The 179680-nt window shown below is 61.5% G+C and carries 189 protein-coding genes, 2 tRNA genes and 3 pseudogenes; 101 read left to right on the plus strand and 93 right to left on the minus strand.

The features are described 5' to 3' along the window. On the minus strand, nt 1-1106 hold a 1106-nt coding region (locus CLV89_RS22645), incomplete at its 3' end, for an HYR domain-containing protein (protein ID WP_207796930.1). Between the two features lie 960 nt (nt 1107-2066). On the opposite strand from CLV89_RS22645, the gene CLV89_RS13125 reads away from it, so the two are divergent. Continuing rightward, nucleotides 2067-3125, plus strand: a complete 1059-nt coding sequence (locus CLV89_RS13125) for an IS110 family RNA-guided transposase (RefSeq protein WP_106164133.1) — start codon at nt 2067-2069, stop codon at nt 3123-3125. A gap of 341 nt (nt 3126-3466) precedes the next feature. Here CLV89_RS13125 and CLV89_RS23230 read toward each other — a convergent pair whose 3' ends face one another. Further along, complete coding sequence (locus CLV89_RS23230; RefSeq protein ID WP_106164134.1) at nt 3467-3835, minus strand: winged helix-turn-helix transcriptional regulator; 369 nt, start codon at nt 3833-3835, stop codon at nt 3467-3469. A gap of 48 nt (nt 3836-3883) precedes the next feature. Here CLV89_RS23230 and CLV89_RS13140 point away from each other — a divergent pair, with 48 nt between their 5' ends. Then, a complete protein-coding gene (locus CLV89_RS13140) occupies nt 3884-4360 on the plus strand; it encodes a VOC family protein (RefSeq protein ID WP_106164135.1) in 477 nt (158 codons plus the stop codon). A gap of 55 nt (nt 4361-4415) precedes the next feature. Here the strand turns inward: CLV89_RS13140 and CLV89_RS22775 are convergent, their stop codons facing one another. Continuing rightward, entirely contained in the window at nt 4416-4652 is a 237-nt protein-coding gene (locus CLV89_RS22775) for a hypothetical protein (RefSeq protein ID WP_207796931.1), read from the minus strand. A gap of 686 nt (nt 4653-5338) precedes the next feature. On the opposite strand from CLV89_RS22775, the gene CLV89_RS13150 reads away from it, so the two are divergent. Continuing rightward, on the plus strand, nt 5339-8263 hold the full coding sequence (locus CLV89_RS13150; RefSeq protein WP_106164290.1) for an HYR domain-containing protein: 2925 nt from the start codon (nt 5339-5341) through the stop codon (nt 8261-8263). Nucleotides 8264-8493: 230 nt separating this feature from the next. Here CLV89_RS13150 and CLV89_RS13155 read toward each other — a convergent pair. Beyond that, nucleotides 8494-9384: pseudogene (locus CLV89_RS13155) on the minus strand (IS5 family transposase). Between the two features lie 405 nt (nt 9385-9789). Between CLV89_RS13155 and CLV89_RS22925 the strand changes: the two are divergent. The 11 genes and pseudogenes from CLV89_RS22925 (at nt 9790) to CLV89_RS13210 (ending at nt 22479) form a co-directional block, all read left to right on the plus strand. After that, nucleotides 9790-10476: a tyrosine-type recombinase/integrase gene (locus tag CLV89_RS22925; RefSeq protein WP_279327913.1), complete on the plus strand. Its 687-nt coding sequence runs from the start codon at nt 9790-9792 to the stop codon at nt 10474-10476. Nucleotides 10477-11110: 634 nt separating this feature from the next. After that, entirely contained in the window at nt 11111-11356 is a 246-nt protein-coding gene (locus tag CLV89_RS13165; protein ID WP_106164137.1) for a helix-turn-helix domain-containing protein, read from the plus strand. Continuing rightward, the gene (locus tag CLV89_RS13170) at nt 11356-12648 is read left to right on the plus strand and encodes a type II toxin-antitoxin system HipA family toxin (RefSeq protein ID WP_106164138.1); all 1293 of its coding nucleotides are present in this window, start codon (nt 11356-11358) and stop codon (nt 12646-12648) included. The genes CLV89_RS13165 and CLV89_RS13170 overlap by 1 nt, the downstream gene beginning before the upstream one ends. Before the next feature lie 301 nt (nt 12649-12949). Then, on the plus strand, nt 12950-14509 hold the full coding sequence (locus CLV89_RS13175; protein WP_243395004.1) for a class I SAM-dependent DNA methyltransferase: 1560 nt from the start codon (nt 12950-12952) through the stop codon (nt 14507-14509). Next, the gene (locus CLV89_RS13180) at nt 14502-15746 is read left to right on the plus strand and encodes a restriction endonuclease subunit S (protein WP_106164139.1); all 1245 of its coding nucleotides are present in this window, start codon (nt 14502-14504) and stop codon (nt 15744-15746) included. Before CLV89_RS13175 ends, CLV89_RS13180 begins: the two co-directional genes overlap by 8 nt. Beyond that, nucleotides 15743-16822, plus strand: coding sequence for a pentapeptide repeat-containing protein (locus CLV89_RS13185; RefSeq protein WP_106164140.1), 1080 nt, complete (start codon nt 15743-15745; stop codon nt 16820-16822). Before CLV89_RS13180 ends, CLV89_RS13185 begins: the two co-directional genes overlap by 4 nt. After that, nucleotides 16819-19965: a type I restriction endonuclease subunit R gene (locus CLV89_RS13190; RefSeq protein WP_106164141.1), complete on the plus strand. Its 3147-nt coding sequence runs from the start codon at nt 16819-16821 to the stop codon at nt 19963-19965. Before CLV89_RS13185 ends, CLV89_RS13190 begins: the two co-directional genes overlap by 4 nt. A gap of 171 nt (nt 19966-20136) precedes the next feature. Continuing rightward, nucleotides 20137-20348: pseudogene (locus CLV89_RS13195) on the plus strand (IS3 family transposase); the annotation flags it as partial. A 159-nt stretch (nt 20349-20507) separates the two neighbouring features. Further along, nucleotides 20508-20672: pseudogene (locus CLV89_RS13200) on the plus strand (IS5/IS1182 family transposase); the annotation flags it as partial. Between the two features lie 99 nt (nt 20673-20771). Further along, the gene (locus CLV89_RS13205) at nt 20772-21200 is read left to right on the plus strand and encodes a pseudoazurin (RefSeq protein ID WP_106164291.1); all 429 of its coding nucleotides are present in this window, start codon (nt 20772-20774) and stop codon (nt 21198-21200) included. Between the two features lie 79 nt (nt 21201-21279). Beyond that, entirely contained in the window at nt 21280-22479 is a 1200-nt protein-coding gene (locus tag CLV89_RS13210) for an NnrS family protein (RefSeq protein ID WP_106164142.1), read from the plus strand. A gap of 106 nt (nt 22480-22585) precedes the next feature. Here CLV89_RS13210 and CLV89_RS13215 read toward each other — a convergent pair whose 3' ends face one another. From CLV89_RS13215 to CLV89_RS13245, 7 genes are all read right to left on the minus strand, one after another. Next, nucleotides 22586-23269: an NnrU family protein gene (locus tag CLV89_RS13215; protein ID WP_106164143.1), complete on the minus strand. Its 684-nt coding sequence runs from the start codon at nt 23267-23269 to the stop codon at nt 22586-22588. Then, nucleotides 23266-23490: an NnrT protein gene (locus CLV89_RS13220; protein WP_165798135.1), complete on the minus strand. Its 225-nt coding sequence runs from the start codon at nt 23488-23490 to the stop codon at nt 23266-23268. The genes CLV89_RS13215 and CLV89_RS13220 overlap by 4 nt, the downstream gene beginning before the upstream one ends. Continuing rightward, nucleotides 23487-23666 carry a hypothetical protein gene (locus CLV89_RS13225; protein WP_106164144.1) on the minus strand — a complete coding sequence of 60 codons (180 nt, stop codon included), beginning with the start codon at nt 23664-23666 and terminating at the stop codon, nt 23487-23489. The genes CLV89_RS13220 and CLV89_RS13225 overlap by 4 nt, the downstream gene beginning before the upstream one ends. Before the next feature lies 1 nt (nt 23667). Beyond that, nucleotides 23668-25545 carry a nitric oxide reductase activation protein NorD gene (locus CLV89_RS13230; protein WP_207796932.1) on the minus strand — a complete coding sequence of 626 codons (1878 nt, stop codon included), beginning with the start codon at nt 25543-25545 and terminating at the stop codon, nt 23668-23670. Nucleotides 25546-25549: 4 nt separating this feature from the next. Further along, a complete protein-coding gene (locus tag CLV89_RS13235; RefSeq protein ID WP_106164146.1) occupies nt 25550-26344 on the minus strand; it encodes a CbbQ/NirQ/NorQ/GpvN family protein in 795 nt (264 codons plus the stop codon). Nucleotides 26345-26346: 2 nt separating this feature from the next. Next, nucleotides 26347-27690: a cbb3-type cytochrome c oxidase subunit I gene (locus tag CLV89_RS13240; protein ID WP_106164147.1), complete on the minus strand. Its 1344-nt coding sequence runs from the start codon at nt 27688-27690 to the stop codon at nt 26347-26349. 66 nt (nt 27691-27756) lie between these two features. After that, nucleotides 27757-28209 (minus strand): c-type cytochrome, encoded by a 453-nt coding sequence (locus CLV89_RS13245; protein ID WP_106164148.1) that lies wholly within the window; start codon nt 28207-28209, stop codon nt 27757-27759. A gap of 125 nt (nt 28210-28334) precedes the next feature. Between CLV89_RS13245 and CLV89_RS13250 the strand changes: the two genes are divergently transcribed. Beyond that, nucleotides 28335-28589: a DUF1858 domain-containing protein gene (locus CLV89_RS13250; protein ID WP_106164149.1), complete on the plus strand. Its 255-nt coding sequence runs from the start codon at nt 28335-28337 to the stop codon at nt 28587-28589. A gap of 19 nt (nt 28590-28608) precedes the next feature. Here the strand turns inward: CLV89_RS13250 and CLV89_RS13255 are convergent, their stop codons facing one another. Then, on the minus strand, nt 28609-29304 hold the full coding sequence (locus tag CLV89_RS13255) for a Crp/Fnr family transcriptional regulator (protein WP_106164150.1): 696 nt from the start codon (nt 29302-29304) through the stop codon (nt 28609-28611). A 115-nt stretch (nt 29305-29419) separates the two neighbouring features. After that, nucleotides 29420-30115 carry a 5-formyltetrahydrofolate cyclo-ligase gene (locus CLV89_RS13260; RefSeq protein WP_106164151.1) on the minus strand — a complete coding sequence of 232 codons (696 nt, stop codon included), beginning with the start codon at nt 30113-30115 and terminating at the stop codon, nt 29420-29422. 208 nt (nt 30116-30323) lie between these two features. On the opposite strand from CLV89_RS13260, the gene hemN reads away from it, so the two are divergent. Next, nucleotides 30324-31679: an oxygen-independent coproporphyrinogen III oxidase gene (gene hemN / locus CLV89_RS13265; RefSeq protein ID WP_106164293.1), complete on the plus strand. Its 1356-nt coding sequence runs from the start codon at nt 30324-30326 to the stop codon at nt 31677-31679. Here the strand turns inward: hemN and CLV89_RS13270 are convergent. The 18 genes from CLV89_RS13270 to murA all read right to left on the minus strand — a co-directional run bounded on the left by CLV89_RS13270 (nt 31667) and on the right by murA (nt 46632). Then, a complete protein-coding gene (locus CLV89_RS13270) occupies nt 31667-32533 on the minus strand; it encodes a formylglycine-generating enzyme family protein (protein WP_106164152.1) in 867 nt (288 codons plus the stop codon). The two genes, hemN and CLV89_RS13270, sit on opposite strands and share 13 nt — an antisense overlap. A gap of 72 nt (nt 32534-32605) precedes the next feature. Next, the gene (nirK, locus tag CLV89_RS13275) at nt 32606-33754 is read right to left on the minus strand and encodes a copper-containing nitrite reductase (protein WP_106164153.1); all 1149 of its coding nucleotides are present in this window, start codon (nt 33752-33754) and stop codon (nt 32606-32608) included. 438 nt (nt 33755-34192) lie between these two features. Next, nucleotides 34193-35740, minus strand: a complete 1548-nt coding sequence (locus CLV89_RS13280; RefSeq protein WP_243395006.1) for a tyrosine-type recombinase/integrase — start codon at nt 35738-35740, stop codon at nt 34193-34195. 445 nt (nt 35741-36185) lie between these two features. Beyond that, complete coding sequence (locus CLV89_RS13290) at nt 36186-36404, minus strand: helix-turn-helix transcriptional regulator (RefSeq protein ID WP_341477122.1); 219 nt, start codon at nt 36402-36404, stop codon at nt 36186-36188. 195 nt (nt 36405-36599) lie between these two features. After that, nucleotides 36600-37811: a tyrosine-type recombinase/integrase gene (locus CLV89_RS13295; protein ID WP_106164155.1), complete on the minus strand. Its 1212-nt coding sequence runs from the start codon at nt 37809-37811 to the stop codon at nt 36600-36602. Nucleotides 37812-37975: 164 nt separating this feature from the next. Further along, nucleotides 37976-38050, minus strand: a tRNA-Phe gene (locus tag CLV89_RS13300). Between the two features lie 81 nt (nt 38051-38131). Continuing rightward, nucleotides 38132-38314, minus strand: a complete 183-nt coding sequence (locus CLV89_RS13305) for a DNA gyrase inhibitor YacG (RefSeq protein ID WP_106164156.1) — start codon at nt 38312-38314, stop codon at nt 38132-38134. Continuing rightward, nucleotides 38311-39333, minus strand: a complete 1023-nt coding sequence (locus CLV89_RS13310) for a ribonuclease E/G (protein ID WP_106164157.1) — start codon at nt 39331-39333, stop codon at nt 38311-38313. The genes CLV89_RS13305 and CLV89_RS13310 overlap by 4 nt, the downstream gene beginning before the upstream one ends. Next, complete coding sequence (locus CLV89_RS13315; protein ID WP_106164158.1) at nt 39330-39911, minus strand: Maf family protein; 582 nt, start codon at nt 39909-39911, stop codon at nt 39330-39332. Before CLV89_RS13315 ends, CLV89_RS13310 begins: the two co-directional genes overlap by 4 nt. Before the next feature lie 134 nt (nt 39912-40045). Continuing rightward, nucleotides 40046-40264: a translation initiation factor IF-1 gene (gene infA, locus CLV89_RS13320; protein WP_005978431.1), complete on the minus strand. Its 219-nt coding sequence runs from the start codon at nt 40262-40264 to the stop codon at nt 40046-40048. An 84-nt stretch (nt 40265-40348) separates the two neighbouring features. Then, entirely contained in the window at nt 40349-41227 is an 879-nt protein-coding gene (locus CLV89_RS13325) for a carbon-nitrogen hydrolase family protein (protein ID WP_106164159.1), read from the minus strand. A gap of 80 nt (nt 41228-41307) precedes the next feature. Then, nucleotides 41308-41904 (minus strand): GNAT family N-acetyltransferase, encoded by a 597-nt coding sequence (locus CLV89_RS13330; protein WP_106164160.1) that lies wholly within the window; start codon nt 41902-41904, stop codon nt 41308-41310. Then, entirely contained in the window at nt 41904-42299 is a 396-nt protein-coding gene (locus tag CLV89_RS13335; protein WP_106164161.1) for a ketosteroid isomerase-related protein, read from the minus strand. The genes CLV89_RS13330 and CLV89_RS13335 overlap by 1 nt, the downstream gene beginning before the upstream one ends. Beyond that, nucleotides 42300-42755, minus strand: a complete 456-nt coding sequence (locus tag CLV89_RS13340) for an arsenate-mycothiol transferase ArsC (RefSeq protein ID WP_106164162.1) — start codon at nt 42753-42755, stop codon at nt 42300-42302. It abuts the gene before it with no gap. 3 nt (nt 42756-42758) lie between these two features. Further along, a complete protein-coding gene (locus tag CLV89_RS13345; protein WP_106164163.1) occupies nt 42759-43229 on the minus strand; it encodes a UPF0262 family protein in 471 nt (156 codons plus the stop codon). Nucleotides 43230-43516: 287 nt separating this feature from the next. Further along, the gene (gene hisD, locus CLV89_RS13350) at nt 43517-44821 is read right to left on the minus strand and encodes a histidinol dehydrogenase (protein WP_106164164.1); all 1305 of its coding nucleotides are present in this window, start codon (nt 44819-44821) and stop codon (nt 43517-43519) included. Nucleotides 44822-44884: 63 nt separating this feature from the next. Continuing rightward, nucleotides 44885-45361: a DUF2948 family protein gene (locus CLV89_RS13355; RefSeq protein ID WP_106164165.1), complete on the minus strand. Its 477-nt coding sequence runs from the start codon at nt 45359-45361 to the stop codon at nt 44885-44887. Then, the gene (gene murA / locus CLV89_RS13360) at nt 45361-46632 is read right to left on the minus strand and encodes a UDP-N-acetylglucosamine 1-carboxyvinyltransferase (RefSeq protein ID WP_106164166.1); all 1272 of its coding nucleotides are present in this window, start codon (nt 46630-46632) and stop codon (nt 45361-45363) included. Before murA ends, CLV89_RS13355 begins: the two co-directional genes overlap by 1 nt. 244 nt (nt 46633-46876) lie before the next feature. Between murA and CLV89_RS13365 the strand changes: the two genes are divergently transcribed. Both CLV89_RS13365 and CLV89_RS13370 read left to right on the plus strand, forming a co-directional pair. Then, nucleotides 46877-46951, plus strand: a tRNA-Thr gene (locus CLV89_RS13365). A 263-nt stretch (nt 46952-47214) separates the two neighbouring features. Continuing rightward, nucleotides 47215-47547 (plus strand): DUF1244 domain-containing protein, encoded by a 333-nt coding sequence (locus tag CLV89_RS13370; protein ID WP_243395007.1) that lies wholly within the window; start codon nt 47215-47217, stop codon nt 47545-47547. 244 nt (nt 47548-47791) lie between these two features. Here the strand turns inward: CLV89_RS13370 and CLV89_RS13375 are convergent, their stop codons facing one another. From CLV89_RS13375 to dgcN, 3 genes are all read right to left on the minus strand, one after another. Next, nucleotides 47792-48652 carry a D-amino-acid transaminase gene (locus tag CLV89_RS13375; RefSeq protein WP_106164167.1) on the minus strand — a complete coding sequence of 287 codons (861 nt, stop codon included), beginning with the start codon at nt 48650-48652 and terminating at the stop codon, nt 47792-47794. Between the two features lie 10 nt (nt 48653-48662). Beyond that, nucleotides 48663-49628 carry an N-acetyl-D-Glu racemase DgcA gene (gene dgcA, locus CLV89_RS13380; protein WP_106164168.1) on the minus strand — a complete coding sequence of 322 codons (966 nt, stop codon included), beginning with the start codon at nt 49626-49628 and terminating at the stop codon, nt 48663-48665. Between the two features lie 105 nt (nt 49629-49733). Further along, a complete protein-coding gene (gene dgcN, locus CLV89_RS13385) occupies nt 49734-50735 on the minus strand; it encodes an N-acetyltransferase DgcN (RefSeq protein WP_106164169.1) in 1002 nt (333 codons plus the stop codon). Nucleotides 50736-51043: 308 nt separating this feature from the next. Between dgcN and CLV89_RS13390 the strand changes: the two genes are divergently transcribed. Further along, entirely contained in the window at nt 51044-52006 is a 963-nt protein-coding gene (locus tag CLV89_RS13390; RefSeq protein ID WP_106164170.1) for an L-malyl-CoA/beta-methylmalyl-CoA lyase, read from the plus strand. Between the two features lie 112 nt (nt 52007-52118). Here the strand turns inward: CLV89_RS13390 and CLV89_RS13395 are convergent, their stop codons facing one another. Further along, complete coding sequence (locus tag CLV89_RS13395; protein ID WP_106164171.1) at nt 52119-52487, minus strand: VOC family protein; 369 nt, start codon at nt 52485-52487, stop codon at nt 52119-52121. A gap of 584 nt (nt 52488-53071) precedes the next feature. Further along, on the minus strand, nt 53072-53524 hold the full coding sequence (locus CLV89_RS13400; RefSeq protein ID WP_106164172.1) for an Lrp/AsnC family transcriptional regulator: 453 nt from the start codon (nt 53522-53524) through the stop codon (nt 53072-53074). A gap of 76 nt (nt 53525-53600) precedes the next feature. Here CLV89_RS13400 and CLV89_RS13405 point away from each other — a divergent pair, with 76 nt between their 5' ends. After that, nucleotides 53601-54203: a LysE family translocator gene (locus CLV89_RS13405; RefSeq protein ID WP_106164297.1), complete on the plus strand. Its 603-nt coding sequence runs from the start codon at nt 53601-53603 to the stop codon at nt 54201-54203. 103 nt (nt 54204-54306) lie between these two features. Here the strand turns inward: CLV89_RS13405 and CLV89_RS13410 are convergent, their stop codons facing one another. Beyond that, nucleotides 54307-55140, minus strand: a complete 834-nt coding sequence (locus tag CLV89_RS13410) for an AraC family transcriptional regulator (protein ID WP_106164173.1) — start codon at nt 55138-55140, stop codon at nt 54307-54309. Between the two features lie 222 nt (nt 55141-55362). Between CLV89_RS13410 and CLV89_RS13415 the strand changes: the two genes are divergently transcribed. The 5 genes from CLV89_RS13415 to rplT all read left to right on the plus strand — a co-directional run bounded on the left by CLV89_RS13415 (nt 55363) and on the right by rplT (nt 59070). Beyond that, nucleotides 55363-56325, plus strand: a complete 963-nt coding sequence (locus CLV89_RS13415) for an acetyl-CoA carboxylase carboxyltransferase subunit alpha (RefSeq protein WP_106164174.1) — start codon at nt 55363-55365, stop codon at nt 56323-56325. Between the two features lie 342 nt (nt 56326-56667). Further along, nucleotides 56668-58113, plus strand: coding sequence for a pyruvate kinase (gene pyk, locus CLV89_RS13420; protein ID WP_106164175.1), 1446 nt, complete (start codon nt 56668-56670; stop codon nt 58111-58113). Between the two features lie 37 nt (nt 58114-58150). Then, the gene (locus CLV89_RS13425) at nt 58151-58372 is read left to right on the plus strand and encodes a hypothetical protein (protein ID WP_106164176.1); all 222 of its coding nucleotides are present in this window, start codon (nt 58151-58153) and stop codon (nt 58370-58372) included. A gap of 116 nt (nt 58373-58488) precedes the next feature. Then, entirely contained in the window at nt 58489-58689 is a 201-nt protein-coding gene (gene rpmI / locus CLV89_RS13430) for a 50S ribosomal protein L35 (RefSeq protein WP_106164177.1), read from the plus strand. Between the two features lie 15 nt (nt 58690-58704). Next, nucleotides 58705-59070, plus strand: coding sequence for a 50S ribosomal protein L20 (gene rplT / locus CLV89_RS13435; protein WP_024088794.1), 366 nt, complete (start codon nt 58705-58707; stop codon nt 59068-59070). Between the two features lie 119 nt (nt 59071-59189). Here the strand turns inward: rplT and CLV89_RS13440 are convergent, their stop codons facing one another. Continuing rightward, nucleotides 59190-60164 (minus strand): adenylate/guanylate cyclase domain-containing protein, encoded by a 975-nt coding sequence (locus CLV89_RS13440; protein ID WP_106164178.1) that lies wholly within the window; start codon nt 60162-60164, stop codon nt 59190-59192. Nucleotides 60165-60410: 246 nt separating this feature from the next. On the opposite strand from CLV89_RS13440, the gene pheS reads away from it, so the two are divergent. From pheS to pheT, 4 genes are all read left to right on the plus strand, one after another. Continuing rightward, the gene (gene pheS, locus CLV89_RS13445; protein ID WP_106164179.1) at nt 60411-61484 is read left to right on the plus strand and encodes a phenylalanine--tRNA ligase subunit alpha; all 1074 of its coding nucleotides are present in this window, start codon (nt 60411-60413) and stop codon (nt 61482-61484) included. 190 nt (nt 61485-61674) lie between these two features. Beyond that, nucleotides 61675-61953, plus strand: coding sequence for a YrhK family protein (locus CLV89_RS13450; RefSeq protein WP_106164180.1), 279 nt, complete (start codon nt 61675-61677; stop codon nt 61951-61953). Nucleotides 61954-62008: 55 nt separating this feature from the next. Further along, a complete protein-coding gene (locus CLV89_RS13455) occupies nt 62009-62815 on the plus strand; it encodes a CE1 family esterase (protein WP_243395008.1) in 807 nt (268 codons plus the stop codon). Between the two features lie 179 nt (nt 62816-62994). Then, entirely contained in the window at nt 62995-65391 is a 2397-nt protein-coding gene (gene pheT / locus CLV89_RS13460) for a phenylalanine--tRNA ligase subunit beta (RefSeq protein WP_106164181.1), read from the plus strand. A 140-nt stretch (nt 65392-65531) separates the two neighbouring features. On the opposite strand, the gene CLV89_RS13465 is transcribed toward pheT, so the two are convergent. Then, complete coding sequence (locus CLV89_RS13465; protein WP_106164182.1) at nt 65532-66422, minus strand: LysR family transcriptional regulator; 891 nt, start codon at nt 66420-66422, stop codon at nt 65532-65534. A gap of 88 nt (nt 66423-66510) precedes the next feature. Between CLV89_RS13465 and CLV89_RS13470 the strand changes: the two genes are divergently transcribed. The 4 genes from CLV89_RS13470 (at nt 66511) to CLV89_RS13485 (ending at nt 68944) form a co-directional block, all read left to right on the plus strand. After that, nucleotides 66511-67146, plus strand: coding sequence for a class I SAM-dependent methyltransferase (locus tag CLV89_RS13470; RefSeq protein WP_106164183.1), 636 nt, complete (start codon nt 66511-66513; stop codon nt 67144-67146). Nucleotides 67147-67229: 83 nt separating this feature from the next. Continuing rightward, nucleotides 67230-67679: a YtoQ family protein gene (locus CLV89_RS13475; RefSeq protein ID WP_106164184.1), complete on the plus strand. Its 450-nt coding sequence runs from the start codon at nt 67230-67232 to the stop codon at nt 67677-67679. Continuing rightward, nucleotides 67676-68206 (plus strand): GNAT family N-acetyltransferase, encoded by a 531-nt coding sequence (locus CLV89_RS13480; RefSeq protein WP_106164185.1) that lies wholly within the window; start codon nt 67676-67678, stop codon nt 68204-68206. The genes CLV89_RS13475 and CLV89_RS13480 overlap by 4 nt, the downstream gene beginning before the upstream one ends. A gap of 165 nt (nt 68207-68371) precedes the next feature. Then, a complete protein-coding gene (locus CLV89_RS13485; RefSeq protein WP_243395009.1) occupies nt 68372-68944 on the plus strand; it encodes a hypothetical protein in 573 nt (190 codons plus the stop codon). A gap of 12 nt (nt 68945-68956) precedes the next feature. On the opposite strand, the gene CLV89_RS13490 is transcribed toward CLV89_RS13485, so the two are convergent. Then, nucleotides 68957-69763, minus strand: a complete 807-nt coding sequence (locus tag CLV89_RS13490; protein WP_106164186.1) for a mechanosensitive ion channel family protein — start codon at nt 69761-69763, stop codon at nt 68957-68959. Nucleotides 69764-70011: 248 nt separating this feature from the next. After that, nucleotides 70012-71136, minus strand: a complete 1125-nt coding sequence (gene ald, locus CLV89_RS13495; RefSeq protein ID WP_106164187.1) for an alanine dehydrogenase — start codon at nt 71134-71136, stop codon at nt 70012-70014. Nucleotides 71137-71274: 138 nt separating this feature from the next. Between ald and CLV89_RS13500 the strand changes: the two genes are divergently transcribed. Both CLV89_RS13500 and ppk2 read left to right on the plus strand, forming a co-directional pair. Beyond that, a complete protein-coding gene (locus CLV89_RS13500) occupies nt 71275-71736 on the plus strand; it encodes an Lrp/AsnC family transcriptional regulator (protein WP_106164188.1) in 462 nt (153 codons plus the stop codon). A 228-nt stretch (nt 71737-71964) separates the two neighbouring features. Continuing rightward, a complete protein-coding gene (gene ppk2 / locus CLV89_RS13505; protein ID WP_106164189.1) occupies nt 71965-72882 on the plus strand; it encodes a polyphosphate kinase 2 in 918 nt (305 codons plus the stop codon). 203 nt (nt 72883-73085) lie between these two features. Here the strand turns inward: ppk2 and rpsU are convergent, their stop codons facing one another. Next, nucleotides 73086-73292, minus strand: coding sequence for a 30S ribosomal protein S21 (gene rpsU / locus CLV89_RS13510; protein ID WP_005614280.1), 207 nt, complete (start codon nt 73290-73292; stop codon nt 73086-73088). Between the two features lie 116 nt (nt 73293-73408). Between rpsU and CLV89_RS13515 the strand changes: the two genes are divergently transcribed. After that, the gene (locus CLV89_RS13515) at nt 73409-74125 is read left to right on the plus strand and encodes a COQ9 family protein (RefSeq protein ID WP_106164299.1); all 717 of its coding nucleotides are present in this window, start codon (nt 73409-73411) and stop codon (nt 74123-74125) included. A 109-nt stretch (nt 74126-74234) separates the two neighbouring features. After that, a complete protein-coding gene (locus CLV89_RS13520) occupies nt 74235-75239 on the plus strand; it encodes an NAD(P)H-quinone oxidoreductase (protein ID WP_106164190.1) in 1005 nt (334 codons plus the stop codon). Between the two features lie 58 nt (nt 75240-75297). Here CLV89_RS13520 and CLV89_RS13525 read toward each other — a convergent pair whose 3' ends face one another. Both CLV89_RS13525 and CLV89_RS13530 read right to left on the minus strand, forming a co-directional pair. Beyond that, nucleotides 75298-76164 (minus strand): DUF2189 domain-containing protein, encoded by an 867-nt coding sequence (locus tag CLV89_RS13525; protein WP_106164191.1) that lies wholly within the window; start codon nt 76162-76164, stop codon nt 75298-75300. Nucleotides 76165-76384: 220 nt separating this feature from the next. Then, nucleotides 76385-77029, minus strand: coding sequence for a ribonuclease T2 family protein (locus CLV89_RS13530; protein WP_106164192.1), 645 nt, complete (start codon nt 77027-77029; stop codon nt 76385-76387). 162 nt (nt 77030-77191) lie between these two features. On the opposite strand from CLV89_RS13530, the gene CLV89_RS13535 reads away from it, so the two are divergent. The 4 genes from CLV89_RS13535 to CLV89_RS13550 all read left to right on the plus strand — a co-directional run bounded on the left by CLV89_RS13535 (nt 77192) and on the right by CLV89_RS13550 (nt 80879). Further along, a complete protein-coding gene (locus CLV89_RS13535) occupies nt 77192-77956 on the plus strand; it encodes a DUF1013 domain-containing protein (RefSeq protein WP_106164193.1) in 765 nt (254 codons plus the stop codon). A gap of 246 nt (nt 77957-78202) precedes the next feature. Then, the gene (locus CLV89_RS13540; RefSeq protein ID WP_106164194.1) at nt 78203-78703 is read left to right on the plus strand and encodes a hypothetical protein; all 501 of its coding nucleotides are present in this window, start codon (nt 78203-78205) and stop codon (nt 78701-78703) included. 136 nt (nt 78704-78839) lie between these two features. Next, nucleotides 78840-79691: a 3-mercaptopyruvate sulfurtransferase gene (gene sseA / locus CLV89_RS13545; protein WP_106164195.1), complete on the plus strand. Its 852-nt coding sequence runs from the start codon at nt 78840-78842 to the stop codon at nt 79689-79691. A 3-nt stretch (nt 79692-79694) separates the two neighbouring features. After that, nucleotides 79695-80879 (plus strand): amino acid aminotransferase, encoded by a 1185-nt coding sequence (locus CLV89_RS13550; RefSeq protein WP_106164196.1) that lies wholly within the window; start codon nt 79695-79697, stop codon nt 80877-80879. Between the two features lie 447 nt (nt 80880-81326). Here CLV89_RS13550 and CLV89_RS13555 read toward each other — a convergent pair whose 3' ends face one another. Together CLV89_RS13555 and CLV89_RS13560 are read right to left on the minus strand one after the other, a co-directional pair. Further along, complete coding sequence (locus CLV89_RS13555) at nt 81327-82652, minus strand: ammonium transporter (RefSeq protein ID WP_106164197.1); 1326 nt, start codon at nt 82650-82652, stop codon at nt 81327-81329. 30 nt (nt 82653-82682) lie between these two features. Continuing rightward, on the minus strand, nt 82683-83021 hold the full coding sequence (locus tag CLV89_RS13560; protein ID WP_106164198.1) for a P-II family nitrogen regulator: 339 nt from the start codon (nt 83019-83021) through the stop codon (nt 82683-82685). 289 nt (nt 83022-83310) lie between these two features. Between CLV89_RS13560 and CLV89_RS13565 the strand changes: the two genes are divergently transcribed. Further along, nucleotides 83311-85536 (plus strand): transglycosylase domain-containing protein, encoded by a 2226-nt coding sequence (locus CLV89_RS13565; RefSeq protein ID WP_106164199.1) that lies wholly within the window; start codon nt 83311-83313, stop codon nt 85534-85536. 702 nt (nt 85537-86238) lie between these two features. On the opposite strand, the gene CLV89_RS13575 is transcribed toward CLV89_RS13565, so the two are convergent. Next, nucleotides 86239-87480, minus strand: coding sequence for a GAK system CofD-like protein (locus CLV89_RS13575; RefSeq protein ID WP_243395010.1), 1242 nt, complete (start codon nt 87478-87480; stop codon nt 86239-86241). Nucleotides 87481-87489: 9 nt separating this feature from the next. On the opposite strand from CLV89_RS13575, the gene CLV89_RS13580 reads away from it, so the two are divergent. The 7 genes from CLV89_RS13580 to CLV89_RS13610 are packed head-to-tail and all read left to right on the plus strand — an operon-like array spanning nt 87490 to nt 93920. Continuing rightward, complete coding sequence (locus tag CLV89_RS13580; RefSeq protein ID WP_106164201.1) at nt 87490-87960, plus strand: NUDIX domain-containing protein; 471 nt, start codon at nt 87490-87492, stop codon at nt 87958-87960. Continuing rightward, nucleotides 87947-89581, plus strand: coding sequence for a phosphotransferase (locus CLV89_RS13585; protein ID WP_106164202.1), 1635 nt, complete (start codon nt 87947-87949; stop codon nt 89579-89581). Before CLV89_RS13580 ends, CLV89_RS13585 begins: the two co-directional genes overlap by 14 nt. Then, a complete protein-coding gene (locus CLV89_RS13590) occupies nt 89574-90461 on the plus strand; it encodes a GAK system ATP-grasp enzyme (RefSeq protein WP_106164203.1) in 888 nt (295 codons plus the stop codon). Before CLV89_RS13585 ends, CLV89_RS13590 begins: the two co-directional genes overlap by 8 nt. Beyond that, entirely contained in the window at nt 90458-91546 is a 1089-nt protein-coding gene (locus tag CLV89_RS13595) for an HprK-related kinase B (RefSeq protein ID WP_243395011.1), read from the plus strand. The genes CLV89_RS13590 and CLV89_RS13595 overlap by 4 nt, the downstream gene beginning before the upstream one ends. Next, complete coding sequence (locus CLV89_RS13600; RefSeq protein WP_106164204.1) at nt 91539-92237, plus strand: histidine phosphatase family protein; 699 nt, start codon at nt 91539-91541, stop codon at nt 92235-92237. Before CLV89_RS13595 ends, CLV89_RS13600 begins: the two co-directional genes overlap by 8 nt. A gap of 11 nt (nt 92238-92248) precedes the next feature. Continuing rightward, a complete protein-coding gene (locus tag CLV89_RS13605; RefSeq protein WP_106164205.1) occupies nt 92249-93589 on the plus strand; it encodes a metallophosphoesterase in 1341 nt (446 codons plus the stop codon). A 37-nt stretch (nt 93590-93626) separates the two neighbouring features. Next, nucleotides 93627-93920 (plus strand): amphi-Trp domain-containing protein, encoded by a 294-nt coding sequence (locus CLV89_RS13610; RefSeq protein WP_106164206.1) that lies wholly within the window; start codon nt 93627-93629, stop codon nt 93918-93920. Between the two features lie 208 nt (nt 93921-94128). Here CLV89_RS13610 and maiA read toward each other — a convergent pair whose 3' ends face one another. The 6 genes from maiA to hmgA form a co-directional block, all read right to left on the minus strand. Then, entirely contained in the window at nt 94129-94764 is a 636-nt protein-coding gene (maiA, locus tag CLV89_RS13615; protein WP_106164207.1) for a maleylacetoacetate isomerase, read from the minus strand. After that, nucleotides 94757-94963 carry a DUF2783 domain-containing protein gene (locus CLV89_RS13620; protein WP_106164208.1) on the minus strand — a complete coding sequence of 69 codons (207 nt, stop codon included), beginning with the start codon at nt 94961-94963 and terminating at the stop codon, nt 94757-94759. The genes maiA and CLV89_RS13620 overlap by 8 nt, the downstream gene beginning before the upstream one ends. 4 nt (nt 94964-94967) lie before the next feature. Further along, complete coding sequence (locus CLV89_RS13625; RefSeq protein WP_106164209.1) at nt 94968-96581, minus strand: FAD-dependent oxidoreductase; 1614 nt, start codon at nt 96579-96581, stop codon at nt 94968-94970. A gap of 120 nt (nt 96582-96701) precedes the next feature. After that, complete coding sequence (locus CLV89_RS13630; protein ID WP_106164210.1) at nt 96702-97652, minus strand: MBL fold metallo-hydrolase; 951 nt, start codon at nt 97650-97652, stop codon at nt 96702-96704. An 82-nt stretch (nt 97653-97734) separates the two neighbouring features. After that, a complete protein-coding gene (gene fahA / locus CLV89_RS13635) occupies nt 97735-98991 on the minus strand; it encodes a fumarylacetoacetase (RefSeq protein WP_106164302.1) in 1257 nt (418 codons plus the stop codon). A gap of 107 nt (nt 98992-99098) precedes the next feature. Further along, on the minus strand, nt 99099-100454 hold the full coding sequence (gene hmgA, locus CLV89_RS13640) for a homogentisate 1,2-dioxygenase (RefSeq protein WP_106164211.1): 1356 nt from the start codon (nt 100452-100454) through the stop codon (nt 99099-99101). A 76-nt stretch (nt 100455-100530) separates the two neighbouring features. On the opposite strand from hmgA, the gene CLV89_RS13645 reads away from it, so the two are divergent. Both CLV89_RS13645 and CLV89_RS13650 read left to right on the plus strand, forming a co-directional pair. Continuing rightward, the gene (locus tag CLV89_RS13645) at nt 100531-100986 is read left to right on the plus strand and encodes a MarR family winged helix-turn-helix transcriptional regulator (RefSeq protein ID WP_106164212.1); all 456 of its coding nucleotides are present in this window, start codon (nt 100531-100533) and stop codon (nt 100984-100986) included. A 159-nt stretch (nt 100987-101145) separates the two neighbouring features. Beyond that, nucleotides 101146-102288: an adenylate/guanylate cyclase domain-containing protein gene (locus CLV89_RS13650; protein WP_243395018.1), complete on the plus strand. Its 1143-nt coding sequence runs from the start codon at nt 101146-101148 to the stop codon at nt 102286-102288. A gap of 96 nt (nt 102289-102384) precedes the next feature. Here the strand turns inward: CLV89_RS13650 and CLV89_RS13655 are convergent, their stop codons facing one another. The 4 genes from CLV89_RS13655 to CLV89_RS13670 all read right to left on the minus strand — a co-directional run bounded on the left by CLV89_RS13655 (nt 102385) and on the right by CLV89_RS13670 (nt 105522). Further along, on the minus strand, nt 102385-103194 hold the full coding sequence (locus tag CLV89_RS13655; protein ID WP_106164214.1) for a division plane positioning ATPase MipZ: 810 nt from the start codon (nt 103192-103194) through the stop codon (nt 102385-102387). Nucleotides 103195-103432: 238 nt separating this feature from the next. Then, nucleotides 103433-103654 (minus strand): 50S ribosomal protein L31, encoded by a 222-nt coding sequence (gene rpmE, locus CLV89_RS13660; RefSeq protein ID WP_106164215.1) that lies wholly within the window; start codon nt 103652-103654, stop codon nt 103433-103435. A gap of 11 nt (nt 103655-103665) precedes the next feature. Beyond that, complete coding sequence (rplS, locus tag CLV89_RS13665; RefSeq protein ID WP_106164216.1) at nt 103666-104037, minus strand: 50S ribosomal protein L19; 372 nt, start codon at nt 104035-104037, stop codon at nt 103666-103668. Between the two features lie 273 nt (nt 104038-104310). After that, nucleotides 104311-105522: an MFS transporter gene (locus CLV89_RS13670; protein WP_106164217.1), complete on the minus strand. Its 1212-nt coding sequence runs from the start codon at nt 105520-105522 to the stop codon at nt 104311-104313. 67 nt (nt 105523-105589) lie between these two features. Here CLV89_RS13670 and CLV89_RS13675 point away from each other — a divergent pair, with 67 nt between their 5' ends. Beyond that, a complete protein-coding gene (locus CLV89_RS13675; RefSeq protein ID WP_106164218.1) occupies nt 105590-106009 on the plus strand; it encodes a helix-turn-helix domain-containing protein in 420 nt (139 codons plus the stop codon). A 55-nt stretch (nt 106010-106064) separates the two neighbouring features. Here the strand turns inward: CLV89_RS13675 and CLV89_RS13680 are convergent, their stop codons facing one another. After that, a complete protein-coding gene (locus tag CLV89_RS13680) occupies nt 106065-106397 on the minus strand; it encodes a YegP family protein (RefSeq protein WP_106164219.1) in 333 nt (110 codons plus the stop codon). A 311-nt stretch (nt 106398-106708) separates the two neighbouring features. Here CLV89_RS13680 and CLV89_RS13685 point away from each other — a divergent pair, with 311 nt between their 5' ends. After that, on the plus strand, nt 106709-107017 hold the full coding sequence (locus CLV89_RS13685; RefSeq protein WP_243395012.1) for a hypothetical protein: 309 nt from the start codon (nt 106709-106711) through the stop codon (nt 107015-107017). A gap of 8 nt (nt 107018-107025) precedes the next feature. On the opposite strand, the gene trmD is transcribed toward CLV89_RS13685, so the two are convergent. Further along, complete coding sequence (gene trmD, locus CLV89_RS13690) at nt 107026-107841, minus strand: tRNA (guanosine(37)-N1)-methyltransferase TrmD (RefSeq protein WP_106164303.1); 816 nt, start codon at nt 107839-107841, stop codon at nt 107026-107028. An 85-nt stretch (nt 107842-107926) separates the two neighbouring features. On the opposite strand from trmD, the gene CLV89_RS13695 reads away from it, so the two are divergent. Beyond that, the gene (locus CLV89_RS13695) at nt 107927-108916 is read left to right on the plus strand and encodes a phosphotransferase (RefSeq protein WP_106164221.1); all 990 of its coding nucleotides are present in this window, start codon (nt 107927-107929) and stop codon (nt 108914-108916) included. Nucleotides 108917-108918: 2 nt separating this feature from the next. Here CLV89_RS13695 and rimM read toward each other — a convergent pair whose 3' ends face one another. From rimM to ffh, 8 genes are read right to left on the minus strand one after another with little or no spacing between them, the layout of a single operon-like run. Continuing rightward, nucleotides 108919-109434, minus strand: a complete 516-nt coding sequence (gene rimM / locus CLV89_RS13700; protein WP_106164222.1) for a ribosome maturation factor RimM — start codon at nt 109432-109434, stop codon at nt 108919-108921. Nucleotide 109435: 1 nt separating this feature from the next. Beyond that, nucleotides 109436-109570, minus strand: a complete 135-nt coding sequence (locus tag CLV89_RS23155) for a hypothetical protein (RefSeq protein ID WP_279327912.1) — start codon at nt 109568-109570, stop codon at nt 109436-109438. A 21-nt stretch (nt 109571-109591) separates the two neighbouring features. Further along, on the minus strand, nt 109592-110245 hold the full coding sequence (gene bluB / locus CLV89_RS13705) for a 5,6-dimethylbenzimidazole synthase (protein WP_106164223.1): 654 nt from the start codon (nt 110243-110245) through the stop codon (nt 109592-109594). Nucleotides 110246-110249: 4 nt separating this feature from the next. Further along, the gene (gene rpsP, locus CLV89_RS13710; RefSeq protein ID WP_106164224.1) at nt 110250-110618 is read right to left on the minus strand and encodes a 30S ribosomal protein S16; all 369 of its coding nucleotides are present in this window, start codon (nt 110616-110618) and stop codon (nt 110250-110252) included. Nucleotides 110619-110677: 59 nt separating this feature from the next. Continuing rightward, the gene (locus CLV89_RS13715; RefSeq protein ID WP_106164225.1) at nt 110678-110986 is read right to left on the minus strand and encodes a chorismate mutase; all 309 of its coding nucleotides are present in this window, start codon (nt 110984-110986) and stop codon (nt 110678-110680) included. Then, entirely contained in the window at nt 110979-111584 is a 606-nt protein-coding gene (locus tag CLV89_RS13720) for a GNAT family N-acetyltransferase (protein ID WP_106164226.1), read from the minus strand. The genes CLV89_RS13715 and CLV89_RS13720 overlap by 8 nt, the downstream gene beginning before the upstream one ends. Further along, nucleotides 111581-112111: a GNAT family N-acetyltransferase gene (locus CLV89_RS13725; protein ID WP_106164227.1), complete on the minus strand. Its 531-nt coding sequence runs from the start codon at nt 112109-112111 to the stop codon at nt 111581-111583. Before CLV89_RS13725 ends, CLV89_RS13720 begins: the two co-directional genes overlap by 4 nt. A gap of 9 nt (nt 112112-112120) precedes the next feature. Next, on the minus strand, nt 112121-113659 hold the full coding sequence (ffh, locus tag CLV89_RS13730) for a signal recognition particle protein (protein ID WP_106164304.1): 1539 nt from the start codon (nt 113657-113659) through the stop codon (nt 112121-112123). A gap of 476 nt (nt 113660-114135) precedes the next feature. Between ffh and CLV89_RS13735 the strand changes: the two genes are divergently transcribed. Then, nucleotides 114136-114663 (plus strand): prolyl-tRNA synthetase associated domain-containing protein, encoded by a 528-nt coding sequence (locus CLV89_RS13735; RefSeq protein WP_106164305.1) that lies wholly within the window; start codon nt 114136-114138, stop codon nt 114661-114663. Nucleotides 114664-114916: 253 nt separating this feature from the next. Here CLV89_RS13735 and CLV89_RS13740 read toward each other — a convergent pair whose 3' ends face one another. Next, nucleotides 114917-115498, minus strand: coding sequence for an FMN-dependent NADH-azoreductase (locus CLV89_RS13740; protein ID WP_106164228.1), 582 nt, complete (start codon nt 115496-115498; stop codon nt 114917-114919). Between the two features lie 147 nt (nt 115499-115645). Here CLV89_RS13740 and CLV89_RS13745 point away from each other — a divergent pair, with 147 nt between their 5' ends. Together CLV89_RS13745 and CLV89_RS13750 are read left to right on the plus strand one after the other, a co-directional pair. Continuing rightward, a complete protein-coding gene (locus tag CLV89_RS13745; RefSeq protein WP_106164229.1) occupies nt 115646-116524 on the plus strand; it encodes a LysR family transcriptional regulator in 879 nt (292 codons plus the stop codon). Further along, the gene (locus CLV89_RS13750) at nt 116524-117450 is read left to right on the plus strand and encodes a DMT family transporter (protein WP_243395013.1); all 927 of its coding nucleotides are present in this window, start codon (nt 116524-116526) and stop codon (nt 117448-117450) included. The genes CLV89_RS13745 and CLV89_RS13750 overlap by 1 nt, the downstream gene beginning before the upstream one ends. Before the next feature lie 42 nt (nt 117451-117492). On the opposite strand, the gene CLV89_RS13755 is transcribed toward CLV89_RS13750, so the two are convergent. Beyond that, nucleotides 117493-117834 (minus strand): ArsR/SmtB family transcription factor, encoded by a 342-nt coding sequence (locus CLV89_RS13755; RefSeq protein WP_106164230.1) that lies wholly within the window; start codon nt 117832-117834, stop codon nt 117493-117495. 87 nt (nt 117835-117921) lie between these two features. Between CLV89_RS13755 and CLV89_RS13760 the strand changes: the two genes are divergently transcribed. The 7 genes from CLV89_RS13760 to CLV89_RS13790 all read left to right on the plus strand — a co-directional run bounded on the left by CLV89_RS13760 (nt 117922) and on the right by CLV89_RS13790 (nt 122681). Beyond that, nucleotides 117922-118809, plus strand: a complete 888-nt coding sequence (locus CLV89_RS13760) for a DMT family transporter (RefSeq protein WP_106164231.1) — start codon at nt 117922-117924, stop codon at nt 118807-118809. 208 nt (nt 118810-119017) lie between these two features. After that, nucleotides 119018-119359, plus strand: coding sequence for an AtpZ/AtpI family protein (locus CLV89_RS13765; RefSeq protein WP_106164232.1), 342 nt, complete (start codon nt 119018-119020; stop codon nt 119357-119359). A 38-nt stretch (nt 119360-119397) separates the two neighbouring features. Continuing rightward, the gene (locus CLV89_RS13770) at nt 119398-120201 is read left to right on the plus strand and encodes a F0F1 ATP synthase subunit A (RefSeq protein WP_106164233.1); all 804 of its coding nucleotides are present in this window, start codon (nt 119398-119400) and stop codon (nt 120199-120201) included. Nucleotides 120202-120259: 58 nt separating this feature from the next. After that, nucleotides 120260-120484 carry a F0F1 ATP synthase subunit C gene (locus CLV89_RS13775; RefSeq protein WP_005636439.1) on the plus strand — a complete coding sequence of 75 codons (225 nt, stop codon included), beginning with the start codon at nt 120260-120262 and terminating at the stop codon, nt 120482-120484. 86 nt (nt 120485-120570) lie between these two features. Further along, complete coding sequence (locus CLV89_RS13780) at nt 120571-121116, plus strand: F0F1 ATP synthase subunit B' (RefSeq protein ID WP_106164234.1); 546 nt, start codon at nt 120571-120573, stop codon at nt 121114-121116. A gap of 4 nt (nt 121117-121120) precedes the next feature. Then, the gene (locus CLV89_RS13785) at nt 121121-121678 is read left to right on the plus strand and encodes a F0F1 ATP synthase subunit B (RefSeq protein WP_106164235.1); all 558 of its coding nucleotides are present in this window, start codon (nt 121121-121123) and stop codon (nt 121676-121678) included. Between the two features lie 253 nt (nt 121679-121931). Beyond that, nucleotides 121932-122681, plus strand: a complete 750-nt coding sequence (locus CLV89_RS13790) for a phosphate ABC transporter ATP-binding protein (protein ID WP_243395014.1) — start codon at nt 121932-121934, stop codon at nt 122679-122681. 9 nt (nt 122682-122690) lie between these two features. On the opposite strand, the gene CLV89_RS13795 is transcribed toward CLV89_RS13790, so the two are convergent. After that, complete coding sequence (locus CLV89_RS13795) at nt 122691-123458, minus strand: FadR/GntR family transcriptional regulator (RefSeq protein ID WP_106164237.1); 768 nt, start codon at nt 123456-123458, stop codon at nt 122691-122693. A gap of 154 nt (nt 123459-123612) precedes the next feature. Here CLV89_RS13795 and CLV89_RS13800 point away from each other — a divergent pair, with 154 nt between their 5' ends. From CLV89_RS13800 to CLV89_RS13810, 3 genes are all read left to right on the plus strand, one after another. After that, entirely contained in the window at nt 123613-124827 is a 1215-nt protein-coding gene (locus tag CLV89_RS13800; protein WP_106164238.1) for an aminotransferase-like domain-containing protein, read from the plus strand. A 129-nt stretch (nt 124828-124956) separates the two neighbouring features. Further along, nucleotides 124957-128412, plus strand: coding sequence for a chromosome segregation SMC family protein (locus CLV89_RS13805; RefSeq protein ID WP_106164239.1), 3456 nt, complete (start codon nt 124957-124959; stop codon nt 128410-128412). A 65-nt stretch (nt 128413-128477) separates the two neighbouring features. Then, a complete protein-coding gene (locus tag CLV89_RS13810; RefSeq protein ID WP_106164240.1) occupies nt 128478-128834 on the plus strand; it encodes a hypothetical protein in 357 nt (118 codons plus the stop codon). A gap of 6 nt (nt 128835-128840) precedes the next feature. Here the strand turns inward: CLV89_RS13810 and CLV89_RS13815 are convergent, their stop codons facing one another. The 4 genes from CLV89_RS13815 to CLV89_RS13830 form a co-directional block, all read right to left on the minus strand. After that, nucleotides 128841-130037: a lytic murein transglycosylase gene (locus CLV89_RS13815; RefSeq protein WP_106164307.1), complete on the minus strand. Its 1197-nt coding sequence runs from the start codon at nt 130035-130037 to the stop codon at nt 128841-128843. Between the two features lie 42 nt (nt 130038-130079). Further along, nucleotides 130080-130991 (minus strand): adenosylcobinamide-phosphate synthase CbiB, encoded by a 912-nt coding sequence (gene cbiB, locus CLV89_RS13820; RefSeq protein WP_106164241.1) that lies wholly within the window; start codon nt 130989-130991, stop codon nt 130080-130082. Then, nucleotides 130988-131989 carry a threonine-phosphate decarboxylase gene (locus CLV89_RS13825; protein WP_106164308.1) on the minus strand — a complete coding sequence of 334 codons (1002 nt, stop codon included), beginning with the start codon at nt 131987-131989 and terminating at the stop codon, nt 130988-130990. Before CLV89_RS13825 ends, cbiB begins: the two co-directional genes overlap by 4 nt. A 113-nt stretch (nt 131990-132102) precedes the next feature. After that, nucleotides 132103-133077: a glutathione S-transferase family protein gene (locus tag CLV89_RS13830; RefSeq protein WP_106164242.1), complete on the minus strand. Its 975-nt coding sequence runs from the start codon at nt 133075-133077 to the stop codon at nt 132103-132105. Between the two features lie 267 nt (nt 133078-133344). Here CLV89_RS13830 and CLV89_RS13835 point away from each other — a divergent pair, with 267 nt between their 5' ends. Continuing rightward, nucleotides 133345-133710 (plus strand): hypothetical protein, encoded by a 366-nt coding sequence (locus CLV89_RS13835; RefSeq protein ID WP_106164243.1) that lies wholly within the window; start codon nt 133345-133347, stop codon nt 133708-133710. A gap of 394 nt (nt 133711-134104) precedes the next feature. Next, nucleotides 134105-134377, plus strand: a complete 273-nt coding sequence (locus tag CLV89_RS22405) for a hypothetical protein (RefSeq protein WP_133166728.1) — start codon at nt 134105-134107, stop codon at nt 134375-134377. Between the two features lie 127 nt (nt 134378-134504). Here the strand turns inward: CLV89_RS22405 and CLV89_RS13840 are convergent, their stop codons facing one another. Then, nucleotides 134505-135677, minus strand: a complete 1173-nt coding sequence (locus CLV89_RS13840; RefSeq protein ID WP_106164244.1) for a MalY/PatB family protein — start codon at nt 135675-135677, stop codon at nt 134505-134507. Between the two features lie 163 nt (nt 135678-135840). On the opposite strand from CLV89_RS13840, the gene def (CLV89_RS13845) reads away from it, so the two are divergent. The 6 genes from def (CLV89_RS13845) to CLV89_RS13870 all read left to right on the plus strand — a co-directional run bounded on the left by def (CLV89_RS13845) (nt 135841) and on the right by CLV89_RS13870 (nt 138958). Further along, nucleotides 135841-136365, plus strand: a complete 525-nt coding sequence (gene def, locus CLV89_RS13845; protein ID WP_106164309.1) for a peptide deformylase — start codon at nt 135841-135843, stop codon at nt 136363-136365. Then, entirely contained in the window at nt 136362-136871 is a 510-nt protein-coding gene (def, locus tag CLV89_RS13850) for a peptide deformylase (RefSeq protein WP_106164245.1), read from the plus strand. The genes def (CLV89_RS13845) and def (CLV89_RS13850) overlap by 4 nt, the downstream gene beginning before the upstream one ends. Continuing rightward, nucleotides 136868-137365 (plus strand): peptide deformylase, encoded by a 498-nt coding sequence (gene def / locus CLV89_RS13855; RefSeq protein ID WP_106164246.1) that lies wholly within the window; start codon nt 136868-136870, stop codon nt 137363-137365. The genes def (CLV89_RS13850) and def (CLV89_RS13855) overlap by 4 nt, the downstream gene beginning before the upstream one ends. 165 nt (nt 137366-137530) lie before the next feature. Continuing rightward, nucleotides 137531-138457 (plus strand): methionyl-tRNA formyltransferase, encoded by a 927-nt coding sequence (fmt, locus tag CLV89_RS13860; protein WP_106164247.1) that lies wholly within the window; start codon nt 137531-137533, stop codon nt 138455-138457. Further along, nucleotides 138454-138690, plus strand: coding sequence for a hypothetical protein (locus tag CLV89_RS13865; RefSeq protein ID WP_106164248.1), 237 nt, complete (start codon nt 138454-138456; stop codon nt 138688-138690). Before fmt ends, CLV89_RS13865 begins: the two co-directional genes overlap by 4 nt. Nucleotides 138691-138721: 31 nt before the next feature. Next, complete coding sequence (locus CLV89_RS13870) at nt 138722-138958, plus strand: GlsB/YeaQ/YmgE family stress response membrane protein (protein WP_106164249.1); 237 nt, start codon at nt 138722-138724, stop codon at nt 138956-138958. 164 nt (nt 138959-139122) lie between these two features. On the opposite strand, the gene CLV89_RS13875 is transcribed toward CLV89_RS13870, so the two are convergent. The 7 genes from CLV89_RS13875 to CLV89_RS13905 form a co-directional block, all read right to left on the minus strand. After that, nucleotides 139123-139746 (minus strand): trimeric intracellular cation channel family protein, encoded by a 624-nt coding sequence (locus tag CLV89_RS13875; protein ID WP_106164250.1) that lies wholly within the window; start codon nt 139744-139746, stop codon nt 139123-139125. 42 nt (nt 139747-139788) lie between these two features. Continuing rightward, on the minus strand, nt 139789-140247 hold the full coding sequence (rnhA, locus tag CLV89_RS13880; RefSeq protein WP_106164251.1) for a ribonuclease HI: 459 nt from the start codon (nt 140245-140247) through the stop codon (nt 139789-139791). Then, nucleotides 140240-140839, minus strand: coding sequence for a class I SAM-dependent methyltransferase (locus CLV89_RS13885; RefSeq protein ID WP_106164252.1), 600 nt, complete (start codon nt 140837-140839; stop codon nt 140240-140242). The genes rnhA and CLV89_RS13885 overlap by 8 nt, the downstream gene beginning before the upstream one ends. Then, the gene (locus CLV89_RS13890) at nt 140836-141294 is read right to left on the minus strand and encodes a DUF3429 domain-containing protein (protein WP_106164253.1); all 459 of its coding nucleotides are present in this window, start codon (nt 141292-141294) and stop codon (nt 140836-140838) included. The genes CLV89_RS13885 and CLV89_RS13890 overlap by 4 nt, the downstream gene beginning before the upstream one ends. Continuing rightward, the gene (locus CLV89_RS13895; protein WP_106164254.1) at nt 141294-141911 is read right to left on the minus strand and encodes a LysE family translocator; all 618 of its coding nucleotides are present in this window, start codon (nt 141909-141911) and stop codon (nt 141294-141296) included. The genes CLV89_RS13890 and CLV89_RS13895 overlap by 1 nt, the downstream gene beginning before the upstream one ends. Nucleotides 141912-142050: 139 nt before the next feature. Further along, nucleotides 142051-143001, minus strand: coding sequence for a 4-hydroxy-3-methylbut-2-enyl diphosphate reductase (ispH, locus tag CLV89_RS13900; RefSeq protein WP_106164255.1), 951 nt, complete (start codon nt 142999-143001; stop codon nt 142051-142053). A gap of 167 nt (nt 143002-143168) precedes the next feature. Then, nucleotides 143169-143741 (minus strand): LabA-like NYN domain-containing protein, encoded by a 573-nt coding sequence (locus CLV89_RS13905; protein ID WP_106164256.1) that lies wholly within the window; start codon nt 143739-143741, stop codon nt 143169-143171. A 136-nt stretch (nt 143742-143877) separates the two neighbouring features. Between CLV89_RS13905 and folK the strand changes: the two genes are divergently transcribed. The 13 genes from folK to CLV89_RS13970 all read left to right on the plus strand — a co-directional run bounded on the left by folK (nt 143878) and on the right by CLV89_RS13970 (nt 155840). Beyond that, nucleotides 143878-144447 (plus strand): 2-amino-4-hydroxy-6-hydroxymethyldihydropteridine diphosphokinase, encoded by a 570-nt coding sequence (folK, locus tag CLV89_RS13910; RefSeq protein ID WP_106164257.1) that lies wholly within the window; start codon nt 143878-143880, stop codon nt 144445-144447. A gap of 110 nt (nt 144448-144557) precedes the next feature. Further along, nucleotides 144558-144911: a DNA-directed RNA polymerase subunit omega gene (rpoZ, locus tag CLV89_RS13915; RefSeq protein WP_106164258.1), complete on the plus strand. Its 354-nt coding sequence runs from the start codon at nt 144558-144560 to the stop codon at nt 144909-144911. Nucleotides 144912-144947: 36 nt separating this feature from the next. After that, entirely contained in the window at nt 144948-147080 is a 2133-nt protein-coding gene (locus CLV89_RS13920; RefSeq protein WP_106164259.1) for a RelA/SpoT family protein, read from the plus strand. A 31-nt stretch (nt 147081-147111) separates the two neighbouring features. Beyond that, nucleotides 147112-147816, plus strand: coding sequence for a DUF2062 domain-containing protein (locus CLV89_RS13925; RefSeq protein WP_106164260.1), 705 nt, complete (start codon nt 147112-147114; stop codon nt 147814-147816). 178 nt (nt 147817-147994) lie between these two features. Beyond that, nucleotides 147995-148753, plus strand: a complete 759-nt coding sequence (locus CLV89_RS13930; RefSeq protein ID WP_106164261.1) for a pyridoxine 5'-phosphate synthase — start codon at nt 147995-147997, stop codon at nt 148751-148753. Next, nucleotides 148750-149187, plus strand: coding sequence for an ABZJ_00895 family protein (locus tag CLV89_RS13935; protein ID WP_106164262.1), 438 nt, complete (start codon nt 148750-148752; stop codon nt 149185-149187). The genes CLV89_RS13930 and CLV89_RS13935 overlap by 4 nt, the downstream gene beginning before the upstream one ends. A gap of 19 nt (nt 149188-149206) precedes the next feature. Then, the gene (acpS, locus tag CLV89_RS13940) at nt 149207-149620 is read left to right on the plus strand and encodes a holo-ACP synthase (protein ID WP_106164263.1); all 414 of its coding nucleotides are present in this window, start codon (nt 149207-149209) and stop codon (nt 149618-149620) included. 203 nt (nt 149621-149823) lie between these two features. After that, nucleotides 149824-150660: a signal peptidase I gene (gene lepB / locus CLV89_RS13945; protein WP_106164264.1), complete on the plus strand. Its 837-nt coding sequence runs from the start codon at nt 149824-149826 to the stop codon at nt 150658-150660. Between the two features lie 281 nt (nt 150661-150941). After that, nucleotides 150942-151628: a ribonuclease III gene (gene rnc, locus CLV89_RS13950; RefSeq protein WP_106164265.1), complete on the plus strand. Its 687-nt coding sequence runs from the start codon at nt 150942-150944 to the stop codon at nt 151626-151628. Then, entirely contained in the window at nt 151625-152530 is a 906-nt protein-coding gene (era, locus tag CLV89_RS13955) for a GTPase Era (protein WP_106164266.1), read from the plus strand. Before rnc ends, era begins: the two co-directional genes overlap by 4 nt. A gap of 208 nt (nt 152531-152738) precedes the next feature. Next, nucleotides 152739-153068 (plus strand): DUF1491 family protein, encoded by a 330-nt coding sequence (locus tag CLV89_RS13960; RefSeq protein ID WP_106164267.1) that lies wholly within the window; start codon nt 152739-152741, stop codon nt 153066-153068. Between the two features lie 3 nt (nt 153069-153071). Beyond that, nucleotides 153072-153797 (plus strand): DNA repair protein RecO, encoded by a 726-nt coding sequence (gene recO, locus CLV89_RS13965; protein WP_106164268.1) that lies wholly within the window; start codon nt 153072-153074, stop codon nt 153795-153797. 159 nt (nt 153798-153956) lie between these two features. Continuing rightward, nucleotides 153957-155840, plus strand: a complete 1884-nt coding sequence (locus CLV89_RS13970) for a PhoX family protein (protein ID WP_106164269.1) — start codon at nt 153957-153959, stop codon at nt 155838-155840. A gap of 240 nt (nt 155841-156080) precedes the next feature. Here the strand turns inward: CLV89_RS13970 and dgt are convergent, their stop codons facing one another. The 3 genes from dgt to CLV89_RS13985 form a co-directional block, all read right to left on the minus strand. Beyond that, nucleotides 156081-157448: a dGTP triphosphohydrolase gene (gene dgt / locus CLV89_RS13975; RefSeq protein ID WP_106164270.1), complete on the minus strand. Its 1368-nt coding sequence runs from the start codon at nt 157446-157448 to the stop codon at nt 156081-156083. A 239-nt stretch (nt 157449-157687) separates the two neighbouring features. Continuing rightward, nucleotides 157688-158611: a cation diffusion facilitator family transporter gene (locus CLV89_RS13980; protein ID WP_106164271.1), complete on the minus strand. Its 924-nt coding sequence runs from the start codon at nt 158609-158611 to the stop codon at nt 157688-157690. A 4-nt stretch (nt 158612-158615) separates the two neighbouring features. Continuing rightward, nucleotides 158616-159383 (minus strand): sulfite exporter TauE/SafE family protein, encoded by a 768-nt coding sequence (locus CLV89_RS13985; protein ID WP_106164310.1) that lies wholly within the window; start codon nt 159381-159383, stop codon nt 158616-158618. Between the two features lie 148 nt (nt 159384-159531). On the opposite strand from CLV89_RS13985, the gene CLV89_RS13990 reads away from it, so the two are divergent. Together CLV89_RS13990 and CLV89_RS13995 are read left to right on the plus strand one after the other, a co-directional pair. Further along, complete coding sequence (locus tag CLV89_RS13990; protein ID WP_106164272.1) at nt 159532-161229, plus strand: acyl-CoA dehydrogenase family protein; 1698 nt, start codon at nt 159532-159534, stop codon at nt 161227-161229. Nucleotides 161230-161381: 152 nt separating this feature from the next. Beyond that, nucleotides 161382-162062, plus strand: a complete 681-nt coding sequence (locus CLV89_RS13995; RefSeq protein WP_106164311.1) for an SGNH/GDSL hydrolase family protein — start codon at nt 161382-161384, stop codon at nt 162060-162062. 109 nt (nt 162063-162171) lie between these two features. Here the strand turns inward: CLV89_RS13995 and CLV89_RS14000 are convergent, their stop codons facing one another. Next, nucleotides 162172-163770: a phosphoenolpyruvate carboxykinase gene (locus CLV89_RS14000; protein WP_106164273.1), complete on the minus strand. Its 1599-nt coding sequence runs from the start codon at nt 163768-163770 to the stop codon at nt 162172-162174. Between the two features lie 364 nt (nt 163771-164134). Here CLV89_RS14000 and CLV89_RS14005 point away from each other — a divergent pair, with 364 nt between their 5' ends. The 7 genes from CLV89_RS14005 to CLV89_RS14035 are packed head-to-tail and all read left to right on the plus strand — an operon-like array spanning nt 164135 to nt 169580. Continuing rightward, nucleotides 164135-164836: a response regulator transcription factor gene (locus tag CLV89_RS14005; protein WP_106164274.1), complete on the plus strand. Its 702-nt coding sequence runs from the start codon at nt 164135-164137 to the stop codon at nt 164834-164836. A 39-nt stretch (nt 164837-164875) separates the two neighbouring features. Next, nucleotides 164876-166609, plus strand: coding sequence for a sensor histidine kinase (locus CLV89_RS14010; RefSeq protein WP_106164275.1), 1734 nt, complete (start codon nt 164876-164878; stop codon nt 166607-166609). Between the two features lie 2 nt (nt 166610-166611). After that, complete coding sequence (locus CLV89_RS14015) at nt 166612-167070, plus strand: HPr kinase/phosphorylase (protein WP_106164276.1); 459 nt, start codon at nt 166612-166614, stop codon at nt 167068-167070. Then, complete coding sequence (gene rapZ / locus CLV89_RS14020) at nt 167054-167956, plus strand: RNase adapter RapZ (protein WP_394805042.1); 903 nt, start codon at nt 167054-167056, stop codon at nt 167954-167956. The genes CLV89_RS14015 and rapZ overlap by 17 nt, the downstream gene beginning before the upstream one ends. 9 nt (nt 167957-167965) lie before the next feature. Beyond that, nucleotides 167966-168373, plus strand: a complete 408-nt coding sequence (locus tag CLV89_RS14025) for a PTS sugar transporter subunit IIA (protein ID WP_106164278.1) — start codon at nt 167966-167968, stop codon at nt 168371-168373. Then, the gene (locus CLV89_RS14030; RefSeq protein WP_106164279.1) at nt 168374-168643 is read left to right on the plus strand and encodes an HPr family phosphocarrier protein; all 270 of its coding nucleotides are present in this window, start codon (nt 168374-168376) and stop codon (nt 168641-168643) included. A 37-nt stretch (nt 168644-168680) separates the two neighbouring features. Then, the gene (locus CLV89_RS14035; RefSeq protein ID WP_207796933.1) at nt 168681-169580 is read left to right on the plus strand and encodes a lysophospholipid acyltransferase family protein; all 900 of its coding nucleotides are present in this window, start codon (nt 168681-168683) and stop codon (nt 169578-169580) included. Nucleotides 169581-169689: 109 nt separating this feature from the next. Here CLV89_RS14035 and CLV89_RS14040 read toward each other — a convergent pair whose 3' ends face one another. Then, a complete protein-coding gene (locus CLV89_RS14040; protein ID WP_106164281.1) occupies nt 169690-170565 on the minus strand; it encodes a 3-hydroxybutyryl-CoA dehydrogenase in 876 nt (291 codons plus the stop codon). 167 nt (nt 170566-170732) lie between these two features. Here CLV89_RS14040 and CLV89_RS14045 point away from each other — a divergent pair, with 167 nt between their 5' ends. Next, a complete protein-coding gene (locus CLV89_RS14045; RefSeq protein WP_207796934.1) occupies nt 170733-171557 on the plus strand; it encodes a DUF6473 family protein in 825 nt (274 codons plus the stop codon). A 128-nt stretch (nt 171558-171685) separates the two neighbouring features. On the opposite strand, the gene CLV89_RS14050 is transcribed toward CLV89_RS14045, so the two are convergent. The 6 genes from CLV89_RS14050 to CLV89_RS14075 form a co-directional block, all read right to left on the minus strand. Continuing rightward, complete coding sequence (locus tag CLV89_RS14050; protein WP_106164283.1) at nt 171686-172615, minus strand: electron transfer flavoprotein subunit alpha/FixB family protein; 930 nt, start codon at nt 172613-172615, stop codon at nt 171686-171688. Then, nucleotides 172615-173373 (minus strand): electron transfer flavoprotein subunit beta/FixA family protein, encoded by a 759-nt coding sequence (locus CLV89_RS14055; protein ID WP_106164284.1) that lies wholly within the window; start codon nt 173371-173373, stop codon nt 172615-172617. Before CLV89_RS14055 ends, CLV89_RS14050 begins: the two co-directional genes overlap by 1 nt. Before the next feature lie 275 nt (nt 173374-173648). Continuing rightward, on the minus strand, nt 173649-174221 hold the full coding sequence (locus CLV89_RS14060; protein ID WP_106164285.1) for a cob(I)yrinic acid a,c-diamide adenosyltransferase: 573 nt from the start codon (nt 174219-174221) through the stop codon (nt 173649-173651). A gap of 2 nt (nt 174222-174223) precedes the next feature. Further along, the gene (locus tag CLV89_RS14065) at nt 174224-174427 is read right to left on the minus strand and encodes a twin transmembrane helix small protein (RefSeq protein WP_106164286.1); all 204 of its coding nucleotides are present in this window, start codon (nt 174425-174427) and stop codon (nt 174224-174226) included. Between the two features lie 75 nt (nt 174428-174502). Continuing rightward, entirely contained in the window at nt 174503-175333 is an 831-nt protein-coding gene (locus tag CLV89_RS14070) for an SDR family NAD(P)-dependent oxidoreductase (RefSeq protein ID WP_106164287.1), read from the minus strand. A 31-nt stretch (nt 175334-175364) separates the two neighbouring features. Beyond that, a complete protein-coding gene (locus CLV89_RS14075) occupies nt 175365-176030 on the minus strand; it encodes an SH3 domain-containing protein (RefSeq protein ID WP_106164288.1) in 666 nt (221 codons plus the stop codon). Nucleotides 176031-176339: 309 nt separating this feature from the next. On the opposite strand from CLV89_RS14075, the gene CLV89_RS14080 reads away from it, so the two are divergent. The 3 genes from CLV89_RS14080 to CLV89_RS14090 form a co-directional block, all read left to right on the plus strand. Continuing rightward, nucleotides 176340-178688, plus strand: a complete 2349-nt coding sequence (locus tag CLV89_RS14080) for a DNA topoisomerase IV subunit A (RefSeq protein ID WP_106164289.1) — start codon at nt 176340-176342, stop codon at nt 178686-178688. Between the two features lie 142 nt (nt 178689-178830). Next, nucleotides 178831-179442, plus strand: coding sequence for a hypothetical protein (locus CLV89_RS14085; RefSeq protein WP_243395015.1), 612 nt, complete (start codon nt 178831-178833; stop codon nt 179440-179442). A 113-nt stretch (nt 179443-179555) separates the two neighbouring features. Beyond that, the coding region (locus tag CLV89_RS14090) for a GTP-binding protein (protein ID WP_239479786.1) at nt 179556-179680 on the plus strand (125 nt) is incomplete at its 3' end.

Below are 179680 nucleotides of genomic sequence, written 5' to 3' on the forward strand. Positions count from 1 at the left end.
GCAAGAGGCGTGCCACCGATGGCATAGGTAATGGTTGGCGTGGTGCCGCTGTTGTCCGTGACCGACCCCAGCGACGTGACATCTAGCATCGCGGTATTTGTGCCAGCATCGGTGGACGCGGATTGAGCACCGGGGGCTGTGATCACCGGCACTTCGCCATCCGTCACGGTAACCGTAAAGCTCTGCTGCACCGCCGCATTGCCCGCTCCGTCAGAGGCATCCATCGTCACCGTGGTCATCCCCATCGGAAAGGCATGAGCCCCGGCAAGAGGCGTGCCACCGATGGCATAGGTAATGGTTGGCGTGGTGCCGCTGTTGTCCGTGACCGACCCCAGCGACGTGACATCCAGCGTCGCGGTGTTTGCGCCAGCATCGGTGGACGCGGATTGAGCACCGGGGGCTGTGATCACCGGCACTTCGCCATCCGTCACGGTGACCGTAAAGCTCTGCTGCACCGCCGCATTGCCCGCCCCGTCAGAGGCATCCATCGTCACCGTGGTCACCCCCATCGGAAAGGCATAGGCCCCGGCAAGGGGCGTGCCGCCAATGGCATAGGTAATGGCTGGCGTGGTGCCGCTATTGTCCGTGACCGACCCCAGCGACGTGACATCCAGCGTCGCGGTATTTGCTCCAGTATCCGTGGACGCGGATTGAGCACCGGGTGTTGTGATTACCGGCGGCTCTGTGTCGGTGACGCTTATTGAGATATTTAGTGTACCTTCGGTGTAGAACGGAGAAGACGCTGGCCCGGTCGCAACAGCATTGCAGGTTCCGACACCCACCATATTCAGTGTTAACCCAGACGCCGTACACACGCTGGATGTATTGCTGGCCAATGAGGGCGTCACCCCAGACGGTGTCACCAACGCAAGCGGGACAGAGCTGCCTTCAGCTGCCGTGGTCGGTGCGCTACCACTTGAGAAATACGGTGTGTTGGGGCTCGGATCGGCGGCGGACACGTTGTAATACAACGTGATCGAGCTTCCCGTCGTGAGCGTAATGGTACCCGCCGCCGTCACCGATGTGTCACCCGCTGTTGTGGTATAAGTGCCGGTGCAGGTAATGGTCGAATTGAGACCAGCACTTGTGGGAGAGCAGCTAAGCATCGGCCCGACACTATTGGATACATTCACTGCCGAGACCGAGGAGTTGTTGGTATTTATTGCCACCGTAAAGGTAATCGTCTCACCAGATCCGGAAAAATTACTCGGTGAAGCTGTCTCGCTGTCTATGTACTGTGCCTGAGCAGACGCGCTAAAAATGAGCACGACCCACAATGCTGCCAACTGACTAACGCGCCAGAACGATTGAAAAATCGACATTGATAAATTCACTTATTGTCCTCACCTGAAATCATGCAAGAGTGGCGTGTTGTTTGAGTTGAGCAATAAAAGCCCCAGTGCCGCTTGCCTGCTGATCGTGTTTCATTTTGTGCGTTGGCTCTCTCCCATGACCGATCCGGCACGCTGCATTCGCACACAGCGTTTGGTGGTCCTTGACCAGAGCGGTCGCGCGCAATGGTTCTGAGGAGAGCATTAGAGATCGGCTTGAGAACAGGGCCGCAAGCCTGAAGGCGACCCAAGGCTCCACCTGCGAAGATGCCTTGATCCCAAAACCGAGTATGAATCTTAATTCCGTCCAAACTGACAACCCTGCAAAGCATATGGATCCGCCAATAGCGGAAGCACAAACCAAACAGCCTGTTGTCTGCGCCGACACGGATCTCTCCGCAGGATCATCCCAAGGGTCAGCATCTATGTGGTGCGGCTAATTTTACACCACGTCTTCTCAGACTGGTGTCAGAAAAGCCAAACAGCGTAGGCTATGTCAAAACTGTGGCATCAAAAATTTTCTGACAGTTTTTCGGAGCTGCATTTTTGCAACATGAAAGCTATTCAGAATAATTTGACCGAAAGTAGCCGCATATACAGCACTGAGCTAGCCCACTATGAGCGTGCATCAGCGATGAACTTGGCGTTCTTTGAGTTTCCGCTAATGGGATGTACCGGCTGCTTCACCCAGCAGGTTAGGCTGAGCCTATTTCACCTGCAGATAGGAGAAGTAGCATGGCGAAGACAGATTTTGACGAGTTGATGTCGATTGGAATCGATATCGGCAAAGATACGTTCCACCTTGTTGGCTTTGACCACGATGGGCAGCGTGTCCTGCGCAAACAGATCAAGCGATTGGCGTTGGTAGCAACATTCGAGAAGCTGCCGCGCTGTATTGTCGGCATGGAGGCGTGTTTGAGCGCCCATTTTGTCAGCCGCACATTACGGCAGATGGGGTTCGAACCTCGGATTATTCCTGCGATCTATGTGAAACCTTTCACCAAGGGTCAGAAGAATGACTACAACGATGCAGAAGCTATTGCCGAGGCGGCGCTTCGGCCCAACCCGCAAACCGTTTCCGAGAAGAGCAAGGATCAGCTTGATCTACAAGCTCTACATCGCGTCCGGTCGCGGCTTGTGTCTCGCCGGACAGCGACCATCAATCAGATCCGCGCCTTCTTGATTGAACAGGGCATCACTGTTCGCAAAGGTCTGCGCGCTTTGAGGAACTCGTTCGAGGCGATCCTCGAAGAGCGTAAAGGCGAGATATCGCCGCGAATGCGCTCGATTTTGATCGGCCTTTACGGCGATTGGGTGTGGATGGACGACCGCATCGACAAGGTGTCGGCAGAGATCGAAGAAATTAGTCGAACCGAAGAGAACTGCGTCAACGTCATGTCGGTGCCGGGCATCGGCCCGATGATCTCGACGGCGATGGTTGCAGCGATCGGTGAAGGAGAAGCGTTTGATCGCGGGCGCGACTTTGCGGCGTGGGTGGGTTTGGTCCCCAGGCAATACAGCACCGGAGGACGAATGGTCCTTGGACGCATATCGAAGCGCGGCAGCAGGTATCTGAGGATGCTGTTCGTTCAAGCGGCGAAGATCATCATGATGCGACCGCATCGTTGGCCGGACTTCAGCTTCGGTGCTTGGCTGGCACGAGCTTGCGAACGCATGCATCGCAACAAGGCCGCCGTCGCCCTCGCAAACAAGTTGGCGCGGATGGCCTGGAGCATTCTGAGACACAAAACGGTGTTTGATGCGTCGAGAGATGAGGTTGCCATCGGCATTTAGCGTCCCAAGGCAATCCAAAGGAGTTCGCGATAGATCGAAAGCATGGAACGGAAATAATACGCCCCCAGAATCTGACAGCCCGAATGGTCATAGTCGACCTGTCCGCTAATGAGATCACGGCGCGTGCGTAACCCCAACAAGGCCACGACCCGCGTGTCGACCAACAGGCCGGATACATATCTGCGACTTCCGAGAACATGCCAGAAATCATTTGCGAATAGCAGCCGGTACATACATTGGGCTGGCTGCCGGCATCTGAGGACCGGGACCAGATGCCGGCGCTCCGCAACTCTGCTGCCGCATCGCCGTAAGTCGGCTCGGAGCTCTCAATGCGGGTTAACTCAGGCACCAGTTTTGCTGCGAGCTCTCTGCCATCGAGCAATATCCCCCAGGATTTCAATTAGCTGGCTTCCGTCAGGTGACAGGGAGTACCGGGTGCCGCCAGCCGAGCGTTCGACAAGACGATCTTTCTCAAGTTCGCGCAACGCTCGGACACACACCCTTCGGTCCGCCACGGCGAGACGACCTTGCAGAGCTGGTATATCACTCTCAGTTTCCGAAAGCGCCATAAGGATAGATGCTTTCCACTGTCCTCGAATGGCTTGCATACCAACCGCAAGATCACACCATTGATGCAGGTTCGCGCGATTTCGCTCTTGTGTCGTGGTGGGCGTATGAGACCTTCTGTCAAAATTGTCAGGCTTGTTCATGGGGCCTCAGGGCTGAATACCGATCTCTCGTAATATGGAGACGAGAGTATGACTGAGCAACTATTTGTCGGGTTTCACCATTTTGCCCTGCGCACCCCAGATTTGCAGCGTTCGATCACGTTCTACAAAGCGTTAGGTTTCCGGCAAGTGCATGAGTGGGCATTGCCCGATTATGGGATTGAGCGTGCTGTCATGATGCAAGCCGCTGATACTAGAAGCTGGATCGAGATTTTCGATCTAGAGGCAGGTATCCCGATGCAGGGCCTAGGTGCAAAAGCTGCCCAAGCTATCGCGACCGGCGCACTCGCGCATATCTGCCTGACGGTCACTGACTTGACGAACGCATGCGCGCAGATCCTAGACGCGGGCGCGACGCATCTGTATGGCCCTGAAACTCTGAGACTTGGCCAGCCTGAGGTGAGCGTAGAAAACGCGATCTTTGAAGGTCCGGCTGGGGAAGTGATTGAACTACTGCAGCATGTTCGTTTTCCGGGTGATCTGCCGAATGCCTTCTGCCAGCTGTAGGATCACACGGCCCGCGCAAAAAAAGGGCAGAGACCGAGAGATGGTCCATGTCCTGTCATTGGTCTTTCAGCACAATGAGGAAGACATCCTGAGCGCAGTGGAACGGGCGCTGGAAGCGGGTGTGCCAACTAAAACGCATATCCTGAACCTGGCTCACATCGATTGATTGCTCGCAAACCGACAGCCCCCCGAGGTCGATCTGCCTGACGTACTCGCATTGCAAACAACTCCAGAAGCAAACGTAGATCGCCATGACGGACTGAGACAGGCCGGGGGAGGCGCCATGCGTCATGACCCAGCTCTGATGCATCAAAGCAGGCACCAGATCAAATTACACGCTGCAGCTGATTAATGCTCTGATATGGCCGATTATTAAAATTGCGAGCACGGGCGGCAACGCGCGCCAGCCCCTCTCACGTCGCAACGGCTTGCGCTGCCGGAGCCTTCGTGGGCAACGCCCGCCCTGCGCGCGGAAAAACATAATGCGGAAAAGGCTTTGCAAATCGAGCGGCACTTCCCTACCGGCCACGCATCACATTCACGCTTTGGCAACTGTTGCGCAGTTAAAGCTCAGATCCATTGAACGTAGAACGCACAGTTTCGGGCGAAGGATGAATTATGAAACAAGATATTCTTTGGCGGGCAAGAACCGCTTTGGTTGCTGGACTATCAGCCGTGTCGCTGATGGCCCCAACGATCAGCCACGGGTATACTGATGCGGATTACGTGGACGAGACTGTACAGATAGGGCCAAGTTGCAATGCGCGAATGGTTGTGTCTGCGAGCTATTCAATAGTTAAATTTGATTATTCGGGCGAAAATGTAGCGGGCTCATCGTATTTTCTAGGGGACAACCAAACAGATTGGCATCTTGGTATTAACACCACTTCCCTTGCAGCCTGCCTTGACACGCCCGAGGGCAACATTTCCAACCTCGCGCAAAACGGTGCGGAAGGTACGTTTGCGACGGATACCTATATGGGGTTTTCCTTCACACTAGCGACACCGACTTCCTATCTGAGTGCCGGGAACCATGAGTTCTCGTCAAACGGAAGTGCCCCGGATACGGAAGCCCCGGTGTTGACCGCCCCCAGTGCGCAGACCTCCGGCACCGATAGTGAAGCAGCGACCGCCTCCATCGATGTGACCAGCCTCGGCTCTGTCAGTGACAACGTCGATAGCAGCCTCTCAATCACCTACAAGGTCGGCGGCACCACGCTGACCGGCGCCTATGACTTCCCCGTGGGCGAGACCACCGTCACCATGGATGCGCAGGACGCCGCGGGCAATGCCGCCACGCAAGTCAGCTTTACCGTCACCGTCAGTGATGATGAGGCCCCAGCTCTGACCGCCCCCAGTGCGCAGACCTCCGGCACCGATAGTGAAGCAGCAACCGCCTCCATCGATGTGACCGGCCTTGGCTCTGTCAGTGACAACGTCGATAGCAGCCTCTCAATCACCTACAAGGTCGGCGGCACCACTCTGACCGGTGCCTATGACTTCCCTGTGGGCGAGACCACTGTCACCATGGAAGCGCAAGACGCCGCGGGCAATGCTGCCACGCAAGTCAGCTTTACCGTCACCGTCAGCGACGCGGATACGCCGGTGCTGACCGCGCCGAATGCGCAAACCGCCCAAACCGACGAGGGCGCCGACACGGCCTCCATCGATGTGACCGGCCTTGGCTCTGTCAGTGATAACGTCGATAGCAGCCTGACAATCACCTATAAGGTCGGCGACACCACGCTGACCGGCGCCTATGACTTCCCCGTGGGCGAGACCACCGTCACCATGGATGCGCAGGACGCCGCGGGCAATGCCGCCACGCAAGTCAGCTTTACCGTCACCGTCACAGACGCGGATACGCCGGTGCTGACCGCGCCCAATGCGCAAACCGCCCAAACCGACGAGGGTGCTGACACGGCCTCCATCGATGTGACCGGCCTTGGCTCTGTCAGTGACAACGTCGATAGCAGCCTCTCAATCACCTATAAGGTCGGCGGCACCTCTCTGAACGGCGCCTATGACTTCCCCGTGGGTGAGACCACCGTCACCATGGATGCGCAGGACGCCGCGGGCAATGCCGCCACGCAAGTCAGCTTTACCGTCACCGTCACAGACGCGGATACGCCGGTGCTGACCGCGCCCAATGCGCAAACCGCCCAAACCGACGAGGGTGCTGACACGGCCTCCATCGATGTGACCGGCCTTGGCTCTGTCAGTGACAACGTCGATAGCAGTCTGACAATCACCTATAAGGTCGGCGGCACCACCCTGACCGGCGCCTATGACTTCCCTGTGGGCGAGACCACCGTCACCATGGATGCGCAGGACGCCGCGGGCAATGCCGCCACGCAAGTCAGCTTTACCGTCACCGTCACGGACGCCACTCCGCCGCCCGTTCCGACAGTGGCCAATGTCGAGGTCAACGAGGACCGCACCCTTACGGTCACCGGCACCACAGAGCCCGGAGCGACGGTCACGGTGACCTTCCCCGATGGCAGTACGTCTAGGACTGTGGCCTCGGGCGGGTCCTCAAACAGGACCAGCAACCGAGCACGCCTGCAAGCTATGAGCAATGCCGCAACCGTTGGCACCTTCTCCGTCGTGTCGGCCGCGCCCCAAACCAGCGGCGATGTGACCGTTACCGCGACCGACGCCAATGGCAATACCTCTGGTGCAAGTGTGGTGGTCGTCGATGCAACCTCGCCCGATGTCGTGATCAGCGGTGCCCCGGAGAGATTGGCGCATCGAGCGCGCTTTGACGTCACCATCACATTTACCGAAAGCGTGACCGGCTTCGCCGCCAGCGATATCACTGCCGGAAATGCCTCAGTCACCGGCCTGAGCGGTAGCGGCGCGGTCTACACCGCCACCATCGCCTCCGCAGGGACAGGCGACGTCAGCCTCTCGGTTGCCGCCGGGGCGGCGGCGGATGCGGCGGGCAATCTCACCACTGCCTCCAACACGCTGGTTGTTGCAGATACAACCGTGGAGCAGACGCAAAAGACGATCGCAAGCTTCCTGTTTAGCCGGGCCAACCAACTGATCGCCAACCAACCCAACCTGACCCGTTTACTGACTGGCGCGGATGGCACGTTTGATGTGTCCGTTACTCGCGGGATGGGCCATTTCAATTTTGCGTCTAAGGGCAACAGAAACAGCTGGTTCCGTTTGAAGGGCGCCTGGTCCGAGGATGGCACCGCCGAAAGCCGATCGGCATTTGGCGCCCTGGGCGGCCACATACACCTGCAAGAATCTGTCCTCTTGGGTGCCATGCTGCAATTCGACCACCTGTCGCAGGACGATGGCGACGCCAGAATTGAGGGCACGGGCTGGTTGGTCGGTCCCTATGTGGTGGCAAAACTGCCCGATGATCCGCTCTATTTCGAGGGTCGCCTGCTCTATGGTCAGTCTTCAAACACCGTATCACCCTTTGGCACCTATGAAGATGATTTCGATACCTCACGCCTGTTGGCGCAAGTCAGGGTGACCGGTGACTACGCCTATAAAGAAGCGGTGCTAAGCCCCTATCTGAACGCCGCGTACCTCAAGGACGATCAGGACGCCTATACCGACAGCCTCGGCAATCTGATCGGCGCCCAGAGCATCACACTGAGGCAGATTGCCCTCGGCCTTGACGCGAGCCGCTCGCTTCCGGTCGTCAACGGCGTGCTGATGCTACAGGGCGGGATCTCAGGGATTTGGTCCTCTACCGGCGGTACCGCGGTGGCTGAGACGGTTTTGCCGGGCTACGCCGGCTGGCGCGGCAAGGTTGATGCGGGCCTACGCTATGAGAGTGCTCGCCACGGCACCCTCACAGCCACTGCATTTGTCGATGGGGTAGGTGCATCGGACTTTGAAAGCTACGGCTTGAGCGTGGAGTATTCCCTAGCGTTCTAAGTCGCCATTGCCTCAATTCGCAGTACAAGCGCCCTCCGCTTCACAGGCGGAGGGCGTTGCTGTGGTAAGAGCGCAAATCGGCACAGAGAACTGGGGCGGAATCGGATCACCGGCACGAGGATTTTCAATTTTCCTAGGTTTCTATTCATCTTGTACCAAGCCTTCGCAGCCCGACGGGCGCTGTTGCACAAATCAGCTAACAGCCAGAGTTCCCCTTTCCCCGGACACACTTATCCTAGGGCCAAGGTGACAGGGATGCCGAGGGCGGTGAAGCGGTTCATGACCGCCGCACGGATCTGAACTTCGGCGACCTGGCGGTCGAAGTCCCGTGACACTAACCTCTGGCCGAGCAGCTTCACGCAGTTCATTTTCGTCTCCACCCTGCTGCTGCGGTGATATCCGCTCCAGTTTCGCCACAGCGCCCGACCCAAGTGCTTTGACGCTCGCAGGATCTCGTTTCGCGCCCGGGCTCCGGCCGTGTCCGGCTTCCAAGGCCTCGCAGTCCGCCTCGGCGGAATGACCGCCGCCGCGCCGCGGGCTGGGCAAGCAGGTCCGGCAGCATCGGCGCGTCGCCGATGTTGCTGGAGGTGACCTCGACCGCCCGGATCTCCAATGTTTCCTCGTCGATCCCGAGGTGGATCTTGCGCCAAACCCTGCGTCGCGAGCCACCCATTGCCCGGCAACATATGCTTGCATGTGTGAGAGGGATGCTTGCGCGTGTGCCACTCGCCTTCACCTTCCACCTTGATGCCGGTGCTGTCGACGAGCAGGTGAAGCGCGCCCTTGGAGCCCCGATACGGGATGCTGACGTCCAAGGCCTTTTGGCGACGCGACAGGGTGCTGAAGTCAGGCACGGACCAGCCAAGGCCGGACAGTTCCAGCAGGCTCGCAACGAACCCTGTCGCCGGGCGGAGTGGCAGCCCGAGGAGGACCTTGAGGGTCAGGCAGGCCTGGATCGCGGCGTCGCTATAGGACTGCTGGCGTCCGCGCCGCCCGGACGGCAGCGCCTGCCACTGCATAGAGGGGTCGAACCAGACGGTCAGCGTACCGCGCTGCCTCAGCGCCTGATTGTAGCTCTTCCAGTTGGTCGTCTTGTATGTCGTCTTCGGAGGTCTGCTAATGCTGCACAGCTAGCATGCTGCATTCACGAGATGAATCCCCAGGGTTTTGCGCAACAACGCCGCTATCATCGCAAGACTGGCCACAAAGTAGATCTGGAAAAGGCTCCGCTTGGTTCTGCTGAGTTTTTTGCGGAATGCGCCCGCATTACGGCCCTATCCGAAGCGATGAAGGCTCAAGCTCCGAAGCCGGGAACGCTTGGCGGGTTGGTCAGCGCCTACTTTCGCACCGAGCATTTCGGCAACCTCGCTGACGCCACGAAACGGGATTATCGCAAATGTGCTGATTTTCTGCACCCGATCCGCGACACGCCGGTTTCCGCAATCACAACACCCCTTGTTGCTGGCATCCACGACAAAGCAGCGGGCAAAATTGGATGGCGTCGCGCCAACATGGTCCGCACGTTTATGAGCCCAGTTTTCCGCTATGCGGTTCCGAAAGGGTTGATTGAACGGGACTTTGCTTCGGGCGTCATTCCGAAGCCGCGTCCGAAAGATCGCCCCTATGCAAACCGCCCTTGGTCAGTCGCCGAGCGGGCTGTTGTGCTTGACCGTGCGGCGCCTCATGTCCGTGTGGCGGTTGCACTTATCATGAACACCGGCCTTGACCCCTCAGACGCTCTCAAGCTGACCCGAAACCAAATCGAAGGCAATACGATTTGGGGCGTTCGCGGAAAGACTGAACATGAAGTCGCAATTCCAATCGGCCCGACCTTGCAGGCGGCTCTGGACGCAGCGCCCGCCCATGATGCTGTAACGATTCTGGCAACGTCCACCGGCACGCCGTGGACCTACAATGGCTTTTCGACCGTTTGGCACCGCTTCAAGAAAAAGCTGGAAGCCAAAGGCGTTGTGGAACCCGGCCTGACCCTCAAGGGGCTGCGGCACACAGTGGCGACCACGTTGCGCGAAGCAGGGCTGGAAGAACGCCAGATTGCCGATCTGCTGGGACAGAAAACCCCGTCGATGGCTCGCCACTATTCCCGCTCAGCAAACCTCGCAGATCGCAACCGGATCACGATGGAAACGCTGGAACAAGAAAACGAACGGCGATCACAAGTTGTCAAACCATTCGCCAAAACCGTCAAACCATGAAGGGCTTGAAGATGATTGACCTGCAAAATCAGGGTTTTGAATGGTGCCGGGGGCGGCTCCGCAAAGAAGCGGTAACAGCTTGATATGTTTTGGTAATCTAAATGTGATTTTCTCACGTACCCCAGAAGCTACCCCACATCGGAGTTTTGCCCTCGGTTCGATGCCTTTTGGTGGCACTTTCGGCGTCCGCGCGCCCGATTTGTTCGTTGGAGCTAATCTACCATCACGCATAATGCGTTGCAATCTGTCGCGTCGCTCGAAGCGCCTCGGCTTTAAGTTTTCGAAGCCAAGAATTACCGATAGATAGCTTCTTAGGTTTGTTTGCCTTCGACTGCACCAGCAGCCTTTGGCGCGATAGAAATCTATGACACTTTTCGCGGTTTAGGCGTGCTGCATCTTGCGCTGTAGCAAGCGTTAATGAACCTGATAAGGGGTGAGCAGAGAGCTAGGTTCACGGCCGACTCGGAGCTATTCGATTTGATCTCGTCAAAGCTCGTGACGCATGAGCAGGCGCGCGCTGCGTTGCAAACGGTGTAAGCGTAACTTACAAATTACGCCATGGCGTAAAATGCCGTTATTTGCGTTGTAGCGTAACTTGTTTTCATTTACGCTACGCCGTAAAGGGAGCCGCATCATGGATTTTACAGCACGAACGGCCGAACAGATAGGAGAGGCGCTCCGTCGGACGCGCAAAGCGCGCGGCTGGACCCAAAGCGATATCAGCGCGCGCACGAATTTGCGCGTCGCGACGATCTCGTCGCTCGAGAATGGCGACGCGGGAACCAAGCTCGCCACGGTGCTCGCTGTCATGGCGGCACTTGGGCTTGAGTTCCGATTGGTGGAGCGCGGTGGCTCGCTTGAGATCGAGGATATCTTCTGATGGCCAAACGCGGGCGTAGCGGCACGATGCAGGTGCTTCTGAATCGAAGGCTTGTGGGCGCTTTGCGCCTCGCGGGATCAGGCGCAATCAGCTTCACCTATGATCAGGACTGGCTGGCGTGGGAATATGCCATGCCCATCTCGCTGTCTCTGCCTTTGCGCGAAGACGCGCACCAAGGCGGCCCTGTCATTGCCTACCTGGAAAACCTGCTGCCGGACAATCAGGCGATCCGTGAACGCGTTGCCGCTCGGGTGCGTGCTGGCGGTACGGACGCATGGCACATGCTGGAGAAGATCGGGCGCGATTGCGTGGGGGCGCTGCAGTTCGTCTCGGGTGAGGTCCCCGAGGTTGGCTCCCTCGAGGGCGAGCCCGTGTCTGAGGCGCATATTGCCGATATGCTGCGCAACCTTGCGAGTGCTCCGCTTGGCTTGGATGAGGAAGACGACTTCCGCATTTCCATCGCAGGGGCGCAGGAGAAAACAGCGCTGCTGCGCCACAAAGGCGCGTGGATCCGTCCATCGGGTCTCACCCCCACGACACATATCCTCAAGACGCAGCTTGGCGTCCTGCCTGCAGGAGTCGACTTGTCCGACAGCGTCGAGAACGAATTTTTCTGCATGAGCTTTTGCCGCGCCATGGGCATGGATGTGGCTGAGGTCGAGATAGCAGATTTTGAAGACGTGCGGACCCTTATCGTGACGCGGTTTGATCGGCGCTGGACCAAAGATGGCCGCTTGATCCGCCTCCCGCAGGAAGACTTTTGCCAAGCGCTCACAGTCCCACCCAGCCAAAAATATCAAATGGATGGCGGGCCGGGGATAACCGAAGGCATCAGGTTGCTGGCGGGCAGTGATGACCCCGAGGCAGATCAACGCGCCTTCTTCCGCGCGCAGGTCCTGTTTTGGCTGTTGGGAGCGACCGACGGCCACGCCAAAAACTTCAGCATTGCATTGCGCCCTGGTGGTTTCCGTATGACCCCGCTTTATGACGTGCTGAGCGCACAAAAAGCTGTGGATGACGGTCAAATACGTCAGAACCGGATGCGCCTTGCGATGGCGGCCGACGGTCACTACCGGATCAACGAGGTTGTGCCGCGCCACTTCCTGCGGGCTGCAAAGGCGGCAGGATTTGGTGTGGCGCTAGCAGAAGAAGTATTGTCAGACATCGTGGCAGAGTCTGAACCTTCATTGAACAAGACACTAGCTGACCTGCCGGATGGGTTTCCACAGCCATTGGCGGAAGCTATTGTTGCTGGCGTCCGACGTCGGGCAGCTGCCTTTCATGCCGCATGATCCGCGTCATATTTCTCTTTTGTGGTCGCTACATCATATTTGAAGCCGTTTCAGTTTGCGTAGAAGCGCACCGGGCTTAAGTTCTTGAATGCAAGAAATGGCCTTAAACTCAGCCCAGCGCGAGCGGCGCCGGGAGAGGCGCGAATACATGAGACGGGCGATACGGATACTTCCCAAGCCCAATCCAGATCAGTCTATAGGTGTCCACAAATGACGCCAAAAAGCGGCAGCGGGCATTGTGAACTGGCAAAAACCTCTGCTACCTTTTTCACCAAGCATTTATTTGAAAGAACCTATTCGCATGGCGCAAAACTCCCGTTCCGCTGATCTCGACTTCGCCGCCGACCTTTTCAAAGCAGCCGACAAAATGCGTGGGGGCCTTGAACCGTCCGAATACAAACACGTCGCGCTGGGTCTGATCTTCCTCAAATATATCTCGGAAGCATTCCAGGCGATGCACGATCAGCTCGCCCAAGATGAGTTTGCCGATCCCGAGGACCCCGAAGAATACCTCGCCGAGAACGTCTTTTGGGTACCCGAGACCGCCCGCTGGTCCCACATCCAGAAAAACGCTCGCTCTGAAAACATCGGCAAGATCATCGACGACGCGATGGAGGCCATTGAGGCCGAGCCCACCAACGAAACCCTCAAAGGTGTTCTGCCAAAGAACTACGCCCGCCCCACGCTCGACAAAACCATGCTGGGCGAGCTGGTGGACCTCTTTTCCAACGTCCAAATGCACGACAGCGCCGACCGGGCACGTGACCTCTTGGGCCGGGTCTATGAGTACTTCATTTCCGGCTTTGCGAGCGCCGAGGGCAAGCGCGGCGGTGAGTTCTTTACGCCACGCTCGGTCGTTCGCACCCTCGTTGAAATGTTGGAGCCCTACCAAGGCCGCGTTTATGATCCTTGTTGCGGGTCGGGCGGTATGTTCATCCAGTCCGAGAAGTTCATCGCAGACCACGGCGGCAACCCGCTGAACCTCTCGGTCTATGGGCAAGAGATCAACCACACCACATGGCGACTGGCCAAGATGAACCTCGCCGTGCATGGCATCGACGCCGACATCGCCTGGGACAGTGCGGGCAGCTTTCACAAGGACGCGCATCCGGGGCTGAAGGCCGACTACATCCTCGCCAACCCGCCGTTCAACATCTCGGACTGGGGCGGTGAGCGGCTGTTGGAGGATGACCGTTGGCAATACGGCATCCCGCCCAAGGGCAACGCCAACTTCGGCTGGATACAGCACATCATCCATCACCTCGCGCCGCGCGGCCATGCGGGGGTGGTGCTGGCCAATGGCTCCATGTCCTCGCAAACCAGCGGCGAGGGCGAGATCAGAAAGCGCCTGATCGAGGAAGACCGTGTCGATTGTATGGTCGCCTTGCCGGGGCAGCTTTTCTATTCCACGCAAATTCCCGTCTGCCTGTGGATTTTGAGCCGCGACAAGAGCGCAAACGGGCTACGAGATCGGCGCGGAGAGGTGCTGTTCATCGACGCCCGCAACATGGGCCATATGGTGGACCGGGTGCGGCGTGAATTCTCGGACGAGGACATCGAGAGTATCGCAGGCACCTACCGGCGCTGGCGGGCGCGGCCTGAGACGCTGGAAGGGAAAGGCTGGGAGGCCTACGCGGACGAGCCGGGCTTCTGCAAATCCGAAGGACTGGAGACCATCCGCAAGTTCGACCACGTGCTGACGCCGGGGCGGTATGTCGGAGCGGCTGAGGATGAAGGTGAGAGTCGGTCATTTGAAGAACACTTCGCATCGCTAACTTCTGATCTGAAGGTGCACTTCAAACGCAAAGCCGACTTAGACGCCCAAATTGCTACAACGTTCGGGTTTTTAACCGATGACTGACGACAGCACCACGCTAGGCGAGTTCTGCGACCAATCCCGCAAGATCACCTATGGGATCGTCCAGCCCGGCAAAGCAACCTTAGACGGTGTTCCAATCATCAGGGTGAACAATTTCAGCGGACATTCACTTAACCTATCGGAAAAGCTCCAAGTTGCCCCTGAAGTAGAAGCCTCATATCAGCGTTCCCGGCCGAAGCCGGGAGACTTGCTCATCTCACTTGTTGGTTCAATCGGCCAAGTTGCCATTGCGCCACCAGAGATCGAAGGGTGGAACTTGGCGCGAGCAGTCGGACTTGTCCCATTCGATGACATCGCGAAGGCGCATTGGGCTGCTTACGCGATCCAGCTCAAGGAGAACCAGCGTTTCATCCGTCAAAGAGCTAACACTACTGTTCAAGCGACGTTCAACCTCAAAGACTTGGCCGAAATCCCAATTCCAAAGCCCGGCGATGACGTTGAAAATGCCGCTCTTAAAGTGTTGCGCATACTCGACGACAAAATCGAGCTTAACCGTCGGATGAGTGAGACGCTGGAAGAGATGGCGCGGGCGTTGTTTCGGGATTGGTTCGTCACCTTCGGCCCCACCCGCCGCCAGATGGAAGGCGCAACCGACGCGTGCGCCATCATGGGCCACGCCTTCCCCCCCGAAAAAGCCGCCACCCTCGTTCCCCTCTTCCCCGCCAAACTCGGAGACGACGGCCTGCCTGAGGGGTGGGAAATGCGCGACCTACGCTCAGCGCTTACTTTGAACTACGGAAAATCGCTCACCAAAAAGGCCCGCAATCCGGGGCCATTCAACGTCTTTGGGTCAGGCGGCATCTCGGGAACCCATGACGCCGCACTAGCTAAAGGCCCTTCGATAATCGTTGGTCGGAAGGGCACCGTCGGAAGCCTCTACTGGACGCGCGCGGACTTCTATGCAATCGACACGGTTTTCTATGTGACCTCGGATTACCCGATGGTATATTGCCACAGGCTCATCGAAACGCTGGGCCTTGAAACCATGAATACGGACGCGGCAGTGCCGGGCTTGAACCGCGACAACGCCTACCGTCAAGAGTTCGCGTTTGGCGGTGATGACTTGATCCACGCCTACGCCGAATTTGTCGGAACTCTGACGGAAAAGTCGGACGCAAACCAACAAGAAAACCAAACCCTCGCCGAAATGCGCGACCTCCTCCTGCCCAAATTCATGTCAGGCGAAATCCGCCTGAAAGGCGCGAGGATGATCGTTTGAAAACGCTCAAGAGTTTAGCGCAGCGGTTGAAGGTCGAGTGGCAATTGACCTATGCCTTTGGCGTAGAGTATTCAAAGCTTTGTCTAAATTCCCTGGCTCGCAAACGAGGAAAGCCGGAGCCGTACTCTGTTTCGAAGCTTTGGAGGAAACGCGGACACAAACCCGTGTTGGTCAAACAAGCTGGACGCCTGCACATCGAGTTCAATGCGCTTCCCAAGACGGTCCAAGCGGCTTCGATAGCCCTTTTGGCGTTGTTTCTGTTCCTTTTGATCTTCGGGGCGGGTTTTGATTGGGATGGCGTAACGACAGAACTGTGGGGCTTGCTGGCCGAAATCTTGGTGCTCGGTGTCGTAATTTTTTACATCAACGAGAAAAGCCAAGCGGCCCAGATCGTCGCAAGGCAACATGAGTCGATCTCGGACTTCAAGTATTGGAAGAGTGACGAGGCTAAGTTTCGGATTTTGGGCGCAATAAGGCGACTTCAGCATGCAGGGGTTTGGGTAGTCAATTTGGCAGGTGTGACGATGTCCGCAGTCAAATTGAAAGAACACGACATAAACAAGCTGGATGGATCACAACTTTCTGGAGGGCATTGGTCCGCGTCGATTGGAGTTCGGACGATATCGGATTTCGAAAAGGTTGATTTTTCGGATTGCTCCATGCGCGATGTGGTATTTTCCCAAGGCGATGGTATGGGCTTTCTTGGCACGCGGAGACACCAGAGGCCCCAAGCATTTTATACGGACTGCAATTTTTCGGAGTGCGACCTGCTGGGGGCATCGTTTGAGCAAGCAAAGCTAGCATATACCGAAGAACATCCAGCCGAGACCAGCGAGGTCGTCGACGAAGATGAATATGGAGAGCCCGTTTACGTCCAGTCTCACTATGGGGCCTTCTACAATGTTGAATTAAAAGATGTTTCATTCAAAGATGCTTGGCTGGAAAACGTAGATTTCCGTGACGCCCTTGATGTGGAAAAGGCAGATTTTTCGGGTGCAAGGGGAGTAGATAGCTGTTTATTCTCTGGTGATGCGATCAGACGAGCGGTTCTGAACAGTTCGCAGGTGGCATCATGAGCTTTACGGAAGACCTCGTCGAACAAGTCGCCCTTAGCATCTTGCAAGACCTCGGCTGGCGCTATGAAGACTCGATCTCGATAGCGCCGGATGGACCGAATAAGCGGCGGGTGTCCAATGGGGATGTGGTTCTGGGTGGGCTACTGGAGGACGCCGCGCGGCGGCTCAATCCCGATATCCCGGATGAGGCCCTGCAAAATGCCCTACGGCAAGTGCAGATCTCGGAGACCCCCTCTCTGATCGAGGAAAACCGCCGCATTCACAGGCTCTTGGTCGATGGCATCGACGTTGAATACCGCCGCCCCGATGGTTCTATCAAAGGCGACAAGGTGCGGCTGATCGACTTGGCCAACTCTGCGAACAACGACTTCATGGTGACGAACCAGTTTACCGTGGTTGAGGGCGGCTATAACCGGCGACCTGATGTGGTGGCCTTTGTAAATGGTTTGCCGCTGGTGGTCATCGAGCTGAAGAACGCCGCCAGTGAAAATGCGTCGATTACGGACGCGTATCATCAGCTCCAGACCTACAAGTCACAGATCCCCTCGCTCTTTCGCGCCAACGCTGCGCTGATTACCTCAGACGGGCTTCTCGCGCGCATTGGATCGCTGAGTGCTGGCGAAGACCGTTTTATGCCATGGCGCACGGTGACCGGCGCGCAGGACGATTTCACGCCGGAAGGCCCGAAAGAAATGGACACGCTGCTGCGGGGGGGGCTGCAGCCTGAACGGCTCTTGCAGTTGGTGCGCGACTTCACAGTGTTCGGTGACAAAGGCGACGGCGTTTTTAAGATCATTGGCGGTTATCACCAGTTTCACGGCGCGCGCAAAGCACTGGCAAGCGCCATTGACGCGGTTAGCATGGATGGTGACCGAAAGGTCGGTGTGATTTGGCACACCCAAGGCTCCGGCAAGAGTTTCTTGATGGCGTTCTTTGCTGGGCTTCTGGTGCGCGCCCCCGAGCTGCAGAATCCAACTATTCTGGTCGTCACTGACCGCAACGATTTGGACGATCAGCTCTATGGCACGTTCTCACTGTGTCGCGATTTGATCCGTCAAACTCCTGAGCAGATTGAGGACCGTGAAGACCTACGGCAGAAGTTGGACCGACAATCTGGCGGCGTGATCTTTTCAACGTTGCAGAAGTTCTCGCCCATGGCAGGGGAGGAAGACTTCCCGAAACTATCAGAGCGGCGAAACATCATCGTTATCGCGGATGAAGCGCACCGCAGTCAGTATGGATTTGACGCCAAGCTGAACACGGCGACGGGTGCGCGACGGTATGGATACGCGCATTATCTCCGCCAAGCCTTGCCCAACGCCTCCTTCGCGGGTTTCACAGGAACACCCATTGAAGCCACTGATGTTAATACGCCCGCTGTCTTCGGTGAGTATGTCGATATTTACGACATCAGTCGTGCGGTGGAGGATAAAGCGACAGTTCCAATCTTTTACGAAAGCCGCCTCGCACGTGTAGAATTGGAGCAAGACAAACTGCCCGAAATCGACGCCGCCGTTGATGCACTCTTTGATGATGAAACGCTTTTGGAGCAGGAAAAGGCCAAGTCAAACTGGAGTAGTGTCGAGCGCCTTGTGGGGGCCCCTCCGAGGCTTGAGAAGGTTGCACAGGACATTGTGAAACACTTCGAAGATCGCGTTGAGGGGATGGCCGGAAAAGGCATGATCGTTTGTATGAGCCGCGCTATCTGTGTGGATCTGTACGACAGGATTACAGCTCTTCGTCCAGGTTGGCATTCAGACGACGACAAGGAAGGTGCGGTCAAAATCGTGATGACCGGGTCGGCTTCTGATCCGTTGGATTGGCAACCGCACATTGGAAGCAAGGCTCGGCGTGATCTGCTGGCAAAACGGGCGCGTGATCCTGACGACCCGCTCAGGCTGGTTATCGTGCGCGATATGTGGCTGACGGGCTTTGATGCTCCGAGCATGCACACGATGTACATCGACAAGCCGATGCGCGGCCACGGTCTGATGCAGGCGATTGCTCGTGTGAACCGTGTATTCAAAGACAAACCAGGCGGCCTGGTGGTTGATTATATCGGCATCGGCCAAAACCTGAAGAAAGCGCTGCAAAACTACACTGCAACGGACCGTGACCAGACCGGTATTGACGAGGAAGAGGCAGTTGCGACGCTTCAGGAGCTTGTCGAGCGGTGCCAAGATTTCTTCTGTGGCTTTAACTATCAGGCCGGGATTGAAGGTGAACCTCAAGAGCGCCTGCAGGCACTTGCAGGGGCTATCGAGTGGGCTTTGGAAAAGCAAAAGGCGTGCTCAGACAAGGCAACCGATGATAAGGAAAAGAAGGTCGAGCTCAACTACTACGCTGATCTGGTGGCCAATCTTTCCAAGGCCTTTGCCCTAGCGTCTGCCAGCGACTACGCACAACGGGTGAAAGAAGAAGTGGGTTTCTTTCAAGCCGTGCGTGCCGCACTTTCCAAATCATCCCCAAAGACCGCAATGAGCAAGCGAGAGAAAGAGTTTGCCATCGGTCAACTCATATCAGATGCTATCGCCGATGCCAGCATCATCGATGTTCTGGCTGCGGCGGGTATCAAGACACCAGAAATTTCGGTGTTGTCTGAAGAGTTCTTAGCCGAGATACAGAATATGGAGCACAAAAACCTCGCACTAGAGGCGCTCAAGAAACTGTTGTCGGGTGAGATCAAAGCACGACAGCAGCGCAATGTTGTCGAGGCCAAGGCGTTCTCGGAGCGCTTGCAGGCTGCCGTTGCCCGGTATCATGCCAACGCGATTACAAGTCTTGAGATGATCCAAGAACTGATCGACATGGCCAAGGACATGAAGGCCTCAGCAGACCGTGGCGATGATCTTGGGCTGAATGAAGAGGAATTGGCATTCTACGACGCATTGGCTCAAAATCAGAGCGCGCTAGAGGTGCTTGGCAATGACGAGTTGCGACAGATTGCGCATGTGCTTGTCGAACAACTCCAGAAAAACGTGACCGTCGATTGGCAACGCAAAGAGAGCGCACGGGCGAAGTTGCGAGTTCTGGTTCGGCGCATATTGAAGAAATATGGCTACCCGCCCGATTTGGCCCCAGCAGCAATCAGTTTGGTGCTGAGCCAAGCTGAAACGCTCTTAAGTTGGCAGGCTCCGCAGTAACCGGCGGGGCTCCACGTTTAAGTTAGCCTTCGCCGTTGTTTCGATGAGCGTTGCGCGGGCACGCAGTGCGTTTACGATGCGGATAGAACCCAAGCAAAACAATTTCCGGCTGCGCTTGGTGCGAGCCTTGCCCTTGATGCGTTGAATTGGTCGGTTCTGGATTTTTTGATCAGTGTGGCCAAGACGATCAACGGCTTGTTCAAGGCGCAGGTCATTTACCGCCGCGGCCCTTGGCGCAACTTCGAGACAGTGGAAAACGAAACACTCGAATGGGTGGACTGGTTTAACAACCACCCTCTGCTTGAGCCTATCGGGAACATTCCACCGGCAGAAGCGGGGCCAATTTCAATGCGGCTATGGAAACTGAGGAACGCGCCGCGTAACTAACTGCAATCAGCCTCCGGCAAACCCGGTGCGGTTCAATCGTTCAGCCAGAGTCGGCTCTTCTTAGAAGTCGGCAAGTGCCGGGTCGACCGCACGAAACCAAGCGGTGGGGCACTACCGCGGTGCGAGGGTCACGATAGCTGCGGTGGCCACTTTAGCGACAACTATATGGATATCACCGCCGGAGCCGTATCGAGACCAAGATGCACTGCATGAAGCTGATGGGCTAATCGCTGATGGCACGGGACTTCGATCAGCAGGCCACGGAGATACAAATCTGGATGGCTGTCCTCAACCGCTACATCGCTCTTGGCATACCGCTTCTTTGCTTCGAAGTTTGTCGAAGAACAACAAATACGTTCCTCAGATGGTCGATAAAGCGTTCAGAAAAGAAAACTACAGAACGCATGAAAGGAACTCAGATGTTCAAGAAAATCAGCTACGCCATTGTCTTCGCCTGTACTGCGGCCATCGCCCAAGCAGAAACCTTTGAGGTGAAGATGCTCAACAAAGGTGAGGCCGGCGCGATGGTTTTTGAACCCGCCTACGTCAAAGCTATGCCCGGTGACGTCATTCATTTCATTGCCACTGACAAGGGACACAATGTGGAAAGCATCAAGGGGATGCTGCCTGAAGGGAGCGAGAGCTTTAAGAGCAAGTTCAATGTCGACTATGAGCTGACGGTGGATGCCGAGGGGCTCTATGGTATCAAATGCACCCCGCACTACGGCATGGGTATGGTTGCGCTTATTCAGGTCGGGGACGCCGTGAACTTGGAGGCGGCTCAGGGCGTCAAGCAAAGAGGCAAATCCAAAGGCCGCTTTGAAGATTTGTTTGCGCGAGTTCAGTGAACGAAAATTCCGGATAACCAAAAACAAGGGCGGCACTTTCCCGGTGTCGCCTTTTTTGCCCCGTTGCAGGAAACAAGACATGTCCCACCCTCAATCTTATTCCGGCCCCGCCTTCCTGTCCTATGGGTTTCGCCCCTTTTTCATGGCTGCGTGCCTGTTCGCCGTTGTGATCATACCGCTATGGATGCTGATCTGGACGGGGGGGCTGACGCTGCAAAGTGTTCTGATGCCCGTTGATTGGCACAGTCATGAGATGATCTTTGGCTATGGCAGTGCCGTGATTGCAGGTTTTCTGTTTACCGCGGTGCCCAACTGGACAGGTGGCATGCCGACCCGTGGCCGGCCATTGTGTGCGATGCTGATGCTATGGTTGGCGGGGCGCATTGCTGTCTTTGGTGCGGTGCCCCTGCCGTGGGGCATAGTCGTCAGTATCGATAGCGCGTTCCTGCTCGTGTTGGCGGTACTCGTGGCGCGTGAAATCATCTCTGGAAAGAACTGGCGCAACCTAATGGTTCTGGTGCCGGTTTCGCTTCTTGGATTGAGTAATCTGTTCTTCTTTGTCGAGAGTGCGCTGGTGGGGCAAGCGGTCGTCAGCCGGCGACTGGGCTTGGGGCTGGTGATCTTCCTCGTGTTGCTGATCGGCGGGCGCATCATTCCAAGCTTTACCCGCAACTGGTTGAACCAGAAGGGGGATCGCCATCTTCCTACGCCCTTCGGAAAGTTTGACCAGCTGAGCCTCCTGGCCACTCTTCCGGCGCTGGTGGTTTGGGTCATCTGGCCACAGACCCTGAGTGCTGCGGTGCTCATGTGTCTGGCGGCCCTGCTGCAAACTGTACGTCTGGCGCGTTGGCGTGGATTGTCGACGCTGCGCAATCCGGTACTGGCGATGTTGCATATCGCGTTCCTGTTTGCGCCGGTCGGGATGCTGGCAAATGCAGCGGCGGCGATTGGATCTCTTGACGCCAGCGCTGGCCTGCACATCTGGGGCATCGGCGCGATTGGTGGCATGACAGTTGCCGTGATGATGCGGGCGACAATGGGGCATACCGGACGTGCGCTGGTGTCGGGACCGGTACTGAACCTCGCCTTCATAGGATTGATACCAGCACTGTTGGGGCGGTTATTCCCTCATGTCGAGTTCCCGGGTGGAGTCACGGGGCTTGATCTGGCGGCGTTGTTCTGGACGCTTTCCTTTGCGCTGCTCTGCTGGAAGCTTGTGCCGTGGCTCGCGATGCAACGCCAGGATCGCAAACGGCCGACACCGCTGCGCAGTCGTTGATCTGAAGCTTGGGCCGGTAGAATGCAGATGCAGGCGGGATTATCCGCCTGTATCGTTTCATGTGCCTGATGTCTGCGTGGGGTGGGACACATGTGCTGCGCAGGGATTATCCGGGAAATGGCCATGCGCCGATAGCAGATGCATGCAGGTGCAAGACGACGCACCAGAGCAACACGCCAACCGCGCCGCGCAACATAACGGCGCGGGTATTTTCCTGCCACCATGCGTGATCAAACACTGGCCGAAGCGACAGGATCGGCGCACCGGCAAAAGCGCCAGGGCCAATGGTTCTGAGTGCCCGTCGGTCAAATGCTGGCATCGCCAGCAGCGAAAACAGTGCAAAAAGACCAAAAAGGATGACATGCGGCAGATCGCCATTGGGCAGCAAATGTGCCAGAGCCCAAAGTGTGAGCGCCAGCAGCACAGGGTGGCGGGTGATTGCGGCAAAGCCGGGGTGGGCGGGATCATACTCTCGCCTGCGACTGGCACCAAGGCTACCGGGCAGTCCGGCCCCGATCCCGCAGGCGGCCAGCACGAACGCAATTGGTGTTGCCACGAATGGAATCCAGCGCGTCCATGGTGCCTGGGGCCAAAGCTCGATATAGGGCGCGCGGCCTGCGGCTGAAATCACCCAGCCCAACAGGATCAGCGACGCCAGCCCGTAGAGGGCAAAATAGGCGCGCCTTCCTAGGAGCCTTATCAGGGTCCCCCTCAGGCCCCCAACACGCGGCAGAAGGTGGCTGAGCAAGAAGGCCCCCAGCGCCAGTGCGAATTCCTGCCAGCCGGTCATGTTTTCTCGGCCTGGGTGATTAGTCCATGGATATGGCGGGCAAACATCCATGCTGCGGGTAGGCCGAGCACTCCTCCGATCACCACGCTCATATGCGGGGTGAGCACGTCCCATCCGAGCCAACTGCCGATCAGCGAGGCAAAAAAGACGTTGATGGCAGCGGCCCCTGCCGCCAAGGGGTAGAGGCAGGCCACTAGTTTGCAGGACACGCGCGGGATCATCTCCGGCTCACCAGCACATGTACGGAGACCAATGCTGCGAGCAACAGCAGGGATGCGATGAAGAACCAGAACTCCGCGACGTCGGTTTGCGGTTGTGGAATGGGGCGCTCGAAGGGGGCGGCATGCGCGGAAAGCGGGATCAGAAGGGAAGCTAGCGTGCAATAAAGACGTTTCATTTCAGTGCTCCATCGTAAGGGATTGATAGATCTCGGGCAGGGCGCGGGGCAATCTGTCCGGGTCCGGCAGCAAAGTGAAACCGGCGCGGCCAAAGATGCGCGCAAACCAGTCCTGCCCGTCGGCGTCGATCACCACCGCATGCACTGCATGCCCGAGCGCGCGGGCCTCGCGCACTGCCATGCGGCTGTCTTCGATGCCATGCACGCCTTCGTAGTGATCAAGATCGTTGGGCTTGCCATCGGTCAATACTAGGAGCAGGCGGCGGGCGCTGCCCTCTTGGGCCAGTTGGGCGGAAGCATGTCGGATTGCAGCGCCAAGCCGCGTGTAGTGGCCGGGCGTGAAGCTGCCGATACGGGCGGTGATATCCGCATCCATCTGTTCGTCAAAGCGTTTGGCACGGGTCAGAAAGACCCGGTCTCGGCGCAGTGAGGAAAACCCCCAAATGCCAAGGCGGTCGCCGGCGGTTGCAATCCCAGCAGCCAGCGCGGCCAGCGCCTCGCGGGCGGTCTCTATAACAGGGCGTGCGCCCACGGTGGCTTCGGTTGAGCGGGAACAATCAATGAGGACAGCGACGCTGAGATCCCGTGCCATCGGGCGGTTAGCCTGCCAGACACGGTCGCTGCCTTGTTGCCCCATCCGCAGATCGACCTGCGATTGTACCGCTGCATCCAGATCCAGCTCATCACCGTCCAGCTGCCGCGTCAGCATCACGCGTTTCGGCATGAGCGGCGCAAACTGGCGCTGCACCCGCGCCACCAGACGCGGATCGGGGCAGAAATCCGTGGCCGGGTCGGCGTCGACCTCCAGTACGCGAGCATGGTCCGGCATATGGCGACCAAGGCGATGGTTCCACTCAGGGTAGGTGTAACGATCCGCCAGGCGTTCGTGTTCCGCATCTTGCGGCGACAGGTCGAGAGAGATCCGCAAGCGCGAGGCTGCGCGCTTCATCTGCTGGGACAGGGTGATGTTGTCCTGATCCTCCGCCGCTTTTTGTGCGTTCTCGGTGTCGTCGTCATCCACCATCCGGTTGATGTTCAGACTTTCGGCCCAGGACAGGATGGACTCAAACCGATGAACGATGAAGCTGTCTTTGCGGTCGGCCTGTTCGCGTTCTTCGCGAAGACCGGTCTTGCGGGTGGCCATAGCCACACTGGGCGTGTCCGCCTTCTCGGTATCGGGGACAGGCGGTCGGCCCTTGCGTGCTGCTGGAAGGCGTAGCCAGATCGGAAGCGGCTGAAAACTGCGGTATCCTCGTGGTGCAGTGCAATCGCATCGGTCCGCAACAACACAGGGCGATCCAAGCTGGTCAAGGATCATCCGCTCGATGCGGGCCTCAAAGCGCGGCAGGCCGGTGCGTTGCCGCGTTGCTGCGATATGGCTGCAGAGCGCAGCATACGCGTTGCGCAAGCCCGGACAGGTGGAAAAGGCGTGATCTGCCGCCTTTGCGTTTGCGGCAATTTCTCCCTGATCCGCCTGATAGGGATCAGCAGGCGCAGTCGGTAGGTCAATATGTGAGGCCATGGCAGCGAGCCACAGATAGGCCTGTCGGTTGAGGGTCTGGGTCGGGAAAGCGTCCATCACTGGTGGCAGGCGCAGCCGCTCACCATCAAAGCTGGCGACATAGCCGATCTCACGCGGGGTGCCGATGCGGCGCAGGCGATCTGTGCGGTGTTCCAAGGCGGCTGCCGGCGCTTCGAGGATCTCAACGCCGCTGTTGCCACCCAAAGCGCGAAACAGGATGGCGACGCTGCCACGGACATCGCCATAGTGCACCGCCGCCTCCGCATCGGGGCGCTCAGCCCCGATGCGTGTGGCCATGTTGTGCCACAGGTTGCCCACGGTCTCTTCGGGTTCAAGAAGGTCAAGCGCGTGCATCATGATGTCACCCGTAGACAGATGCAGTGAGGTCGCGCAGCGCCTGACAGACGTCTGCCTCGTCACTGAGGGGGGCGATGATCGCCACCTCCAGCGCAAGATCCACGCTCATGCCATTTGCAATCAGCGTGGCGGCGTAGATCAGCAGCCGGGTCGAGACCCCTTCTTCGAGATCCATACCCGAGAGGTTTCGGATATGCCCCGCCAGTCGTACCAGAGCCGCTGCGCGATCATGATCCAGGCCGCTTTCCTCGGTCACCACTGCGGTTTCAATGTCGGCCTCCGGGAAATCAAAGCCAACGGACAGAAAACGTTGCCGCGTCGAAGGTTTGAGCTTTTTCAGGATGTTCTGGTAGCCGGGGTTGAAGCTGGCGACCAGCATGAAGGATTTGGGGGCCACCAGTTCCTCGCCCGTGCGGTCGATCACCAACCGGCGGCGGTCATCGGTCAGCGGATGTAGTACCACGGCCACGTCCTTGCGGGCCTCGACCACCTCATCGAGATAACAAATCCCCCCTTCGCGCACCGCGCGGGTCAGCGGCCCGTCGACCCAGACTGTTTCGCCACCTTTGAGCAGATACCGTCCGATCAGATCGGCTGCTGAGAGGTCATCGTGACAGGCAACGGTGTAGAGGGGCAGCCCGAGCCGGGCTGCCATATGTTCCACAAAGCGGGTCTTGCCGCAGCCGGTCGGGCCTTTCAGCAACATGGGCAATTGGTTCGCCTGTGCCATTTCAAAGACCGAAACCTCGTCATGTGCCGCCTGATAGAACGGGACTTTCGGGGTGTTGATTGCGTTCATGATCACTCTCCCGGAGTTGTGACTGGGCCGGGCGCGATGAGTTCACGCCGCACGACCAATTGGCTGTAGATGAACAGGAGTGCCCCAAGGACCACCGCAACACCTGCGCCGAACCGCATCATGTAGAAGAGGCCAAGCTGGTCCTGCACTTCCATGTAATAGTCGCCGACAATGCGCTGCATGTGGGTCTGGATTGTGCCCGCAAACGTCAGCACGAAAGTCATGAAACACATGCCCCCGGTCATCAGCCAAAAGGACGCCATGTTGAGCACCTGATTATAGGGCGCGCGGCCCCGGAGTTGCGGCATCGCATAGGTGAACATTGCAAGGTTCATCGCAACATAGGCCCCATAGAAGGCGAGGTGACCGTGGGCTGCGGTAATCTGGGTGCCATGGGTGTAGAAGTTGACCCCATGCAGCGTGTGCAGAAAGCCCCAGACGCCTGCGCCGAAGAACGCGACGGTCGAGGCCCCAAGCGACCATAGGAGGGCTGCTTTGTTGGGGTGGTTCTTGCGACCTTTCCAGACCATGACAAAGGCGAAGCTCATCATCGCGAAGAAGGGGATCACTTCGAAGACTGAGAAGATCGACCCAATCCACTGCCAGTATCCCGGTGTCCCGATCCAGAAGAAATGGTGACCGGTGCCCAGAATGCCCGAGAACAATGCAGTTGCGACAATGACATAGAGCCATTTTTCAACGACCTCACGGTCGACGCCGGTCATCTTCAGCATCAGGTAGCCAAGGATTGCCGCCATCACCAGTTCCCATGTGGCCTCGACCCAGAGGTGCACGACGAACCACCAGTACATTTTATCAAGCGAGAGGTTGTCGGGGTTGATGAAGGCGAAGACCCACAGCAGGCACAGGAGCCATAGCCCCATCAGCAGGATATTGGTGATCGCGGTTTTGCGCCCGGCCAAGACGGTGAGCGAGATGTTCACAAGAAAGATCACCGCCGCAACGAGGATGCCGAATTTCACCCAAAGCGGCTGTTCGAGGAACTCGCGCCCGCCATGGATGCCCACGAGATAGGACACCACGGCACCGAGAGTGCCGACTACCAGGATCGCAAGCTGTATATAGGCCAGTTTGGTCGAAAACAGCTCTCGTTCGCTTTCTTCGGGCACCAGATAATAAGCGGCGCCAAAGAAGCCGAGTAACAGCCAGACAATCAGCGCGTTTGTATGCAGCATGCGTATGATGTTGAACGGCAGAAGCTCGCTCAGCGTATTGGGGGATATGTAGATCCAGCCAGCGAGCAGTCCGCCCAGTACCTGGATCGCAAACAAGGCCATCGCCACGAGGAAATAGGCGTAGGCCACTTTTTGTGATTGATATTTCATGATTTTCTCCTTGCGCCTGCGCTGATCAGAACGTGATGAACTGATCGCGTGCTGCGCGCCTCTCCCTCAGCCTGCGTCGTTGGGTGGCCAGTTCTGGGTGTCGGTCTGGTCGGCCCATCTCAGGAACTCTGCGAGGGCGCGGGTTTCTTCTTCCGTGAGGTCGAAGAACGGCATCTGACGGCGTCCCTCGATGCCCGAGGGCTGGGCCTGCATCCATCCATTGAGGATCTCAAATGCGCTTTCGGGGTCATCAAGGACGCCCCAGCGCGTCATCACATTGCCCACCTCAGGTGCGAAATACGCACCCTCGCCATGCAGGGTGTGGCAGTTGATGCAGGAGGCACGTTCCCAGACGTGTTTGCCGAGGCGCACCTCGTCGGTCAGCGGCATTCCGGCGGTGGAGGTTTCGACGATATAGCGGTGGCTATGCACGGTCATGGCCACGAACACGACAACGAAGAACAAGGAGCCTCCGTAAAACACGTTCCTGGCCCGCGATTTGGTAAGTATTTCTGACATGTCGCGGTCCTGAGTACAGTTGCGGATACCCCACCCATAAAGGCCGACGTGTGTCAGATGTTGCGCAAGCGCAAAGTTCGGATCTGTTCGTGAATGCAGAATGTATGAATGGGAGGAACTGACCGATGGCGAAACATGACCCGGAAGACCCTGATCTGCCGCTTGCTGATTTATTCGCGAATTGGCCGGAGATGGTGGCGGTGTTTCTCGCCTACAGAATGCTGTGTCCGGGCTGTCCGATTGCCCCGTTTCACACCGTGATTGATGCGTGTGATGAATATGGGCTGGAGGAACAGGCGTTCCGTGATGTTCTGCAAGACCCAAAGAGGGTGCAACAGCTGAAACAGCAACCGGAAACGCGATGTGGTTCCGGTTCGTGACATTCAACTCGCCTTAGGCTTAGCTCTCTGGCGTGCTCAACAGCATCAGGCGATGCGGGTCTGTGATCACGATGTGCTTGCGTCGTGAGGCAACAATCCCGTCACGCTCCCATGCGGACAGCAAGCGGCTAACCGTATGCAGCGTGGTTCCGGTCATCTCGGAGATATTGAGCCGTGTGATGGGGAAGGCGATCTCGATTCCTTGATCCGTTTTGCGCCCCGACTGGTTCACAAGACGCAGCAGTGCTGTCGCAATTCTCTGTTCGACCGCCTGAGTGGCAAGCTCTGTGATCCGGCTTTGCATTTCGCCGAGCCGCTCGCCGAGGGTTCTGTAGCTTTCGGTCGCAAACCCCTGATACCGGGTGGTGAAATCTGCCCAGAGGCGGACCGGCCATGACAGCGCAATGGACTCAACCACAGAAATGGCCGTGGCAGGGTAAGTGTCCCGGCTGAGGGCAGGGGCAATGCCAAAGAGCTGTCCCGGTGAAATATGCAACGCGATGATTTGCTCGCCGGTTGGCGTGACTTTGACGACGCGGATGTAGCCGTCGAGCAGCAGATAGAACCGCTCTGCGTCATGACCTTCGTGAAAGAACTCTGTGCCGGCTTCGACCCGCTTTGGTGTGGCCTGATCCAGAATTTCGCGAATATCCCCGCGCTGCAGGAGACTGAAAGGGGGTAATCCCGCGAGCAGGCTTTCGTCGAGCTGTTTCAAAGCGGCCTCTTGCTGGCGTCAGTCAGATCTTACTGAGCAGCGACCTATCAGAAAATCACGGTTTGGACATCGGAGAAAATTTCGAATCCGCCTTTGCCCGACTATCCTGCATCACTCAAGTGTTGGCCACACCCTGTTCGGTCATGATCATGTCGAGCCTGATGTCATGTGGCTGAGGGTGGATTGTTGCGATCCGGGATTGCAGCAGTCCGATCCCGATCACAATGGGGGCTGAGTTCAGACTCGCAAGCGTACGATCAAAGTAGCCGCCGCCATACCCAAGCCGATAGCCATCCGCGCTCCAGCCCACGCAAGGGGCCAATAGAATATCAGGCGTTTGTTCCGGAGCGTCTGCCGGCGGCACCGGGATATTCCAATCACCACGTACCATGCGCGTTGCGGGTGTCCAGCGCCGAAATACCAGTGGTGCGGCTCGCGTTTCCACCACCTGCAACGCGATCTCGGTGCCTGCGTTGTATAGCTCCGTCATCAGGGGGCGTAAATCCAGCTCCCCCTTGATTGGCCAATAGGCTGATACCACCGGCGTGCGCGTGCCTTCCATATGTCGAGCGAGCAGCTGTTGCAGGTGCTGCGCCAGTTGAACTGCCAACATGTGTCGCTCAGTTGCAGAGATCGCCATGCGAAGACCTCGGAGGCGCTGGCGTTCTGCCCGCCGCCAACTGGGTACGTCCTGCGCTTGTGTCGGTGGCCCTGCAGGGTGCCATAGATGATCCACCTCCAGTTCGCTCGATGCGCAGGGAGGTGATGAATAGTGTGCAGTCTCTTTGTGCTCTCGGTCCGTGTCGCCCATGTCTCTTCCCGATGATCTGCGTCACCCTTTCAAGAACACTGAATTGGACGGCGCAGTTCAAGAGCGGAGTCTTGATGCCGTGATCAGCCAACCCAATGATGGCACGCCAGATCAGCGGCCAGACACACGCATTGCGAATTTTGAGATTTGAGCGCGAATATTGATCCCAAACAAAGTCCCGTCCTGGGGTCTGGCGCAGGGTCGCCCCATGAAACAGATTGATCGCCTTCGAGCCCATGGCCTTTTTGAGGCACGGGTGCCCCGCTACACCTCATATCCAACCGCGCCTGTGTTTGCGCCCGAGATCGGCAGCATGGAGCAGACCGAAGCCCTAAGTGCGCTTGATCCCGGAGATCCGGTATCTGTCTACCTGCATATCCCTTTTTGCGAGCGGTTGTGCTGGTTTTGCGCCTGCCGCACGCAGGGGACCAAGACGCTCAGCCCGGTTGAAAGCTATATCGCGACGCTGGAGCAGGAGCTGGCGCTGCTGAAGCGCATCCTGCCTGCGGGTCTGCGCATGGGGCGGATGCATTGGGGCGGCGGGACGCCAACCATCCTGCCACCAGAGCTGATCCATCGGCTGGCACAAGCCGTAAAGGCGGTGATCCCGCCAACCGGGGATTGGGAGTTTTCGGTGGAAATCGATCCGACCATGGTGGATCGCCACAAGATCGCAGCATTTGCTGCGGAGGGGATGAATCGGGCCTCGCTCGGGATCCAGGATTTTGACTCCAAGGTGCAAAACGCCATAGGCCGCCTTCAGCCGTTTGATGTCACCCGGCACTGCGTGGAGGATCTGCGCGCGGCAGGCATTCAGTCCCTGAACGCCGATCTAGTCTATGGTCTGCCACATCAGGATATCACCCGACTGGATGATACGGTTTCAAAGGTGCTGGATCTGGCGCCGGATCGGATTGCGCTCTTTGGGTATGCGCATGTGCCATGGATGTCCAAACGACAGCGGTTGATTGATGAGAAATCCTTGCCCAAAGAGGTGGAGCGTTTTCATCTCGCTGAATACGCTGCAACGCGGTTCAGGGATGCAGGCTATCGCAGCATCGGGATTGATCATTTCTCCAAACCTGATGACGGGCTGGCCCGTGCCATGGAGACAGGGCGGCTGCGGCGAAATTTTCAAGGATATGTGGATGATAGCTGCTCCACCCTGATTGGGTTGGGCGCGTCTTCGGTGTCGCGACTGCCCACCGGCTATATCCAGAATGCATCCGCCACCCCTGCCTATGTTCAGCGTATTGAGGCCGGAGAACTAGCTGGAGCACGAGGCCACATGATGAGCCATACAGACCTTTTGCGCGCCCGCGCCATCGAGATGATCATGTGTGATTTCCAGCTCGATTTCGCGGAGCTGTCCAGAGAATTCGGCGCTCTTGCGGAAGCGTTGCGACCAGAAACCGCCCTTGTGATTGATCGCTTCGACGGCATGGTACAGGTGCGGTACGATGGGTTTGAGATACTGCCAGAGGGCCGGGCGCTGACGCGGATCATCGCCAGCTGTTTTGATGCCTATGCACCGATGAACGGTCGTTACAGTCAGGCGTCGTGACCGGGGCGCATCCTTTGCCACAAAGGCCACCACCAGGGTTCGGGAGCCTCAGCGTGTTCCCGAACCAGACGAAACCCCAAATGATCCGGTGGCAATCCTACGGCACAGCCGCCGACGCTGGCGTCGCGGACAAAATCGACGATTGCCGCGCGATGGATGCCGCCTGCAATGCGAACCCAGCAATAGGGTTCGCTCTCTCGAACGGTGCCGTCCGGGTGCAGTGAGCCACTTTGCATACAGCCATCGGTCCATTCCCAGACATTGCCTGATATATCTGCAATACCACGTGAGTTGAGGCCAAATCCGCCCGCCGGGCGCAACGCAGGACTGGCGGTTCTACGCAGCAAAGTTCCTGCCGCGTATTGGGCCAGCATGCGTTGTCCGGGGTCCATCTCCCGGGTGTCAGGGGCCGCATCCCCATAACGCTCGCCTGCGGCCAGCTGCCATTCCATGTCGCTGGGAAGGCGCCAGTTTTCGCCGGTTTTGCGGGAGTACCAAGTTGCGTAGGCGTTGGCGTCTTCCCAGTTTACATGGGTTTGCGGATAATCCCCGCCCATTGCTGGCACCGGGGGGCAAGCCCCAGCGGAGACACATGCAGCATATTCTCGGCGACTGACTTGGTATTTCATGATGGAAAATCCCGCGACCTCAATCACGTAAGGACGTGGTGAGCGCGATTTTCCATTCTCGACAAAATTGCCAAACGGGCGGTAGCTGATGCGCCCGCTGGGAACCTCAATGAGGTCCACCTCTGGTGACAGGCTGGGGGAGGGGGCACGGGTCAAAACCGCGATGCCCAATGCGATCAAAGCCACAAGGCTCGTGGCAACAACACTCTTGAATGATGGTTTCATCGGTGATCTCCCAAGCGCTGCAAAGACGGCCGGTGGGGCCGGCCGACCTTGTGCTTCTATAAAACCTGTGGGTTATGGGAGTGCGGTCTTGCCTTCATAGGCTGCGTCATAGGCTGTTGGCGCTTCGACCTGCTCCATCAGATCGTTGTTCCAATCGCCGTCCACCACGACATGCGCGGTTGCGCCTAGGTTTACCGCCTCGATCAGGTTGTGGTTCACATAGGCGTAGACGCCCGGCTGCAAAAACTCGTAAAGCGCTGCCCCCGCAGACCCGCCGCGGATGAACCAAGTTTCAAGGTCGCGCTCCGGTGGGTTGTTGAATTTCCCGGTTTCCCAGACCAGATCCCCATGCCCGCCGATCAAATGCGGGCGAGAGTCGCGATTGGCTTGCGAGTGTACGAACAGAACCTTCTCGCCTTGTGATGCGTGCAATGCATTGTCACCAGTCAACGCGCCGACTTTACCGTTGAACACCACGTGGCTCGGGATCAGGCCATTCATGACATCCAGCGTGTCGGGATAGCTCTCGCCGACATCTTCAAAGCGTTTGTATTCTCCGTTTTCATCCTTCGGGATGTAGAAATCATTCTCGCCGATGTAGAACACGCGATCATAGCTGACGGGGGTGCCATTGTGATCCTTCAGACCATCGCGGGGCAGCACCATGATCGCGCCCGACATCCCACTGACGACGTGCCATGGGATCATGGGGCCACCCGGCGCACAGTGATAGACAAAGGTGCCCGGACGTGTTGCCTTGAACCGCAATGTTGTCTTCTCACCGGGATTGACCAGCGTCAGAGAACCACCGCCAAGGGCACCGGTTGCTGAGTGGAAGTCAATGTTATGCTGCATGAGATTTTCAGGAGAATTGTAGAGCGTAAGTTCGACATAATCACCTTCATGTACGACCATCAGAGGTCCTGGTACTGACCCGTTGAAGGTCATGGCCTGTAGGTAGGCACCGCTATCGACTTCGATCTCCTTTTCAACGATCTGCATCTCGAATTCGATAATTTGCGGCTCTGTCGAAGCCACCTGCTCGTGCTCGTGAACCATCGGAGGGCGCACTAATTTACGTTTCACCCGCTTGAGCTTAGACAGATCAGCTGGTGGGACCATGGATGTGTCCATGATCTCCTCTGCTTGAGCAGTTTTGTGAAGTACGGGTATCGCTGCAATCCCTGCGGCCCCAATAAGCGCGGCGCGTCTGGTAAGCATGTCCTTATCTCCTTTTCATGCATGTATGATTAGCTTGAAAGGTATGCGGAGATTTGGATGTGAACGTTGATCAGGGACAACCTTCGATAAGGATATCACCTGATGGACTGCTATGGTCAGGACTTCGGCAACGGGTCGACTCCAGTTAAGGCGTTTCGCGCAAAAAGACCGATGCCGCTGTAGCAAGAAGCGGCTCTTTCCCGCGCCTGCTCCTAATCGTCACGCCAACCTGGAATGAGGTCCTTCGGGCATACGCGATATGCCGCCTCCGTGAGCGCCGTTCATTACCTGAATGTGGGCTCTCGCCGTGACCTTGGGGGTAAAATCCCGCATGGATGGTATTTTCGAGAGAAGGGCGGGGGCGCTTCAAATGAAGCGCCTCACCAGTATCGCACCAACACTGCGCTGCTCTGCCGCATGCACCCAGCGGAAAGTCAGTCACTCTAGCACGTCATCATCCAATGCTGCTTCTCGCTTTCTCACCAAAATCCGTGCAGCCCTATGTTCGGGAGACCCAGGAACCAGAGCATGGAAGAAATATTTGAGCAGGAGTTCCTTCTCATCATCTGAGGTCTGATCTTCCTCCTTGAGTGAGCCTAGAACTTGCAGCCGGGTCCCATCAGTCATTTTTCCGTAGTGGGTATCCGTGACGACGACGCTCTCATGTCCGAGGTTCAAAGACCATGCTTTGCGTTCCTCGGCACGGGTGCAGAGTTTGTCGCCCAGCGCTTTGAGGCAATGACGCGCGGAATGGGGAGAGAAGGATTTTCCCAACCCAGTGCTTGCTATCCGAAATGCCCGGTTCACCACGCCGTTTGTTTGCAAGGTCGGAACAGGATCAGTGCCGACCTTGGGCCTGTAGAGATATTTGGCGTCAGGAAAGAGCGCATCATCGCTTTCAAACCCATCGTTGGCTAGCTCCTCTTTCCAGCTTTCCACAATATCATGAAACGCGTCAGGAACCGGAAACCATCGGATAACGAAGCTTTTTCCGTTTTTTGCGCGCATATCGCGTGCATCTTGCACAGCCGTTTTTGCGACGCAATCAATGTGCTTCAGCCGCATTGTAGACAGGGCAGCCGCCCGCAGGCCCGTGACGAATGCGCCTGCAACTATCGCCCGGTCTCGACGCTGGGTGCGTGTGATCGTTGGCATAGATTGGATCATCGTCAGGGCCTCGTCTATCGACGGATAGATCTTATCCGGTCGTGCCAGAACCCTTGCCATCTTCTGGCGTGGCAGGGCGAAGTATTCGAACAGATTGGCGCTGAGCCTTCGATATCCGTCCTGCTTGCCGAGCCACTTGAAGAACGCTGCCAGGTGCGATGCGCGATGACGAATTGTGGATGCGCTGAAACCTCCTGCCTCCCGTGGTAACTCGCCTTTCTCTAGCAGCCATTTACGGTATTTCCCGACGTCCTTGTCCTTGGTCAGTGAGAAGCACTGGCCCTCAAAGAAGTCCTCGAAATCGCGGATCGACGCCAAGTGAGCATCCACAGTTTTGCTGTCATAGCGGCCCGCATATAGTTGCCAGTCGTGGATTATTCTATCGTTCATAGATGGGTTTTCAGGGAGTCGAAGGGGTGTATTTGTCCCAACACAAACCTGCTCTTCCGCTTGACCTTCGTCTATTTCAGTCAGGTTAGCGTTGGTACGGATCGCTTCCTGCAATCGGTCATGCTTCGTCGCATCCAGTAGCTTCATCACCGCCGCACCGCACTCTGAGCAGGCACCTAAAGCCATCCAGCTCGTCTTCTTGGTTTGCCTGAGGTTGAGGCTGGGCATATGAGGAAACACGGCAACTTTGCATGACATGCAGAGGAATTGCCCCACCCGCAAGTTTTTGCGCCCCTGAGCGCGCCGAGCGATGTGAAACCTGTTGAGTTCACACCCTCGGAAGAGTTGAGGCCCTGTTCCATGTGACGGTGTGAGGCCTGTGCCCACCCAGTTCGAAACAGTATTGCGGCAGATGTCATAGAGTTCCATGACCTCGCTGACGTCATAAACGCGATGACCTTTTGCACGGATCTTATATCGCCGACTCATTAGTGCTTCCCTCCCTCGTCTTTCGAAGGCTTTTGGGGGGAATGCCGAGGGAGCTTGTGCTCAAAGGCCACGATCTCGTCCAGGCGCCAGCGTGAGGTGCCGGGAGATAACTTGACGGGTGTCGGGAAGTGTCCGGATCCTACCCACCGCCATATCGTTTGCCGAGTCACTCGGAAGCGGAGAGCGACATCTTGATCCGTCAGAAAGGCCACGCCGACATTTCCGTCGGAGGGCAAGCGGCGGGTGGCTTGCTTCTTCTTTGTCCGTTTCGGAGATTGTTGTTTGACCTCTGTAGAGGCCGACTCTGCGGGCGTAGCGTCATTGACGCCCAATCGATCAAAAAAATACGGTGCTTCATCCAGGTGAGGTTTGTCGTCACGTGACATCATTCACCTCTCTGATGCGGGTTGTGGGGCTGGCGTGTTTTGTCTTCCAGCCACGTTTGCACAACACTTGCGCGCCAGCCGACGGCGCGCTTGCTCAGCTTAATCGAAGCGGGAAACGTCCCCTCGCTCATCATGGCGTATAGGGTGCTGCGCGACAGGCCCGTCAGAGACATCACGTCTTTGCATCTCAGTATTCGGTCTGGGGTGTTCATAACCATATCCTCTGTGTCGTCATTGGTGACAGGAGGAGATGCGCGAGCAGGATGCACGTTTCCTCCCGCCAAGCGGGGCGCTCCTTGCGGAGCAGGAAACGACACATCTTGCGTCGTTATGATAGGTGGATACTAAATGAGCTGTTTATGCTCGGCAAGCCTCTTTAGTGCCCTTTGGACATAAACAGAATATCTAGAGTCTTAAGGCGTCAGGTGTAGTCCTGCGCTGTCGGCAAGCTGTTGCAAATATCCTGTCCACCACGCCGCAATTCGGACCCTCTCGTCCCAATGCGTGCCGCGTGCGTAGGCTTTGCGAATCTCATTTCCTTCGACATGGGCAAGTGCACGTTCGATTGCATCTGCATTCCAAAGACCAGATTCATTTGCCAGCGAGGAAAAGGTCGCGCGAAAGCCATGGGCGGTCATGTCTTCGCCGCTATAGCCCATTCGGCGTAGGGCGGCGTTTAAGGTATTCTCACTCATGCAGCGTTTCGAGGACCTGATAGAGGGGAACAGCAACTGGCCCCACCCAGTCAATTCTTGTAACTCGCGCAACTTGCCCAGCGCCTCAGGCGACAAGGGGACCATATGAGGGCGGCGCATTTTCGCGCGATGTGCCGGCACCGTCCAGATCGCCTTGTTCAGATCGATTTCCGACCATTCGGCCATGCGCAACTCACCGGGGCGCAGCGCTGTCATGGCCAAGAGTTGAAGCGCGAGGCGGGTGGTCGGTTGCCCGTCAAAGCCTGCAATTGCACGCATCAACCCGCCGACCTTTTCCGGATCGATGAGGGCAGAGCGATGTTTGACCGGGGCGCGGGTCAGGGCATCTCTCAACCCGAAGGTCGGATCATTCTCGATCAATCCTTGTGCGATGGCATAGCGAAAGATCTGACCGGCAGCGGATCGCATACGAAGCGCAGATTCGTTGCGCCCCTTCGCTTCCATCTTCCTTAGCGGTACCAGGACATCACGGGCGCTGATCTGACTGATGGGATAAGCGCCCAAGTCGGCACAGAGAAGACCATGGAGCCACTCCGTCTTAGCTAGGGTGGAGGCTGATTTACCCTCCTGCCGCTTTTTCTCCAGCAGGGCGTCGGCGAGCCTACTGAAGGTTTCCCGATGCTCGGCTTCTTGGGCGGTCTGCGCACGCTTACGTTCGAATGACGGGTCCTTACCCTCGGCAAGTAGCTTGCGTGCATCGTCCCGTTGGTCCCGAGCCTGCTTGACGCTCAGAGCAGGGTATTTTCCGAAAGAGAGCAGTTTCTCTTTACCCATCCAACGGTATTTGAACCGCCACAGTTTGGAGCCGCCGGGATTGACCAGAAGGAACAAGCCATCAAAGTCGGCCTGCTTGTAAGGCTTCTCTTTCGGCTTCAGCGCGCGGACTTTGGCATCGCTCAGAACAGGCATCTGGGGGTACCCTCATTTCACGACCTCGGCGGTACCCCGACCCATACCCCCATTGAGGGTAGATTGGGCTGGATCGCTCCGGACAAACTCGGACAAAGGGTCCGGCATTATCGACGAAATTCAGGCTATTAGAAGAAATTACAAACCACAACTGGAAGTGATTGTGGTGCCCGGGGGCGGAATCGAACCACCGACACGAGGATTTTCAATCCACTGCTCTACCCCTGAGCTACCCGGGCACGGGAAGGCTTATCGCCTTGGGTGCAGGCCTTCTATGCTCTGGGCGCGATGGTGTCCAGAGGCTTTTTCAAAGAAAATCGCTAATGTTCCGTCTGACCTTGATTTCCCAGGTCTTCCAGTGCGTTTTCAAGGTCTTCCTGATCCTCGCTGGGCACCGAATAGCCGCCGCTCAGCCATTTGGACAGGTCCAGATCGGCGCAGCGTTTGGAGCAGAAAGGGCGATACGCTTGGTCGGTGGTCTCGCCGCAGAGAGGGCAGCTCATTTCAGGATCTCCATTAGCGGAAGGCGGCCGCGTTTACGTTGCAGCTCAAAGTGACCAAGCGTGGTCCAGCCCGCCAATGTTGTCTCCTCCGGATCCACCTTGAAGGCGGCGCGCAGGGCGCTTTCAAAGGCGCGGCGGTCCTTCTTGGGCATCGGGGCGGCGTCGATCACCACCTGGCCGCCCAGTCCCAGACAGCGCAAGGCGCGGGGCAGGGTGCGCGCGCAGGCCATGTTGGCCTTGACCCCGGCGGCGAGCGAGGTGTCACTGCCGGTGTTCACATCCACCGCCACCAGGGCGCGTGTGGGCTCCACGTAGAGAAAGCCACCGCCACCAAGGGGAATGCGCCCGGTCCGCAGCCCGTCCAGCGCCTCCAGCACGCCGCCGCGCTCAAATCCGCCGGGCTCCTGTTCGATCTGCGCAGGCTCGGCCCATTCGCGCCAGGCCTGCAGATGCGGGCTGTCCCCCTCGTGCAGCGTCTCTGGTTCGGCGCCGGTGTCTTCCAGCACCTGACGGGCGGCGGTGACCATGCTGGCGATGTCCTCGCCGATCTCCTCCGGGTCGGCACCGGCGCAGGCGGAGCGCAGGATCAAGCCGTAGTCTGACTCGCCCATTTCCTCATGCGCGATCTCCAGCAGGCGGTCGCGTTCGTCTTCGTCGCGGATCGACCGGGAGATGTTCAGCCCCGGCGCATCCGGGGTGACAATGGCATAGCGGCTCTTGAACAACAGCTTCTGGGTGACCGGCAGCGCCTTGCCGGGCTCGGCATGGCCGGTGACCTGGACCAGCAGCAGCTGACCGGGAGCCAGCCCCTTGACCTGACGCAGGAAGGCAGGGCCGTCCGGGGTGGTCAGGAACATGCCGCCCTGTCCCTTGACCGGGCGGTCTGCACGGGCGCGGTAGATGGTGCCCGGGACCGGCGCGTCGCCTGCAATCAGGAAATCCTCAAGCGTGCCGTCGACCATCCGTGCAGCGGCCTCGTGGCCGTCGATGTGGTCGAGAATGATCTGCGTGCCCTTCATGGCGTGCTGTCCTTGTAGAGAGGGTATCCTGCAGTCTGCAGCAGGGTTGCGGTTTCTGCCAGCGGCAGGCCGACGATGGCCGTGAAGGAGCCGCTGATCCACGGGATGAGCGCTCCGGCGGGGCCCTGGATGGCATAGCCCCCGGCCTTGCCGTCCCAGTCGCCGGTTGCGAGATAGCCGTTCAGCTCCTCGTCCGAGAGGCGTTTCATCTTCACTTGGCTGACCACATCACGCTGCCACAGCTGGTCGCCTCGGCGCAACGCCACGGCGGTGATGACCCGATGCCGGCGGCCGGAGAGGGCGAGCAGAAATTCGGCGGCCTCGCCGGCGTCGCGGGGTTTGCCCATGATGCGGCGGCCAAGTGCGACTGTCGTGTCAGCGCAGAGCACCAGATCATCCGGCGCCGCGGGGACTGCCTGAACCTTTTCGCGGGTGACGCGGGTGCAGTAGTCGCGCGGCAGCTCCGCCTTCAGCGGGGTTTCGTCGATATCCGGTGGGCGCACGTCATCGGGCGTGACGCCGAGCTGCGCCAGCAGCTCCAGCCGACGGGGGCTGCCTGATCCAAGAATGAAACCCATGCCTGAACTCCTGCTGTTGCGCCGCTTGGTTCTATGCCCATTGATGGCGCCGGAAAACCCCATCAAAAGACAAGTAGGGGCAAAACAAAAGCCCGGCACCGGGCCGGGCTCTTACCGTCTTGAGCGAATCGCGCTTACTTGAAGCGGTAGTTGATTCGTCCCTTGGTCAGGTCATAGGGTGTCATTTCCACCTGAACCTTGTCGCCTGCGAGGACACGGATGCGGTTCTTGCGCATCTTGCCTGCCGTATGTGCTATGATTTCATGGCCGTTTTCCAGCTCGACCCGAAACGTCGCGTTTGGCAGGAGTTCCTTCACGACACCGGGAAATTCGAGCGTATCTTCCTTGGCCATGTTGTCTCCATAGTTGTAATTTCCCGAACGAAGCCGGGACGTGCGCTTAAATGAGCGTATTTCTCCCGATTTTCAAGGGCGCTTTTATCGCAAGTCCTGCTTAACGACATGTTGGGCGCGTGATTCCTGCTCGTTCCAGTGGCTGCGGTTGCGTACGACCCCCTCGCGGCGGACATGGGCGATCGACGCGCAGTCCACATCGGCATAGGTCCAGCCGGGCTGGTTCAACCTGCCCTCGGCGATCACGCCGGTGCCGGGAAAGCCCGTGTCGGGCGGGCCGAAGATGCCACCCATGCCACAGCCCTCATCGACGGCCTCGGACCAGCTGGCGTTGCCGACCACCGAGGACATGGCGGTGACGCATTGTTGTTCCAGCGCGCGGGACATGGCACCGATGCGCACGCGCCAGTATCCGGCCAGCGCTTCGGTGCAGGAGGGGACGAGGATCACATCCGCCTCCGCCAGCGCGCGACCCAGCAATGGATACTCACTGTCATAGCAGATCAGCACGCCGATCTTGCCGAGCGCCGTGTCAAACAGCTTGAGTGGGCCACCCGGCGCGATATCCCAGGGGTCGCGCTCGAACATGGTCATGATCTGCTTGTCCTGATGGTCGCGCTGGCCGGTGGGCGTGTAGAACTCGGCCCGGTTCACCGGGCGCGCAAACCCGGCATGGACCGGAGCCGATGCGCCGAGGATATGCACCTTGTGTTCGGCTGCGAGCTTCTGGTGCAGGGTGGCGGCGGCCTCCATCTTGTCGGACACCGATTGGATCGAGCTTTCGAGGTCGCCAGCCACGTCGGCGCCGTCCAGGGTCGCCAGCTCCATCGCGCCATATTCGGGAAAGACAAGCAGGTCGGCACCGGTCCCGGCGGCCTCTGACACCCAGCGCGACAGTTTGTCCTCGTACTGGGACCAGCTGTCGAGCCAGTCGAGGGGGTAGGCGGCGGTTGCAATCTTCATGGCGGTCTCCGATGCAGGTCTGCCCATAGGGCTAACCGATTGCGGCGTGGTGGAAAAGTCTCAGCTGCCATGCGCAGGCACTAGGGGTGGAGGAGGTCTCGGCACCAGAATTGCAGCGGTTTGCGCGTTTCGGCGGGCTGATCCACGTCTTTCCAGGCAAATTGCGCCACCACGCCGGGCAGGGGGGTATAGCCACGTTTGCGCCAGAACGGGTCCAGCGGGGCATAGCCATCGGGGCGCAGCGGATGATCCTGTGGTCGCTGCACTGCGCAGAATGCCGATTTTGCGAACCCCAATGCGCGGGCGTGCGCCTCGCGGGTGTCAAAGAACCCGTGCCCCGCACCCTGACCGCGATAGGCGGGCAGCAGAACTGATTCTGCGCAGTAGAACACCTCTGCCAGATCCAGCCCGCTGCCCGCAAAGGCATCGGCGAAATCCTCCGCGTGATCCGCAAGCGGCGTGCCGGTGGCCGCGCCTACCAGTCGATCACCGTCATAGGCCCCAACGACGATCGCGCCTTTGCTGTCGCGGTAGCTTTGCAGGTAGTCCCGCTCATACGCCAAATCACCGTCATAGAGGTAGGGCCAGGCGCGAAACACCTCGATCCGCAGACGCGCAACATCCTCCAGCGCCGCCGCCAGTGCCGCGCCGGTCAGGGCAGTGATCCGCAGGGGCATCAGGCCGAGACCTGTTTGATCCAGTCAGAGAGGCTGTAATAGGTGGTGACCCGGGTAATCAGCCCGTCGCGCAGCTCGAAGAACGACCCGGCAGGCAGCTTGTAGCGCTGCTGATGCGCCTCCGGCAGGCCGTCGTCCTTGGCCAGATAGGTGCCGTTCACGGTGTATTCCGCCGCCGCGCGCCCTTCGTCAGCTGTCGCGAAGATCACCATATTGGTCAGCTCTTCCTTGTAGCAGCGGCTCATATGGGCGCAGAACTCGGCGAATTTTTCTTTGCCGATCCGGATGCCGCCCTCGTTCACGTGATGCGCCACATCATCGGCGAGGCAGGCGAGCATGCCATCGGTGTCGTCTGCGTTAAACGCGGCGAAGTAGCGGGCGATGGTGTCGGTCATTCAAGTCTCCGTTGGGTGTCCCCAGCGTGCTATCAGTCGCTCGAGGATCTGGTCTCGGGTTTGCCTGTAGCTTTCTAACTTGGCCTGCCGCGACTCGCCGAGCCCAGTTGGGTCCATAATCGGCCAATAATCGACATCGAGGTGATAAAATCGGGTCAGTTCCAGCGCCCGGCGCTGGCTGGCGGGCGACAGCGCGATCACCAGATCATAGGAGGAGATGTCGTCGCCCCATTGCACCATCTCGTCGAAGGAGCGGGAGCGGTGGCGCGACAGCTCCACGTCGATCTCCTTGCAGACGCTGATGCAGAAACCGTCGATCTCCAGATCGTTCTTCACGCCCGCCGACTGCACATAGGTGCCGGTGCCATAAAGTTTCTTCATGATCCCTTCGGCCATCGGGGATCGCACCGCATTGTGGTCACAGCAGAACAAGATGGACTGCGGCAGCTCCGTCACGCATCAGCCTCCGAAATGCAGGACGCAGATCAGCGTGAAGAGCCGGCGGGCGGTGTCGGTGTCCACCCCGGCCTTGCCCTCCAGCCGTTCCTGCAGGACGCGGCTGCCTTCGTTGTGGATGCCGCGGCGGGCCATGTCGATGGTCTCGATCTGGCTCGGGGGCAGGGTTTTTACCGCGTTGAAGTAGCTTTCGCAGATCTGGTAGTAGTCCTTGACCACCTGTCGGAAGGGCGACAGCGACAGGTGAAACTCGGCCGCCTTGTCGCCGGCCTCGGTCTGGATGTCGAACACCAGACGTTTTTCGCGGATCGACAGAGACAGGCGGTAGGGCCCATCCGGAGCGCCGGTTTGCGGCAACTCAAAGCTGTTATCCTCGATCAGGTCGAACACGGCCACCTTGCGCTCCTGCTCGATCTCCGGTGTCGGAGGTGGCAGGTTGCGGTCGTCAAGTTCAATATGGCTGATCCGGCTCATCGCTCTGGTCCCAGTTCTGTCTCTCTCAAAGACGTAGCTGATCCTTTGCGCGCACACAATCAGCCGCTGCACCTGACCCTGCGCAATCACTGCGGCAGTGTAGCGTTATGGTGTCGTTAAATGGGGTGGCAGGGGCGCAAAATCAGACTGGTGCAGACCTGCGTCAATCCTCTGTTAACCCTGTGTGGACTTTAATGAACCTGTGCCCGAAGCTTCGGCGTCCGGGTCAGCAAGAAGCTCAGCTTCGCGGAGGGCAGCCCGCTAAGCTGAGCTTTAGCTGTTTTGTATCAGGTATTCAGCGCATCCAGACGCGCCAGAACCGACAGGCCGTGCGCCTCGAGGCTCTCGCTTTTTGCCAGGGTGGCAGCGGCGGGGCCGATGGCGCGCAGGGCCTCCGGTGTCATCTGGCTGAGGGTGGTGCGCTTGATGAAATCCATCACCGACAGGCCGGAGGAGAATCGGGCCGAGCGCGCCGTGGGCAGAACGTGGTTGGGGCCGCCGACATAATCGCCGATCGCCTCGGGAGTATATTGCCCCATGAAGATGGCGCCTGCGTGGATGGTTTGTTCGCTCAACGCCACCGGGTCGGCGACGCAGAGTTCCAGGTGCTCCGGGGCGATCCGGTTCGACAGGGCCGCGGCCTCGTCCAGATCCCGCACCACGATGACTGCGCCAAAGTCGCGCCAGCTGATGCCCGCAATGGCGCGCCGCTCCAGCGTTTCCAGCCGCGCGTCGACCGCTGCGGCCACCGCCTTGCCAAACTCCGCATCATCGGTGACCAGGATCGATTGGGCGCTTTCGTCATGCTCCGCCTGGCTCAGCAGGTCGAGGGCGATCCAGTCGGGGTTGTTGTCCTTGTCGGCGATCACCAGGATTTCCGACGGACCCGCGATCATGTCGATGCCGACCTTGCCGAACACCCGCCGCTTGGCCGCTGCGACAAAGGCGTTGCCGGGGCCGGTGATCTTATCCACCGGCGCGACGGTTTCGGTGCCATAGGCCAGCGCGGCGATCGCCTGCGCGCCGCCGAGGCGGTAGATCTCGTCAACGCCGGAAATGCGGCAGGCCAGCAGCACCAGCGGATTGATCTGCCCGTCCGGGGTCGGCACAGTCACCGCGAGGCGCTCGACCCCCGCAACCTTGGCCGGCACCGCGTTCATCAGCACCGAGGACGGGTAGCTGGCAAGACCACCGGGCACATATAGCCCCGCCGCAGAGACCGCCGACCAGCGCCAGCCCAGCGTGGCACCGCTGGCATCGGTCCAGGTCTTGTTCTCGGGCATCTGTTCGGCGTGATAGGCGCGGATGCGCTCGGCCGCGAGTTCCAGCGCCGCGCGGTCTTCATCACTGACACCAGCGATGGCCGCATCGACCTCCTCGGCGCTGATGCGCAGGGCCGAGGCCTCGGTCAGGGGCAGCCGGTCGAATTTCGCCGTCAGTTCCAGCAGCGCGGCATCGCCACGGTCGCGCACATCGGCGATGATCCCGGCGACGATTGCATCCACATCCGGGCTGTCCTCGCGTTTCGCACCGAGCAATGCGGCAAAGGACTGTTCGAATGTGCTGTCCGTTGTATCAAGGAACACAGGCATTGCGGCCTCCTTCAAGGTTTGGCCCTGCTTAAACCGCAGCCCGTCAGGCCTCAAGCCACTCTGTCAATCACCGTGCTGCGGCACATGGCCCGAGGGGGCGCGATAGGGGCGGGTGACGTCCTTCAGCGTGACGTCCAGCGCCTCGACCGAAAGCCGGATTGCGCCATCGCCAGCGAGCGTCAGCAGCAGATGGCCAGCGCCATCCTCGCCCGGCTCGAAAGTGACTGACAGCAGCGACAGGATCACGTTCTTGTCGCTCCGGTCGATCCCCTGCGAAGCGATGCCAAGCACATTGTCCACCACCATCACCGATTGCACCCGCTCATAGGCGCGGCCACGCCGTTCGGCGGCGGGGCGGTCTTCCCAGCGAAAGCGGTTCATCAGGATGGCAAAGCGGCGCGCCGAAGCGCGCCAGCTCATCTCGGTCACCGGGAACACCGCGTCCTGCACCAGCGAGGAGATCACCTCCAAGTCCGCCGCCTCATAGGCACCGAGGTTCAGCGGGCGTTCGCGGCCATCTTCAAAGCTTGCATCCGACATCAGTTTTCCTTGATGCGTTCAACCTTCGCCCCAACGGCGGAGAGTTTGCGCACCACATGTTCATACCCGCGATCAAGGTGGTAGACCCGGCTGACGCGGGTTTCACCTTCGGCCGCAAGCCCGGCGAGGATCAGCGAAACCGAGGCCCGCAGGTCGGTGGCCATCACCGGCGCGCCCTTCAGGCGTTCGACGCCGGTCACCTTGGCCGTGCCGCCTTGCACGTCGATCTGCGCCCCCATGCGCATCAGCTCGGGGGCATGCATGAAGCGGTTCTCGAATATCTTCTCTTCCAGCGTCGCCACGCCCTCGGCGGTGCACATCAGCGCCATCATCTGTGCCTGCAGGTCGGTGGGGAAGCCCGGGAAGGGCTCGGTGACCACATCCACCGCCTTCACGCGGCCGGATTTATGCACCACCTTCAAACCCTTGTCTGTTTCACTGACCTCAACACCGGCGGCTTCCAGCGTCTGGCAGAAGGCCTCCAGCAGGTTGCGGCGTCCGCCGAGCAGCTCGACCTCGCCGCCGCAGATCGCAGGCGCCAGCATATAGGTGCCCAGCTCGATCCGGTCGGTGACCACCGGGTGCGTCGCGCCGTGCAGCCGGTCGACGCCCTGGATGGTGATCGTCTCGGTGCCGTCGCCGTCGATCTGCGCGCCCATCGCCCGCAGGCAGTCGGCGAGATCGATGATTTCCGGCTCGCGGGCGGCGTTTTTCAGCACCGTGGTGCCCTTGGCCAATGTCGCCGCCAGAAGGGCGTTTTCGGTTGCACCAACGGAAACGATGGGGAACTCGAAGGTGCCGCCGGTCAGGCGCCCGCCAGGGGCCTTGGCGTGCACGTAGCCGTCGCGCAGCTCCATCTCCGCCCCCAGCGCTTCGAGCGCCTTCAGGTGCAGGTCCACCGGGCGCGCGCCGATCGCGCAGCCGCCGGGCAGCGACACCACGGCGTGGCCGTCGCGTGCCAGCATCGGCCCCAGCACGAGGATCGAGGCGCGCATCTTGCGCACGATGTCATAATGGGCGGTGTGATTGTCGAGCCCATGGCTCGACATCGCAAGAACCTGACCGTCCTGCAGTGCCGAGACCTCGGCCCCCAGCGATTGCAGCAGCGCGGTCATGGTGCGGATGTCGCTGAGCCGCGGCGCGTTGGTCAGCGTCAGCGGTTCTTCGCTCAACAAGGTCGCGGGCATCAGTGTCAGGCAGGCGTTTTTCGCCCCGGCGATCGGAATCTCTCCGTGCAGCGGGCCGTTGCCTGTAACCAAAATCGAATCCATCTGCTCTATCCTTTAGCGTCGCGCGAAGCGTCGTCTTTTTGTGTGGTCCGGGCCTTGGCTTGCGCCTTTCGCCGGGCCATGTTTGCCTTCAGGGCCGCTTTCAGGCGGTCCTCGCGAGAGGCCTCGGACCGGTTGCCGGAAGGTTTGTTTTTCTCTGCCATATAGCCTGTCTAACTTAGTCAAAAAAAACCGTCCAGATGGACTTGCATCCCTCAGCGAATATGCATAGAAGCCCCCTCACGGCGCTGCTGTAGCTCAGAGGTAGAGCACTCCCTTGGTAAGGGAGAGGTCGAGAGTTCGATTCTCTCCAGCAGCACCATGGAAATCCCCCAAATCAAATCAATGACTTGCTCCTCTGCCTTGAGCGTCGTCACTTGTCGCTTTGGTGTTTGCTGCGCGCTACTTGTCGTGCGGTGCTCGCGGCCAGAATCGCCGTCGTTCGCAGCTTGTGATCGCGCTGCGGGTCACGGCACTAAGCCGTCCGATTCTGCCCCGTAGCGGTCTCGGGCGGGCGAGCGTCCCGCCTTGCCGCAGGTCGTTGTCGTTGCTACCTCTGACGTAACACACCTACAGGAGCGAGACATGACCCAGCCGGATATCGACGCCCAGACGCAATTGGAACTGGAAGCCGCTGCCTTCCGTCGCCTGCGCAAGCATCTGATGGAAGATCGGACCGATGCGCAGAATATCGACATGATGAACCTTGCGGGGTTCTGCCGCAATTGCCTCAGCCGCTGGTATCAGGAAGCGGCAAACGAGAGGGGCATCGAGATGGGTAAGGAGGATGCGCGCGAGATCTTCTACGGCATGACCATGGCGGAGTGGAAAGCCAACTATCAGACCGATGCCTGCGCGCAGACGCAGGATGCGTTCAAGCAGGCTTTTGCAGAAAACGTCGGCACCGATAAGGGCTGAGCGGGCCCGTGTTCCTGCGCTGGCGCGGGCAGGGACGCAGGCCACCGTTGTTCTGGACTGGGAGGCACAGCATAGCCCGCCCCCTGCTGCGCCCGGCGCGGCCAAGGGGCAGCGCGCCAAAAGGCTTCCCTCAAACAGCTATCTTGCGCGGCGTCAGCTTTGGGAATGTAGGATCAGTGACAGCAAAAAAAGGCCGCCCCCAAGGGAGCGGCCTTTTGAATAATTGCGTCACGTCTCGCGGTGTTCAGACCGCCACCTTGACGCTTTCTTCAATGTAAATCTCGCGCAGGCGCTTGGCGATCGGGCCTGGCGTGCCGTCCCCCAGCGCGACACCGTCGATCTCCACGACCGGCATCACAAAGGCAGAGGCCGAGGTGGTAAACGCCTCGTCGGCTTCTTTTGCCTCGTCGATGGTGAATAGGCGTTCTTCGACCTTCAACTGCGCCTCTTCGGCCATGCGCAGCACCGCCTTGCGGGTGATGCCGTGCAGGATGTCATTGGACAGCGGGCGCGTGACGATCACGCCATCCTTGACGAAATAGGCGTTGTTCGAGGTGCCCTCGGTCACATGGCCATCCTCGATCATCCAGGCATCATCTGCGCCGGCTTTCTTCGCCATCATTTTGCCCATGGAGGGGTACAACAGCTGCACGGTCTTGATGTCGCGACGGCCCCAGCGGATGTCCTCGATCGAGATGATCTTGGCGCCCTTCTTGGCCGCCGGGCTATCGGCCAGACCGGGTTTGTTTTGCGTAAACAACACGATGGTCGGCTTGGTGTCGGCGGAGGGGAACACAAAATCCCGGTCCCCGTCCGAGCCGCGCGTGACCTGCAAATAGACCAGCCCCTCGTCGATACCATTCAGCTCCACCAGCTTGCGGTGGATCTCCAGCAGCTCGTCCTTGGTGCAGGGCTCGGCCATCTCCAGCTCATCCAGCGACCGCTTCAGGCGCACCGCGTGGCCCTCAAAATCAATGAGCTTGCCGCCCAGCACCGAGGTCACCTCATAGACCGCATCCGCCATCAGAAAGCCGCGATCAAAGATAGAGACCTTGGCCTCGGTTTCCGGCAGGTAGTCGCCGTTTACATATACGGTACGGGTCATGGTCGTCTCCTTAGCCCCAGAGCGCAGGCCGAGGGGGGTGCACCCCGTCGGCGTCAAAAGTCAGCGGTTCGGGGCGGTCTTCGGCCAGAAGCAGCGGCCCGTCAAGATCCGTCACCAACGCACCCTGCGCCACCAGCGTCGCGGGCGCCATCGCAAGCGACGATCCCACCATGCAGCCGACCATCACCTGATAGCCCTCGGCCAGCGCCGCATCGCGCAATTTCAAGGCTTCTGTCAGGCCGCCGGTCTTGTCCAGTTTGATGTTCACAACATCATATTTGCCCTTGAGTTTCGGCAGGCTGGCGCAGTCATGCGCGCTCTCATCGGCGCAGACCGGCACCGGACGTTCCATCCCGATCAGGGCCTCATCTTCACCTGCGGGCAGGGGTTGTTCCACCAGCTCCACCCCAAGGCGCAGCAGGTGCGGTGCAAGCTCGGCGTAAACCTCGGCCGACCAGCCCTCATTGGCGTCAATGATGATCCGCGCCTCGGGCGCGCCCGCGCGCACCGCTTCAAGGCGGGGCATATCCTCTGGCGTGCCAAGCTTGATCTTCAACAGCGGACGATGGGCATTCTCTGCGGCCTGTTTCTGCATCTCTTCAGGAGAGGCCAGCGACAGCGTATAGGCAGTGATCTCTGGCCCCGGCTGATCCAGCCCAGCCAATTCCCAGACCGGCTTTCCGGCCTTTTTGGCCTCCAGATCCCACAGGGCACAATCCACCGCATTGCGCGCGGCCCCTGCAGGCAGCAGCCTCTGCAACTCCGCGCGCGTAAACGCTTCAGGCAGCGCTTCGATCTCTGCCGTTACCGACTCCAGCGTCTCGTCATAGCGCGCATAGGGCACACATTCGCCCCAGCCCACATGATCTCCATCCTCAACCCGAACCGTCAGCACCTTGGCCTCGGTGCGCGATCCGCGCGAGATGGTGAACACCTGCGCCAGTTTGAACACATCGGGGGTGACAGTGATTTTCATGGCTCTCCCTTCGGGCAGCGCCGCCACCCCTTCTTCATCTTTTCAAAAATACCTCCGCCGGAGGCTCCTGCGAGATCCGCAGACGCCCCCGGCAAAGATGTTCAATCAGACCGCAGCCAGCGCGTCCACCAGACGACCGGCACCGTGGCGATAGGGATCCACCGCAGGCAGGCCCATGCGGCCCTCAACTTCCTTCAGATACGCCACCGCTTCCTCCTCACCCAGATGCTGGGTGTTCACGGAAATGCCGACAATCTTGCAGTCCTTGTTGGCCCGTTGCGCCAGCGGCAGGGCCACATCGCGCAGTTCCTCCAGCGAGGGCACATCATAATCGGGCAGACCGCGCATATGAGTGCGGGTCGGCTCGTGACACAGGATCAACGCGTCGGGCTGGCCGCCATGCACCAGCGCCATGGTCACACCGGAATAGGACACGTGGAACAACGATCCCTGACCCTCGATGAGATCCCAGTGGTCGTCATCATTGTCGGGGGTGAGATACTCGATGGAACCCGCCATAAAGTCAGCGATCACCGCATCCAAAGGCACACCGTCACCGGTGATCAGAATGCCGGTCTGTCCGGTGGCGCGGAAGGTGGATTTGATACCGCGCGCCTGCATCTCTGCGTCCATTGCCAGTGCGGTGTACATCTTGCCCACGGAACAATCGGTACCCACAGCGAGGCACCGCTTGCCGCGACGCTTGACGCCATCGGCGATCGGATACTGCACTGAAGGCACCCGCACATCATGCAGGGTGCGCCCCGTCGCTTCGGCCACGGCGGCCAGATCCGGCTCGTCGCGCAAGAGGTTGTGCAGCCCGGAGGCAAGGTCAAAGCCCTCTTCCAGCGCCTGCACCAACACTTTTTTCCATTCCTGACTGATCTTGCCGCCCCGGTTGGCAACACCGATCACCAGCGTTTTGGCACCAGCGGCTTTGGCTTCTTCAAGGGTCATCTCGGTGAGGCCGAGGTTTGCACCGCAGCCGGGCAGGCTGATCTGGCCAACCGCATGGTCAGGGCGCCAGTCGCGGATGCCAATGGCAACTTTGGCGGCCAGCATGTCGGGCGCATCGCCGAGGAACAGGAGATAAGGGGTCTCGATCATATCCAGCGTCCTTTTTTGGAATTCGTCAGAGTTCAAGGTAGCTTGCGGCAATCGCGCTGCAACTTCCTGTCTAATTTGCCAGTGCAGCAGGCCTTCGAGGCGAATTCTTCGAGCAATAGGTCTATTCTTCGAAGATACTCCCACCCTACGCCAGAATACGCGTGAGATGACGCGGATCGCGAAGAAAGACTATGCAAGTGCGGCATCATTGAGATGCTGCAACTGCAAATAAGACTTGCCATTGCGTGAGTAACGAAATACCAAAACATGAACCCATTTTGGAATTTATGAACCCGGAGAGACCAGAGATGAGCTTTCGCCTTCAGCCCACGCCCCCGGCCCGCCCCAACCGCTGCCAGCTGTTCGGTCCCGGCTCCAACACGAAACTCTTTGCCAAAATGGCCGCCTCTGCGGCGGATGTGATCAACCTCGATCTCGAGGATTCCGTGGCCCCCTCGGACAAGGATCAGGCCCGCGCCAATGTGATCGAGGCGATCAATACGATCGACTGGGGCCGCAAGACCCTGAGCGTGCGCATCAACGGGCTGGATACGCCCTATTGGTACCGCGACGTCGTGGACCTGCTGGAGCAGGCGGGCGCGCGGCTTGATCAGATCATGATCCCCAAGGTGGGCTGCGCCGAGGATGTCTATGCGGTGGACGCGCTGGTGACGGCGATCGAGCGTGCCAAGGGCCGTCAAAAGCCGATCAGCTTTGAGGTCATTATCGAATCTGCCGCAGGTATCGCCCATGTCGAGGCCATCGCCGCCAGCAGCCCGCGCCTGCAGGCCATGAGCCTTGGCGCGGCGGATTTTGCCGCCTCCATGGGGATGCAGACCACTGGCATCGGTGGCACGCAGGAAAACTATTATATGCTCCGCGAAGGCACCAAACATTGGTCCGATCCGTGGCACTGGGCGCAAGCCGCCATTGTCGCCGCCTGTCGCACCCATGGTGTGTTGCCGGTGGATGGCCCCTTTGGCGATTTCTCCGATGACGAGGGCTATATCGCGCAGGCCAAACGCTCCGCGACGCTGGGCATGGTCGGCAAATGGGCGATCCACCCCAAACAGATCGCCCTGGCCAATCAGGTTTTCACCCCGTCAGAAGAGGCCGTCGCCGAGGCGCGCGACATCCTCGCCGCCATGGAAGAGGCCAAAGCCAGCGGTGCGGGCGCAACCGTCTACAAGGGTCGTTTGGTCGACATCGCCTCGATCAAACAGGCCGAAGTCATCGTGGCGCAGTCCGAACTTATCGCCAAAAGCGGCTGAAGCGCGGCGACTGCGCTGTCGCTACCACGTCGAGCGGACAACGTCCCGGCGCGCGAGGCAGAGCCTTTCTTCCTCGCGCGCTCTTCCCGCACCGGGCGTGATTGTCCACATCTCACAGTCCAAACCCCGCATCTGACCGCAGCGCGCAACGGGTGCCTGCCGGGTCGTGGAACTCTGCAGTGGTGCCCCAGCTGTAGTGGTGCAGCGTGACCTTCACACCACGCCGCCGCAGCTCTTCACAGCGGGCGACCACGTCAGCCACGTTAAAGCGTAGTTTGAGCGGCAGCCCGCTCTCACGCGGACCTGCGGCCTCTTCCGGTTCGATCATCAGGTAGGATCCCTCCAGGTCAAAGGTGCTCAGGGTCTCTCCCGGACGGTCTATGCTGTGGAGCAATGTCAGCCCCAAGACTTCACCGTAGAAAACGATGCAGGCCTCATAGTGGGGGGTGAACAGAATGATACCCGCTTGTGTGAAGTCCATGTCGATCGTTCTCCTGCATGAGGGCGTTGCGGGGATCTTGCGGCCTCAAGTGGGGTTGAGCTCAAGCGTTTATTGCAGCCCAGACAATGCGCGCACTGTGAGGTTTCGAGATGGGTGGGAGGGGAGCGCTCCCGCCCCTTTGCGGATCAGGGCAAACCTGACCCAAAAGCGTTGGGCCAAGCCGGGGCCGCGCCGAAGGCGCGGCCCCGGCCCTGCGGCGTCGCGCGCAGCGCGGCGCAAGCCCTCCAGACCGGCCTTGTCGGCAGCAGAACAACCGGCGGTCCCAGTGAAGGGGCGCCGTGTCAGTGATGCTGTGTGTGAGATCCTCGGATTGGCTGGGGATCTGATATGTCAGGACGATAAGGGGCGGCGCCGCCAGATCGGAGATGGACGGGTGTATCCACCCGCGCGCTAAACGTTGTCTCTGCACGCCTCCCGTCAGGGAGAGCCGGTTCCTAGGTGACCGGGATGTCAGGCCCGGTCGATGATCGCGATCACCTGAGATCCTAGCGAGAGATCAAGAACATTTCGCTGAGGCGGCGTGCGCCGGGTATGCAACGCGCATGGTGCTCGTTGCGCCCGGATCAGGCGCGCTGATCCTTGGGCGATCCCATCACAACGTAGGTCGTGATCGCGGTCACAAAGGGCGAGGTGCCGAGGATTTCGGTGTGGAACTGTTTGTAGCTCTTGAGGTCGGCGCATTCGACGCGCAGCAGATACTCGATTGTGCCGGTGATATTGTGGCACTCCACCACCTCCGGCGCATTGCGCATTGCGCGTTCAAAGGCCTCCTGTGCCTCCTTGGTGTGCTCGCCCAGGCCCACACCAATATAGGTGACAAACCCCACGCCCATGGCCTGCGGGTCAAGCACTGCGCGGTAGCCCGTGATGACCCCATCGCGTTCCAGCTCCTGCACGCGGCGCAGGCAGGCGGAGGGCGACAGGCCCACACGCTCCGCCAGCTCCAGGTTCGAGAGGCGTCCGTCGCTGGTGAGTTCACGCAATATGTGCTGGTTTATTCGGTCTGATTTCGCCATTTGTTGTGTAAATACGCGATAACGGTGCAAGTTTGCAATTTCATTTGCACGGTCTCGCGGCAAGGTATTGCGCATGATGACCTATGACCTTGTTGCCGCACTTGCGCTCTTCGCCTTTGTCTCCTCGATCACACCGGGGCCGAACAATCTGATGCTGATGGCGTCCGGTGCCAATTTCGGCTTTCGCCGCACCATCCCGCATATGCTGGGGGTGGCGCTGGGGTTCGTGTTCATGGTGCTGTTGGTGGGGGCAGGGCTGGTGCAGGTCTTTGACGCCTATCCGGTGAGCTACACGGTGCTGAAGGTCGGCTCCGTTATCTATCTGCTCTATCTGGCGTGGAAGATCGCCAACGCAGGGGCGGCCAAGACCGGGGCGGACGGTGATGTGGGCACCCCCATGACCTTCCTGCAGGCGGCGGCCTTCCAGTGGGTCAATCCAAAGGCCTGGGCGATGGCCCTGACGGCGATCAGCGCCTACACGCCGGATCATACGCTCTGGGCGATCCTGCTTGTTGGTGTGATCTTTGGAGCGATCAACTTGCCTTCGGTGGGGTCCTGGACGGTGCTGGGCCAGCAAATGGCGCGGTTTCTGACCAGCCCGCGACGGTTGATGGCCTTCAACTGGACCATGGCCGTGCTGCTGGTGGGCTCGCTCTATCCGGTGATCTGGCCGCATTGATCCCCTGCGGACCCAGAAACGTACATCGGGTTGTGGCGCGCAAAACCCCCATCCAGGGGCCTTTGCGCGCCCTTTTTCGGCGGGGCCGAAAACGGCTGGCGCTCTATTTCAGCGGCAGCACGATTTCGGTGAGGAGGTCTTCGGGGGCGGTGCTGCGCGGATCGTTCAGATAAATCTCATAGCAGGGTTCATCCGCCGGGGTTTCGCCGGATTGCGGAAGCCAGCCGCCAAACAGGCTGTCATAGGCCGCTGAAAGCCCGACATATGGCCCCTTGAAGGTGAGGATGGCAGACTTGCCACCGGGTAAGTCAAACGGCTCCAGACCCTCGGGGGTGGTGTCGGCGCGATACTCAGCCCCGGCGTAGCTGCGCAGTTCGGCATCCGGCACCGCGCCGGGCATGTCGAGATAGACGCCGATGACGGGGCCAAGATCGGGCCAGAGATTGCGGGCGGTGGCCAGGGCCGAGAACTGTTCGAATGCCCGGCCAATTTCGGGGTAGGGCCCGCGATGGGGGATCGTGACGAGGTGGCGCGCAGGTTCGCTGCGCAGGGTAACATCATACATAAAAAGCTCCTTTGGATCGCGAAGCGCGGCAGGGGGCAGGTGCAGCCCGGCCGTGCGAAAGGCCCCCGGCGCCTGGCCGTAGGCTGCGGTGAAGGCCCGCGAGAAGGAATAGCGGTTGGGATAGCCCACGGTGGCAGCGATGTCCTCGATGGAGGTCTGCGACGTCACCAGCGCCACGGCGGCGCGGTGCAGCCGGATGCGGCGCACCGATTGGCCGCAGGTCTCGCCGGTGAGGGCGCGAAACACCCGGTGCCAGTGAAACCGAGACATGGCCGCCACATCGGCCAGCTGATCAAGGCTGAGGTCGCCCGCCGGATTGTTGTGGATGTAGTCCAGCACCCGCCGGATGCGATCCTCGTAGTCTGTGGCCATGCGCCTGTCCTTCTCTGTGGTGCCATCACCGTGATGCCAGAGAGCCGCGTGACAAATCTTGCTGAGTTTGCCCCTGCGGCCGCAGCGGCATGCATTTCAGCAGCCAGGCGGGCGGCGGTGGTCTGCCTCCTCCGTCGCGCAAAGCGCTGGATGTGACACGGAGAGTTGCATCGGACGCAGGGTAAGTCCATATAACGGATAAACCGTGACAGTAGAGACAGTATGACCCAGTATCTGGAATTCGAAAAACCCCTGGCCGAAATCGAAGGCAAGGCGGAAGAGCTGCGTGCGATGGCGCGCACCAACGAAGAAATGGATGTGGATGACGAAGCCGCCGCGCTGGACAAGAAAGCCGCGCAGCTGCTGACGGATCTCTACTCGGATCTGACCGCATGGCGCAAATGCCAGGTGGCACGTCACCCGGAGCGCCCGCATTGCAAGGACTATGTGGAAAAGCTCTTCACCGAGTACACGCCGCTGGCCGGCGACCGGAATTTTGCCGATGACCTTGCGGTCATGGGCGGGCTTGCGCGCTTTAACGACCAGCCGGTTGTGGTGATTGGGCACGAGAAGGGCTCTGACACCAAATCGCGCATCACCCATAACTTTGGCATGGCGCGCCCCGAAGGCTATCGCAAGGCGGTGCGGCTGATGGAGATGGCTGGCCGCTTTGGCCTGCCGGTGATCACTTTGGTGGACACCACCGGGGCCTATCCGGGCAAGGGCGCGGAAGAGCGCGGCCAGTCCGAGGCGATTGCACGCTCGACACAGATGAGCCTCAAGATTGGCGTGCCGGTGATTTCGGTGATCATCGGTGAGGGTGGCTCTGGTGGCGCCGTGGCCTTTGCCACTGCCAACCGCGTCGCGATGCTGGAGCATTCGGTCTATTCCGTGATCTCGCCGGAGGGCTGTGCCTCGATCCTGTGGAAGGATGCGGAGAAAATGCGCGAGGCCGCGGAAGCGCTGCGCCTGACCGCGCAGCACCTGAAGACGCTCGAAGTGGTTGACCGCGTGATCCCGGAGCCGCTGGGCGGCGCGCACCGCGATCCCGAGGCCAGCTATCGCGCCGTCGGGGCAGCCATCACCGAGATGCTGGCTGAGATGAAAGACATGGATGCCAAGGCGCTGATCTCGGATCGCCGCCAGAAATTCCTCGATATCGGATCCAAGGGGCTGGCAGCCTAGGCAGCGACCTCCGGAAAAAGATCCCGAAGCCCTCGCCGAATGGTGGGGGCTTTTTTGCTGTCATGGGGTGGCATGGGGCGCGGATCTGGCCCGAAGCCCTGTTGCCGGAGTGATGCAGGGTGAAATAAGGTGTGCCTGTCACAGGTCCTTAACCGCCCTGTCATCATTTGGTGGCGAAGCTGGAGAACAGTTGCGGCACAGCGTGATCTGAGCCATAAGACCAATAAATATGTTTGCGATAACATGAGCCACTGCGCTGGTCTGTCCGCCAGTGGCCCTGCCGCGCGAACTGATATGAGACACCGCCGTTTTGAACACGGACAGCCGGAGGATAGAGATCCCATGAAACGCACGCGCAACGTCAAGATCGTGGCCACACTCGGCCCTGCGTCCGAGACCTACGAGACCATTCGTGCGCTGCATGAAGCGGGCGCGGATGTATTCCGCCTCAATATGTCTCACGGCAGCCACGAAGAAATCGCCTCCAAACACAAGATTATCCGCCAGGTGGAGGCCGATCTGGACTCGACCATCGCGATTTTGGCCGACCTGCAGGGGCCGAAACTGCGCGTTGGCGTGTTTGCCAGCGGCTCGGAAGAACTGGAAGAAGGGGCGAAATTCCGTCTCGACCTGGATCCGGCCGAGGGGGATATCAACCGCGTGTGCCTGCCACATCCGGAAATTTTCCAGGCGCTGCAAGCCGGGGCTTCGTTGCTGGTGAACGACGGCAAAATTCGCCTCAAGGTCGAAGACTGCGGTGAGGATTTCGCCAACTGCGTGGTCACTACGGGTGGCACGATCTCCAACCGCAAGGGCGTGAACGTGCCGGATGTGATCCTGCCGCTGGCTGCCTTGTCGGAGAAGGATCGGGCGGATCTGGAATTTGTCTGTTCGCTGGGCGTTGACTGGCTGGCGTTGTCCTTCGTGCAACGCGCAAAGGATGTCTTCGAGGCCCGCACCCTGGCAGATGGCCGCGCGGCGATTCTGTCGAAGATCGAAAAACCGGCTGCGGTCGACAATTTTGTCGAGATTCTGGACGCGTCTGACGGGATCATGGTTGCCCGTGGCGATCTGGGTGTCGAACTGCCGGTGTCGCATGTGCCGCCGATCCAGAAGCGCCTGGTGCGCAAGAGCCGTGCCGCCGCAAAGCCGGTGATCGTGGCAACACAGATGCTGGAAAGCATGATCGAGAGCCCGATGCCGACCCGCGCCGAGGTCTCTGACGTGGCCACCGCGATCTATGAAGGCACGGATGCCATCATGCTGAGTGCGGAATCCGCGGCCGGTCAGTATCCGATCGAGGCGGTGCAGACGATGGACAAGGTGGCCACCGAGGTGGAGCAGGATCCGACCTATCGCGAGATCATTGCTGCCTCTCGCACATCGAAGGGCGACACCATCGCGGATGGCATCGTGGCTGCGGCTCGCGAGATCGCGGAAAAAACCGAGATCAAGGCGATCTGCTGTTTCACCCAGTCCGGGACCACTGCACTGCTGACTGCGCGGGAGCGGCCCTATGTGCCGATTCTTGCGTTGACGCCGCTGGCCAACACCGCCCGCCGTCTTTGCCTCAGCTGGGGGTGTAACTGCGTCATCACCGCCAAGGTCGACCGGTTCAAGGGGGCTGTGGTGTCCGCCGCGCGGGCGGCGCGGTCGGGCGGGTTCGCGGGTGAAACCGATCAGGTGGTTGTGACCGCCGGTGTGCCTTTCAACGTGCCGGGCACCACCAACATCCTGCGGATCGCGCCCTGTGATGAACGCCTGATTTACAACACCGACCCGGAATAATAGGCTACCCTTCGTGTAGTGAAGGGTGCTGGTAGATATGGATGCGGATGCAGTTCTGGTGATTGGGCTGGTTCTTGCCTGGCTTGGAGTGCCCGCGGCCGTTTCCGCATATGCGCATCGCCGCAGCCCTGTGATGGCTGTGGCGTTGTTGCTTTCAGGGGGCGGGTGTGTCGCCTGGGCGGCATTGACCCACCCCGATGGATATAGGCTTACGGATGTGCCGGATGTGTTTTTCCGGGTCATCGGCCAACTTCTCTGACCGAATCTGCTTGCCCTTTCGGGCGAGCTGCCGTAACAGGCACCCCTGTTCGCGCGACCGGCCAAAGTGGCATGCCGAGTCGCGTGTGTAGCGAACCTACTTAAAAGGAGACGGAAATGCCCAAGATGAAGACAAAGTCGAGCGCCAAGAAGCGCTTCAAAGTGACCGCGACCGGCAAGGTCCTGGCCGCGCAGGCCGGCAAGCAGCACGGCATGATCAAGCGCAGCAACAAGTTCATTCGCGACGCGCGTGGAACCTCCACTCTGTCCGCACCGGACGCAAAGACCGTCAAGGGCTACATGCCCTACGACCGCTAAGAGGAGTTCTGAGATATGTCCCGCGTTAAAGGTGGTACCGTCACTCACGCCCGTCACAAGAAGGTTATCAAGGCAGCCAAAGGTTATTATGGCCGCCGCAAGAATACCTTCAAGGTCGCCCGTCAGGCCGTCGACAAGGCAAATCAATACGCAACCCGCGACCGTAAGAACCGCAAGCGCAATTTCCGCGCACTGTGGATCCAGCGGATCAACGCGGCTGTGCGCAGCCACGACGAGGCACTGACCTACTCCCGCTTCATCAACGGCCTGACCCTGGCCGGTATCGAAGTGGACCGGAAGGTTCTCGCAGACCTCGCCGTGCACGAGCCCGAAGCATTCGGTGCAATCGTGCGTCAGGCACAGGACGCGCTGGCCGCCTGATTTCAGGTTGAGCTGAGCTGATTTAGACCCGCCGGAGCGATCCGGCGGGTTTTTCTATGCGCGGTGCGGATGTGATCGGGGGAGCAGCGGTGAGCCGTTCGTGGCTTGTCTCCGCAGGCCTATTCGGGTTGGGAGGCGCCACGGCGCTTGAACAGGCCGATCAGGGCGAGGCCGCCAATCGGCCAGAGGGACCAGAGCGCCCCTTGCCAGCTGAACAGGTTCACACAGAACAGAAATGCAGCGATGGTCCACATTTTCAGAGGCACGCCCAGAAACTCTGACCGGCCCACAATCCTGTGCCCCTCGCGCAGGGCAATTACCGCAAACAGGGCCAGCATTGGCCAATGTGCCCAGATGCCGCGACCGGTGATCAGGTCGAGCACAAACAGCCCCGCGGCCACCATGCCCAGGCCACGGCTTGTGCCATCCAGCGGCAGGCGCCGTCCGCACAGTTTGTCGAGGCCGCGCAGGGGGGCGGCCTGCGCTGAGCTTTGGTCTGGGCTGTCGGGCTCTGCGAAATCACGTTTGGGCGCACCGGAAAAGGGATCCGGTTCCTGCCAGACCTGCGCGGTGCGGCTGTGGCGTGGCGCGCCGAGCGAGATGCGATAGACGGGAATGTCTTCGGTCAGATTGCGCGGACGGCGGTCGCCGAGATACTCAAAGCCGATGGTGAGTTTGTTTTTGACGTGGTCGTAGACCTGCTGTGTGATCAAAACGCCGCCGGGCTCTGCCATGGTTTGCAGGCGGGCGGCGAGGTTGACGCCTTCGCCAATCAGGTCGTCACCGTCGCAGATCACATCACCGAGGTTGACGCCGATACGGAACGACAGGGCGCTGTCCTTGGCGGCCAGTTCCTGCTGCACCTCGATGGCGCATTGCACCGCCTCGACCACCGAGGGGAAATCCGCGATCAGCCCGTCGCCGGCGGTATTGGCCACCCGGCCGCCATGACGCTCGATCAGTTTGAAGAACACATCCCTTGCGGCCTGCAGCTCGGTAAAGGTGCCAACCTCATCCGCTGTCATGGCCGTGCTGAACTGTTCTGCATCCGCAGCGAGAATCGTCGTCAGCTTTCGGGTGATCCGGTCACGCATCAGGTTGGGCCTAGGATAAGGAGTCGCCTTAAAGTGGGCCTTCGAGGGCTGGCTTGCAAGAGGCATGGATTGCTCTTGTTGACGCAGGGTGACATCAGGCCACAGCGATCTACCGGTCGATACAGGCGCGTCCCTGTGACCGGGAGGACAGGGCAGGGGCCTTGTGGAGGCTACGGGCGGCGCAGGTGCTTGCTTTCGACGCCTCGTATGGTAGCAGGACATCAAAGCGAGACGTGAGGGGCCGTCATGGACGATCTTAAAGAAAAATACCTCGGCCAGATCGCCGAAGCCGCAGATGAAAACGCGCTGGAGGCCGTGCGCCTTGCGGCTGTCGGCAAGAAGGGCGAAGTGGCCCTGAAGATGCGCGAGCTGGGCAAGATGACGCCGGAGGAACGCCAGGTGGCGGGCCCGGCGCTGAACGCGCTGAAAGACGAGATCAACTCGGCGCTGGCCGCCAAGAAGGCCGCCTTGGGCGATGCGGCGCTGGATGAGCGTCTGCGCTCCGAATGGCTCGATGTGACGCTGCCGACGCGCCCGCGCGGCCCGGGCTCGATCCACCCGATCTCGCAGGCCTCCGAAGAGCTGACCGCGATCTTTGCCGAAATGGGCTTTTCTGTTGCCGAAGGGCCGCGGGTGGACACCGACTGGTACAACTTCGACGCGCTGAACATCCCCGGCCACCACCCCGCCCGTGCCGAGATGGACACCTTCTACATGCACCGCGCCGAGGGCGATGATCGCCCGCCGCATGTGCTGCGCACCCACACCAGCCCGGTGCAGATCCGTTCGATGGAGAAGATGGGCGCGCCGCTGCGCATCATCTGTCCGGGCGGCGTCTATCGCGCCGACTACGACCAGACCCACACGCCGATGTTCCATCAGGTTGAGGGGCTTGCGCTGGATGAGAACATCTCGATGGCCAACCTCAAGTGGGTGCTGGAGGAGTTCGTCAAAAGCTTCTTCGAGGTGGAGAGCGTCGATCTGCGCTTCCGCGCCTCGCATTTCCCCTTCACCGAGCCGTCGGCCGAAGTCGACATTCGCTGCAGCTGGGACAATGGCCAGCTGAAGATCGGCGAGGGCGACGACTGGATGGAGATCCTCGGCTCCGGCATGGTGCACCCGAAGGTGATTGCCGCCGGTGGCATCGACCCCGACAAATATCAGGGCTTTGCCTTTGGCATCGGCATCGACCGTCTGGCGATGCTGAAATACGGCATCCCCGACCTGCGCGCCTTCTTCGACAGCGACCTGCGCTGGTTGCGCCACTACGGCTTCAGCTGCCTTGACGTGCCGACGCTGCACGGGGGCCTGAGCCGCTAAAGGCTGAGTTCGGCTTACATTGCATTTCTGAACAACCCGCCTTTTGCAGGCGGGTTTTCTATTTGGGCTGATCGGGTGGCTTGGCGCATTCGCGAGGGGCTATTGTTGCCGTCGACCAATATCAGATCGCTTGCAATCATCTCCTGCGTCGCTAGCTTCCGCACCGGACCCCAAAAGCCGGAGAACACACATGCTCTTTGACCGCGACCACCAACATGGCGGCCTTGCCAAACGCCGCCGCTATGCCCGGTTCGAGATCGCCTATACGCTGGCGGATTTCGGCGCCGCCTTCAGCTTTGTGATCGGCTCCATCTTCTTTTTCTCCGAGCGGCTGATGACGGCAGGCACCTGGCTGTTCCTCATCGGCTCGATCCTCTTTGCTGCCAAGCCCAGCATCCGCCTGATCCGGGAGATCAAGCTCGCGGCCATGGGCGAGGATGAGGAGCTCGCGGAGCGCTATGAGCGATAAGCCTCCCACAAACATGTGAGATGACAGGCGCGCTGCGATGGCTAGGCTCCGGATTATGCTGCGTCTTGTTCTCTGTGCTCTCGCCCTGCTGTTTCTTGCGCTGCCGCTGCACGCCGGGATTGCTGCCGAGCGCTGTCGTCTTGATGTGCCCTGCACGCTGGGTGAGCGCTCTTATCACGTCATGGAGCCCGACGGTTGGGATGGCGAGACGCCGCTGGTGGTGCTGATGCATTTTCACGGCTGGGCGCGCACCGGGGTGCATGCGCAAAATAGCGACCGGATCGGTGCCTCCACCCGGCGGCGGAGCGTGTTGCTGGTCACCCCGAACGGGCGGCGCAAAACCTGGGATTTCTGGCGCGCGGGCAGCGAAGATGTGGGCTTTGGCGATCAGGTACTGGCGGATGTCCTGGCGCGCTATCCGGTGGATGCGCAGCAGATCTATGTCTCTGGGTATTCCTATGGGGCGGCGATGGCTTGGCGCTATGCCTGCGAGAGCGGCAATGACCTTGCGGCGCTGCTTGCGGTCGCAGGCAGTATCGACCAGCGCGAGACCTGCGCCGAAGCGCCGCCGGTGGTGCGCCATGTGCATGGGCTGTCCGATACGGTGATGGATTTCCCAATGGGGCCGGGCGGTGACACCACCTATCCGGTGGCGCTTTGGCGGGCGCGGCTGGGCTGTGCTGCCGGGCTGGGGCAGGGCCATTGGCAGGTGCGCAGCTTCCTCACCTTTACGCGTACCAGTTGGGACTGCGCCAAGGGGGCGGTGACGCTGGACCTGCATCCGGGCGGGCATTTTGTGCCGCATGGCTGGATCGGTCGGCAGCTGGACGAGCTGATGGGGCGTGCCCCGTCCTACCCCTGAGGGCTGTCGCGATGGTGGGCAGGAGCCGCCTGTCGGCGGGCTAGCCGCTTGCGCGCGGCGGCAATCGCGCCGCAGTTGCCGGTCATGGTCCCGCTCCGGTGCGCCAAGGCTTGAACCCGGGGGCAATCTTTGTCATTGCCATGGGCAAACCTGATGACTTTGCCAAAGGGCGCTGACCGATGAAATTCACTCTCTCCTGGCTCAAGGACCACCTCGACACCGACGCAAGCGTTGAGGAGATCACCGAGACCCTGACCGACCTCGGGCTGGAGGTCGAGGAGGTCGTGAACCCCGCCGACGCCCTCAAGGCCTTTACCCTGGCCAAGGTGGTGGGCGCCGAGCAGCATCCGGATGCGGACCGTCTGCGCGTCTGCCGGGTGATGACCGACGAAGGCGAAAAGCAGATCGTCTGCGGCGCGCCCAACGCGCGCGAAGGCATCACCGTGGTGCTGTGCAAGCCGGGCGATTATGTGCCGGGGCTGGATTTCACCCTCTCCGTGGGCAAAATCCGCGGTGTTGAGAGCCATGGCATGATGGCATCGTGGAAAGAGCTGATGCTGGGCGAAGATCACGACGGCATCGTCGAACTGCCCTCGGGTGAGGTTGGCGAGCGGCTGGTGGACTGGCTGGCGGAGAATGACGCCGCCAAGGTCGACCCGATGATCGAGATCGCGATCACCCCGAACCGCCCCGACGCGCTGGGTGTGTTCGGCATTGCCCGTGACCTTGCGGCGCGCGGTCTGGGCACGCTGAAGACCCGCGATTACATGCCTGTTGAGGGGCAGTACGACAGCCCGATCAAGGTCTCCATTGATGACGATACCCTGGATGGTTGCCCGCTGTTCACGGGCCGCATGATCCGTGGCGTTCAGAACGGCCCCTCGCCGAAATGGCTGCAGGATCGGCTGAATGCCATCGGCCTGCGTCCGATCTCGGCGCTGGTGGATATCACCAACTTCTTCACCTTCGACCAGAACCGGCCCCTGCACGTTTTTGATGCGGCAAAGGTCACCGGCAACCTGCGCATCCATCGGGCCGAGGGCGGCGAGGAGCTGCTGGCACTGGACGAGAAAACCTACACGATGCAGCCGGGCCAGATGGTCATCTCTGATGACAATGGTGCCGAGAGCATTGCGGGCATCATGGGCGGCGAAGAAACCGGCTGCACCGAGGAGACCGTGGATGTCTTCCTTGAAAGCGCGTTCTGGGATCACGTTCAGATCGCCACCACTGGCCGTGCGCTGAAGGTCAATTCCGATGCGCGCTACCGCTTCGAGCGTGGCGTCGACCCGGAGTACACCTACGAGGGGCTGGAGCGCGCAACGCAGATGATCCTCGATCTCTGCGGTGGCGAGCCGTCGAATGTGGTCGCTGCAGGCGATGTGCCGGATCATTCCCGCAGCTACCGGCTGAACGCCGAACGCGTGCAGTCGCTGGTGGGCATGGATATTCCCGAAAGCGAGCAGCGCCAGACCCTGACCCGGCTTGGTTTTCGCCTTGAGGGCAATATGGCACATGTGCCGAGCTGGCGCCCCGATGTGCAGGGCGAGGCGGATCTGGTCGAAGAAGTCGCCCGCATTGCTTCGCTGACCAAGCTGGAGGGCAAGCCGCTGCCGCGTCTGACCGCAGGCATCCCGGCGCCGGTGATGACGCCGCAGCAGCGCCGCCTGCAGATGGCGCGCCGCACGGCGGCCTCGCTCGGCTACAACGAGGTGGTGAGCTATACCTTCATCGACAAGGCCGCAGCGGGTCTGTTTGGCGGCGGCACCGACGCCACCATGCTGGCCAACCCGATCTCCTCGGAGATGTCGCATCTGCGCCCGGACCTGCTGCCCGGTCTGTTGCAGGCGGCAGCGCGCAATCAGGCGCGCGGGTTTGCCGATGTATCGCTGTTCGAGGTCGGACCTGCCTTCACCGGTGGCGAGCCGGGCGAGGAGCGTATCCAGATCGCGGGCCTGCTGGTGAACCGCAACGGGCCGAAGGACGTGCATGGCGCGTCGCGCAACTGGGACGTCTATGATGCCAAGGCCGATGCCGAGGTGGTGCTGGCCGCGATCGGCGCACCGGCCAAGGTGCAGGTCCTGCGCAAGGGCGAGGCCTGGTGGCATCCGGGCCGTCATGGTCGCATCTGTCTGGGGCCGAAGAAAACGCTGGGCGTCTTTGGCGAACTGCACCCCAAGGTACTGGCCGAACTGGGCATCAAGGGCACTGCCGTGGCCTTCACCATCTATCCGGACGAGATTCCGCTGCCGCGCAAATCCAGCGCCAGCCGCAGCGCGCTGGCGATCAGCGATCTGCAGGCGGTGGAGCGGGACTTTGCCTTTGTGGTGGATGCGGATGTGGAGGCACTGACGCTGGTCAATGCCGCTGCCGGTGCCGACAAGGTGCTGATCAACGATGTGCGGGTCTTTGACGAGTTCATCGGCGGCGCGTTGGGCGAGGGCAAGAAATCGCTGGCTATCGCGGTGCGGCTGCAGCCCACGGATAAGACCCTGACCGAAAAGGACATCGAGGCGGTGAGCGAGAAGATCGTCACCAAGGTGACCAAGGCCACCGGCGGCACCCTGCGCGGTTGATCGCGCGCTTGCACGTCTAAATATATTGAAGCAACGCGCCCTGTTATGGGGCGCGTTTTTCGTTTTCGTCGTTCGTTTTGCGGGTGCGCGGGGCCAGCCCTTCGCGCGCGCTGCGCCATTTTGGGGCAAGAGAAAGCCCGTCAGCTTTGATTGCTCAACGCTTCGGCCAGGTGATCGAACACCAGACGGATCTTGCGGCTGGTATGCACTTCGCGGTGGGTGGTGAGCCAGAACGGAAACCGCAGTATATCGACCCAGGGCAGGACCCGCTCGATGCCTGCAGTCTGTTCGGCGACCTTTGTGTACATCGGGGCGATGCCAAAGCCACTGCGGACCAGCTCCCAGGCGACCAGACCATTGCGGGAGCCGATGTGGAACTGTTCGGGGGTGATCTCCAGGTTCAGGCCTTGTGCATAGGCGATCATCTCGGCGTTGTCGCCAAATCCGACAAAGTCATGACCGGGCAGGTCCGCCGGTGCCTGCGGTCGGCCGCGCCGGTCGAGATAACTGCTGGCGGCATAGAAATGCGCGTTACCCTCATGCACCAGCCGGGCGATCAGGTCGGGCTGGTCGGGGCGGACATGGCGAATGGCGATATCGGCCTCGCGTTTCATCAGGTCGCGGATGTCATTGGTGGCCACCATGTCGACCTTCAGGTTGGGCGCAATCCGGCGCAGGTGGTGCAGCACCGGCGGCAGCACATGGGCGGACAGAATGTCGCTGGCGGTGATCCGCACCGTGCCCTCGATGGCGTTGGCCTGACCGCTGGCAGACAGGGTCAACGCGGTGGCAGCCTTGCCCATCTGGCGGCCCTGATCCAGCAACTGCTGTCCCGCCTGGGTAAGCACCAGCGCCCGGCCCACCCGTTCGAACAGCATCACGCCCAGCTCTGTCTCCAGCGCCGCGACCTGCCGTGACAGGGTGGGTTGGGTGAGGCCGAGACTGCGGGCGGCGGCGGAAAGAGACCCCTCTTCGGCGGTGGCGAGGAAGGCGCGGATGTGATTCCAATCGGGTGAGGGCGGGCTGTCCATGCAAATATGTATATAAGCCTTGCGTATTTCCGCAATTCTTATGGCATTCCCGCATGTGTATTTTGGCGGCAGCCGCAGGAGAGATGCCATGACCAATGAGGCCCAGTTCTGGGACAAGATCGCCGCCAAATATGCCGCCAGCCCGATCAAGGATGAGGCAGCCTATCAGATCACGCTGGAGCGCACGGCCAGCTATCTGCAGCCGGATCAGGAGGCGCTGGAGCTGGGCTGTGGCACCGGCAACACGGCAGTGAAATTGGCGCCACATCTGAGTCGGTTGGTGGCAACCGATCTGTCGCAGAAGATGCTCGACTTCGGCGCCGGGCGGGCGCAGGAGGCCGGGGTCACCAATCTAGAGCTGGTGCAGGCAGAGCCGATGACGGCGCCGGAGGGGCCGTTTGACGTGGTGCTGGCGTTCAATCTGTTTCACCTGCTGGGAGACCTGGACGCCAACCTGCATGCGACTGCAATGCGTCTGCGTCCCGGTGGGTTGTTCATTTCCAAGACGGTCTGCATGCAGGATATCCGCAGCTCCCTGAAGCGCTTGCTGATCCGCGGTATGATCCCATTGATGCGTCTTGTGGGCAAAGCACCGGACGTGGTGCATTTCATGTCGGTGGCCGATTGGCAGGCCCGGATTGAGGCCGCGGGCTTTGAGATCATCGAAACAGGCAGCTATCCGGTTGATCTGCCCAATCGTTTTGTTGTGGCGCGCAAGCGCTGACGGGGTTGGCCCCGGTTGCGCAAGCGGCTAGGTCTTGGCCCGAACCCATGGCTCCCGCAGGGGGCAAGGCAGGAGGACCAAGCATGACCCTATCCGTTTATCTTTCCGGCGAGATCCACACAGACTGGCGCGAGCAGATCATCGAAGGCGCGCGTGATCTCAATCTGCGCTTTGATAGTCCGGTGACCGATCACGATGCCTCTGACGATTGCGGCGTGACGATCCTCGGGGCCGAGGACAACAAGTTCTGGCACGACCACAAGGGCGCAAAGCTGAACGCCATCCGCACCCGCAAGGGCATCGAGGACGCCGATGTGGTGGTGGTGCGTTTTGGTGAGAAATACAAACAGTGGAACGCGGCCTTTGATGCGGGCTATGCCGCTGCGCTGGGCAAGTCGATCATCGTGCTGAACCCGCCAGAGCACCAGCACGCGCTGAAAGAGGTGCACGCGGCGGCACTGGCGGTGGCTGAAGAGCCGCGTCAGGTGGTGGAGATCCTGACCTATGTGCTGACGGGCAAGCTGCCTGCATGACGCCGGTTGTGCTGGAGAGCGACCGTCTGATCCTGCGCCCGCATGAGGTGCAGGATTTCGACGACCTCGCGCGCATGTGGGCGGAACCGGAAGTGGTGCGCTACATCACGGGCACCCCATCGACCGAGGAGGCCAGCTGGGCACGCCTGATGAAATATATCGGTCATTGGCAGATGCTCGGCTTTGGCTATTGGGCGGTGATCCTGCGCGACACTGGCGCATATGCCGGCGATGTCGGGTTTGCCGACTACAAACGTGCGTTAAAGCCCAGCCTCGATGGCGTTCCCGAGGCCGGCTGGGTGTTGTCACCTGAGGTGCATGGACGCGGTGTCGCCACCGAGGCGGTTGCCCGCATACATGCCTGGGCGGATGAGCATCCGACGTGGCACCGCACATGTTGTATCTTTGATCCTGAACATCACGTGTCACAGAAGGTGGCGTTGCGGTTGGGGTATCGTCCAGAAGAGGCGCTTGGCCTCTATAACGACATGCCGACCCGGATCATGTATCGCGATATAAAGCGCTGAACGAAGGGATGGCGGGGGACGGTTTCGACAGTTTCCCGCACATCTATACCGGCGCAGAAAGCGGGGGCGCCGAGGTCTACAGCCACGCTTTCTTAATGAATCAAACGGATAGTTGATGCTTGGATCGCACCTTGAGTGTGATGTCTTTTCCCTGAACATTAACGTATGCCAATGCCGCCAGATATCCCTAGAATAGATCGCCGCGCGCGCGGTGCAGTTGCCCCGGAATATGAGGACAGCGGCCTTTTCAAGGGCGGTGTGATTCAGGTGCAGTTGGCGCTTGTGCCGGTGTTTGGGACCACCTCACGTGGGGATTGCTCCGCGCGCGGGTTCAACGCGGACGGTACGGAGGTGACGGTCGTCTTTGCCGGTCGTCGTCGGCCCCACTTCCAGGCGCTCTATACACAGCTGCGCTATATGTACGCGCAGGCCCAGCACAAGGATGCGCTCCTGGGGGTGAAAATGCGCGATATCAATTCGATCCAGCTGCCGGTGCAATGTGAGGGATCATGGCGTGCGCAACGGGAGCAGGACGAGCAGGGGCAAGAGCAGCGCAGTCTGCATTTCATGGTGGCCCGCTGGGCCTTCCAGGCGCATGATGGCCAGACGCTGAAATTCGGCACCGCTCCGTTGTTGAGCAGCAAGCCGCAGGGCACGGCCGAGGCGAAACGCGACAGGCCATTGTCTTATTCCGATGTGTCCCCCGCCGGCAGGCAGGGGACCGTGTTTGGACGCTGAGACCCGGTGGGCTCAGCCTTCTTTCTGGATTTCCACGCTATGCGGATAGGGGATGGAGATGCCTTCGGCGTCGAACGCTTCTTTTACGCCTTGGATCATCGCCCATTTCAGCTCCCAGTAGTCACCGGCAGTGCACCACAGGCGGGTCGAAATATCGACCGAACTGTCGCCGAGGTTGGTCACACGCACCCAGGGTTCGGGGGTCGACAGCACGCGGCCATCGGCCTCGGCCAGCCGCAGGATGATCGCCTTGGCCTTTTCGATGTCGTCGCCATAGTCGATGCCATAGGTGATATCGAGCCGCCGGGTATCATGCGCCGAGTAGTTGGTGATGATGGTGCCCCAGGCCTGACCGTTGGGAACAATGATCTGCACATTGTCCGGGGTCACTAGTTCGGTGACGAAGAGGTTCAGGTCCTTGACCGTGCCGGAGGTGCCACCGATGTCGACAAACTGGCCGAGCTTGTAGGGGCGGAACAGGATCAGCATGAAACCGGCAGCGATGTCGCTGAGGGTGCCCTGCAACGCCAGGCCAATGGCGAGCGTCGCAGCGCCGAGCATTGCGACGAGGCTCGTGGCCTCAATGCCAAAGATGCCAAGTACGGCGACCAGAACGATTGCCAGCAGGACCCAGCGCACCAGGCTTGCAACAAAGTTGCCCAGTGTTTCGTCGATCTGCGGTGTCTTGTTGATGCGGGTGCGCACCGCGCTTGAAATCAGGCCTGCGGCGATCCAGCCGAGCACCAGAACGATCAGCGCCTTTGTGCCGCTGACGACCAGTGGCCAATATGCGCCAGCCTGTTCGATTACATTTTCCATGTCAGTCCCCACGTTTCTCGTAGATCGCCGTGCAGGCCGGGGAATGCTCCGGCAAGGCACGGGGAGTGTTCGTCTTGGTGGGCAGAGGCTCTGCCCGTTTTGCCTCTCCTTAGTGCGTCAGTCTGCCGCGCGGAATCGAGAGGTTTTTAACGAAAACATAGGGGAATTTATCGAACGTGACCGCCAAACAGCGGTGTAGGGCGCAAAACGCGGCCCCCATGTCGAGGGCCGCGCTGAAAGATCGGACCTTAGGCGGCGTCGCGAAGGGCAAGTGTCGGCGACAACACATCGAGGCCAAGTGCCTTGCCAACGGCGTAGTAGGTCAACTTGCCCGCATGCACATTGAGCCCGTTGAGCAGGTGCGGATCATCCGCGCAGGCCTGTTTCCACCCCTTGTCCGCCAAGGCGAGCAGGAATGGCAGCGTCGCATTGCCAAGCGCCTGCGTCGACGTGCGCGCCACGGCACCCGGCATATTCGCCACGCAATAGTGCATGATGCCGTCAACCTCGTAGATCGGGTCGGCATGGGTGGTCGCGCGGGAGGTCTCGAAACAGCCGCCCTGGTCGATGGCCACATCCACCAGCGCCGCGCCCGGTTTCATCGCGGCAAGATCTGCGCGGGAAATCAGCTTGGGCGCGGCCGCGCCGGGGATCAGCACCGCCCCGATCACCATGTCGGCTTCCTGGATCAGCTCTGCCGTGGCGCCGGCAGTGGAGTAGCGGTTCTTGAACGTGCCGCCAAAAACGTCATCAAGATACTTGAGCCGGGGCAGGGAGCGATCGAGAACGGTCACATCCGCACCCATTCCGGCGGCAATCTTAGCGGCATGGGTGCCAACGACGCCACCGCCCACAACGACGACTTTGGCCGGGGCGACGCCGGGCACGCCGCCCATCAGCACCCCGCGGCCTCCATTGGCCTTTTGCAGCGTCCAGGCACCGACCTGCGGGGCCAGACGGCCCGCAACTTCGGACATCGGCGACAGCAGCGGCAGGCCGCCGCGATCATCGGTCACGGTTTCATAGGCAATTGCTGTGCATCCCGACGCCAGCAGGTCATGGGTCTGATCCGGGTCGGGCGCGAGATGCAGATAGGTGAACAGAAGCTGCCCCTCGCGCAGCATCTTGCGTTCACCGGACTGCGGCTCCTTTACCTTCACGATCATGTCGGCGCTGGCGAAGATCTCCTCGGCGGTGTCGATGATGACGGCACCGGCAGCGATGTAATCATCGTCGGGGAAACCGGCGCCAAGGCCTGCTCCCTTCTGGATCAACACCTGATGGCCGTGGGCGCAGGCTTCCCGCGCGGCATCGGGCGTCATGCCGACGCGAAATTCCTGGGGTTTGATCTCCGTGGGGCATCCGATTTTCATGGGGTCTCCTCCGTTCCCTTTGGGGCAAAGTGTCGCAGTGTACGGTTCAAAGGTGCTGCTTTTTTGAGCGCTTTGAAAAGGTGACATTCGAAGTATCTTCGAATATGAGTGACGCTTACGCAAGAAAAGGTAGGTCATTTGGCGCTAGATCAATTGGATCGTCGAATCATGGCAGTCCTGCAGAAGCAGGGCAGGATGTCCAACGCAGAGCTGAGCGAGACCGTGAACCTCTCGGCCTCTGCCTGCCATCGGCGTGTTCAGCGACTGGAAAGTGACGGCTATATTCGCAACTACGTGGCGTTGCTGGATGCGCGCAAGCTGGGCGTGCCGACAACGGTTTTTGTGGAGATCACCCTGCAGACCCAGGCCGATGAGGTGCTGGACGCGTTTGAAAAGGCGGTCGCGCGCATCCCGGATGTGCTGGAATGCCACCTGATGGCCGGAACTGCGGACTACATCTTGAAGGTGGTGGCAGAGAATACCGATGACTTTGCCCGCATCCATCGCCAGCACCTGACCCGCCTGCCGGGTGTTGCTCAGATGCAGTCGAGCTTCGCCCTGCGCACCGTGTTCAAGACCACCGCACTGCCGGTCACCTGACCTTGCCGGTGGAGCGGTGGTTGGCTACAATTTTTGGCTAAGAGACTGCGGCTGAGCCCGCCTATTTTCTGTCCGACGCTGGTTTTGGCGTCGAATTGTCAGGGAGGAGAGAAATTCCTCGGCCCTGATCGGCGTTTTTCGACCATCACGACGCCATCTGACACCAAAGGATTACATGCCACCATTATGCGGTGACATAACCCTGTTGCATGAATAAGGAGATACAGTGTGAGCAGCGATCAGGAAAATACATCCTTCGAATGGCTGGAAGCCGAGCTGCAGGACACGCTGGACGAGGATTTCGAAATCGAATTTGCCGAGCCCATGCTGTCCATGGAGCTGCGCAAGATCTACCGCGCCCAACATCCGGAGATGCTTGACCGCAAGGTCTATTTCCGCAACCTGCTGCGGTTGCAGGCAGAGTTGATCAAGGTTCAGGACTGGGTGCAGCACACCGGTGCCAAGGTCTGCATCCTGTTCGAGGGCCGCGACAGTGCCGGCAAGGGCGGTGTCATCAAACGCATCACCCAGCGGCTGAACCCGCGGGTGGCCCGGGTCGTGGCGCTGCCTGCACCAAGCCGCCGCGAGCAGAGCCAGTGGTATTTCCAGCGCTACGTGCCGCATCTGCCGGCGGCGGGCGAGATCGTGTTGTTTGATCGCTCTTGGTACAACCGTGCGGGTGTCGAGCGGGTGATGGGCTTTGCCGATGACGATCAGGTCGAACAGTTCTTTCAGGACGTTCCGGAATTTGAACGCATGCTGGTCCGTTCCGGCGTCATCCTGCTGAAATACTGGTTCTCGATCACCGACGAAGAGCAGCAATTGCGATTCCTCATGCGCATCCACGATCCGATGAAACAGTGGAAACTGTCGCCGATGGATCTCGAAAGCCGCATCCGCTGGGAGCAATATACCAAGGCCAAGGAAGACATGTTCTTCCGCACCAATATCGATGAAGCACCCTGGTATATCGTCGAGGGCAACGACAAAAAGCGCGAACGCCTGAACTGTATCGAGCATTTGCTGACACGGATCCCCTATCACGACGTGCCGAGCGAGAAGGTCACCCTGCCGGACCGGGAATATAACCCAAGCTATGAACGCCGGGTGCTGCCGGACGAGCTTTACGTGCCGAAGATCTACTGACCGGAGCGACCGCAGTCGCCTTCATCTTTTTCCAAATACCTCGGGGAGCGCGAGGGGCAGGGCCCCTCGCAAGGCGGCCAGCGGCAAACATCATGTTCTGGCAGACATGACAGCTCCGGACAAAATGAAACCCCCGGAGCGGAAGCCACGGGGGTTTTATTCTTGAACAGTATCCAGAAGCGACTGGAGACGGGCGAGGGGTCTTAGAGGAGACCTTCGCGCTGTGCTTTCTTGCGTGCCAGCTTGCGGGCACGGCGGATAGCTTCAGCTTTCTCGCGCGCTTTTTTCTCGGAGGGCTTCTCGAAATGTTGCTTGAGCTTCATTTCGCGGAAGACGCCTTCGCGCTGCAGCTTCTTCTTCAGGGCACGGAGCGCCTGGTCGACGTTGTTGTCGCGAACACTAACCTGCATGTGGTTTTCACCACCTTTCTAAGTTGAGTTGCAAGGATTTGCAGGAGCTGGCGTATAGCAAGGCGGAACTAAATTGTCTAGTACTGGAGCCAACAAGACAGAGGAGCATGGGCGACATGGCGGAAAACCCAAGGGAATCTACGGATCAGGGGGCCGAATTACAGGATAGCCTGCTGGATGCAGCCTTGATGCATGTGGTGTTTGACGGCTGGAGCGCGGCGACTTGGGAGGCAGCTCTGGCTGATTCGGGCGTCGACCGGACGCTGGCGGAGGCGCTGTTCCCGCGCCGGGCGCTGGATCTTGCGGTGGCCTATCACAAGCGCGGCGACGCGCAGATGCTGCAGCGGCTTGCGGAGGCGGACCTTGGCAGTTTTCGCTTTCGCGACAAGGTGGCCGCCGCAGTGCGCTACCGGCTGGAGGTGGTTGGCGACAAGGAGGCGGTGCGCCGCGGCGCGACGCTGTTTGCCATGCCGCAGCATGCTGCCGAGGGCACCCGGCTGATATGGGGCACGGCGGATGCGATCTGGACCGCACTGGGCGATACCTCCGAGGATGTGAACTGGTATACCAAGCGGGCAACCCTGTCGGGGGTCTATTCCTCCACCGTGCTGTTCTGGCTTGGCGATGACAGCCCGGAGCATCAGGCAACCTGGGAGTTTCTCGACCGACGCATCGACAATGTGATGCAGATTGAGACCCTGAAGGCCAGCGTCAACAAGAACCCGCTGCTGAAACCGCTGATGGCGGGGCCGAACTGGCTGATGAGCCACATTCGCGCCCCTCAAAGCCGTGAGGATCTACCCGGTCGCTGGTCGCCCCGCGCCGACCGTTGAGCAGCCCGGCGGACGTCGCATTCGCGGGGCGTTGCGGATGTGGTGCTGCTTGGCCAATGGACGCCCGGGTGTTAGCTGTCGTGACAACTGCGACGAAAGGATAGACCCGATGCCCACAGCCCTTCCCGAGACCATGCGCGCCGTCGAGATTTCCGAACATGGCGCGCCGGATGTCCTGAAGCCGGTGGAGCGCCCGGTGCCCGAGGCCCGGCATGGCGAGGTGGTGATCCGGGTGGCCTATGCCGGCGTCAACCGCCCCGATGCGCTGCAGCGCGCGGGGGCCTATGCGCCGCCCAAGGGGGCAAGTGATCTGCCGGGGCTGGAAGCCTCTGGCGAGATCGTCGCCATCGGCGCGGGCGTTACCGGCTGGAGCCCAGGCGACCTCGTCTGTGCCCTGCTGCCCGGTGGTGGCTACGCCGACTATGTCGCCACGCCTGCCGCCCACTGCCTGCCGATCCCCCAAGGGCTCGGCCTGAAAGAGGCCGCCTGCCTGCCGGAGACCTGCTTCACCGTCTGGTCCAATGTGGTGACACGCGGCGGGCTGACGGCGGGAGAGCGGTTCCTGGTGCATGGCGGCTCCTCCGGGATTGGCACCACCGCGATCCAGCTGGCCTCGGCGCTCGGGGCGCGGGTCTATGCAACCGCAGGCTCGGACGACAAATGCGCCGCCTGCGTGGGGCTCGGCGCGGAGGTGGCGATCAATTATCGCGACGAGGATTTCGTTGAAATCCTGAAGGCGGATGGCGGTGCCAATCTGATTCTGGACATGGTGGGTGGAGACTATATTCCCCGCAACATCAGGGCATTGGCGGATGATGGGCGATTGGTACACATCGCCTTCCTACAAGGTCCGAAGGCGGAGCTGAACTTTGCCCAGATCATGGCGCGCCGACTGACGGTGACGGGCTCTACCCTGCGACCGCAGAGCGATCTGGCCAAGGCGCGGATTGCGCGGGATCTGGCGGAGGCGGTCTGGCCGCTGATCGAGGCGGGCAAGCTGCGGCCCGTGATGGATTCGACCTTCCCGCTGGCGGAGGCGGCGGCGGCGCATGCGCGGATGGAAGGCTCCACCCATATCGGGAAGATCGTGCTGGAAGTGGGCGGCGAGAGCTGACCACCCGTCCGGGGGCAGTCCCAGCGCCGCATTCTGGCGTCGGGGCTGTCTTGCGGGCTTATGTCACCGCTCGGCGATAGAAATGCCAAGTGGCGTGGCCGAGCAAGGGCACCACAAAGATCAGCCCGGCGAACAGCGGCACAGAGCCGATGAGCAGCGCCGCCCCGACCAGCAGCCCCCAGCACAGGCAGACAAAGCGGTTCTTGCGCATCACTTCCAGAGAGGTGGCCACGGCAACCGGCAGGCCAACGTGACGATCCAGCAGCAGCGGAAAAGACACGATGCTGATCGCAAGCGCTGCATAGGCCAGGATCGCGCCGGTTGTGGTGCCGATGATCATCATCGTCCAGCCCGGCCCGGTGGTGAACACGTCGGTCGCAAAGCTACTGAGGGATGATGGGGCGTCGGGGCCCAGCGTGGCGGCAAAGATGGCCTGTGCCACCATGATCCAGATGACGAAGAGCGCGGCGAGGTAGAAGGCCAGCATCAGGATGGATGCAAAGGCGGGAGAGCGCAGGACGGCAAAGGCCGACATCCAGCTCGCGCTCTCGCCCGCTTCGCGGCGGCGGGACATTTCATAAAGGCCGATGGCGGCGGCAGGGCCGACGATCGCAAAGCCCATCACCATGGGCAGCAGTAGTGGCAGCACCGCAAGGTGAAAGCCGCTCATGATCATGGCGATGCCAATCAGCGGGTAGATAAAGACAAGGAACATCGCATCCGAGCGCGCCGCCTTGAAATCCTGCCAGCCATCGCGCAGGGCTGCGGAAATGTCGCTGAGGTCAAGTGCGCGGACCTGGGGTGTTGCGCTGTCCTCGCTGCGTATCTCGTCAATGGCATCGGCTGTGCCGTGGCTGGCGGATCGCAGCGACTGAAACACCCAGCTTGCCGGGTTTCCGATGGTCTTTGGGGCGACTTCTGACATGGCTTGGCTCCTCCTGTGGCTCGCCGGGGCGTGCCGCGCGGAACAGCAGGGTCAAAGCCGGGACTGGTGGCCAAGAGCTTGCGGACATGGCGCATCGGGTCTCGGTCGGTCCCGGTGGGGGGCCCCACGATTGGGCGCGCGCGGCATGTCGTGCGATCAGCGTAACACGCCCGGACGTGTTTGTCTGTCACAGTTGCGGGAGCGCAGGTGAGCGGGAGGCCTAGCGCACCGGCTCGAAGACCGCATCCTTGAGCGCGCAATCGCGGATGGTATCGCGACCACAGGGCACCGGGGTCAGGTCGCGGGACAGGCAGACACGCGCCTCCTGAATGAAACCGTCACGGCAGGTGATGGTCAGGCTGTCGCGAGAGAGCTGCGGGTTGGCTTTCAGGAAAGCCTCTTCCACAACGGAGGCCGGGAGTTTCACCGGCTTGTCCAGACGGCGAAAAATCTCTGGCCGGGTGATGCTTTGATAGGCGGTGCGCGAGAGGTCGTAGTAACTGCGGGCCGACAGGCCGGAACAGGTGCCGTGCTTTTTCCACTGATGCCAGGCGAGGCCGGAGGTGCCCATGATATCGCCCATCTCGCTGGTCTGGCGACGGGTCGGCGGCGTTTCGGTGGTGCGGCAGTAGCTCGGCCAGCCCTGGTGAAACTGGGGCCAGAGCCCGTGCAGGGTCCAGCCGTAGTCATGCCGTGAATCGCATTGCTCGGAGCCTTTTGCATCGCCCTCGGTTGCGCACCAGTTGGGCGACCAGCTGAGTGCCATGACATAGTAGTCGAACACGCCCGCTCGCTCGCCATCGGCCTGCGCAGGCGTGGTCAACAGGGCAAAAGCTGCCAAAATAGTGAAGAAATGCCCGCGCATTCGCCTCTTTCCTTATGGTTTCAAGGCGACTATATAGACCTGAAGTTCCCCGACAACGGAAACCCGCCCCGAAGATCCGGGGAAGCCGATTTAAGGCGACGGGAGAGGTTTATCCGCGAGATGTCCAGTTTGGGGACAGACGTGTTTAAAGGAGTAGAGCACATGGCAAAACCGTTGATGGCCAAGGCGACCGCCGTGTGGCTGGTGGACAATACCACGATCAGCTTCAAGCAGATCGCCGATTTTGTTGGCATGCATGAGCTGGAAATTCAGGGCATCGCGGATGGCGATGTGGCCTCTGGTGTGAAGGGGTTTGACCCGGTTGCCAACAGCCAGCTGACGCAGGACGAGATCGCGACCGCCGAGAACAATCCGCTGCACAAGCTGAAGCTGAAGTTCAATGCCGCCGCCGCAGGCGAGGAAAAGCGCCGCGGACCGCGCTATACGCCGCTGTCCAAGCGCCAAGACCGCCCGAACTCGATCCTGTGGCTGGTGAAGTTCCACCCGGAACTGGCCGATGCGCAGATTGCAAAGCTGGTGGGCACCACCAAGCCGACGATCCAGTCGATTCGTGAGCGCACGCACTGGAACATCTCCAACATGGAGCCGATCGATCCGGTCGCGCTGGGCCTGTGCAAGCAGTCCGAGCTGGATGCTGCTGTGCAGAAGGCCGCCCAGAAACGCGCGGCCGAAGGTGGCGTGATGAGCGACGACGAACGTCGCAAGCTGGTGTCTACCGAGCAGTCGCTGGAGATGGACGCAGAGCCGAAGATGCCCACCGCGATCGAAGGTCTGGAGACCTTTACCCTCGGCTCGTCCGAGGAGAAGAAGGAAGAGCCGATCCCGGATGCGGACAGCTTCTTCAACCTGCCCTCCGGTGGGGATGAGGATGACGAGGACGACGATAGCGACGATCCGCGCTACTAAAGACCGCACGCGTCAGGCCTCGCCCCAAGTGGGGCCGGGCCAGTCAAAACCTGATGTGAAGCGCCGCAGAGCCTCCGGGCCTGCGGCGTTTTTTTTGGCTCTTGTCAATTCCTGACTGAATAAGTAGGAAAAGGCACCCAGCCTCCCCGGCGCCATGCAGCGACGGATCTGCCCGGTTTTGATGTGAACACGCTGCTCGTGCGGGACACGCATTGCGGGCGGGGCAGGTAGACAGAGGGCACAGCTATGACACTGCAGGTTTCGATCACCCCCGAGCTGGCGCAAGCGCCTTTGGTAACATTTGGTTTTGACAGCTTTGAGGTGCGGCTGGTGTCGGTGATGCGCCACTTCGTGACCGCAGCCAATGCACCCGGCAGCCAGGCGTGGCATCGCGGCTTTGTCATCGCGGCGGAAAACTGGGGCGAGACACATGGACTAGCGGTGGCGCATGCGCTCTGGCCGGTGGTGCGCGAGGTGCTGGCGCTGCGGCAGGGGGATTTTGCCTTTAACGATCCGCTGGACCTCGACACGCGGGATTTGCTGACTGCGGATGAGGCGCAGTTCATTGCGATGCTCCATCATATGCGCCGCGATGAGACCGGCAAGGCACGTGATGCGGTTGATGCGCTGACGCGAGGGCAGATGGACCCGGAGCTGATCCGCGCCGGGCTGTCCTTTGCCGATCGGTTCCCCTCCGGCGCGCGGCATCGTTTGCGCGGAACGCCAAGCCTGCGTGTGGTGCAATAGAGACGCCTGTACGCTGATAGCGCATGACATTGGTGGATTTGCGGCGGGCGGGCATGAAAGCGGCGTCAGCAGCCTTGCACGACCGGGGCGCGGGTAGTAGGCATTTCGCCAACGCAAGTCCCGGGAGGCGTTGAGAATGGACGATCCAAAAACCCTGGTTTCCACCGACTGGCTGGCCGCGCATCTGAAGGATCCCGATCTTCGGATTCTGGATGCATCCTGGTACCTGCCGCAGATGGAACGTGATGCCAAGGCCGAGTATGAGGCCGGACATATTCCTGGCGCACGCTTCTTCGACATAGATGACATTTCCGACCATCGGTCGGACCTGCCGCATATGGCTCCGCCCGTGGAGAAATTCATGTCGCGCCTGCGCGCCTTGGGTGTCGGCGATGGGCATCAGGTGGTGATTTATGACGGCGCGGGCCTGTTTTCGGCGGCGCGCGTCTGGTGGCTGTTCCGCCTTATGGGGCAGCTGAATGTTGCGGTGCTGGATGGCGGTCTGCCGAAATGGAAGGCCGAAGAGCGTCCGTTGGAAGACCTGCCGCCGGTGATCCGCGACCGCCACATGACGGTGCGGGTGCAGAACCAGCTGGTGCGTGACGTCACACAGGTGTCCTCTGCCGCCAAGCTGGGCGATCACGAGATCATCGACGCCCGCGCAGCCGACCGGTTCCGCGGCGACGCACCGGAGCCTCGTCCGGGCATGCGAGCGGGTCATATTCCCGGCTCGAAGAACGTGCCCTTCACCACGCTTTTGAACGACAATGGCACCATGAAAGCCCCGGACGCGCTGCGCGCGATCTTTGAGGGCGCCGGTGTCGACCTTGGCAAACCTGCCATCACCTCTTGCGGATCGGGGGTCACGGCTGCCGTGCTGAGCCTCGCCATGGAGCGCATGGGCAAGCACGACCACGCGCTCTATGACGGATCCTGGTCCGAATGGGGCGCCTTTCCGACCCTTCCCGTTGCAACCGGAGACAACTAAGACATGTTCGAGAACCTGAAACCCCAGCCTGCCGACAAAATTCTGGCGCTGATGCAGATGTACCGTGATGACCCGCGGGAACAGAAGGTCGATCTGGGTGTGGGGGTCTACAAGAACGCCGAGGGCGTGACCCCGGTGATGCGTGCGGTCAAAGTCGCCGAACAACGGATCATCGACGAGCAGGCCACCAAGGCCTACACGGGTCTGGCCGGGGATCCTGCCTATGCAGATGCGATGATCGATCTGATCCTTGGCAACGCAGTGGAGCGCGACAAGATTGCTGCCGCTGCCACCCCAGGCGGGACCGGCGCCGTGCGTCAGGCGTTTGAGCTGATCAAGATGGCCAACCCCGGTGCGCGAGTCTTCGTGTCTGATCCGACCTGGCCGAACCACGTGTCGATCCTGAAATACGTTGGCATCGAGGCCGTGGTTTACCGCTATTTTGATGCCAGCACTGGCGCGGTGAACTTCGATGGCATGTTGGAAGACCTGAAGGGCGCCAAGGAAGGCGATGTGGTGCTGCTGCACGGTTGCTGCCACAACCCGACGGGCGCCAATCTGAACAGCACGCAGTGGCAGGCTGTGGTCGAATTGCTCAACGAACGGGGCCTGATCCCGATGGTCGACATCGCCTATCAGGGCTTTGGCGATGGTCTGGAAGAAGACGCCGCGGGCGTGCGTCTGGTGGCGTCCTCTGTGCCGGAGTGCCTGATTGCGGCGAGCTGTTCGAAGAACTTCGGCATCTATCGCGAACGCACGGGCCTGTTGATGGCGATCAGCCAGCAGGGGGACGCGGAAGGTCTGAACCAGAAGACACTGGCCTATCTGAACCGCCAGAACTACTCCTTCCCGCCCGATCACGGCGCTCGTGTGGTGACCACGATCCTGAATGATCCAGAGCTGCGCGCGGACTGGAAACAGGAGCTGGAGGAAACCCGTCTGGGCATGCTGGCCCTGCGTCAGCAATTGGCGGATGAGCTGCAGCGCCTGTCCGGATCCGACCGGTTTGGCTTTATCGCCGAGCACCGTGGCATGTTCTCGCTGTTGGGTACCACGCCCGAGCTGGTGGAAAAGATGCGCGTGGATGCGGGCATTTACATGGTGGGCGACAGCCGGTTGAACATCGCTGGTTTGAACGCGCAATCGGTTCCGGTGCTGGCTAAGGCGATCATCGACGCAGGCGTCTGACCCTGATCCTCACGACTGTGTATGGAGAGCGCGTCCCGATTGGGGCGCGTTTTCTTTTTGCGACGGGGGACCTCCCGCCCGCCCCGCCTGCATTGAAAATGCAGGCGCGCCCGTTGGGCCGGGCGCCGCTGCGCGGCGCAAAGGAAAGAAAAGGATCTGCTGAGAAGCGGTTCAGGGGCAGGTCTGCCCTGAACGCGCCTTATCGAGTGTGGGGCGGCCCATCCGCGCCTCAAGGGTAAACCGCGCGTGCCGCGCGGCGGCGGGGCCGCCCTTGACCCGCGGCTGCACCTGGGGTGCACCGCGTGAGCGGTGCGCGGCCCAACGCCTGACAGGGGCTGTCGTCAGACAGGGCCTGCGCAGGGGGCGGGAGCCTCACCCCGTTCAGATGCAAAACGCGGCCCCCGAAAGAGCCGCGTTTCAGTATTCTAGAAGAGCAGGGGGCGTGGGTTAGCCGGCCTTGAACTCCGGGTAGGCTTCCATGCCGAGTTCCGCCATGTCGAGGCCGTTGATCTCATCCTCTTCGGTGACGCGGATGCCCATGGTGGCCTTCAGGATCAGCCAGACGATGCCGGACACGATGAAGGTGAAGGCGCCGATGATGGCAAAGCCGATGATCTGGGTCACAAAGGACGTATCTGCCGTGTAGAAGGGAACCGCAAAGGTGCCCCAGAGACCCGCCAGCAGGTGCACCGGGATTGCGCCGACCACGTCGTCGATCTTCATCTTGTCGAGCATCGGCACGGTGAAGACCACGATCACGCCGCCGACAGCACCAATCCAGAGCGCGCCGAACAGGGTCGGGTCAAGCGGGCCTGCGGTGATCGACACCAGACCGGCCAGCGCGCCGTTCAGCACCATGGTGAGGTCGGGCTTCTTGAACAGAAGCTGGGTCAGGATCAGCGCTGTGACGGCACCGGCGGCAGCGGCCATGTTGGTGTTGGCAAAGATGCGAGACACATCGGTCACGTCGCCCACGGTGCCTGCCGCCAGCTGCGAGCCACCGTTGAAGCCGAACCAACCGAGCCACAGGATGAATGTACCCAGGGTCGCCAGTGCCAGGTTGGAGCCGGGCATCGGGATGACGCGGCCCTCTTTGTACTTGCCAATACGCGGGCCGAGGATCAGCGCCCCGGCAAGGGCCGCAAAGCCACCGGCGGCGTGCACCAGGGTGGAGCCGGCAAAGTCAGAGAATCCCATCTCGGACAGGAAGCCGCCGCCCCACTGCCAGGACGCCTCGATCGGATAGATCACGCCGGTCAGGATCGCGACAAAGATCAGGAAGGGCCAGAGCTTGATGCGCTCCGCCAATGTGCCCGACACGATGGATGCGGTGGTGGCGCAGAACATCAGCTGGAAGAAGAAATCCGAGCCTGCGGACGCATAGTCGAGCGCTGCCGCATCCGCGCCGAGGCCAACCGGCTCCAGCGAGGTGACCGCGAACAGCGGGCCCATGACGCCGGAAATTAGCCAGCCGTCGCCCGGGTACATCAGATTGAAGCCGATCAGCCAGTACATGATCGCGGCGATAGAGAACAAGGCCACGTTCTTGGTCAGCTGCATGGTCACGTTCTTGGAGCGCACCAGGCCTGCTTCGAGCATGGCAAAGCCGGCGGCCATCCAGAACACCAGGAACCCGCCGATCAGGAACAGGAGTGTCGTAAATATGTAGGGGGTGATGTCCGGTGTCTCGGCCGCTGTCTCCTGGGCGAAGGCCAGACCCGGCAGGGCCGCCAGCGCCGTGGTGGCGGCAAGTGTCACTGTCAGTTTCTTCATTGTCTTTGGCTTTCCTTTGCGAAGGGCGCGTTAGAGCGCTTCCTGATTGGTTTCGCCGGTGCGCACGCGCACGGCCTGGGCCACGTCCAGCACGAAAATCTTGCCATCGCCGATCTTGCCGGTGCGGGCGGTCTGGGTGATGGTCTCAACCACCTGATCTGCCAGATCAGACGGCACCACGATTTCCAGCTTAACTTTCGGTACGAAGTTCACTTCGTACTCAGCGCCGCGGTAGATCTCCGTGTGACCCGCCTGCGCGCCAAAGCCCTTGATTTCGGTTACCATCAAACCTGAGACACCGAGGGTGGTCAGCGCCTCGCGGACCTCCTCCAGTTTGAAGGGTTTGATGGCAGCAATGATCAATTTCATCTCGACACCCTTTCCCGGGCCCTGCGCCCGCTGTTTGCAGTTGCAGAAGATCGCCCCGCTCGAGTCGGGGGAACGTTTTAGGGGGGCTGATGCGCCTGCTTTCCGGGCGTCGGCTGAATAATTTCGCTTAAAAAAGGGGCTTTGCTCGTTTATTGGGCGTAATTTGGATGGCATTTGGCGAAAAACCGCCTCTCTACATTCTGAGACGGAGCCGCTATTCTGTGCCAAAGAGGCTGGGCGTAAGCCCCACGAGACCCAAAATACGAGCAGTCAGAACAGGATTTTCAGCATGACGCAGGGGCGCAATTCCGGGCGCAATTCCGGGCGCGGTACATCTGGGCGAGGACGTGGTCCGCTGGTCGCGGAGAAGCGTCAAGCGGGCGGACCCAAACGCAAACCGGCCAAGGCGCCGCGTCGCAAACCCGCGACACGCGCCAAGACGGGCTGGAGCCTGTTTGGGCGTCGCAAGGCACGTGCCCCGCGCAAGCGCGGCGTGTTGGGGTGGTTGTTAATGCCGTTCCAAATCGTGCTCCGGGCCGTCTGGGCCGTGAGCTGGCGCATGGGGGTTCTGGTCGGGCTCTTTCTTGCCGGGGCGGTGGCCTATCATTATTCCAAGCTGCCGGAGTATCAGGCGCTGCTGGATGGTCGGAACCAGGGCTCAGTCACATTGCTGGATCGCGCGGGCAAGACCTTTGCCTGGCGCGGGGATCAGTTTGGCGGTGTGGTGACCGCGGATACGGTGTCGCCGCATTTGAAGAACGCCATTGTCGCCACCGAGGACAAACGCTTCTATCGCCACTTCGGCGTCTCGCCGCGCGGTATCGCCGGCGCGGTGCGCATCAATCTGAGCGAGGGACGTGGGCCGCTGTCGGGGCACGGGGGCTCTACCATTACCCAGCAGACCGCCAAGCTGATGTGTCTGGGCGTGCAATTTGATCCGACCATGTGGGAGAGCGAAGCGGCCTATGAGTCCGACTGCCGTCAGTCGTCGCTGTGGCGCAAGGCCAAGGAAGCGATCTTCTCGATGGCGATGGAGGCGAAATACTCCAAGAACGAGATCCTCTCCATCTATATGAACCGTGCCTATATGGGTGGCGGTGCCTATGGTGCCGAAGCCGCAGCGCAGCGGTTCTTTGGCAAGTCGGCCAATCAGGTCAACCCGCCCGAAGCGGCGATGCTGGCAGGACTTCTGACGGCCCCTTCGACGCTGGCGCCCACCAGCAATATCGAACGCTCGCGCAATCGCGCCGCGACGGTCCTGCGGTTGATGGAAGAACAGGGATATCTGACCGAACAGGAACGTCAGCGGGCCGCGGCCAATCCGGCGGAATTGAGTGAGGCCGCCGCGGCACGGGCCGGGGGCTATTTCGCCGATTGGATCATGGACACGGTGCCAGGCTTCCTTGGCGATCAGACCACCGAGGATGTGGTGATCCGCACCACGCTCGACCAGCGTCTGCAGCAGGCGGCGGAAGATGCCGTGAACTATGTGTTTGAGAACAAGGTCCGCGAAGGGTCCAAGGCGCAGGCCGCCGTGGTGGTAATGAGCGCCGATGGCGCCGTGCGCGCCATGGTCGGCGGGCGCAAGGTGCGGGCATCGGGCGTGTTCAACCGGGCCACGCAGGCCAAGCGGCAGACCGGGTCCGCCTTCAAGCCGTTTGTCTATGCGGCGGCTTTGGAGCTTGGATATTCGCCCTATGACCGGGTGCTGGATGCGGAGTATTGCCTTGATATCCCCGGCTCCGGTCCGTGGTGCCCGCAGAACTACACCCGCAAGCATTATGGCGAGATCACTTTGACTCGGGCGTTGCGAGATTCCCTGAACGTCCCGGCTGTAAAAGTGTCCGAAGCCGTGGGCCGGGACAATGTACGTCATGTGGCGGGCGAGTTCGGCATCGAGAGCGACCTGGCCGATGGCCCGTCTCTGGCGCTTGGTGCGTCCGAGAGCACGCTGCTGGAGATGACTGGCGCCTACGCGGGGATCCTGAACGGCGGCTCTTCCGTGACACCCTACGGCGTGGATGCGCTGACGTTGGTGGGCGATTCCGAACCGCTGATGGGCGCCTCTGGCGGCATGGGCGAACGGGTGATACGCCCCGCCGCCGCGCAGGAGTTGATCTGGATGATGGAGAAGGTCATCGCAGAAGGCACCGGGCGCCGGGCGCAGATACCGGGCTGGCAGGCGGCTGGTAAATCCGGCACCACCTCAGCGGCAAAGGATGCCTGGTTTGTCGGTTTCACGGCGGATTACGTGGCCGGGGTCTGGATGGGCTATGATGACAATACGCCCCTGACCGGCGTGACCGGTGGGGGTCTTCCGGCGGATATCTGGCGCGAGACCATGGTCCGCGTGCATGAGGGGCTTGAACCGCAGCCGCTTCCGATGAAAGCGCCGGAGCCTATCGCCGTGCCCGAGCCGCAGCCCCAGCAACAGCGTCGCAACAATGGCGGCGGTCTGGGACGTGAGATCGAACGCACGTTGAATGGCGTGCTGCGGGATATCTTCGGCAACTAAGCGCCCTTCGCAGAGGCTCAGTCAATGCAGCCCTGCGGGCAACGAAAGCGATACAGGGCCATCCGCGGGGCATCCGGCGGATGGCCCTGCTGCGTTGGCCCTGCTGCGTTGGCTCTGCTGTGTTGGCTCTGACTGTGTGATCCCACGAGAATAGGGTTGCGCGCGCAACGTCGCGCGCCAGGTCAGGGCTCGTCTGCCCAAGGGCCGCCGTCCGGGGGGGGTGACACGTGAGGCGGCATGTGAGGCAGATGCGACCGCCCCATCACCCCGCCGTCGATGCGGAAGCCTGTATCGGATGAGAGACAGGCAAGCCTGCAGCCTGCGTCGCGCGCATGGCATTGCCGTTTGGGGTACTGAGGTCACGCAATCGTTGTAGCAAAGGCTGCGCCGGGGCTGAGGTGATGGCGTGAGACATCGGTCTGTCTGACGCATGCACAGGCGAGGTCGCCACGATCAGCGCCGTGACCGCGACGCATACGCTTGCGAATTTGCCGGCCGAGCCTGCACGCGAAGGGGCCTTGGTCTTTGCGCCGGTGGACGTTGCCATTGGGTATGCCATCAATCTGAACCTCCTGAAGCATCACTCTGTTGTGGAGGGAGATATCCGGCGGCGCGTCAGACCGCGCGGTGGTCCTGTGTCGAAATTGCGGAGCTTCGGTTCAGTTTAGGACGATTTGTCGACAGCGCGGAGGAGGGGCGGGTTCACGCGAGTGAGATCAGCAGGCTGCAAACCGCTTCCGGGTCATAGCGGTCGGGGCGGTCCCCGCGCGACAGTGGCAGTCTGTGGCATGCGACATCGTGATCTGCGACGACGCGGTCGCATTCTTTGGCAGGGGTCTTTGCATCGCAGATGACATGGCTGAGCAAGGCTGCGGTGGGGATATCGTCCCCGACGTCCCGGCGCATGGCAGCCAGCAGCGCGGAGATCTGGTCCGTCAGGCGCATGCCGTGACATTCCGGGTCATCGCCGAGGCTGGGGATGTAAACCTTGGGCACATTGCGCGCTGCAATGGCGCGACCGACACCAGCCGGCAGCAGGTTTGAGATCACGCTGGAATAGAGACTGCCGGGCGGGTAGCAGATCAGGTCACTGGCGGCGATCAGCTTCTGGTTCCGCTTCGGCAGGCGCGCCGTTTCGGCAGGCAGTTCGCTAGACCCATCGGAGAGAAACAGGCGGGTGATCCGGGTGCCCAGTGGCGCGCTTTCCTTACCGGTCATCTGGCGCTGACCGATGACGCGCCGTCCGTCCTCAAGCTCGGCGCCGATCTGCAGGTTCACATCGGCAATCGGGCGCACGATGCCGCGCACATCGACCATCTTCGACATCAGGAACAGCACCGGCTCCAACACCCGGTCATTGTCGAGGTAGCCCCCCGCCAGGATCAGGTTGCCGATGCTGGCATTGCGGTAATCCAGTCCTTTGGGCGCGGCGTCCTCAAAATGGCGCAGATAGCCGACGATCAGCTGTCGCATCGGTTTCGACAGCGCCTTCAGCAGCGGGTGCGCGCAATCGAACAGGCTGGCCACCTCGCGGGCCAACTCCTTGTCGCTGACGTCCTTGGGCAACCGGTGCGAAAACAACCGGTAGATGTCGGGCTGGCCCAGTTCCGTTTCATCCGCCAGCGCCATCAGCCGACTGCGCAGATCGCCGACGGCGGGCATGCCAAAGGCCTCGCGCAGCACCTGAGAGGAGCCACCACTGTCGAACGGCGTGATCAGATGCGCCGAATTATGCGTGTAGAGCTTAAGCTTGCGGGAAATTTCGTTGAGCGCACTGCCGCCGGAAAAGAACAGCAGACGCGGCCCGAGGTTGGGGGCGGCAAGAGAGCGCGCGATGCGCAGGTTGTCGGGAACCGAGGCGTGGCGTAGAATCGAGATATCGGACATGGTCACCCGTTCGTGCAGCTCGCGGCGACCATGCCATTCCTTTTGCCAAAACACCACAGGCTTGCCATGCCCACTCGCCAACCAGAGTTCCTAGAGGTCATCCGCATCGCCGCAAGGGCAGTGATCTGGCGTGAGGGGCGCGTTCTGGTGCAGGTGAAACAGGCCGCCGACGGGCGCATCTACCTCGGCCTGCCGGGTGGTCGGATGGAGCCTGGCGAGACCCTCGCCGAGGCGACCCGGCGCGAGGCGCTGGAAGAAGTCGGCGCCGAGGTGCGGGTGGGGCCGCTGCTGCAAGTGCTGGAAACCTACAGGAAACGCCCCGAGGGGCTGCGCCATCAGGTGGAACATCTGTTCGTCTGTCATGTGGATGACACATATGTCCCCCAGATGGGTCAGCATCCGGATTCAAAGCAGATCGCGGTGCGGTGGGCCGACCCAGTTGTCGAAGCCGCGCTGTTTGACCCGCCCTATGGTGCGCTGCTAACGGACAAGACCGCAGAGACGTACCAAGGGGTCGTGCAAGATGAAACTGCCTGAGGCAGCACAGGAAAACCTGGCGTTTCTGCTGGCGGAGCTGGACGGTCAGATGTCCAACCTGCTGGCTTACTTCAAGGAGCCTTCGGCCGATGGCGCGCAGAAGGTGGTCCTGCGGGCGGGCTATGCCCATAACCTGTGGTCGCGGGTGCAAGCCGCCTGTCGCAGCGCCACGACCCGTGGCAAGTCTTCGCAGTCCAGGCGCTTGCTGCTGCAGAATGTCGACACCATTGCCCGCAACCTTGACCAGCTGTCGCGCCTGTCCCGTATGGCGCTGTTGCATGCCGAGGATGTGCAGCGCGTGAAGCTCCTGCGTCCCGAGGCCTACCGCAAGGTGCTGAGGCAGGTGGCCTGTGCGTTGCACGAGGTGCTGCCGGCGCTGGAGGCCAATGACAGCAAGAGCGCTATTGCGATTGGTCAGAACAAGGCCGAGGTTGATGACTTCTACGACCGGATGTTTCGCACTTATACCCGCGACATGCGCGACACCCGCCATACCGAGGATCTGGCCAATGCGCTCTTGGTGCTTAACGAGGTGCGCCGCATGGGCGAAAGCCTGCAGGGCATCTCGGAGGCGCTGCTGTCGATCTCGATCGGGCAGAATGTGCAGTTCGAACGCTATTTCACCCTGCGCAGTGTGTTGTCCGGCAGCAGGGTGGCTGATGACGACCTGACGCTGAAGCCGCTGGCCGAAACCCGGTCCGGCAGCGCCATCTCGTCGGTCAGCACCCGCGACAAGGCGGGCGATCTGATCGACGCGGTCTTCAAGGACGGCGAAAAAAGCAAGGTCAAGGAAGAGCGCGCCGGGGTCAAAAGCTGGCACGCGATCTATCCCGGTCTTGCGCCGCGCATCCTGTCCTATGAAAAACGCGGCCAGTCGGCGGCGCTGTTGATCGAGCATCTGTCGGGCTACACGTTTGAACATGCGCTGTTGAACGAAGGCGACGCAACTTTGGCGGCGGCGCAGAGCGCGCTGCACAAGACACTCACCGATATCTGGACCCGGACCCAGTCCGATGATCCGGCAGAGATGCAGGCGATGAAGCAGCTCTCGGCCCGGATGAAGGACGTCTACCGTGTCCACCCGGAGTTTGACACCGGCGCGGCCCGCATTCAGGGGGTGAAACAGCCCGCCTTTGCGGAATTGCTGAAGGCGGCGGAGAAGCGCGAAACACAGGTCGCGGCACCTTTCTCGGTCTATATCCACGGGGATTTCAACCTCGATAATGTGATCTATGATCCCGCAGAGCGAAAGATCCGGTTTATTGATCTGCATCGCTCGCGCTACATGGACTATGTGCAGGATGTCTCTGTCTTCATGGTGTCGAACTACCGTCTGCAGGTGCAGGACGGCCCGGTGCGGGCCCGCATCGGCGACACTGCGCTGGGGCTGCATCGGATGGCGGCCAGATTCGCCCGGGCGCGCAAGGACACCACGTTTGAATACCGGTTGGCACTGGGGCTGGCGCGCAGCTTTGCCTCGTCCACCCGGTTTGTATTCGACAAGGAGCACGCCCGGCGCATGTTCCTGCGTGCACGTTATCTGCTGGACTTGGCCCTCGCCGTGCCCGAGGGGCGCGAAGCCCGACTGAAATTGCCGATCAAGGAGCTGTTTGGTGACTGAACTGAAAATCGGGGTGATTGGCATCCCGGGAAAATGGTCGACGGAGGCCATCGCCGACGCCCTGGAGGCGCGGACCGGGTTTCGCCTGGTGATCGACATGGCCGAAGTCTCGCTGGATCTCGGCACCGGCGCGCTGGTCTATTGCGGGCAGGACCTGTGCCAGCTTGACGGGCTGGTGATCAAGAAGATCTCGGAGGTCTACAGCTACCACGCGCTGGATCGGCTGGAGATGCTGCGCGTGGCCGAGGCCAAGGGCGTGAAAATCTACAGCCGTCCTGAGGCGATCCTGCGGCTGATGGACCGGTTGGCCTGCACGGTGACGCTGGCCAATGCCGCGATCCCGATGCCGCCGACCACCATCACCGAAGATGAAACGGCTGCGCTGCAGGCGGTTCTGGCCTATGGCAGTGCGGTGTTCAAGCCGCTGTTCTCCACCAAGGCGCGCGGCATGTGCGTGATTTCCGCCAGCGATGCGGATGCGGCAGGGCGGATCGCCGCCTTCAAGGCGGACAACCCGGTGATGTATGTTCAGGCCAAGCGAGAGCTGTCGGGCCAGGATCTTGGCATGGTTTTTCTGGGCGGCGACTATGTCTGCACCTATGCGCGGGTGAAACAGGACGAGACCAGCTGGAACACCACCATCCTGTCGGGCGGCAAATACGAGGCGTTTGAGCCTGACGCCGCGTTGATCGACCTTGGTCGTCGGGCGCAGGCGCCCTTTGGCCTGACCTTCACCACCGTGGATGTGGCCCTGACCGACAGCGGCCCGATCGTCTTCGAAGTCTCCGCTTTTGGCGGCTATCGCGGCGTCAAGGAAGGCTGCGGCATTGATGCGGCTGCGCGGGTGGCTGATCACGTGGTGGCGGGAGTATCTGCATGAGCCTGACAACGGTCTCCGATATCGCGGCGCAACTGGAGCTCAGCGGCGCGCAGGCCGCAGAGCCGCTGGGGTTGCGCGTCGGGCCGGTCTCGGTCTGCATTCTCTGCGAAGGCCCGCTGCGCGACGTGTTGGCCGACTACTTCAAGGAAGCCACGGATGTGGTCGCCAACCCGGACATCACCGTGCATGTGGTCGAAGGGCAGACCCTTGATCGCGCCCCGGCCTGGCAGGATTGGGCGCGCGAGCCGGGCAAGACCGGGCGCAAGGATGCGATCCACGAACTGACAGACGGGCGGCTGATCCACAAGCGCCGCACCGGCGTGACCTTCCTGCAGTCCATTGACCTTCTGGTGGCCTTTGGCCCGGTGACGGAAAATGCCAATCAAGTGGTGAATTTCGTCAACACGCAGGTGCTGAACAACCGTCAGCGTGCCGGCTGGCAGATTTGCCACGCCGCCGCCGTCAGCAAGGGCGGGCGCACATTGGCCATTGCCGGATTGTCGGGCGGCGGTAAATCCACCTCGATCCTGCGCATGATGGATATCCCCGGCATGTCGTTCATGACCAATGACCGGTTGTTGGTGCAGGCGGACGGCCTGGGGGCGCAGGGGCTCGGCATTCCGAAACATCCGCGCATCAACCCGGGCACCATTCTTGGCAATGATCGTCTGCACGACATGCTCAGCGCGCAGCGCAAAGCGGAGCTTCGGGCCATGCCAGCGGATGACCTTTGGCAGCTGGAGGAAAAATACGACCTGTTCATTTCCGACATATATGGCGCGGGGCGTATCACATATGCTGCGCCGCTGACGGATTTCTGGGTGTTGAACTGGCAGCGCGACGAGGAACAGGTGACCATGATCGAGGAGGTCGATCTAGCGGCGCGCCCGGATTTGCTGGCCGCGATCATGAAGAGTGCGGGCCCGTTCTACCAGTTCCCCGATGGCAGCTTCCTGCGTGACACGGCGGCCCCCGATCCGGAGGGCTATCTTGCTGCATTGCGCAATGTGCGGGTGCAGGAGGTGACAGGACGGCTGGATTTCGATGCCATCGCCTATCTTGGGCGCGAGCTGTTTGATGACTGACGGCGCACGCTACATCGCATTGATCCGCCACGGGGCCTATCACCAGAAACCCGGCGCGCCCTCCGCGTTGCAGCCCTTTCCCCTGACTGAAGACGGGGTGGCGCAGGCGAAGGCCTGCGGCGAAGCGCTGAACGCGGCTCTGATACGGGAGAACTGGACCCTTTCGCCGGTGATCCATGCCTCGCATCAGCTCCGCGCGTGGCAGACAGCGGAGGGGATTGCTGGCGTCTTGCGCCAGGCGGGGCACGCCGTGTCAGACATCGCCGAGACGCCCCGTTTAGCTGAGCGCAGCGTCGGTGCGCTGGCGAATCTGACGACTACAGAGATCGAGACCCTGCTGCAGCAGGACCCCCGCTATGATACCCCCCCGGAGGGATGGAAGTCCGACAGCCACTACCGTTTGCCATTTCAGGACGCGGAGTCGCTGTTGGAGGCGGGCGCGCGTGTGGCCAGCCATCTGACCGATGTGGCCGAGGCCGCCGCGGCGGAGAGCCTGACGCTCTGTGTTGGGCACGGGGCGTCCTTTCGCCATGCAGCACATCACCTCGGTCTGCTGACCTTGGGCGATATTCCGCAACTCTCGATGCATCACGCGCAGCCGTTACTGCTCTGTTACATGGGGGATGGTAGATGGTCGCACTTTGGCGGTGCCTGGAAGCAGCGGCAGAGACAGGAGACCCATCTGGACTAGGGACAGACGCCTTGCAGAGCTGCCACACCGCCCGTTCCCCGCTTTTGCCGCCCATTCATGACCCCGTTGGCGAATTGTCCGACCTGCCGCAGGAGCTGGAACGCTGGTGCGTGACCGCGGCGCATTCCGGCTGTGCCCGTCCCGAAAGCGCCAATCACCTGCAGGCCTGTCTGGAACGCGCTGAGGCCCATGGTGGCTGGCGCTGGCCTGCCAAGCCGGTGGTGTTTCTCTCCGACACCCATGCCGATGCCGAGGGGTTCTTGCGCTCCCTTGTGGCCGCCGGTCTGATCCGGCGCGGACGGGCGGAGCCGGGCGGGTTCAGTCTGACCGAATTTGGCCAGAGTGCCACCATCCTGATCGGCGGTGATTGTCTCGACAAGGGGCCGAGCGATCTGGACATGCTGGATGCGCTGGGCACGCTGATGGCCAAGGGGCCGGATCTGCGCATCCTGGCGGGCAACCACGACCTGCGCCTGCGGCTGGCTGTCGCCGCCCTGCACGAGACACCCACGGCGCTGACCGAACATCTTCTGGTGCGCATGGGGCGCAAGATCATCCCGCTGCTGCGCGAGGTTCATGACCGCTACGTGTGCGATGCGGATCTGGCCGACCTGCCGGATGAGGCCAGCTGCCGCGCGCGCCTGCACCCCGGCCGCGACTGGGCCGAACGGTTCTCGGTTGCCGCCGCGCGTCATTTGAATGGAGCCGCCGTTGCGTCCGAAGTCGAGAAGCTGGCAAAGAAGGCCGCACAATTTGATGCGGAGCTTGCCCGGGCGGGGCTGACCTCGCGGATGGTGCTGGCCGCAGCGCTCAAATGCCGCGAGGTGTTTTTCACGTCCGGGGGCGACTACGCCTGGTTCTACGAGTCGATGGATGTGGTCTGCCAGCTGGGCTCGCTGCTGTTTGTGCACGCCGGGATCGACGACAGCATGTGCGAGTTGCTGTCCGAGGCAGGCGCTGCTGGCATCAACGCCCGCTACAGGGCGGAGCAGGGCGCGCACCCCTTTGCTTTCTATTTCGGACCACTGGCCAATCTGGTGCGGACAAAATATCGCGCCTCTGATGCGGCGCTGACACAGCAGGGCGTCGCCGTGCTGCATGGGCTTGGCATCCATATGGTGGTGCAGGGGCATGTGAACAATCAAAGCGGCCAGCGGATACTGGCCAAACAGGGGCTGCTGCACCTTGAAGGGGATGTGACGCTGGACCGGGCGTCGCGTCGGTTGGAAGGGCTCTCCGGCATCGGGGCGGGGGCCACCTTGATCTTTCCCAGCGGGGATGTCATCGGGTTGAGCACAGATTACCCGCGCGCCAAGCATTTTGCGCCGGAGCGGCAATTCCTTCCGCGTTAGAGCCGCACTCACGCAGCTGAGATCAGGACGGGCAGTGATGGCCAAGGACGACAAGACAGGCGACGACGCGCGATTTCGTCACGACTCCCTGCAGGATCGCAAGACGATCAAGGGGTTGGTGGATGCCATCGGCAAAGGGCTGGCCAAGGGCGAGCTGAGCCTGAGCGATGACGAGGGTGAAATCGTGCTGAACCCCGAAGGGTTGCTGACCCTGCGCATCCGGGCCGAGCGCAACGACGGCCAATGCAAGGTCGATTTTCGCGTCAGCTGGACCGAGCGTGACGATGATCTTCAGCAAAAACCTGCGCCAAAGGTCAAAGCGCGCGGCTAGGGGCGATTGGGCCTGCTCTTCGAGAATACCTACTTAAAGGCTTCGAACAGGACAATTGGGGGGGGCTCCCGCCTGTTTCTCAGCGCCTGTCGGCTTGTCGAAACAGTTGGGCCCGGCGCCGCGCGCGCCCCGCAGGGGCGCGCGCGGCGCCGATCGCTTCGGGCAAAGCCCGAAGCGAAACCCCTCAAGCGCGATGTGCAGTTAAACGTCAGCCCGGCCTGTGCCGGTCTGGGTGCGCGGCGTCAAAGGCCGGATGCGCGGCGCAGCTCTGCTCAATGCGCAACAGGCGCGGGAAGGGCGCGAGATCCACCTCCCAGCGGCGCGCATTGTAGAGCTGCGGCATCAGGCAGATATCGGCAAGGCTTGGTGACGCTCCGGTGCAGAACGGCGCATCCTCCCAGCGCTCCAGCAGCGCCGCAAAGGCCTGGAGCCCGGGGCCGATGAAGTGATGCATCCAGCCCGCCATGTCGAGGGCGCCGCCACTTTGCGAGACGCCGAAGCGGGCGACCGAGAGGTTGCAGACCGGATGCAGATCCATCGCAATGCTCTGCGCCAAGGCCTCCACATGGGCGCGGGCGACGGGATCCTGCGGCCTCAACCCAAGGCCCCGCGTGGCGTCCAGATAGGTGAGGCAGGCCAGCGACTGGGTGAACCGCTGCCCGTCGATATCAAGCACCGGCACCAGCCCCTGCGGGTTGCGCGCCAGATGATTTGCCGTGCGATGATCTCCGGCCACCAGGTCGACGGAGCGGCTCTCATAGGAGATGCCTGCGAGGTTGAGCGCGATGCGCAACCGGTAGCTGGCCGAGGAGCGCCAATAGTCCCAGAGCACGGTGTCAGCCATCGATCAGACCCGCTTTGGCCTGTGTTAGAGCCTGTTTCAGGATCTCCGCCTCCCCTATGTGGTTGGCCAGGATCAGGATCAGGCGCGCATTGAGGGCGTCGCTTTGGGCCTTGCTCAGCCCCTCATGCGCAGACAGCAGCATTGCGTAAGTGTCATCCGGGGTCGCAAGGTTTGCGGTCAGCGTCAGTGTCTCGGGCATCGGGTTACTCCTTGCCGATGGTGCGGCGCAAGGCGGCGCGGATCTTGGCATCGTCAAACGCAGGCATGCGGGTTGCCACGTGTTGATCGGGCCGGATCAGGTAGATGGCAGAGGCGCCCGTGCCCAGATAGCGGTCGCGCAGCGCGGTGGTGGTTGCATCATCGGTTGAGATCGAGAGTCTGGAGATCGTCACGCCCGCCTCCTCCAGCGTCTCCGGTGCCTCTGCGTTGATCGCCAGCAGGGTGAAGGTGTTGCCAAGCTGCGGCAGCAGGAAGCCGTCCTCGATCGGGGCATCCGGGCAGGGCGCACCGGGGCGTGTGCGGGCCGGGCCGCCGGGCAGATGATCGTCGGAGTTGAGCGGAGAGCCATCGTAGATCGAGGGCAGCGACAGGCGTCCGGAATTCACCAGCGGGCGGGCAAACCCGTGGTGCTCCGACAGGTCCAGCACCGCGTCGCGGAAGATACGCGACATCTCCGATTTCGGCGTGATGAAATCGGTTGAGCGCGAGGAGTTCAGGATGTTTTCCTCTGCCGCCGCAATCCGTTCCGTGTCGTAACTGTCCAGCAGGCTGTCGTCCGCCAAGCCCTCCAGCACCAGTTTCAATTTCCACATCAGATTGTCGGTGTCCTGCAGGCCGGAGTTTGCCCCGCGTGCCCCAAAGGGTGAGACCTGATGGGCGCTGTCGCCGGCAAAGATCACCCGACCGTGACGGAACCTTTCCATGCGGCGGCATTGGAACGTGTAGATGGAGACCCACTCCAACTCGAACTGCACGTCGTCGCCCAGCATTGCTTTGAGCCGGGGGATGACATTCTCGGGCTTCTTCTCCTCCGCCTTGTCGATATCCCAGCCGAGCTGCAGGTCAATGCGCCAGACCCCGTCGGGCTGTTTGTGCAGAAGTGCCGATTGCCCCTTGTTGAAGGGCGGGTCGAACCAGAACCAGCGTTCGGTCGGAAAATCAGCCTCCATTGTGACATCGGCGATCAGGAAATTGTCCTCAAACACCCGGCCCACAAAATCCAGCCCCATTTGTGCGCGGATCGGAGAGCCGGCGCCGTCGCAGGCGATCAGCCATTCGGCCTCAAGCGTGTAGGCACCATCCGGGGTGTCGACGGTGAGCGTGGCGTGGCTGCCGTGATCCGTCACACCCGCGACCCGGTTCTTGCCGCGGATTTCGATGGGCGCGCCTGCGGCCTGCAGGCTGCGCACACGGTCCACGAGGTAGTCCTCGATATAGTATTGCTGCAGGTTCACGAAGGCGGGGAACTGGTGACCGTCCTCGGGCAGCAGGTTGAAGTCATAGACCTTGCGATCCCCGAAGAAGACTTTGCCCATGTTCCATTCGACGCCCTTGTCGGCCATGGCGTGCCCGACGCCAAGCCGATCCGCGATCTCCAATGTGCGTTTGGCAAAGCAGATGGCGCGGGAGCCGGAGCTGACCTTGTCGTTGTCATCCAGGACCAGAACCGGCACGCCAGACTGCGCAAGGTCGATGGCAGCGGCGAGGCCGACCGGCCCTGCGCCGACCACGACGACCCTGTGGCGTGCGGGCGGGGTCGCATCCTGATCCGCATGGCGTGCATAGGGGTACAGCGGCACCTCAAAAATCTTGTTCATCCGGTTTCCTCCCTCCGGCAAACAGCTTCTGGTCCGACCCCGCGTTACGGGGTCGGTGGCAAGGACGGACAACCGTCGTTGCATATAAGATAGGCTCTAAAGGGTGGTTTAGAGCCGAATTCAGGCCTGCAGGGCTTCCCACATCTCCAGATCGCGCTGTGCGGTCCAGATGCGGGGTGTGTCGATGCCGCGGGCCTCGTCATAGGCGCGGGCGACGTTGAAGGGCAGGCAATGTTCGTAAATCGCGTAGTCCTTGAACTTCGGATCACAGGCCTCACGCACCGCGTCCCAGGCCTCTTTCAGCGACCCGCCACGGGCTGCGACCTTTGCCGCCGGGCGATAGGTGCTGTCGACAAAGTCGCGGGTGTTCTCGATGGCAGCGTTGACCATCTCCTTGCCCACGAGAGCGTCGCCGCGACCGGGGGCGATGGCGTCCACATCATAGGATTTGATGTTGTCGAGCGTGTTGCCCCAATCGCCAAAATGCCCGTCACCGCAATAGCAGGCAGAGTGGTATTCGACGATGTCGCCGGTGAACATGACGTTTTGATCCGGCACATGGATCACCGCATCACCGGCGGTATGGGCGCGACCCAGATGCTTGATGTCGACGCGGCGATTGCCGAGGTAGACGGTCATGCTGTCGGAGAAAGTGGTGGTGGGCCAAGTGAGGCCTGGAATGCTCTCATGGCCCTCAAACAGGCGCGGGAAGCGCTGGAATTCGCTGTCCCAGTCTTCCTGTCCGCGTTCCACCACCATGGCGCGGGCGGTGTCGGACATGATGATGTTCTCGGCGCCAAAGGCCGAGGCCCCCAGTACGCGCACTGCGTGATAGTGGGTCAGCACCACATGAGAGATCGGCTTGTCTGTGACCGAGCGCACGCAGTCGATGACCTTGTTGGCAAGGCGCGGGGTCGCCTGCGCCTCGACGATCATGACGCTGTCGTCGCCAATGATGACGCCGGAATTTGGATCTCCTTCGGCGGTGAAGGCATAAAGGCCTTCGCCCACCTCGGTGAAGGAGATGTTCTTTTCGCTCATGTCGCCCTGGGATGCGAAGGCTTTGGCCATAGGGTTGTGTCCTTTTTGTCTGTTCCGCCGAAGGTCAGGTTGGGGTGCCTCCGGCGGAGGTATTTGAGAAAAGATGAAGATCCTAGCGTGCGTAAGGATCGCTGAGCGCGGGCAATACAGTGCCGGTGCAGTCGCCGAAACCGATGGTATAGCCATCGCCCTTCGCCGCGCCCTTCAGGGTCAGCGTATCGCCATCCTCGATGAAGCTGCGGCTCTCGCCTGTGGGCAGGGTTAACGGCTCCTTGCCGCCCCAGCTGAGCTCCAGGAGCGAGCCGCGTTGGTCCTTTTCAGGGCCTGAAATGGTTCCGGAGCCGAGGAGGTCGCCCGGGGTCATCGGGCAGCCGGAGGTGGTGTGATGCGCCAGTTGCTGCGCGGCGGAATAGTACATTTCCTTGTAGTTGGTGCGCGCGATGGTGGCGCCCTCGCCGCCTTCGGGCCGCAGGGTGACCTCCAGTTCGATGTCATACAGCATCGGGCCGCAGTCTTTCAGATGGTCCAGAAGCTCTACCTCGCGGGAGGGCGTGTCGCAGCGGAACGGTTCGAGCGCCGCCTTGGTGACGATCCAAGGGCTAATGGAGGTGGCGGTCGCCTTGGCTTGGAACGGGCCCAGCGGCTGGTATTCCCAAGCCTGGATGTCGCGGGCCGACCAATCGTTCAGCAGCACATAGCCAAAGATGTTGTCATCGGCTTCCTGTACCGTGATCGGACCCTCGGAGGGGGTGCCGACAAGCGCGCCCATCTCCAGTTCGATGTCGAAGCGCGCGCAGGGTGCCCAGCGAGGGGCTGCATCATTCGGCCCCTTCAGTTGCCCCCAGGGGCGGCGCACATCGGTGCCGGAGACCATGACCGACGAGGCACGGCCGTTATAACCGATCGGGATATGCAGCCAGTTCGGCGGCAACGCATTCTCGGCGCCGCGGAACATGGTGCCCACATTGGTGGCGTGGTGACGGCCAGCATAGAAATCGGTGTATTCCGACACGATCACCGGCATGTGCAGCTCTGCATCAGCCATGGGAACAAGGCAGGGCTCCACCTTCTTCTGCTCTTCGGCACCATCCTGCAGCAAAGCGATCAGGCGATTGCGCAGGGCGGTCCAGAGTGCCGGGCCTTCTTCCATGATCTCGTTCCAGAACGGCATCTCGAACATCGGTTCGTCACCCAGATCCACCAGCCCTGCGGCCTCGGCTGCTTGCAAATCAAGGATCATGTCGCCGATGGCCACGCCGCAGCGCGGATCGGTGCCTGCGGTGGAAAACACGCCGTAAGGCAAGTTGTTGAGCGGGAAGGGGTGATCGGCGGAATTGGCCGAGGTGACCCAGGATTTTTTCAAAGGCATGCGCATTCCTTGTGGCGGTGAGGGCTCTGTCGGCCCTGCTTCATCTTTTCACAAATATCTCGGGGGTGAATGCGGCCCGTCAGGGCCGCAGAGGGGGCAGCGCCCCGTCACTTCTTGCCCGGGGTGCCGTCGAATTTCTTCTCCAGCGAGGTCCAGCAGTCGATGTATTCATCCTGCAACGGTGCTTCCTTGGCGGCAAACTCCGTCAGATGCTGCGGGAAGCGGGTCTCGAACATGAAGGACATGGTGTTCTCCAGCTTCTCCGGTCCGAGGTTGGAATTCGACGCGCCTTCAAACGCATCTTTGTCCGGCCCATGCGGCAGCATCATGTTGTGGAGGCTCACGCCACCGGGCACAAACCCCTGTGGTTTGGCATCATACTGGCCGTAGATATTGCCCATCAGCTCCGACATGATGTTCTTGTGATACCACGGCGGGCGGAAGGTGTTCTCGGCCACCATCCAGCGTTCGCGGAACAGCACAAAGTCGATATTCGCGGTGCCCGGCTGGCCCGACGGCGCGGTCAGCACGGTAAAGATCGAGGGGTCCGGATGGTCGAACAGGATGGCGCCGACCGGGCAGTAGGTGCGCAGATCGTATTTGTAAGGCGCGTAATTGCCGTGCCAGGCCACCACATCCAGCGGGCTCTGGTTGATCTTGGTCTCATGGAACTGGCCACACCATTTCACAGTCAGGGTCGAGGGCACCTCACGGTCCTCATAGGCAGCCACCGGCGCCTTGAAGTCGCGCGGGTTGGCCATGCAGTTGGCGCCGATCGGGCCACGGCCCGGCAGGTCGAACTTTTGGCCGTAGTTTTCGCAGACGAACCCGCGCGCCGGCCCCTCCAGCACCTCGACCCGATAGACCAGACCGCGCGGGATGATGGCGATCTCCTTGGGCTCCACATCGATGATACCCAGTTCGGTGGCAAAGCGCAGCCGGCCCTCTTGTGGCACCACCAGCAGCTCGGAATCGGCGGAGAAGAAATAGGCGTCCTGCATCGATTCGGTGACCAAATAGACATGGGTGGCCATGCCGACCTGGGTGTTCACATCCCCCGCCGTGGTCATGCTGCGCATGCCGGTGAGCCAGGTCAGCCCCTCGTCCGTATGCGGCACCGGATCCCAGCGGTATTGACCAAGCGAGATCACATCCTCGGGAATATGCGGCGCGCTCTTCCAGTAGGGCAGGTCGATCTTGCTGTAGCGGTGCGAATGCTTGACGCTGGGACGAATGCGATAGCACCAGGTGCGCTCCGGGCGCTCGGCGGTAAAGGCGGTGCCGGAGAGCTGCTCGCCATAGAGACCATATTCGCATTTCTGCGGGCTGTTCATCCCTTGCGGCAGCGCGCCGGGCAGGGCCTCTGTTTCAAAATCATTGCCAAATCCGGGCATGTAGCCCTCTGTGGTGCCCTGGTTCGACGGGGCCTGAATCATCTGGTCCGGCAGTGCGTGACGGGTCATTGCGGCCAACCTCCTCTTGCATTTCCTTCTCGGTAATAGTTGGTTTTGTAACTAACAAGGGATGCGGAGTGCACGAGTGGACGAAAATGATGATTTTGTAGTGCAGGATTTCCTGCCCTATCTGCTGAACCGGGCGGCGGAGGACTCCTCTCTGGCGTTTCAGACGCTCTACAAGGGGCGCTACGGGATGCTCCGGACGGAATGGCGGGTGCTGTTTCACCTTGGGATGTATCATCGCATGACGGCGCGCGACATCAGCACCCGCGCCAAGATCCACAAAACGAAGATCAGCCGCGCCGTGGCGAAGCTTTCGGCGCGGCGCTGGGTCATTCGCAATCGCGATGAAGCCGACCGTCGCTCGGAGCATCTGGAGCTGACACCTGCCGGACGCAGCGTCTACGAGGATCTGCGCGAACAGGCCAAGATCTATGACCGGCGCCTCACGCAGGAGTTTTCCGCTGGTGACGTTGCGCTATTGCGCCGTATGTTGCGACAGTTGGCCAGCATGGAGACCTCGGTCGATCCAGATTGAGGGCGTGCGGTCAGGCATGAGGAGGGCGCGGAAATTCGTGCGGCGATTGAAGAACTGAAGACCTGGCTCACACGGCAGGGGCTGAAGGCCCGCAGTCGCGAAGAGATGCTGCGGAGTTTTTGCGAGCAATTGGTCAACCACGGGGTACCTTTGCTTCGGATGCAGTTGGCGCAGCGCGCATTGCACCCGGAATTCGGCGGCATCGGGTTTACCTGGACCCGCGCGGATGGAATGAACGCCGAGTATTTCGCCCGCACCGACCACACCGAGGCACCTGTCGAATGGTTGCAGAGCCCGTTCTTCGCGTTGATCGAAGGGGGGGAAGACGAAATATATGCCGATCTGACCGGGCCGGATGCGGCGCGTTTTCCCATCTTTGAGCGGTTGCGCGCCATGGGGGCGACGAGCTACTTCGCCCATTGGCAGCCCGTCGGTGAAGTCACCCATGCGGACTATGATGCCACCAGCCAAAAGGCCGAAGGGGTCGTCGGTTCATGGAGCTTTGACGGAGAGCCCGCGGCAGCGAAGGCCTATCACGCGCTGATCCGAGAGGTGTTTGAAACGCTCGCGCTGGTTTTGTCTGCCGCCAGCAACCGAGAGATGGGCCGGTCGCTCCTGCAGGTCTATCTGGGGCGCGACGCCGGGGCTCGGGTGCTTTCGGGAGAGATCGCACGCGGCTCTTCCGAGCGGATCGATGCGGTCATCTATCTATTTGATCTGCGTGGGTTTACCGAACTGTCCGAACGTTTGCCGGGCGAGGATCTGGTCGACCTCCTGAACGATTATTTCGGACATGTGGTGCAGGTCATCCAGGCCCATGGCGGCAATATTCTCAAGTTCATGGGCGATGGCGTTATGGCGATGTTCAATGTGGGCTCGCTGGGCGAGGATGCGCAGGCAGCGATGCGGGCCATACGAGAGCTGGGGCCGCGGATGGAGCGGGTCAATGCCGTGCGCGCCGCGCAAGGCCTGCCGTTGGCGGGGTATACCATGGCGCTGCATGCGGGCGAGATCCTCTACGGCAATATCGGCGCGCCCAATCGTCTGGATTTCACGGTGATTGGGCCAGCGGTGAACCTGACTGCGCGGATTGCCGACATGCATCGCACGGTGGAGCGGTCGATCATCTTGTCCGAGGACGTGCGCAAAGCCGCCGGAGTCGAGGGAGACTGTCTGGTGTCGGTGGGACGTTACATGTTGCGCGGGGTGGCAACCCCGATCGAGCTGTTCACTCTCTACGACCCGGATGCAGGTGCCGTCATCGCGACCGACATCGAACCCCCGGAGGGGCGCAAAGCTTAGCTGGGGCCGCCTGCACCGAGCGGTTTGCCCGGTGCATTCATTGGTCTGGAGGGGTCGTCGCGCTGAGAGCGTGGCGGGTCTCCCCGCCCCGTGCTGTTAGATGTCGATGTCGACGTCTGGCAGCTCCAGCGCCTTCATCATGTCGCGCAGCTCCTGCCGTGCGGCGATGTTTGAAATGTTGAGCTGCTTAACGCCCACATCCTTCAGATCCAGCAGGGTCAGGCCGCGCGGGAACAACTCGCGGAAGATCACCCGCTCGGAGAAGCCCGGTGCAACACGAAAGCCGATCCGCTTGGACAGCATCTTGATCGCGCGTTCCATCTTTTCCTTGTTGACCATGCGCTGGGTGCCGACACGGTTGCGGATCACGATCCAGTCGATCGGCGGCAGCCCGGCCTGAGCGCGCAGCTGTCGGGCATTCCAGACCATCTCGGAATAGACCGAGGGGCCTTTGATCTTCTCGCCATGCTCATCCGTGTGGGCGAGCAGATCGAAGTCCACAAAACTGTCGTTCAGGGGGGTGATCAGGGTGTCGGCGAGGGAATGGGCCACCTGGCTCAAACGGGTGTGGGAGCCGGGGCAGTCGATCAGGATGAAGTCATACTCGGGCTCCAGCTCGGAGATCGCCTCCGAGAGCCGCAGGTCGTAGATGTTCTCGCCCGGTTGCACCGTGTCGGGGTTGATCTCTGGCAGCTCGTGCAGCGCCACCATTGGCAGATTGAGATCGGTGGCCGCGATAAACGCGAGGCGGTTTTCGAGGTACCGACCCAACGACCTCTGTCGCAGGTCGAGGTCCAGGCCCGCCACCTTGTACCCCATGCGGCCAAGCGTGGTCGCCACATGCATGGAGACGGTGGATTTCCCCGCGCCGCCCTTTTCGTTTCCGACGACAATGATATGCGCCATCTACCGGATCCCTTCAAAGCTGCGCCGCTTTTGCGCGGCACCTTTTGTCTTTGAGGTGACTATAGAGTCCAAGAGAATCAATGGAAAGCGGCCAAAACACCCTATTTAGAGCCTATTGTCGCAATCTGACGCTTCGTGGAAAATGCAGACAATGCGAACGGTCTCTAACGTAAAACGCCGCCCCGAAGGACGGCGTTTTCTGGAATATCCATGTGGATAAGTCCGTGGAGGGAATGGCTCAGAAGCCGAGACCTTCGTATTTCTTTTTGAACTTGGATACGCGGCCACCGGTGTCCATCAGGCGGGACGTGCCGCCGGTCCATGCGGGGTGCACGGAGGGGTCGATGTCCAGCGCCAGTTGGTCGCCTTCGTTGCCCCAAGTGGAGCGCATCTGGATGACGGTACCGTCGGTCAACTTGACGTTGATCGTGTGGTATTCGGGATGGGTGTCTTTTTTCATGATACCGCTCCTTACGCTTTCGCTTTGTAGTTTGCGTCTTCAGCGATACGGGCAGATTTGCCGCGACGCGAACGCAGATAGTACAGCTTGGCGCGACGCACGCGACCGCGGCGCACGACTTCGATGTACTCGATGTTGGTGGAGAACAGCGGGAATACACGTTCCACACCTTCGCCGAAGGAAATCTTACGAACGGTGAAAGACCCGGCAATGCCGTCGCCGTTCTTGCGGCTGATGCAAACGCCTTCGTAGGCCTGCACACGGGTGCGCGTGCCTTCAGTCACCTTATAGCCGACGCGGATGGTGTCACCGGCCTTGAAGTCGGGGATGGTTTTCCCCAGCGCAGCAACTTGCTCCGCTTCGAGTTGTGCGATCAGATCCATGATCGTCTCCTTTGCTGCTCGTGGTTATATCCACGAAGTTCGTATGATCCCCAGAGCTGCTGGTCTTCACCGGGTCCGCAGGGAGTGCCCCATACGCCCGCCAGAGATACGGTCTCGTTGCTTGTCGTCGCCGCTGCTGATTTGCGATACCGCCGAAGAAGACTGGCACAGGCAATACAAAGCGGGTCCGGACGACTCAAACCGAGCCCCGGACGCGCGGTTCTTAGGCCAGATCTCCCCTGTTTGCAAGCCTGATACGCGGCCGTCGGGCCTTTAGATCCGGTTTGCTATCGGCTTACGCAGACTGTGCCGAACCAAGGCCACAGCGGCACAGATCAGCAGTACGGTTGCCAATGTGATGAAGGTGCCGCGATAGCCCGTCGCCTGTACCAGAGGCAGGGTCAGCAAGGGCGACACGATCTGACCGAGAAAGACGGATGTGGTCATGACCCCTGCTGCGCGTCCGCGCCGGTTGGCGGGGGCGGATTTCAGAGCGATCTCGTTGAAGTTGGGAGAGACCGTGGCAAAGCCCAGACCCACCAGCGTCGCGCCAACGAAGATCACGCCGAGGTTCGGGGCCAGCGCAAGTGTGAGCATGCCGCTGCCCATCAATCCAAAGCCGATGGTGAACAGGCCGGTGTGCCCGTACCTCGGCTTGAGCGTGGCATAGCGTGTCGCCGCCAGCGCGCCTGCGAGGGTGAGCGCGCCCATGACGCCTCCTATGACTGCCGTATTTGTGACGCCGTGGCTGGCAACAAAAAATGGCACTTGGGTGGGCATCGTGAAGAAGCAAATGACGGTCAGCATTTGCAGCGCTGCCATGGACCACAGACCCAGGCCAAGGCCGTCTGGCGCGGGGGCTGTGTCGACAGTTGCCCCGGGTATAGCGGTTGGCGTTTCTGCGGGCTTAGGCTCTCGGATGGCGGTCCACAGGAGGGGCAGGATCAGGAGCGCCAGCCCGTGAATGGCAAAGACATGCATCGGCGACAGGAGTGCCAGAAAACCGGCCAGGGTGATGGACACCAGCCCACCGATGTTGCGCGCCGAAATCTGCAGGCCAAGGAGGCGACTGCGGGCCTCATCCTGGAAATAGTCTCCGATCAGTGCGGTTTGTGCGGTCATGATCAGCGCCACGGCGACGCCGAGTGCAAGACGACTGGCCAGAATGGCTTCCAGACTGTCGAGCACCGTGCCCAGGCTCCCGGCGATCGCAAACAGGATCACGCCGCCCAGCAACAGAATGCGCTTGCCGACACGGTCGGCGAGCACGCCGGACCAGCCCGCGATCAGCACTACCGCCACGGATGGTGCAGGCACCAGAAACCGGGTCAGCAATGCGGCCTGCGGGTGATCGGCAAAACGGGCCTCCAGTCCCGGCAGGGCGGGGCTGATGGCGGCGTTCGCCATGGTGGTCAGGGTTGCCGCGAGCAGGAGCGCCACCGCTCGCTGGTCCTTGAAGGGCGAAAATGAAGAGGACGATGACATGTTGTTTCCCTTGCCAATATTCGATTCGAGGCACAGGATGCGAATTCAAGTCAACTTGAGGTCAAGCATGAAGCTGCTCGATATCGGCGAAGTCTCTGAGCGCAGCGGGGTGAAACCGTCGGCGCTGCGTTATTACGAGGAGAAGGGTCTGATCCAGTCGCTGTCACGTCACGGGTTGCGGCGACAGTATGGGCATGAGGTCCTGCAACAGCTCTCGCTTGTTGCGCTGGGCAAACAGGGTGGCTTCACGCTGGACGAGATCGCGGCAATGTTCGGCTCCGGCGGAAAACCGGATCTGCCACGTGACGATTTGCAGGCCCGTGCCGACGCGATGCGACGACAAGCCCGCCAGATGGAGGCGCTGGCGCAGATGATGCTGCATGTGGCGGAATGCCCGGCGCCAAACCATCTGGACTGTGACCGTTTTCAACAGTTGCTCCGCGTGGCGGTCCGGGCGCAGCAACGGGGCGGTTCAAAGCACAGATAGCCCGATAGGGTAGGGCGACGCCGCGCGCGGATGGGCGATGCGGCGTCTGGCAGTATCAGCTCAGGTCTTCGACCCTGGCGTCCGGTGCATTGGATTGCACCGAAGCGATGCCATTGTCGCGTCCAGACGCGCTGGCGTAGCTTTGCGAGGTGCCGATCACCTGACCATTCGTGGCCTTGAGGTTGAACATATGTTTCCCCGCCGCGGTCTCTTTCCGCTCATAGCGCGCGTCGTCTCCGGCGTTCTTTTTGACGGACTCAATACCGTTCTCTGCACTGGACTTTTGTTTGTAGCCCTCGCTGGCCAGAATGTTCTCGCCATTGCCGGCCTTGAGACGGAACCGGTACTCCCCGGCATTGTCGGTGTAGAGTTCGAATTTTCCAGCCATCAGCAGTGTCTCCTTGTTGTTCCGTACACTTACTGATCGACTAAAGCATGTCGTGGGAAAACCGGCAACGGTCCGAGTGGTGCTGATCCAACCCGTCGCCCAGCATGGAACGGGCAGTATTTACACTGGGCAAACAGCCGCCAGACGGCACGGTGAGGGTGCCGAACTTCGATTGACGGCGGGGCGGGGGGACGCCACTATAAGAGCACCCTTCTGGAGGCGGTTTGATGAATATAAGATATTGTTCTGCATTGATTTTCGCGACACTGGTTGCGGCCGGTTGCGATGTCACAGGGCCGAATTCAAGCGAGATGGCAGCAAAGCGCGCGCAGAATGATGCGCTCTGGTCGCAGCGCCAGACGGTAACAGACAGCGGCAAGGCTTATGCTTTTAGTGCGGATACCACGCGCGAGATTGCCCTTATTGCACCTGCTGCGGGCGGGTTTTCCTATACGGCGTCGGATCTGGAGCGGATCTCGACCGCGCAAACCGGGTGTCAGGCGCTGTTCCAGGGCGGGTTTCTCGACCTCCTGGATGGTTACACGCCGGGAACCAATCTGCGTGGAACACAAGAAGGTATGGAGAACTTCAGGCGCTGGCAGATCAATCTCGACTGCTGAGCGTTTCCTCAGTCGTCAGACGCGCGCGCTTGATGTGCCGCCCAGAGGTCGGGGCGGCGCTCTTGGGTGATCGTCTCGCTCATCTCCTGGCGCCAGTCGGCGATCTTGCCATGGTGGCCCGACATCAGAACCTCCGGGATCTGATGTCCTCTCCATTCGGCCGGGCGGGTGTATTGCGGATGCTCCAGCAGGCCGGAAGAGAAGCTCTCCTCCTCCGTTGAGGCGTGATTGCCCAGAACGCCCGGGATCAACCGCACGGTCGCATCAATCAGCGCCTGCGCGGCCAATTCGCCTCCGGTCATCACGAAGTCCCCCAGCGAGACCTCCATGATGCCGTAGTGTTCCAGCACCCGTTCATCCACACCTTCGAAGCGACCACACAGCAGCGTCAGGCCATCGCAGCGGGCGAAGGTCTGCATCATCTTCTGATCCATGCGACGCCCGCGTGGCGAGAGGTAGATCAGCGGCCAGTTGCCACCCTTGGGGGCAGTGGTGCCGGCCATGGCATGGTCTATGGCCTCTCCCAGAACGTCAGCACGCAAGACCATTCCGGCGCCGCCGCCTGCTGGCGTATCATCGACGTTCTTGTGCTTGCCGATACCGAAGGGGCGCAGATCCACAGTCTCCAGCTGCCATAGGCCCTGTTGCAGGGCCTTGCCGGTCAGGCTCTCTCCCAATACGCCCGGAAAGGCCTCGGGGAACAATGTCAGGATCTTTGCTTTCCACACACCTGCCAGGTCCGGCGTGTCGCTCATCAGCTCACGCGGCTTCAGGGTGGCGCCAATAGAGAGGCGCCCGTGGGATTTGGACGGCGTTTGGGTCATGCAGGCGTGCATGCCGCCGATCAGAAGGGTTTGCAATAGTGTTTTTACGCCTACTATGGCCTGAAACCCAGACGTCGGAGGCCGAATGCCCCAAACCTCGCCCGTCCTGTTGCAGGGCCTGAGCCTCGATGCGCTGGCGCGCGATCTGGGTCTGGCGCCCGCGCGTGTGCAGTGGCGGCAGATCAAATCGGTCAAGACGGAGCGCGAGGATCGTCAGGTGCTTCTGCTGGAGCATGACGATGACGCGAAGCTGGTGGTGAAGCAGGAGCCGGGCCTGTCCGCGCGCCGTTTCGACAGCTTGCTCGAAAGCTACGGCACGCTGGGCCGGGCGCTGGGTGATGACGGGGCGTTTCGTATGGTTCCTGTGATCCTGGCACGGCCTGAGGACCGGCTGGTCGTGCTGGCGCATGTGCCCGGCCTCACTGCGCATGCGCGGTTGGAGGCGGCCGAAATCGGGCTGGATCAGCGTGCGGAGGTGATCGAGAGCTGCGCAGCCTGGCTTGGTCAGCTGCATCGGGCCAGCAGCGTCGGAGTGACCGCGTTTGAGGGAGGTGATGTGTTGCACCGGGTGCGAAAGTTTGCCCGTGACGTGCGCGAGGGTGTTCGCCCCGTGGCCTATCCCAAGAGGTTTCTCGGGCTTTGCGCCTTCATGCACAAGGCCGTGCGGGGGGGCGAGGGGGCGCCCAGGCAACAGGCGCTGCGCCACGGAGATGCCCATTCACGCAACTTCATATTCGGGGCAGAGGCGCTGTTTGCCGTCGACCCGACGCCGCGCGGCGCGGGGCCGGTTGCGTTGGACATTGCACGCTACATGACTCGTCTGGCGTATTCCTTTGGCGTAGCAGAAGAGGGCGCGGGGCATGCCGGACTGGCGCGGGCGGACTGGCAGGCGCTGGCGACCGGATATGAGCACCCTTGGGAAGATGATCCGGTACTGACCGTCTTCCTTGGGCTACAGCTCTTGAATGACTGGGTTCAGATGCCAGACGCGCGGGAGCAGCGCACCTCGTCACAACAGCATCGGCTGTCGCGACTGGTGATGATGTTTCAGCTGCTGCGCGAACAGTGTGACTGACCTCAGAACAGACCCTCTGGCGGGTCGGCGATAATGCGTCCCTTGTCGAGGTCGACCGTGGGCACCGCTGCCATGGTAAAGGGCAGCAGCACCGTTGCCGATTGCCCCGGCGCCTGAATTTCCAGCAGGTCGGCCGCGCCGTGGTTCTGAACGGATTTCACACGCCCCAACAGTGTTCCACCGGTGTCATAGACCTCCAGACCCATGAGGTCGGCGTGGTAGAATTCATCATCGGGCAGAGAGGGCAGGCGGCCGCGCGGCGCAAAAAGTTGCACGCCTTTGAGTGCGTCTGCCTCTTCCTTGCTGTCGACGCCCACGATGCGCACGGCAAAACCGTTCTTTACCGTGCGGGCGATGGCCAGCGCATAGCTTGTCTTGCCATCCGCGCTGAGCAGGGGGGAGTAGTCCTCGATTTCTGCGGGGTCGGCGCAAAAGCTCTTCAGCCGCACTTCGCCGCGCACCCCGAAGGAGCCGGAAAGCGCGCCCACACAGATCAGATCGTCATTTGCGTCTGTCATGTCACATCCGGCAGATCATGCCGGTCCCCGTTTCAGTTCGTGTCCAGTCGCCGCCCGTGGCGGCGCAGCGCTCGCGGGCGCCGCTGCGTTCATAAAGGACCCCGGCGCCAAAGGCGACAAGGGTGAAGATCAGCATGCGGATCAGCCCCATGGATGGCTACCGCGTCTCGACCGGCAGCGCGGCAAAGCGCTGTTCCCAGCCTTCCTGCTCCAGTTCCGGCGTGTCCGACAGATGTTCCGGATGGCCGATGCAGAAATAGCCGATCAGGCGCCATCCTGCAGGCACATTCAGGTCGCGGGTCATCTGTTCTGGGTCGAGCACCGACACCCAGCCCAGACCCAGCCCTTCGGCGCGCAGGGCAAGCCAGAACAGGGTGATCGCGGTCACCACAGAGTAGCGGCGCATTTCCGGCATGGTGCGGGCACCAAGCCCGTGGCCCTTGTCGGTTTCGTCATCACAGTAAAAGGCGATCTGCACCGGCGCCTCGCGCATGCCCGAAAGCTTCAGGCGCGCATAGCTGGCGGCACGATCATCGCTATAGTCCGCCAAGGCCTCTGCATTGGCAGCTTCGAAATTCTTCAGAGCTGCCGCGCGGGCGGCCTCGCTCTCGACGCGGATAATGCGCCAGGGTTCACTGAGGCCGACAGAGGGCGCTAGTGAAACGGCAGAGAGGCAGCGCGTCAGCACTGCCTCATCCACCGGATCGGTGCGAAAGCGCCGCACGTCGCGGCGCAGCTTCATCAACAGATCGAGCTCGGCGCGGAACGCCTGCGGGAAACATCCCATCGCATCCTGCGCCGAACCCGTCATGTGATTATTCCGCGTCTGCGGGAGCTTCGGCCGCTTCAGCAGCTTTGGCGGCTTTCTCTTCAGCGCGATCCTGGGCTTTCTTGCCCGGGGTGCCCTTGTTGGGGTTGTTGCGGGTTGCTTTGTCGCGAACGCCGGCAGCTTCCAGCATGCGGGCCACACGGTCGGTGGGCTGTGCGCCCTTGTCGAGCCATGCCTGGATTTTTTCGATGTCCATTTTCACGCGCTCTTCGCTGTCTTTCGGCAGCAGCGGGTTGTAGGTGCCCAGCTTCTCGATGAAGCGGCCGTCGCGCGGCATGCGGCTGTCGGAGGCCACGATGCGATAGAAGGGGCGCTTTTTAGAACCGCCGCGGGCGAGACGAATTTTCATAGCCATGGTGTCATTCTCCTTTGATGGCGTTGAACGAGGTGTCCTGAGATCAGGTCGACCCCCGCTTATTCCTTGTGCTTCTTGTGGTGGCGGATGACCTCATCGATGATGAAGTTCAAGAACGCCTTGGCAAATTCGGGGTCCAGATCGGCCTCTTTCGCCAATTCTTCGAGCCGAGCGATCTGCGTGGCTTCACGCGTGGGATCGGACGGGGGAAGGTCGTGTGTCGCCTTGAGCTGGCCCACCGCCTGGGTGTGCTTGAACCGCTCTCCCAGGGTGTAGACAAGGATCGCGTCAAGGCGGTCGATGCTCTCGCGGTGCCCTTTCAGGAGGGCGGCTGCACGGGCAACGGGATCGGTCGTTGTGTCAGTCAATGGCCCATCCTTTTGGTGTGAACAGCGGGTCGGCGTAATGGCCGATTTCCATCTCGATACCATGCGTCAGCTGGCTGTCGCACAGCGCCGCGGGCGAGGGGTGACGGTAGACTGCATCATTGCCGTCGATGGTCTGCGCGTCGTGATCCTTTTGGGCTCCGAGCCGCTCCGCAAGGCGGATCGAATCGAGGTTCTTGGGGTCGATATAGCTGACCGCGCCATCCCAGCCGCCTTGGGTATAGAGATACTGGCGCGCTGCATGGGTCGCTTCCAGCGCATAGCCCTTGCCAGCCTTTTCCGGCCAGATGATCCAGGCGATCTCGGGTTCGGGCCAACCCGCGGGTTGCCAGCCTCCGGCCATGCCATAGGTCTCGTCCGTGTCCTTGTCGTGGATCATCCACATGCCAAAGCCGCGGATCTGCCAGTGACCGATCTCGGCGGCATAGAGCATCCAGGCCTCGTAGGTGTTGAGCGGCCCGCCCATGAAACGTGCGCGATACGACGTGAAGGTCGCCTTGAAGTTCGGGTAGTCCTCCGCCTCCGGGCCGCGCAGGACCAGGCGTTTGGTTTCGATCACCGGAATGGATGCAGCGTTCATGCGTAGGCCTCCAGTCCGGGGCCGGAGCTGTCCGGCGTGTGGCGATAGACCAGATCCGCCGGATCATAGCTCTGCGCATCGGGGTCCAGCACCGCGCCCATGCGGTCCGCCAGCGCGATGGACCGGCGGTTCTTCTGGTCGATGTAGCTGACCAGCGTCGGCACCTCGAGGATCTCAAACGCGAAATCCCGCATGGCGGAGGCGGCCTCAAAGGCAAAGCCCGCGCCCTCGAACCCTTCGAATGCGATCCAGCCCAGTTCCAGTTCCGGGAAATGCGGTGGTTGGCTGATGCAGATCTGACCGGCCAGCTCGCCGTCCTTGGTTTCGATCGCAAGGCCACCCCAGCCGTAGACCTCCCAGGAGCCGACCTCGGCCATCAGTCCTGTCCAGAGCTGCGAGCGGCTGTCCGGCGCGTCCATATACTTCGACCGGTCACTCTGGAAAAAGCTCCAGAATTTATCCAGATCCCCAGCCTCATGCGGGCGCAGGATCAGGCGGTCGGTTTCTATGATGGGGGCGGCGGTCATCTGTCTTGCCTACTTCTTCTTGCCAAAACCGGACAGGCCGCCGGGCAGGCCCATGCCGCCGCCGAGCCCGCCAAGACCGCCGGGCAATCCGCCCTTGCCACCCATCGCCTTGGCCGCTGCTTCCAGTGCCTTGGGGTCCATCTGGCTGGGGTCCATGCCACCGGGCATACCGCCTTGCATATCCGGCATGCCGCCGCCCTTGCCGAGCATGCCCTTCATGGCCTCTTTCAGCATCTTGCCTTTGCCCATCTTGCCCATCTTCTTCATCATGTCGCCCATCTGGCGGTGCATTTTCAGAAGCTTGTTGAGATCGGAAACCGCCATGCCGGAGCCCGCCGCGATGCGTTTCTTGCGGCTGGCCTGCAGCAGCGCGGGGTTGGCGCGCTCTTTCTTGGTCATCGACTGGATCATGGCGATCTGGCGCGTGATAGCCTTGTCGTCAAAGCCCGAATCCTCGACCTGTTTGGCCATCTTGTTCATGCCGGGCATCATCTGCATCATGCCCTGCATGCCGCCCATCTGCTGCATCTGTTCCAGCTGCATGCGCAGGTCGTTCATGTTGAACTGACCTTTCATCATGCGCTTCATCATGCGCTCGGCCTGTTCGGCCTCGATGGTGTCCTGCGCCTTCTCGACCAGCGCGACGATGTCGCCCATGCCGAGGATACGGCCCGCGATCCGGTCCGGCTCGAAGGTCTCGATGGCGTCCATCTTCTCGCCAAGGCCGACGAAGCGGATCGGCTTGCCGGTCACTGCGCGCATCGAGAGCGCCGCACCGCCGCGACCGTCGCCATCCATCCGGGTCAGCACCACGCCGGAGATGCCGATCTTGCTGTCGAACTCCTCGGCAACCTCGACCGCGACCTGACCGGTCAGGCCATCGACCACCAGCAGGGTCTCGCGCGGGCTGACCACATCGCGGACGTCCTCGACCTCTTTCATCAGGACTTCGTCGATCTGCAGACGGCCTGCGGTATCGAGCATATAGACGTCGTAACCACCCAGCGCGGCCTGCTGTTTGGCACGGCGCGCGATGTCTACAGGGGTCTGGCCTTTGACGATCGGCAGGGTGTCGACGCCGATCTGGGTGCCGAGCACCGCCAGCTGATCCATCGCCGCCGGGCGATAGACGTCGAGCGAAGCAAGGAGGACTTTCTTGCCCTCTTTTTCTTTCAGGCGCTTGGCGAGTTTACCGGTGGTTGTGGTTTTGCCGGAGCCTTGCAGACCGACCATCAGGATCGGCGCAGGAGGGCTGTCGATCTTCAAGGCGCCGGGATCGTCTTCGCCGCGCAGGGTGTCGACCAGCGCGTCATGCACGATCTTGACCACCTGCTGGCCGGGGGTGACGGATTTGGTGACTGCCTGACCGGTGGCCTGGTCCTGTACCTTCTTGACGAAGTCGCGGGCCACGGGCAGCGAGACATCCGCCTCCAGCAGCGCCACGCGCACTTCGCGCAGGGCGGTCTTGACGTCGTCTTCGGACAGCGCACCCTGTTTGGTCAGCCGGTCAAAGACGCCAGACAGGCGTTCGGATAGATTTTCAAACATGCCTTCGGCCTCCATTGCCGGTTACGAGATGTGCCCCTGATGTAAGGAGCGGTGGACCTTTACACAATCGTCCCCACCTTCGGCTGCGGTGCGGGGCCAATTCAAACAGTTTGCCCGCGCCGTGTCAGCACGATGCGAGCAAACCAAAACAGATTTGCCCCCACGGGCGCAACGCGCTGGTGGAGGGCGATCCCCGACACGCGCCGAGGACCGGAAGACACAGTGCTCCCGGGGTTGAGGCAGGGCCTACCGCTGGGGCGCAGGAGAGTCAAGGCAAAGCAGACAAGAGTGGCGGATGCAGGCAAGGATGCCGTAGGCGAGAAGCGACCGGACGTTGCGGATTTGACGCAAGTGCGGTGCGGTGCGTCGATTAATGGCGCAGTTGCCCGAGACGGATGCGCAAAACTGCGTTGAAAGGCGCAGGTTCGATCTGCAGACTGCGCCCGATTCAATTCCGGTTCAAGTGGGGCTATATCATGGACGCGTCATCCCTTTATCAGGACAGCTTGCCGCTCTCCTCCGACATGTTGCTGGCGCAACTGGACAGCTGGGGGATCTCCTATGTCCTGCATGAGCATGTGCCGCTGCGCACCGTCGAGGAGTCGAAGGCGGTTGAGGATGACCTCATGGTGCCGGGGGAGCATGCGCTGCGCCTGAAGAACCTCTATCTGCGTGATCGCAAGAAACGGAACTATCTGATATCGTTGCAGCAGGACCGCGAGATCGACCTCAAGGTGCTTGGCGCTGAGCTTGGTGTGGGCGGGTTGTCTTTTGGCTCGGCCGATCGGCTGATGCAGTTTCTCGGCATCCGTCCCGGCGCGGTCAGCCCGCTGGCGATGATCAATGGTGCGGAGCAGGGGGTACGCTTCTTCATGGATGCACAGGCACGGGATGCGGAGGTGATCTATATGCATCCGCTGGTCAATGATCGCACCGTGGCGATGCCGCGCGCGGACATGATGACCTTTCTCAAAAAGATCAACGTCACTCCCGACTGGATCTAGACTGGATCTAAAGGGTATCGGGACCCGGTCTGACGGTGTGGCACCCCAGCCTTGTGGCGCGCGATACAGCTGAAACCAGGTCGAGGGATTGCGCTCCGCCTTGCGGATCGCCGGGGGCAGGCCGCGCCTTCGGCGCGGCCTGCCGGGCCCAACGGGTCTTGGGCAGCCTGTGGCTGACCGATGACCGGGCGGGAGAGCCCCCGCCCGTCCCGAATGGAACGGAGCGGTCTCTGGACACCGATCAGGTCAAACGTCAGGCCGCCAGTTGAGCGATGGCGTCCTTTGCCTTTTGAACGGAGCCTTCTGCGTCCAGCGCCTGCTGGTCGGCCGCCACGAGTTCGATGTCGGTGATGCCGATGAACCCCAACATGTGCTGCAGGTAGCGGCTCGCGTAGTCGATGTCCGACCCTGCCTCAGTGCCACCGGAAGCGATCACGACGATGGCGCGCTTGCCTTTTAGCAGTCCTTCGGGGCCGGCCTCGGTGTATTGGAAGGTCTTGCCCACACGTGCGACCAGATCAATCCAGGCCTTTAGCGTGGTGGGCACGGTGAAATTGTAGACCGGCGCGCCAATCACCACGGTGTCAACGCGCTCCAGTTCGGCGACCAACGCGTCAGACAGCGCCAGCGTCGCCTTCTGATCGTCGGATCGCTGGTCTGCGGGTGTGAAGTTTGCACCGATCCAGGCCTCATCCAGCAGGGGCAGCGGCGTGGCCAGGTCGCGACGGATCACCTCTTTTGCGCCGAGACGCTCGACGACCTGAGCTGTCAGGTCGCGGGAAACGGAGCCGGAAAGGCGGGCGGAGCTGTCGATATGAAGAACGGTCTGGGTCATTGTCTTTGAGTCCTCGTGGGGGGCGATGTCAATCTACTGAACCGGAGAATGGGTATTTACAAATGCGAACACAATTTGAGATATTCAACATGATCTGTGCGTATTTGCGCAGGCTGTCAGAGGCATGTTTCTGAACTGGGGAGCAGGTTGGAAAATTGGGATGAAGTGCGCACCGCCTATCAGGTTGCGCGGCTGGGAACCGTGAGTGGCGCGGCCGAGGTTCTGGGGGTGCATCATGCGACGGTGATCCGTCATATCGATGCGATCGAGACGCGGCTGGGGGTGAAACTGTTTCAGCGCCATGCGCGTGGTTACACGCCGACCGAAGCGGGGTTGGATCTGTTGCGGGTGGCGCAGACCACCGATGACCAGTTCAGCCAGTTGGTCGGACGCCTGAAAGGGCAGGGTGACGAGGTTTCGGGGGAATTGGTGGTGACCTCCCTGTCGTCGATGGCGCCGATGCTGGCCCCGGCGCTGACGGAATTCCAACAAATGCATCCGGATCTGGTGATCCGCTACCTGACCGGCGACCGCTTGTTCCGTCTGGAGTATGGCGAGGCCCATGTGGCCTTGCGCGCTGGTGCCGCGCCGGAGCAGCCAGACAATGTGGTGCAGCCCTTTGTCGGTCAGCGCCTCGCGCTCTATGCCTCACGCGACTACGTGGAGCGCCACGGCATGTTGCAGGGGCAGGATGACATGGTGAACCACCGCTTTGTCGCCAGTGACAATGAAAACACCCGCGCGCCGTTTGAACGCTGGCTGCGCGCCACCATTCCGGCCGAGAACATCGTGTTCCGCTGCTCCGACGCTGTGGCGGGGCATAAGGCGATCCGCGCCGGGGCGGGCATCGGGTTCATCTCGCTGTGGGAAGCGGCGAACAGCCCCGACCTGGTGATGATGATGGATCCGCGCGATGACTGGTCGGGCAAGATCTGGCTGGTGACCCATGTGGATCTGCACCGCACCAACAAGGTGCAGAGCTTCGTGCGCTTCTTGAAGGAACACGCCAAGGGCTGGCCGCAGTAATGAGCATGAACAGCAACTCGCTGCCCGAACGCCCCGCGTTGAGCGACGGGCACAAGGGCCATCTAGCGATGCTTGCCTTCTCGGCGCTGGTGGCGGGGTCCTTCTCGCTGGGGTCAATGGTGGCGAATGAAATCACTCCGGCAGCAATCAACGCAGTTCGGTTTGTACTGGCAGGCGCGCTGATCGGTGCGGCTGCAGCGTTGGGGCCGGGGTTGCGACGTGCGCATTTTGCGGCGCCCTGGCGCTATTTGCTGCTGGGTGGGGTGTTCGCGATCTACTTCGTGCTGATGTTCTACGGGCTGAAGACCGCAGCACCGGTCAGCGCGGCGGCGGTTTTCACCCTCACACCCGCGATGAGCGGCGTCTTTGGCTGGCTGTTGCTGCGGCAGGTCACCACGCCACGGATGGCCCTGGCATTGACCATTGGTGGGGCAGGGGCGCTCTGGGTGATCTTTCGCGCGGATCTGTCCGCCCTCATGGCATTTGAGATCGGCCAGGGAGAGATGGTCTATTTCTGGGGCTGTATGGCGCACGCGCTATACACGCCGCTGGTACGCAAGCTGAACCGGTGCGAACCGGCGCTGGTCTTCACTTTTGGCATGCTGGTGGCGGGCGCATTGGTGCTGATCATCTTTGGCTGGCGCGACCTGCGGGCCACGGATTGGGCTGGGCTGAAACCCATCGTCTGGATCGGTCTCTTCTACCTGTCGTTCTGCGCCTCGGCGCTGACGTTTGTGCTACTGCAGTTCTCCACTCTGCGGCTGCCCTCGGCCAAGGTCATGGCCTATACATATTTGGTGCCCACATGGGTGATCCTGTGGGAAATGGCGCTGGGCAAGGGCTGGCCCTCGGGGTTCATCCTCGTGGGCATCGCGCTGACCATGGTGGCGCTCTGGCTGTTGCTCAAGGATGAGGGACGACACTAGGCGTCATTGCGCGCCGTAGCTGCTCGCAGGTCCTGCAGGGGGTCAGGCCTCGTCGGACTGCGGCGGTGCCAGCTCGGTCTCCAGAAACCGTTCAAAGGCATCAAGGTTCACCGGCTCGAACTGACCAAACCCCTGCATCCATACGGAGGCGTTGCGCAGGGCGTCGGGCTGCAGCTTGCACCATTTCACCCGCCCGCGTTTCTCCTGCGCGATCAGACCGGCGCGGGTGAGGATGGTGAGATGCTTGGAAATCGCTGCCAGCGACATCTCGAACGGTTCCGCCACATCGGTGACGGCCATGTCGTCTTCCAGTAGCATCGACAGGATCGCCCGCCGGGTCGGATCTGCGAGGGCCGCAAAGACTGTATCAAGGGTGTCGCTCATGCAGATACCTCCTAAAGTGCAGGATGCGGGTCGACAATCCCGAAGCGTGCGCGCAGAACTCTCGCACAGAAACACAGGGAGACCACCATGGCGCTGCGCGATTGGGCGATTATTGTCATTCTCGGCATCGGCTGGGGCATGTCCTTCATGTTCAACGCCGTGCTTCTGCGTGAATTGGATCCGCTGTGGATCTCGACCGGGCGGGTTGGCCTCGGGGCGCTGGGGTGCTGGATCTTCCTTCTGGCGCGTGGTCGTCGCTGGCGCATCCCGATGTCGCGGGCGCTGGCGCTCGCGGGGTTTGGCGCACTGAGCTATGCGATCCCGTTCTCATTCTATGCCATCGGACAGCAGCATATCGCCAGCGGCGTTGCCGGTATTGTCAATGCGAGCACGCCGGCGCTGGCGGTCGTTGTGACCCATTTCTGGCCGGGCGGCGAGCGCGCCAGCTGGCGCAAGAGCCTCGGCGTTGGGGCGGGGCTTGCCGGGATCGTGATCCTGTCGCTCCCCATCCTGCAAAGCGGTGAGCCATCGGCCATCTGGGCGGTTCTGGTGACGCTGGGTGCACCGCTGTGCTATGCCTTTTCTGTCAATGTCGCCCGCCAGTTTCGCGACATGGAAGCAGTGGTGCTGGTTGCCTGGGCCCTGTCCGGGGCGACAGTCTTCATTCTGCCGCTTGCGATCTGGAGCGAAGGCCTGCCAGGTGCCCTCAGCGCTCAGGCATGGGGCGCGCTGGCCATCATCGGATTTGCGCTTACCTCTGCGGCCTTTATCGCGATGTACTGGGTGCTGCCGCGCGTGGGGCCAACCAACATCACGCTGCCGACGTTGATCGCTCCGACCTCCGCGTTGACGCTGGGGGTCCTGGTGTTGGGAGAGCCGCTGGCGCTCAGCCATCTGATGGGGCTGGCGGCGATCCTCTTCGGGCTGCTTCTGATCGACGGGCGATTGTTCCGGCGCCGTCCGGTGCCCGCCTGATCTCAAGATCAACCGTTTGGTTGAATATGGCGTTCTGCGCCATTTGACGCCAAACGACTGTCTCTGAGGCGATGCGGGTCTGGGCGGGATTTGTATAAGAGATTGATTATTAATAGAAATATATGGAGAATGTGACGCGCATTGTGCAATTGACTCTGAGCGGGGGACCGCTTAGCAACACATCAGATTTCGCGTGAGGAACCGTCTGTTGATTGACGATGACCAAAAGCAGCGCATGGCGCAGCTGGAGGCAAAACTGGCCGCTGCCAAACAGGCGCATGAAGAGCCAGAGCCCCGTGCGGATGAACACTATTCCATGGCCAATCAGGCCTGGCGGATGGTGACGGAATTGGTGGCCGGTCTCGTGATCGGCCTCGGCATCGGATACGGGTTGGACGTTCTGTTTGGAACCATGCCCCTCTTCATGGTGCTGTTTATAATGTTGGGTCTGGCCGCCGGGGTGAAGGTAATGCTCCGCAGCGCACGCGAGATCCAGGACAAGCAAATGGCCGAGGCGGAGAAACACGCCGACGCTGATAAAGACGTATGAATGTCGGGCGCCAGTCCGGCGACAGGAGAAGCGGAACGATGGGCAAACTGTTCTTTTACGTAGCTTTGGCTCTGGTGCTCGTATCGGGTGTGTTGTTTGCACCTGAAACCGCGGGCCTGGCCATCCACCCGATGGATCAGTTCACCGTGACGCCGCTGTTTGGCGGCGACCACATCGCGTGGTACACGCCGACCAACGTGACCCTGTGGATGTTCTTCGCCGTGGTTGCAGTCTTCGCACTGCTGGTGTTCGGCTCTGCCAACCGTGGCATCGTGCCGTCGCGCGCTCAATCGGTTGCTGAACTGGCTTACGGCTTCATCTACAAGATGGTCGAAGATGTCGCCGGCAAGGACGCGGTGAAGTTCTTCCCCTACATCATCACATTGTTCATGTTCATCGTGACCGCCAACTTCCTTGGCCTGATCCCGATGTCCTTTACCACAACGTCGCATTTCGCCGTCACCGGCCTGCTGGCGGTCGTGGTCTTCGTAGCGATCACCATCACCGGCTTCGTGCTGCATGGTGTCAAGTTTCTCGGCCTGTTCTGGGTCAGCTCCGCTCCGCTGGCGCTGCGTCCGGTCCTCGCCCTGATCGAAGTGATTTCCTACTTCGTGCGCCCCGTCAGCCTCTGCATTCGTCTTGCAGGCAACGTGATGGCGGGACACGCGGTTCTGAAGGTGTTCGCAGGATTTGCCGGCGCGTTGGGCGCGGCCTCCTTCCTGCCGATCTTTGCCATCACCGCGTTCTACGCACTCGAGGTTCTCGTGGCCTTCATCCAGGCCTACGTGTTCACCATTCTGACCTGTGTCTATCTGAAAGACGCGCTGCACCCGTCCCACTAAGGGGCCGCGTGCTGGTCTGAACTACTACCGCAACTTCCAATCGTAAGGAGATACTATCATGGAAGGCGATCTCGCATACATCGGCGCTGGCCTGGCTGGCATGGGTACTGGCATTGCAGCTCTGGGTGTTGGCAACGTTGCAGCCAACTTCCTGGCAGGCGCACTGCGCAACCCCTCCGCAGCTGCTTCGCAGACTGCTACTCTCTTCATCGGCATCGCATTTGCAGAAGCTCTGGGCATCTTCTCGTTCCTGGTTGCTCTGCTGCTGATGTTCGCCGTCTAAGACTCCGGAACACTTTTTCCTTACGGCCGGGCGGAGTGCCAACCGCGCCCCGCCCGGTGTAACGGCAAGTTCCATAGGAGGACGACATGGCAACTACTACGCATGACGCAGGTCATGGAGCTGCCGACGCGGCGCACGGGTCTTCCGGCATGCCGCAGCTGGACTTCTCGACCTACGGAAACCAGATCTTCTGGCTTCTGGTCACGCTTGTCGTGATCTATCTGATCCTGTCGCGCGTCGCGCTGCCTCGCATTGCAGGCATCCTGAACGAACGTCAGGGCACCATAACCAACGACCTCGCCGCGGCTGAAGATCTCAAAGCCAAGGCAGTTGAGGCCGAAAACGCTTATAACAAGGCTCTGGCTGACGCCCGCTCCGAGGCACAGCGCATCGTCGCTGAAACTCGTGCGGAAATTCAGGTCGGAGTCGACGAGGCGATCGCCAAGGCCGACGCGGAAATTGCTGCCAAGGCAGAAGAATCCGAGAAGGCCATTGCCGAGATCCGCGCAACTGCGTTGGATAACGTCAAGATCGTTGCGTCCGACACCGCCTCTGCGCTGGTTGCAGCACTGGGTGGCAAGGACGATACCGACACAATCGCGGCTGCAGTCGCCAAACGGACGGAGGTCTAAGATCATGCGCGCAACTCTCGCACTCGCTCTGACCCTCGCGTCCGCGTCCCCCGCGTTTGCGGCGGGTGGTGGCTGGAACCTCGGCAACACCGATTTTGTTGTCGTACTCGCCTTCCTGCTGTTCATTGGCATTCTGCTCGCTGCCAATGTGCCGTCCTTGATTGGCAAGCAGCTCGACGGACGTGCGGACAGCATCAAGTCGGAACTGGAAGAAGCCCGCGCCCTGCGTGAAGAGGCCCAGACCCTTCTGGCGTCCTATGAACGCAAGCAGCAGGATGTTCAGGCTCAGGCTGACCGCATCGTGTCCAACGCCCGTGACGAAGCCGCAGCAGCGGCCGAGCAGGCGAAAGCGGATCTTGCCGCTTCCATCGCGAACCGCATGGCCGCTGCCGAAGAGCAGATCGTGTCTGCCCAGGCCTCCGCGGTGAAGGAAGTGCGTGATCGCGCCATCACCATTGCTGTCGAGGTTGCCGATCAGGTGATCGCAAAGCAGATGACGGCGGCGGAAGCCAACAAGCTGATCGACGCAGCCATTCAGGACGTGAACGCAAAGCTGCACTAAGCAGGTTTTGTGTTAGATCCGATAAGAGCCCCGGTGGAAACGCCGGGGCTTTTTGCATTCGCGAATTTACGGGTTTTGTGAAGTTTTTATGATCGACGGCTTTGCGACATGACTCTGACGTCCCGCCGTGCCACATGGTTTTTCAAGTCATGCTGCATCCAGGGCACAAATGTTCGACTCGCTTCCAAAGCCTCAGCACGATGTGCGTCAGACCGCGGGAGAGGGTCCTGCAGGTGATTCCGGACCGGCGCTGATGTCGCTGCAGGGATTTTCAGCCTCAATCAACGGTCAGCTTTTGTTGCGGGATCTTAGTTTTGATCTCCACCAGGGCGAGGTCTTGGGTCTGATTGGTCGGGCGGGCGCCGGAAAGACAGCCCTGTTGCGCGCCATGTGTCGTCTGCTGGATGAGCATCGCGGCCTTGGGATCACTGGTCACATCCTGCTGGATGGTGCTGATATCTATCATAACGCTTGCGATCTGCCGACGCTGCGTCGGCAGCTGGCGTTCATTTCGCAGCAGGCCAACCCCTTCCCAATGTCGATCTGGGACAACATCGCCTATGGCGTGCGTCTGAACCGGATCGCCAGCACGCCTTCGCAGGTCGCCGAAGTGGTGGAAACCGTGCTGCGCCGCTGCCTGTTGTGGGACGACGTCAAGGATCTGCTGCACAAGATGCCCGCCACCAAATTGCCCATTCAACGCCAGCGGTTGCTGTGCATTGCCCGCAGCCTCGCCATCCGACCGAAGGTATTGCTGCTGGACCGGCCCACTGGTTCGATCGACCGGATGGAGCTGGCTCTGCTGAACCGTCTGATCGTGGATCTGAAGCAGGATCACACCGTGGTTCTGGTCACCGCATCCCTCACCGAGACCGCGCATGTTGCGGATCGGGTGGCCTATCTCGAAGAGGGGCGACTGGTTGAAATCGACAGTGCGGAGATGATCTTTACTGCCGCACTCAATCAAAGAACCCGAGATTTCATCAACAGCACCGCCATGTGACGTGCCGCATCAGCGGTTGCGTTCATGCTCCAGCCGCTGGGCTGCGATTTCGGCGTTGCGCTCAGCCCGGATCTGTTCGTCCAGAGCTTGTTTCACATAGTCCAGATGTGCCTCCACCGCCGCCCTTGCGTCAGCAGCATTGCGCGACTGCAACGCGGTGTTGATGGCGCGGTGTTGCTCCAGCAGCGCCTCGTAGGTGGTGTGTGCGCCAAACATGATGCGCCGGTTGTAGAACACCCCCTTGCGCAGCATGTCGAACATCGACCGCATCATGTGCAAGAGGACCACGTTGTGGCTGGCCTCCAGAATCGCCGAATGGAACTGCGCGTCCAGCTCTGCCGCCGCCTCCGAGATGCTGGGATCCCCGGCCTGTTCCATCCTGTCGAAAATTTCCTGAATCACGGCAAGGTCGGCATCAGAGCCGAATTTGGCGGCCCGTTCGGCGGCCATGCCCTCCAGATCGCGCCGGAAGGAGAGATAGTCGAACACCGCTTCGTCGTCGCTGGCAAAGAGCTGGATGAGCGCCGGCGAGAAGGCCGAGCCCAGAACATCGGCCACGAACACCCCGGACCCGGCCCGGCTGGCCAGCAAACCCCGGTCCTGCAGCTCTGCCAGCGCGTCGCGCAACGAGGGACGCGAGACACCCAGCCGTTCGGCCAGCTCTCGTTCGGGCGGGAGCCGCTCTCCCGGTCGCAGGATACCCCGCAGGATCAGCTTTTCGATCTGGCGCACCACGGCGGCAGAGAGCTTTTCCGGCTGAACTTTCTGGAACGGCATGAGTGGCCTCGGAAATGTCGATTGGTCAAATCATATGACCACCAACCGCCCCGAGCTGCAAGATCACGATGGGTGAAATAATAGGTCAGGACTATTGACTTGGTTTTCGTCTTTCTATCGATTGCGGACATGATCGAGAATGAAAGTGATTCAAATGACCCTCCCAGCGCAATTTGCGAAACGTGTTGGCCGCATGAAGGCTTCGGAAATTCGCGAGCTGTTGAAGTTGCTGGATCAGCCGGGGATGTTGTCCTTTGCCGGTGGCATCCCCGATCCGGCACTTTTTCCCGCTGAGGCCTTTGCCGAGGCCTTCCAGTCCGCCCTCACTCCCGAGCATCAGGCGCAGGCGCTGCAATACTCGATCTCCGAAGGTTACCTGCCGCTGCGCCAGTGGATCGCGGCGCATATGGCAGAGATGGGAGTGACCTGCGCGCCAGAGAACGTGCTGATCACCTCCGGCTCGCAGCAGGCTCTGGACTATCTGGGAAAGCTGTTCCTCAACCCCGGCGACACGGCGCTGGTGGGCTGGCCGACATACCTTGGCGCGCTGGCGGCGTTCAACGCCTATGAGCCGCGCTATGACTGCCTGCGCCCGGGAGATAACCAGCCGCCCGAAGCCTATGCCGCCGCAGCAGAGGTCGCCGGGGGGCGGGTCAAGTTCGCCTATATGAGCCCCGATTTTGCCAATCCCACCGGCGTCACCATGACCCGAGCGGAGCGGGTGGCAGCCTTGCAGATGGCGGAGGCACTGGGCGCCGCCGTGATCGAGGACGGCGCCTATCAGGCCCTGCGCTATGATGGTGAGGCGGTGCCGCCGATGCTGGCGCTGGAGCAGGAGCAGAAGGGTGGCGATCTCGACGCCTGCCGCACGATCTACTGCGGTACCTTCTCCAAGACCCTGTCGCCGGGGCTGCGCGTCGGCTGGGTGGTGGCGGCGACGCCGGTGATCCAGCAGCTGGTGCTGATGAAGCAGGCCGCCGACCTGCATTCCGCCACCATCAACCAGATCGCCACCCATCAGGTGGCCGCGCGGCTTTTCGACGACCACGTTGCGTCCCTGCGCGCGGTCTACATGCGCCGCCGCGATGCCATGCTCGCCGCGCTGGAGGCGCATATGCCTGAAGGTGTCACCTGGGCTCGGCCTGAGGGCGGGATGTTCATCTGGCTGACCCTGCCTGAGGGGATCAGCAGCGCCACGCTTCTGGAGCGCGCTTTGGCGCAGGAGCAGCTGGCCTTTGTCCCCGGTCAGGCCTTCTATGCCGACGGCTCCGGCGCCAACACGCTGCGGCTGAGCTTCTCCAACAGCAATGAAACCATGATTGCTGAGGGCATGGCGCGTCTGGGGCGGGTGCTCAACTCCGCGCTGTAAACGGCGGTTATCCACAAGATATGGTGGGGGTGCAGGGCGAAAAGTGCCGATTTTGCGTCATGCGCCGTTGACACTTGGCCCGCAAGACTGATGTGATTTCCGGCAACGGAATCACCAGAAAGGGCGATCTTGCGCTTTTCCAAACTCAGGCTGACTGGCTTCAAGAGTTTTGTTGACCCCACCGACCTGATCATCGCCGATGGTCTGACCGGCGTTGTGGGGCCAAACGGCTGTGGCAAGTCGAACCTGCTGGAGGCGCTGCGCTGGGTGATGGGCGAGACCCGCGCCAAGGCGATGCGCGGCGGCGGCATGGAAGATGTGATCTTCGCCGGCACCGCCAGCCGCTCGGCCCGCAACTTTGCCGAGGTGAGCCTGCAGATCGACAACTCCGAGCGGCTGGCGCCGTCGGGGTTCAACGAGGCCGATCAGCTTGACATCGTGCGCCGGATCACCCGCGACGTGGGCTCCGCCTACAAGGCCAACACCCGTGACGTGCGCGCCAAGGACGTGCAGATGCTCTTTGCCGATGCCTCGACCGGCGCGCATTCACCGGCGCTGGTGCGGCAGGGGCAGATCTCCGAACTGATCAACGCTAAGCCCAAGGCCCGCCGTCGGGTGCTGGAAGAGGCGGCGGGGATCTCCGGCCTCTATCAGCGGCGCCACGAGGCGGAGCTGAAGCTGAAGAACACCGAACAGAACCTGTTGCGCGTCGATGACGTGATCGAACAGCTCGCCAGCCAGTTGGGGCAGCTGGGGCGGCAGGCGAAACAGGCGCAGCGCTACCGCGAGATTGGCGAGAAGCTGCGGCTGGCCGAGGGCATGCTGCTCTACCGGCGCTGGCGCGAAGCGGATGACGCCCGCCTTGCCGCCGAGGAGGAACTTCGCACCCGCGTGACCCAGGCCGCCAAGGCAGAGGCACTGGCCCGCGTGGCGAGCGAGAAACGGGCCGAGGCCGAAGAAGGCCTGCCGCCCCTGCGCGAGGAAGACGCGATCGCTGCGGCCGTGTTGCAGCGGCTGGTGGTGCAGCGCGATGCGCTCTCGGATCAGGAGGCGCAGGCGCGTCAGAACATCGAACGTCTGAACAGCCGCATCCAGCAGCTGGGCAATGACATTGAGCGCGAGTCCGGCCTGAACAAGGACGCGGGCGAGACCATTGAACGGCTTGAATGGGAAAAGCGCGAGCTGGCCAAGGCCGGCGAAGGCCAGGACGACCGGATGTCCGAAGCGGCGGAGGTGGCAGAGGAATCGGCGTCGATCCTGCACACCGGCGAGGAACACCTGTCGCAGGTGACTGAGGATGTCGCCCGTCTCTCTGCCCGTCACCAGTCTGCCCAACGTCTGGTCGAGGATTGCCGCCGGGCGCTGGATCGGGCCGAGGGCGAGGGCGCCAAGTCCCGCGCTGCCATGGCGGAGGCCCGCGAGGCGCTGGGGACGTCGGAAGAAACCTATGAGGCCGCAGTCGAGGCCGAGGAAGAGGCCCGCGAGGCGGCCGAGATGGCCGAGGAGGCCCTGGCCGAGGCGGATGAGCTGCGCACCGAAACCCAGGCGCATGAGACCGAGGCACGCGCCAAACGCTCCGAGGCCGAGGGCGAGCTTGGCGCGCTGCGGGCCGAGGTGACGGCGCTGGCCAAGCTGGTCGAACGGGACACCGCCGAGGGTGGGCAGGTGATGGATGACCTGCGGGTGACCCCGGGCTACGAGAAGGCCTTGGGCGCGGCGCTCTCCGATGATCTGCGCGCGCCGCTTGCGGATGGCGACGGGCCCACCGGCTGGCTCACCCTGCCGTCCTATGACCGTGATGGCCCGCTGCCCGACGGGGTTGAACCGCTGGGCAAATATGTCGACGGCCCCGATGCGCTCTGGCGCCGGATCGCGCAGATCGGCGTGGTGGATCCGGACGAGGCCCTGCGCCTGCAACCGCAGCTGCAACCGGGGCAGCGGCTGGTGACATTGGAGGGCGACCTGTGGCGCTGGGACGGGTTCCGCGCCTGGGCCGAGGATGCGCCCTCTGCCGCCGCCATGCGGCTGGAACAGATGAACCGGCTGGAAGCGCTGAAACAGGATCTGGCCCATGCCACCGCCCGGACCGAGGGCGCGCAGGCGGCGCATGAGGCGCTGGTGCGCAAGCTGGAAGAAGTCACCCGCGCCGATCAGGCCGCCCGTCAGGCTCGCCGCGCCGCCGACCAGCGTGTCGCCGATGCCGCCCGTGCCCTGAGCCGCGCCGAGGCGGAGCGCAACCTCGCTGAAGGCAAGCTGGAAAACTTCGGCATCGCCGTTGCGCGCCATGACGAGGATGCGCTCACTGCCTCCCTGCAGCTGAAAGAGGCGGAAACCGGGCAAAGCGCGCTGGGGGATCTGGGTGAGGCCCGCGCCAAGGTCGAGGAGATCAAGCACGGGGTCGAGGCCGCGCGGATCACCATGCTGACCCATCGCTCCGCGCTGGACGAGCTGCGCCGCGAGGGCGAGGCCCGCACCAAACGGGCCCAGACCGTGACCAAGGAAATCTCTGGCTGGCGCCATCGTCTGGAGTCGGCCGGCAAGCGGATCGCTGAACTGGAAGAGCGCCGCGAGGCCAGTCAGGAAGAGCTGGAGGACGCGATGGCGGTGCCCGGCGAGATTGCCGAGACCCGCGAGGAGCTGAACGAACAGATCACCGAGGCCGAGACCCGCAAGGCCGAGGCCACCGACGCGCTGGTTGCCGCCGAAGGCGTGCTGCGCGAGGCGGTGCACAACGAACGTGAATGCGAACGGCTGGCCTCCGAGGCCCGCGAGGCGCGCGCCCGCTCCGAGGCCCGCACCGAGGCCGCCCGTGAGACTGTCGAGGCCGCCGCCGAGCGCATCGACGAGGTGATGCAGATGGAGCCCGGCGACCTGCTGCAGCAGCTTGAGGTCGCGCCTGAGGATATGCCCAACGCCGAGGAGCTGGAGGTCGAGGTCGCCCGCCACAAACGCCAGCGTGACGCGCTGGGGGCGGTCAACCTGCGCGCCGAGGAAGACGCCCGCGAAGTGCAGGAAGAGCATGACACGCTGGTAGCGGAAAAGCTGGATCTCGAAGAGGCGGTAAAGACCCTGCGCGCGGGCATCGCCAGCCTCAACCGCGAGGGGCGCGAACGGCTACTGACCGCCTTCGAGCAGGTCAACAGCTCCTTTGCGATGCTGTTCACGCACCTCTTTGGCGGCGGCGAGGCCAACCTGCTGATGGTTGAAAGCGACGATCCGCTGGATGCGGGGCTGGAGATCATGTGCCAACCGCCGGGCAAGAAGCTGTCGACCCTGTCGCTGCTGTCCGGCGGTGAGCAGACGCTGACGGCGATGGCGCTGATCTTTGCGGTATTCCTGTCCAATCCGGCGCCGATTTGCGTTCTGGACGAGGTCGACGCGCCGCTGGATGACGCCAATGTCACCCGCTTCTGCGACCTGCTGGACGAGATGTGCCGGCAGACCGACACGCGGTTCCTGATCATCACCCACCACGCGGTGACCATGGCGCGGATGGATCGTTTGTTCGGCGTCACCATGCAGGAGAAGGGCGTTAGCCAGCTGGTCTCCGTCGATCTGAAAAAGGCCGAAGCTCTGGTCGCCTGACTGTGAGCGGCGCTGACACGCAGTCGTGACTGCGCTGTCATCAAAAGCGCCGCTAGGGTAGCGCTATGCGCTATCTCATCCCTTTGCTGCTTTGCCTTGCCACGCCGCTCTCTGCTGCCGAATGGGCGTTGCGCCCCGGAGATCAGCCCTTTGACGCCGACGACCTTGCGGCGCTGCCGGGGCAGGTGTTCCGCTACTACGATGACGGCGAAAGCCGGTTCTGGGCCAATGGCGCATACGCCTATACCTACTCGGCACAAAATGGCGGCGGCACCGCCTGGGGCAGCTACAGGGTCGCCGAGGACGGCAGCGTCTGCGTGACCTTCACCAATGGCAACAAACGCTGCGACCTATATGTGCGTGATGGCAATCGCACCCTGCTGATTACCGAAGAGGGCGCGCGCTTCCCGATGCGGCCCTGAGCGACCTCAGAGCGCGTTGAGCAGATCCGGCGTTGGCCAGGCATCGGCAGGCAGGCCGAGGCGCATCTGCTCTTGCTGGACGGCCAGGCGTGTATTTGCACCAAGGATACCATCGACGCTGCCGACATCGTGCCCTCGGTCTTGCAGCCGCCGCTGCAGTTCCTTCATCTGCCCGTCGCTCAACCCGGTGTCGGGGTTGCCCGCGTTGTAGACCTCTGCGCCCTGAAGCCGGGTGGCGAAGTAGGCGGCGGTCAGCACATAGGTAAAGCTCTGGTTCCATTCGAAATAAATGTCGAAATTGGGGTAGGCGAGGAAGGCAGGCCCCTTGTGTCCCTGCGGCAGGATCAACGAGGCCTCGACGTCCTTCATTGCGAAGTCAAAGGTCCGTGGCGTGACCCCCATGGCCTCCCACTCTGCCACGGATTTCTTGTAGGCCGGGCCGGAGGCAGAGACATCCATGCCCGCCGGAATGGTAACTTCCTGCAGCCAGGGCTCGTTTGCACGCCAGCCGAGGTGCGACAGCATCCGCGCCGCTGACATCAGCGCATCGGCGGCAGAGGTTTTCAGCGTCACATGGCCATCGCCATCCGCATCCACCCCGTGTTCGAGGATATCGCCGGGCAACATCTGCACCATGCCGATCTCGCCGGCCCAGGCGCCGGTGGTGCGGGCCGGGTCGAAATCCCCCTTGCGATAGAGCTCCAGCGCTGAGAAGATCTGCGGCCGGAACAACTCCGGGCGGCGGCAGTCATGGGCCAGCGTCACCAGCGCGTTGCGGGTGTTGAAATCACCCTGGACCGCGCCGTAGTCGGTCTCAAACGCCCAGAAGGCCAGTAGCACGCCGCGGTTGATGCCATAGGTGGTCTCGATCCGCTCAAAAATCTTGTCGAATTCCTCGCCCTTGCGGCTGCCCCGATCCAATCGGCTCTGCGAGATGAGCCGTCGCGAAAACTCGATGAAGGGTTTCTGGAACACGCCTTGCGAGCGGTCGGCGCGCAGCACTTTGGAGTCTTTAGCGACACCGCTGAAGAAGCCGTTCACGGTTTTGATCGAATAGCCCGCGGAAACGGCCTCGTCCTTCAGCCCACGTACGAAGTTCTGGAAACCTCCGCCACATTGCGCAGAGGCCAGGGTCGGGGTGGCTAACAGGGCGATCAGGGCGGTGCGGTGCAGGACCGCTTTGGGGCTGGGCAGCACGCGCATGGCCATATGTCCTTTGGTCGGATGGGTTCGCGCTAACGATATCTAGAAGAGCAGACCCAATGCAACCACCAGAACCAGTGTCAGACCCCATGATTTCCACAGAATTTGACAGCAACGCGTGATGGCATGGGCATCGGCGCTCTTTGAGCCGCTGTCATTCACCCAAGCAAAGTCGCGCATCTCGCCATCGTAGGAGCGCGGACCCGCCAGCGCCACGCCAAGCGCGCGCGCCATGGCGGCCTCTGGCCAGCCCGCGTTGGGGGAGCGGTGTTTGCGCGCATCAGTGCTGATTTCGCCCCAGTCGCCGGTGCGCCGGGTGACCACGGCCAGCAGGAGCGCACTCAACCGGGCGGGGATGATGTTCAGCACATCATCAAACCGCGCCGCGGCCCAGCCGAATTCCTCGTAGGCTTCGGTGCGATAGCCGATCATGCTGTCGGCGGTGTTTATCAGCTTGTAGATCAGCAGCCCCGGCAGTCCGGCGACAAGGAACCAGAACACCGGCGCGATCACCCCGTCAGAGAAATTCTCCGCCCCGCTCTCGATTGCGGAGCGCGCCACCTGCGGGCCGGTCATGCTGTCGGTGTCGCGGCTGACGATCATCGCCACCGCTGCGCGCCCCTCGGGCAGGCCTTGACGCAACCCGGTGGCCACGGCGCTGACGTGGTCGATCAGCGAGCGTTGCGCGATCAGGATGGCGGCGATCAGCACACTGACCACGCTGCCGAGCCAGGACAGCGTCCAGCCGAGGACCAGCCCGGTCAGCACCAGCACGGCAACCGCCACCACGCCCCTGCCACGTTTGCCGTCGCCCTCATTCAATCCGTCGTCCAGCGCCTGCACCAGCCGTCCCATCAGCACCGCCGGATGCGGCAGCCGTGACCAGAGCCATTTCGGTTCTCCCAAGGCGGCATCGAGGATCAGGGCGGGGATCAGCAGCGCGGCGGTGCTCATGTCAGCGCGGTCTCCAGTTGGCCCCAGCGGTCGGCGGGCGGCAGACCGAGGCGCAGGAAGCGGGTGGAATAGGGGAAAGTGCGGCTCCAGATATGGGCGCGGCCAAGGCGCTCCTGCCAGGCAGCCGCGTCCTCCACGTCATAGAGCCGGAACAGATCAGTGCCGCCGACGGTCTGCGCCCCGGCCTGTTGCATCAGCTGGTCAAGGCGCGAGGCGGCATCGGCCAGTTCCAGCCGCGTGGTGGCCGCCCAGTCTGGGTTGTTCAATGCCACTGTCCCGGTCCGCAGCGCCGGGCCGGAGACCGCCCATGGCCCCATGGCGGCGCGCAGCCCCGCGATCAGTTCTGGATCGCCTATGGCAAACCCCAGCCGCAGCCCGGCCAGCCCCCAGAACTTGCCAAAGCTTTTCAGGATCACCGTGCCGGGTGTGGCGGCGCGCGCGATCAGGCTCTGGTCGGGGCAGATATCGCAGAAGCTCTCATCGATCACGCAGAAGGGCGCTGTCAACTCCTCCGCCAGCCAGAGGCGTCCATCGGGATTGTTGGGATGCACCACAACCTGCGCCTCTGCCGGACCCGCGTCGAGGACCTGCCAGCCACATTGGTCAAAGGCGGCCGCGTGTTCGTTATAGGTCGGGGTGGTGATCTGCACGGTGCGGGCAGGGCGCAGCACAGGGAGGCGGGCGATAAGGGCCGACGCACCGGGGGCGGCCAGGATATCCGCGCCCTCCGGCACCTGCCAGAAACTGCGGGCCGCCTCGATCAGTGCCTGTTGCGCGTCGCTGTCGGGCAGGGCGGTCCAGTCCTCTGCCAGCATGGGCGGCAGCGGGTAGGGGGCCGGGTTTATTCCGGTCGACAGGTCGATCCAGTCCTCACGCGCGCCGCCAAAGCGCGCGATGGCTGCCGCGAGGTTGCCGCCATGATCGCGCGCCGGGGGCAGGGCGGTCGTCAGGGCGGTGGCCGGTGCGCCTTGGGGGGCGCTTGAGATGCTATCTGCCATGGCGGATCGGCCTTTGTGCATAGGGTCTTTGGACGATATGCCCCCGCCCTTCCCATAAAGCAAGCGCGGCGGAACCCCGCCGCGCCCTGGGCCTCTCCGGTCCGGTTGCGCGCCTAGCCGCGCCCGTGCGGTGCATCCCAGTCCAGTATCGGGTTGATCGGCAGGATGCGGTTCGGATTGATGGTGTCATGGCTGTAGTGATAGTGGCGCACGATATGCGGCATCACCACCGTCTCTGCCACGCCCGGCATCTGATACAGTTCACGGGTGTAGGCCCAAAGGTTGGGGTAGTCGATGATCCGACGCCGGTTGCATTTGAAATGCAGATGGTAGACCGGGTCAAACCGCACCAGTGTCGTGAACAGACGCCAGTCGGCCTCCGTCAGCTGGTCGCCCATCAGGTAGCGATGCTGGCTCAGGATATCCTCCAGCCAGTCGAGACTGTCGAACAGCGGCACAACGGCGGCGTCATAGGCCTCCTGCGAGGTGGCAAAACCGGATTTGTACACACCATTGTTCACCGTGTCATAAACTCGGGCGTTCACCGCCTCGATCGGCTCGCGCAGCGCCTCGGGCCAGAGGTCAAGCGTATTGCCCGTGATCTCGTCGAAGGCGGAGTTGAGCATGCGGATGATCTCTGCGCTCTCGTTCGACACGATTGTGTTGTTCTGCTTGTCCCAGAGCACCGGCACCGTGACGCGGCCAGAGTAGGCGGGGTCTGCCTTCGTATAGACCTGGTGCATATAGTCGAAGCCGAACAGATCATCGCCGGTGGCGCCCTCCATGCCTGTCTTGAACTCCCAGCCCTTGTCCAGCATGTCCGGATGCACGACTGAAATGCTGATGTGGTCCTCCAGCCCTTTCAGTTTGCGAAAGATCAGGGTGCGATGCGCCCAAGGGCAGGCGTAGGACACATAGAGGTGATAGCGACCGCTTTCTGCCTTGAACCCTGTCTGACCATCGGGGCCGGGGCCGCCATCGGCGGTCAGCCAGTTGCGGAACTGGGATTCGGAACGTTTGAAAGCGCCCCCATGCGATTTTGTATCATACCAGACGTCTTGCCATTTGCCGTCAACCAGCAGTCCCATGGTAGGCCCTTCCTTTTTTCGGTTGCGACTGAGGATAGGGCCAGAGAAGTGGCGCGACCACCTGTGCGACTGCGCAGCGCCTCTGCATCCGCGCACAGGCCTCATGCAGAGAGCCTGTTCAGGCAGCGAGGCATTGGAACGTGGCAAGGCGCGCGGCCAACCGATCACACTTCGAAATTGCAGCGGAGGGGCGCGCCGCCTTCACTTGATTTTAGCTAATTCCAAGCCAAACTAAGGGTCGGTCCTCTAATGCCGGAGGTAAAGGCCATGACCACCTACGTTCCCCAGTCCGTTCAGGACGCGCTGGACAAGGCGCGCCTGCAGGGCATGAAGAAAAAGAATCGCCTGCGCGTGCATGCGGGCGAGGAGATCTATCCGGTGCTTCGCCAGTGGACTGACGGGTTCTCGGTCGAGGCGGAGGTGGTGCCGCAGTTGCGCGGCCTTGTGGATCTCTACGATGGCACACGTCATCTGTCGCAATGCCTGATCGTGGCCTCCGAGGCCGAAGCAGGCGAAATGCGCTATGAGTTCAAGCGCGCGACCGCCGCGGCAGACAGCGCACCGCTCGATTTCTATCGCGCGCCGGATGCGCCAGTCGGTTTGTTGGGACATGATCATCTGGGCGAGGGCTGAGCCAGCGCCCTTGGAGGAGTGTTTCCGGGCCTGTGCGCATTGGCGTGTGCGCACCAGCCTACGCTGCATGACGTTGCGAGATTTGCAGACGGTGAAGCTCCCGCCCATAAGCGCCATATCCTATTCAGGATATGACCCTGACGGTTGGGCCAAGCGCCGCGCGCGCCCGGAACGGGCGCGCGCGGCGCGGGTCGCTTCGGGCTTTGCCCGAAGCGAAATATCCCCGATACCTCCGAAAAAAGCCAACGAGCCAATCCAGGCAATCGGTCAGGGTTGGATATCTACCGTGGTGCCAACAGCGACTAGATCCGATACGTGCCGCAGCTGTGCATTGCCGCCGGCGCCGCTGTTTGCCGCGCATGCTCACCAATTCCAGTAGAGCCTTCGGCTTCCCGTGGATGAACATCTCGCCGTGCGGATCGCGTCTCGCGGTGGCGGTGTGCGCCTGATCCCTTGCCTGCAAGTTATGGTGGCTGCGCAAGAGGGGGAGGCGCTGCCTGAATTGCGCCGGTCGAACCTGAAGCGCCCCTCCGGCGTATTGCCGTCGCCCTCCGCAAACGCGGCGCCTTGGGAGGCAGAGCCACGCGTCCTCTGCATCCGCAACACGACCTTGCCCCCGGCACATCCTATCACCGCAGCCGCCCTACCGGATGTTCCGACCATCTGATGTTCCACCGCCGCCACTGGAGATGGCGGCGGTGCGGGCCCCAGCCGCTGCTCATAGAATCAGGCGCGGCACACGAGCAGCGTGCCCTGCGTCTCCTCGACCCGGGCCAAGGCCCGCACGAAATGCGTCACTGCAGGTCAGAGAACGCCCTGGCCAAGCGCGCACAGGCCTCTTCCACCCGCGCCCGCTGGGTGCCGAGGTTGAACCGCAGGAAGGTCTCGCCGCCGGTGCCAAAAGTGGTGCCATGGTTCGCCACGATCTTGGCATCCTGCTCCACACGGCGGGTGAACTCCGCCCGCTCCATGCCGGTGTCGCTAAAGTCGACCCACGCCAGGTAGGTGGACTGCAGTGCCATGGATTTCAGCCCCGGAATGGCATTCACAGCCTCGTCAAACAGCGCCTTGTTGCCCTCGATATAGGGCACCAGCGCGTCCACATAGGCCGCCCCTTCGGAAGAATAGGCGGCGATGGTGGCGGTTTCGCCGGCCGTGTTGCCCTGCAGATAGATCGCCAGCATGCGACGGCGGAAACGCTCGCGCAGCGCCTCGTCCGGGATGATCACCTGACCGGTGTGCAGCCCGGCTATGTTGAAGGTTTTCGACGGCGCTGTCAGCATGATCAGCCGGTCGACAACCTCCGGTACGGCAACCGGCATCGGCAGGTGCTTGTGCCCGCTGAACACCAGATCATGGTGGATCTCGTCAGAGATCAGCATCAGGTCGTGGCGCTTGCAGAAATCGGCGACCCCCTGCAGTTCGTCCTGGCTCCAGACCCGGCCACCGGGATTATGCGGCGAGCAGAGGATGACCATTTTCTCCTTGCCGGTCATCTGCGCGTCATAGGCGGCAAAATCCATGCTGTAGGCGCCGTCCTCCTGCACCATCTGGCATTCCACCACCTCGCGCCCCGCCAGGCGGATCACCTTTGCAAAGGCGTGGTAGACCGGGGTCAACAACACGATGCCGTCGCCCGGATCGGTAAAGGTGTCCAGGCACATGCCGACGCCGTTGACCAGGCCCGTGGTGGTGAAGATCGCATCCGCATCGACGCGCCAGCCGTGGCGGTTCTCCATCCACCACTGGATCGCGCCCTTGTATTCGGACTCGCGATTCTCGTAGCCATAGATGCCGTGATCGGCCATCTCGCGCATCTTTGCCGAGACCACCTCCGGTACGGCGAAATCCGTGTCAGCGACCCACATCGCCAGCCCTTCTTCGGGGGATACTCCGTAGAGTGGCTCCATCATGTCCCATTTGACGCAATTCGTGCCGCGGCGATCAATGATCTTGTCGAAATCCATGAAATTCTGTCTCCGTCGTGTTCGGGGCAGACGCTAGGGGATTGCGCCTGCGGTGCAAAGCCCCGCCAATGTGCTGGTACAAACACAGCGCGGTCGCTTGCCGATCACGGCCACCGCGAAGAGACATTGCGGGTTTGCAGCGATTGGCCTAAAGGCATTGGCCATGAAACGTTCGATCCTGATACACCCCGACCCGCGTCTGAAGAAGACCGCCGCAGAAGTGCCGGACCTGTCCGATGATTTGCGCGCGCTGGCCGACGACATGCTGGAAACCATGTATGCAGCGCCCGGCATCGGCCTGGCGGCGCCGCAGATCGGCATTCTGGATCGCCTGATCGTGCTTGATTGCGTAAAGGAAGAGGACGGCGCCGCGCGCCCCCTCGTCATGTTCAACCCGCGCGTCATCGCCGCCTCGGACGAGGAGAACGTCTACGAGGAAGGCTGCCTGTCGATCCCCGAGCAATATGCCGAGGTGACCCGCCCCAAGGTGGTGGATGTGGAATGGCTCGACCGTGACGGCAACCTGCAGAGCGAGACCTTCGACGGGCTCTGGGCCACTTGCGTGCAGCATGAGATTGACCATCTCGAGGGCAAGCTGTTCATCGACTATCTCAAGCCGCTGAAACGCCAGATGATCACCCGCAAGATGCAGAAGCTGAAGCGCGAAATCGCGCGTGGCAATACATGAGCCTGCTGCCGATCGTTCTGTGGCCCGACCGGCGTCTTTCGACGATCTGCAGGCCGGTGGATGCGGACGAGGATGTGACCACTCTGATCGCCGACATGCTGGAGACGATGTATGACGCGCCGGGCCGGGGCCTTGCGGCGCCTCAGGTTGGCGTGCTCAAGCGCCTCTTCGTGATGGATGTGGATTGGAAGGACGGGGCGCGGAACCCTGTCGTGATGATCAACCCGCAGATCCTTTGGCGCGCGGAAGAGACGGCTGTGGGCGAAGAGGGCTGTTTGTCGATACCTGGTGTCTCCACTGAAGTATCGCGCCCGACCCGTGTGCATGTGCGTTGGCTGGATGCTGAACGCCAGCCTTGCGAACAGGAATTTGACGGGTTCGCCGCTCGCTGCATCCAGCATGAATACGACCATCTCGATGGGCGTGTGACCTTCGATCACCTGTCGCCTCAGGCCCGCGCGGCGGCAGACGCTCAGTACCAGCCTGATGAGGACACGCGCTCATGACCATCCGCACCTGCCTGCCTTGGCCCGACAAACGCCTGCGCACCGCCGCCGACGCGGTGCCGGAGATCACCGAAGAGATCCGCGCGATCTGGGACGACATGATCGACACGATGGAGGCGATGCCGGGTGTGGGTCTGGCTGCCCCACAGATCGGCGTGATGCTGCGGCTGGCGGTGGTCGACGGCTCCACGCAGCGGGGCCGCGTGGTACGGCTGGCCAATCCGGAAATCCTGCATTCCTCGATCGAGCTGCGCGAACATGAGGAAGCCAGCCCCAACCTTCCTGGCGTGGCGGCCAAAATACAGCGCCCACGCGCGGTCACCGTGCGTTTCCTCAACGAGGACGGCGTGGTGGACCGGCGCGATTTTGTCGGGATCGAGGCCACATCCGTGCAGCATCAGATCGACCATCTGAACGGCAAGATGTACTTTGACCATCTCTCCCGGATGAAGCGCGACATGCTGATCAAGAAGGCGCGCAAACTGGCGCGCTGACCTGTTGGCTTTCAGCTTTTTGTAAATATCTCCGCCGGAGGCCCTAGCCTGACCCGTCAGGGGCAGGCGCATGCTGTCGCGCATATGCGCGTCCGCTCTGGCCCTGTGCCGTGTCCTGCGTTAAGCCTGTGCTCAACACCAATGCACGGCAGGAAGGGCAGCGCGATGCGGGTTATCTTCATGGGAACACCGGAGTTTTCGGTCCCGGTGCTGGATGCGCTGGTGGCCGCAGGTCACGAGATCGCCGCGGTCTATTGCCAGCCACCCCGTCCCGCCGGGCGCGGCAAGAAGGACCGCCCCACTCCGGTGCATGCAAGGGCCTCAGAACTGGGGCTTGATGTGCGCCACCCAGTCTCGCTCAAAAACGCCGAAGAACAGGCGGCCTTTGCAGCGCTCAAGGCGGACGTCGCCGTTGTGGTCGCCTATGGGCTGATCCTGCCGCAGGCCATCCTCGACGCGCCTGAACGGGGTTGCCTCAACATTCACGCCAGCCTGCTGCCGCGGTGGCGCGGCGCGGCACCTATTCACCGCGCGATCATGGCGGGCGATGCAGAAACAGGTATCTGCATCATGCAGATGGAGGCTGGCTTGGATACCGGCCCTGTCCTGATGCGCGAGGAGACCCTGATCGGGGCCGAGGAAGTCACTTCCGAACTCCATGATCGCCTGTCCGAAATCGGCGCTGGGCTGATCGTGGAGGCTCTCATGGCCTTGCCGGATCTGACGCCGGAGCCACAGCCCGCGGAGGGCGTCACCTACGCGAGCAAGATCGACAAGGCCGAGGCGCAGATCGACTGGCGCGCCCCGGCGGAAGAGGTCGACCGCAAGATCCGCGGTCTCTCGCCGTTTCCCGGCGCATGGTGCGACATCGACGGCCAGCGGGTAAAGGTGCTCGCCTCGCGTCTGGCCGCGGGATCCGGCGCGCCGGGCACCGTTCTGGACCAGACATTGACTATCGCCTGTGGCAGTGGCGCAGTGGAACTCCTGCGCCTGCAACGGGCCGGCAAGGGCGCGCAGGACTGCGAGACCTTCTTACGCGGGTTTCCGATTGCGACCGGTTCTGAGCTGTCCGTGCCGGAGGCGACGACATGATGTTGGCGCTGTTTGGCACCGTGGTGATCGCGGGTATTGTCGGCTACCTGTCCGAACGCAGCGGCTTTACTCACAACGGGGTGGTGCAATCGATCATCATCTGCGTCGGCGGGGCCTTCCTGTTCTTCTTCCTGCGACTGATGTTCGGTATCGGTTTCAACGCGCCGGGCTGGAACGCCATCCTGTCCTCGATCGGCGCGCTCATCATCGTGCCGTTCCACTGGCGGCGCTAGGCCTTTTGACGGGGCAGAAAGAGAGACAAGAATGTCGGTTGTGTTCCTGATCATCATCGGTGCGGCGGCGGGGTTGATCGCCACGCGGATCATGCGGATCGAAGCGGATCTCCTCACCACTATCGCCATCGGCGTTGCCGGGGCGTTGATCGGGGGTCTGGTGCTGCGCGCGCTTCTTGCGGTGATGGGCATGCTGGCCGGCTTGGTCGGCGCAATCCTCGGCGCGGTGGTGCTGATCCTGCTGTGGCAGAAGATCCAGAATAAGTAGTAAGCGGGGCAAGGCCCAAGTGTGGCAGGTGTTTCGCTTCGGGCAGAGCCCGAAGCGACCCGCGCGGTGGCGCGCCCTTTGGGCGCGCCACCGCGCTCGGCCCAACATTGCGCGCGTCCCACAGGGGCGCAAAGCTCGGGCGGGAGAGATCCCTTAGGTTATTGTCAGCGCCGCGGCGGGCGCGGACGGTAGACGGGCAGATGCCAGCCAAAGGCCAGGGAGCCGGCACGGGTCACCCAAGTGACCCCGGCGCAGCCCAGCAGGGCCGGTCCCGCCGGCAGGCCAAACCAGACCATAACCACCGCGGTGATCGCTCCGGCCATGGCGCAGGAAATATAGAGCTCACCCTGCGTCAGCACCAAGGGCACTTCGTTGCAGACCACATCGCGCATCAAACCGCCAAGGCTGCCGGTCGCCATGCCCATCAACACCACGATCACCGGCCCGTGCCCCAGTTCCATCGCCGCCCCGGCGCCTGCAGGCACCGCGATCGCCAGCGCAAATGTGTCGAGCCAGACCACCCAGCGCAGGCGGCTTTCCACCAGATGCGCGGTGAAGAACACCAGCACCGCCACCCCGGTGGCCAGCAGGATCGGCATCGGATCGCCCATCCAGAACACCGGGTTACGGTCCAGCAGCACGTCACGCACGGTGCCGCCGCCCACCGCCGTCAGGCAGGCGATGAAGGCAAAGCCGACGATGTCCAGCTGCGCCCGGCTTGCCACCATGGCGCCGGATGCGGCAAAAACGATGGCCGCGGCGTAATCCAGCAATGTCAGGATGGTCATGCCGCAGCCTCCCTACCGCGCGTGACAAAGGCGAAGAGCGTTTCAGCCGCCTTTCTTGAACGGTGCCATGCCAGCGCGTGCCAGCTCGTCGGCGCGTTCGTTCTCGGGGTGGCCCGCGTGGCCCTTGACCCATTCCCAGGTCACGTCATGGCGGGCCTGTGCTGCGTCCAGGCGCTGCCACAGCTCAACGTTCTTCACCGGCTTCTTGGCAGCAGTCTTCCAGCCGTTCCTTTTCCAGCCGAAGATCCAGCCGGTGACACCGTTCTTCACATAGGCGGAGTCGGTGACCACGGTGATCTTCGACGGCCGCGCCAGGCTTTCCAGCGCATGGATCGCGGCCAGCAGCTCCATCCGGTTGTTGGTGGTGTCTTTCTCGCCGCCCTGCAATTCGCGTTCCTTGACGATGGTCGCACCATCCATGGCACGCAACAGGGCGCCCCAGCCGCCGGGGCCGGGATTTCCGGAGCAGGCTCCGTCGGTATAGGCATATAAATCAGGCATGCGCGGTCACTACGACAAAGGTCTCCGCAGCGCCAGCCAATCCTTTGCCATTTCCGCGTCGCGTGCTCAGTACGGTGTAGCCCGCAGTGCCCAGAAGGCCGGTCAGCTCCTCCTCGCTGTAGTAGGAATAGAACCGGCCCAGCGTGTCGCGGCCTTCGCCTTCGCCGAGTTTCATGCCAAGGCTCAGCTGCCCCCCGGGCACCAGCGCGCGGTGCAGGCGCAGCAGATGGCCGGGGAAATCGTTGCGTGGCGCGTGCAGCAGGCTGAAGAAGGCCCAGATGCCGTCAAACATCGCGTCGATTTCGATATCTTCGAATTCCGCGACGCGGACCTCGATGCCAAAGGTCTCCTTTGCATAGGCCGCCATCTCGGGTGAGGCGTCTACGGCGGTAACCCGGTAGCCGTCGTCGCGAAACCGCGCCGCCCAATGGCCGGGCCCGCAGCCCAGATCCAGCACCGTGCCGCCCTCGGGCAGGCCTGCCACAAACGCCGCATAGTCGGGCTCGTGAAACGTGTCCTTCGCGCGGGCAAAGCCCTTGCCGTAGTCTTCCGCCGCTTGGGCATAGACTGCCATGGTTTCTTCATCGCTCACAAGAACACCCCGACAGACAACGAGAGGACAACGATGCCGGTCAACAGCACCCGCAGGCGCATCCACCAGCTGGGTGTCAGCCGCCAGAGGCTGAACATCATGTCCAGCAGCAACAGGCCGAGAAAGCCCCAGATCAGGTTCATGCCAGCGCTGACCGGCCCGCCGCCGGTCATGAAAAACGCCCAGAGCGCCGGGATCACTGACAGGGCGTAGCAGGCTGCCGATTGCAGTCGCCCGGAGGCGCGGGTGGCATAGCCCCAGAGCACCCCGGACATGAAGCTGAGGATCACCGAACCGTAGAACAACTGCACATAGGGGCCGACAAACCGCGATCCCAGCGCGTCGATCCCCCAGCTCTGCAGGGCCGGCACCAGCACCGTCAGCGCGCCCCAGACAAAGGGGATCACCCCGGCAAGGCCGAGGAGCAGCGGGGCGGTCGGAATGCCACGCAACATCAGGCGCGCTCCATCGCCAGCCGCAGGGCAAGCGCAGCAAAGATCGCCGCGAAGCTGCGGTTGAGCCATGTGACCACCCGTTCAGAGCCGAGGATCAACTGGCGCGCCTGCGCCGCAAACAGCCCGTATAGGACAAAAACCGCAAAGGTCAGCGCCATGAACACCGCGCCCAGCAGCACCATTTCCTGCGTTGCACTGGCGGCAGATCCGGACAGGAACGGCGGCATCAGTGCGAGGAAGAAGATCGATAGCTTCGGGTTCAGGATATTGATCAGCGCCCCGCGCTTGGCGATGGTCAGGCCGGGCTGCGGATCAGGCTTTGCGGCTGAAACCGACAGCGCGCCATCGGACTTCAGCATCTGCCACGCCAAGTAAAGCAGGTAGACCACACCGGCGATCTTCACGCCCTGAAACAGCAGCGCCGAGGAGTGCAGCACTGCCGCCAACCCCAGCGTCGCGGCGGCGAGATGCGGCAGTATGCCGACGGTGCAGCCAAATGCGGCCCAGATCGCCGCGCGCCGTCCGCGTCCGAGGCCAAGCGCCAGCGTGTATATGACACCTGTGCCCGGCGCGAGGACGACAACAAAGGCGGTGAGAAGAAACTGCAGGGAAATCAATGGATCGGTTCCTTGTGACAGGCCTGAACATGCAGGATGGAATACCTCTCCAAGGTAGTCACGCCGCCGCAGAGCGCAAGCCGCTGCTGCGTGCAAGGCGGGGTAGGGGTGACGGCACCCGGCGGCACGCGGGTCGTCTTCAGGCGCTGCGCAGCACGCGCGGTACCTTGAATTCGACCTTTTCCACCGCCGTCTCCACCAGTTCCACGGTGACATCATAGCGGGCACGGAAGGCGTCGATGACCTCGTTCACCAGGAGTTCCGGCGCCGAGGCCCCGGCGGTGATCGCCACCGAGCGGATGCCGTCGAGGGCGCGCCAGTCGATGTTCTCGGCCCGCTGCACCAACTGCGCGTAGCTGCAGCCGTTCTTGGCGCCCACCTCGACCAGACGGCGCGAATTGGAGGAATTGGGCGCGCCGACCACCAGGAGGGCGTCGGATTTCGGGGCCACCGCCTTGACCGCCTCCTGCCGGTTGGTGGTGGCGTAGCAGATGTCTTCCTTGTGCGGGCCGATGATGGCCGGGAACCGCGCCTGTAGGGCCGCAACGATATCCTTGGTGTCATCCACCGACAGGGTGGTCTGGGTGACAAAAGCCAGCCGCTCCGGGTCGCGCACCGTCACATCGGCCACATCCGCCACGGTTTCGACCAGCAGCACCTCGCCCTCAGGCAGTTGCCCCATGGTACCGACGGTCTCCGGATGGCCCTTGTGGCCGATCATGATCATCTGCAATCCGGCCTCGGCATGGCGCTGCGCTTCGATATGCACCTTTGAGACCAGCGGGCAGGTGGCATCGACAAAGACCATCTCGCGGGCCTGGGCAGCGGCGGGCACCGATTTCGGCACCCCATGGGCGGAAAAGATCACCGGCCGGTCATCAGGGCATTCCTCCAGCTCCTCGACAAACACCGCGCCTTTTTCGCGCAGCCCATCGACGACAAATTTGTTGTGTACGATTTCGTGGCGCACATAGACCGGTGCGCCCCATTTTTCCAACGCCATCTCCACGATCTTGATCGCGCGGTCGACGCCGGCACAGAACCCGCGGGGCGCCGCGAGATAGAGGGTGAGAGCTGGTTTCGTGGTCATCGGTGCGCGGTCCCAGAGATCGAGGGTGGTCAGGATGTGCCCCAGAGGTAAGGCCTGTACCGCCCGAGGTCCAGTGCTGGGCGAACAGTGGTGCGCAAAAGAAACCACCCGGCGCCTATGTCACACCGGGTGGTCCTATCGTGAGTGGTTGCCTGAGTGTTTTGGCGTCAGTCGGTCTCGGCAGGCGGCGTGCGCGGTTCGCTCGGGACGTCGCGCGGTGGCCGCCCGATGACGTCGCGCAGTTCTTCGAGTTCGATGAAGTTGTCGGCCTGACGGCGCAGTTCGTCGGAGATCATCGGAGGCTGGCTGCGGATCGTCGAGACAACCGACACGCGGACGCCCTGACGTTGCAGGCTGGCGATCAGAGGGCGGAAGTCACCGTCTCCCGAAAATAGCACGATATGATCCACGCGCGGTGCAAGCTCCATGGCATCGACAGCAAGTTCGATATCCATGTTCCCTTTCACCTTCCGGCGACCCATGCTGTCCGTGTACTCCTTGGCAGGCTTGGTCACCATGCTGAAGCCATTATAGTGCAGCCAGTCCACCAATGGCCTGATGGGCGAGTATTCGTCGTTTTCCAGCAGCGCTGTGTAATAGAAAGCCCGTACAAGTTTGCCGCGCCGCATAAATTCCTGGCGCAGAAGCTTGTAGTCGATGTCAAATCCCAATGCCTTGGCGGAGGCATATAAATTCGAGCCATCTATGAACAGCGCAAGCCGTTCGTCCTTGTAAAACATTAAATGTGTCCTTCTGGTGTCGCGGGGACCGAATTCCGTGAGTGAGTTTAATAAATGTCCGGATCCGCGGGTGGACTTAATCTAGTTTATTTGGCACTCCCCGCAAGTGTCAGGTCTTTGGGAATTGGGGTCAAGCATGACCGAAAATCGGTCAACCTTTCTCGTTGCGCTCGGAAGCAATCTGGAAAACGAGGGGACGACCCCCCTCGCGACCATGCAAACATGCTTGACCGAGTTTCGTAAAGAAGGGTTTGAGCTCTCGGCGATTTCACGGTTTTTTGCCACGCCTTGCTTTCCGGCAGGGGCCGGGCCGGACTATGTGAACGCGGCTGTGGTCCTGACTGGCGATCTTTCTGCCAGTGATGCGCTGGCTGCGCTGCACCGTATCGAGGCTCACTTTCGACGCACCCGCACGGAGCGTTGGGGCATGAGGACGCTTGATCTCGATCTGCTGGCGGTCGATCAGCAGGTGCGTCCTGATCGGGAAACCTTTGAGTATTGGCAAACCCTGCCAGCCGAGCGACAGCGCAAGGACAGTCCGGATCAGTTGATTCTACCGCATCCGCGCATCCAGGACCGTGCCTTTGTATTGGTGCCGCTGGCGGATGTGGCGCGCGACTGGGTTCACCCGGCTCTCGGGCTGAGCGTCGGGCAGATGCTGGCCACATGTCCGGCCACGGACCGGGCCGAGGTTGCGGCTCTGTAAAGCGGTTGCAGGGGTTTTCCTGCGATTGTGATATGTCTCGACTTGTCAAGTCCCGTGATTCATCCTAGAAGCACTCTCTCTGGACCCAGAACTATATTGGAGAGTCGCCCATGGCCCGCGTGACGGTTGAAGACTGCGTTGACAAAGTTCCCAACCGATTTGAGCTGGTGATGCTGGCCGCACATCGTGCGCGCGAGATCTCTGCTGGCTCCGAACTCACCGTTGACCGCGACAACGACAAGAACCCGGTCGTGTCCCTGCGTGAGATCGCCGATGAAACCCAGAGCGCCGACGCCCTGCGCGAACGCCTGATCGAGAGCAACCAGTCTCAGATCGAGGTCGACGAGCCGGAAGAAGATTCCATGGCGCTGCTGATGGGTGGCGAAGCCGACAAGCCTCAGGAAGACGACATGAGCGAAGAGAAGCTCCTGCGCGCCCTGATGGAGGCCCAGGGTCAAGGCTGATCCAGGCTGCATGAAAAGAGAGGTTGCGGACCGGCAATGACATCTGCTGATGACCTGATTTCCCTGGTCCGCGACTACAACCCCAAGACAAATGAAGCACGGCTGCGTGATGCCTACGCCTTTGGCGAGGAGATGCACGGCGGCCAGTTTCGTCATTCGGGTGAGGCCTATTTCACCCACCCCGTTGCCGTCGCCGCCATCCTCACGGAACAGCGGCTGGATGATGCGACGATAATCACTGCCCTCCTGCACGACACCATCGAAGACACCAAGGCCTCTTACGAAGTGGTCGCCGCGCGTTTCGGCGAGGAGGTGGCGATGCTGGTCGATGGGGTCACCAAGCTGACCAACCTGCAGCTGTCCTCTCGCGAGACCAAGCAGGCGGAAAACTTCCGCAAGCTGTTCATGGCGATGTCGAAGGACCTGCGGGTGATTCTGGTCAAGCTGGCCGACCGTCTGCACAATATGCGCACTATCCGCGCCATGCGGCCCGAGAAACAGGCCCAGAAGGCGCGCGAAACCATGGACATCTACGCGCCGCTGGCCGGGCGCATGGGGATGCAGTGGATGCGCGAGGAGCTGGAAGATCTGGCCTTCAAGGTGCTGAACCCGGAGGGGCGCCAGTCGATCATCCGCCGCTTTGTCACCTTGCAGCGCGAAACCGGCGACGTGATTCACCGCATCACCGGCGACATGCGCGGCGAGTTGGAAAAGGCCGGCATCGAGGCCGAGGTTTTTGGCCGCGCCAAGAAACCCTATTCGATCTGGCGCAAGATGCAGGAAAAGGATCAGGGGTTCTCGCGCCTGTCCGACATCTACGGCTTTCGCGTCATCACCCGCACCGAAGAAGACTGCTATCGCACGCTGGGCACCATCCACCAGCGCTGGCGTGCGGTGCCGGGGCGGTTCAAGGATTATATCAGCCAGCCGAAATCCAACGGCTACCGCTCGATCCACACCACCGTGTCGGGGCGTGACGGCAAACGGGTGGAGGTGCAGATCCGCACCCGCCAGATGCATGACGTCGCCGAGTCGGGCGTCGCGGCGCATTGGTCCTATCGCGATGGTGTGCGCACCGAGAACCCCTTTGCCGTGGATCCGGCCAAATGGATCGCCTCGCTGACCGAGCAGTTTGACGGCGAGGATGACCACGACGAATTCCTCGAAGCGGTCAAGCTGGAGATGTATTCGGACCAGGTGTTCTGCTTCACGCCCAAGGGCGATGTGATCAAGCTGCCCAAGGGCGCCACGCCGATCGATTTTGCCTATGCCATCCACACCCGCATCGGCCATGCCTGTGTTGGCGGCAAGGTGGACGGCATCCGGGTGCCGCTCTGGACCCGGCTGCGCAATGGTCAGTCGGTCGAGGTGATCACCGCCGAGGGTCAGACCCCGCAGGTGAGCTGGCTGGAGATCGCCACCACCGGCAAAGCGCGCACCGCCATTCGCCGCGCCCTGCGCGAGGCAGACCGCGAACGTTTTGTGAAACTGGGCCACGAACTTGCACGCTCCGCCTTTGAGCATGTGAACAAGAAAGCCACCGACAAAGCGCTGGAAACCGCCGCCCGCGCCTTGCGTGTCAGCGATGTGACCGAGCTGCTGGCCCGGCTCGGGGCCGCGGTGATCACCGCCCATGATGTTGTTCAGGCCGTTTATCCGGAGCTGACCGCCAAGGACGGCGACGAAGTATCGCCACGCCGCGCAGTGATCGGCCTGGAGCCGGGGCAGAAGTTCGAGCGCGCCGCCTGTTGCGAACCATTGCCCGGCGAACGTATCATCGGCATCACCTCGCGGGGTCACGGTGTGGTTGTGCACACCGCAGATTGCGACCGCTTGGGCGAGTTCGAGGACCAGATGGACCGCTGGGTCGACGTGCACTGGCACTCCGGCACCCATCCGGCAGTCTACAGTGTGACCCTGGAACTGACGATCGGCAATGACGCCGGCGTTTTGGGGCGGATCTGCACGTTGATTGGCGAGAAGAAGGCGAATATTTCCAACCTTGAATTCAAGGATCGGAAACCAGACTTTTACCGCTTGATGATCAATGTGGAATTGCGTGATGTGGAGCAGCTGCATTCGTTGATACTGACGCTGGAAGCAGAGAGCCACGTCGCCGCGGTCGCGCGCTACCGGGAGCGGCCTGGAGCGCAACACCGTACGATCTAGCCTCTTCCGTACGAAGAATAGGGATGATCCTTTGGTATTCAGGCGCCGAGACAGACGCCCGCCGCTCAGGGCGGTTGCGGAGTTTCTCTGGCCTCGCGGAGGCTGGGGCAGGGCGTTTCTTTATGTCAAACACCGGGTGCGCCGTCTTCCGGACAACCCGGAGCGTATCGCGCGCGGCATCTGGGCCGGGCTCTTTACCACCTTTACGCCCTTTTATGGTGTGCATTTTTTCGTGGCTGCCCTCATCGCGCGGGTGATGAATGGCAATCTTCTTGCGGCACTGTCGGCGACCTTTTTCGGCAATCCGCTGACCTATGTGCCGATCGGCGTGATCTCTCTGCAGACCGGGCATTGGTTGCTGGGCAGCCAGCCGGTGGCCGAGGTGGACGCGACGCTGACGGACAAGTTTCTCGCCGCTGGATGGGACCTTTGGTACAACGTCTACGCCTATGCGACCGGCACGCCGACGGATTGGACCGGGCTGGTGATCTTCTATGATGAGGTGTTTTATCCCTATATGATTGGCGGGCTGCTGCCCGGGGTCATTGTCGCGACCGTGGGCTACATCCTGTCCGTTCCGGTGATCCGGACCTATCAGTTGCGTCGTCGCCGCAAGATCAAGGCCAAGTTCGACGCGATCAAGAAGCGTGCCGAGCTGGAGGCCGTGAACAGCCCCCATGCGCCAAGCGGGACCCCTCCGCCTGGCCGCAACCCCAAGGTCGGGCGACCTGAATAAACCTGTCCAGGGTGGCGATAGGGCCTGTCTCGTTGGCCACACGAGACCACCGATCAGGGTGAGGGGGAGTCCGACGCCGTGCGAAGAATTGTATCACTCGGGGCGTTGGTCCTTGCCTCTGCGAACCTGCCAGCTAGGCTCTCGGGCAAAAGACCTCCAATGACAAAGAGACCGTCTCATGTCCCAGAATGACTTGCGCCTTGGCGTGAATATCGATCACGTGGCCACCGTCCGCAACGCGCGTGGTGGGGCCTATCCGGACCCGATCCGTGCCGCGAAACTGGCCGAGGAAGCAGGCGCCGACGGCATCACCGCCCATCTGCGCGAAGACCGCCGCCACATCACCGACGGCGATATCGACGGGTTGATGGCCGCCCTGACCGTACCGCTCAATTTCGAGATGGCCGCGACGGATGAGATGCAGAAGATCGCCCTGCGTCACAAACCCCACGCGGTTTGCATCGTGCCGGAAAAGCGCGAGGAACGCACCACCGAAGGGGGGCTGGAAGTCGCCCGTGAAGAAAACAAGCTGGCCCATTTCATCGCCCCCCTGCGCGATGCGGGCTGCCGGGTGTCGATCTTCATCGCCGCCGACCCGGCCCAGATCGAGGCTGCCCATCGCATCGGTGCCGAGGTGATCGAGCTGCACACCGGGGCCTATTGCGACCACCACGCCGAGGGGGATTTCGCCGCCCGCGACGCGGAGCTGGAGCGGCTGCGCGACATGGCCACCTTTGCTCATTCGCTGGGGCTCGAGGTGCACGCGGGCCATGGTCTGACCTATGAAACGGTCGCGCCCGTCGCCGCCTTCCCCGAGGTGGTTGAGCTGAACATCGGCCATTTCCTAATCGGCGAGGCGGTGTTTCGCGGCCTCACCCCGGCCGTGCAGGAAATGCGCCGCCTGATGGATGCGGCCCGTCGCGGAGATGTCGCATGAAGCTGCGCCGCTTCACCCTGGTTTATCTTGCGATCATCGTTGCGATTATCATCGTCAGCGCTCTGGTGCAGATCCTTGCCGATTTCGACATCACCAATGCCGGTATGGCGTTGATCCCGGCCATGGGGGCCTCGATGGTCGAGGGGCAGGCTTTTGCCAAAGCCGAGAACCGTATGCCTGACACATCTGAGATGTGGGGTTTTGCCCGCCGCGCCTCGGTTGTCATTCTGGGGCTGATCCTGCTCTCTGCTGTCGCCTTCAGTCTGGCGCTTCCCGAGCTGCAGTACATGGTGTCGCAACCCTATGGTGCCCTGTTCGTGGCCGGGGCGCTTCTGTTCCAGGCGGTTATGTCGTTCTTGTTGGTTCGGTTCTTTCTGGCCAGCGGTGCCAAATCCGTGCTGCGGACCCGTGACCGCCAGGAGGGCCGGGGCTGAGGCCCGGTTGGTGGCGAGGATGATCTTGGGAATCGGCACCGATCTGGCAAACATCGACCGCATTCAGCGCACGCTGGACCGTTTCGGGGATCGGTTCCGCAATCGGGTCTTTACCGATGTAGAACAGGCAAAATCCGAACGACGGCGCGATGTTGCGGGCACCTACGCCAAACGCTGGGCTGCCAAGGAAGCCTGCTCAAAGGCCTTGGGCACCGGCCTGCGCATGGGGATCGCCTGGAAAGACATGGCGGTTTCCAACCTCTCGACCGGGCAGCCGGTGATGCATGTGACCGGCTGGGCGGCAGATCGTCTGGCTGCGCTGACCCCGGCGGGACATGAGGCGATCATCCACGTCACGCTGACTGATGATCACCCCTGGGCACAGGCCTTTGTCCTGATTGAGGCCCGTCTGGTGGTCGCGGCCTCGGAGTGAGCGCCCGCTCGCACCTCCGCCTCGGTTTCATCCCCGTTGACCGCGAAGGCGCGCGGCGGGCCAACGCGCAGGCAAGCCGCAATACCTGCGGCAGAGTGCCCACAGCTGAGCCACATCTGGCCCGTCCCGACGGCATCGCTTGACTTGCGCCGGGCCTGCCCGCATGTACGCCCCGACCCGCCCACAAAAGACCGGAGAGCCTGATGGCGTCGAAAACCACTGCCGGGAATTCAATCCTCGAGACGATCAAGACAATTGTCTACGCGCTGTTGATTGCCGGTGTCTTCCGCACCCTGTTCTTTCAACCCTTCTGGATTCCCTCCGGCTCGATGAAGGAAACGCTGCTGGTTGGCGATTTTCTGTTCGTGAACAAGATGGCCTATGGCTATTCCTACGCCTCCTGCCCCTCGATCCGTCTCGGGGCGGTCGGCCTCAATATCGACGCGCAGGATATCTGTGGCTTCCTTGATGGTGACAACAGCCGTATCCTTGGCGGCGAGCCGGAGCGCGGTGATGTGGTGGTCTTCCGCCATCCGGTGAACCGCACCGACTACATCAAGCGCCTCGTCGGCCTTCCCGGTGACAAGCTGCAGATGAAGGACGGCGTGCTGCACATTAACGGCGCCGCTGTCGGGCTGATGGACGATGGCGACTTTGAGGAAGCGATGGAGCGTCAGGGCCCGCAGGGCAATTTCCCGCGCTGCGAGAACGATCCGGTGGGGCAGGGCGGCGTCTGCAAGAAGTCCCGCCAGATCGAAACGCTGCCGGGCGGCACTTCCCACGCGATCATCAATATCGGCAATCAGTCCAGCGACCACACCAAAGTCTACCATGTGCCCGAGGGGCATTTCTTCTTCATGGGTGACAACCGTGACAACTCCACCGACAGCCGCGTGCCACAGGCCGTGGGCGGCGTCGGCTATGTGCCCTTTGAAAACCTGATCGGTCGTGCGGACCGTATCATGTTCTCCTCCGCCGGGCGGTCGATGCTGTTTTTCTGGACGTGGCGCAGTGACCGGTTCTTCAAGGCCGTCAACTGAGCACACTGAGATCTGACCACTTCGACGAGGCCGCGGTGTATCTCCGCGGCCTCGTGCCGTTCGGGGCCGTCCCAGCGGCGCCTCGGCGATGTCGCTTTGTCCTGGCCGCGCGTCATGCTAGTCAAACGGGACCCGCATATGCGACTGTCGGACATCGCGGGGCCTGTTTGTCATCAAAAGCAGGGAAACAGCCCGCCGGGGGCGCTTTCCTATTCTGCGGCGCTGGGATAAGGAACGATCCCGTCGGGGCAGCCGCTGCCCCCAGAGTTTGAGGACCACACGTGAAGCTATCCAAGGATATCCATGCCTTTCAGGAGCGGCTCGGCCATGATTTCGCCGACCCCGAACTGCTGATCCGGGCACTGACCCATCCGTCTGTCTCATCGCCGAACCGGCAGGACAATCAACGGCTGGAGTTTCTGGGCGACCGGGTGCTGGGTCTGGTGATGGCCACGGCATTGCTGGATCATGACCGGCAGGCAACCGAAGGCCAGCTGGCGCCCCGTTTCAACGCCTTGGTGCGCAAGGAAGCCTGCGCCGATGTGGCCCGCGAGATCGACATCGGTGCGGTGCTGAAACTGGGCCGTTCCGAGATGCTCTCGGGCGGGCGGCGCAAACAGGCGCTGCTGGGCGATGCGATGGAGGCGGTGATCGCCGCCGTCTACAAGGACGCGGGCTTTGAGGCAGCACAAGCGGTGATCCTGAGGCTCTGGGGCAAGCGCGTCGGCACCGTGGACGAAGACGCCCGCGACCCCAAGACCTCGCTGCAGGAATATGTCCAGGCCCGCCGACAGCCGCCCCCCGCCTATGTGCTGGTTGCGCGCAGCGGGCCCGATCACGAACCCGTCTTTACCATTGCCGCCCGTCTGCAGGACGGCACCGAGGAACAGGCCACCGCCGGATCGAAACGGCTGGCGGAACAGGCGGCAGCCAAGGCGCTGCTGACCAAGCTGGAGCAAAAGTCATGAGTACACGCGCGGGCTTCATCGCCCTGATCGGCGAGCCCAATGCGGGCAAGTCCACGCTTCTCAACCGCATGGTGGGGGCCAAGGTCTCCATCGTCACCCACAAGGTGCAGACCACCCGCGCCCGCATCCGGGGCGTGGCCATGGAAGGCGACAGCCAGCTGGTGTTTGTCGACACGCCGGGCCTGTTCCAGCCGCGCCGCCGCCTTGACCGCGCCATGGTCGCCGCCGCCTGGGGCGGGGCTGCGGATGCCGATGTGATCGTGCTGCTCATCGAGGCCCATCGCGGCGTTACCGAAGGCGTCGAGCGCATCCTGGAGAACCTCGCCGAAGTGGGAGAGGGCCGCCGCGTGGCGCTGGCGATCAACAAGATCGACCGGGTGCAGTCGGACGTGCTGCTGGGTCTGACCAAGGATCTCAACGACCGCTTTGCCTTTGCCGAGACCTTCATGATCTCCGCGGAAAAGGGCTATGGCACCGAGGATCTGCGCAAATGGTTGGCCCAGGAAGTCCCCGAAGGACCCTGGCTCTACCCCGAGGATCAGATTGCCGACCTGCCGCTGCGCATGATCGCTGCCGAGATGACCCGCGAGAAACTGACCCTGCGGCTGCATCAGGAACTGCCTTATCAGCTCACCGTCGAGACCGAGAAATGGGAAGAGCGCAAGGATGGCTCCGCCCGCATCGACCAGATCGTCTATGTGGTGCGCGACGGTCACAAGGGCATCGTGCTCGGCAAGCGCGGCGAGACCATCAAGGCGGTGGGGCAGGCCGCCCGCGCCGAGCTGGAGGAATTCCTCGACCGCAAGATCCACCTGTTTCTGCAGATCAAGGTGCGGCCCAACTGGCTCGAGGAATCCGAGCGCTATTCGGAAATGGGCCTGGAGTTCAAGGACGGCAACTGACCCCGCCCTGACGCAACCTGACTGCCGGGCTGCAATCCCGCAGCCCGGCGCAGGCGCGAAAAGCCTTTCATCTTCTCGAAAATATCCCCGCCGGAGGCTTCTCCCGTTGCCTCCGGCGGAGCCTCCGCGCCCCTTGCGCCGCGCCGCCATCTTTCCCTAAATACGGTCGGAGGCGTCCACGCAGGCCGCCACTGCAGCAGGAGCGCTCATGACCCGCCTCACCGCCCGTTTCTGGGTCGACGCCTATCTGGCCCGCCTGCGGTTTCAGGACATTCCGGCCTTTGTCACGGCCCATGGCGACGACACCGCCGGTGCGGTGCTGGTCAAGCTCAACACGCTCGACGGGCAGGCCCGGGTCTATCAGCGATCGTTTGACCTGATGACCGGAGACCGCAAATGGGTCGAACTCACTGCAGGCGAGGATGCCGAAGCCGAAGCCGCTATCGCCAGGCAGCGCCAGTTCGACAGCGACCTCTGGGTGATCGAGGTGGAGGACCGCGCGGGTCGCCACCTGCTTGATGAACCCGGTCTGGAGTAAGCAATGGACTGGCGCGATCAGGGCATTCTGCTGACGGTACGTCGCCACGGCGAATCCTCCGCCCTGATCGAGGTCTTCACGGAACACCACGGCCGCCATGCCGGCCTCGTGCGCGGGGGCGCCAGCCGTCGCATGGCGCCGATGCTGCAACCGGGCGCACAGCTGGATCTGGCTTGGTCTGCGCGGCTGGAGGATCACCTTGGCACCTTCAAGGCAGAACCGCTGCGCAGCCGGGCAGCGGCGGCGCTCTCCGGTCGGCTGGCGCTCGCCGGGCTCAACGCGGTCTGCGCTCTGCTGGCCTTTGCCCTGCCGGACCGGGAACCCCATCCGGGGCTGTACCGTCGCAGCGAGGCGCTGCTGGACCTGCTGGACAATGACGACCTCTGGCCGCTGGCCTATCTGCGCTGGGAAATGGCGCTGCTGGAGGAGCTGGGCTACGGGCTCGACCTGTCGGCCTGTGCCGTGACGGGTGCAACCGAGGGGCTGAGTTATGTATCGCCGAAAACCGGCCGTGCGGTGACTCAGGACGGGGCCGGAGAGTGGGCGGACCGGTTGCTGCAATTGCCGCCGGTGATGCTGGGGCAGGGCGCGGCAGAGGATATCGAAGTCCTCACCGGCCTCAGAACCACTGGATTTTTCTTCGAATCAAAACTGGCCCCGGCACTGGGCAACCGGCCCGTGCCCGAGGCGCGAGGGCGGTTTCTCGATGTTTTGGCGCGGCGGCTCTAGGCGGCACGCGCAGAAAACCGCCGCCTCTTGCGACACTGCGAAGACCCGGCCACCGACGTCACACGCATGATACATCTTGAGGGGAAGAACGCCCTTGCGGTTCGGCCCGTGCAGAAGGGGTCGTATCCCAGCCAATTTGACAGCGAGGAGCGCACTAAAATGGTTGATAAGACCCTCATCGATCTTTCTTGGGACGACTTTGACGAGTATCGCGATCCCCGTCCCGATGAAAACCAGTTCGACGCCGTGGTCGAACGCGCGGTGTCGCGTCGCGGGTTCCTTGGCGGTGCGCTGGCGTTTGGCTCCGGCGCGGCGGTTTTCGGCACCGGGCTGATGTCCTCCACCACCGCATCGCGCGCCGCCGGTGGCGCCACATTCGCGTTTGACCCCATCGGCATTGCCACCGACCACGCCGTGCATGTGCCCGCCGGCTACAAGAGCCAGGTTCTGGTGCGCTGGGGCGATGCGCTCTGGTCCGAAGCCGAGGGCGCCTATTCCGCTGAGGACGGCGTTTCGGTCGAGATGTCCGACAAGGTCTTTGGCGAGAACACCGACGGCATGGAGCTGTTCGAGATCGAGGGCCGCGAGGTCATCGCGGTGAACTCTGAGTATGTGAACCCGAAGATCAACCTGCCCGCCGCCTCTGATGGGGTGCCGCAGACTGCCGACGAGGTGACCCTGCTGAAAAACCTGCAGGGCGTCACCGTGATGGAAATCGCCAAGGGCAAAAGTGGCTACGCCGTGGTGAAAGACAGCCCGTTGAACCGCCGCATCACCCATGAGACCGAGATGACCCTCGCAGGTCCGCTGGCCGGTCACGATCTGGTCAAGACCAAGGCCGATCCAGAAGGGCGCACCGTCAAGGGCACCATGAACAACTGCGGCTCCGGCAAGACGCTCTGGGGCACCTATCTGACCTGCGAAGAGAACTTCAACGGCTATTTCGGTGCCACCGGCGAGATGCCCGAGGGGGAGGGCTACATCCGCTACGGCATCGGCGGCGCGGGCCGCTACGCCTATGAGAAATTCGATGAGCGTTATGATCTGTCGAAAGAGCCGAACGAGCCGCATCGCCACGGCTTCATCACCGAGATCAACCCGGCGGATGCGACCTCTACCCCGGTGAAGCGCACAGCCCTGGGCCGGTTCAAGCATGAAAACGCCGAGATGGTGCACGCCGCCGATGGCCATATCGTGGTCTATATGGGCGATGATGAGCGCGGTGAGTACCTCTATAAATACGTCTCCGCCAACACCTGGGCCGAAGGGGAGGCCACCGATGATCTGCTGGACGACGGCATGCTTTATGTGGCGAAGTTCAACGACGACATGACCGGCGTATGGCTCGCCCTGACGCCCGAGACCACCGGCATGGACGCGGCAGAGATCCTCTGCTTCACCCGTATGGCGGCCTCTGCCGTGGGTGGCACCACCATGGACCGCCCCGAGTGGGTGGCCTGCAACCCGCTGAAGGCGGAAGGCTACTGCGCGCTGACCAACAACAAGAACCGTGGCGTGAAACCCAATGCTGGTGGCGACGACACCTCGGTCAACGCGCCGAACCCGCGTGAGACCAACAACTATGGTCAAATCGTGCGCTGGACCCCGGCGGACGACAATCACGCCGGTGATGCCTTCACCTGGGATCTCTACGTGATGGCGGGCAACCCGACGGTCTACAACAACGCCTATGCCGGGTCTGAGAACGTCAACCCGGGCAACATGTTCAACTCGCCCGACGGCATGGCCTTCTCCTCCGACGGGATGCTGTGGATCCAGACCGATGGCGACGACAGCAATGAGGGTGAATTTGCCGGTCAGGGCAACAACCAGATGCTGGTCGGCGACCCGGAATCGGGTGAGATCGCCCGCTTCATGACCGTGCCGAACGGCGCCGAGGTCACCGGCCTGTGCTGGTCGCTGGACAAGACAGTCGCCTTCGTCGGCGTGCAGCATCCGGGTGGCGCATGGCCCGATGGCAACGGCAAGCCACGCTCTGCCGTGGTCACCGTCTGGCGCGAAGACGGCGCCGCTTTCGGCTAAGTCATAGGCCGAAGATCTGTGGAAAGCCCTCTCCGAACGGAGGGGGCTTTTTGCCGTGCAGTTGTTGCCGTTGCACCGGGCGCAATGTTCGGAATGTGTTTGGAATGTTTAACGAAAACAAAATGATAAGTCGCGCATACTGCCCTATTGTTTCGCGCGCGAAACATTGGGTCAGAAGGGCTGTCTTATCGCCTGGGCGCTGTCCTGTGATGCGCGTGGACAGCGCCCGTAACGGTGCTCCTAGCTGGGCACCTGCCCGGTGATCATGTCCCGCACCCGCAGGGCGTAGCGGTCTGTCATGCCGGAGACAAAATCGGTCAGCGCATGGGCCGCGGTATAGTCGTCCTCGATACCGCGCAGATCCAGATCCACGGCGCGTACCAGTTGTGTCCAGTAGCCATGCTCCTGCAGCAGCTGCTCCGCGTCCCAGTTGCAGTCCTTCAAGGCGATGAACAGGTCATGGAACTCGTCAAGGATGGTGAACAGCACCTTGCGTCCCACCACCTCCAACTCGGTTTTGCGCTGGGCGGTGAAGATGCGGGCGTTGGAGATCTCCTTGAGACGTTTGAAGGCGGAGGCCTTTGAGGAAACTTCCATCAGCCCGTCATTGAACGTGCCCGCCATGATGTCATCGTAGTGGTCGAGGAACGCCGTCACCGCACTGTCGATGGCAGCGCCGATGGCCATGGCACGCAGCATCCCTGTGCGGTCGCTGAGCGTCATGCCGGGATCGGGTGCGCGGTTGGGCTTGCCGGTGATCTCTTCGAGAATCTCCGACACAACGGCGCTGTCGAGGTCGCCCACGGTAGCGGCATCCTCGAGGTCCAGAATGCGGTAGCAGATGTCATCCGCCGCCTCGACGAGGAAGGCCAACGGATGGCGGCGCCACCAGCGATGTCCTGCGGCCGTGCGCTCCTCGGGCAGGCCAAGGGCGGTGGCGGCTTCGGCAAAGAGGTCTTCGTCGCTTGCGAAGGTACCGAATTTCTTCAGGCCAACGTAAGAGTGCCCTGCGTCTGCTGCTGAGGCGGCGGTGCAGGGGTATTTGGCAAATGCACCAAGGGTGGCATAGGACAGGCGCATGCCGCCCTCGCGCCGCGCCATCTCCAGCCGGGACACGATGCGAAAGCCCTGTGCGTTGCCTTCAAAGGCGGTAAACTCGGCACGACGTTCCGGGGGGATCCCTCCGGCGATGCCGCTGCGCTTGCCCGCGTCGGCGGCAAACTTCTGGGCAAACCATGCGCCGATGCTCGCCTCGCCGGAGTGACCAAACGGCGGGTTTCCGATATCATGCACCAGACAACCGGCCTGCACGGTGCCTGCGATCACATGCTGCAGCCCCTCCTGCAGGCGCCCGTCCTTGACCAGCGCTTGCCCGACCTGGATTCCCAGCGACCGGCCTACCGAGGAGGTCTCCATCGAGTGGATCATTCGATGGTGCACATGATCGTGGTCATAGAGCGGGTGAACTTGCGTCTTCTGCGCGAGGCGGCGGAACGGTTCCGAGAACAGGATGCGGTCGTAGTCCTGCAGATAGGCCGGGCGATCCGGTTTGTCGGCGTAGTCGGGGCGGCACAGGCGTCCCGGGTTCAGCAGCTGGGTCCAGTCCATCGGGTGCTCTCTCCTGTGCCAGTTGGTGGGCTTTGGCCTAAAAAGCCTCTCGGCTCCGGAATTGCAACCTGTCCGTATGGTGTCGTCGCAAGGTGGTGCTCCCGCCCGCCATGCTCACCCGACCTTTCGGTCGGCTGCCACATGGCAGTTGGGCCGGGCGGGGGCCGCGCCGAAGGCGCGGCCCCCGCCCCCGCGCGATGCGCGGAGCGCAGCGCAAACCCTCCTGCAGGGGTAGGCTGTCAGCGGGGGGCAGGGGGCGTCGGTTCCAGCCCGCTGTCTTCCAGCTTGTGGTCGGGCTCCACATGGATGGTGACATGCACACCGGGCAAGGTGGCCTCGATCTCGTGTTCCAGCCGGTCACAGATGTCATGGCTCTGCGCCACCGTCATTGCGCCGTCGACGACCATGTGGAACTCCACAAAAATCGCCTTACCCGCGCGGCGGGTCTTGATGTCGTGGATCTGCAGTGCGCCGCCGCCAGAGCCGAGGATTACAGCACGGATCTTGTCCTGTTCCTCGTCAGATGCGGCCTTGTCCATCAGACCGTCCACGGAGTCGGAGACCACATGCAGCCCCTCGCGCAGGATGTTCACCGCAACAAGCAGCGCCAGGATCGGATCCAGAACCGTCCAGCCGGTGACCAGCACCAGTATCAGCCCGCCCATCACCCCGGCCGAAGTCCAGACGTCGCTCATCAGGTGGCGTCCGCCGGCCTCGAAGGCGGGTGATTTCAGGCGTAGACCTGAGCGCAGCAAGATCTGCGCCCAGAGGAGGTTGATCGCGAGAGCAGCCGCATTGACGACCAGGGCGACGGGCGTCAGGTTTGCCATGGCGCCCGAGGTCAACGCAGAGATCGCCTGATGGACGATCAGTGCGGCGGCGAGAATGATCATAATGCCTTCGATCACCGCAGAGAAGTATTCGGCCTTGTGATGTCCGAACGGATGGCCGTCGTCCGCCGGGCGTTCGGCGTAGCGGATGGCGAACCACGCCAACACTGCGGCCGAAACGTTCACCAGGCTTTCCATCGCGTCGGAGAACAGGGCGACGGAGTCGGTCAGTGCCCAGGCGCCGAGCTTTAGCGCCAGGACCAGCAGCGACACGACAATTGTGCCACCGGCGATCTGACTGGCTGAAAGGCGAGTGCTGAGATCCAGTGACATCGGCTCAGCCCACCAGCGCGCGGCGCATGAGGTTCAGCCCCGCGATCAGCAGCACAAACAGGGTCGCCCGGCGAAAGGTCTTCTGGTCGATCTTGTCCTGCAATCGTCCACCCAGCCACATGCCAAACAGTGCCGGCAGGATCATCAGGACCGAGAATGGCAGCGTTTCACTGCGCATCACACCGGAGCCGACATGTGCAAAAAACAGCACCACCGCGCCCAGCCCGTAGATCACCCCCTGGATGCGCATCTGTTCGCGTTTTTCAGTCCCAAGTGCGGTCAGATAGGCCACCGTGGGCGGCCCCCAGATGCCGGAAAAGCCGCCGATGAAGCCTGCAAAGGCACCGATGCCGACTTCCATCCGGCGCGAGGGGGCGTGCAACACCAGATGCTTGCCCATCAGCTGGGTCACGGCAAAGAGTGTGATCGGCCCGCCGATGATCAGGAGCATCACCTGCGCCGGCAAGACCCGCACCAGCTGCGCGCTCAACATGAGGAAGACGCCTCCCACCAGCAGGAAAGCGCGAAAGCGCTTCATCGACTGCCAGGCCGCGCGAGGGCCCTGCCGCATTGCCTGAAACCCGTTGGTCACCAGCGTCGGCAGGATCAGCCCGGCCAATGCCAGATCCGGTGCCATGATCGAGCTCAGTCCCGAGACCATGATCATCGGCATGGCAAAGCCGACAATGCCCTTGATGGTGCCTGCGACTAGCGCCACGGCAAAGGCCAGCACGAATCCGGCCGGCGCGAGAAAGGGAAAAAGATCCATCATAAACTTGCGCATAGCACATCCGGAGGGCGCTGCACTGCAAAAACGAAAGGGTAATTAATGAATGAATGGTGGATCATTTCGGATTTATTGTTGCGCTGCGCCTGCAAAGTAGCCTATCACCGAGCCAGACCTGAAGAGGATGTGACCGATGCCCCATGACGGACAAATGGACGGACAGGACATGAACCCAAGCGCGCCATTGCTGCCGGATTTGCTGGGGCTGACACGAGACGCTCTGACGCCACTGGATGAGCTGCTGGAGATCGCTACAGCCCGGGTGCGTGCGACGGTCAGCGACGGGGATCGGGTCTCGGGCGCTTTGGTCGAGCAGAACCAATATGCCGCGCATGGGCTGGCCTGGCTGGCCACCTATGTCTATGCGCTGCGCCAGATGCACCGCTGGGCCGAGGCGCTCTCGGGCGCGGGTAAGCTGGGCGAGATGGAGCAGCTGATCCACCAGATCGCCTTTGGCGAATACCTCTGGCAGATCTACGGCGGCATCCAGATGAACCAGGGCGAGGTGCTGCGCCTGCAGGACCTTGGCCTCGGCCAGGACGATCAACGTGCGCTGATGGCCCCGGCGGTGATGGCGTTGACGCAGTCCGGCAACACCCAGGCCGCGCGGGTGCGGCTGGTCGAGCTGATGGAGCAGCAGTCCGGCAGCACCATGTTCGGCACCTCCGGTCTCGACGAGGAACTGGAGATGATCCGCGACCAATTCCGCCGCTACGCGCAGGAAAAGGTCGAGCCCTTTGCCCATGACTGGCACCTCAAGGACGAGTTGATCCCGATCGAGGTGATCGAGGAGCTGGCGGAGATGGGGGTCTTTGGCCTGACCATCCCGGAGGAGTTTGGCGGCTTTGGCCTGTCGAAGGCGTCCATGTGCGTGGTCTCCGAGGAGTTGTCGCGCGGCTATATCGGCGTCGGCAGCCTTGGCACCCGCTCCGAGATTGCCGCCGAGCTGATCCTGGCGGGGGGCACCGACGACCAAAAAGCCAACTGGCTGCCGAGGATCGCCAGCGCGGAGATCCTGCCGACGGCGGTGTTCACCGAGCCCAACACCGGCTCCGACCTTGGCGCGCTGCGGACGCGGGCGGTCAAGGGGGACAACGGCGACTACACAGTTACCGGCAACAAGACCTGGATCACCCATGCGGCGCGCACCCATGTGATGACGCTTCTGGCGCGCACCAACCCGGAGACCACGGACCATCGCGGCCTGTCGATGTTCCTGGCGGAGAAGGTGCCGGGCACGGATGAGAACCCGTTCCCGACCGACGGCATGACCGGCGGCGAGATCGAGGTCTTGGGTTATCGCGGCATGAAGGAATACGAACTGGCCTTCGATAGCTTTCACGTGAAGGGCGAAAACCTTCTGGGTGGCGAGGAGGGCAAGGGCTTCAAGCAGTTGATGGAGACGTTTGAGAGCGCTCGCATCCAGACCGCGGCGCGGGCCATCGGGGTGGCGCAATCGGCGCTCGATATCTCCATGCAATACGCGCAGGACCGCAAGCAATTCGGCAAGGCGCTGATCAATTTCCCGAGGGTGTCATCGAAGCTGGCGATGATGGCGGTCGAGGTAATGGTGGCGCGGCAGCTGACCTATTTCTCCGCATGGGAAAAGGACAATGGCCACCGCTGCGATCTGGAGGCCGGGATGGCAAAACTGCTGGGCGCGCGGGTGGCTTGGGCTGCAGCGGACAATGGCTTGCAGATCCACGGCGGCAACGGGTTTGCGCTGGAATACAAGATTTCGCGGGTGCTGTGTGATGCGCGCATTCTGAACATCTTTGAAGGTGCGGCGGAGATCCAGGCGCAGGTTATCGCGCGGCGGCTGCTGGCGTAACGCCCATTTGAGAGACCATGCGTTCGGCCTGCAGGCCGGACAGCGCCCGACCCTCCCCCCGGGAGGGCGCTTCGCCCCCACCCAGGGGCAGGCGCTGCCCTTTGCGACTTTATCATCTGCCAATTGGCGGGGCTCATGCTATGCAGGTGACTATGATCCGTATTCCTTTCCTGCTCCTTGGCCTGCTCTTCCTTACTGCCTGCGGCGACAGCCTCGTGGGGCGAGACGCCCGGATCCTCGCCATGGGCGATTCGATGATGGCGTGGAACGGCCTCAGCGGCCAGTCGATCCCCGATGTGGTCGCATCCGAGTTACAGGAGCCGGTCATCGACCGTTCGGTGACGGGCGCGCGGATGATTTACAGGCTGCCCATCAGTGGCGCGGCGGGGCTGTCGATCCCCAAGCAATACCGCGCCGGTCCCTGGGATTGGGTGATCCTGAACGGCGGTGGCAACGACCTGCTCTTGGGGTGCGGCTGTGCGGTCTGCGACCGCAAGCTGGACAAGCTGATCTCGGACGATGGCGCGCAGGGCGCCCTGCCAGAGTTGGTGGCCCGCATTCGTGCGGCGGGTGCGAAGGTTATCGTGCTGGGGTATCTGCGCAGTCCCGGACGCTCCTCACCGATCGAGTCGTGCCGGGACGAGGGCGACATTCTGGATGCCCGGCTGACCCAACTGGCGGCGCGGGACGACGGGGTGACCTTTCTGCCGGCTGCCGGGTTGGTGCCGCATGGCGACCTCAGCTTTCATGCCGCGGACCGGATGCACCCGTCGATCAAGGGCAGCAGGGTCATTGGTGGCATGGTGGCAACCGTCATCCGGCAGCAGAACTGACCTCAGGCTGACGAGTAGAGATCGGTCGCACTGAACGCCTGCAACAGAAAACCCCCGCACGATGGCGGGGGTTTTTGTGTTTCACTTTATGTCTGACCGAGGGCCGGGATCAGCAGATCGCCGCGGCTTTCACGTCATCGTCGATATAGGGCAGGTATTGCTCGAAGTTGTCAGAGAACATTTGCACCAGCTTCTCGGCCTGGACGTCATAGGCGGATGTGTCGTCCCAGGTGCGGCGTGGATCCAGCAGCACTTCGGCAACGCCGGGGGCCGCGACCGGCACGTCGAAGCCGAAGTTCGGATCCTTGCGGAAGTCCGCATTGGCCAGCGATCCGTCGAGGGCAGCGGTCAGGAGCGCGCGGGTCGCCTTGATCGGCATCCGCGAGCCGGTGCCGTAGGCGCCGCCGGTCCAGCCGGTGTTCACCAGCCAGCAGCTGGCACCATGTTGGGCGATCTTCTCGCGCAGGAGGTTGCCGTAAACTTCCGGGCGGCGCGGCATGAAGGGCGCACCAAAGCAGGTGGAGAACGTGGGCTCAGGTTCGGTCACGCCACGCTCGGTGCCCGCCACCTTGGAGGTAAAGCCGGAGAGGAAGTGATACATCGCCTGCGCCGGGGTCAGACGGGCGATCGGAGGCAGCACGCCGAAGGCATCACAGGTCAGCATGATGATGTTCTTGGGGTGACCGCCGCGCGCCGAGGCCGAGGCGTTGGAGATGTAGTGCAGCGGGTAGGCACACCGCATGTTGGCGGTCAGGCTGTCGTCCTCGAAGTTGAGGTCGAAGGTCTGCGGATCGAAGGTCATGTTCTCGATCACGGTGCCGAATTTCTCGGTGGTGGCGTAGATCTCGGGCTCGGCCTCGGGGTTGAGGTTGATGGTCTTGGCGTAGCAGCCGCCCTCGAAATTGAAGGTGCCGTTGGAGGCCCAGCCGTGCTCATCGTCGCCGATCAGCACCCGGTCCGGGTCGGCGGAGAGCGTGGTCTTGCCAGTGCCGGAGAGGCCGAAGAACACCGCAGTGTCGACAGGGTTGCCCTTGGCGTGGTTGGCGGAGCAGTGCATCGGCATGATGCCCTTTTCCGGCAGGAGGTAGTTCAGCAGGGTGAAGACGGATTTCTTGTTCTCGCCGGCATATTCGGTGCCGCCGATCAGGATCAGCTTGCGGTCGAAGTTGAGCGCGATCACGGTTTCGGAGCGGCAATTGTGCTTGGCCGGGTCGGCCTGGAAGCTGGGGCAGTTGATGATGGTGAAATCGGACACGAAATCATCCAGATCCTCAAGGTCGGGACGCCGCAGCAGGTGGCGGATGAAGAGGCTGTGCCAGGCCAGCTCGGTCACCATGCGGACGTTGATCGCATGCACCGGGTCGGCGCCGCCCACGAGATCCTGCACGAAATACTCGCGGCCTTTCATGTGCTCCAGCATGTCGAGGTAGAGCGCGTCGAACCCCTCGGGGGTCATTTCTGCGTTGTTCTCCCACCAGATGGTGTCGGCGACGCTGTCGCTCTTGACCACATGCTTATCCTTTGGGGAGCGGCCGGTGAACTTGCCGGTGGTCACCAGGAAGGCGCCGCCCTTGCCCAGCGTGCCTTCGCCGCGGCCCAGGGCCGCTTCGACCAGCGCAGGCTCCATGAGGTTGTAATAGACATTGCCCAGACCCTCGATCCCTTGATCCTCGAGGCGGAATTGCGGGTTTACCCGTCCAGATGTCATCGCTTGTCTCTCCTGGGTGTCGGCCTGTTGCGTAGGGCTGTGGCCGCATGGAACTTTCGCTGCGCCGATTGGCACCGAGGCGCAATAATAGCACCTCCTGAACGGGTCTTAACATGAGGTTTTGCGGAAAGAACAGGACGCTTTGGCGCAGTTAGCGCAACCACGCAAACCTTTAGCGCCACCAATGTTTCGCATAGGCGCCATCGCAGTTTCACTTGGCGGTCTTTAACCAATGCTAAGACATTTTTGCGTCAATGGATGCCAAGATTTTGCCTGATTCGTTAATCAGGGATTGATTCGCGGCGTCTTCCAAGCGACAAAGGACGTAAAATAAACGAATAATGAGCAGATAGGGCTAATTCCGATGTCAAAGATTGCTTTGGTCGATGACGACAGGAACATTCTGACCTCGGTGTCTATGACGCTGGAGGCCGAAGGGTTCGAGGTCGAAACCTACCACGACGGACAGGCTGCACTCGACGCCTTTAACAAACGCCTGCCGGACATGGCGGTTCTGGACATCAAGATGCCCCGGATGGACGGCATGGATTTGCTGCAGCGCCTGCGCCAGAAAAGCCAGATGCCGGTGATCTTCCTCACCTCCAAGGATGATGAGATCGACGAGGTGCTTGGCCTGCGCATGGGCGCGGACGATTATGTCAAAAAACCCTTTTCACAGCGCTTGTTGGTGGAACGCATCCGTGCGCTGCTGCGCCGTCAGGAAGCCGTGGCCACCGATGAGGTCGGCACAGCGCCTGAAACCAAGGTGATGGAACGCGGCGAGCTGCGCATGGACCCGCTGCGCCACGCGGTCAGCTGGAAAGGGCAGGACGTGTCCCTGACCGTGACCGAGTTCCTGTTGTTGCAAGCCCTGGCGCAACGCCCCGGATTTGTCAAAAGCCGCGATCAGTTGATGGATGTGGCCTACGATGATCAGGTCTATGTGGATGACCGGACCATCGACAGCCATATCAAACGCCTGCGCAAGAAGATGCGGAGCGCGGATCCTGATTTTGCGGCGATCGAGACCCTCTACGGGATCGGCTATCGCTACAATGAAGAGTAAGTTTCCGATCTTCGGGAGCTTGGGTGGAGACATACGCGCATGCGCGACAGTGGCATGACGGATTCGTACCGGCAGATGGATCGGGATGAACGTCGGGACAATGACCTTGTTCTCGGTGACGATTGGGTTGCACCAGAACAGACCGTTGGGCGCGAGATGCAGGCGAAGCGGGCGCGTCGGGGATTTTTGTCCCTGCGCAGCTCGCCCCTGACGCGCAAGATTATCACCTTCAACCTGATCGCTCTGATCATCATGGTGTCAGGCATCCTATACCTGAATTCCGCGCGTCAGAGCCTGGTGTATCAGCGGCTGGGCACGCTGGTCTCCGAGGCGATGCTGGCAGCCGACGTTGTAGAAGCGCAGCTGCCGACAGAGACTGCAGGCGCGCCGGTTGCGATCACCGATTCCGATGTGGAGCCCACGCTGGAGACCCTGTCGCTGCGGGCCGGGGTCGAAGTCTTCGTGTTTGACACGGCACAGGCGCTGGTGGATCGGCAGAAAGGTGTTGCGCGGGCTGACACCCTGAACCTGCTGAACGAAAACGAAGGCGGTTCGACGCTGATCTCCGATACGCTCACGGCACTCTGGACGGCGGTCGGAGGAAGTCGTGCACCGGAACAGACCGGGGCAGTCGCAATTTCCGAAGGCCAGCTGACAAATTTGACGGAGCGGGCCTTGCGGGATGGCACTCAGGTCGCTGCGGTGCCGGATACAGCGGGCGGGACGGTTTACGCCGCAGCCACGCCGATCATGCAGGCCGGGCAGACCGCCGGTGTTCTGGTGATGACATCGGCAACCGGTGAAATCGACCGGTTGGTGCGAATCGAACGCGAGCGCGTGTTACAGATGTTCATTGTGGCGCTGATGGTGTCTGTCGGCCTCAGTCTCGTGCTGGCCTCGACAATCGCCAACCCGCTCGCCGATCTGGCAGAGGCGGCGGAACTGGGTAAGGATCGCGACGATGACAAGGTAAAACCGGGTCGAATTCGCATCCCGGACCTCTCTGCGCGCCCGGATGAGATCGGTCGGTTGAGCCGCGCGCTGCGTGGCATGGTGAAAGCGCTATATAATCGTATCGATAGTAACGAACAATTTGCAGCTGATGTGGCACATGAGATCAAGAACCCTCTGGCCAGCCTGCAGTCTGCGGTCGGCACGCTGCGCATGGTTCACCGGGAGGACCAGCGGGAGAAGCTGATGGAAGTGATTGAACATGATGTGCGCCGCCTCGACCGGTTGGTGAGTGATATCTCCAACGCGTCGCGGCTCGATGCGGAACTGGTGAAGGAGGACGAAGAGGATTTCGACCTGCTCCACATGCTCGGCAATCTGAACCAGTATCTGGGCGAGGATGCGCGCGGCAAGGGCATCGACTACATCACCGAACTGCCGAACGAGCCGATCGAGATCCGGGGTCTTGAGGCGCGTTTGGCACAGGTGTTCGTCAACCTGATTTCCAACGCGATCTCTTTCTGCGAGGAGGGCGATGCGATCCGGGTCTGGGCGCGTCGGCGCGAAAATCGGGTGCTTGTGGTGGTCGAGGACACGGGCCCCGGTATTCCGGAACAGGCGCTGTCGAAGATCTTCAAACGGTTCTACTCGCAGCGTCCGGACGAGCATTTCGGCAACAACTCGGGCCTTGGTCTGGCGATTTCCAAGCAGATCGTCGAGGCGCATGGCGGCGTGATCTGGGCTGAGAACATTCGCCCGACCGAAGCGGATCTGACCTCCGAGCCACTTGGCGCGCGTTTCGTGGTCGGCCTGCCGGTCTGACCGTGGTCACCGGAGCTTCTGCCGGCACTGTATTGCACGCCAGTTGCGTCGCGCTCGAGGGGCGCGGCGTTCTCATTTCCGGACAGTCGGGGAGCGGTAAATCTGCTCTGGCGCTTGAGTTGATGGCACGCGGGGCGGTGCTGGTGGCCGATGATCGCACAGAGATCCGTCGAGCGGGCACCAGGTTGCTGGCAAAGGCGCCAGCGCCGATCTGCGGTCTGATCGAGGCACGCGGCGTGGGCATCTTGCGTGCTGATGTGGTGGCTGAGGTACAACTTCACGTCATTGTGGACATGAGCCAGCTTGAAACTGACCGGCTTCCGCGCCACGTACGACAGCAGGTTCTGGGCGTATCACTGCCCAGTCTGAAGCGCGCGGAAGGCGACCATTTCGCGGCCGCGCTGATCCAGTATCTGAAAGGCGGAGCCATTGACCCCGACGGAAATCGAACCCCTTTGTGATGCCAACGGTGCTGTTGCCTCGCGGCCGCCGCCCCTCGTGTTGGTGACTGGTCCGTCCGGGGCCGGGCGGACCACCGCACTCAACGTGCTGGAGGATCTTGATTTTGAGGCGATCGACAACCTGCCATTGCGGCTGGTTCCGGGGCTTGTGGATGCGGGCGGTGCGGATCGTCCTCTGGTGTTGGGGCTGGATCCGCGAAACCGTGATTTTTCGACCGAAGCGCTGATCGATGTGATTGATCTGCTGAAGAGCCGGCGCGGGATCGAAACCACTGTGGTCTATCTGGACGCGCGACCCGAAGTCTTGCTGCGCCGGTTCTCCGAGACCCGCAGGCGGCATCCGCTGTCGCCGGCAGAGAGCCCGGAATTGGGGGTCAGTCGCGAGCTGGATCTGATGCGCGCGATCCGTGACCGTTCGGATGTCATCATTGATACCTCCGAGCTGAACGTGCATCAGCTGCGGGCCGAGGTAGAGCGGGTGTTTGCGCCTAAGGGTGGCCGCGCGCTCGCTGTGGCACTGCATAGTTTTTCATACAAGCGCGGCATACCGCGCAGCGTCGATATGGTGTTCGATTGTCGGTTTCTGGCGAACCCCTATTGGGAACCAGCGCTGCGGTCCCATGACGGGCGCGACGTCGAAGTCCAAGACTACGTGATGGCGGATGCCAAGTTTCAGGGGTTCTTTGATCGGGTCCTGGATCTGACACTTTCATTGCTCCCGGCCTACCGCGAGGAAGGGAAATCCCATTTCTCCATCGGGTTTGGTTGCACAGGTGGGCAACACCGTTCGGTAACTTTGGCCGAAACCTTGGCAAAGGCCCTTGCACGCGCAGGCCAGCAGGTGTCAATTAGGCACCGCGAGCTGCCTGGCCAGCCATTGAAGTGAGAGAGCCGCTTGATCGGGATCGTGATTGTTGCACATGGAGGGTTGGCCAAGGAATACTTGGCTGCCGTTGAACATGTCGTCGGGCGTCAGCCTGCGCTGATGGCCATCGCCATCGGCCCTGATGACGACCGTGATGCCAAGCAGGATGAGATCTGTTCTGCCGCGAATGCCGTCGACATTGGCGACGGTGTGGTCGTGGTTACAGATCTTTTTGGCGGCAGCCCCTCCAACCTCAGCCTGCGCGCCTGTGCGCCCGCCAACCGTCGGATTCTCTATGGTGCCAATCTTCCCATGTTGATCAAGCTGGCGAAGTCCCGCCATCTGCCGGTGGCAGATGCAGTTCGCCATGCGATGGAAGCAGGGCGCAAATATATCAATTCCCAAAATGTGAACCCTGAAGGGGGCGCGGCAGAATAAATGGCTCGAAAGACACTAGAAATTATAAATGAGAAGGGCCTTCATGCCCGTGCGTCCGCCAAGTTGGTGGAAGTGGTTGAGGGCTTTGATGCCTCCGCAGAAGTCATCAAGGATGGTATGTCGGCCTCAGGTGACAGCATCATGGGGCTTTTGATGTTGGCAGCGTCGAAGGGAACGACTATTGACGTCGAAACCTCGGGACCTGACGCAGACGCGTTGGCCTCTGCCGTTGCGGCCTTGGTGGCTGACAAATTTGGCGAAGGCTACTAGTCTGTCGGAACGGTCCAAAAAGACGGGACAGGTGAAAGTGGCTGACACCGCACATAATAATGATTCCGGCCTCACGTCGAAGGACGCGCAGGGCGTTTCCACGGGCGAGGTCTATGATCGTCGCACTCTGACTTACGCCAATTCCTTTGACGACCGCTGGACCTCGCTGGCGATCCGTACCCTGGAGTGGTTGACGGGCAAGCTTACCATTTTGCGCATGGTCTCGAAGTTCGAGAAGCGCAATGCCGACTATCGCGGCAACAAGTTCTGGCGCGGCGCTCTCGACGTCATGGGCATCGAGCTGCAGACTCCAGACGAGCAGATCAACAATATTCCCGAAGACGGCCCGGTGGTTGTGGTGGCAAACCATCCGCACGGTATGGTCGACGGCATGATCTTTGCCGATCTGATCGGGCGGCGGCGGCTCGATTACCGTATCCTGACCCGCTCGGTGCTGACCGGACTGGACGAGGCGGCCACGTCTTTCATGATCCCGGTTCCGTTCCCGCACGACCCGGATGCGCAGCGCAAGATGGTTGAGATGCGCGCCAAGGCAATGGCGCATCTGAAAGAAGGCGGTGTGGTCGCGCTGTTCCCGTCCGGCGTTGTGATGTCGTCCGAAAGCTGGTTTGGCCCTCCGGTCGAGCAGGAGTGGAACGTCTTCACCGCGCAGCTCATTCGCCGTTCCGGCGCCAAGGTCGTGCCGATGTTCTTCCCGGGCCGGAATTCCCGCGCCTATCAGATTGCCTGCAGGATCTCACCGACCTTGCGGCAGGGGTTGCTGCTGCATGAAATCGTTCGATCATGCAATAAACCTCAGGCCCCTGTGGTGGGCGAGGCGCTGACGGAAGAGCAGATGGAGCGGCTGCACAGCGATCCACGCGGCTTCATGGCCTGGCTGCGCGAACACACGCTCAATCTTGGAAAGAAGGGCTGAGAGGTCTTATGTCCTGGCGGCCTGTTTTCCGGTCGCCAAGACAACAGCTTTGCGCCTGCATCATCGCCTGCGTCCTGACGGCAGGCGATGACGACGCGACTTGGATCGCTTAGCGCGTGGGGACCGGGGTCTCACCGCGGTAGTCGTAAAAGCCACGCTGGGTCTTACGACCAAGCCAGCCAGCCTCGACGTATTTGGTGAGCAGCGGGCAGGGACGGTATTTCGTATCCGCCAGCCCATCGTGCAGCACGTTCATGATCGCAAGGCAGGTGTCGAGGCCGATGAAGTCCGCCAGCTCCAGCGGTCCCATCGGATGGTTGGCGCCCAGCTTCATCGATTCGTCGATCGAACGTACCGAGCCAACCCCCTCGTAGAGCGTGTAGACCGCCTCGTTGATCATCGGCATCAGGATGCGGTTGACGATGAACGCCGGGAAGTCCTCGGCGCTGGCGGCGGTCTTGCCGAGCTTTTCCACCACGGCCTGGCAGGTCTTGAACGTGTCTTCATCGGTGGCGATGCCGCGAATGAGTTCGACCAGCTGCATCACCGGCACCGGGTTCATGAAGTGGAACCCCATGAAGCGCTCCGGTCGGTCGGTGCGACTGGCCAGGCGGGTGATGGAAATCGACGACGTATTGGAGGTGAGAATCGTATGCGGCAGGAGATGCGGCAGCAGGTCTTCGAAAATTGCCTGCTTTACGGTCTCACGTTCGGTTGCGGCCTCGATGACCAGATCGGTCTTGCCAATGTCGGCCAGCACCAGCGTGGTTGAAATCCGCTCCATTGAGGCGGCCACTTCCTCGTCCGAGATCTTGCCGCGCCCGGCCTGACGGGCAAGGTTCTTCTGGATCAGAGACAGGCCGCTGTCGAGCGCTTGTTGGCTTATGTCATTGAGAACAACATGAAATCCGGACAATGCCATGACATGGGCGATGCCATTTCCCATCTGACCTGCCCCGATAATCCCGACTGTTTTCACATCCATGATGGTTGGCCTTTCCTTGTGCCTGCGGCGGGATACTACCGGTTTCGCAACTGCAGAAACAAGGCCGATCCGGCAAGATACATCGGGTTTTCGGCAAAATCACCATTTAGCAGTTTGGAAAGATTCTGACGCCAATATGGCTCTTGGGTGAAAAAGTGGTGGACGAAATGAGCTATGAACTCAAAAGCGCCGACGCGCTTGTGAGCGAAATATGCAGCTACGGAGAGTCACGGCTGCATGTCAGGGGGCCCGCGCGGGATTTGCGCGATCCCTATCTCAGTTTCCTAGGTGGGACTGAGGTGTTTGGCCGGTTTGTGGAACGACCGTTTCCGCAGGGTGTAGAAGGGCAGGTGGGACTGGCCTGTGTCAACCTGGGGTCGATAAATGCTGGTGTCGATGCCTTCGTGTATGATGACAGCCTGATGGAGGTCGCTGCCGGGGGGCAGTTGACGATCCTGCAGGTGATGGGGGCACAGAACCTTACAAACAGTTTCTACAAGGTGCATCCGCGCCGGAATGACCGTTTTCTGCGCCCCTATGATGCGTTGGTGCATTTGTTTCCCGAAATCGACTTTACCGACTACCATTTCAACAAACACATGCTGACATCGCTGAAGGCCGTGTCCTCGGAGCGCTTCGAGCGGGTCTGTGCGGAGCTGCAGGAAACCTGGCTCATGCGCATGGGGCGGTTGATCGAGGGGCTGCAGGGGCGTGTGGTGTTGCTGTGGCTGCGCTACGACATGGGAACCGCCGAGACCCTGGGGCCGTCGCCGAGCCTCGTGGAGCGCTCCATGGTGGACGTGCTGCGGCCCAGCGTTGATGGTGTGATCGAGTTGGAGGTCGCAACTGCCGCGCAGGCGCAGGATGTTCCGGGTATGATTTTTGGCCCGATGGATCTGCCGGCGGCACGGCTGATGCTGGGGCCGAAAGAGCATGATCGCATTTCGGATGCGGTGGCATCACATCTGTTGAGTTTGTTGGCCGCGGCATGACCCCGCAAATGCGGTCTTTATCTGCCGCATCTGTCGGAGCGCGCATCGGGGTTTCAGTCGGGGTCGGAAAGTAAAAGAGCCCGCGCAGTGCACGGGCTCTTCGGGTGTTTGGGACCTTTCAGGACCGGTTAGCCGAGCTTCTCGGTCAGTTCTGGGACTGCAGCGAAAAGGTCTGCGACCAGACCAAAGTCGGCAACCTGGAAGATCGGCGCTTCTTCGTCCTTGTTGATCGCAACGATCACTTTGGAGTCCTTCATGCCCGCGAGGTGCTGGATCGCGCCGGAGATCCCCACAGCGATATAGAGCTCCGGTGCAACCACTTTGCCGGTCTGACCCACCTGCCAGTCGTTCGGTGCAAAGCCCGAATCGACCGCCGCGCGGGATGCGCCAACAGCGGCGCCCAGCTTGTCGGCCAGTGCTTCGATGATCTTGAAGTCTTCCTCGGAGCCAACGCCGCGTCCACCGGACACAACCACACCTGCGGAGGTCAGTTCCGGGCGGTCGCTCTCGGCGACCTTGTCCTCGACCCAGGACGACAGGCCCGGGTTGTCGGCGGCGGAGACGCTGTCCACGGAGGCAGAGCCGCCTTCGGCTGCGGCGTCAAAAGTGGAAGTCCGGAAGGAGATCACTTTCTTCGCATCGGAAGACTTCACCACCTGGATCGCGTTGCCAGCATAGATCGGGCGCTCGAAGGTGTCGGCGTCCACCACCGCGGTCACGTCAGAGATCACCATCACGTCGAGCAGAGCCGCCACGCGGGGCAGGATGTTCTTGGCGTCGGTGGTCGCGGGCGCAACGATGTGGCTGAAGTCGGAGGCGAGGCCCGCGATCAGCGCTGCGGTTGGTTCTGCCAGGCGATGGCCGAGGCTTTCGTCTTCGGCGACCAGCACCTTGGCAACACCGTCGATCTTGGCGGCGGCGTCACCGGCTGCGGCAGCAGAGGCGCCAGCGGCCAGAACGGTCACATCGCCCAAGGACTTGGCAGCAGATACGGCCTTGGCAGTGGCGTCATATGCCAGCTCACCATTGGTAACTTCGGCAAGGAGAAGAACAGCCATTACACAGCTCCCGCTTCTTTGAGTTTCGCAACCAGCTCGTCGACGGAGCCCACGATGATGCCAGCGGAGCGGGCCTCGGGTTCCTTGGTCTCCACCACGGTCAGGCGCGGGGTGACATCGACGCCGTAGTCAGTAGCGGTTTTCTCGTCGAGCGGCTTTTTCTTTGCCTTCATGATGTTCGGCAAGGACGCATACCGCGGCTCGTTGAGACGCAGATCGACGGTCACGATGGTCGGCATCTTGACGGAGATGGTCTGCAGACCGCCGTCCACCTCACGGGTGACCTTGGCGTTGTCGCCGTCGATGTCCACCTCAGAGGCGAAGGTCGCCTGGCTCCAGCCCAGAAGCGCGGAGAGCATCTGGCCGGTGGCGTTCATGTCGTTGTCGATCGCCTGCTTGCCCGCAAGAACCAGCCCGGGCTGTTCTTCTTCGACAACCTTGGCGAGGATCTTGGCAACCGCGAGCGGCTCGATGTCCTGATGCACATCGTCGGCAGCAACCACCAGGATGGCGCGGTCGGCACCCATGGCCAGGGCAGTGCGCAGGGTTTCCTGAGACTGCTTGACGCCGATGGAGACTGCGATGACCTCATCCGCCTTGCCGGCTTCCTTGAGGCGGATCGCCTCTTCGACGGCAATCTCGTCGAAGGGGTTCATCGACATCTTGACGTTGGCGAGATCGACACCGCTTCCGTCCGCTTTGACGCGGACTTTCACGTTATAATCAATCACGCGTTTGACAGGCACGAGTACCTTCATAGTGCGTTTCTCCTTAACAATCGGGATCCGCTCACACGGGCCCCATGAGTGCTCTCGGAGTGTTGATATCGACTAGAGGGCCACGACAACAGGGTAAAATCGTCACGTTGTGGGTCGCGGACGTCGCGTTTGCAGAAAGAGTTGCGAATTTCGTTGCGGAATTTTCGGAATAAAATCCGCGCATGAGGCGCAAAAAAAGACCCCCGCGCCAACTGGCACGGGGATGTTTGCGGTAGCAGTGTCGAATCGGTTCTACGCTGACGCACTGTGTCGGCTCAGCGGTTGGCGCCCGGAACCCAGAGCACATCTTTTTCACCGTTTTCATTGGCAATGCGGGAGGCGACGAAAAACCAGTCTGAAAGCCGGTTCAGATAGATCAATACCGCCTCATTCACATCCTCCAGCGTTGCCAGTTCGGTTGTCAGACGCTCGGCCCGGCGGGCGACCGTGCGGCACACATGCAGATGCGCGGACAATGCGCTGCCACCCGGCAACACAAAGCTGCGCAAGGGCGTGAGCAATGTGTTCATCTCGTCGATCTCGGCTTCGAGCCGATCCACTTGAGCCTGCGCCAGGCGAAGGGGCGGATACTCTGCCTCCGCGTCCAAATGCATGTCAGGCCGGCACAGGTCTGCGCCCAGGTCGAAGAGGTCGTTCTGGATGCGCGCCAGACTGGCGTCGAGTTCGGCCTCGGCTGTCAGCCGCGCGACACCGACTTGAGCGTTCAACTCGTCCGATGTGCCATAGGCGGTGACGCGGGCGGAGTGCTTTGCAACACGGCTGCCATTGCCAAGCGCAGTGTCGCCCTTGTCCCCGGTGCGGGTGTAGATCTTGCTCAGAACCACCATGCTCAGTTTCCTCCGCTGGTAAAGAAGACAAAGGCCAGCAGCAGAACCACAGCCAGAAATTGAAAGAAGATCCGCAGCTGCATCATCTTGTTGCCATTCTTGCGATTGAATTCGCCGCCAGCGCCGAAGCCGCCGATGCCGATCGCCAACACGACGACCACAGCCGCCATTGCCAGGATGCCCAAGATGTAGAGTGAAGAGCCCATGGTCTGTCTGGTCCTTTATTGTCCTGAAGCACGCCGTGTGCGGCGTGTGCTGCGGCCCATCGGGCCCTGGTGGGACTATCTATAGCGCAGAAGAATGCGGTCAATCGCCCGTGTTGAGAGTATTCGCCGCAGCGTGCCAGCGATATAGGTCGGGGTGGTGACATAGTAACGCGGGCGGGGCCGAGCGGCCTCCAGTGCGTGGGCGAGTTTCTTCGAGACTGCCAAAGGTGGCAGCTCAAAGCTATCCGGGCCGCGCGATTCGTATAGGCGTTTCAATAAAGATTGCTCGTAGCGGTCGCGGATCGGAGAGGTCTTCCAGTCGATGTGTTTTTCAAAGTGCGGGATCGAATTTTCCCGGATTTTTGAGGTGACCGGGCCGGGCTCGATCAGCATCACGTGAATGCCGGTGCCGGACAACTCCAGCCGCAGCGTGTCGGTCAGACCTTCGATGGCGAATTTCGTGGCCGCGTAGGCGCCGCGCCAAGGGTAGGTCACCAATCCCAACACCGAAGAGTTCTGCACGATCCGGCCGTGGCCTTGCGCCCGCATCACCGGAATCACCTGCCGTGTCAGCTCGTGCCAGCCAAACACATTGGTTTCAAAAATCTCTCGCAACCCGTCGGTTGGTAGATCTTCGACTGCACCCGGCAGCCCATGCGCGCCATTGTTGAACAGCGCGTCCAAGGTGCCGCCGGTGGCGTCGAGCACCTCTGCGAGCCCACTGCGGATGGTTTTGGGGTCGGTATAATCGATGCGAGGACTGTCGAACCCTTCGGCGCGCAAGCGGTCACAATCGCTTTTGGTGCGACAGGAGGCAAAGACAAGCCAGCCACGGGCGCGCATGTCATGAGCCGCAGCATGGCCGATGCCGGAAGAGCAGCCGGTGATCAAAAGTGTCTTGGTCATAAAAGGTCCCCGGAATGTGTCCGGGGCCGAGTTATGACGCTTTCGCGCTCAGCAGGGAAGCAGCAATCCAGCCGACCTGACCCGTCTTTGGGTTTTCGAGCAGCGACCAGCCGGACGGGTCCTCATTGAGGACACGTACTTTGTCGCCGGCAAGCAGCTGGACCAGCACCGGAAAGCGGGTGCCGGGACCGAGACGGACATTGGCGCGGGAGGCGCGTATTCTGCGCATGTCACCGATGGGTTCCGGTGCGGCGACCGTTGCAATCGGGGTCGGGGCGGTTGCGGCTGTGGTGATGGTGCTTAGCCCACCTTCGATGGACCCGATGCGCAGGCCGGTTGCAGGCAGGTTGAGCGAGATGGGTTGCGGTACGTCCACGACGGAGGATGGCTCACGCAGCGTCACGTTGATCACGCTGGCGGCACTGCGCGCGGCTCTCTCCGGTGCGGGAGCAGCCTGATCGTTCGAGGCGGTCCTGACCGCGGATCGCTCCGGCGCGGAATAGGGGGTGAGAACCGGCGTCGCCAACTGCGTTTCTGCCGGGCGGCTGATGATGCGGTTGCGCGTGCTGCTGTCGGTGGCCTGCTGGATTTGCGTGTCAGTCGTCGGATGCGCAGGAGGTGTGAAATCCGCGCCGCCGCTGAGTTCGTAGAAGGCCAGGGCCAGGCCCGCAAATGAAACCATCAAAAACCGCGACATGGCGCATACTCCCTACAACAGATCGCATTAAACAATCGGACGTTCCCGCTCCCGCTCCCGCGTGAAACGCGGCAGGCACAAAGATGTTCCAGACCAGAAATGGCAACGAGAATCGCCCCAGGTGCGATCAATACTCCACAATCTTAACATAAAACGAGGGGGAGAGCTGCGTGTTTCCTCCCCCAACGGGCAGATTGCGACGCGAAAACTCAATTTTCACAGGGCTGTGCGGCCACGCTCCTGCTTTCATCTGATGAAAACCAAAGATGCCTGCTTGCCGCTCGACGAGGTGGGCAGTATCAGGTTTTCATGACCGACATCGTTGACGATCCCACGCCCGCCGACCCGCCTGACCACGCTGAGATGCGCGAACCGCTGCGTCGCGCTATTGGTGAGCGTTACCTGACCTATGCATTGAGCACGATCATGCATCGTGCGCTGCCCGACGCGCGGGATGGCCTGAAGCCTGTGCACCGCCGCATCCTCTATGCGATGAGCCGCCTGCGCTTGTCCTCCTCCGGCGGGTTTTTGAAATCCGCCAAGATCTCCGGCGACACCATGGGGGACTTCCACCCTCACGGTGATGCGGCGATCTATGATGCGATGGCGCGACTGGCGCAGGATTTTGCCGTGCGCTACCCGCTGGTCGATGGCCAGGGTAACTTTGGCAATATCGACGGCGACAACCCGGCCGCCTCGCGCTACACCGAAGCGCGGATGACCTTTATCGCCGAGGCGATGCTGGAAGGCCTGGGCGAAGACGCGGTTGATTTTCGCGACAACTATGATGGCCGCCTGCAAGAGCCGAGCGTTCTGCCCGCGACCTTCCCCAATATCCTCGCCAATGGCTCCAGCGGTATTGCTGTCGGCATGGCGACGAATATCCCACCGCACAACATTGCCGAGTTGGTCGACGCCTGCGTGCATCTGATCAAGTCGCCGAATGCGGGCGATGACACGCTGCTGCAATATGTGCCGGGACCGGATTTCCCCACCGGGGGTACGATCGTGGAGCCGCCGGAAAACATTGCCCAGGCCTATCGGACCGGGCGTGGTTCCTTCCGTCTGCGGGCAACCCACGAGATCGAGGACCTTGGCCGTGGCCAGTGGCAGATCGTGGTCACGGAAATTCCCTATCAGGTTCAGAAGTCCAAGCTGATCGAGAAGATCGCCGAGCTGATCCAGACCAAGAAGGTGCCGATCCTCGCCGATGTGCGCGATGAAAGCGCCGAGGACATCCGCATCGTTCTGGAACCGAAATCCAAGAATGTGGATCCGGAGGTTCTGATGGGGCTGATGTATCGCAGCTCCGATCTGGAGGTGCGGTTCTCGCTCAACATGAACGTGCTGATCGACGGGGTGACGCCGAAGGTCTGCTCGATGAAGGAGGTGCTGCGCGCCTTCCTCGACCACCGCCGCGACGTGCTGCAACGCCGCACGCGGCACCGGATGGCCAAGATTGACCACCGGCTGGAGGTGCTCGACGGCTTCATCATCGCCTTCCTCAATCTCGACCGGGTGATCGATATCATCCGTTACGACGACGACCCCAAGGCGGCGCTGATGCGCGAAGATTGGGGGCGTGAGCAGCCCCGGGCCTTTACCGAAGCGGAGTATCTGACCCCGCCGCCTGGTGATGGAGAGCTGTCTGAGGTTCAGGCCGAAGCGATCCTCAATATGCGCCTGCGCAGCTTGCGCAAGCTGGAGGAAATCGAACTGACGCGCGAGCGCGACGCGCTGCGCGAGGAGCGGGCCGGTCTGGCGGAGCTGTTGGACAGCGAAGATCTGCAGTGGAAAAAGATCACCGAGCAGCTGCGCGACACCAAGAAGCAGTTCGGCAAGAGCTACGCAGGTGGCGCTCGCCGCACCCGCTTTGCCGAAGCGGGAGACGTCGAGGACGTGCCGCTGGAAGCGATGATCGACCGTGAGCCGATCACGGTGGTCTGCAGCCAGATGGGCTGGATTCGGGCGATGACAGGCCATATCGACCTGACCCGCGAGCTGAAGTTCAAGGACGGCGACGGTGCGCGTTTCATCTTCCATGCGGAAACCACGGACCGGCTGCTGGCGTTCGGCTCCAACGGGCGTTTTTACACGCTTTCGGCAGCCAACCTGCCCGGCGGGCGCGGCATGGGAGAGCCGTTGCGGTTGATGGTGGACCTGCCCAACGAGGTGGAGATCGTCGATCTGTTCATCCACAATCCCGATGGTCGCCTGTTGGTGGCCTCGGATGCGGGCAACGGGTTTATCTGTGCTGAGAAGGAGATCGTGGCCCAGACCCGTGGCGGTAAGCAGGTGCTGAACGTCAAGGATGACGACCGCGCCAAGATCTGCATTCCGGTCTCCGGTGACCACGTGGCAGTGGTGTCGGAAAATGGCAAATTCCTGGTGTTCTCGGTTGAGGAACTGCCGGAGTTGACCCGTGGCAAAGGTGTGCGCCTGCAGAAGTACAATATGGCCCGCGGCCGACAGGGCTCGCTCGAGCTTGATGGCGGACTGGCGGATGTCACCACCTTCAACTGGGACGACGGGCTGCAGTGGGAAATGGGGGGCGGCAAGACGCGGCATGAGACCGACCTGAGCCAGTGGCTGGGCAAACGTGCCGGTGTTGGCAAGCGCCCGCCCTATGGGTTCCCCAAGGACTACAAATTCAAATGACGGCAATAATTTGCCAGAATGCCTGAAAACATGTGGCCCCCGCGCAACCGCGCGGGGGTTCGCCGTCTTGCGGGTTTACCGGGAGCAAAAACCCGGTCTATCACTTGGCAACCCTGACCCGACCGCGAGCTAGAGAGAATTCATGATCCGCACCCTTGCCCTTCTGGCCCTGACCGTTCTGGTTGCTGCCTGTACGCCACCGACCCCAGATGACGAGCTGCGCGATCTTGGTCGTTTCAAGCTGGGCCATAATATCGTCGTGGCGCCAAAGGTGCAGATGGTGCCCGGGTCCCGCAAGGTGGAGCCGGATGAATGGGTGGATGTTCTGACCAATGAAATGGCGGCGCGGTTCTCGCGTTACGAGGGCGATCAGCTTTATCACTTCGGATTGAGCGTCGAGGGCTATTTTGTGGCCCCCGGTGGTGTGCCCCTGGTGCTGAGCCCGAAATCCGTGCTCGCCATCAAGGTCACGGTCTGGGATGACGCCGCCAACAAGAAGCTGAACGCTGAGCCAGAGACCTTCACGGTGTTCGAGACCACCTCGGGCGAAAGCTTCCTGCTCGGCTCAGGCCATACCCGCACCCGCGACGAGCAGATGCTGGGTCTGGCGCGCAACGCGGTGAAGGAGATCGAGATCTGGATGTCGGAGAATCACGCGGAAGACCGCTGGTTTGCAGCGGAGGGCGAAGTTGCTCCCGCACCGGTGAAAAAGCCCGTGCAAAGCTGGAACAGCCCGTCCACGGCCAGCGAATAGCGCGTTTGTCAAGAACGAACCGCTTGATTTTTGCGCGCAAACCAAATAAGCCGCGCGCGCAGAGGAAACCGGGTCCCGTCGGACCCCCCAATATTCAAAAGGGCGCCTAAGGAATGGCAAAGGAAAAGTTTGAGCGTAACAAACCGCACGTCAACATCGGCACCATCGGCCACGTTGACCACGGTAAAACCACGCTGACCGCAGCAATCACCAAATACTTCGGTGACTTCCAGGCCTA

Source organism: Tritonibacter scottomollicae, from assembly GCF_003003215.1.
GTDB lineage: Bacteria > Pseudomonadota > Alphaproteobacteria > Rhodobacterales > Rhodobacteraceae > Epibacterium > Epibacterium scottomollicae.

Bases quoted from the DNA above. Each gene is read 5' to 3' on its own strand.
- CLV89_RS13125 (WP_106164133.1), top strand. From the start codon at position 2,067: ATGGCGAAGACAGATTTTGACGAGTTGATGTCGATTGGAATCGATATC.
- CLV89_RS23230 (WP_106164134.1), bottom strand. From the start codon at position 3,835: ATGAACAAGCCTGACAATTTTGACAGAAGGTCTCATACGCCCACCACG.
- CLV89_RS13140 (WP_106164135.1), top strand. From the start codon at position 3,884: ATGACTGAGCAACTATTTGTCGGGTTTCACCATTTTGCCCTGCGCACC.
- CLV89_RS22775 (WP_207796931.1), bottom strand. From the start codon at position 4,652: ATGACGCATGGCGCCTCCCCCGGCCTGTCTCAGTCCGTCATGGCGATC.
- CLV89_RS13150 (WP_106164290.1), top strand. From the start codon at position 5,339: ATGGGGTTTTCCTTCACACTAGCGACACCGACTTCCTATCTGAGTGCC.
- CLV89_RS22925 (WP_279327913.1), top strand. From the start codon at position 9,790: ATGAGCCCAGTTTTCCGCTATGCGGTTCCGAAAGGGTTGATTGAACGG.
- CLV89_RS13165 (WP_106164137.1), top strand. From the start codon at position 11,111: ATGGATTTTACAGCACGAACGGCCGAACAGATAGGAGAGGCGCTCCGT.
- CLV89_RS13170 (WP_106164138.1), top strand. From the start codon at position 11,356: ATGGCCAAACGCGGGCGTAGCGGCACGATGCAGGTGCTTCTGAATCGA.
- CLV89_RS13175 (WP_243395004.1), top strand. From the start codon at position 12,950: ATGGCGCAAAACTCCCGTTCCGCTGATCTCGACTTCGCCGCCGACCTT.
- CLV89_RS13180 (WP_106164139.1), top strand. From the start codon at position 14,502: ATGACTGACGACAGCACCACGCTAGGCGAGTTCTGCGACCAATCCCGC.
- CLV89_RS13190 (WP_106164141.1), top strand. From the start codon at position 16,819: ATGAGCTTTACGGAAGACCTCGTCGAACAAGTCGCCCTTAGCATCTTG.
- CLV89_RS13205 (WP_106164291.1), top strand. From the start codon at position 20,772: ATGTTCAAGAAAATCAGCTACGCCATTGTCTTCGCCTGTACTGCGGCC.
- CLV89_RS13210 (WP_106164142.1), top strand. From the start codon at position 21,280: ATGTCCCACCCTCAATCTTATTCCGGCCCCGCCTTCCTGTCCTATGGG.
- CLV89_RS13215 (WP_106164143.1), bottom strand. From the start codon at position 23,269: ATGACCGGCTGGCAGGAATTCGCACTGGCGCTGGGGGCCTTCTTGCTC.
- CLV89_RS13220 (WP_165798135.1), bottom strand. From the start codon at position 23,490: ATGATCCCGCGCGTGTCCTGCAAACTAGTGGCCTGCCTCTACCCCTTG.
- CLV89_RS13225 (WP_106164144.1), bottom strand. From the start codon at position 23,666: ATGAAACGTCTTTATTGCACGCTAGCTTCCCTTCTGATCCCGCTTTCC.
- CLV89_RS13230 (WP_207796932.1), bottom strand. From the start codon at position 25,545: ATGATGCACGCGCTTGACCTTCTTGAACCCGAAGAGACCGTGGGCAAC.
- CLV89_RS13235 (WP_106164146.1), bottom strand. From the start codon at position 26,344: ATGAACGCAATCAACACCCCGAAAGTCCCGTTCTATCAGGCGGCACAT.
- CLV89_RS13240 (WP_106164147.1), bottom strand. From the start codon at position 27,690: ATGAAATATCAATCACAAAAAGTGGCCTACGCCTATTTCCTCGTGGCG.
- CLV89_RS13245 (WP_106164148.1), bottom strand. From the start codon at position 28,209: ATGTCAGAAATACTTACCAAATCGCGGGCCAGGAACGTGTTTTACGGA.
- CLV89_RS13250 (WP_106164149.1), top strand. From the start codon at position 28,335: ATGGCGAAACATGACCCGGAAGACCCTGATCTGCCGCTTGCTGATTTA.
- CLV89_RS13260 (WP_106164151.1), bottom strand. From the start codon at position 30,115: ATGGGCGACACGGACCGAGAGCACAAAGAGACTGCACACTATTCATCA.
- hemN (WP_106164293.1), top strand. From the start codon at position 30,324: ATGAAACAGATTGATCGCCTTCGAGCCCATGGCCTTTTTGAGGCACGG.
- CLV89_RS13270 (WP_106164152.1), bottom strand. From the start codon at position 32,533: ATGAAACCATCATTCAAGAGTGTTGTTGCCACGAGCCTTGTGGCTTTG.
- nirK (WP_106164153.1), bottom strand. From the start codon at position 33,754: ATGCTTACCAGACGCGCCGCGCTTATTGGGGCCGCAGGGATTGCAGCG.
- CLV89_RS13280 (WP_243395006.1), bottom strand. From the start codon at position 35,740: ATGGAACTCTATGACATCTGCCGCAATACTGTTTCGAACTGGGTGGGC.
- CLV89_RS13290 (WP_341477122.1), bottom strand. From the start codon at position 36,404: ATGGTTATGAACACCCCAGACCGAATACTGAGATGCAAAGACGTGATG.
- CLV89_RS13295 (WP_106164155.1), bottom strand. From the start codon at position 37,811: ATGCCTGTTCTGAGCGATGCCAAAGTCCGCGCGCTGAAGCCGAAAGAG.
- CLV89_RS13305 (WP_106164156.1), bottom strand. From the start codon at position 38,314: ATGAGCTGCCCTCTCTGCGGCGAGACCACCGACCAAGCGTATCGCCCT.
- CLV89_RS13310 (WP_106164157.1), bottom strand. From the start codon at position 39,333: ATGAAGGGCACGCAGATCATTCTCGACCACATCGACGGCCACGAGGCC.
- CLV89_RS13315 (WP_106164158.1), bottom strand. From the start codon at position 39,911: ATGGGTTTCATTCTTGGATCAGGCAGCCCCCGTCGGCTGGAGCTGCTG.
- infA (WP_005978431.1), bottom strand. From the start codon at position 40,264: ATGGCCAAGGAAGATACGCTCGAATTTCCCGGTGTCGTGAAGGAACTC.
- CLV89_RS13325 (WP_106164159.1), bottom strand. From the start codon at position 41,227: ATGAAGATTGCAACCGCCGCCTACCCCCTCGACTGGCTCGACAGCTGG.
- CLV89_RS13330 (WP_106164160.1), bottom strand. From the start codon at position 41,904: ATGCCCCTGCGGATCACTGCCCTGACCGGCGCGGCACTGGCGGCGGCG.
- CLV89_RS13335 (WP_106164161.1), bottom strand. From the start codon at position 42,299: ATGACCGACACCATCGCCCGCTACTTCGCCGCGTTTAACGCAGACGAC.
- CLV89_RS13345 (WP_106164163.1), bottom strand. From the start codon at position 43,229: ATGAGCCGGATCAGCCATATTGAACTTGACGACCGCAACCTGCCACCT.
- hisD (WP_106164164.1), bottom strand. From the start codon at position 44,821: ATGCCTGTGTTCCTTGATACAACGGACAGCACATTCGAACAGTCCTTT.
- CLV89_RS13355 (WP_106164165.1), bottom strand. From the start codon at position 45,361: ATGTCGGATGCAAGCTTTGAAGATGGCCGCGAACGCCCGCTGAACCTC.
- murA (WP_106164166.1), bottom strand. From the start codon at position 46,632: ATGGATTCGATTTTGGTTACAGGCAACGGCCCGCTGCACGGAGAGATT.
- CLV89_RS13370 (WP_243395007.1), top strand. From the start codon at position 47,215: ATGACCCAGCCGGATATCGACGCCCAGACGCAATTGGAACTGGAAGCC.
- CLV89_RS13375 (WP_106164167.1), bottom strand. From the start codon at position 48,652: ATGACCCGTACCGTATATGTAAACGGCGACTACCTGCCGGAAACCGAG.
- dgcA (WP_106164168.1), bottom strand. From the start codon at position 49,628: ATGAAAATCACTGTCACCCCCGATGTGTTCAAACTGGCGCAGGTGTTC.
- dgcN (WP_106164169.1), bottom strand. From the start codon at position 50,735: ATGATCGAGACCCCTTATCTCCTGTTCCTCGGCGATGCGCCCGACATG.
- CLV89_RS13390 (WP_106164170.1), top strand. From the start codon at position 51,044: ATGAGCTTTCGCCTTCAGCCCACGCCCCCGGCCCGCCCCAACCGCTGC.
- CLV89_RS13395 (WP_106164171.1), bottom strand. From the start codon at position 52,487: ATGGACTTCACACAAGCGGGTATCATTCTGTTCACCCCCCACTATGAG.
- CLV89_RS13400 (WP_106164172.1), bottom strand. From the start codon at position 53,524: ATGGCGAAATCAGACCGAATAAACCAGCACATATTGCGTGAACTCACC.
- CLV89_RS13405 (WP_106164297.1), top strand. From the start codon at position 53,601: ATGACCTATGACCTTGTTGCCGCACTTGCGCTCTTCGCCTTTGTCTCC.
- CLV89_RS13410 (WP_106164173.1), bottom strand. From the start codon at position 55,140: ATGGCCACAGACTACGAGGATCGCATCCGGCGGGTGCTGGACTACATC.
- CLV89_RS13415 (WP_106164174.1), top strand. From the start codon at position 55,363: ATGACCCAGTATCTGGAATTCGAAAAACCCCTGGCCGAAATCGAAGGC.
- pyk (WP_106164175.1), top strand. From the start codon at position 56,668: ATGAAACGCACGCGCAACGTCAAGATCGTGGCCACACTCGGCCCTGCG.
- CLV89_RS13425 (WP_106164176.1), top strand. From the start codon at position 58,151: ATGGATGCGGATGCAGTTCTGGTGATTGGGCTGGTTCTTGCCTGGCTT.
- rpmI (WP_106164177.1), top strand. From the start codon at position 58,489: ATGCCCAAGATGAAGACAAAGTCGAGCGCCAAGAAGCGCTTCAAAGTG.
- rplT (WP_024088794.1), top strand. From the start codon at position 58,705: ATGTCCCGCGTTAAAGGTGGTACCGTCACTCACGCCCGTCACAAGAAG.
- CLV89_RS13440 (WP_106164178.1), bottom strand. From the start codon at position 60,164: ATGCGTGACCGGATCACCCGAAAGCTGACGACGATTCTCGCTGCGGAT.
- pheS (WP_106164179.1), top strand. From the start codon at position 60,411: ATGGACGATCTTAAAGAAAAATACCTCGGCCAGATCGCCGAAGCCGCA.
- CLV89_RS13450 (WP_106164180.1), top strand. From the start codon at position 61,675: ATGCTCTTTGACCGCGACCACCAACATGGCGGCCTTGCCAAACGCCGC.
- CLV89_RS13455 (WP_243395008.1), top strand. From the start codon at position 62,009: ATGCTGCGTCTTGTTCTCTGTGCTCTCGCCCTGCTGTTTCTTGCGCTG.
- pheT (WP_106164181.1), top strand. From the start codon at position 62,995: ATGAAATTCACTCTCTCCTGGCTCAAGGACCACCTCGACACCGACGCA.
- CLV89_RS13465 (WP_106164182.1), bottom strand. From the start codon at position 66,422: ATGGACAGCCCGCCCTCACCCGATTGGAATCACATCCGCGCCTTCCTC.
- CLV89_RS13470 (WP_106164183.1), top strand. From the start codon at position 66,511: ATGACCAATGAGGCCCAGTTCTGGGACAAGATCGCCGCCAAATATGCC.
- CLV89_RS13475 (WP_106164184.1), top strand. From the start codon at position 67,230: ATGACCCTATCCGTTTATCTTTCCGGCGAGATCCACACAGACTGGCGC.
- CLV89_RS13480 (WP_106164185.1), top strand. From the start codon at position 67,676: ATGACGCCGGTTGTGCTGGAGAGCGACCGTCTGATCCTGCGCCCGCAT.
- CLV89_RS13485 (WP_243395009.1), top strand. From the start codon at position 68,372: ATGCCAATGCCGCCAGATATCCCTAGAATAGATCGCCGCGCGCGCGGT.
- CLV89_RS13490 (WP_106164186.1), bottom strand. From the start codon at position 69,763: ATGGAAAATGTAATCGAACAGGCTGGCGCATATTGGCCACTGGTCGTC.
- ald (WP_106164187.1), bottom strand. From the start codon at position 71,136: ATGAAAATCGGATGCCCCACGGAGATCAAACCCCAGGAATTTCGCGTC.
- rpsU (WP_005614280.1), bottom strand. From the start codon at position 73,292: ATGCAGGTTAGTGTTCGCGACAACAACGTCGACCAGGCGCTCCGTGCC.
- CLV89_RS13515 (WP_106164299.1), top strand. From the start codon at position 73,409: ATGGCGGAAAACCCAAGGGAATCTACGGATCAGGGGGCCGAATTACAG.
- CLV89_RS13520 (WP_106164190.1), top strand. From the start codon at position 74,235: ATGCCCACAGCCCTTCCCGAGACCATGCGCGCCGTCGAGATTTCCGAA.
- CLV89_RS13525 (WP_106164191.1), bottom strand. From the start codon at position 76,164: ATGTCAGAAGTCGCCCCAAAGACCATCGGAAACCCGGCAAGCTGGGTG.
- CLV89_RS13530 (WP_106164192.1), bottom strand. From the start codon at position 77,029: ATGCGCGGGCATTTCTTCACTATTTTGGCAGCTTTTGCCCTGTTGACC.
- CLV89_RS13535 (WP_106164193.1), top strand. From the start codon at position 77,192: ATGGCAAAACCGTTGATGGCCAAGGCGACCGCCGTGTGGCTGGTGGAC.
- CLV89_RS13540 (WP_106164194.1), top strand. From the start codon at position 78,203: ATGACACTGCAGGTTTCGATCACCCCCGAGCTGGCGCAAGCGCCTTTG.
- sseA (WP_106164195.1), top strand. From the start codon at position 78,840: ATGGACGATCCAAAAACCCTGGTTTCCACCGACTGGCTGGCCGCGCAT.
- CLV89_RS13550 (WP_106164196.1), top strand. From the start codon at position 79,695: ATGTTCGAGAACCTGAAACCCCAGCCTGCCGACAAAATTCTGGCGCTG.
- CLV89_RS13555 (WP_106164197.1), bottom strand. From the start codon at position 82,652: ATGAAGAAACTGACAGTGACACTTGCCGCCACCACGGCGCTGGCGGCC.
- CLV89_RS13560 (WP_106164198.1), bottom strand. From the start codon at position 83,021: ATGAAATTGATCATTGCTGCCATCAAACCCTTCAAACTGGAGGAGGTC.
- CLV89_RS13565 (WP_106164199.1), top strand. From the start codon at position 83,311: ATGACGCAGGGGCGCAATTCCGGGCGCAATTCCGGGCGCGGTACATCT.
- CLV89_RS13580 (WP_106164201.1), top strand. From the start codon at position 87,490: ATGCCCACTCGCCAACCAGAGTTCCTAGAGGTCATCCGCATCGCCGCA.
- CLV89_RS13585 (WP_106164202.1), top strand. From the start codon at position 87,947: ATGAAACTGCCTGAGGCAGCACAGGAAAACCTGGCGTTTCTGCTGGCG.
- CLV89_RS13595 (WP_243395011.1), top strand. From the start codon at position 90,458: ATGAGCCTGACAACGGTCTCCGATATCGCGGCGCAACTGGAGCTCAGC.
- CLV89_RS13600 (WP_106164204.1), top strand. From the start codon at position 91,539: ATGACTGACGGCGCACGCTACATCGCATTGATCCGCCACGGGGCCTAT.
- CLV89_RS13610 (WP_106164206.1), top strand. From the start codon at position 93,627: ATGGCCAAGGACGACAAGACAGGCGACGACGCGCGATTTCGTCACGAC.
- maiA (WP_106164207.1), bottom strand. From the start codon at position 94,764: ATGGCTGACACCGTGCTCTGGGACTATTGGCGCTCCTCGGCCAGCTAC.
- CLV89_RS13620 (WP_106164208.1), bottom strand. From the start codon at position 94,963: ATGCCCGAGACACTGACGCTGACCGCAAACCTTGCGACCCCGGATGAC.
- CLV89_RS13625 (WP_106164209.1), bottom strand. From the start codon at position 96,581: ATGAACAAGATTTTTGAGGTGCCGCTGTACCCCTATGCACGCCATGCG.
- CLV89_RS13630 (WP_106164210.1), bottom strand. From the start codon at position 97,652: ATGGCCAAAGCCTTCGCATCCCAGGGCGACATGAGCGAAAAGAACATC.
- fahA (WP_106164302.1), bottom strand. From the start codon at position 98,991: ATGCCTTTGAAAAAATCCTGGGTCACCTCGGCCAATTCCGCCGATCAC.
- hmgA (WP_106164211.1), bottom strand. From the start codon at position 100,454: ATGACCCGTCACGCACTGCCGGACCAGATGATTCAGGCCCCGTCGAAC.
- CLV89_RS13650 (WP_243395018.1), top strand. From the start codon at position 101,146: ATGCAGTTGGCGCAGCGCGCATTGCACCCGGAATTCGGCGGCATCGGG.
- CLV89_RS13655 (WP_106164214.1), bottom strand. From the start codon at position 103,194: ATGGCGCATATCATTGTCGTCGGAAACGAAAAGGGCGGCGCGGGGAAA.
- rpmE (WP_106164215.1), bottom strand. From the start codon at position 103,654: ATGAAAAAAGACACCCATCCCGAATACCACACGATCAACGTCAAGTTG.
- rplS (WP_106164216.1), bottom strand. From the start codon at position 104,037: ATGGATCTGATCGCACAACTCGAAGCGGAGCAAGTTGCTGCGCTGGGG.
- CLV89_RS13670 (WP_106164217.1), bottom strand. From the start codon at position 105,522: ATGTCATCGTCCTCTTCATTTTCGCCCTTCAAGGACCAGCGAGCGGTG.
- CLV89_RS13675 (WP_106164218.1), top strand. From the start codon at position 105,590: ATGAAGCTGCTCGATATCGGCGAAGTCTCTGAGCGCAGCGGGGTGAAA.
- CLV89_RS13680 (WP_106164219.1), bottom strand. From the start codon at position 106,397: ATGGCTGGAAAATTCGAACTCTACACCGACAATGCCGGGGAGTACCGG.
- CLV89_RS13685 (WP_243395012.1), top strand. From the start codon at position 106,709: ATGGCAGCAAAGCGCGCGCAGAATGATGCGCTCTGGTCGCAGCGCCAG.
- trmD (WP_106164303.1), bottom strand. From the start codon at position 107,841: ATGACCCAAACGCCGTCCAAATCCCACGGGCGCCTCTCTATTGGCGCC.
- CLV89_RS13695 (WP_106164221.1), top strand. From the start codon at position 107,927: ATGCCCCAAACCTCGCCCGTCCTGTTGCAGGGCCTGAGCCTCGATGCG.
- rimM (WP_106164222.1), bottom strand. From the start codon at position 109,434: ATGACAGACGCAAATGACGATCTGATCTGTGTGGGCGCGCTTTCCGGC.
- CLV89_RS23155 (WP_279327912.1), bottom strand. From the start codon at position 109,570: ATGCTGATCTTCACCCTTGTCGCCTTTGGCGCCGGGGTCCTTTATGAA.
- bluB (WP_106164223.1), bottom strand. From the start codon at position 110,245: ATGACGGGTTCGGCGCAGGATGCGATGGGATGTTTCCCGCAGGCGTTC.
- rpsP (WP_106164224.1), bottom strand. From the start codon at position 110,618: ATGGCTATGAAAATTCGTCTCGCCCGCGGCGGTTCTAAAAAGCGCCCC.
- CLV89_RS13720 (WP_106164226.1), bottom strand. From the start codon at position 111,584: ATGAACGCTGCATCCATTCCGGTGATCGAAACCAAACGCCTGGTCCTG.
- CLV89_RS13725 (WP_106164227.1), bottom strand. From the start codon at position 112,111: ATGACCGCCGCCCCCATCATAGAAACCGACCGCCTGATCCTGCGCCCG.
- ffh (WP_106164304.1), bottom strand. From the start codon at position 113,659: ATGTTTGAAAATCTATCCGAACGCCTGTCTGGCGTCTTTGACCGGCTG.
- CLV89_RS13735 (WP_106164305.1), top strand. From the start codon at position 114,136: ATGGACGCGTCATCCCTTTATCAGGACAGCTTGCCGCTCTCCTCCGAC.
- CLV89_RS13740 (WP_106164228.1), bottom strand. From the start codon at position 115,498: ATGACCCAGACCGTTCTTCATATCGACAGCTCCGCCCGCCTTTCCGGC.
- CLV89_RS13750 (WP_243395013.1), top strand. From the start codon at position 116,524: ATGAGCATGAACAGCAACTCGCTGCCCGAACGCCCCGCGTTGAGCGAC.
- CLV89_RS13755 (WP_106164230.1), bottom strand. From the start codon at position 117,834: ATGAGCGACACCCTTGATACAGTCTTTGCGGCCCTCGCAGATCCGACC.
- CLV89_RS13760 (WP_106164231.1), top strand. From the start codon at position 117,922: ATGGCGCTGCGCGATTGGGCGATTATTGTCATTCTCGGCATCGGCTGG.
- CLV89_RS13770 (WP_106164233.1), top strand. From the start codon at position 119,398: ATGGGCAAACTGTTCTTTTACGTAGCTTTGGCTCTGGTGCTCGTATCG.
- CLV89_RS13775 (WP_005636439.1), top strand. From the start codon at position 120,260: ATGGAAGGCGATCTCGCATACATCGGCGCTGGCCTGGCTGGCATGGGT.
- CLV89_RS13780 (WP_106164234.1), top strand. From the start codon at position 120,571: ATGGCAACTACTACGCATGACGCAGGTCATGGAGCTGCCGACGCGGCG.
- CLV89_RS13785 (WP_106164235.1), top strand. From the start codon at position 121,121: ATGCGCGCAACTCTCGCACTCGCTCTGACCCTCGCGTCCGCGTCCCCC.
- CLV89_RS13790 (WP_243395014.1), top strand. From the start codon at position 121,932: ATGTCGCTGCAGGGATTTTCAGCCTCAATCAACGGTCAGCTTTTGTTG.
- CLV89_RS13795 (WP_106164237.1), bottom strand. From the start codon at position 123,458: ATGCCGTTCCAGAAAGTTCAGCCGGAAAAGCTCTCTGCCGCCGTGGTG.
- CLV89_RS13800 (WP_106164238.1), top strand. From the start codon at position 123,613: ATGACCCTCCCAGCGCAATTTGCGAAACGTGTTGGCCGCATGAAGGCT.
- CLV89_RS13810 (WP_106164240.1), top strand. From the start codon at position 128,478: ATGCGCTATCTCATCCCTTTGCTGCTTTGCCTTGCCACGCCGCTCTCT.
- CLV89_RS13815 (WP_106164307.1), bottom strand. From the start codon at position 130,037: ATGCGCGTGCTGCCCAGCCCCAAAGCGGTCCTGCACCGCACCGCCCTG.
- cbiB (WP_106164241.1), bottom strand. From the start codon at position 130,991: ATGAGCACCGCCGCGCTGCTGATCCCCGCCCTGATCCTCGATGCCGCC.
- CLV89_RS13825 (WP_106164308.1), bottom strand. From the start codon at position 131,989: ATGGCAGATAGCATCTCAAGCGCCCCCCAAGGCGCACCGGCCACCGCC.
- CLV89_RS13830 (WP_106164242.1), bottom strand. From the start codon at position 133,077: ATGGGACTGCTGGTTGACGGCAAATGGCAAGACGTCTGGTATGATACA.
- CLV89_RS13835 (WP_106164243.1), top strand. From the start codon at position 133,345: ATGACCACCTACGTTCCCCAGTCCGTTCAGGACGCGCTGGACAAGGCG.
- CLV89_RS13840 (WP_106164244.1), bottom strand. From the start codon at position 135,677: ATGGATTTCGACAAGATCATTGATCGCCGCGGCACGAATTGCGTCAAA.
- def (WP_106164309.1), top strand. From the start codon at position 135,841: ATGAAACGTTCGATCCTGATACACCCCGACCCGCGTCTGAAGAAGACC.
- def (WP_106164245.1), top strand. From the start codon at position 136,362: ATGAGCCTGCTGCCGATCGTTCTGTGGCCCGACCGGCGTCTTTCGACG.
- def (WP_106164246.1), top strand. From the start codon at position 136,868: ATGACCATCCGCACCTGCCTGCCTTGGCCCGACAAACGCCTGCGCACC.
- fmt (WP_106164247.1), top strand. From the start codon at position 137,531: ATGCGGGTTATCTTCATGGGAACACCGGAGTTTTCGGTCCCGGTGCTG.
- CLV89_RS13865 (WP_106164248.1), top strand. From the start codon at position 138,454: ATGATGTTGGCGCTGTTTGGCACCGTGGTGATCGCGGGTATTGTCGGC.
- CLV89_RS13870 (WP_106164249.1), top strand. From the start codon at position 138,722: ATGTCGGTTGTGTTCCTGATCATCATCGGTGCGGCGGCGGGGTTGATC.
- CLV89_RS13875 (WP_106164250.1), bottom strand. From the start codon at position 139,746: ATGACCATCCTGACATTGCTGGATTACGCCGCGGCCATCGTTTTTGCC.
- rnhA (WP_106164251.1), bottom strand. From the start codon at position 140,247: ATGCCTGATTTATATGCCTATACCGACGGAGCCTGCTCCGGAAATCCC.
- CLV89_RS13890 (WP_106164253.1), bottom strand. From the start codon at position 141,294: ATGTTGCGTGGCATTCCGACCGCCCCGCTGCTCCTCGGCCTTGCCGGG.
- ispH (WP_106164255.1), bottom strand. From the start codon at position 143,001: ATGACCACGAAACCAGCTCTCACCCTCTATCTCGCGGCGCCCCGCGGG.
- CLV89_RS13905 (WP_106164256.1), bottom strand. From the start codon at position 143,741: ATGTTTTACAAGGACGAACGGCTTGCGCTGTTCATAGATGGCTCGAAT.
- folK (WP_106164257.1), top strand. From the start codon at position 143,878: ATGACCGAAAATCGGTCAACCTTTCTCGTTGCGCTCGGAAGCAATCTG.
- rpoZ (WP_106164258.1), top strand. From the start codon at position 144,558: ATGGCCCGCGTGACGGTTGAAGACTGCGTTGACAAAGTTCCCAACCGA.
- CLV89_RS13920 (WP_106164259.1), top strand. From the start codon at position 144,948: ATGACATCTGCTGATGACCTGATTTCCCTGGTCCGCGACTACAACCCC.
- CLV89_RS13930 (WP_106164261.1), top strand. From the start codon at position 147,995: ATGTCCCAGAATGACTTGCGCCTTGGCGTGAATATCGATCACGTGGCC.
- CLV89_RS13935 (WP_106164262.1), top strand. From the start codon at position 148,750: ATGAAGCTGCGCCGCTTCACCCTGGTTTATCTTGCGATCATCGTTGCG.
- acpS (WP_106164263.1), top strand. From the start codon at position 149,207: ATGATCTTGGGAATCGGCACCGATCTGGCAAACATCGACCGCATTCAG.
- lepB (WP_106164264.1), top strand. From the start codon at position 149,824: ATGGCGTCGAAAACCACTGCCGGGAATTCAATCCTCGAGACGATCAAG.
- era (WP_106164266.1), top strand. From the start codon at position 151,625: ATGAGTACACGCGCGGGCTTCATCGCCCTGATCGGCGAGCCCAATGCG.
- CLV89_RS13960 (WP_106164267.1), top strand. From the start codon at position 152,739: ATGACCCGCCTCACCGCCCGTTTCTGGGTCGACGCCTATCTGGCCCGC.
- recO (WP_106164268.1), top strand. From the start codon at position 153,072: ATGGACTGGCGCGATCAGGGCATTCTGCTGACGGTACGTCGCCACGGC.
- CLV89_RS13970 (WP_106164269.1), top strand. From the start codon at position 153,957: ATGGTTGATAAGACCCTCATCGATCTTTCTTGGGACGACTTTGACGAG.
- dgt (WP_106164270.1), bottom strand. From the start codon at position 157,448: ATGGACTGGACCCAGCTGCTGAACCCGGGACGCCTGTGCCGCCCCGAC.
- CLV89_RS13980 (WP_106164271.1), bottom strand. From the start codon at position 158,611: ATGTCACTGGATCTCAGCACTCGCCTTTCAGCCAGTCAGATCGCCGGT.
- CLV89_RS13985 (WP_106164310.1), bottom strand. From the start codon at position 159,383: ATGATGGATCTTTTTCCCTTTCTCGCGCCGGCCGGATTCGTGCTGGCC.
- CLV89_RS13990 (WP_106164272.1), top strand. From the start codon at position 159,532: ATGCCCCATGACGGACAAATGGACGGACAGGACATGAACCCAAGCGCG.
- CLV89_RS13995 (WP_106164311.1), top strand. From the start codon at position 161,382: ATGATCCGTATTCCTTTCCTGCTCCTTGGCCTGCTCTTCCTTACTGCC.
- CLV89_RS14000 (WP_106164273.1), bottom strand. From the start codon at position 163,770: ATGACATCTGGACGGGTAAACCCGCAATTCCGCCTCGAGGATCAAGGG.
- CLV89_RS14005 (WP_106164274.1), top strand. From the start codon at position 164,135: ATGTCAAAGATTGCTTTGGTCGATGACGACAGGAACATTCTGACCTCG.
- CLV89_RS14010 (WP_106164275.1), top strand. From the start codon at position 164,876: ATGCGCGACAGTGGCATGACGGATTCGTACCGGCAGATGGATCGGGAT.
- CLV89_RS14030 (WP_106164279.1), top strand. From the start codon at position 168,374: ATGGCTCGAAAGACACTAGAAATTATAAATGAGAAGGGCCTTCATGCC.
- CLV89_RS14040 (WP_106164281.1), bottom strand. From the start codon at position 170,565: ATGGATGTGAAAACAGTCGGGATTATCGGGGCAGGTCAGATGGGAAAT.
- CLV89_RS14045 (WP_207796934.1), top strand. From the start codon at position 170,733: ATGAGCTATGAACTCAAAAGCGCCGACGCGCTTGTGAGCGAAATATGC.
- CLV89_RS14050 (WP_106164283.1), bottom strand. From the start codon at position 172,615: ATGGCTGTTCTTCTCCTTGCCGAAGTTACCAATGGTGAGCTGGCATAT.
- CLV89_RS14055 (WP_106164284.1), bottom strand. From the start codon at position 173,373: ATGAAGGTACTCGTGCCTGTCAAACGCGTGATTGATTATAACGTGAAA.
- CLV89_RS14060 (WP_106164285.1), bottom strand. From the start codon at position 174,221: ATGGTGGTTCTGAGCAAGATCTACACCCGCACCGGGGACAAGGGCGAC.
- CLV89_RS14065 (WP_106164286.1), bottom strand. From the start codon at position 174,427: ATGGGCTCTTCACTCTACATCTTGGGCATCCTGGCAATGGCGGCTGTG.
- CLV89_RS14070 (WP_106164287.1), bottom strand. From the start codon at position 175,333: ATGACCAAGACACTTTTGATCACCGGCTGCTCTTCCGGCATCGGCCAT.
- CLV89_RS14075 (WP_106164288.1), bottom strand. From the start codon at position 176,030: ATGTCGCGGTTTTTGATGGTTTCATTTGCGGGCCTGGCCCTGGCCTTC.
- CLV89_RS14080 (WP_106164289.1), top strand. From the start codon at position 176,340: ATGACCGACATCGTTGACGATCCCACGCCCGCCGACCCGCCTGACCAC.
- CLV89_RS14085 (WP_243395015.1), top strand. From the start codon at position 178,831: ATGATCCGCACCCTTGCCCTTCTGGCCCTGACCGTTCTGGTTGCTGCC.